This window comes from Vibrio ziniensis, from assembly GCF_011064285.1.
Taxonomy (GTDB): Bacteria; Pseudomonadota; Gammaproteobacteria; order Enterobacterales; family Vibrionaceae; genus Vibrio; species Vibrio ziniensis.
The window spans coordinates 518,381-749,066 of sequence record NZ_CP049332.1; the positions used below are offsets into that span (position 1 = coordinate 518,381).

206 protein-coding genes and 2 pseudogenes (2 of these 208 cut by a window edge) are annotated in these 230,686 nt (G+C 42.3%); 110 read left to right on the top strand and 98 right to left on the bottom strand.

Going from position 1 to position 230,686, the window contains the following annotated elements; genetic code table 11:
* The 4 genes from murQ to G5S32_RS17325 all read left to right on the top strand — a co-directional run.
* Positions 1-698, top strand: partial view of an N-acetylmuramic acid 6-phosphate etherase gene (gene murQ / locus G5S32_RS17310; protein ID WP_165313414.1) — the 3' portion only. 205 nt of this gene lie to the left of the window's left edge; 698 of the gene's 903 nt are visible here — the last part of the coding sequence; the start codon falls outside the window, past its left edge; it ends in the stop codon at positions 696-698.
* Between the two features lie 26 nt (positions 699-724).
* Positions 725-2,170 (top strand): PTS N-acetylmuramic acid transporter subunit IIBC, encoded by a 1,446-nt coding sequence (murP, locus tag G5S32_RS17315; protein WP_165313415.1) that lies wholly within the window; start codon positions 725-727, stop codon positions 2,168-2,170.
* 124 nt (positions 2,171-2,294) lie between these two features.
* Entirely contained in the window at positions 2,295-3,803 is a 1,509-nt protein-coding gene (locus G5S32_RS17320; protein WP_281347264.1) for an MFS transporter, read from the top strand.
* Positions 3,804-3,918: 115 nt separating this feature from the next.
* Positions 3,919-4,491 carry an outer membrane beta-barrel protein gene (locus G5S32_RS17325; protein ID WP_165313417.1) on the top strand — a complete coding sequence of 191 codons (573 nt, stop codon included), beginning with the start codon at positions 3,919-3,921 and terminating at the stop codon, positions 4,489-4,491.
* 65 nt (positions 4,492-4,556) lie between these two features.
* On the opposite strand, the gene G5S32_RS17330 is transcribed toward G5S32_RS17325, so the two are convergent.
* The 3 genes and pseudogenes from G5S32_RS17330 to G5S32_RS17335 form a co-directional block, all read right to left on the bottom strand.
* Positions 4,557-5,834: a cytosine deaminase gene (locus tag G5S32_RS17330; protein WP_165313418.1), complete on the bottom strand. Its 1,278-nt coding sequence runs from the start codon at positions 5,832-5,834 to the stop codon at positions 4,557-4,559.
* 13 nt (positions 5,835-5,847) lie between these two features.
* A pseudogene (gene codB / locus G5S32_RS21555) lies at positions 5,848-6,072 on the bottom strand (cytosine permease); the annotation flags it as partial.
* A gap of 292 nt (positions 6,073-6,364) precedes the next feature.
* A complete protein-coding gene (locus G5S32_RS17335) occupies positions 6,365-7,522 on the bottom strand; it encodes an iron-containing alcohol dehydrogenase (RefSeq protein WP_165313419.1) in 1,158 nt (385 codons plus the stop codon).
* Between the two features lie 300 nt (positions 7,523-7,822).
* On the opposite strand from G5S32_RS17335, the gene G5S32_RS17340 reads away from it, so the two are divergent.
* A complete protein-coding gene (locus G5S32_RS17340; RefSeq protein ID WP_165313420.1) occupies positions 7,823-9,247 on the top strand; it encodes an MATE family efflux transporter in 1,425 nt (474 codons plus the stop codon).
* A 106-nt stretch (positions 9,248-9,353) separates the two neighbouring features.
* Complete coding sequence (locus tag G5S32_RS17345) at positions 9,354-10,253, top strand: hypothetical protein (protein ID WP_165313421.1); 900 nt, start codon at positions 9,354-9,356, stop codon at positions 10,251-10,253.
* Here the strand turns inward: G5S32_RS17345 and soxR are convergent.
* The gene (soxR, locus tag G5S32_RS17350; RefSeq protein WP_165313422.1) at positions 10,232-10,723 is read right to left on the bottom strand and encodes a redox-sensitive transcriptional activator SoxR; all 492 of its coding nucleotides are present in this window, start codon (positions 10,721-10,723) and stop codon (positions 10,232-10,234) included. The genes G5S32_RS17345 and soxR overlap by 22 nt on opposite strands.
* 117 nt (positions 10,724-10,840) lie before the next feature.
* Here soxR and G5S32_RS17355 point away from each other — a divergent pair, with 117 nt between their 5' ends.
* The gene (locus tag G5S32_RS17355) at positions 10,841-12,037 is read left to right on the top strand and encodes an MFS transporter (RefSeq protein ID WP_165313423.1); all 1,197 of its coding nucleotides are present in this window, start codon (positions 10,841-10,843) and stop codon (positions 12,035-12,037) included.
* A 76-nt stretch (positions 12,038-12,113) separates the two neighbouring features.
* On the opposite strand, the gene G5S32_RS17360 is transcribed toward G5S32_RS17355, so the two are convergent.
* The 4 genes from G5S32_RS17360 to ascF form a co-directional block, all read right to left on the bottom strand.
* The gene (locus tag G5S32_RS17360; protein WP_165313424.1) at positions 12,114-12,935 is read right to left on the bottom strand and encodes a transporter substrate-binding domain-containing protein; all 822 of its coding nucleotides are present in this window, start codon (positions 12,933-12,935) and stop codon (positions 12,114-12,116) included.
* Positions 12,936-13,228: 293 nt separating this feature from the next.
* Positions 13,229-13,933 carry an SDR family oxidoreductase gene (locus G5S32_RS17365; RefSeq protein WP_165313425.1) on the bottom strand — a complete coding sequence of 235 codons (705 nt, stop codon included), beginning with the start codon at positions 13,931-13,933 and terminating at the stop codon, positions 13,229-13,231.
* A 285-nt stretch (positions 13,934-14,218) separates the two neighbouring features.
* Positions 14,219-15,649, bottom strand: coding sequence for a 6-phospho-beta-glucosidase (ascB, locus tag G5S32_RS17370; RefSeq protein ID WP_165313426.1), 1,431 nt, complete (start codon positions 15,647-15,649; stop codon positions 14,219-14,221).
* A 62-nt stretch (positions 15,650-15,711) separates the two neighbouring features.
* Entirely contained in the window at positions 15,712-17,184 is a 1,473-nt protein-coding gene (gene ascF / locus G5S32_RS17375; protein WP_165313427.1) for a PTS cellobiose/arbutin/salicin transporter subunit IIBC, read from the bottom strand.
* A gap of 236 nt (positions 17,185-17,420) precedes the next feature.
* Between ascF and G5S32_RS17380 the strand changes: the two genes are divergently transcribed.
* Positions 17,421-17,945 carry a gluconokinase gene (locus tag G5S32_RS17380; RefSeq protein ID WP_165313428.1) on the top strand — a complete coding sequence of 175 codons (525 nt, stop codon included), beginning with the start codon at positions 17,421-17,423 and terminating at the stop codon, positions 17,943-17,945.
* The gene (gene edd, locus G5S32_RS17385; protein ID WP_425509218.1) at positions 17,945-19,759 is read left to right on the top strand and encodes a phosphogluconate dehydratase; all 1,815 of its coding nucleotides are present in this window, start codon (positions 17,945-17,947) and stop codon (positions 19,757-19,759) included. The genes G5S32_RS17380 and edd overlap by 1 nt, the downstream gene beginning before the upstream one ends.
* Before the next feature lie 62 nt (positions 19,760-19,821).
* Here the strand turns inward: edd and G5S32_RS17390 are convergent, their stop codons facing one another.
* Positions 19,822-20,847, bottom strand: coding sequence for a LacI family DNA-binding transcriptional regulator (locus tag G5S32_RS17390; RefSeq protein WP_165313429.1), 1,026 nt, complete (start codon positions 20,845-20,847; stop codon positions 19,822-19,824).
* Positions 20,848-21,136: 289 nt separating this feature from the next.
* The gene (locus G5S32_RS17395) at positions 21,137-21,709 is read right to left on the bottom strand and encodes an MSMEG_1061 family FMN-dependent PPOX-type flavoprotein (protein WP_165313430.1); all 573 of its coding nucleotides are present in this window, start codon (positions 21,707-21,709) and stop codon (positions 21,137-21,139) included.
* Between the two features lie 181 nt (positions 21,710-21,890).
* Here G5S32_RS17395 and G5S32_RS17400 point away from each other — a divergent pair, with 181 nt between their 5' ends.
* The 4 genes from G5S32_RS17400 to G5S32_RS17415 are packed head-to-tail and all read left to right on the top strand — an operon-like array spanning position 21,891 to position 25,766.
* Positions 21,891-22,877, top strand: coding sequence for an iron-siderophore ABC transporter substrate-binding protein (locus G5S32_RS17400; protein WP_165313431.1), 987 nt, complete (start codon positions 21,891-21,893; stop codon positions 22,875-22,877).
* Positions 22,874-23,929, top strand: coding sequence for a FecCD family ABC transporter permease (locus G5S32_RS17405; RefSeq protein WP_165313432.1), 1,056 nt, complete (start codon positions 22,874-22,876; stop codon positions 23,927-23,929). Before G5S32_RS17400 ends, G5S32_RS17405 begins: the two co-directional genes overlap by 4 nt.
* Positions 23,929-24,969, top strand: a complete 1,041-nt coding sequence (locus G5S32_RS17410) for a FecCD family ABC transporter permease (RefSeq protein WP_246201170.1) — start codon at positions 23,929-23,931, stop codon at positions 24,967-24,969. The genes G5S32_RS17405 and G5S32_RS17410 overlap by 1 nt, the downstream gene beginning before the upstream one ends.
* Positions 24,966-25,766, top strand: coding sequence for an ABC transporter ATP-binding protein (locus tag G5S32_RS17415; RefSeq protein ID WP_165313434.1), 801 nt, complete (start codon positions 24,966-24,968; stop codon positions 25,764-25,766). The genes G5S32_RS17410 and G5S32_RS17415 overlap by 4 nt, the downstream gene beginning before the upstream one ends.
* Before the next feature lie 21 nt (positions 25,767-25,787).
* On the opposite strand, the gene G5S32_RS17420 is transcribed toward G5S32_RS17415, so the two are convergent.
* Positions 25,788-26,666 (bottom strand): LysR family transcriptional regulator, encoded by an 879-nt coding sequence (locus tag G5S32_RS17420; RefSeq protein WP_165313435.1) that lies wholly within the window; start codon positions 26,664-26,666, stop codon positions 25,788-25,790.
* 133 nt (positions 26,667-26,799) lie between these two features.
* Here G5S32_RS17420 and G5S32_RS17425 point away from each other — a divergent pair, with 133 nt between their 5' ends.
* Positions 26,800-28,914, top strand: coding sequence for a TonB-dependent siderophore receptor (locus G5S32_RS17425; protein ID WP_246201171.1), 2,115 nt, complete (start codon positions 26,800-26,802; stop codon positions 28,912-28,914).
* Between the two features lie 204 nt (positions 28,915-29,118).
* The gene (locus G5S32_RS17430) at positions 29,119-29,490 is read left to right on the top strand and encodes a RidA family protein (protein WP_165313436.1); all 372 of its coding nucleotides are present in this window, start codon (positions 29,119-29,121) and stop codon (positions 29,488-29,490) included.
* Positions 29,491-29,494: 4 nt separating this feature from the next.
* Here G5S32_RS17430 and G5S32_RS17435 read toward each other — a convergent pair whose 3' ends face one another.
* Positions 29,495-30,427: an AEC family transporter gene (locus G5S32_RS17435; RefSeq protein WP_165313437.1), complete on the bottom strand. Its 933-nt coding sequence runs from the start codon at positions 30,425-30,427 to the stop codon at positions 29,495-29,497.
* A gap of 114 nt (positions 30,428-30,541) precedes the next feature.
* Entirely contained in the window at positions 30,542-31,684 is a 1,143-nt protein-coding gene (locus G5S32_RS17440; protein WP_246201172.1) for an MFS transporter, read from the bottom strand.
* Positions 31,685-31,861: 177 nt separating this feature from the next.
* Between G5S32_RS17440 and G5S32_RS17445 the strand changes: the two genes are divergently transcribed.
* Together G5S32_RS17445 and G5S32_RS17450 are read left to right on the top strand one after the other, a co-directional pair.
* Positions 31,862-32,668 (top strand): HAD family hydrolase, encoded by an 807-nt coding sequence (locus tag G5S32_RS17445; protein ID WP_165313438.1) that lies wholly within the window; start codon positions 31,862-31,864, stop codon positions 32,666-32,668.
* 159 nt (positions 32,669-32,827) lie between these two features.
* A complete protein-coding gene (locus G5S32_RS17450) occupies positions 32,828-33,589 on the top strand; it encodes a DeoR/GlpR family DNA-binding transcription regulator (protein WP_165313439.1) in 762 nt (253 codons plus the stop codon).
* 94 nt (positions 33,590-33,683) lie between these two features.
* On the opposite strand, the gene G5S32_RS17455 is transcribed toward G5S32_RS17450, so the two are convergent.
* Positions 33,684-34,121, bottom strand: coding sequence for a DUF3859 domain-containing protein (locus G5S32_RS17455; RefSeq protein ID WP_165313440.1), 438 nt, complete (start codon positions 34,119-34,121; stop codon positions 33,684-33,686).
* Between the two features lie 207 nt (positions 34,122-34,328).
* Between G5S32_RS17455 and G5S32_RS17460 the strand changes: the two genes are divergently transcribed.
* Complete coding sequence (locus tag G5S32_RS17460) at positions 34,329-35,993, top strand: carbohydrate-binding domain-containing protein (protein WP_165313441.1); 1,665 nt, start codon at positions 34,329-34,331, stop codon at positions 35,991-35,993.
* 175 nt (positions 35,994-36,168) lie between these two features.
* Here the strand turns inward: G5S32_RS17460 and G5S32_RS17465 are convergent, their stop codons facing one another.
* Positions 36,169-37,542: an MFS transporter gene (locus G5S32_RS17465; protein ID WP_165313442.1), complete on the bottom strand. Its 1,374-nt coding sequence runs from the start codon at positions 37,540-37,542 to the stop codon at positions 36,169-36,171.
* Positions 37,543-37,810: 268 nt separating this feature from the next.
* Between G5S32_RS17465 and G5S32_RS17470 the strand changes: the two genes are divergently transcribed.
* Entirely contained in the window at positions 37,811-38,197 is a 387-nt protein-coding gene (locus tag G5S32_RS17470; protein WP_165313443.1) for a hypothetical protein, read from the top strand.
* A 27-nt stretch (positions 38,198-38,224) separates the two neighbouring features.
* On the opposite strand, the gene G5S32_RS17475 is transcribed toward G5S32_RS17470, so the two are convergent.
* Positions 38,225-38,743, bottom strand: a complete 519-nt coding sequence (locus G5S32_RS17475) for an RNA methyltransferase (RefSeq protein WP_165313444.1) — start codon at positions 38,741-38,743, stop codon at positions 38,225-38,227.
* A 283-nt stretch (positions 38,744-39,026) separates the two neighbouring features.
* Here G5S32_RS17475 and G5S32_RS17480 point away from each other — a divergent pair, with 283 nt between their 5' ends.
* Positions 39,027-39,341, top strand: a complete 315-nt coding sequence (locus G5S32_RS17480) for a hypothetical protein (RefSeq protein WP_165313445.1) — start codon at positions 39,027-39,029, stop codon at positions 39,339-39,341.
* Positions 39,342-39,344: 3 nt separating this feature from the next.
* Here the strand turns inward: G5S32_RS17480 and G5S32_RS17485 are convergent, their stop codons facing one another.
* The 5 genes from G5S32_RS17485 to nifL form a co-directional block, all read right to left on the bottom strand.
* Positions 39,345-39,869, bottom strand: coding sequence for a nitrogen fixation protein NifQ (locus tag G5S32_RS17485; RefSeq protein WP_165313446.1), 525 nt, complete (start codon positions 39,867-39,869; stop codon positions 39,345-39,347).
* Positions 39,859-40,152 (bottom strand): 4Fe-4S dicluster domain-containing protein, encoded by a 294-nt coding sequence (locus G5S32_RS21730; protein ID WP_165313447.1) that lies wholly within the window; start codon positions 40,150-40,152, stop codon positions 39,859-39,861. Before G5S32_RS21730 ends, G5S32_RS17485 begins: the two co-directional genes overlap by 11 nt.
* A complete protein-coding gene (gene nifB, locus G5S32_RS17495; RefSeq protein ID WP_165313448.1) occupies positions 40,130-41,503 on the bottom strand; it encodes a nitrogenase cofactor biosynthesis protein NifB in 1,374 nt (457 codons plus the stop codon). The genes G5S32_RS21730 and nifB overlap by 23 nt, the downstream gene beginning before the upstream one ends.
* A gap of 243 nt (positions 41,504-41,746) precedes the next feature.
* The gene (gene nifA / locus G5S32_RS17500) at positions 41,747-43,423 is read right to left on the bottom strand and encodes a nif-specific transcriptional activator NifA (RefSeq protein ID WP_165313449.1); all 1,677 of its coding nucleotides are present in this window, start codon (positions 43,421-43,423) and stop codon (positions 41,747-41,749) included.
* Positions 43,424-43,429: 6 nt separating this feature from the next.
* Positions 43,430-44,959, bottom strand: a complete 1,530-nt coding sequence (nifL, locus tag G5S32_RS17505) for a nitrogen fixation negative regulator NifL (RefSeq protein WP_165313450.1) — start codon at positions 44,957-44,959, stop codon at positions 43,430-43,432.
* 325 nt (positions 44,960-45,284) lie between these two features.
* Between nifL and rsxA the strand changes: the two genes are divergently transcribed.
* From rsxA to G5S32_RS17550, 9 genes are all read left to right on the top strand, one after another.
* Positions 45,285-45,860 (top strand): electron transport complex subunit RsxA, encoded by a 576-nt coding sequence (gene rsxA / locus G5S32_RS17510; protein ID WP_042479343.1) that lies wholly within the window; start codon positions 45,285-45,287, stop codon positions 45,858-45,860.
* A 103-nt stretch (positions 45,861-45,963) separates the two neighbouring features.
* On the top strand, positions 45,964-46,497 hold the full coding sequence (locus G5S32_RS17515) for an RnfABCDGE type electron transport complex subunit B (RefSeq protein ID WP_042479341.1): 534 nt from the start codon (positions 45,964-45,966) through the stop codon (positions 46,495-46,497).
* Positions 46,498-46,506: 9 nt separating this feature from the next.
* The gene (gene rsxC, locus G5S32_RS17520) at positions 46,507-48,393 is read left to right on the top strand and encodes an electron transport complex subunit RsxC (RefSeq protein ID WP_165313451.1); all 1,887 of its coding nucleotides are present in this window, start codon (positions 46,507-46,509) and stop codon (positions 48,391-48,393) included.
* Positions 48,390-49,391 carry an RnfABCDGE type electron transport complex subunit D gene (locus tag G5S32_RS17525; RefSeq protein WP_165313452.1) on the top strand — a complete coding sequence of 334 codons (1,002 nt, stop codon included), beginning with the start codon at positions 48,390-48,392 and terminating at the stop codon, positions 49,389-49,391. The genes rsxC and G5S32_RS17525 overlap by 4 nt, the downstream gene beginning before the upstream one ends.
* Entirely contained in the window at positions 49,388-49,996 is a 609-nt protein-coding gene (locus G5S32_RS17530; RefSeq protein WP_165313453.1) for an RnfABCDGE type electron transport complex subunit G, read from the top strand. The genes G5S32_RS17525 and G5S32_RS17530 overlap by 4 nt, the downstream gene beginning before the upstream one ends.
* The gene (locus G5S32_RS17535) at positions 49,989-50,696 is read left to right on the top strand and encodes an electron transport complex subunit E (protein ID WP_165313454.1); all 708 of its coding nucleotides are present in this window, start codon (positions 49,989-49,991) and stop codon (positions 50,694-50,696) included. The genes G5S32_RS17530 and G5S32_RS17535 overlap by 8 nt, the downstream gene beginning before the upstream one ends.
* On the top strand, positions 50,693-50,953 hold the full coding sequence (locus tag G5S32_RS17540; RefSeq protein WP_042479331.1) for an RnfH family protein: 261 nt from the start codon (positions 50,693-50,695) through the stop codon (positions 50,951-50,953). Before G5S32_RS17535 ends, G5S32_RS17540 begins: the two co-directional genes overlap by 4 nt.
* 166 nt (positions 50,954-51,119) lie before the next feature.
* Positions 51,120-51,656 (top strand): flavodoxin, encoded by a 537-nt coding sequence (locus tag G5S32_RS17545; protein WP_165313455.1) that lies wholly within the window; start codon positions 51,120-51,122, stop codon positions 51,654-51,656.
* A gap of 370 nt (positions 51,657-52,026) precedes the next feature.
* Positions 52,027-53,238, top strand: coding sequence for a DEAD/DEAH box helicase (locus G5S32_RS17550; RefSeq protein ID WP_165313456.1), 1,212 nt, complete (start codon positions 52,027-52,029; stop codon positions 53,236-53,238).
* Between the two features lie 135 nt (positions 53,239-53,373).
* Here G5S32_RS17550 and G5S32_RS17555 read toward each other — a convergent pair whose 3' ends face one another.
* Positions 53,374-54,258 carry a DMT family transporter gene (locus G5S32_RS17555; RefSeq protein WP_165313457.1) on the bottom strand — a complete coding sequence of 295 codons (885 nt, stop codon included), beginning with the start codon at positions 54,256-54,258 and terminating at the stop codon, positions 53,374-53,376.
* Between the two features lie 173 nt (positions 54,259-54,431).
* Positions 54,432-55,787: an outer membrane protein transport protein gene (locus tag G5S32_RS17560; RefSeq protein WP_246201173.1), complete on the bottom strand. Its 1,356-nt coding sequence runs from the start codon at positions 55,785-55,787 to the stop codon at positions 54,432-54,434.
* Positions 55,788-56,080: 293 nt separating this feature from the next.
* On the opposite strand from G5S32_RS17560, the gene G5S32_RS17565 reads away from it, so the two are divergent.
* A complete protein-coding gene (locus G5S32_RS17565; protein ID WP_165313458.1) occupies positions 56,081-56,803 on the top strand; it encodes a sulfite exporter TauE/SafE family protein in 723 nt (240 codons plus the stop codon).
* Between the two features lie 288 nt (positions 56,804-57,091).
* The gene (locus tag G5S32_RS17570) at positions 57,092-57,520 is read left to right on the top strand and encodes a YccF domain-containing protein (protein ID WP_165313459.1); all 429 of its coding nucleotides are present in this window, start codon (positions 57,092-57,094) and stop codon (positions 57,518-57,520) included.
* A gap of 63 nt (positions 57,521-57,583) precedes the next feature.
* Here the strand turns inward: G5S32_RS17570 and G5S32_RS17575 are convergent, their stop codons facing one another.
* The 3 genes from G5S32_RS17575 to G5S32_RS17585 form a co-directional block, all read right to left on the bottom strand.
* Positions 57,584-58,450 (bottom strand): glycerol kinase, encoded by an 867-nt coding sequence (locus G5S32_RS17575; protein ID WP_165313460.1) that lies wholly within the window; start codon positions 58,448-58,450, stop codon positions 57,584-57,586.
* A 159-nt stretch (positions 58,451-58,609) separates the two neighbouring features.
* Entirely contained in the window at positions 58,610-58,885 is a 276-nt protein-coding gene (locus G5S32_RS17580; RefSeq protein ID WP_165313461.1) for a nitrogenase-stabilizing/protective protein NifW, read from the bottom strand.
* 107 nt (positions 58,886-58,992) lie between these two features.
* Complete coding sequence (locus tag G5S32_RS17585) at positions 58,993-59,709, bottom strand: DUF554 domain-containing protein (protein ID WP_207621657.1); 717 nt, start codon at positions 59,707-59,709, stop codon at positions 58,993-58,995.
* Between the two features lie 142 nt (positions 59,710-59,851).
* On the opposite strand from G5S32_RS17585, the gene G5S32_RS17590 reads away from it, so the two are divergent.
* Entirely contained in the window at positions 59,852-60,754 is a 903-nt protein-coding gene (locus G5S32_RS17590) for a LysR family transcriptional regulator (RefSeq protein ID WP_165313462.1), read from the top strand.
* Positions 60,755-60,942: 188 nt separating this feature from the next.
* Positions 60,943-61,581 carry an alpha/beta hydrolase gene (locus G5S32_RS17595; RefSeq protein WP_281347265.1) on the top strand — a complete coding sequence of 213 codons (639 nt, stop codon included), beginning with the start codon at positions 60,943-60,945 and terminating at the stop codon, positions 61,579-61,581.
* 42 nt (positions 61,582-61,623) lie between these two features.
* Here the strand turns inward: G5S32_RS17595 and G5S32_RS17600 are convergent, their stop codons facing one another.
* Positions 61,624-62,031: a MarR family transcriptional regulator gene (locus tag G5S32_RS17600; protein WP_165313464.1), complete on the bottom strand. Its 408-nt coding sequence runs from the start codon at positions 62,029-62,031 to the stop codon at positions 61,624-61,626.
* Positions 62,032-62,199: 168 nt separating this feature from the next.
* Here G5S32_RS17600 and G5S32_RS17605 point away from each other — a divergent pair, with 168 nt between their 5' ends.
* From G5S32_RS17605 to G5S32_RS17625, 5 genes are all read left to right on the top strand, one after another.
* Complete coding sequence (locus G5S32_RS17605) at positions 62,200-62,676, top strand: DUF2798 domain-containing protein (RefSeq protein WP_484606993.1); 477 nt, start codon at positions 62,200-62,202, stop codon at positions 62,674-62,676.
* 166 nt (positions 62,677-62,842) lie between these two features.
* Positions 62,843-64,438: an ABC-F family ATPase gene (locus G5S32_RS17610; protein WP_102939988.1), complete on the top strand. Its 1,596-nt coding sequence runs from the start codon at positions 62,843-62,845 to the stop codon at positions 64,436-64,438.
* Positions 64,439-64,609: 171 nt separating this feature from the next.
* Positions 64,610-65,962, top strand: a complete 1,353-nt coding sequence (yegD, locus tag G5S32_RS17615; protein WP_165313466.1) for a molecular chaperone — start codon at positions 64,610-64,612, stop codon at positions 65,960-65,962.
* 212 nt (positions 65,963-66,174) lie between these two features.
* On the top strand, positions 66,175-67,191 hold the full coding sequence (gene lplA, locus G5S32_RS17620) for a lipoate--protein ligase (protein ID WP_165313467.1): 1,017 nt from the start codon (positions 66,175-66,177) through the stop codon (positions 67,189-67,191).
* A gap of 245 nt (positions 67,192-67,436) precedes the next feature.
* Positions 67,437-68,984 (top strand): methyl-accepting chemotaxis protein, encoded by a 1,548-nt coding sequence (locus tag G5S32_RS17625; RefSeq protein ID WP_165313468.1) that lies wholly within the window; start codon positions 67,437-67,439, stop codon positions 68,982-68,984.
* 84 nt (positions 68,985-69,068) lie between these two features.
* Here the strand turns inward: G5S32_RS17625 and G5S32_RS17630 are convergent, their stop codons facing one another.
* The 3 genes from G5S32_RS17630 to G5S32_RS17640 all read right to left on the bottom strand — a co-directional run bounded on the left by G5S32_RS17630 (position 69,069) and on the right by G5S32_RS17640 (position 71,922).
* On the bottom strand, positions 69,069-69,413 hold the full coding sequence (locus G5S32_RS17630; RefSeq protein ID WP_165313469.1) for a DUF3316 domain-containing protein: 345 nt from the start codon (positions 69,411-69,413) through the stop codon (positions 69,069-69,071).
* Between the two features lie 287 nt (positions 69,414-69,700).
* A complete protein-coding gene (locus G5S32_RS17635) occupies positions 69,701-70,993 on the bottom strand; it encodes a hypothetical protein (RefSeq protein ID WP_165313470.1) in 1,293 nt (430 codons plus the stop codon).
* A gap of 212 nt (positions 70,994-71,205) precedes the next feature.
* Positions 71,206-71,922 (bottom strand): NUDIX hydrolase, encoded by a 717-nt coding sequence (locus G5S32_RS17640; protein WP_165313471.1) that lies wholly within the window; start codon positions 71,920-71,922, stop codon positions 71,206-71,208.
* 300 nt (positions 71,923-72,222) lie between these two features.
* Here G5S32_RS17640 and pncB point away from each other — a divergent pair, with 300 nt between their 5' ends.
* The 4 genes from pncB (at position 72,223) to G5S32_RS17660 (ending at position 76,315) form a co-directional block, all read left to right on the top strand.
* Positions 72,223-73,530 (top strand): nicotinate phosphoribosyltransferase, encoded by a 1,308-nt coding sequence (pncB, locus tag G5S32_RS17645; RefSeq protein ID WP_165313472.1) that lies wholly within the window; start codon positions 72,223-72,225, stop codon positions 73,528-73,530.
* 110 nt (positions 73,531-73,640) lie between these two features.
* Positions 73,641-74,681 (top strand): oxidoreductase, encoded by a 1,041-nt coding sequence (locus tag G5S32_RS17650; protein WP_165313473.1) that lies wholly within the window; start codon positions 73,641-73,643, stop codon positions 74,679-74,681.
* Positions 74,678-75,151 (top strand): heme-degrading domain-containing protein, encoded by a 474-nt coding sequence (locus G5S32_RS17655; protein WP_165313474.1) that lies wholly within the window; start codon positions 74,678-74,680, stop codon positions 75,149-75,151. Before G5S32_RS17650 ends, G5S32_RS17655 begins: the two co-directional genes overlap by 4 nt.
* Positions 75,152-75,181: 30 nt before the next feature.
* Positions 75,182-76,315 carry an amidohydrolase gene (locus G5S32_RS17660; RefSeq protein WP_165313475.1) on the top strand — a complete coding sequence of 378 codons (1,134 nt, stop codon included), beginning with the start codon at positions 75,182-75,184 and terminating at the stop codon, positions 76,313-76,315.
* Between the two features lie 55 nt (positions 76,316-76,370).
* Here G5S32_RS17660 and G5S32_RS17665 read toward each other — a convergent pair whose 3' ends face one another.
* The 3 genes from G5S32_RS17665 to G5S32_RS17675 form a co-directional block, all read right to left on the bottom strand.
* Complete coding sequence (locus G5S32_RS17665) at positions 76,371-76,742, bottom strand: rhodanese-like domain-containing protein (RefSeq protein ID WP_165313476.1); 372 nt, start codon at positions 76,740-76,742, stop codon at positions 76,371-76,373.
* Positions 76,743-76,857: 115 nt separating this feature from the next.
* Positions 76,858-77,412, bottom strand: coding sequence for a nucleotidyltransferase family protein (locus G5S32_RS17670; protein ID WP_165313477.1), 555 nt, complete (start codon positions 77,410-77,412; stop codon positions 76,858-76,860).
* Positions 77,413-77,436: 24 nt separating this feature from the next.
* Positions 77,437-78,093 carry an HAD family hydrolase gene (locus G5S32_RS17675; protein WP_165313478.1) on the bottom strand — a complete coding sequence of 219 codons (657 nt, stop codon included), beginning with the start codon at positions 78,091-78,093 and terminating at the stop codon, positions 77,437-77,439.
* Between the two features lie 217 nt (positions 78,094-78,310).
* Between G5S32_RS17675 and G5S32_RS17680 the strand changes: the two genes are divergently transcribed.
* Positions 78,311-80,080 carry a SulP family inorganic anion transporter gene (locus tag G5S32_RS17680; RefSeq protein WP_165313479.1) on the top strand — a complete coding sequence of 590 codons (1,770 nt, stop codon included), beginning with the start codon at positions 78,311-78,313 and terminating at the stop codon, positions 80,078-80,080.
* A 175-nt stretch (positions 80,081-80,255) separates the two neighbouring features.
* A complete protein-coding gene (locus G5S32_RS17685; protein WP_165314190.1) occupies positions 80,256-81,983 on the top strand; it encodes a SulP family inorganic anion transporter in 1,728 nt (575 codons plus the stop codon).
* 57 nt (positions 81,984-82,040) lie between these two features.
* Here G5S32_RS17685 and G5S32_RS17690 read toward each other — a convergent pair whose 3' ends face one another.
* The 4 genes from G5S32_RS17690 to G5S32_RS17705 all read right to left on the bottom strand — a co-directional run bounded on the left by G5S32_RS17690 (position 82,041) and on the right by G5S32_RS17705 (position 86,694).
* Entirely contained in the window at positions 82,041-83,075 is a 1,035-nt protein-coding gene (locus G5S32_RS17690; RefSeq protein WP_165313480.1) for an NADP-dependent oxidoreductase, read from the bottom strand.
* A gap of 120 nt (positions 83,076-83,195) precedes the next feature.
* Positions 83,196-83,792 (bottom strand): TetR/AcrR family transcriptional regulator, encoded by a 597-nt coding sequence (locus tag G5S32_RS17695; protein ID WP_165313481.1) that lies wholly within the window; start codon positions 83,790-83,792, stop codon positions 83,196-83,198.
* Positions 83,793-84,089: 297 nt separating this feature from the next.
* The gene (locus tag G5S32_RS17700) at positions 84,090-85,772 is read right to left on the bottom strand and encodes an RluA family pseudouridine synthase (RefSeq protein ID WP_165313482.1); all 1,683 of its coding nucleotides are present in this window, start codon (positions 85,770-85,772) and stop codon (positions 84,090-84,092) included.
* A 76-nt stretch (positions 85,773-85,848) separates the two neighbouring features.
* Entirely contained in the window at positions 85,849-86,694 is an 846-nt protein-coding gene (locus G5S32_RS17705; RefSeq protein WP_165313483.1) for a DMT family transporter, read from the bottom strand.
* A 126-nt stretch (positions 86,695-86,820) separates the two neighbouring features.
* Between G5S32_RS17705 and dmeF the strand changes: the two genes are divergently transcribed.
* Both dmeF and G5S32_RS17715 read left to right on the top strand, forming a co-directional pair.
* Positions 86,821-87,774 (top strand): CDF family Co(II)/Ni(II) efflux transporter DmeF, encoded by a 954-nt coding sequence (gene dmeF, locus G5S32_RS17710; RefSeq protein WP_165313484.1) that lies wholly within the window; start codon positions 86,821-86,823, stop codon positions 87,772-87,774.
* Positions 87,775-87,786: 12 nt separating this feature from the next.
* Positions 87,787-88,203 (top strand): MarR family winged helix-turn-helix transcriptional regulator, encoded by a 417-nt coding sequence (locus G5S32_RS17715; RefSeq protein ID WP_165313485.1) that lies wholly within the window; start codon positions 87,787-87,789, stop codon positions 88,201-88,203.
* 13 nt (positions 88,204-88,216) lie between these two features.
* On the opposite strand, the gene G5S32_RS17720 is transcribed toward G5S32_RS17715, so the two are convergent.
* The gene (locus G5S32_RS17720) at positions 88,217-88,801 is read right to left on the bottom strand and encodes a LysE family translocator (RefSeq protein ID WP_165313486.1); all 585 of its coding nucleotides are present in this window, start codon (positions 88,799-88,801) and stop codon (positions 88,217-88,219) included.
* Between the two features lie 110 nt (positions 88,802-88,911).
* Here G5S32_RS17720 and G5S32_RS17725 point away from each other — a divergent pair, with 110 nt between their 5' ends.
* Positions 88,912-89,355, top strand: coding sequence for an Lrp/AsnC family transcriptional regulator (locus tag G5S32_RS17725; RefSeq protein WP_165313487.1), 444 nt, complete (start codon positions 88,912-88,914; stop codon positions 89,353-89,355).
* A gap of 327 nt (positions 89,356-89,682) precedes the next feature.
* Here G5S32_RS17725 and G5S32_RS17730 read toward each other — a convergent pair whose 3' ends face one another.
* Together G5S32_RS17730 and G5S32_RS17735 are read right to left on the bottom strand one after the other, a co-directional pair.
* Positions 89,683-91,389 carry a pectate lyase family protein gene (locus G5S32_RS17730; RefSeq protein ID WP_165313488.1) on the bottom strand — a complete coding sequence of 569 codons (1,707 nt, stop codon included), beginning with the start codon at positions 91,387-91,389 and terminating at the stop codon, positions 89,683-89,685.
* 588 nt (positions 91,390-91,977) lie between these two features.
* Positions 91,978-93,621 carry a methyl-accepting chemotaxis protein gene (locus G5S32_RS17735; RefSeq protein WP_165313489.1) on the bottom strand — a complete coding sequence of 548 codons (1,644 nt, stop codon included), beginning with the start codon at positions 93,619-93,621 and terminating at the stop codon, positions 91,978-91,980.
* A gap of 374 nt (positions 93,622-93,995) precedes the next feature.
* Here G5S32_RS17735 and G5S32_RS17740 point away from each other — a divergent pair, with 374 nt between their 5' ends.
* The 4 genes from G5S32_RS17740 to pstB all read left to right on the top strand — a co-directional run bounded on the left by G5S32_RS17740 (position 93,996) and on the right by pstB (position 97,530).
* Complete coding sequence (locus G5S32_RS17740) at positions 93,996-94,817, top strand: phosphate ABC transporter substrate-binding protein (RefSeq protein ID WP_165313490.1); 822 nt, start codon at positions 93,996-93,998, stop codon at positions 94,815-94,817.
* A 109-nt stretch (positions 94,818-94,926) separates the two neighbouring features.
* Entirely contained in the window at positions 94,927-95,853 is a 927-nt protein-coding gene (pstC, locus tag G5S32_RS17745; RefSeq protein ID WP_165313491.1) for a phosphate ABC transporter permease subunit PstC, read from the top strand.
* Between the two features lie 5 nt (positions 95,854-95,858).
* Positions 95,859-96,746 (top strand): phosphate ABC transporter permease PstA, encoded by an 888-nt coding sequence (gene pstA, locus G5S32_RS17750; RefSeq protein ID WP_165313492.1) that lies wholly within the window; start codon positions 95,859-95,861, stop codon positions 96,744-96,746.
* Between the two features lie 34 nt (positions 96,747-96,780).
* Positions 96,781-97,530, top strand: coding sequence for a phosphate ABC transporter ATP-binding protein PstB (gene pstB / locus G5S32_RS17755; RefSeq protein ID WP_165313493.1), 750 nt, complete (start codon positions 96,781-96,783; stop codon positions 97,528-97,530).
* Between the two features lie 108 nt (positions 97,531-97,638).
* Here the strand turns inward: pstB and G5S32_RS17760 are convergent, their stop codons facing one another.
* The 4 genes from G5S32_RS17760 to G5S32_RS17775 all read right to left on the bottom strand — a co-directional run bounded on the left by G5S32_RS17760 (position 97,639) and on the right by G5S32_RS17775 (position 102,913).
* Complete coding sequence (locus tag G5S32_RS17760) at positions 97,639-98,739, bottom strand: GGDEF domain-containing protein (protein WP_165313494.1); 1,101 nt, start codon at positions 98,737-98,739, stop codon at positions 97,639-97,641.
* Complete coding sequence (locus tag G5S32_RS17765) at positions 98,736-99,206, bottom strand: putative pterin-binding protein (RefSeq protein ID WP_165313495.1); 471 nt, start codon at positions 99,204-99,206, stop codon at positions 98,736-98,738. The genes G5S32_RS17760 and G5S32_RS17765 overlap by 4 nt, the downstream gene beginning before the upstream one ends.
* Positions 99,207-99,468: 262 nt before the next feature.
* A complete protein-coding gene (locus G5S32_RS17770; protein ID WP_165313496.1) occupies positions 99,469-100,848 on the bottom strand; it encodes a YjiH family protein in 1,380 nt (459 codons plus the stop codon).
* A gap of 388 nt (positions 100,849-101,236) precedes the next feature.
* Positions 101,237-102,913 (bottom strand): SulP family inorganic anion transporter, encoded by a 1,677-nt coding sequence (locus G5S32_RS17775; RefSeq protein WP_165313497.1) that lies wholly within the window; start codon positions 102,911-102,913, stop codon positions 101,237-101,239.
* Between the two features lie 256 nt (positions 102,914-103,169).
* On the opposite strand from G5S32_RS17775, the gene G5S32_RS17780 reads away from it, so the two are divergent.
* From G5S32_RS17780 to G5S32_RS17800, 5 genes are all read left to right on the top strand, one after another.
* Entirely contained in the window at positions 103,170-103,799 is a 630-nt protein-coding gene (locus G5S32_RS17780) for a hypothetical protein (RefSeq protein WP_165313498.1), read from the top strand.
* Between the two features lie 154 nt (positions 103,800-103,953).
* Complete coding sequence (locus G5S32_RS17785; RefSeq protein WP_165313499.1) at positions 103,954-104,253, top strand: isoamylase early set domain-containing protein; 300 nt, start codon at positions 103,954-103,956, stop codon at positions 104,251-104,253.
* Positions 104,254-104,441: 188 nt separating this feature from the next.
* Positions 104,442-105,755, top strand: coding sequence for a peptidoglycan DD-endopeptidase ShyA (shyA, locus tag G5S32_RS17790; protein WP_165313500.1), 1,314 nt, complete (start codon positions 104,442-104,444; stop codon positions 105,753-105,755).
* Between the two features lie 146 nt (positions 105,756-105,901).
* Positions 105,902-106,252, top strand: a complete 351-nt coding sequence (locus tag G5S32_RS17795; protein ID WP_165313501.1) for a hypothetical protein — start codon at positions 105,902-105,904, stop codon at positions 106,250-106,252.
* A gap of 400 nt (positions 106,253-106,652) precedes the next feature.
* Positions 106,653-106,793 carry a hypothetical protein gene (locus G5S32_RS17800; protein WP_165313502.1) on the top strand — a complete coding sequence of 47 codons (141 nt, stop codon included), beginning with the start codon at positions 106,653-106,655 and terminating at the stop codon, positions 106,791-106,793.
* An 80-nt stretch (positions 106,794-106,873) separates the two neighbouring features.
* Here the strand turns inward: G5S32_RS17800 and G5S32_RS17805 are convergent, their stop codons facing one another.
* The 4 genes from G5S32_RS17805 to ohr form a co-directional block, all read right to left on the bottom strand.
* Positions 106,874-107,494, bottom strand: a complete 621-nt coding sequence (locus G5S32_RS17805; RefSeq protein ID WP_165313503.1) for a glutaredoxin — start codon at positions 107,492-107,494, stop codon at positions 106,874-106,876.
* Between the two features lie 40 nt (positions 107,495-107,534).
* Complete coding sequence (locus tag G5S32_RS17810) at positions 107,535-108,431, bottom strand: DMT family transporter (protein WP_165313504.1); 897 nt, start codon at positions 108,429-108,431, stop codon at positions 107,535-107,537.
* Positions 108,432-109,009: 578 nt separating this feature from the next.
* Entirely contained in the window at positions 109,010-109,924 is a 915-nt protein-coding gene (locus tag G5S32_RS17815; protein ID WP_165314191.1) for a porin, read from the bottom strand.
* Positions 109,925-110,113: 189 nt separating this feature from the next.
* Positions 110,114-110,539, bottom strand: coding sequence for an organic hydroperoxide reductase Ohr (gene ohr, locus G5S32_RS17820; protein WP_165313505.1), 426 nt, complete (start codon positions 110,537-110,539; stop codon positions 110,114-110,116).
* A gap of 112 nt (positions 110,540-110,651) precedes the next feature.
* Between ohr and ohrR the strand changes: the two genes are divergently transcribed.
* Entirely contained in the window at positions 110,652-111,119 is a 468-nt protein-coding gene (gene ohrR / locus G5S32_RS17825) for a transcriptional regulator OhrR (protein ID WP_165313506.1), read from the top strand.
* 110 nt (positions 111,120-111,229) lie between these two features.
* On the top strand, positions 111,230-111,844 hold the full coding sequence (locus G5S32_RS17830; protein WP_165313507.1) for a fumarylacetoacetate hydrolase family protein: 615 nt from the start codon (positions 111,230-111,232) through the stop codon (positions 111,842-111,844).
* 89 nt (positions 111,845-111,933) lie between these two features.
* Here G5S32_RS17830 and G5S32_RS17835 read toward each other — a convergent pair whose 3' ends face one another.
* From G5S32_RS17835 to G5S32_RS17845, 3 genes are read right to left on the bottom strand one after another with little or no spacing between them, the layout of a single operon-like run.
* Positions 111,934-112,251: an AzlD domain-containing protein gene (locus G5S32_RS17835; protein ID WP_165313508.1), complete on the bottom strand. Its 318-nt coding sequence runs from the start codon at positions 112,249-112,251 to the stop codon at positions 111,934-111,936.
* Positions 112,248-112,997 (bottom strand): AzlC family ABC transporter permease, encoded by a 750-nt coding sequence (locus G5S32_RS17840; RefSeq protein ID WP_165313509.1) that lies wholly within the window; start codon positions 112,995-112,997, stop codon positions 112,248-112,250. The genes G5S32_RS17835 and G5S32_RS17840 overlap by 4 nt, the downstream gene beginning before the upstream one ends.
* A gap of 23 nt (positions 112,998-113,020) precedes the next feature.
* Complete coding sequence (locus G5S32_RS17845) at positions 113,021-114,106, bottom strand: mechanosensitive ion channel family protein (RefSeq protein WP_207621658.1); 1,086 nt, start codon at positions 114,104-114,106, stop codon at positions 113,021-113,023.
* 212 nt (positions 114,107-114,318) lie between these two features.
* Between G5S32_RS17845 and G5S32_RS17850 the strand changes: the two genes are divergently transcribed.
* A complete protein-coding gene (locus tag G5S32_RS17850; protein ID WP_165313511.1) occupies positions 114,319-114,981 on the top strand; it encodes a potassium channel family protein in 663 nt (220 codons plus the stop codon).
* A complete protein-coding gene (locus G5S32_RS17855; RefSeq protein ID WP_165313512.1) occupies positions 114,978-116,345 on the top strand; it encodes a TrkH family potassium uptake protein in 1,368 nt (455 codons plus the stop codon). The genes G5S32_RS17850 and G5S32_RS17855 overlap by 4 nt, the downstream gene beginning before the upstream one ends.
* Here the strand turns inward: G5S32_RS17855 and G5S32_RS17860 are convergent.
* Entirely contained in the window at positions 116,342-116,776 is a 435-nt protein-coding gene (locus G5S32_RS17860; RefSeq protein ID WP_165313513.1) for a DUF2850 domain-containing protein, read from the bottom strand. The genes G5S32_RS17855 and G5S32_RS17860 overlap by 4 nt on opposite strands.
* A 343-nt stretch (positions 116,777-117,119) precedes the next feature.
* Between G5S32_RS17860 and ppnP the strand changes: the two genes are divergently transcribed.
* Positions 117,120-117,401, top strand: a complete 282-nt coding sequence (ppnP, locus tag G5S32_RS17865; RefSeq protein ID WP_165313514.1) for a pyrimidine/purine nucleoside phosphorylase — start codon at positions 117,120-117,122, stop codon at positions 117,399-117,401.
* A 162-nt stretch (positions 117,402-117,563) separates the two neighbouring features.
* Here the strand turns inward: ppnP and G5S32_RS17870 are convergent, their stop codons facing one another.
* On the bottom strand, positions 117,564-118,412 hold the full coding sequence (locus G5S32_RS17870; protein WP_165313515.1) for a pirin family protein: 849 nt from the start codon (positions 118,410-118,412) through the stop codon (positions 117,564-117,566).
* A gap of 216 nt (positions 118,413-118,628) precedes the next feature.
* Between G5S32_RS17870 and G5S32_RS17875 the strand changes: the two genes are divergently transcribed.
* Entirely contained in the window at positions 118,629-118,922 is a 294-nt protein-coding gene (locus G5S32_RS17875) for a hypothetical protein (RefSeq protein WP_165313516.1), read from the top strand.
* Here the strand turns inward: G5S32_RS17875 and G5S32_RS17880 are convergent.
* The 3 genes from G5S32_RS17880 to G5S32_RS17890 form a co-directional block, all read right to left on the bottom strand.
* Complete coding sequence (locus G5S32_RS17880; protein ID WP_165313517.1) at positions 118,903-120,072, bottom strand: GGDEF domain-containing protein; 1,170 nt, start codon at positions 120,070-120,072, stop codon at positions 118,903-118,905. The genes G5S32_RS17875 and G5S32_RS17880 overlap by 20 nt on opposite strands.
* 291 nt (positions 120,073-120,363) lie before the next feature.
* Entirely contained in the window at positions 120,364-121,473 is a 1,110-nt protein-coding gene (locus G5S32_RS17885; protein ID WP_165314192.1) for a DUF3541 domain-containing protein, read from the bottom strand.
* 145 nt (positions 121,474-121,618) lie between these two features.
* The gene (locus G5S32_RS17890; RefSeq protein WP_165313518.1) at positions 121,619-122,224 is read right to left on the bottom strand and encodes an alpha-ketoglutarate-dependent dioxygenase AlkB family protein; all 606 of its coding nucleotides are present in this window, start codon (positions 122,222-122,224) and stop codon (positions 121,619-121,621) included.
* A gap of 149 nt (positions 122,225-122,373) precedes the next feature.
* Here G5S32_RS17890 and G5S32_RS17895 point away from each other — a divergent pair, with 149 nt between their 5' ends.
* Positions 122,374-123,732 carry a diguanylate cyclase gene (locus G5S32_RS17895; protein WP_165313519.1) on the top strand — a complete coding sequence of 453 codons (1,359 nt, stop codon included), beginning with the start codon at positions 122,374-122,376 and terminating at the stop codon, positions 123,730-123,732.
* 294 nt (positions 123,733-124,026) lie between these two features.
* Here the strand turns inward: G5S32_RS17895 and G5S32_RS17900 are convergent, their stop codons facing one another.
* The gene (locus tag G5S32_RS17900; RefSeq protein ID WP_165313520.1) at positions 124,027-125,556 is read right to left on the bottom strand and encodes a DUF3612 domain-containing protein; all 1,530 of its coding nucleotides are present in this window, start codon (positions 125,554-125,556) and stop codon (positions 124,027-124,029) included.
* Positions 125,557-125,799: 243 nt separating this feature from the next.
* Between G5S32_RS17900 and G5S32_RS17905 the strand changes: the two genes are divergently transcribed.
* The gene (locus tag G5S32_RS17905) at positions 125,800-126,378 is read left to right on the top strand and encodes an aldolase/citrate lyase/malate synthase family protein (RefSeq protein WP_165313521.1); all 579 of its coding nucleotides are present in this window, start codon (positions 125,800-125,802) and stop codon (positions 126,376-126,378) included.
* Between the two features lie 87 nt (positions 126,379-126,465).
* Here the strand turns inward: G5S32_RS17905 and G5S32_RS17910 are convergent, their stop codons facing one another.
* Together G5S32_RS17910 and G5S32_RS17915 are read right to left on the bottom strand one after the other, a co-directional pair.
* Positions 126,466-127,482, bottom strand: coding sequence for a GGDEF domain-containing protein (locus G5S32_RS17910; protein ID WP_165313522.1), 1,017 nt, complete (start codon positions 127,480-127,482; stop codon positions 126,466-126,468).
* A 197-nt stretch (positions 127,483-127,679) separates the two neighbouring features.
* Positions 127,680-128,582, bottom strand: a complete 903-nt coding sequence (locus G5S32_RS17915) for a DMT family transporter (RefSeq protein WP_165313523.1) — start codon at positions 128,580-128,582, stop codon at positions 127,680-127,682.
* Positions 128,583-128,698: 116 nt separating this feature from the next.
* Here G5S32_RS17915 and G5S32_RS17920 point away from each other — a divergent pair, with 116 nt between their 5' ends.
* Positions 128,699-129,184, top strand: a complete 486-nt coding sequence (locus tag G5S32_RS17920; RefSeq protein WP_165313524.1) for a MarR family winged helix-turn-helix transcriptional regulator — start codon at positions 128,699-128,701, stop codon at positions 129,182-129,184.
* Positions 129,185-129,198: 14 nt separating this feature from the next.
* Positions 129,199-129,591, top strand: a complete 393-nt coding sequence (locus G5S32_RS17925; protein ID WP_165313525.1) for an MmcQ/YjbR family DNA-binding protein — start codon at positions 129,199-129,201, stop codon at positions 129,589-129,591.
* Between the two features lie 221 nt (positions 129,592-129,812).
* Here the strand turns inward: G5S32_RS17925 and G5S32_RS17930 are convergent, their stop codons facing one another.
* Positions 129,813-130,724: a chemotaxis protein gene (locus G5S32_RS17930; protein ID WP_165313526.1), complete on the bottom strand. Its 912-nt coding sequence runs from the start codon at positions 130,722-130,724 to the stop codon at positions 129,813-129,815.
* Between the two features lie 172 nt (positions 130,725-130,896).
* On the opposite strand from G5S32_RS17930, the gene ppiC reads away from it, so the two are divergent.
* Positions 130,897-131,175: a peptidylprolyl isomerase PpiC gene (gene ppiC / locus G5S32_RS17935; protein ID WP_165313527.1), complete on the top strand. Its 279-nt coding sequence runs from the start codon at positions 130,897-130,899 to the stop codon at positions 131,173-131,175.
* Positions 131,176-131,529: 354 nt separating this feature from the next.
* Here ppiC and G5S32_RS17940 read toward each other — a convergent pair whose 3' ends face one another.
* Positions 131,530-132,024, bottom strand: a complete 495-nt coding sequence (locus tag G5S32_RS17940) for a TIGR00645 family protein (protein WP_165313528.1) — start codon at positions 132,022-132,024, stop codon at positions 131,530-131,532.
* A gap of 731 nt (positions 132,025-132,755) precedes the next feature.
* On the opposite strand from G5S32_RS17940, the gene G5S32_RS17945 reads away from it, so the two are divergent.
* Positions 132,756-132,977, top strand: a complete 222-nt coding sequence (locus tag G5S32_RS17945; RefSeq protein WP_165313529.1) for a hypothetical protein — start codon at positions 132,756-132,758, stop codon at positions 132,975-132,977.
* 116 nt (positions 132,978-133,093) lie between these two features.
* Positions 133,094-133,495: a hypothetical protein gene (locus tag G5S32_RS17950; protein ID WP_165313530.1), complete on the top strand. Its 402-nt coding sequence runs from the start codon at positions 133,094-133,096 to the stop codon at positions 133,493-133,495.
* 77 nt (positions 133,496-133,572) lie between these two features.
* Here G5S32_RS17950 and sbmA read toward each other — a convergent pair whose 3' ends face one another.
* Positions 133,573-134,844 (bottom strand): peptide antibiotic transporter SbmA, encoded by a 1,272-nt coding sequence (gene sbmA / locus G5S32_RS17955; protein WP_165313531.1) that lies wholly within the window; start codon positions 134,842-134,844, stop codon positions 133,573-133,575.
* Positions 134,845-135,014: 170 nt separating this feature from the next.
* The gene (locus G5S32_RS17960) at positions 135,015-137,459 is read right to left on the bottom strand and encodes a TonB-dependent receptor plug domain-containing protein (RefSeq protein ID WP_165313532.1); all 2,445 of its coding nucleotides are present in this window, start codon (positions 137,457-137,459) and stop codon (positions 135,015-135,017) included.
* A gap of 295 nt (positions 137,460-137,754) precedes the next feature.
* On the opposite strand from G5S32_RS17960, the gene G5S32_RS17965 reads away from it, so the two are divergent.
* From G5S32_RS17965 to G5S32_RS18000, 8 genes are all read left to right on the top strand, one after another.
* Positions 137,755-139,743, top strand: coding sequence for a hypothetical protein (locus G5S32_RS17965; RefSeq protein WP_165313533.1), 1,989 nt, complete (start codon positions 137,755-137,757; stop codon positions 139,741-139,743).
* 87 nt (positions 139,744-139,830) lie between these two features.
* A complete protein-coding gene (locus G5S32_RS17970; protein ID WP_165313534.1) occupies positions 139,831-141,816 on the top strand; it encodes an integrin in 1,986 nt (661 codons plus the stop codon).
* The gene (locus tag G5S32_RS17975; RefSeq protein WP_165313535.1) at positions 141,806-144,607 is read left to right on the top strand and encodes a M16 family metallopeptidase; all 2,802 of its coding nucleotides are present in this window, start codon (positions 141,806-141,808) and stop codon (positions 144,605-144,607) included. Before G5S32_RS17970 ends, G5S32_RS17975 begins: the two co-directional genes overlap by 11 nt.
* An 18-nt stretch (positions 144,608-144,625) precedes the next feature.
* Entirely contained in the window at positions 144,626-145,261 is a 636-nt protein-coding gene (locus G5S32_RS17980) for a MotA/TolQ/ExbB proton channel family protein (protein WP_165313536.1), read from the top strand.
* Entirely contained in the window at positions 145,248-145,682 is a 435-nt protein-coding gene (locus tag G5S32_RS17985) for an ExbD/TolR family protein (RefSeq protein WP_165313537.1), read from the top strand. Before G5S32_RS17980 ends, G5S32_RS17985 begins: the two co-directional genes overlap by 14 nt.
* Positions 145,679-146,548: a TonB family protein gene (locus tag G5S32_RS17990; protein WP_165313538.1), complete on the top strand. Its 870-nt coding sequence runs from the start codon at positions 145,679-145,681 to the stop codon at positions 146,546-146,548. The genes G5S32_RS17985 and G5S32_RS17990 overlap by 4 nt, the downstream gene beginning before the upstream one ends.
* Before the next feature lie 84 nt (positions 146,549-146,632).
* A complete protein-coding gene (locus G5S32_RS17995; RefSeq protein WP_165313539.1) occupies positions 146,633-147,487 on the top strand; it encodes a hypothetical protein in 855 nt (284 codons plus the stop codon).
* Between the two features lie 93 nt (positions 147,488-147,580).
* A complete protein-coding gene (locus tag G5S32_RS18000; protein ID WP_165313540.1) occupies positions 147,581-148,759 on the top strand; it encodes an AAA family ATPase in 1,179 nt (392 codons plus the stop codon).
* 35 nt (positions 148,760-148,794) lie between these two features.
* On the opposite strand, the gene G5S32_RS18005 is transcribed toward G5S32_RS18000, so the two are convergent.
* Together G5S32_RS18005 and G5S32_RS18010 are read right to left on the bottom strand one after the other, a co-directional pair.
* On the bottom strand, positions 148,795-149,499 hold the full coding sequence (locus tag G5S32_RS18005) for an ankyrin repeat domain-containing protein (protein WP_165313541.1): 705 nt from the start codon (positions 149,497-149,499) through the stop codon (positions 148,795-148,797).
* 1,268 nt (positions 149,500-150,767) lie between these two features.
* Positions 150,768-151,679 carry a LysR substrate-binding domain-containing protein gene (locus G5S32_RS18010; protein WP_165313542.1) on the bottom strand — a complete coding sequence of 304 codons (912 nt, stop codon included), beginning with the start codon at positions 151,677-151,679 and terminating at the stop codon, positions 150,768-150,770.
* Between the two features lie 112 nt (positions 151,680-151,791).
* Here G5S32_RS18010 and G5S32_RS18015 point away from each other — a divergent pair, with 112 nt between their 5' ends.
* The 3 genes from G5S32_RS18015 (at position 151,792) to G5S32_RS18025 (ending at position 157,364) form a co-directional block, all read left to right on the top strand.
* Positions 151,792-153,783 (top strand): CocE/NonD family hydrolase, encoded by a 1,992-nt coding sequence (locus tag G5S32_RS18015; protein ID WP_165313543.1) that lies wholly within the window; start codon positions 151,792-151,794, stop codon positions 153,781-153,783.
* A gap of 20 nt (positions 153,784-153,803) precedes the next feature.
* A complete protein-coding gene (locus tag G5S32_RS18020; RefSeq protein WP_165313544.1) occupies positions 153,804-155,393 on the top strand; it encodes a BCCT family transporter in 1,590 nt (529 codons plus the stop codon).
* A gap of 174 nt (positions 155,394-155,567) precedes the next feature.
* Entirely contained in the window at positions 155,568-157,364 is a 1,797-nt protein-coding gene (locus G5S32_RS18025; RefSeq protein WP_165313545.1) for an MFS transporter, read from the top strand.
* 818 nt (positions 157,365-158,182) lie between these two features.
* On the opposite strand, the gene G5S32_RS18030 is transcribed toward G5S32_RS18025, so the two are convergent.
* Together G5S32_RS18030 and G5S32_RS18035 are read right to left on the bottom strand one after the other, a co-directional pair.
* Positions 158,183-158,806 carry a PEP-CTERM sorting domain-containing protein gene (locus G5S32_RS18030; RefSeq protein WP_165313546.1) on the bottom strand — a complete coding sequence of 208 codons (624 nt, stop codon included), beginning with the start codon at positions 158,804-158,806 and terminating at the stop codon, positions 158,183-158,185.
* Between the two features lie 441 nt (positions 158,807-159,247).
* Positions 159,248-160,168: a LysR family transcriptional regulator gene (locus G5S32_RS18035; RefSeq protein WP_165313547.1), complete on the bottom strand. Its 921-nt coding sequence runs from the start codon at positions 160,166-160,168 to the stop codon at positions 159,248-159,250.
* 134 nt (positions 160,169-160,302) lie between these two features.
* On the opposite strand from G5S32_RS18035, the gene G5S32_RS18040 reads away from it, so the two are divergent.
* Positions 160,303-161,637 (top strand): DUF1254 domain-containing protein, encoded by a 1,335-nt coding sequence (locus tag G5S32_RS18040; RefSeq protein WP_165313548.1) that lies wholly within the window; start codon positions 160,303-160,305, stop codon positions 161,635-161,637.
* A 242-nt stretch (positions 161,638-161,879) separates the two neighbouring features.
* On the top strand, positions 161,880-162,053 hold the full coding sequence (locus G5S32_RS18045; protein WP_165313549.1) for a hypothetical protein: 174 nt from the start codon (positions 161,880-161,882) through the stop codon (positions 162,051-162,053).
* A 142-nt stretch (positions 162,054-162,195) separates the two neighbouring features.
* On the opposite strand, the gene G5S32_RS18050 is transcribed toward G5S32_RS18045, so the two are convergent.
* A complete protein-coding gene (locus G5S32_RS18050; RefSeq protein ID WP_165313550.1) occupies positions 162,196-162,987 on the bottom strand; it encodes a hypothetical protein in 792 nt (263 codons plus the stop codon).
* A gap of 415 nt (positions 162,988-163,402) precedes the next feature.
* On the opposite strand from G5S32_RS18050, the gene G5S32_RS18055 reads away from it, so the two are divergent.
* Entirely contained in the window at positions 163,403-164,077 is a 675-nt protein-coding gene (locus G5S32_RS18055; protein ID WP_165313551.1) for a LuxR C-terminal-related transcriptional regulator, read from the top strand.
* 59 nt (positions 164,078-164,136) lie between these two features.
* Here G5S32_RS18055 and G5S32_RS18060 read toward each other — a convergent pair whose 3' ends face one another.
* Complete coding sequence (locus G5S32_RS18060) at positions 164,137-164,457, bottom strand: heavy metal-binding domain-containing protein (RefSeq protein ID WP_165313552.1); 321 nt, start codon at positions 164,455-164,457, stop codon at positions 164,137-164,139.
* Between the two features lie 208 nt (positions 164,458-164,665).
* On the opposite strand from G5S32_RS18060, the gene G5S32_RS18065 reads away from it, so the two are divergent.
* Positions 164,666-165,274: a 2OG-Fe(II) oxygenase gene (locus tag G5S32_RS18065; protein ID WP_165313553.1), complete on the top strand. Its 609-nt coding sequence runs from the start codon at positions 164,666-164,668 to the stop codon at positions 165,272-165,274.
* 45 nt (positions 165,275-165,319) lie between these two features.
* Here the strand turns inward: G5S32_RS18065 and speG are convergent, their stop codons facing one another.
* Complete coding sequence (gene speG / locus G5S32_RS18070; protein WP_165313554.1) at positions 165,320-165,844, bottom strand: spermidine N1-acetyltransferase; 525 nt, start codon at positions 165,842-165,844, stop codon at positions 165,320-165,322.
* Between the two features lie 530 nt (positions 165,845-166,374).
* Here speG and G5S32_RS18075 point away from each other — a divergent pair.
* Positions 166,375-166,785 carry a hypothetical protein gene (locus G5S32_RS18075; protein WP_165313555.1) on the top strand — a complete coding sequence of 137 codons (411 nt, stop codon included), beginning with the start codon at positions 166,375-166,377 and terminating at the stop codon, positions 166,783-166,785.
* A gap of 153 nt (positions 166,786-166,938) precedes the next feature.
* On the opposite strand, the gene malK is transcribed toward G5S32_RS18075, so the two are convergent.
* Positions 166,939-168,066 (bottom strand): maltose/maltodextrin ABC transporter ATP-binding protein MalK, encoded by a 1,128-nt coding sequence (gene malK / locus G5S32_RS18080; protein WP_165313556.1) that lies wholly within the window; start codon positions 168,064-168,066, stop codon positions 166,939-166,941.
* A 747-nt stretch (positions 168,067-168,813) separates the two neighbouring features.
* Here malK and malE point away from each other — a divergent pair.
* The 3 genes from malE (at position 168,814) to malG (ending at position 172,545) form a co-directional block, all read left to right on the top strand.
* On the top strand, positions 168,814-169,995 hold the full coding sequence (gene malE / locus G5S32_RS18085; protein ID WP_165313557.1) for a maltose/maltodextrin ABC transporter substrate-binding protein MalE: 1,182 nt from the start codon (positions 168,814-168,816) through the stop codon (positions 169,993-169,995).
* A gap of 73 nt (positions 169,996-170,068) precedes the next feature.
* Positions 170,069-171,643 (top strand): maltose ABC transporter permease MalF, encoded by a 1,575-nt coding sequence (gene malF, locus G5S32_RS18090; RefSeq protein ID WP_165313558.1) that lies wholly within the window; start codon positions 170,069-170,071, stop codon positions 171,641-171,643.
* 11 nt (positions 171,644-171,654) lie between these two features.
* Entirely contained in the window at positions 171,655-172,545 is an 891-nt protein-coding gene (gene malG / locus G5S32_RS18095; RefSeq protein ID WP_165313559.1) for a maltose ABC transporter permease MalG, read from the top strand.
* A gap of 260 nt (positions 172,546-172,805) precedes the next feature.
* Here malG and G5S32_RS18100 read toward each other — a convergent pair whose 3' ends face one another.
* Positions 172,806-173,057, bottom strand: a complete 252-nt coding sequence (locus G5S32_RS18100) for a hypothetical protein (RefSeq protein WP_165313560.1) — start codon at positions 173,055-173,057, stop codon at positions 172,806-172,808.
* Between the two features lie 165 nt (positions 173,058-173,222).
* Positions 173,223-174,305, bottom strand: a complete 1,083-nt coding sequence (gene alr, locus G5S32_RS18105) for an alanine racemase (protein WP_165313561.1) — start codon at positions 174,303-174,305, stop codon at positions 173,223-173,225.
* Between the two features lie 897 nt (positions 174,306-175,202).
* Here alr and dgcN (G5S32_RS18110) point away from each other — a divergent pair.
* Genes dgcN (G5S32_RS18110) through G5S32_RS18120 form a run of 3 tightly spaced genes read left to right on the top strand, consistent with a single transcriptional unit; the run spans position 175,203 to position 178,048 of the window.
* Positions 175,203-176,207, top strand: a complete 1,005-nt coding sequence (gene dgcN, locus G5S32_RS18110) for an N-acetyltransferase DgcN (RefSeq protein ID WP_165313562.1) — start codon at positions 175,203-175,205, stop codon at positions 176,205-176,207.
* Positions 176,207-177,181, top strand: coding sequence for an N-acetyl-D-Glu racemase DgcA (gene dgcA, locus G5S32_RS18115; RefSeq protein WP_165313563.1), 975 nt, complete (start codon positions 176,207-176,209; stop codon positions 177,179-177,181). Before dgcN (G5S32_RS18110) ends, dgcA (G5S32_RS18115) begins: the two co-directional genes overlap by 1 nt.
* A 9-nt stretch (positions 177,182-177,190) precedes the next feature.
* A complete protein-coding gene (locus G5S32_RS18120; protein ID WP_165313564.1) occupies positions 177,191-178,048 on the top strand; it encodes a D-amino-acid transaminase in 858 nt (285 codons plus the stop codon).
* A 132-nt stretch (positions 178,049-178,180) separates the two neighbouring features.
* Here the strand turns inward: G5S32_RS18120 and G5S32_RS18125 are convergent, their stop codons facing one another.
* Positions 178,181-178,675 carry an acyl-CoA thioesterase gene (locus tag G5S32_RS18125; protein ID WP_165313565.1) on the bottom strand — a complete coding sequence of 165 codons (495 nt, stop codon included), beginning with the start codon at positions 178,673-178,675 and terminating at the stop codon, positions 178,181-178,183.
* A gap of 391 nt (positions 178,676-179,066) precedes the next feature.
* On the opposite strand from G5S32_RS18125, the gene G5S32_RS18130 reads away from it, so the two are divergent.
* Positions 179,067-179,303 carry a hypothetical protein gene (locus G5S32_RS18130; RefSeq protein ID WP_165313566.1) on the top strand — a complete coding sequence of 79 codons (237 nt, stop codon included), beginning with the start codon at positions 179,067-179,069 and terminating at the stop codon, positions 179,301-179,303.
* A 486-nt stretch (positions 179,304-179,789) separates the two neighbouring features.
* Here G5S32_RS18130 and norR read toward each other — a convergent pair whose 3' ends face one another.
* Positions 179,790-181,373 (bottom strand): nitric oxide reductase transcriptional regulator NorR, encoded by a 1,584-nt coding sequence (gene norR, locus G5S32_RS18135; protein ID WP_165313567.1) that lies wholly within the window; start codon positions 181,371-181,373, stop codon positions 179,790-179,792.
* Positions 181,374-181,539: 166 nt separating this feature from the next.
* Between norR and G5S32_RS18140 the strand changes: the two genes are divergently transcribed.
* The 3 genes from G5S32_RS18140 (at position 181,540) to G5S32_RS18150 (ending at position 184,297) form a co-directional block, all read left to right on the top strand.
* A complete protein-coding gene (locus G5S32_RS18140) occupies positions 181,540-182,742 on the top strand; it encodes an NnrS family protein (RefSeq protein ID WP_165313568.1) in 1,203 nt (400 codons plus the stop codon).
* A gap of 93 nt (positions 182,743-182,835) precedes the next feature.
* The gene (locus G5S32_RS18145; protein ID WP_165313569.1) at positions 182,836-184,050 is read left to right on the top strand and encodes an MFS transporter; all 1,215 of its coding nucleotides are present in this window, start codon (positions 182,836-182,838) and stop codon (positions 184,048-184,050) included.
* Between the two features lie 31 nt (positions 184,051-184,081).
* Entirely contained in the window at positions 184,082-184,297 is a 216-nt protein-coding gene (locus tag G5S32_RS18150; RefSeq protein ID WP_165313570.1) for a hypothetical protein, read from the top strand.
* Positions 184,298-184,564: 267 nt separating this feature from the next.
* Here G5S32_RS18150 and G5S32_RS18155 read toward each other — a convergent pair whose 3' ends face one another.
* Positions 184,565-185,125 (bottom strand): isochorismatase family protein, encoded by a 561-nt coding sequence (locus tag G5S32_RS18155; RefSeq protein ID WP_165313571.1) that lies wholly within the window; start codon positions 185,123-185,125, stop codon positions 184,565-184,567.
* 202 nt (positions 185,126-185,327) lie between these two features.
* Between G5S32_RS18155 and G5S32_RS18160 the strand changes: the two genes are divergently transcribed.
* Together G5S32_RS18160 and G5S32_RS21560 are read left to right on the top strand one after the other, a co-directional pair.
* On the top strand, positions 185,328-186,116 hold the full coding sequence (locus tag G5S32_RS18160; protein ID WP_165313572.1) for an AraC family transcriptional regulator: 789 nt from the start codon (positions 185,328-185,330) through the stop codon (positions 186,114-186,116).
* A gap of 14 nt (positions 186,117-186,130) precedes the next feature.
* Positions 186,131-186,438: pseudogene (locus tag G5S32_RS21560) on the top strand (GNAT family N-acetyltransferase); the annotation flags it as partial.
* Positions 186,439-186,608: 170 nt separating this feature from the next.
* Here the strand turns inward: G5S32_RS21560 and G5S32_RS18165 are convergent.
* A complete protein-coding gene (locus G5S32_RS18165; RefSeq protein ID WP_165313573.1) occupies positions 186,609-187,238 on the bottom strand; it encodes an NADPH-dependent F420 reductase in 630 nt (209 codons plus the stop codon).
* A gap of 137 nt (positions 187,239-187,375) precedes the next feature.
* Between G5S32_RS18165 and G5S32_RS18170 the strand changes: the two genes are divergently transcribed.
* The gene (locus G5S32_RS18170; RefSeq protein ID WP_165313574.1) at positions 187,376-188,296 is read left to right on the top strand and encodes a LysR family transcriptional regulator; all 921 of its coding nucleotides are present in this window, start codon (positions 187,376-187,378) and stop codon (positions 188,294-188,296) included.
* A gap of 660 nt (positions 188,297-188,956) precedes the next feature.
* On the top strand, positions 188,957-189,472 hold the full coding sequence (locus G5S32_RS18175; RefSeq protein ID WP_165313575.1) for a hypothetical protein: 516 nt from the start codon (positions 188,957-188,959) through the stop codon (positions 189,470-189,472).
* 201 nt (positions 189,473-189,673) lie between these two features.
* Here G5S32_RS18175 and G5S32_RS18180 read toward each other — a convergent pair whose 3' ends face one another.
* Entirely contained in the window at positions 189,674-190,015 is a 342-nt protein-coding gene (locus tag G5S32_RS18180) for a DUF3316 domain-containing protein (protein WP_165313576.1), read from the bottom strand.
* A 690-nt stretch (positions 190,016-190,705) separates the two neighbouring features.
* Here G5S32_RS18180 and G5S32_RS18185 point away from each other — a divergent pair.
* Together G5S32_RS18185 and G5S32_RS18190 are read left to right on the top strand one after the other, a co-directional pair.
* Entirely contained in the window at positions 190,706-191,179 is a 474-nt protein-coding gene (locus G5S32_RS18185; RefSeq protein ID WP_165313577.1) for a GNAT family N-acetyltransferase, read from the top strand.
* 366 nt (positions 191,180-191,545) lie between these two features.
* Positions 191,546-194,308, top strand: a complete 2,763-nt coding sequence (locus G5S32_RS18190; RefSeq protein WP_246201174.1) for a fimbria/pilus outer membrane usher protein — start codon at positions 191,546-191,548, stop codon at positions 194,306-194,308.
* An 817-nt stretch (positions 194,309-195,125) separates the two neighbouring features.
* Here the strand turns inward: G5S32_RS18190 and G5S32_RS18195 are convergent.
* From G5S32_RS18195 to G5S32_RS18205, 3 genes are all read right to left on the bottom strand, one after another.
* Complete coding sequence (locus G5S32_RS18195; RefSeq protein WP_165313578.1) at positions 195,126-196,010, bottom strand: MurR/RpiR family transcriptional regulator; 885 nt, start codon at positions 196,008-196,010, stop codon at positions 195,126-195,128.
* Positions 196,011-196,141: 131 nt separating this feature from the next.
* Entirely contained in the window at positions 196,142-196,918 is a 777-nt protein-coding gene (locus G5S32_RS18200) for an SGNH/GDSL hydrolase family protein (RefSeq protein WP_165313579.1), read from the bottom strand.
* A 12-nt stretch (positions 196,919-196,930) separates the two neighbouring features.
* Positions 196,931-197,974, bottom strand: coding sequence for a porin (locus tag G5S32_RS18205; protein WP_165313580.1), 1,044 nt, complete (start codon positions 197,972-197,974; stop codon positions 196,931-196,933).
* Positions 197,975-198,607: 633 nt separating this feature from the next.
* On the opposite strand from G5S32_RS18205, the gene dcuC reads away from it, so the two are divergent.
* The 3 genes from dcuC to G5S32_RS18220 are packed head-to-tail and all read left to right on the top strand — an operon-like array spanning position 198,608 to position 203,016.
* Positions 198,608-199,969, top strand: a complete 1,362-nt coding sequence (dcuC, locus tag G5S32_RS18210) for a C4-dicarboxylate transporter DcuC (protein ID WP_165313581.1) — start codon at positions 198,608-198,610, stop codon at positions 199,967-199,969.
* 9 nt (positions 199,970-199,978) lie between these two features.
* Positions 199,979-201,337: a class-II fumarase/aspartase family protein gene (locus tag G5S32_RS18215; protein WP_165313582.1), complete on the top strand. Its 1,359-nt coding sequence runs from the start codon at positions 199,979-199,981 to the stop codon at positions 201,335-201,337.
* Positions 201,337-203,016, top strand: a complete 1,680-nt coding sequence (locus G5S32_RS18220) for an NAD-dependent malic enzyme (protein ID WP_165313583.1) — start codon at positions 201,337-201,339, stop codon at positions 203,014-203,016. The genes G5S32_RS18215 and G5S32_RS18220 overlap by 1 nt, the downstream gene beginning before the upstream one ends.
* Before the next feature lie 100 nt (positions 203,017-203,116).
* On the opposite strand, the gene G5S32_RS18225 is transcribed toward G5S32_RS18220, so the two are convergent.
* Positions 203,117-204,043 carry a M14 family metallopeptidase gene (locus tag G5S32_RS18225; protein ID WP_165313584.1) on the bottom strand — a complete coding sequence of 309 codons (927 nt, stop codon included), beginning with the start codon at positions 204,041-204,043 and terminating at the stop codon, positions 203,117-203,119.
* Between the two features lie 155 nt (positions 204,044-204,198).
* Between G5S32_RS18225 and G5S32_RS18230 the strand changes: the two genes are divergently transcribed.
* From G5S32_RS18230 to G5S32_RS18240, 3 genes are all read left to right on the top strand, one after another.
* Positions 204,199-205,107, top strand: a complete 909-nt coding sequence (locus G5S32_RS18230) for a DUF808 domain-containing protein (RefSeq protein WP_165313585.1) — start codon at positions 204,199-204,201, stop codon at positions 205,105-205,107.
* Positions 205,108-205,250: 143 nt separating this feature from the next.
* Positions 205,251-206,384 (top strand): 23S rRNA (uracil(747)-C(5))-methyltransferase RlmC, encoded by a 1,134-nt coding sequence (gene rlmC / locus G5S32_RS18235; protein WP_165313586.1) that lies wholly within the window; start codon positions 205,251-205,253, stop codon positions 206,382-206,384.
* Positions 206,385-206,484: 100 nt separating this feature from the next.
* Positions 206,485-206,994: a L,D-transpeptidase family protein gene (locus G5S32_RS18240; RefSeq protein WP_165313587.1), complete on the top strand. Its 510-nt coding sequence runs from the start codon at positions 206,485-206,487 to the stop codon at positions 206,992-206,994.
* A 105-nt stretch (positions 206,995-207,099) separates the two neighbouring features.
* On the opposite strand, the gene G5S32_RS18245 is transcribed toward G5S32_RS18240, so the two are convergent.
* Entirely contained in the window at positions 207,100-207,666 is a 567-nt protein-coding gene (locus G5S32_RS18245) for a hypothetical protein (protein WP_246201112.1), read from the bottom strand.
* A gap of 839 nt (positions 207,667-208,505) precedes the next feature.
* On the opposite strand from G5S32_RS18245, the gene G5S32_RS18250 reads away from it, so the two are divergent.
* Positions 208,506-208,880, top strand: coding sequence for a diacylglycerol kinase (locus G5S32_RS18250; protein ID WP_165313588.1), 375 nt, complete (start codon positions 208,506-208,508; stop codon positions 208,878-208,880).
* A complete protein-coding gene (locus tag G5S32_RS18255; RefSeq protein ID WP_165313589.1) occupies positions 208,877-210,511 on the top strand; it encodes a phosphoethanolamine transferase in 1,635 nt (544 codons plus the stop codon). The genes G5S32_RS18250 and G5S32_RS18255 overlap by 4 nt, the downstream gene beginning before the upstream one ends.
* 240 nt (positions 210,512-210,751) lie before the next feature.
* On the opposite strand, the gene G5S32_RS18260 is transcribed toward G5S32_RS18255, so the two are convergent.
* The 14 genes from G5S32_RS18260 to G5S32_RS18325 form a co-directional block, all read right to left on the bottom strand.
* Positions 210,752-211,387 carry a LysE family translocator gene (locus G5S32_RS18260; protein ID WP_165313590.1) on the bottom strand — a complete coding sequence of 212 codons (636 nt, stop codon included), beginning with the start codon at positions 211,385-211,387 and terminating at the stop codon, positions 210,752-210,754.
* 49 nt (positions 211,388-211,436) lie between these two features.
* Entirely contained in the window at positions 211,437-212,276 is an 840-nt protein-coding gene (locus G5S32_RS18265; RefSeq protein ID WP_165313591.1) for an AraC family transcriptional regulator, read from the bottom strand.
* Positions 212,277-212,359: 83 nt separating this feature from the next.
* On the bottom strand, positions 212,360-214,264 hold the full coding sequence (locus tag G5S32_RS18270) for a putative bifunctional diguanylate cyclase/phosphodiesterase (RefSeq protein WP_165313592.1): 1,905 nt from the start codon (positions 214,262-214,264) through the stop codon (positions 212,360-212,362).
* A 422-nt stretch (positions 214,265-214,686) separates the two neighbouring features.
* Positions 214,687-215,688, bottom strand: a complete 1,002-nt coding sequence (gene astE, locus G5S32_RS18275) for a succinylglutamate desuccinylase (protein WP_165313593.1) — start codon at positions 215,686-215,688, stop codon at positions 214,687-214,689.
* Positions 215,689-215,705: 17 nt separating this feature from the next.
* On the bottom strand, positions 215,706-217,046 hold the full coding sequence (gene astB / locus G5S32_RS18280; RefSeq protein WP_165313594.1) for an N-succinylarginine dihydrolase: 1,341 nt from the start codon (positions 217,044-217,046) through the stop codon (positions 215,706-215,708).
* 158 nt (positions 217,047-217,204) lie between these two features.
* The gene (gene astA, locus G5S32_RS18285; RefSeq protein WP_165313595.1) at positions 217,205-218,260 is read right to left on the bottom strand and encodes an arginine N-succinyltransferase; all 1,056 of its coding nucleotides are present in this window, start codon (positions 218,258-218,260) and stop codon (positions 217,205-217,207) included.
* Between the two features lie 42 nt (positions 218,261-218,302).
* Positions 218,303-219,316 (bottom strand): arginine N-succinyltransferase, encoded by a 1,014-nt coding sequence (locus G5S32_RS18290; RefSeq protein WP_165313596.1) that lies wholly within the window; start codon positions 219,314-219,316, stop codon positions 218,303-218,305.
* A gap of 203 nt (positions 219,317-219,519) precedes the next feature.
* Positions 219,520-220,533 carry a GlxA family transcriptional regulator gene (locus G5S32_RS18295; protein WP_165313597.1) on the bottom strand — a complete coding sequence of 338 codons (1,014 nt, stop codon included), beginning with the start codon at positions 220,531-220,533 and terminating at the stop codon, positions 219,520-219,522.
* A gap of 477 nt (positions 220,534-221,010) precedes the next feature.
* Positions 221,011-223,011: a hypothetical protein gene (locus tag G5S32_RS18300; protein ID WP_165313598.1), complete on the bottom strand. Its 2,001-nt coding sequence runs from the start codon at positions 223,009-223,011 to the stop codon at positions 221,011-221,013.
* 295 nt (positions 223,012-223,306) lie between these two features.
* Entirely contained in the window at positions 223,307-224,290 is a 984-nt protein-coding gene (gene dgcA / locus G5S32_RS18305) for an N-acetyl-D-Glu racemase DgcA (protein WP_165313599.1), read from the bottom strand.
* Positions 224,283-225,305, bottom strand: coding sequence for an N-acetyltransferase DgcN (gene dgcN, locus G5S32_RS18310; protein ID WP_165313600.1), 1,023 nt, complete (start codon positions 225,303-225,305; stop codon positions 224,283-224,285). Before dgcN (G5S32_RS18310) ends, dgcA (G5S32_RS18305) begins: the two co-directional genes overlap by 8 nt.
* A 77-nt stretch (positions 225,306-225,382) precedes the next feature.
* Complete coding sequence (locus G5S32_RS18315; RefSeq protein WP_165313601.1) at positions 225,383-226,120, bottom strand: ABC transporter permease; 738 nt, start codon at positions 226,118-226,120, stop codon at positions 225,383-225,385.
* Positions 226,121-226,130: 10 nt separating this feature from the next.
* A complete protein-coding gene (locus G5S32_RS18320) occupies positions 226,131-226,847 on the bottom strand; it encodes an ABC transporter permease (protein WP_165313602.1) in 717 nt (238 codons plus the stop codon).
* A 91-nt stretch (positions 226,848-226,938) separates the two neighbouring features.
* Positions 226,939-227,718: a transporter substrate-binding domain-containing protein gene (locus tag G5S32_RS18325; RefSeq protein ID WP_165313603.1), complete on the bottom strand. Its 780-nt coding sequence runs from the start codon at positions 227,716-227,718 to the stop codon at positions 226,939-226,941.
* 141 nt (positions 227,719-227,859) lie between these two features.
* Between G5S32_RS18325 and G5S32_RS18330 the strand changes: the two genes are divergently transcribed.
* On the top strand, positions 227,860-228,807 hold the full coding sequence (locus G5S32_RS18330; RefSeq protein WP_165313604.1) for a LysR family transcriptional regulator: 948 nt from the start codon (positions 227,860-227,862) through the stop codon (positions 228,805-228,807).
* A 22-nt stretch (positions 228,808-228,829) separates the two neighbouring features.
* Here G5S32_RS18330 and G5S32_RS18335 read toward each other — a convergent pair whose 3' ends face one another.
* A protein-coding gene (locus tag G5S32_RS18335; protein WP_165313605.1) for a diguanylate cyclase crosses the window boundary here: on the bottom strand, positions 228,830-230,686 show its 3' portion. It continues 75 nt past the right edge of the window; only the last 1,857 of its 1,932 coding nucleotides appear in the window; the start codon falls outside the window, past its right edge; the stop codon is at positions 228,830-228,832.

Consider the following 230,686-nt stretch of genomic DNA (forward strand, 5'->3'; position numbering starts at 1 on the left):
ACATGGGTGCGGGTACTTCAGGTCGCTTGGGCATTCTGGATGCGAGTGAGTGTCCTCCAACTTATGGCACTTCTCCGGATATGGTTGTCGGTCTGATTGCTGGCGGTCATCAAGCGATTCTGAAAGCAGTAGAAAACGCAGAAGACAACCGAGAATTGGCACAAAGCGATTTAAAAACGCTGAACTTAACTAATAAAGATGTAGTGGTGGGTATCGCAGCAAGTGGGCGTACGCCTTATGTATTGGGTGGTTTAGAGTACGCGACACAAGTGGGTGCAACGACGGTATCTGTGGCGTGTAACCCTGTGTGTGCAATGGCTGACGCGGCGCAAATTGCAATTCTGCCAATTGTTGGTGCGGAAGTGGTGACGGGTTCATCGCGTATGAAGGCGGGTACAGCACAAAAGCTAGTACTGAACATGCTGACAACAGGCGCGATGATTCGTAGCGGTAAAGTGTTTGGCAACCTGATGGTGGATGTTGAAGCAACCAACGCCAAGCTTATCCAACGCCAAACCAACATTGTGGTTGAAGCGACAGGCGCATCAAGTGAAGAAGCGGAACAAGCACTTAACGAATGTGGTCGTCACTGTAAAACCGCCATTCTAATGATTCTTTCAGGACTGGATGCTAAACAGGCAACAGCCAAACTTCAGCAGCACAAGGGTTTTATTCGCGCTGCACTTAACGATAAATAATTTCTCTGCTGATTAAGGACACTTTTATGGCAAAGATTACCGAAACAATGATATCGCAGATTCTCTCTGCGGTGGGTGGTAGCAGTAATGTCAGCAAATGCGGCAACTGTATGACCCGTCTTCGTTTAACTCTGGCGAATAACTCAGTGGCAGAGCAAGCGACGATTAAACAAATTCCTGGCGTATTGGGCGTGGTGGAAAGTGATGAGCAGTTCCAAATCATCCTTGGTCCGGGTAAAGCACAACAAGCAGCCGATTTGATGAATCAGCTCATCGACAGTTTAACCGCTGGCGGTGAAGCGCCTGCACATCAAGATTTATCTTCGATTGCGGCAGAGCAGAAGAAGCAGGTTAAAAGTAAACAAACCAGTTCAGTTCAACGTTTTCTCAGCAAATTTGCGACTATTTTTACTCCGCTGATCCCTGGTTTTATCGCTGCGGGTTTACTGCTTGGCTTTGCGACTTTGTTAGAGCAAATCTTCGTTATCGGTCAAGAGCCAAGCCAGTTTATGGTCGACATGATTGCCTACATGAAGGTGTTCGGCAAAGGTCTGTTTGCTTTCCTAAGTATTCTGATTGGTTACAACGCTCAGCAGGCATTTGGTGGCTCAGGTGTTAATGGTGCAATCCTCGCTTCACTGTTTGTGCTTGGTTATAACCCAGAAGCGACTTCTGGCATTTATTCCGGTATGAGCGAGTTCTTCGGTTACACCATTGATCCGCGCGGTAACATCATCGGTGTTCTGCTTGCTGCGATAATTGGTGCTCAGGTTGAACGTAGAGTCCGTCGCTTTATGCCAGATTCGTTGGATATGATTCTTACCTCGGTGTTCACACTGCTTATCATGGGTGTAGTGACTTACGTTGTCATTATGCCTATTGGTGGCGAGCTGTTTAAGGGCATGTCTTGGTTGTTCCTGAATCTGAATGACAACCCAATTGGCGCGGCAATCTTGGCGGGTCTGTTCCTGATTTCAGTTGTGTTCGGTATTCACCAAGGCTTTGTACCTGTCTATTTTGCATTAATGGAAGCTCAGGGCTTTAACTCTCTGTTCCCGATTCTCGCAATGGCGGGTGGCGGTCAGGTCGGTGCGGCATTGGCTCTTTATGTGAAAGCGAAGAAAGAAGCAGTACTGCGTACCCAGATTAAAGGTGCGATTATTCCGGGTATCTTGGGGATCGGTGAACCGTTGATTTACGGTGTGACACTGCCTCGCGTGAAACCGTTCGTGACGGCGTGTATTGGTGGTGCAGCTGGCGGCTTCTTTATCGGTCTGGTCTCTTACCTAGGATTACCTGTGGGTTTGAACACAGTATTTGGTCCATCGGGTATTGTTGCGATTCCTCTAATGACCTCTCACCACGGTATTTTCACCGGCATGATGGTGTTCGTTACAGGTCTTGTTATCTCTTACATTGTCGGCTTCCTGAGCACTTACTTCTTCGGCAGCAAAGACATCGATTTAAGCTGATTCATTCACCCCTATAGGAATGAAATAGCGGCGCCTTTGAGAAATCAGAGGCGCTTTTTTTTATTCCCGTTTATCGCTTGCAGGTTTGTGGAATGCTGTTCATTATGGTGATCTAGATCAATTTATGCAGCTCATCTTTTTCGGCTCAATTTTCATTTGCTCAACATCGGTGTTTTACATGGAAGTACAGAAAACAAACTCGAATCATCTTACGGCGACAGGGCTGATTTTATTGGTAGCGGGGCAGTTGATGCCTCAAATGGATTTCTCAATAGTGAATGTGGCATTGGATTCTATCAGTGTGTCACTGGGCGCCAACAAAACACAGCTAGGTCTGCTGGTTTCTCTTTATGGTTTGGCGTTTGCTATCAGCTTGGCAATGAGCGGTCGTATGGGTGATCGATACGGGCGCAAAAAACTGTTTATGTATGGCATTGCCAGTTTTGCTGTAGCCTCATTTCTTTGTGGGCTAGCGCCGAACATCCATATGTTGATTGCTGCGCGCGTATTACAGGGCATTGCCGCAGCGATGCTGATGCCGCAAATATTGGCAACCATACATGTGACTTTGCAGGGTGAACTACACTCCAAAGCTATCGGTATTTATGGCTCGGTTGGCGGACTTTCATTCATCATTGGGCAGATATTTGGTGGTTGGCTTATCTCAACTAACCTGTTTGATTTGGGATGGCGCAGCGTTTTTTACATCAACTTGCCGTTGTGCGCCCTGATTCTTTATTTTGGTCAGAAGTGGGTTCCTGAGACCAAAGAAGTGAGCAGTTTAAATCTGGATTGGATTGGTACTGTATTGCTCGCCATCATAGTGACGCTCATTCTGGTGTCCATTTCAGCAGGACCGGATTTTGGATGGAACTGGTGGGTGTGGTCGCTGCTTATTCTAGCGTTACCACTGATGCTGCTGTTATGGAAAGTCGAAGGGGATAAAGAAGCGAAGCAACAGACGCCTTTGATTCCGCCATCATTGCTTAAACGCCCAACCGTGATTCTTGGTTGTGGCAGTTTGATGCTTCAGGTTGCGTCCTATGGCGGTTACATGTTTGTTGTGGCGCTTACGCTACAGTCTGGCTTTCATATGACTTCATTAGAGTCAGGAAATGCTTTTGTCGGCTTGGGTATCTCTTATTTTGTTGGTTCTCTATACGCAGGAAAACTGGCGAAGTGGTTTACTCATTACGGCTTTACTGGCGTTATTTTGTGTGGCTCGCTGATGAACCTATTTGGATATAGCTATCTGTATGCGGTGATTAGTGACAACGCTGAGCATCTTACGCCTTGGACTATGCTCGCTCCGATGCTGATTATTGGTGTCGGAAATGCGTTTGCCGTAAACAGTTCACTTCGAATTGGTCTTTCGGATATTCCTCAGCAATACGCTGGTGTAGGAAGTGCGTTTATGACAACCTTGCAGCAAACATCTATCGCTTTGGGTACGGCGCTCTGTGCTGCATTCTTTATCCAAAACCTGAATGCGGAAGATGTATTCCATCTCGCTTCACTTAAAGCTGGCTTAGCAACCATTGCCGTGTTTATTTCGGGTTTATTCGTCATTCACGCACTACGAGCGATGAAAATCCGCAAACAATTGAGCGTGGCACGCTCGAACTTGGGGTGACAGCTTCATATTAGAGAATCTGGTTAACTATATTGAAAAGAGGTAGTTAGTGTTTTAACGGATGTTTAAATTCTGATATATCGAATGATATACTGCCTTTATTTATGGGGGAATTATGAAACTAAATCATGTCGTTGTGACACTTGCTGTTACCCTTTTCAGCAGCTCTGTTGTATGGGCTGATAACCAAAGTACTCGTGGTTTTTATCTTGGTGGAGATTGGGGGCTTTTTAACAATTCAACAATTGAGACAGATAGTTCTTCTATCACAGAAAATAGTGACTTTGGCGATTTTGGTTACGGATTCATGGTTGGTTATGAGTTCAATACCCATCGCTTAGTTAAATTGGGCTTAGAAGCTGAATACCGAAGTTTAGCTACTGTGAGCCAAGATACGATTAGTACCGAAGCAGATGGTGTGTTTTTCAATGTGAAACCGAAATTTATTGTTGAATACGACCAAGCAGATATTTATTTATCGCTTCTAGCGGGTCTTGGTAATCTCGATGTGACGACCAATACGCTCGGTTCTGACTCTGAATTAGCTTACCAGGTAGGTGCAGAGTTGGGCGTTATCGTGAATCGTCATCTTGATTTGCATTTAGGCTACAGAAATGCTCAAGTGACATTCGATGATGCAGATGTGAGTTTTGGCAGCATCTACACTGGTGTACGTTACTTCTTTTAATTGTTAATTTACCTCAGTCGAAGTAAAGAAGCGGCTATTGCCGCTTCTTTTTGTTTATATGTACCTTAACGTTTAAAACTAACAGACTCTTTGCGCTCTAAATATATTTCGCTTTCAGCTAGTTTAGTCTGAGCAATTACCTTCCCTTCACGAATAGAGTATTGAACCGGTACTTGACGGCGTACTGCTTCAAATCCACTTTCCGCTGGCAGGATTATGAAATTAGCCGAAGTTCCTACTTTAAGGCCATAGTCATCACCAAGTGACAGGGTGCGAGCTGAGTTTTCAGTGATTAAGTCTAATGATTGATTTATTTGCTCGTAGCCCATGATTTGGCAAACATGCAGCCCCATATGGAGTACTTGTAGCATGTTTGCTGTTCCTAGTGGGTACCATGGGTCGAACACGTCATCATGACCGAAACAAACGTTAATTTTGCTAGCAATCATCTCTTTAACTCGAGTAATACCGCGGCGTTTTGGATAATCGTCAAAGCGACCTTGAAGGTGAATGTTCACTAGCGGGTTTGCGACAAAGTTGATGCCAGACATGCGCAGTAAGCGGAACAAACGAGAAGTATATGCTCCATTATAAGAGTGCATAGCTGTAGTGTGGCTTGCTGTAACTTTGCTACCCATGTTGTATTTATGCGCAAGCGCTGCCACTGTTTCAACAAAACGAGATTGTTCATCGTCAATTTCGTCACAGTGAACATCGATTAGGCGGTCATATTTACGTGCCAGCTCAAATGCAAAGTGTAGTGACTCAACCCCGTATTCACGGGTGAATTCAAAGTGTGGGATTGCGCCAACGACATCGGCTCCTAGTTTCACCGCTTCTTCTAGTAGCTCTTTGCCATTTGGGTAAGACAAAATACCTTCTTGTGGGAAAGCAACGATTTGCAAGTCAACCCAAGGCTTCATCTCTTCTTTTACTTCCAACATCGCTTTTAAAGCGATTAAAGTTGGATCCGAGACATCGACATGGGTACGAACATGTTGCACCCCGTTGGCAATCTGCCATTTCAATGTCTGTTTAGCGCGCTCTTTTACATCTTCTTTTGATAGTAAGCTTTTACGTTCTGCCCAACGCTCAATACCTTCGAATAACGTACCAGATTGGTTCCAATTCGGCTCTCCAGCAGTTTGCGTGGTATCAAGGTGGATATGTGGTTCACAAAATGGTGGGATAACCAAACCACCTTTAGCATCAATTTCTAGTTTATTGGTTGGATGTTCTTGACCACAAGGCGTAATGCTTCGAATGATTCCGTCTTCAATATAGATATCTTGTGGTTCACTGTATGAACGTAAAAGAGCATTGCGAATATGGAGTTGAGTCATAGTGCACCTTATGGTTTAGATAACGTCGACGATTGTGGTAAAAATCGGCAATAATAATGCCACCAATTAGCGGAATGGCTAATGATAGGAAGGCTAGCCAGTCCATAAAGTTATTGTATAGTCATAAAGCATACAAGTTACCGATAAACATCGAGAGGTATTTACTTGGCAGACCTGTGATGTTTAAGAAGCCTAAACTTGAAGCATAAAGCGCTTTGTTATTGGTTGTCCAAATATCCGACTCATACCAACACTATTAATCTGTTCAGTATTAGACAATCAGTACCGAACACAAACACGCACTTATTGTTTAATAAGAACTCCATCCATGGTGCTTCGCCGAACCTTCTATGGCTCGAAGGGTTTGCTTATCGGTAATCAAATTAGGAAGATTGGTATCAGATATTACCATGGCGAGCAGTATGCCTTGAGGCTTCATTACTCTTTCTTAATGGCAGAGGATGGTTTTTATTCACCGAAATTGAAAAACGACAGCTGAGCTGCCGCTTTATTGGATAAGTTAGGAAGCGTTATAGAGCTAACTTTAAGATCTCTACCACGTCATCTGGAGTAATGTCGCCGTGTTCACCAATAGCGAGCATGCCGTGTTCGGTGAGTTTTTGTTTTACAGCAGGAATAGCCGATTCATCCAGTCCGTAAGCGGACAATGTGGTTGGGTTGCCCATTAACGCGAAGAACTCTTCCGTCTTTTGAATCGCAAGTTCGATTTGCTCATCTTCGCTGCCTGACGTGATGTTTAACACTCGGTTTGCGTATTGAAGCAGTTTGCCTTTCTTCTGCTCTTTTTTGTAACGCCACAGCGATGGCATCACAATCGCCAATGTTTGTGCATGGTCTAAACTGAATAGTGCAGTCAGCTCGTGACCAATCGCGTGTGTTGACCAGTCAGTAGGTACGCCATTTCTTAACGTGCCGTTCAGCGCCATAGTTGCTGTCCACATCAGGTTTGCGCGCACTTCGTAATCATTTGGTTTTTCCAGTGCTACCGGACCATCTTCGAGAATATTGAGAAGTAAGCTTTCAGCAAAACGGTCTGAGACTTTCGCGTTCACAGGGTAGGTCATGTACTGTTCCATGATGTGAACAAAACTGTCTACTGCACCGTTAGCGATTTGACGTGCTGGAAGAGAATAGGTGGTTTCAGGATCGAGAATTGAGAACGTAGGGCGAACCAAATCAGAGCCGAAAGAGAGCTTGTCTTGAGTGGCTGCGCGCGTTACCACACTATTGCGGTTCATCTCTGAGCCTGTTGCCGGAAGTGTAAGAACACAGCCCAGTGGCAGAGCTTTTTTCACACAGTTACCACCGGTTGTGATGATGTCCCAGTAATCGCCGTCATAACAAGCGCCCGCAGCAATGAACTTACTGCCATCAATCACAGAGCCACCGCCCACAGCAAGAATCAAATCAACTTTCTCTTTCTTGGCAAGCTCCACCGCTTTAATCAGCGTTTCATAATGCGGGTTTGGTTCGATACCGCTGAACTCGAATACAGTGCAATCTTTAAGCGCATCGATCACTTGGTCATAAACACCATTCTTCTTAATGCTGCCGCCACCGTAAGTAATCAGAACACGGCTGTTTGGTGCGATTTCTTGCTTTAGAGTCGCGATTTGACCTTTACCAAAATGCACTTTGGTTGGGTTGAAATAAGTAAAATTGTTCATAGTTTTCTCGGGGTTCTTTGGTAGTTCCAAGCATTGAGAGTCTTGCTATGGCCTTAAATAACGGGCTTGAGATACCTAGCTTCCTAGCACTCTCACTGCATGTGCTGATTAGGGCATTAAAACAAATAATGCGGCTATTGTACCAATTAAACCTTTCTTTGCGGGATCGAATTGCAGTAGTTAAGAAGTTTTTAAATTCAAAACTGAACATTTTGATTTTTTTCATTAATTTGTATTTCTTGCGAAGATGTCGATCTATGATGAATGTGAAATCGGTCGAATAAAGAGGTAGGTGACAGCATGGCAAAAACACAACAGTTAATCGATGGTCCAATTAACAAAGCGTTATTGTCGCTCGCTATTCCCATTGTTTTTGGGCAGCTTTTGCAGTCTGCTTATCAGCTTACAGATGCTTTCTGGGTCGGACGTTTAGGGGCGAATGAAGTCGCCGCGGTTTCTGTCAGTATGCCAGTGACATTTTTAGTCATAGCGTTGGGCGCGGGACTTGCTATGGCCGGGGCGACACTGACAGCGCAATACATGGGTGCAAGGCAATATGACAAGGTTAACCACGTCGCAGGTCAAACCATGTTGATGGTATTTATTACTTCGGTGGTGTTGGGGTTTCTCGGTTATCTGCTCTCTCCATATTTCTTAAGGCTGCTCGGTGTTGAAGAAGCGGTGTATACCAACGCTCTCTCTTTTATGCGTATCTCCTTTGTTAGCGTGATTTTTGTGTTTGTTTACAACATGTTCCAAGCCTTAATGAGAGGTATTGGCCAGGTAAAAGTCCCGCTTTATATCGTGCTTGGTACGGTGTTACTCAACTTTGTACTAGATCCTTTGTTCATCTTCGGTATGGGCAAGTTTGACGGTCTCGGTGTTTCCGGTGCTGCGCTGGCCACTCTGGTCACTCAAGCATTAGCTGCGTTAACTGGTTTCTATATTCTTTCCAAAGGCAAACACGGTATTCATCTGAAGTGGCGTGATTTGTCACCTGACTGGACATACATCAAGCGTGCTTTCTTTTTAGGTGCTCCGGGCTCAGTAGAACTTTCGGCTCGTGCGCTAGGTTTGATTACCATGTCGTTTCTAGTGGCGAGTTTTGGCACGGTTACCATTGCTTCCTACGGTGTAGGTTCAAACATACTGCAATTGATCACGATTCCCGGCATGGGCTTGGCGATGGCGGTTTCTACACTGGTTGGGCAGAATTTGGGAGCGAATCGTGTCGATCGTGCAGCGAAAATTACTGTCATTGGCTCTGTTTGGAGCTTTGTGATGCTGACTGTACTCGGGGTGTTTGCTTACCTACTAGCGCCAAGCGTGGTGAAATTTTTCATTCCAGATAACCCAGCAGTGGTTGAACAAGGCGCTGAGTTTTTGAAAGTGATGTGTCTGTCTTGGGGCTTTATAGGTGTGCAGCTTTCTATCATGTCGGCGTTTCGCGCGTCAGGCAATATGACCAACAGTATGATCCTCTCATTGCTTACTCAATGGGTGTTCCAGTTCCCGCTAGCCTACATTCTCTCTAAACATACGGTGTTAGCAGAAAAAGGTATTTGGTGGTCGTTTACTGTAACCAACGTCTTGGTTGCTTTGGTGGCGGTAGCTTGGTATGCCCGTGGTAGCTGGAAGAAAACGCGCATTATCGAACAAGATGACATTGAAACACTGGCTACTTCAGAAGAAGCGCTTATCGAAGTGGGCGAAAGAAGGGCTTAATTGCTTGTCAGTATTGGCTTAACAAGCGGTTGTACGTTAGAGGACGTTATCCTTTAAATGGTAGTCTAGAGGTGTTCTTTGTCACCTCTAAGTTTAACGAACTATCATGCTAAAACTCATATCAACTTTTGCCTTCACACTACTGCTTTATGGATGTGGTGGAGAAGAATCAGGCTCGACAGAAACGCTACCGACCGTTTCTAGTTTTGCTTCGGATGTGGTCGATAGTATGACGCTAGCCAATGATGCAACGTTATTAAACGCCTCAGAAGATGCCAGTTGGTCTAAGACCGGCCACGTAACCCAAGGTTTACCGAGAGGTGATGCAGCGCCAAGCTGGTGGGCAGATTCCATCCTTGATGACAGTTTGAAAACAGCCGATTCGTGGAATGCGCTGACTGGCTGGTTTACGGTTTTTGAATCTAACACTAATGTCGACCAAAACGTGAAGGTCTACTACAGCGATTTTGAAATTTGGTTGTTGAAAGGCAGTGATGTCAGCCACGCTAAATGGGAGCAATTGGCTGTTACGCCAACTACTTGGGCATCATATTACGACTCCGATATCGTCACTTGGCAAGGCAGTGCACTGCCCGATGACAGCTCAGGTTATTACGAATTTCAACATCCTGATATTTTGCATGGTGGAACCAGCAAAGTCGCTTTCGACGGTGACGATGTGCTAGGGGTTTTTGTTCGCACCAAAGCTTGGATCGATAGTGATGACTCCGATGCAGAACTTCTGATCAGTGTGGGTGTGGATTATTATCCGACCATCGACAGCTCTGTGTCCAAAGGCGATTTTGCGGATGCCAATTATCTTCCGGGCGCAGGCACAAGTCGTTTTGTTTATTTAACCACTGAGCCAAAGTGGTACACGATGGCGAATGTCGCTCATGATGCATTGGTAAACGTTGATAGTTCGAGCCCATTTGCACAAAGCGGCGGTAAAACCTATTTGACGATTGAAGAGTGGATGAACAATCACCCTCCACTTGATGAATGAATTGAATCGCTCGATGGCTCTACAGCTCCTGACCATTGTTCTGGATTGGTGAGGCGTGTTTTGTCTTCAAACGTTATCGCCCGAATATCCTGCGGGTTATAAATGGCGCATGAATCCATTGATAGGCAACCGCAACCAATGCATCCACCGAGGTCGTTTTTTAATGCTTGTAGCTGTTGAATGCGGTGCTCAAGCATGGCACTCCAATCTGAAGCCATCTGCTCCCACTGTTGCCGAGTTGGCGCCTGATGTTTTGGTAAGTCAGCCAGTGAAGCTGAGATCTCTTCCAGTGTAAGACCAACCATCTGCGCGGCTTTAATCACGGCGATTCTACGCAGCACATTTCTGTGGTATCTGCGTTGGTTTCCTTGATTGCGCCAGCTATAGATAAGCCCTTTTTGCTCGTAAAAATGTAGGGTTGAAACATTCACTCCTGAGCGTTTAGCCACTTCTCCCACAGTCATTTCCATACAAGCTTCTCCAACAATTCTGTCCATTTAGTTAATTTAGCTCAAAAAAGTGCTTTACCTAAAGTTAACTTGAGGTATTACCGTAGCACCAAGTTAACAGTAGATGGAATTAAAATCATGGAAAACAAAACGCGCACTAAGGCTTATCTCACAGGACGATTCTTTGATGGCATATCATCTGGGCTGTTTATGATGGCGTTACCTTGGGCCATGCTCTCCACTCCCAACATGGGCGCATTTGTTGCGATGGTCGCGTTGGCATGTACGGCGATTTCGTTTTTCCTAACACCGTTTTTTTCCACTTTGATTGACAGACACTCAAGAAAACAATTACTGGTATCCGTCCAATTTGTGCAAGCAGCGATGGCAGCCCTTATTGCGGTGTTTTACGGGGTTGGATACGAGTCGAATTGGCTACTGGCGACAGCGCAATTGGTTTTTTGGACTTCCAGTAACTTAGCGTGGGCAACCAATAATGCTTTTACTCAGGAAAACTTCCATCAGCATGAATATGCAGCCATCTCCGGCAAGCAGGAAGTGATCATGCAGGGAACGACATTAGGTTCTGGCGCATTAGGTGTAGTGCTGCTTGAGATGTGGGGAATGTTGGAGTTTGCTTCGTTCGCTGCTGTTGCTTCAGCAATAGCGAGTATTAGCTACATGATCACGCCTTATCGCCGCCAGTTACGCCAAGTAAATTCAGTGTCATTTGTTGATCAAATGAAAGAGAGCAAAGATATCTTTGTGGAACGGCCACAGTTTTATGTGTTCTTGATGCTCTCCGCTTTAAGTTATCCAATATTAACCTTTCTCACCAAGCTAGTGCCGATTTGGTTTGCTGAAACGGGCATTTCTGGTGATTGGTTCGCCGGTTATAACATCGCCTTTGGAATGGGATCGTTAATCACTGGTTTGATGGTTGGTCGATTATTAGGATTGGGGACGCATCAAGGGATCATGATCGGCGCAATGGGACTGGCAGCTATGATGCTGATTGGCATGAGTTTATCTCCAACACCGCTTATGCTGCTGGTATTCACCTTTTTCTTTGGCACTTTCAATGCGCTAAACCGTATTGCTCGAACAAACTGGATGCATCATAGCATCAGCATTCATCAACGCGGCCGGGCAGATGGCGGTTTACAGATGTTTGCCACTTTTGCGCAGAGTATTAGCTATGTTGCCATCGCACTTTTAAGTCATTTTGGTATGACTCAAATTGGATTTTTCTTGGCAGCAGTCGTTATGGTTTTAGCGGTATGTATGATGATGCGCTTAAACCGAGGTCAGGAGTTAGCTGTTGGTGTGGCGTAAGGGAAAGTGATGAAACCAATAGGGCTTGCGTTAACAAGCCCTATTCAACTCATACTAACTAGTGTTGAAACCTGAATTACTGAACGCTATTTACCCAATCGTCTGATTTGAACCATTTGTCATGAATACGCTGATAAGTACCATCACCTTTGATTTGGCGTAAGAAGTTGTTGAGGAAGTTAAGGAAATCGGGATCTCCCTGACGGACAGCCCAACCGAGCGGCTCATAAGTAAAGCTCTGATCTAGGTGAACTACTTTCCCCTTGTGCTGTGCTTCATACATAGCGTTGTAAGGGAAATCATAAACAAACGCATCTGCCTGACCGTTTACGATTTGCAGCACTGCATCTGCTGAAGTGTCGTAAAGATCGATTTTCGAGCGTGATAAGTATTTCTTAGCTGCTTCTGCGCCCGTTGTACCCATTTGTGTTGCGATGGTGTATTGCTCAGTGTTCAGGTCACGGAAAGAGTGAATCTTGTCAGCAAGTTTAGGTGCAATGAGGATGGTTTGACCCACTTCAATGTATGGATCTGCGAAATTGACGCTTAAATTGCGTTCTGGCGTGATAGTCATACCACCGATGAAATCGCACTTACCCGTTTTTAACGCTGGAACGATACCATCCCAAGCGGTATTCACGGGTACAAACTTAACATTGATTGCGCGCGCCATTTGCTTAGCCAGATCAATATCGAAGCCCACATAACGACCGTTTTTATCGGTCATTTCAAATGGAATGTAACCAGATTCAAAACAGAACTTGAGCTCACCTGAGCTTAAAATTCCATTCAGTGCTGATTCTGCAGCGTTTGCGTTTACTGACGAAAAAAGAGAGAAAATCGCGATAGAGGAGACTAATGCACCTCGAACCTGTTGTGTGAAAGGCTTTAACTTCATTTGATACATCCACGTATTTTTATTGTTGTGTTGTTTTTGTCTAGCATTGCCAGACGTTACGGCAGGTGAATAATGAAGTTTCTGCAAGAATAATCAATATCTTATTCCTTATAAGATATTCGTAATCGATCATATTGATGAGAGAGTGGCTCTATGGGCGTATTTCACTCCCATAGAGCAGCTATAAAGTTTGAGTGAAAGCTAGTCACCGCGCAGTCTCTATGTACGTATTGTCAAACATGTCCGGTTAGATAATATGTTGCAATACATAGTTACTATCTTTCGCTAACGGTTCATTGATCTTGAGGTAAATATACAGGGCGCGCGGATGTCATTCCTTGCTTTACTTGTTGAGTTATCTCGTCAGCCAATACTTCATCTTGTCCAGCTTCCAAGCCATCAAGAGCTCGAGTAACGATTTCTTTAGGACTACTTTTGGGTATGTCAAAAGCTTGCGTTAGGTCGGTATCCACATAGCCCATATGTAAGCCCAAAACTTGAGTCCCTTGAGATGCTAACTCATAACGCAATGCATTAGTTAAAGACCAAGCCGCGGATTTACTTGCTGCATAGGCCGCTAATCCGCCGTTATTAATCCAAGCACCGACAGATAAAACATTAAGTATTGCACCACCTCCATTACTCTTTAAAACGGGAGCAAATGCTTTACTCATATGCAAAATGCCATAAAAGTTTGTCTCAAATGTACGTTTTGTTACCTCAAGGCTATCTTCAAGTAAGAAGCCGCCCGGTTGAGCGATCCCTGCATTATTAATGACCAAGGTGACATCAGATGCTATTTCTACCGCGGCATTAACGTCATTAATGTTAGTTACATCCAGTTTGACTGGCACAACTCCGGGCAGCTTGATAGTCGATGTGTCACGAACAGCGGCGTAGACTTTTTTAGCACCACGAGAAAGTAATTCTTGAGCGAATGCCAGCCCAATTCCCCGATTTGCGCCAGTCACTAACGCTATAGAATTATGAATTTTCATTTCAGCTGCCCCTTAGTTTTCTAGTGAGTGTATCTGGAGTGGGTACGATGGCTTTTTATGTCTATCTTGCCTTTGCAGTGGTTGCTAGAGTTAAGTTGACATATCCCTAGGGTTACTTGCATTGGTTTAGTCTAGACACGGAGTGAGTACCTGTCACTGAATAGGGGCAGGTAAGACCCGCTTAATCGCTTTTTCGTTGGCGCCTGTATAAATAAAAAAACTCGTTCCTTCTCTAGGGGGGAAGAAGGAACGAGTCAGGGCATATGATTGTTAAGTGCAGGAGCTTTAGCTTAAATCCTGACCGTTACTGGCAATCACTTTTTTGTACCAGTAGAAAGATTTTTTAGGCTTACGATCCAAAGTACCGTTACCTAAATTATCGCGATCAACGTAGATGAAGCCATAACGCTTACTCATTTCGCCTGTTGATGCAGCGACTAAGTCGATGCAGCCCCAAGGGGTGAATCCCATCAAAGGCACACCATCTTTCATGGCGTCGTGCATGGCCTGAATATGCTGACGAAGATAATCAATACGATAGTCATCGTTAATTTCGCCATTTTCATCAGGCACATCCTTAGCGCCTAAGCCGTTTTCTACTAAAAATAGTGGCTTTTGATAGCGGTCATACAGGGTGTTCATGGTGATACGCAAACCGAGCGGATCGATGACCCATCCCCAGTCGCTGGCTGGCAAATGTGGATTGCGAATTGACTTCACCACGTTAGCTGCGCTGGTATTGCCTTCATTCATATCGGCAGATGCACAACGGGAGGCATAGTAGCTAAAGGATATGAAATCCACGGTATGTTTCAGAATTTCAAAATCTTCTGCTTCGGTTTGCAGATCTACACCTTTTTTCTCAAATACTTGTTTGCTGTATGAAGGGTAATAGCCGCGAGATTGAACATCGATAAAGAACAGGTTCTCACGGTCTTTCTCCATGGCAGTAAACACATCCTCAGGTTTACATGAATATGGGTAGAAGTTACCACCTGCGAGCATACAACCCACTTGGTTTTGTGGGTCAACTTCATGCGCAATCTTAGTTGCCAGCGCGCTTGCTACCAATTCATAGTGCGCCGCCTGATATTTCACTTGATCGTGATTTTCCCCTTCTTGGAACAATAAGCCTGCGCCAGAAAATGGGCTTGCTAACAGAATGTTTATTTCGTTAAACGTTAGCCAGTATTTGACTAAACCACGATAGTGTTCAAAACAAGTACGAGCATAACGGGTAAAGAATTCAACCATTTTACGGTTGCGCCACGAACCATATTGATTGACCAAATTCATTGGTACATCAAAGTGGCAGAGCGTCACTAAAGGCTCAATTCCGTACTTTTGACACTCTTTAAACACGTTTAGGTAGAAGTCTAAACCGGCTTGGTTTGGTTGAGCATCATCGCCATTTGGGTAAATACGGCTCCATGCAATGGATACACGAAATACTTTGAATCCCATCTCTGCCAAAAGGGCAATGTCTTCTTTGTAGCGATGGTAAAAATCAATCGCATTGTGGCTTGGGTAGAATTCACTATCACTCAGTTCAACGTGAGGCACTTGTCCAAGTTTTATTGGCATACGATTTTCGCCGTACGGAATCATATCTACCGTCGTCAAACCTTTACCATCGGCTCTATAGCCACCTTCAGATTGGTTTGCGGCGATGGCTCCACCCCAAAGAAAGTTTTCTGGGAATCGAATATCAGACATAGGTTACCTCTAAACGGGTCAAGCCATCTTATCGAAGATGGCTTGTAGGGATGTGTTACTTGTTACGCTGTGATTTGTGGCGATGTTACTTTATCTTTTTCGCCATTTGCAGCTTGTTTGTTACCAGCAGTTGCTGTTTGTTGATCATCTTCTTGTGGGTCATCTTCAAAACCTAGTACTAGAGTTAAGATGAATGAAAGCACAATCGCTAGAGCAATCAAACCAAACACCCAAACAATACTCATAGGGTCGTTCACATCAAAGAACTGTACGCTAGTAAATAGACTTGGTGCTGCCATTGAGTGACTTGCTAAACCGCCCATACCCGCTAGTGCACCAACAATGAAACCAGTAATCATAGTTGCGATCAGTGGGCGTTTTAGGCGAACAAGTACGCCGTACAATGCTGGCTCAGAGATACCTGCGAAGATAGCTGAAGCACCCGCTGCAAGTGCAGTTTGTTTCAGAGCGATGTTCTTAGTTTTATAAGCAACAGCCAGACATGCTCCACCCATACCAAGGTTTGCGCCGATTTCTGATGGCATTACCATACCTTCACTACCTGTTTCTGCGATAGTTTGGATAATCGTTGGTGTGAATACACGGTGCATACCAGTAAGAACCAATAGTGGCCATAGTGAACCCATAATCGCAACAGACAACCAGCCTAGTGTGTCATGAATAGTGTAAACCACCGCTGAAATAGCAGTACCGATCCAGATACCTACAGGACCAATGATCACAATCGCGATTGGTGCTGCAATCAGTACAATAAGCATCGGTTTGAGGAAGTTTTTGGTCACCACTGGCGTAATGCTATCAACCCAACGTTCAATATAGGAAAGAACCCAGGTCATCACCAATGCTGGAATAACCGTGTAGGTGTATTTCACTGAGGTGATTGGCACGCCAAACAGATCAACCTGTTGACCTTGCGCTGCTTGTGCCATCAACGAAATAAAGTTTGGATGGATAAGAACACCTGCGATCGCAATCGCTAGTGACATATTGGTTTTAAACTTGATCGATGCTGAAGCGGCAACCATAACAGGTAGGAAGAAGAAGGCACCGTCGCCGATAGCTTTCAGGATGATCAATGTTGAAGCATTAGGTTCAACCCAACCGCTCATTTCCAGTACCATCGCCAATAGCTTAACCATCGAGCCACCGATGATCGCTGGAATAAGTGGCGACATTGTACCCACAAGCGCATCAAGCATTTTTGCACCAATGACTTTAGCCGTCAGTTTTTGCTTTTGCTCAGTAGGAGCGGCTGATGAGTTGATGTTGATGAGTGACATCACTTCTTTGTAAGCAACAGCGACTTCGTTACCAATGATAACTTGTACTTTATCGCCATTATCGACCACACCCATTACGCCTTTGATTGCTTTTAGTTGAGCAACATCAACTAAGCTGGAATCGTTGAGTACAAAGCGTAGACGTGTCATACAGTGAGTGAGAGCAGAAACGTTATCTTTTCCCCCCACATGTGCAACAACTGTTTGTGCAATCGTTTTGAAATTATTGGACATTTTTATCTCCTAGAAATTCTTCCCAGTGATGTTCATTCATGTATTAGAGCGGTTTTGGCAAAGGAGCCTAACCGAAGAAATTCATTTTGTTTTGTTATTGGAGTTGCTAATTGAGTCGCTTTACACTCCGTTAAGTTACGGGTAACATGTTACCGGTAAAGTTGATAAGGTAAACCCAAATTTTGAAGTGAATTTTAAAAATGGGATCACGCGCAAGTTTGTTATGAGGATTAAGTATGTCAGGTAGCAGTGTCGTCGTAATGGGTGTTTGCGGCTGCGGTAAGAGTACGATCGGTGAGCAGCTAGCAAAAAGACTCGGACGTAAATTTATAGATGGCGACGATCTTCATCCGAGAGTGAATATCCAAAAGATGGCAGCGGGGCAACCATTAGATGATGCAGACCGCAAACCTTGGCTAGAAAGAATTAGAGATGCTGCCTATAGCTTAGAAAGCAAAAATGAACACGGTGTTTTAGTTTGCTCTGCATTGAAGAAAGATTATCGAGACCAGATCCGTGATGGTAACCAAAATGTGACTTTCATATTTCTTGATGGCGATATGGATTTGATCCTTGAACGTATGCGACTGCGACAAGGGCATTTTATGAAAGAGAACATGGTTAAGAGTCAGTTTGAGACGCTAGAGCGACCAGACAATGAACCGCAGACGATAGTCGTGCGTATTAACGGCACCATTGAACAAGTGGTGGAACGCATTGTCACCGAGCTTGAAAAAGCGACAGTGTCAGAGGTGGCGTGATGACGTTGAACACAGTGGTGACTTTGAAAACAGTAGTAGATGTTACGCGCCGAATTGTTGAACGAAGCGAGAAATCACGTGCCGAATTTTTACAGCGAATTGCACTACAAGCACAAGCTGGGAAAGCGAGATTAGCGCTCAGTTGCGGAAATCTCGCTCACGCCGTTGCCGCTTCTTGCCAGAGTGAAAAACAAAGCCTACTCAATTTCACTCAATCCAATATCGCGATCATTAGTTCTTACAACGATATGCTCAGCGCTCACCAGCCCTATCAGTACTACCCAGAAAAAATCAAAAAAGTGTTAGCCGAATATGGTCATACAGCGCAAGTTGCGGGCTGTGTACCTGCAATGTGTGATGGCGTAACACAGGGGATGGCAGGGATGGATATGTCACTGTTCTCTCGTGATTTGATTGCCCAGTCGACCGCTTTATCCCTTAGCCACAACGTTTTTGATGCCACTTTGCTACTGGGAATTTGTGACAAGATAGCTCCGGGGCAACTGATGGGAGCATTAAGCTATGCTCATCTGCCTACTGCATTTATTCCCGCAGGTTTAATGTCGACTGGTGTGAGCAATGAAGAGAAAGTGGATATTCGCCAAAAATACGCAGCAGGAGAAGTCGATAAAGACGTCTTACTTGATATGGAGTGCCGCTCATACCATTCCGCTGGTACTTGTACTTTCTATGGCACTGCGAATACTAACCAATTGGTGTTTGAGGCCATGGGATTGATGCTGCCTGGTTCGGCATTTGTTCATCCTGATTCTCAATTGCGCCATGCGTTAACCGAATACGCCGCGACACAATTGGCTGCAATGAATCCTGATAGCGGTCATTTCCGTCCACTGTCTGAGGTTGTCACCGAGAAGAGTCTGGTGAACGGTATTGTGGCACTGTTGGCTTCTGGCGGCAGTACCAATCACACCATTCATATGCTTGCCGTGGCTCGTGCCGCTGGATTTATCTTAACTTGGCAAGACATCAGTGAACTGTCTGAAGTGGTTCCTTTGTTGGTGCGTGTTTACCCGAATGGTCCTGCGGATATGAACGCTTTTCAACAAGCGGGTGGAGTGCCAGCATTAATGCATCGTCTTGACCAAGCTGGTTTGTTGCATCGTGATGTCACACCAACCTTTGGCGATTTTGCGCAGCAACTGTCTCTCCCTCAACTTTGTGATGGCAAGCTTGAGTGGACTCCTTGTGAGCAGAGTTTTGATACGCAAGTCATTGCGGCACATGACGAAGTATTTCAACGCAATGGTGGCATACGAGTACTAACCGGTAACTTGGGCAATGCCGTTGTTAAAATCTCAGCGGTGAAAGATGAGCAACGTGTCATCGAAGCGCCAGCCGTGGTGTTTCATTGCCAACATGAAGTAGAGGCGGCTTACCAGAGAGGTGAACTCAATCGAGACTGTATCGTTGTGGTGACTCATAACGGTCCGGCGGCAAATGGAATGCCAGAACTGCATAAGTTAATGCCAATACTGGGTAATGTTCAGAAGGCAGGTTTTAAGGTCGCATTAGTGACCGATGGTCGACTTTCTGGTGCTTCAGGGAAAATTCCGTCAGCAATCCACGTATCTCCAGAGGCGTTGCGTGGTGGAGCGATTGGCTTGGTGCGTAATGGTGATATTTTGCGTCTCGACTGCCAATCTGGTGAGCTAAATAATTTAGCTGATGTTGCAGGTCGTAAAATGGAAGAGATTGACACTGAAGCCGATCAACAAACTTGGGGACGATTTATGTTCACAGTGTTGCGTCAGAATGTCTCTAGTGCTGACCAAGGGGCGAGTTTCCTCGTTTAACGACATCTTGTATTAGGTTTAGTCACGTCAGCTAATGTGACGTGACTAAACAGCTGATGAAGCTAAATACTTTCACCTTCGCGAATGATATATCCCATATCAATGATCGGTTCCTCAACCGGTTCATTCTTGAGTCTTGCGATGATCAATTCTGCACTCTTCTGTCCGATTTCAAAACGAGGTGTATCCACACTTGTGATTTGAGGACGAATCGTTTTACCAATATCTAAAGCGTTATACCCAACAATAGAGAGCTGCTCTGGCACTTTAATGCCACGCTGTTGAGCCACGAAAAGGGTGCCGATTGCAATATCATCATTGGTACAAAATACACCATCCAGATCAGGGTACTGCTTGATGGCTTTATCGAGTAGATCTGCGGCTAACGAGAAGCTTGAGTGCTCGCCAGTTAGAATATGCTTGGTCTCAAGTCCCGCTTCTTGCATCGCTTTGTCATACCCGAGCATACGTAAATGAGTTCGAGTATCAAGACGCGCGCCAAAGTAAGCGATAGAGCGTTTTCCTGCTGCAATCATACGACGGACAACTTGATAGGATGCATCCATATGATCGAGTCCAACTACCATATCAATAGGAGCAGCAGGAAGCTCCATGGTTTCAACCACGGGTACACCAGCATTCTTTATCATCTGTAACGTTCTAGGGGTATGATTACTAGCGGTGAGAATTAAGCCGTCCACTTGATAAGAAAGAAGTGAGGCGATTTTGCGTTCTTCTTCTTGTTCATCGTAACCAAAGTGAGCTAGTAAGGTCTCATAACCGTTGGCTTTGGTGACGGTTTCAACCCCCTGCATGAACGAGGCAAAAATCTGGTTTGAAAGCGAAGGCAGCAACACACCAATCGCATTGCTTGAAGCTCGAGACAGCATAGCTGGAGCTCGGTTTTCGATGTACCCCAACTCTTCAATTACAGCCGCTATTTTTTCTTGTGTCTTTTTCGCTACCGATTCAGGGTTTCTCATGTAACGAGAGACGGTCATTTTCGTCACGCCCACCGCATCGGCTACGTCTTGTAAAGTGGTGCGGTTCTTTTTAGGTTGTTGAGGCGTAACTTTGGGTTCTGTCATAACGTTTGATTCAGTCTAACTATGTGATTAGTCAGCTTTAATAGAGTTCCGAGTTAAAGGTCGTGGCTATCTTACCCCGCGTTGCTCTGCGATAGAAGAGAAGCTTTACCAGAACCTTAACTAAATCGCTTTTTTGTCTCACTCAGTAAGTTAACTCTAGTTGAACTGGTTAGGGCGATTGGAATGATCGGTGAGCTAAACTACTCACCTGTTGAGATAGCCTTGGATGAATGTTTGCTCTATGGGCGCATTTCACTCCCATAGAGCAGCTATAAAGCCCGAGTGAAATCTAGTCACCGCGCTGTTCTTTTTCGACTTGTTGATCCTGAATAATCTTAAGCAGAGAAGGAAGAAACTCTCGTTCTACAAAGGATTCGTTGTTCCAAATTTTGGCCTTCATCAGTGCTTTAGGACAGTGGAAAAGCAGTGAGTCTATAGTGACTTTAACCACCAATTTTGGCTTGGTTCTTCCGTCAAGGCATAGATCTCGAATATCGTCATCAATATGAATAGAGGCTGTACCTTTCACCCGTACCACATCTTCAATACCAGAAACTACAAACAGCAAGCCTACTTTGGGATTGGTGATGAGGTTAGTTAAGGTATCTAAACGGTTGTTGCCTGGGCTGTCTGGGAAAGCCAGTGTTTTATCATCCAAAACTTTGACAAACCCTGCATCACCGCCGCGGGGAGAGATATCTAAAAATCCATCTTGATTAGTAGACGAAAGAAAAAACAGTCTGCTGTTTTCAATGAAAGTTCGAGTGTGCTGGTCAATGTGTTTAATGTCTTTAGCCACAGCTAGTGGATGAGGTGTGCTATAGAGCTCTCTTAGTTCTTCCAGTGTCGTTATTTGAGTCATTTTACTTTCTCTGTTTTTATACTTTCGTTTTGGTTATCAGTCGTAAACTATTTGTAAATGATACTTAGTGTCATTTGAAATTAGTTTGCATTATCATGTTCTAACTCATAGGACAGAGTCAAATGCCATCTCGGACGAGATGCCGCTGTTATAAAGTTGAAGCCAAAATCGAAGCCACCATATGTTAAATCTCAAAGCCATTTTTACCGTTTTAGTTTTCTCTTTAACCACCACAATCAGTTGGGCTGACGATAGCGTTAAGTATCCCATTAAAATTCAGCACGCTTTTGGCACAACGATCATCAAGCAAAAGCCAGAGCGAATTGCGACGGTTGCTTGGGCTAATCATGAAGTACCTCTTGCGTTGGGCGTAGTACCGGTTGGTTTCGCTGCGGCGAAATTCGGTGACGATGATGGAGATGGTGTGCTGCCTTGGGTAAAAGCACGCTTAGATAAGTTAGGTGCACAAACGCCAACACTATTTGATGAAGGTGATGGTATTGATTTTGAAGCAGTTGCAGCGACGCAACCGGATGTGATTCTTGCAGCGTATTCAGGTTTGAGTCGCTCCGATTACGAAACGCTGAGTATGATTGCACCAGTGGTTGCATATCCCAACGCACCTTGGTCTACGGACTGGAGAAGTATGATCCGCATAAACAGTGCTGGTATGGGGATGTCGAAAGAAGGGGATAATCTGATTGCGACTATTGAACAAGATATAGCATCACGTGCGGCACAATATCCAGAGCTGAATGGCAAGTCCGCGATGTTTATTACCCACTTAGATCCGACGGATCTGAGTGTGATTCACTTTTACACTGGCAACGATACGCGAGTGAAATTCTTCAGTGACTTAAATCTCGTCTCATCACAAAGTATTAGCAATTTGAGTCGTTCAGGACAGTTTTCTGGAGAAGCCAGTATTGAACAAATCGACGCATTTAACGATGTCGATATCTTCGTTACCTATGGCGGAGAAGAGCTACTGAAGCCACTCTCGCATAATCCACTGATGGCAAAAATGAATGCGGTTAAACATGGTTCAATTGTCATGCTTGGAAGTGGTCCGCTAGCCACTGCTGCTAATCCGACCCCGTTATCCATCTCTTGGGTTTTGGATGATTATCTTGAAGCGTTGGCTGCGGCGGCACGCAAAGCGCAATGAGCACTTCTATTTCAAAAGGTAATTCTATTTCCAAAAGTAATCAGTTTTCGCTGTGGGGTTTTGAACTATCACGTTCAGTGACTCTCGTTGCTTTACTTATCGTTTTGTTTCTTTTGTCTCTACTCTCAGTCGCGTTAGGGACGAGAGAAGTATCTTGGGCTGAAATTTTCAGTGCTATTCAAGGAAACCTAAATACCGTAGGTGAAGCCGCGGTTGCTATGCGTATTCCTCGCACCGTATTGGCAGTGATTGCGGGTGCTTCTTTAGGTTTAGCGGGAACTGTGATGCAGGGTGTCACTCGCAATCCGCTCGCAGACCCTGGCATTCTTGGCGTCAATATTGGTGCTTCATTTTTTGTTGTCATCGGATTGGCTTGGTTTGGAATGAATCAAATTCAAACCTATGTCTGGATGGCAATTCTAGGAGCAGCACTGACTGCCGCATTTGTTTACACCATCGGCTCTATGGGGCGAGGTGGAGCTACACCGCTTAAGTTAGCGTTAGCAGGCGCTGCAACGTCAGCGGCTTTATCCTGTTTTACTATTGCGGTGGTGTTACCACGCAATGATATTGCGGGTGGGGTTCGTTCTTGGCAGATAGGAGGTGTCGGTGGTGCGACATTTGAAACCATTGTACTTGTGCTGCCTTTTTTGATCGTTGGCTTAGTGATTACCACGTTAACCGCGAGAAAACTAAACAGTTTGGCACTGGGGGACGATCTGGCTGCAGGCTTGGGTGAGAATGTAGTCCTAGCTCGAAGTGCTGCTGGAGTTGGCGCAATACTGCTCTGTGGTGCGACAACGGCAATTTGTGGGCCGATAGGCTTTGTTGGTTTAGTTGTGCCGCATTTCTGCCGTCTATTGGTGGGTGTAGATCATCGCTGGTTGTTGCCTTTCTCAGCGGTAGGTGGTGCAAGTCTGCTTCTACTGGCAGATATTGTTGGGCGAATCATTTCCCGTCCGAGTGAATTATCTGTTGGCGTAGTAACTGCGTTTATTGGTGCGCCATTTTTTATCTGGATAGTACGTCGTCAGCGAGTTAGGGAACTATGATGTCCGCTGAATTATTTCTTTTGCAAAGGGTGAAAAAAGTTCGTCAGCAACGTATGCGATGCTGGGCGCTAATCATTGTCGGTTTAACCATTTTAGCGGTGTCAGCTTGGTGTTTAACGTTGGTGTTAGGGCAATCTTATATTCCACCATCTATCGTCTGGAAGGTATTACAAGGCGAGAATATTCCCGGCGCGAGTTTTACCGTTGGGCATTTGCGATTACCGAGAGCAGTAATTTCCTTACTAGTTGGAATCAGTTTTGGCTTAGCGGGTGTCGCATTTCAGACCATGTTGCGTAACCCTTTAGCCAGCCCAGACATTGTGGGTGTAAGTTCTGGAGCGAGCGCTGCAGCAGTTTTTGCAATCATCGTTCTTAATATGGATGGCTCTGCCGTTGCGGTTATCTCCATTTTGGCAGGTTTGGCCGTTGCACTAACTGTTTATGGGCTCGCTTATAAAAATGGTGTGGCGGGAACGCGTTTGATTTTGGTCGGTATTGGCGTTTCAGCCATGATTGAAAGCTATATTGCTTACCTTTTGTCGCAAGCGTCATCGTGGGATTTACAAGAAGCGATGCGTTGGTTAACCGGAAGTGTCAATTCAGTACAACTCGATCAAAGTGTAGCGTTGTTGGTGTCACTGGTTATCTTCGGTGGCTTACTGCTGAGTCAAACTAAGTCTTTAGAAGCATTAAGAATGGGGGACGATACCGCTGCGGCGCTGGGTGTTAACGTCACCTTCACTCGTATCACCATTATTGTCTGTGCCGTTGGTTTGATTGCGGTCGCAACCGCCGTTACTGGACCTATCGCATTTGTCGCCTTTCTTTCCGGACCTATCGCTGCTCGCATTGTCGGTTCTAACGGATCTCTACTCGTTCCTGCTGCGCTGGTCGGTGCCGTATTAGTGTTAGCTGGGGATTACATCGGACAATTTGTTCTTCCAAGCCGCTATCCGGTTGGGGTTATCACGGGTGCTTTGGGTGCTCCATATCTTATTTATTTAATTATTCGCGTTAATCGTAAAGGGGGAGCGTTGTGACCAAAGCTCATGAACTTGTAGTAGAGCAGTTGTCTGCTGGTTATGGCGAAAAAACGATAGTAAAAGATCTCTCGCTTAAGATTGCTCCAGGAAAAATTACTTCAATTGTTGGGGCAAATGCCTGTGGTAAATCCACACTGTTAAGAACCCTATCTCGGTTATTAACGCCTTCAAACGGTCAAGTTTTGCTTGATGGAAAATCGGTACATAAAAGCCCAACACGAGCATTAGCTCGCACTTTGGGTTTATTGCCTCAGTCTCCGATAGCTCCAGAAGGGATTACTGTCGGTGATCTTGTCAGTCGTGGGCGTCATCCGCATCACGGCATAATGTCTCGTTGGAATAGTAAAGATGACGAAGCGGTCGCTAATGCTTTGGAGGTTACAAAGCTTACTGACCTGATAGACAGAGAAGTTGATGAGCTGTCAGGCGGGCAGCGTCAGCGTGTGTGGATTGCCATGGCGCTAGCGCAGGAGACGGACATCTTGTTACTTGATGAGCCGACGACATTTTTGGACGTGACTCATCAAGTGGAAGTGTTGGATTTGTTGGTGGACCTGAATCTACAGCGCGGGATCACTATTGTGATGGTTTTGCATGATCTTAACTTAGCGGCTCGCTATTCAGACTATCTGCTGGCGATGATCAATGGACAGGTTCACGCACACGGTGAGCCTTCAAACGTGCTGACCAATGAGACCATTCAGGCGGTATTTGGTTTGAACAACCACATCATTATCGATCCGGTTTCGAACATTCCTATGATGATTCCAATCGGTCGGCACAAGCTGAAATAGCGGATACGTCAAAGACAACAGTTAGTTGGACAGTAGCTGCAGAAACTCCATCAGAGCCGGATTATCAGAAGTATTTTTATATACAAAGCTTAGTGGTGATGTGTGGGGTAATACATCCAGCGGTGTATAACAAAGCATATTTGATGGTCGGGTAAAGTGTCGTTCATTGACAATAGCCACCCCATTGCCCGCCGCTACTAAACCTAACATGGTGCTTTCGCCGTGCGCCCACTGGGTCACTTCTGGTGACCAGCCAATTTCATTGAACAGGATTTCTTGCCAGTCGTAATAGTAAGGGTCAACGCTTCTTGGTAACCGAACTGAAGGCAAGAGATTAAGTTCTTCAATCGTGGCTGAAGGTGATAGCGTTTTTCCCCAACTGGCAGGATACGCGAGAACTAACTTGTCCTGTGCGATAGGTTGTACCGAGTACTCCGAAGACAACTCTGCGAAATGATAAAGAAAGGCACCATCGATTTGGTCTAGCTCTAGCCGTTTTAGTAGCACCATAGGTGTGTCGGAATAGACTTCCAGTTCAACATCATGGTTGTCATGACGGAACTGATTGACGCACTGATTGATTTGCCCTTCCCACAGAACAAAATCAGGAGCGCCTAAAGCCAGAGAACCATATTCCGTATGAGTAAACTGACGCACACGCTCGTTGGCGTCATCAATTTGCCTAATTATGGCGCCTAACTGCTTCTGATAGATTTTCCCTGCGCGATTTAGCCGTAGTCCTTTTGGTAAACGATCGAACAATAGTACGCCAAGTTCCGTTTCTAATTCTTTGATTTTTCTTGATATAGCCGGTTGGGTAACGTGTACTTTCTGCGCCGCTAAGCGAATGTTCTGTGTTTCAGCGACAGCTAAAAAGTATTTAAGGTGGCGTAGCTCCATCAGGCTATTTCTCTCTCGGCATCGGTTGATAACTTAATATCAATTTAATTTATTACAAATAGTAAGCATTATCGTTTGCATTATCAATAGTATGAAATAACAATAAAAATTAGCAGTATAGGATTATTAAAAAATGGAAAATATCAGAAGTGGTAAGGAACGTAGGAGTGCGATGCACTTACTTCTTTGTTTTGTTCCTGTTCTTTCTTATTCAGGTTCTGTTTATTCAGAAGTTAAAGATAGTGTTCAAGAAGACCAAGCTTACCGTGTAAACACCATTACGGTTTATGGGCAGCCAATTGCAACTGATGCTGATACCACGGTTACTGAAGAGCTGTGGGTTGGTGGCAAGGTTGCAACCAACGTGCATGATACGCCTGCGTTAGTTTCGGTAATTACGGAAAAAGAGATAAACCAGCGCAACGCCACCACGACAGAAGAAATTTTGCAGTATTCACCGGGTTTGGTGACCGATTATTACGGTTCTGATGATCGTAACGATTACTTTATGATTCGTGGTTATCAGGCTACAACCTATCGCGACGGTATGACACTCGGTTCGATGCGAGGTGTACGTGAAGATCCTTATGCGTATGAGCGAGTTGAAGTGATTCGCGGTGCAAACTCAACACTGTTTGGCCCAGCAGATCCGGGTGGTTCAGTGAACTTTGTCAGCAAGAGACCTAAATTTGAGCGCTTCGGAAATACTTATGTCTCGTATGGTTCATTCGACAATAAAGAGATTGGTTTGGATTTTGGCGACACACTGAATGAATCTGAAACCGTCGCGTACCGTTTCACCACCAAAATCAAAGACAGTGAGCTTGAATATGATCATTCAAAAGACAACTCTCAGTTTGTGATGGGAGGTATTACGTGGCAACCATCTGTACAGACTACGGCAACTCTAATCGTTGATTATCTTGGTCGAGATACCACACCGAACAGTGGTGGTTATCCATTAGACCGTGAATATGACCGCAGTCAATTCTACGGTGAACCTGACTACAACAAGCACGATGTAGAACGCACCAACATTACCGCTCAAATTGCTCATCATTTTGACAATGGCATCTCTCTAAGCGGTAACTTGCGTTACAGCAAGCTAGAAGACGATTTTGGTTATGTCTATTTGTATGATTACGAAGGAAGAACGGGTAGCGATATCTCCCGTTACTATTTTGGAACAGATACCGACTCAGAACAGCTAATTGGAAACACAATACTGCAATATGACGCGAGTTTTGGGCGCGTAGATAGCAGTAGTCTTGTGGGTTTGGAGTACCGTGATGCATCGACTCAGGCGGCATCTGTTTATGGTACATTAAGCAGTATCAATATTGATAATCCGACATACAGTGGCATGCCAACAATTGGTGCACCATATAGTCAAACCGATCAGGATGAAACCACCAAATCGATTTTCTTACAGCAAAACTTAGCATTTTTTGATCGCTATATCCTAACGTTAGGTGTTCGCCATGATTATATGGATTTAGCGAGCAGAAATGTATTAACCAGTGTTGACTCTAGCGACGATTTCTCAGAAACATCGTTCAGAGCAGCCTTTACAATTAAGGTTAGCGATGAGTGGTCAACTTATATCAGTCAGGTAGAGTCTGTTGCTCCGCCAAGTATTGGTGTTAAGCCAGAACGAGGAGAACAACTGGAAGTGGGGGTGAAGTTTGCGCCATCAAGTATGAATGCACTATTCTCGGCTGCGGTTTACGATCTTGAGAAGAATGACGTTACTATGGCAATTGTTCAGGATAATGGAACTATAGAACAACAAACCATTGGTGAAACTCGTGTTCGTGGTCTTGATTTGGAAGCGAAAGCAGAAATTACAGACAACTTCAATGTCACGGGGGGGTATTCCTACATGAAGTCTGAAGTTGTGCGCGGTAGTAATAGCTATTCAGGCGAAGTGTATGATGGCAATGAATTCGCAACTGTTCCAAACCACAGTGCATCGGTTTGGGGGTACTATACACTGCCAGTTGAAACCATGGATATTGGCTTAGGTACGCGTTATGTTGGCTCATACTACTTTGATGCGGCGAACACGAAGAAAAGTGAAGCTGCAATGCTATTTGATGCGGCATTTGCCTATCGAATTTCGAAGTCTGCTCAGCTGTCACTCAACGTACACAACTTAACGGACAAGCAGTATGTGGTAGGTTCTGGTACGGCAAACTACTACAACCCAGGTCGCTCGTTTAATGCTTCTTTAAACTATTCTTGGTAATCATTAGAAGCAGTAGTGCAGCATTGTTAAAGTTGTAGAACTAAAAGCCACAGTTCATCAGGGACTGTGGCTTTTTCATTGAATGGAAGTTTAGTCGCCCACGCGGAATAGTCTTTGAGCTTATTTAAGAAAGATTGCATTATGAGCGCTGCAAGAAGCCGCGATGTGCGGCTCTAACCTAGTTAATGAGTTAAGGAAATACACGTGGTAGAAAGGATTAATTACGAACAGTTACCTCAAATTGTTGGGCCGTATGTTCATGCTACGAAACACAATCAAACACTTTATATCTCTGGATTAACCGCCTACGGAACGCATGCTCAGTCTTCGGATATCTGTGCCCAAACCCAAGAAATCTTAAACCAAGTTCTAACCATACTTGAACTAGAGAAACGCTCGAGAAGCGATATCGTCAAAGTAACCATCTTTGTAAAAGACATCACTATGTTAGCCACTATCCGCCAAGAGCTATTTCAATTCTATGAAGGCAATCTTCCTGCGTGTTCTCTGGTGGAAATATCTCAACTTATTCACCCTGATCTACTGATCGAATATGAAGCTGTTGTTGCCCTTTAAGCTATTAAAGAATTGCCAGCAAACCGCTTAACGTAAAGAAGGACATCATAGTCGCGGCTAACATGATGGCGGAGGCGGTTTGGTCTTGCCCGTAAGCTTGGGCAAGAATGGTGTAAGTTCCCATCATTGGAATTGCGGCGCTGATAATGATGGCGCGATGCAATTCTGAATCCAGAGTTGGAAATTCAAGTTGCATCAATAGCCAAAGAACCATGATCACGGCTAGCGGATGCAGAACGAGTTTGCCTATTACCACGGGAAATATTTTGTGTCTCATCCCTTTTATCGAAAGCCCAGTCAGAGTTCCGCCGATGATGAACAGCGAAAGCGCGCTGCTTGTTTTGGAAAACAGGTCGACCGTTCGCGTAATGGCTTGAGGCAGTGGAATCTGCGACATAGAAACACAAGTGCCTGCAACCAGAGCGATCATCAGAGGGTTCTTTGCTAATCCACCCAGCGTTTTACCAAGTGTCACTTTTTCAGTTGAGTTGTTTCGCTCTGCCATAATTAGTATCAGAGGAATCATGACCAGATTTTCGACGATAACGTGCAGTGCAAAAGCAACACCGGCAATATCTGGGGCGATAAGAAGCAGAATTGGAAAGCCGATGAAGCCACTGTTTGCGCAAGACACACCCATGGCATTGAATGTCGAAGCCTGTTTATTTTCTTTTAAAACGTAGATGGAAACAAAGTAACCCACTGCCAGTGTGAACAGTGATGCGAAAAGATAAGTAGCGAGATAAGTAACGTTCAATATCTCTGCAAATGGACGTTGTGCCAGCGAATTGAACACCAGTGCTGGGAGAGCAAATTTGAGCACAAACTTGCCGAATATTTGCAGTTCACTCTTGCTGAAAATGCCCTGTCGGGTAGCCAGCAGCCCAAGCAGTATTGAGAGATAAATCGGTCCGGTAATTGACAGAATATTGAGCATTTTGTTGTTCTTATCAGAGAGGGTGACAACTATATTCTCATGCTTGCCTATTCATTTCAGCTTCCATTTTTCACTTACGTGAACAATAGAAGCTGAGGTCAACATAGATGCAACTTATACTCGGATCTTGAAGCTCAATAGTACCGCGATGAAAATCAGTCCCACGATAACGTAAAGAGCATTAATAAGACCATAAAGTTCTGCGCCAAAACCGACCAAGGCGGGACCAGCCAAAACACCCACATAACCTAATGTGGACACCGCGGTCACAGCGAGTGACTCTGGCATAGTAGTTTGTTTACCTGTGGCAGAAAACATAATCGGAACTATGTTGGAGCAGCCAATACCGATAAGCGCATAGCCAACTAGCGCACTTTGCCAGTGGTTGAATGACAAGCTGACCAGAAATCCTATGATTGCTACGGATGAACCCAACACAATCATTCTCTTCGCGCCGATTATGCTTACCGCTTTATCTCCCAGCAGACGCCCAATCGTCATGGTTACCGAAAAGCAGGCAACACCCATTCCCGCAGACGTAGCCGGAATATTTCTATATTCACTTAGAAAGATACCACTCCAATCGAGCACAGTGCCTTCGGATAAGAAAAACACAAAACAGACCACACCAATGAAAAACACAGGACCTTTTGGGATAGCAAAGTAAGGACCTTGCTCTTGTGAAGTGTCAGAGCGCAAACCGGACTTATTGATAGTCAAAAGCAGCAAAACGAACAGTGACGTCAGTAAGCAGGCGAGTGAAACCGCTAAACCTGCAGACAATATCGAGGTGAGTACGATTGCGCCAGTCATACCACCTAAGCTGTAGAAACCATGGAAACCAGACATAAGAGGTTTGTTTGCCTCTTTTTCAACTATCACGGCTTGAATGTTCATCGCACAGTCAGTAATGCCAAGACACATGCCAAAACAGACCAGCAGCATTGACAATGTCACTATCGAGTTGGCAAACAGCAGTGTCGGAAACAACAACGAAAAGCCCAATACCGAAATAAGCAATACACGTTTACAGCCGTACTTACTGGTATAAAAACCGGCTGCTGGCATACCGACGAGCGCTCCAATCCCAAGAGAGAGGAGAAGCAAACCCATGATGCCATCGCTGATTTGAACGTTGGTTTTCACAAATGGAATGATGGCTGCCCAAGCTGCGGTAATGAAACCGGCTCCGAAAAACATTGAACGTGTTGCGATTCTATCGATATCGCCACGCTTGATGATCATTGCTGACAGCATACTTACTCCCTGTCGTGATTGTTTGATTGGAAAGATAGGCACTTGAAGCAAATAGGATACACAAATAAAAACCAAAATGAACTTAAATAAACATAAATTGAAAAATAATTTTCGATTGTGTTCATTTTGAGGAGCTGTTAGATTGCAGCAGAGAAATGTCAATTCAAGGGGGTTACAATGATTAAGTTGATTATTACGGATATGGACGGAACGTTTTTAAATAGCCAAGGTGACTACAACCGAGACTTGTTTAAAAATGTGGTTGCAAAAATGGGTCAACAAGGTGTTCACTTTGCGCCTTGTACAGGTAAGCAAGTGGAGCGAGTAGAAGAGTTACTAGGCGAAGAAAGCAAAAAATTTTGGATACTCGGCGACAGTGCAACACGCATTAAATATCAGGGTGAATACATCTACCAATCATTGCTAAACAATAAGTTAGGTCGAGATATTATCCAACAGCTCGAGGCAATAGCAGGTTCACATATCGTGATTGCTTGCACACCTGAATTTGCGGCGATTAAGAAAGATACCCCTGAGCATTTACGCGATCTTGTAAGGCGTTCCTACGCGAACGTGAAGCTGGTGGAAAGCTATCAAGAGATAGAGTCAGATTTCGTAAAAATCACGGTTTATGATGAAAACAAGCAGTGCCCAGCTCTGCGTCCTCAGCTTTCACCGTTTGATGAAAAGGCTTATATTGTGGTGTCGGAAGCCGCTTGGATTGATATTGCCAACGCTGGCGTGCATAAGGGTACGACGGTAGAGCGTTTACAAGAAATTCTTAATGTGACGCAAGCGGAGACCATGGTGTTTGGTGATGGTTTCAATGACATCGAACTGATGGAGCGCGCTCACTTTAGCTTTGCTATGCGTAATGCTTTTGAAGAAACCAAAGCCGCTGCTAACTACATCACTCGCTCCAATGATGAAGATGGCGTAATGCACACCATATTGCAGTTTTTGTCTCTGCAATCGAAAGTGTAAGTGTGCTGAACTTGCCAAATTGGTGAATCGTTCGAGTAAGTGTCTGCGAACAGAATTATTCAGATAGCGCTCTAGGACAAATATTCAAAACGTACACATATGAACATTTATAATGTTCGAGTATCCTATGAAAAATCGTTAAACAAGAAATCGGTGACAATGGATAAATACTCCCCAGAAGAACGACATCAGCTCATTCTTAATTTGTTGAATTCGCGCAGTAAAGTGATGGCTACGGAACTTGCCACACAGCTTGGAACGACGGAAGCGACAATTCGCCGAGATCTTCGTTTTCTTGCCGATGAAGGGCTGTGTAAGCGAATTCATGGCGGCGCATTATCTTTTGCTCCCCCAAGCGGTACTCAGGAAGAGCGATTAACAAACCGAAATTCTGAGAAACAAGCGTTAGCCCTAGCGGCGTTGAAACTGGTCAAAAAAGGGCAGTTGATATTCTTGGATGCCAGCAGTACTCATATGTTGTTAGCGAGTGTACTACCGGATAACTTGGATTTGACGGTAGTGACCAACAGTCCGGCTATTGCTTCACGTTTATTGGAGCGAAAGACCATCAAAACTATCTTAATTGGTGGTGAACTGGATTATTCAGTAGGTGGGGCGATCGATATTACCGCTGTGGAGTCGATCAATAAGTTTCGATTCGATTTAAGTTTTCTTGGTGTGTGCGCATGGTCATCGGAAGTGGGCTTTAGTGCCATTCACTATCAAGACCGTGAGTTCAAACGCTCGGTTGTTACCCGCTCAGGTGCACTTGCTGTATTGTGTACCGATGACAAAGTGGAAGCGTTAGCGTCCTATCCGTTCTTGGATTCACAGGAATTAGACTATTTGGTGTGCACGGAACATTCATCATCGCTACAAGGCTACTTTTCAAACATTCAATGCCAATTAATCATCGTTTAACTGGCTCAGAATACGGTTTATTCTATTCGAATGATGACGATTAAACCTAGTAAGTACGTTGGACTAGACGGTCTGACGTACTGCTGGTACAAAATCAGAAGCCTCTATGTTTCCAGAATTGACCTTCATCGCGCGCCACTACTTTAAACTTCTTCTCAGCTATAGTTTTACCTTCCATTTCCATCACCATACGCCATTCGCCTAAGTTACTTTCCAATCCGTTAATCGGGCATAGCAACTGAACGGTGTCGCCTAAATAAAAGTTCCAGTCGTCACTGCGCACGTATACTTCACCATCAAAAGGCTCAAGCACTTTGCCCTTTTTATTAATGATGCCGGGATGATAGATACAAAACTCAAGCAGCTTGCCTTTGGCTTTTTTAATATTGACTGTGAAGCCAAATTCCACGCCTTCTTCGGCGATGACCTCCTGAGTAAACTCTTTGATCTTAGGTAGGTCTTTGGATTTTGCGTCCCAATTGGTGTAAATGCCGTAAGAAGTGATTTGGATAACCGGAGTACGCTTTGCCACGCTGAGTTTCTCGCTAATTCATGGTGCGTGGATCTTACTCAAATACCTCCTGAGCTTCAAACACAGATCTCGTTTTAAACCAACGTTTTAATTTACTGTAATGTTTTACAACGATTATTTTCCAAAATTGAGTATTGCTTGGCTTAACAAGTCGCATCATTATTTTTTGTACTTTACAAGGTTCTAAAACAATGGAGTGTTCATCACATGAATAAAAGACCGCTCGTTATGTTGGCGTGCTGGATGTTGGTGTCGTTTGGAAGTTTACAAGGATGCCAAAGCGAGGATGTTAGCAGTAGTTCAAATACTAGCGATAGTGTAGATAGTAGCTCTGATAACTCTTCAGTGTGGGATATTGATACTGGAGCATACAGCACAGACAGTATTGATGGTCTGAGCTACCAAGTGATTAATATTTATTTAGATAGTCTTGATATTGACAACAAAAGTACTTTATTAGACCTAACGACATCTGAGGGCATTAGTTCATTTAGTTTTGATGGTGCCACTGTTATTACGGTTAGCGAAGATGATTATGGTATTACTATCGATTCTAGCTTAACAGACGATCAATTAGGTGATGGTATTCTGGTTGAGTATGCAATATATACCGGCAGTGATTTTACCAAAACGTTAACTATTTACAGTGAAGGTGATTTTAAGTTGTCACTTAATGGAGTCACGATAAGTAGTACAGATGGTCCTGCAATCAATATCCAATCCAGTCAACGTGCTTTTATTGAACTGGTCGATGGGACTCAGAACTTTTTAAGTGATACAAGCACGTGGAGTGATCGTTATCTGACGGATGGTTCTGATATGGATCTTAAAGCAACATTTTTCAGTGAAGGTCAGTTAATTTTCAGTGGTGCAGGTAGTTTAGATGTTACAGCAGCTAAAAAGCATGCTATTTGCAGTGACGATTATGTGCGTATCACCGATGGAACATTGTATTTAACTGCTGAGAAAAAAGATGGTATTCGAGCAAACGATGCTTTTATTCTGGATGATGGTGAGCTGACAATTACGACAGCACTGGGTAAAGGGATAAAAGTCGAAGGGAAAGAAGATGATACTGACCCAATAGGCTTTATTGCGATTAATAACGGCACTTTGACCATAGAGAGCTATGATAAGGCGATCACTGCATCTTGGGAAGGTGATGAAGATGGAGATACAACCACAACAGATGATGATCCAGATCCAAGGGTTACTGTTAATGGAGGTACCATTACTATTGTCACAACCGGTACGCCAAGTGATGACTTATCCCCTGAGGGAATTGAGGCAAAATCCATTCTGACCATAAATGGTGGAAGCATAAGTGTTCAGACTACGGATGATGCTCTGAATGCTGGAAATTCTATTGTTATTAACGATGGTTATTTATACGCAGTATCTAGTGACAATGATGCGATAGATTCTAACGGGACTCTTGCGATAAATGGGGGCGTTATCGTGGCTGGTGGTGCCACTTCGCCGGAAGGTGCTTTTGATTCTGACAATAATACGTTTGCTATTACTGGAGGCATCTTTGTTGGTTATGGCGGTAGCAGTAGTAGTCCAACAGCATCTGCTACAACACAAAATACGCTTTCTCTAAGTCGTATTAGTTCAGGATTATTGGCTATAACAGACAGTTCTGGAAATCCAGTTTTTGCTTTCACTATGCCGGAATCGGCAACAGCAGTACTATTAGGAACCCCTAATTTGGAAACAGGGAAAACCTATTCACTCTACAATGGGGGCAGTATTGGTAGTTATTCCGACTTGTACAATGGATTATATATCGACCCTGATAGCTACACTCTAGGTAGCCGGGTTAGTAATTTTAGTATTAGTTCTACTGTTACAACAGTAAGAGATAGATAATTACGATTACTTGTTCTAATGGCAGTATAATATTACTGTCATTTCCCCAATCTTCTGCTAATTGATACCATTCTGGAAAATTTCCTGATCAGTGAATGCGCGTTTGCGTTTGACGCCCATTCGCTGCTCACCGATGCTCAGAGTCTGATCATATTTTTATCTAGGATGGTATGAGTTACGATTGAGCTCGCTCATCATTAATATCAGAATTGATGATCACGATGTCATCATGGTCACCCTCAATTTCATCGTCTTCGTAATCGCTATCATCTTCGTCTTCTTCAGGCTCATAAGAAGGGGTCATCTCTTCCTGAACGGTTTCAATATCAACACGTGGGTCAAGTGCGACAGCAAGAGGCGAGGATACCAAGTCACCCGTTGCCATAATGTAGTCTTCGGAAACTGGTACTTCGGCTTTTTGCTGCGAATTGATGTATTGCAGACGAACAAACATCACTAGGGTACAAGCCGACATAAAGCCGTAAAGCATCTCATTGCCAAACCATTGCATGATGGTGGAAGCAATAAGAGGGCCGATACTGGCACCTAGGCCGAAGGTCAGCAAAATTGTTGCAGATAAGCCCACTCTCTCATTTTGCTCAACGCGAGAATTCGCTAAAGCGGTCGCGAGTGGATAGAGCGTGAACCCCAAAATACCAAATAGAAAGGTCATCACTAAAGCGGAATGGGACTGATGAGGTACAAAGGCAATTGCCAAGGTTAAAACGCCGAGTAACACACAGTTAATTCGAATCAGGGTGCTACGAGAAATCATGTCGGAAAGCTTACCCATCGGCCATTGCGCCAATAGACCAGCCAGAATAGTGGTGGTCATGTATCTCGCCACTTCTTCCGGGTGCATACCCAGGTTACTAGTATAGGCGGGCGCAAGACCATAAAAAGATCCGACGATCATACTGCCTATGGCGACAGTGGTCATGGCTTGAGGCGCCTTTTTCCAGTAATACGTTATGTGCAAAGGTGCTGGGACTAACGGTTCAGGGTGAATACGTCTTGTCAGTGAAATGGGCACGATACATAAAGCAAAACAGATAGCGATAAGTAATAAAGGTTCCAAACCTAGGTCAGGATACAAGCTGATCGCACCTTGACCTAGGATCAAGCCTAAATAGGACACAATCATATAGCTCGCAAATACGGCACCACGCTGGCTGTTGTCTGCTTGCTCATTCAGCCAGCTTTCTAAGACCATGTATTGACACATCATGCCAATACCAACAATCAATCGCAGCACGATCCAGATGGATAAGTCATCCACCAACGCATGTCCAAGTGCGGACGCAGTCACTATACCTGCACTGGCTACAAAAGCTCTAATGTGGCCTACCTGAGCAACCAAACGATGACCAATCTTAGAACCTGCTACTAGTCCTGCGTAATAGGCTGACATCATGCCACCAATCCATAGTTCTGGAACTTGCATCGCTGAAAGTCGCAGACCTAAGTAGGTGGTGAGTAAGCCACTCGCTAATACGGTAAGCAGTGTGGTGCTATATAAAGCTGTGAAAGTACGTAACGGATTTGTCATTCACGGTTCCTAAGGTGCCATACCTGAGTTGAATAGATAATTGGAATTTATAGAGAAAAATAGAGCACTAGCATTGATGAGTCTAGCGTTTATCCCTCTGTTATTAAATAAGCAATTTGCTGATTTTTGGTCGTGAGTTATTCAACATGTCAGTAAAAAGCCACTAAACTCTAACTTATTTCTCATCGTTGTCATTTAGTGCTTTTTTAGGTTTGCACAGAGTTGCATGTGTAAGATGATGTCGCGGTTTCAATCGCTGGAGAATGAAATGATCACCGAGAGTAGTTTCCAAATCAGTGGCACCACACTGCGATTTAATAACAACAAATATCCGTTATCTCAAATTAAACTCTCGCGAGTTAAATCGAACACAATCAAAGATCATGCACTTAGACTTGTTGTTTTTGGCATGATTTTTTCGAGCGTGGTTTGGTTCGTGACACCTAACTATTTTGGAAATTATGCAGGACCCGTATCGATTCTCATTGGGGGGATTTTGGCGTTTGCCACGATAAGAAAATACGAACTGCAAGTGGAGTTCGAGCACACTGATGAAACTGGTCTACAGTGGATTTCCATCGCCAAAACGAACAATAAAAAGGTCAAAGCCCTTTTTGAATCGCAAGTAGAACAGCTTCGGAAAACAGGACGATAGACCGCTTCAATAGTTGCTAGTTAAAGCCTAAACAGAGTCTTTTACTATCAGTCTGTTCTTGTTATCGCGGTTTTCTAACACCTGCTGGTGGTGATCGATGTTGCCCATGCTTTTGGCCATGCGGTCATACAGCACCACGTTTACAGTCGCAGCAAGGTTCATACAACCTGTGGTTGGTACATAGACTACATGATGGGCTGTATCGACAACTTCTTGCGGAAGAGAACCATCTTCTGGACCAAATACGTATATTGCTTTTTCTGGGTGAGTGAAGTGAGGAAGAGGCACTGCGCCTAGTGCCAGCTCCACACAGACGATCTCGACATCTTCAGCCAGTGCCGAGGTGAGATCTTCCATTTCCACTAAGCCAATTCTTTCGTGAGCATCTTTGGTATCGGTTTGGAATTTCGCTGCACGATTGTAGCGTGTTCCGTTGTAACGAACTTGCGAAGCGTTATAGCAACCTGCTGCGCGTAATACTGCGCCCACATTGGTTGGGTTCTTAGGGTTATGCAGTCCAATAATGGCTGTCGACTCTGTTGTCATTACTGTTTTTCTATTTCTGGTTTCTTGAAGAGAGCACTACGCGCTCACGAGTGTGCGAATTATGGATCTATTCAGCGTTAAGAGCTATGGCTGGAGAAGTATTTTTAACTTGTTTCCGTCATAACTTGAGCTCTTTTTGATTGGCTTAAGTGACTTCAATAAGAGTTTTCCCGCTGATGTGTAGGTGCTTTCCTGTTTGTGTTTGATGATGAGTTAAATCATTAACCCATATGCTGATGACGCATAATATTGCATACTCTGAATTGCAACGGTGGATGATGAAATGGCGCGAACTTGTCAGCACGTGGTTTCGAAAAACGGTGATTTTGAGTTTTATCGCACCGAAGATGGCAATTTCATGATTAATACAAACATGCTAACTATTGAGTTTCCAGGTCAAGCTGTGGTGCTTAGAATTAACCCTCATTGCGATGCTCAAGCAGACAATGGAGCCAGTATGAGTGTGAAGTGGGGCTTTGGGTACCAGATCCACTTTACCGCTCGACTGGCAAAAGCAACAGCGTATAAGATTTATCGCATGTTTCCTGAGTTGCAAATGATTCACTGTCCTAATGACCCGATTCGATTGCTTGGCTAGTGCTTATGGAGTTTCAAAACACTCGAAATAACTTGCACACTCTTCGCAGCTTGGTGAGCGGCACACGTAGTCGCCTCCGTTTTCACACAATTGGCGATACAAGAAGCGTTTCCAACGCATGTTTTTATTATTGCTGACATGAAGTGATGGAAAGTAGTCTCGAAACAGAGCAGTAAGGCGAGGGCGTTCCGGCATGCCTAAGTCTCGCCATAAATGTTGGTTACCTAAACAAGCGCTGGCTAACACTGTGACCATTTCGTTACCAAACGCAATTGATGGTTCGAGCGACTCAACCAAAAGCCTTTCAAGTTCCTCCAACTCACCGATTCGCATATTGAGCAGCTCCAATCGTAGCTGGAGTTTCGATTCCACCTCTAGCGGAAGAGTAACGGATTCTAAGCCCATGGCTAACAATAGAGTCTCGTATCCGTTCTGGTTTAAACCCATGTAGAGAGGCAGGGCAGTTTCGCCCCGTTGATAACTCTCTAATATGGGTTGCCAATACTCTTGGATGACTTTATCCATCATATTTTGACCCGAAAGTTTGCGTTAGTTTTTGGCTCTCAAGTATTGCGGGCATCAAACTGCCTACCGGGTTTAGTGGGTTTCGTGCGCTATCAAGAATGGCTTCTTCCACAGGGCAGATGCTGGCACATTGTGGATTATCGTAATGGGCAGAGCATTCATCACACCTTTTAGGATGGATGTGAAATTGATTGGCGAGATCCGCATCCGGGTATACGGCTTGATTTGGGCATACAACCATACACGCATGACAGCCGACACATTTATTGCTGATGACAAAGCTCATAATCAGCCTCCCCGTTTTGATTGGTAATCAGATCCTTTGCAATAGTTTGCAAGCTTGTTGCTACTGGCTGAAAAGCGAAGTCAACATTTGGCTCAACGCCGAGTTTCTCTAGCTCACGCCATGGGGTAATACCCATTCGGGCACTCAGTACCATTTGGCAGTCAGCGATGGATTGAATCATAGCTTGTTTATCTACGTCACCGCCATCGTCGCAGTCATCTTTGCCGTTACAGTACAACTCAACATGACGAGTTTCCTGATAGAGAAACTGCTGTGATTCCTCACTGAACAGGTAAATTTCAAAACATGTCGCATGACCAAAATGAAGCTGAATGTGCTCACTGCCGCTACCATCACTGGCAATCGCGACACGGAATTTATTCTTGGTCGGCGGTTTGCTCATATTCGCCTGATCGTGCTCATTCGATTGGGAAGCACTGGAACAAGGGGATTCACCGTTGCCTAACATGCCTACTGCATCGGCTCGGCATTGTTGGCAGTGAGTCATTTGTGGCATGTGACCGCCACACTGCTCACGGGCAAGTGCGACCTCTTCTTCGGTTGGCCCCCGTTGACCACTTAGACCAAAATAGGTGCCGTGACTTGGGTCTGAAATCAAAGGCATGATGTTGTGAAGCAGCGCGCCACGTTTTTTGACTTCTTCAGAGACCGCCGCCACGTGATGGTCATTGATACCGGGAATCAGTACAGTATTTACCTTCACTAATATGCCCGCTAGAGCAGCCATTTCAAGACCAATCAACTGCCTCTCAATTAAGGTTTGCGCTGCTTCTCTGCCGCGTAAGCGTTGATGATTGAAATAGATCCAAGGGTAGATTTTCTCACCCACTTCAGGGTCTACGGTGTTTATGGTGATAGTGAGATGGTGAACGCCCACTTCTGCCAGTTGCTCCACATGATCGGCCAAAGCCAAGCCATTGGTTGAAATACACAACTGAACATCGGGCTGAGCTTGTTTTAATAAACGAAGGGTTGCGAAGGTCGCTTTGGGGTTGGCTAATGCATCACCCGGCCCCGCAATTCCCGCCACGGTTAAGTTCGGTGCTCGCTTTTTAATTGCGTTGAATTGTCTTAGGGCGCCACTACTGTCCATCACTCTTGAAACGACTCCGGGACGGGACTCGTTGCTACAATCGTATTTGCGGTTACAGTAGTTGCACTGAATATTACAGGCTGGCGCTACAGGCAGATGCATCCGAGCATACTGGTGTGCTTCTTTGGAGTAACAAGGGTGCTGCTGAATTTTTTCCTGTACCTGTTTGGTGAAGAAATGGTGCACCTTATCTTGGGCTGAATGTTGCGGCCCTACAGAGCGAGAATGACTTTCCATGTCTACCTCTTGTTTACTGCTTAAATCAAACGATACGGTTGCTCTGCAAGCTTCGTTCCGATGTAAAGATGCTTATATTCAAAGGGTTAGGTGAGTGGTTGGGGCGGTTTGTCTGCCACAATGTCTGAAAGCAGACAAACGTTCCCAGTTGTTGTTCGTTAATGTGCTGTTCGCTAATGTCTTGTTAGCCAAGAGGCTGTTTTTATCTATGAGTGTTCACTCCTGCCTAAATCTGCTTCATTGCTATATCTGTTTCATTTCTATGTTCATAATCTGAATACGATAGGCAATTTGACGAGGTGTCATATTAAGCAATCGTGCCGCTTTCGCTTTCACCCAACCTGACCGCTCAAGTGCATCAATCACCATGTCTCGCTCATCTCCCGTTGGCATTTCTTGGGATGAATGAGGATAGTCCGGCATTGATGCTCCATTGGGTGAAGCAGGATGCGCGGGATTCATTGGGGAATGATTGTTTTGAGAAAAATTGCTTTGATTGTGATTGTTAGGAGCAAGGTTATTTTGCGAAAAGTAGTTGCCCGTTTGATGCGCAGGAGTTTGGAAAACAGGTTGCGACTTGTTCAGCGTGATGAGTTCTGGGCCAATAACCCCTGATTCACACAGTACCGACGCTCGCTCGAGAGTGTTTTCAAGTTCTCGCACGTTACCCGGCCAAGGGTGCGACATCATCAAACGAATCGCTTCGTCGCTCAGTGTCAGTTTACGTTGCTGCGCTTTACTCAGGTTCTGGATCATGTGCTCAGCAAGTTCAGGTATATCTTGCAGACGTTCACGCAGTGGTGGCAAATACATAGGCATGACGTTGAGGCGATAGTAAAGATCCTCACGGAAATTGCCTTGCGCCACTTCTTGCTCAAGGTAACGGTTAGTGGCTGCGATGATGCGCACGTTAACCGAAATGGTGGTGGTTCCACCCACACGTTCAAACTCTTTCTCCTGTAAAACTCGCAGCAGCTTTGCTTGAAACGCAGGGCTGGTTTCACCGATTTCATCGAGGAATATCGTGCCGTTGTCCGCCATTTCAAATCGACCTTTGCGCTGCTTCACTGCTCCCGTAAACGCGCCTTTTTCGTGCCCAAATAGTTCTGATTCAAGCAAGTTGTCTGGCAAAGCTGCACAGTTCAGTTTTACAAAGGGCAAGCTGGCTCTTGGTGAATTGTAGTGAATAGCGTTGGCAACCAGCTCTTTACCCGTACCGGATTCACCACGAATAAGCACGGTAGAATCCCAACGCGAGACCAGTCGGATCTGCTCGAAGATCTGGCGCATGGATTTGGTATGTCCAACCAGATTGCGAAAGCTGTAGTTGTTGCGAACTTTACGTCTTAAGTTGTCGCGCTCATCCACCAATTGCTGTTGATGTATCTCCACCTTGTATGCCAACTGAACGTTTTTAGCGATTAGGTTGGCAATCATGTTCAGGAAGTTGGTTTGCAGGGTGATGAAGCCTTCCACAAACTTCGGTGGCTGAGCAGACAAAGCGCCAATCACTTTGCCATTGGCATCTTTCAAAGGGACGCAGATAAACGGTTTTTCGTAATCATACAGTGCCAGCTTGTCCGCAAAGCGTTGGTCGCTGCCAAGATTGTGCAGCACGATGGAGCTGCCTTGGCGCAGGACTTCGCCCACCAATCCTTCGCCGATTTTATAAGACACCTGCTTGTGTTGCGCTGCTGAGTTAGGTTGTGGAGAGTGAACCGATTTGATCAGCAATATGTCTCGTGTACTGTCGAGTATCGTTAACATACCGCATTGCAAAGCGCACTCATCGTGCAGCACTTGCAGGATTTTATCGGACGACTCCACATAGTTGAGGCTGGTATTCAGCACACTGGAAATCTTGTACATGGCCGCCAGTAACCGACGTTCCAAGTTCAATAAAGTCATTTCGTCTGTCATAGTCGATCACCATTGGCTGATGGGAAAAGTAAGACAGATGTGTGCGCCACGTAAGCGCTCACTATTGCTGACATTAATGGTGGCTGAGTGTTCATTCAGAACCTGCTGCACAATCGAAAGCCCGATGCCTCGGCAGCCAGTTTGGTGTTTTGGTTTGGTGCTGAAGAACGGTTGGAAAATTTTGAGTCGTTGCGACTCTTCAATACCAATGCCACTGTCTTCGACAATCACCTTAATTTCACCGTCACTTTCGTAAGAGCAGATGATGATGGTTCGGTCGCTGGTTTTCGCCGCCTGAATCGCATCAATTGAATTATCAATCAACTGTTTCAGTGCCAGAATCAAGCGGTGTGACATACCGTTAATGGTTGAAAGACGAGGCGCCAGAATCAGTTCCAAGTTAGACGATGACTTGAGTAGTTCATCGGTGCTGATGTCACTGACATCTCGAATGACCTGATTGAGATTAACCGGCTGAAACGCTTCGCTGGTGCGTTCAGGAATCGCTAGTTTGATGTCTTGCATTGCATCTAATGCAGTATCCATCGCTTCATCCATCGCCACTAAGCCAGGGCAAGCGGGGTTGGTACGTTTAAGAATACGTACCGCCGATTCAATCATGTTGAATGGACCTTGCAATTGATGAAGCGTACCCATTAGAGCTTCCTGCATGGCATGCACGTATTTGTTATCGCGCGCCATCAGTTTCATGGCGTTAATGCGGCGCTCTTCCACCAGTTGTTTTTCACGGGTTCTTTCTGAAATTGCGATAACGGTATAGTCGTCATCTTCAGGTAGGAAGTAGGAATCCACACTGCTGGCTGCTACAGGTGTTTTCACCAAGGCGTACTCAAACCAACGTTCACGAACGGGTTCATTGGATTCGATATATACCCCTTTATAGCGATTGTCTTTTTTGCCAAGAAAATCTGCGACTGAGTCATGCCCGTAATCGTTGAGTAAACTGTTGAGCAGTGCATCAATCGGAGACTGTCCAATGCTCTTTTCAATATTACTGAACTTCTGATTACTAAACAGAACACGGTGTGAGCTATCAACAAGTGCGATGGCGATAGGTGCGGCGTTAAGCACTGCCTGAAACATCGTAAATTGGTTTTTCTGTTCGGTTATGAGTTGGTGACGCTCGGTAATGTCTTTATGAATCGCGTAGTAACAGACTTCGCCATGAGGGTGTGATAGTCGAGAGATAGAGATTTCAGCAATATAAGCTTCGCCACATTTTTTGCGGTTAACCAACTGTCCTTGCCAGTGATTCCCTTCCGATATGGTTTTCCATAAGTTTTCGTACACGCTTCTTGGTGTGGCTTTGTAAGAAAGAAGAGAAGAGTTTCTGCCGATGAGTTCACTAAAACTGTAGCCAGTGATATCCGAGAATGTTTGGTTAACAAACAGAATAGTGCCTTTGTGGTCGGTGATGCTAATCGCGACTGGCGCATGCGAGACGATTTGTTCAAATGCTTGATAATCGAAAATAGGCGGAGTTGCGCCTTCTAAGAGTGTGTCTACTTGTCCCATAAGTGCCATCCTTTGCTCTGTTTGGTCGTTCGTCATAGGCAACAATGCATTTCTTATTCCATATAAAAAGCATGGGAATGGTTGGGCTCAGCTAACACCTCCTTGTTTGATTTAAGACAAACGAAAGAGAAATTTTGAACTTTGTCACCTTCCTGACAAAGCAAAAGTGGGCTTGAGAATAGCGCTTAATCGCGCGTTAACATCTGTATTTTCAGGGCTGTGCGATTCAATTTAGTGCAAAAAAGACGGCTGGCATAACGTATGCACCAAGCTAGGGAAAGGTCAATTGACCCTGGTCTAACCCTAGTAGAAAAGGAATGAAGTTATGTCTGAAGGATTGATTATTTTGCTCAGTGCCGCGTTCGTGAACAACGTGGTATTGGCTAAGTTTCTCGGTCTGTGTCCGTTCATGGGGGTATCGAGCAAGATCAGTAGCGCTGTGGGAATGGGGGTGGCGACCACATTCGTACTTACCATCGCGACGGTCTCAACTTGGCTGCTGGAGTTTTATATTTTGCGCCCTCTGGGGCTCGAATTCATGCGTATTATCGCGTTCATTCTTGTCATCGCTGCTGTGGTTCAGTTTACCGAGTTGTACGTAAAGAAAAGTTTCCCCGCTCTGTATCAGGCTTTGGGTGTCTATCTTCCGCTGATCACCACTAACTGTGCGGTATTCGGTGTTGCGCTGCTCGCAGTTCAGGATGATCTCTCTTTTATCGATACTTTGATGTTCAGTGTCGGTTCGGCAGCGGGTTTCTTAATTGTGATTACTTTGTTCGCGGGGTTACGTAGCCAGCTGGTACTCAGCCGTGTTCCCGCAGCATTCAAAGGTACACCCATCGCATTTATTACCGCAGGGTTTCTATCGATGGCTTTTATGGGCTTTTCAGGAATGGCTTAGGTAAGCGACAACGCTGACTAGTTGTTCAGTAGGCTATAGGTCAAAGAAGCTAGAGGTCAAACTAGGTAGAAGTCAAATAAGGTGCGGTCAAGGAGGACTGTCGATGTTAATCATAGCTTTAGTGTTTTTTGTCTGTCTGGGGGCTTTACTGGGTATCGCGCTCGGTTATGCAGCCATTTTGTTTCGCGTAGAGAGCAATCCACTGGTTGACCAAATTGAAGCTATTTTGCCCGGAGGTCAATGTGGGCAATGTGGTGAAGCGGGTTGCCGACAAGCGGCTGAAAAAATGGTGGCAGGTGAACTCAATCCGAATGCGTGTCCTCCGGGCGGATCGAACTTGGCAGTGTCAGTTGCTGAGATGCTGGGTGTATCTATTGATGTTGCTGATCAAGACAAGCCGTTGGTGGCGTACATCGCAGAAAGCCAGTGCACTGGGTGTAACCGCTGCTATAAAGCGTGCCCATTTGATGCCATTGTCGGTGCTCCAAAACAACTGCATACGGTTATCAAGGATGTGTGTACCGGATGTCAGTTATGTCAGAAAGCCTGTTCTCAAGGCTGTTTATCTATGGTTGAAGTTCAGCCAGATGCAGCGAGTTGGTACTGGCCAAAACCAACATTACCGGTCGCGGTGTAGGAGTAGATTATGTTGAGTTTAAGCGGCCATCCGTTTCGTGGTGGGATCCATCCAAAAGCTTATAAAGAGTTAACCAGTGATAAGAAAATTGATACTGGCTTCTGGCCGCGTAATGTTTTCTTGCCTTTGCAATTACGCAATGGCGCACGTTTAAAATCGCTGGTGGCTGTGGGGGAACACGTCTATCGCGGTCAGAAAATTGCAGTCGGGCATACCGATATGGTGGCTCCGGTTCATTCGCCAGTGAATGGCATTGTGACAGCGATTACTGAGCATTTGACTACCCATCCTGCCAAAGTGAAGTGTGATACCATCATCATTCGTGCAAACGAAGATCGCCAATGGGGAAAACCAGCATCCAGTGGCAGTATCACTAACCTCGACCCTGAAACAATTATCGAGCGAGTAAAAGAAGCGGGGATTGTTGGTTTGGGTGGTGCAGGTTTTCCAACCGCCGCCAAATTGATGTTTGCACGCAAAGCGAATGTGGAGACGCTCATCATTAACGGTGGCGAGTGCGAACCCTATCTCACCTGTGATGATCTCACTATGCAGTCGTATCCGGCTGAAATCATTGCCGGCATAAAGCTAATGATGACCGCAAGCGGTGCAAAAAAAGCCATCGTCGGTATTGAAGACAACAAGCGCGATGCTTTTGATGAGATGTTCCATGCGGCGAATGCCGAACCGGATGTTGAGATCCGTCTGGTGCCAAGTGTTTACCCTATGGGTTCAGAAAAGCACATGATCAAAACCCTCACTGGTCATGAAGTGCCAGCGGGTGGATTATCGACTCAAATCGGCATTCTGGTTAACAACATTGCGACCGCTCGCGCTGTGTATCATGCGGTGCGTTTTGAACGACCTTTGGTTTCGCGCATCGTGACGGTTTCGGGCAAAGGTATTGATCAGCCATGCAACATAGATATACCCATTGGCACACCCGTCAATGATGTGATCAACTATTGTGGCGGGTTAAGTGACAGTACCGAACGCTTGATCTTTGGTGGACCGATGATGGGGCAAGTGATCCCGTCACTTCAGGCCGCGATAGATAAAACGGTCGGTGGCATTCTAGCTCTGACAGAAGATGAAGTGATCGATGAATACAAACATCAGGAGTGTATTCGTTGTGGTCAATGTGTTCGTGCATGTCCGATGAATCTAATGCCGTTTCAGATGGCCGCGTACACACGAGTTTCTGATTTCAAACGCACTCAAGAACTTGGTGTACAAAACTGTTTGTCTTGTGGTGCGTGCAGCTATGTTTGCCCATCTTCGATTCCTTTAGTGCAGTATTTTATGCACGCCAAAGGAGTGATTAATTCTAACGCTCAGCAAGAGAGAAAATCAGCGCAAGTGAAAGCGCTCAATGAAGCTCGCAAGCAACGCTTAGAACAAGAGGCGCTTGCTGTTGCTGCTGCGAAATCGACACCACGTCCTTCTCGAACTGCTCGTGTTGCTGCCGTTTCAGAAACTGTCATTGCAGATATGGCGGCGGATAAAACGGGCAGACCTGCACGTCCAGCAAGAGCTGCTCGCGCAGGCATTGAACAAAGCCGTATTTCTAACCAAGCTTCTGTTTCTAACCAAGGTAATGCTTCTAGCATCACACCTGTACCTAGTGCTGAGGCACAAGCGTCAGTGAACCAATGCCCAGCGAGACCGCCAAGACCTAGCCGAGTTCCAAGTGTTGAGCAAAACGAGTCTGTATCAGCTGAGGCTGTAGTAAATGAGGTGGCATTAAAACCTCAGCGTCCAACAAGACCGGCTCGTCCAGCGAGAAATCAGAGTGCTGAAGTGGTTGAAGAAAGCATCTCATTGGTTTCTGACAAACCCGTTCGCCCAGCAAGACCACCCAGACCTCAACGACAAGCGAAGGAGGAGCAAGCATGATTAAGTATGACGCTGCGATAGGGCCATTTGCCCACAATGCGAACTCCAGCACTCGCATCATGTACACCGTGATTTTGACCTTGCTGCCAGCCTGCATTTTTGGCTTCTTTCAGTTTGGTTTAAACAGCGTAGTGCTAATGCTTGCAACTTGTTTAGCTGCTGTAGTTGCTGAGTGGCTATGCTTGATGGCGATGAAAAAGAACCCAATTGCTTGTATGGACGGGTCGGCGTTACTTACTGGCATATTACTGACGATGAGTTTGCCACCCACTTTTCCGGTCATGCTTGGGGTATTTGGTGCTGTTTTTGCTATCGCTTTGGGTAAACATATCTATGGTGGATTAGGGCAAAACCTTTTCAATCCAGCGATGTTAGCGCGTGTGATGTTGTTGGTCTGTTTCCCTGTGGAAATGACGCTTTGGGCAGACCCAACTCCCATTGATTTAAGCCATAACTTGGTTTCAGTACCCGATGCTTGGTTTCATTTTGATGGTGTCACTTCCGCGACCGCTCTGAGTACCGAGCGTACCGAACCTATCGTATTTATTGACCTGTTGCTGGGTAAGCAATCAGGCAGTTTCGGTGAAACTAACGCTCTGTTTATCTTGCTTGGCGGTTTGTATCTGCTCTATCGCCGCATTATTCATTGGGCAATTCCAACCAGTTTTATGTTAGGGCTGGGCGCACCTGCACTGGTGGCGCATTTTATCTCTCCAGAGAGCTACCTTCCGTTTTGGGTTCAATGGACCAGTGGTGGCGCTATGCTCGGCGCGTTCTATATCGCGACCGATCTCGTTACATCACCAACCAGTGTTCGCGGTCAGATGCTGTATGGATTGGGTTGCGGATTCTTAGTCTGGTTAATTCGAACATTTGGTAGCTATCCCGAGGGTGTGGCGTTTGCGGTATTGATGATGAATGCTGCCAGTCCGCTCATTGATTACTACATGCGTCCGAATGTGTTTGGTCGTCATCCTGCGGTGGAGAAATCGTCATGATGGAGCAGATTGAAAAATGGAAAGAACAAGTTGGCTACCAAGCAGGTTTGCTTGCGGTGACATGCGGTCTGGCCGCCATATTTTTGGTGCTGACTCAGTGGATTACCCAGCCTTTGATTGAACAGCGTATCGCAGAAGATCAGAATGCGCTTCTGAGCGAAGTACTGGCGGGGCAGGAGTACAGCAACGATGTGTTTGCCAGCGAAAAAGTCATTGAGTATCAAGGTTCACAGTTTGATTTATTTGCGGTTGAGAACAGCCAACACGAAGTGATCAGCTGGGTTATTCGTGGCGTGCAAGATGGTTACAGCGGTCCTATTAGCTATTTGGTAGGAACTACACCACAAGGCGAAATTCTCGGAGTTCGGATCATCAGCCACAGCGAAACGCCGGGGCTGGGGGACAAAATCGAATTAGCGAAAAGCTCATGGATTTTGAGTTTTGCCAAACGTTCACTAGAAAACACACCGCTTTGGGCAGTGAAAAAAGATGGCGGTGATTTTGATCAGTTCAGTGGCGCGACTATCACGCCACGCAGTGTGGTGAAGGGTGTCCATAAAGCGCTACTCGCATTAGCACAAGAGCAGGAGGCAAACCATGAGTGATTGTTCTTCAAGCAATAAGTCAAATGGTGAGTACAAAAATATCATTCAGCAAGGGCTTTGGAGTAACAACATTATCCTCAGTCAGTCATTAGCGTTATGTCCACTGCTGGCGGTTACCAGCAGTGCCACCAACGGTTTAGGTTTGGGGATAGCGACTATGGTGGTGATGGTGCTCTCGAATGCTCTCAATTCCCTAGCAAAAGGCGTGATAAGTAAAGCGGTTCGGATCCCCGTGAACGTTATCATCATCGCGACTCTTGTGACTGTTATCGATGCTGTACTCAACGCCTATCTGCATCCACTGCATAAAGTGCTGGGGCTTTTTATTCCGCTCATCGTAACCAACTGCGCAATTTTGGGACGGGTTGAGTCCTATGCCAGTCGCTCTCCCTTAGTGCCTTCCATTATTGACGGTGTGTTCATGGGCTTAGGTTTTACTTGGGTGCTAACCGTACTTGGCGGTATTCGGGAAGTGGTTGGTAGCGGCACTTTGTTTAGTAATGCGAGCTTGTTACTCGGCAAGAGTTTTTCGTTTTTGGAAACCACCGTCATTCCTGATTATCACGGTTTGTTGCTGGTAATCCTTCCGCCCGGCGGTTTTCTCGCATTGGGCTTGGTTCTGGCTTTGAAGCAGAAACTGCTTGCGGTTTTAGAAAGCAATCGCCTTGAGAAACTGGATATGCAAGGAGAGCAAGGATGAAAGTAAGCGTTGTTTATGCTTTGCCAACCGAGCAAGTGTGGCTTCCCGTGACGGTGGATGAACAGGCGACCGTTTTAACTGCCATTCATGGTTCGAAGATCTTAGAAATGTATCCGACTATTGAACTCGACAGCCAGAAGGTTGGCATATTTGGCAAGATCACCACTCTCGATGCACCGTTGAAAAATGGTGACCGAGTGGAAATTTATCGACCTCTGATATGGAAACCCGAGGACGACGATGATGACGACGATTGATGTCGGCTTTGTGACAATTTGTCGTTTGTACGTTTTACGATGTTTATAACCTATTGAATTTAATAGACCCAAGTTAGGAACGGCGATTGCACTACAGATAAAGGTCAATCGATGTCACTGAAACGATTTAGGAATGGTCAGGACATATTTTTCAAAGGAGTGATGTATGGCTAAAGTAGGCATTTTTTTTGGTACCGATACAGGTAGCACTCGCAAAATGGCGAAGCTGATTCAAAAGCAACTGGGTGATGAAATTGCGGATAAACCAAAGAACATCAACCGAGTCGATGTGGAAGAGTTCACCAGCTACGAATGTTTGATTCTCGGTACGCCGACATTAGGCCAAGGTCAGCTTCCGGGCTTGTCAGTGGATTGCCAAGAGGAGAGCTGGGAAGAGTTTCTTCCTAACTTTTCCGATATGGATCTGACAGGCAAGAAAGTTGCGCTATATGGCTTAGGTGATCAAGTGAGCTACAGCAATGAGTTCGTCGATGCTCTTGGTGAACTCTATGATTACGTTGCGAACTGCGGCGCTGAGATGGTTGGATTCTGGCCAACGGAAGGTTACGAGTTCAACGCTTCAAATGCGGTTGATGGTGATGACTTTGTGGGTTTAGTTCTCGACAAAGACAACCAAGCAAGTATGACCGAGCAACGCATCGCAGGGTGGGTTGAGCAGTTAACTTCTGAAATGGGTCTTTAACTCATTATCGGTGACAGAGTAATTGGGTAGTGATAAGCAAACCTTGAGTGCCAAGGATGGCACGCTAGAGCCCCATGGAAGGGTTTATGCGTGTTTGTGTTCACTGCCGAATTACTTAGCTAAATTAAAGTATTTGAATACCAGTTTCTTAACGGTGGCTGGTGCGTTCCCACATTACGCAGGCTTACAGGCAGTCTGGTCTTGGTTTTATTTGAGTGTTTAACCAAGAAAGCAGCCACCGTTAAGTTCTTTTATGTCTCTTCTTATTTAACTTCATGTTAGAATTCGCGGCTCAATTTTGAGCGGCTTAGAGCAAAGGTTCAAAAGCTGTTCTATCTTTTTCGTAAATTAATCTTTTCAGAGTCGATTCATGTCATTTGCAAAACTAGGATTGAGTGAAGCACTGTCGAAAGCAGTGGCGGATCTTGGGTATCAAAAACCTACATCTATTCAAACCAAAGCCATCCCAGTGATTTTGCAAGGGCAGGATTTAATTGCCGCAGCACAAACGGGTACGGGTAAAACCGCCAGTTTTGTTCTGCCGATTCTGGAAAAATTACAGCGCGGAAAAACACAGAAGAAAAAACGTGTTCGTGCACTGATTCTGGTTCCAACTCGCGAGCTGGCAATTCAGGTAGCCGAAAAAGTCAAAGAGTACGGTCAGTTTACTGAGCTCACTTCGCTTGCGATGTACGGCGGTGTAGACGAAAAGGCGCAAAAACAGGCGTTGATTGATGGCGTGGATGTGCTGGTGGCGACACCGGGACGTCTACTTGATATGTATGGTCAGCGCGCAGTGTATTTCGAAGAGATCGAAATGCTGGTGCTGGATGAAGCTGACCGTATGTTAGACATGGGCTTTATCGAGTCTATCAACAAGATCATTGACCGTGTTCCAACCGATGCTCAGTGCCTACTTTTCTCTGCGACACTGTCTCATAAGGTTCGTGACCTTGCAAAAACAGCCGTTAACGATCCGTATGAAATTTCAATTGCGGCGAATCAGGCTTCGAAGTCCAACATTGAACAGTGGTTGATTACCGTCGATAAAGACATGAAATCAGCACTACTCAGCCATCTGATTAAAGAAAATCAGTGGGATCAGGCTTTGATCTTCATCGAGACAAAACACGGTGCAGCGAAGTTGGTATCACAGCTAGAAAAGCGTGAAATCGCCGCTGAAGCATTCCACAGTGGTCGTAGTCAGGAAGTGCGTACGCGCTTACTGGAAGATTTCAAAAACGGCAAGATTAAGTACCTAGTAGCGACGGGTGTGGCTGCGCGCGGTATCGATATTGAAGAGCTTTCTCGCGTGGTGAACTATGATTTGCCATTCCCAGCAGATGAGTATGTGCACCGCATTGGCCGTACTGGTCGTGCGAACGCAAGTGGTGAAGCGATTTCCTTTGTATCGAAAGATAACTTCAAGAACCTTTGCATGATTGAGAGCCGTTTAGGTCACTTGATTGAGCGTCGCGAAGTGGAAGGGTTCCAACCTCGTAAACCTGTGCCTATTTCTATTCTGAACTATGTGCCGAAGCACAAGCGTCAGAAGGAAGAGCAAGAGAATCAAGACAAGTAATCTTGTTCGCGAAAAATGAAAAACGAATAAAAAAAGCGAGCTTATTAGCTCGCTTTTTGTTGTCTGTTCTCAGTTGTCACTTCTAAATCAGCGCTGTGGTGATTGCTTTGTGTTGGCTTATCACTGTTATTGCTTTTAGCTGTTTTCGGCAGCTACTGGTTCTGCCTTTTGCTTTATTCTAAACAGTTTCGACCATTTCACAGGCATCATAGGTACCACAATCAGCAAAATACCAATCGCGGTTAGCATGTCTGGTATTTCGTCAAACCACATGATGCCGAACCATGTCACGAACACCAAACCTGAGTATTCTGCAAGTGCAATACGGTTAGCCTCAACCTTCTTGTAAGCCATTACTACTAGTGCGTGCCAAGCCAGAACCAAGAGGTTAATAATCACAATCCAACCAAGGTGTGTCCAAGAAATAGCAGACCAGCCTGGAATCGCGAGGATTAACGCGAGCGGTAGCGTCATTACGTTGGTCCAAAATAAAGTGCTGACCAGTGGCTGATTCGATGGCAAGCGGCGAATCAAGATGTTTCCCAAACCCATCGACAGAGCACAACCTAAGCCTGCAATACCTGCCCAATGGAACTGCTCAGGACGTAAAACCACTAACACGCCGATAAAACCGATAATGGTAGCAATGATCTGTTTCATAGCTGGCTTCTCGCCGAGTAAGAACACGGAAAGTGGCAGCATCAGAATTGGACCAACATAGAAAATCGCGTTCGCGGTCGCTAGTGGAATGTAAGTAATGGTGATCATCGCACAAGCACTGCCGAGCAGGATGAGCTGAGCTCGAGTGAATGCGACTTTACAACGCCCTTGTTGACGTTGTTCTTTAGGTAATCTCAACCAGAAAGGCAGCAGTATCAATGTACCAATAAATTGGCGAATAAATACGTATTGGAAAGTAGGTACTTCGCCATTGAGTATTTTTAGTGAAACATCGGAAAACGACGCCACTAAGTTTGCGAGAATCAATAATAAAATGGATCTCGTAATCGTATTCGACATGAAAAAAATGCCTGCTTTTTAAGTTCGGATGAGTTCGGAAGAGGCGCTATTGTAGAGCAATTCTATCAATTGAAAAGCTGTTTTAATTATACTCTTCCGACTTGAAGCCGCAGCTGTGTTAGCTGCAACTCCACGTAGTTTGAGTATATAGCTTAGCTATCAGAACTTAGCTATCAGAAGCTGTGGCTGAACTGCATCGCAAATAATACTGCGTCAGAACGTGTGGTTGCTTCTACACGAGGAAGTGATACATGTTCTTCCAAATATTCAGTGATTTCTACATCTTCACCAATCAGATACGTCATACCGAAATCAATACTGGTGTTGGCTGACCAATGATAGGTTGCACCTGCTGATAGCCACTGTCGGTTTGAGTCTGGAATAGAGATAGATGCCAATTGATCAACCGGAGTTTTGTCAAACATGTAACCAGTGCGTAGCGTCCAGTTATCCGTGGCGTACCAAGTTGCACCCAGCGAGTAGTGATAAGAGTCCTGCCATTCAAACTCTTTCAGTGCCATATCATCGGCTTTGAGTGCATCGAATTTAGACCAACTGATCCATTGTACGGAATAATGCAGAGCAACTTGAGGTAGCACACGATGATAACCGGAGAACTCAGCGATATCTGGCAAGGCTAGATATAACGTATCGAGCGTTTGGCCGACATAGTGAATGTCGCCTTGTGCTTCTATCTCTGGGCTGTATTTATAGCTCAAGCCAAAGCGGTGATTTTCATTCACTTCGTACATCATGCCGACGTTAGCGCCCACGCCCACGCCCGAAGCTTCAACACTCAGTGCATTGCCTTGAACACCGCTGCATCGCTCGGAAGTACCAGAGCCAGGAACAGTTGCGCTCAAACACAGCTCTAATCCCATATCGCGATAAAGAGTACCGATACCGTAGATCACATCGATACCACCACCAAAACTCAGATGGTCATTCATTTTATACGCCAAACTTATCCCAGCATTCATACTGGTGACCTTGGTAGTGCCACCAAATACGGCAGCCGCATAGTCTGGTTCGAATTCAATATCAGTACCGAAGTTGGAATAGGCGGCTAGGCCAAGATACCAATCATCACTCAGGCGATGAATGTAATAAATATTAGGTACCACAGCTTGCTTGCCGATACCTTCAACATCATCGACATCGGTGACGGTTGAGGTCGCGTAAGGTGTGATCTCAAGAGATAAGTCTGGACGGAGGACAGTGCCATTATTGACGGCATGTACATTTCCACCAATTTGCGCTGAATGGTATTGCGCATCTTTAACCGTCGAATCTGGACGAACATAAGTCAACCCCATAGACATGGCATCGCGTTTAAACAGCGTCATTGCTGCTGCGTTGCGACTGAGTACCGAAGCGTTATCACCGATAACAGCATCACCTGAAAAAGCACGACCAAGACCTGTCGCCGAGTGCTCATTGACCTGAAAGCCGGCTGCTGTTGCAGTAGCCGAAATCAAGCTTGCAGTAGCAAGAGCTGACATCGATATCAGTAATGGTGTTGTCTTCATTGGTGTGGCACCTCTATAAATTGGAGGGCGGATTTAAGCCAAAGCCAGTATGAAAAGACATCAGTCCAGTTGGGTTCTGACAAACCTCTGACGGGTTCTTACGTCGTTTTTACATAACAGTGGTTTATGTGTAGGAATGCGCCGACTTATGAACCCTTGCTTGTGAGCGTATTAATGAAATCAAAGTGTGGCTCTACAAAATCACCAGATTGTGTAAGAATGCACCATCTATGAGGTCAATCGATCTTACCAAAGGAAAAAATCTCCCTATTTTGGTCTTTTAAGGCAGCACGATGGAATATTTAAGTAGTACCACTCTTATTGCAATGTTTCTGATATTTGTTGGTTCGTATGTTCAAACGGCAATAGGATTTGGGTTAGCTATAGTTGCAGCGCCACTTCTATTCTCTATTTCTCCTGATTATGTTCCTGCACCTATCGTTATTTGTGCTCTGTTTATTTCGCTGCTGAATGCCATTAAGTTACGTTCGGACATTTCGATTGGCGGATTGAAAATGGCACTTATAGGGCGAGTACCCGGCTCTATCGCTGGTGGCGTAATGTTGGTGATGGTGTCGAGCGACATTCTGGCGTTATGGCTTGGTTTGTTGGTGTGGTTTGCCGTTATTGTAAGCTTGCTGCCATATCGTATTGAACCGACACCGGGGCGTATGGTGGTGGCTGGTTTCTTCTCTGGCTTCTTTGGTACTAGCAGCTCTATCGGTGGTCCACCAATGGCGCTTCTTCTTCAGCATCAAGAAGCGAACCAGTTACGCGGAAATCTATCTGCTTTCTTCTTGTTCAGTTCGGTTATCTCACTGGCGATTCAAGTGCCAGCAGGATTCTTAAACAGCCATCATCTGATGTTGAGCCTTCCTCTGTTACCAGCAGCTTGGTTAGGCTATGTTTTGGCGCGTAAAACGACTCATGCTCTGCCGAAAGAGAAAATACGCTTAGGTGCTCTGGCGCTGTGTTTGATCAGTGGCACAACAGCGATTTGGCGCAGTTTTATGTAACAACAAGCTCAATCTGCTTGGGAGTTTTTAGTGTTCATCTCCTGTTAAGGAAGTTTCACTAATACTCTTTCAACAAACCTCATGGGAAAACGCTGATTTTGGCGCTAGCAGAAAGTCTTTTAAGTCATGGTTTAGTAGCATTAGCCATCTCAGCGTTGAAGATCTGAGGTTTCTTTAGTTTTATATGAGCCGTTTACTCAGCCATCGCTTGTTTAAACAGGGTGATTTTTCCCCTCATTTGCATGGACACAGGGGCATTGCTATTAACGTCTCAAGTCAGAGGTTTTAATGAGAACGATCGGAAATATTATTTGGTTTTTATGTGGCGGCGTCTTTATGGGACTGGCGTGGTGGCTGGTTGGTTTGATTGCGTTCGTCAGTTTGATTGGTATTCCATGGGGACGTGCGTGCTTTGTCATCGGCACTTTCTCATTCTTCCCGTTTGGCAAAGAAGCGGTATATCGCAATGAACTCACATTCAGAGACGATGTGGGTACGGGCATTTGGGGCAAAATTGGCAACGTTATTTGGTTCTTGCTAGCAGGTATCTGGTTAGCGATTGGCCACGTGCTTTCCGCAGTCGCGTGTTTCGTGACTATTATTGGCATTCCGTTCGCGTTACAGCATCTAAAATTGGCTGTGATTTCTCTGGCGCCGATTGGTCAAACTATTGTGCCAAAAGAAGTGGCGTATGGCGCGAGATACGGTCGCCATTAATTCCCAATATAGGTTTGGTATCAAAGCAGATCTCGCAATAAACCGTTCCTGATAAACAGGCTATTAATAAGCTTTGATACCAAACTGACGCAGTCTCTCGGGCAAAATGTCATCTAACTGATGAACTTCCTCAGCCGAAATCTCAATTAAATTAAACTCATGCTCTGCATAGAGTTGGCGAGTTTTATCTTGCTCTTTCTGGGAGAGCTCTCCGTTATCCGTTCCCCAATACTGAATGTAGACTTTGCCAGTCGGAAGATAAAAGTCACTCATAACGTCTTCTTCAATAGGGAGGGGCCGCTGATAGGCATGCATCACTCCTGCTAGGTAAAGCCAGTTATCAATCAGCAATTCGCCAGTTGAACGGACGTAATGTCCGTCCAGAGTTCGGTGTTTGGCTTCGAACTTTTGACGGAAGTTGGAATAGGACTTATCGGTTGCTTGTGTCTGTGCATCTTGCCCTAAAAACTCAACCACAGACTGACGCATATGGAGGTTGTGGCGAATCGAATCATGCCAGACGACGAACTTCTGCTGAGACTGCTTATCTTCACGTTGTTTTGCACCTACGCGGATACCTGAAGGGGTCGCAATCCAGCCATCCTCTTGTTTATTAATCCAACCGAGTTCGCTAAAGAGCTGATTGATTTTCTTAGGATTGAGTTTGAAATAATCCCCAACTTGGGTCGCCGTTAAGGTATTGCCACCGGTCGCCACAAGATCAATCAGCAAGTTTTCCGGCCAGACGACAAACTTGCCGAACTTTGCATGTTCAACATACTCACCACCAAACTTTGCACCGAGATCGGTGAGCAACCACTGTCCTTCGTGACGACTGAGATAGCCCGCTTTAGAAAGATCGGAAAATAGCTGCTTTGCATCGATGTTACGCAGTTTGGCCAATGCAGAGGTAGAGAGTTTGTCAGACATAGTATTTCCTTACGCAGATTCCCATCCATTCAATCAGCTTCAAAAGAAATGCTCAATACTGATATGCGCTAGCGGGATAAAACTGTGATTTACAATGTAAATGAAATACGGAATAGAGGCTTTATATGGGAGGTTAGCGCTGCGAAACGAAAACGAGCATTATCGGCGTTGACAAGAGGTACAGCCTCGGCAGGCTGAGCGAGTATGTGGATCTAATCTACCTCGCTGAACTTTACAGTAGGCATTTTTCAAAGCCCGCCTTGCTGCAAACCAGTCATCGGGTTTTTGCATGATCAAATAGCCGTTAAATATCTTTGTTACCTGCATTCGATATTCATTGATAAAACGGCTATCAAACTCGATTTCAAAATGGTCGAGAGCCTGCTCGATAGAGGTAAAACTCGCGATGGTTTTGAGTATGTCTGGCTGGCTCATAGCTGAATTCAAAAGATGGAATTTGCATCAGCATAAAAGAGCCTTTTCTCATCGTCTTTGATATAAGCCAATTTAGATAAAATCAGTGGTGTCTATAAGGGGTTCTACTACATAAAGTGGCGCCACAAATAGGTAAATGGGACGACCAAGAACAGAGCCGGTAAGAAGTTCACCACCGCAAAATTCATGATTTTGGCAATACGCAGACCTACCGCTAGCATGATGATGCCTCCAATTGCCGCGAAGTTGGCGTACACCTCAGCATCCATATACGGCATGATCGATTTCGCAACCAAAAATAATGCCACTTGAACGGTGAATTGTACGATGGCAATCAGCACAATGCTGGGACCTAATGTAATGGCGAAGATCATGGCAGTGACGAAGTCCATCAGGGATTTCACCACCAGTAGCTGATAATCACCGTTTAAGCCTTCGGTCATGGCACCAATCACACCCAAACCACTAGCGCCAAATAACACGATTAGGGCGGTAAACTGCATGGTGAAATCGAGTTTGGTTAATCCTCTAGGTAATGGCAGAAAGCGTTCAAATTTGCTTTGAATGTAAGTCGCTGCTTTACCAATACCCGATTCAAGAAAAATGAGTTCACCTAACGCTGTACCGAGAATAAATGCCATGACGACGACGGTGACATCGTGAACCTTAATTATCATGGTAATACCAATCGCTATAGACGAGAGCGCAAAGGTGGCTGGTAACCCTTTTTCAAGTCTTTTCGGAATGTATTTCGCTAAAGATGCGCCAATGATTCCGCCTAATATAATCGCACAACTGTTCAACACAGGACCGACTATCATCATTCATACTCCTATCGGTACATGTTGATATTGATTGTCTTTATTGTTTCTAAGCAATTGGCTGCGAGTATGAATGATTGATGTGGCTGAATAAACATGGTATCAGTCAATAGATTGTTGCACATATCGAACATATGGAGAGGGAATGGACAGGCTGAAATCGATGGAAGTATTTGTTGCTGTGGTCGATGATAAAAGTTTGACGGCTGCTGCATCCAAGCTGGATATCTCTCGCTCGATGGCGACACGTCACATAAACGCTTTGGAAGAATCTTTGGGCGTTAAGCTTCTGTATCGCTCAACCCGCAATTTAGTTCTGACTTCAAATGGCGAGGAACTCGTGCCTTTCTGTCGTGAGATTTTAAAGCAGAGTGAGATGCTCTATCACGTAGCGCAACACCAACATAGTGCTTTAGAAGGCAAAATCGCGCTGGCAAGCAGTATCTCATTTGGGCAACTCTACTTGGCGCAAAGTGTAGAACGCTTTTTAGAGCGTCATCCAAATGTTTCCATTGAACTGCATATTTTTGATAAACCGGTTGATGCGATTAAAGAGGGGGTTGATATTGCTATCGAAGGCGGAAACCGACTTCCCGATCAGCTGATTGGTCGCCGACTGGCGGATTTCCCCTCAGTGATTTGCGCGACGCCCGAATACATCAACACCCATGAGCCAATTCGCGAACCGCAAGATCTGACTCAACACAATTGTCTGGTGCACAAGAAGCTCGGTCAGGTGTGGAGTTTTACGGACAAAGGCAACGCCAAAAATGGGCTCAGTGTGAAGGTCAAAAGTAACTACACCGTTAATGACACTACTATTTTGCTTAAAGCAACCTTGAGTAGTCGCGGTTTATGTTGCCTTCCTGTGCCAGATGTTCGCGATTATATTGAGTCTGGTTTGCTTACAACCGTGCTGGATGAGTATCACGTCAATCAATTTGGCATCTGGGCTCTTTATGCTTCAAGACACTATCAACCTAAGTTGCATAAAGCCTTTTTAGACTTTCTGGTTGACGATCTTAAACACGCTTCCCGAGGTGTTTAGTGTTCGAAGTCAGAGAAGAACAAAGATAAAGAAGACAGAGAAGAACAAAGATAAAGAAGACAGAGAAGAACAAAGATAAAGAAGACAGAGAAGAACAAAGATAAAGAAGACAGAGTACTTTTATCTTCACAGTGTTGTTAATCATTCATATAAACACTACATAATCATCAAAACATTTTAAGTTATGATTGAAACATCAGTCAGTTTTAAGGGTTAATCAAATGTCTAAGCAAGTAGTTATTCTGCTCCATGGGGTAGGAAGTAATGGTGAAGATTTAAGTGCATTAGGGGATTTCTGGCAGCCAATTTTGCCTGATACTCTGTTTCTTTCACCGAATGCTCCGTTCGCTTTTGATCAAGCCAGTGTCGGTTATCAGTGGTTTAGCCTGATTGGCGTGACTGCGCAGAATCGCCCACAACGCATAGTTGAAGCTAGAAAAGCATTCGATGAGACGATTAAAGGTCTGTTCGCTGAACACAATATCGATGCAACCAAAGACAAAGTTGTGTTTGTTGGTTTCTCACAAGGTTCAATCATGTCATTGGATGCTTTGGTGAGTGCGAGATTCCCATTGGCGGGATTAGTGGCGTTTTCCGGTCGTCTTTCTTCACCACAACCTTATGAGCCAAGTCTTGCAACACCTGTGCTGTTGATTCACGGTAAGAGCGATACGGTTATTCCTTGGTCTGAAAGCCAAAATGCCGCCAAAATACTGAGCGAATTGAACGTTAGTGTTGAGCAAAGCTATGAGCCTAACACTGTGCATACCATCTCTTCGGAAGGTGCGATGTTAGCGGCTCAGTTTATTCAGAAGTGCTTTGCTTAAACGGCATTTTCCTTAGTCAGTTTATTATCTAAGGAATTTCGATTAGGAAGGTAAATGCCACTGGGAGCGAAACAATCCAATGATCTTTTGATAGTTTTCGCTTCCTAACTCTTTTTCCAGTTCAGCTTCCAACTGCGCTTTTATTGCCGCAATTTTACTTCCCAACACTTCACCTGCGTCAGTCAGTGTCACCATTTTATCTCTACGATTGGCTTCAGAAGTGGTCACTTCAATATATCCAAGAGATGTGAGGTACTGGGCGTGTTTGTGAACCGCTTGTCTGCTGATGTTCATATAACGTGCTGATTCACTCAAGCTCATCGAAGTATGTTGATTTAGGCTTAGCAAATAAATATCCATTTCAGAAAATTTATCATCGAGTTGCTGCGCTATTTTACTCATTGTGGTGTGACGCAGCTGTTTATGTTTTTCACTGATTAAGTCAATCATACCAAGGGTTTCTAGAAAGTCGGTGGATTCCATTTGATCTGTCACTGCTGATATCTCTAATAGTGACGATGGTATTGCTGGGAATTTTAATTGTCAATTTAGTTGACAAAAAATGTGTCGCAGTTATCATTATTGTCAATTAAGTTGACAATAAGATTTGAGGAATTCATGGGTAAGAACAAGTTTGAGAACTTTATTTTTTCATTAATGGTTTGTTTTTTAATGGTTTTAGGTATGACCACCTACAATACCTACCTTCACGCAGCCACTGGGCATGTGAATATCGTTAGTGCTTTAACATCAATCACTTTCGTTGCCATTTTTGCCGTAGCATTTGCCATTGACTGGTATGTGGTTGCACCGATTGTGAAAGGCTTGGTGAAGAAAATGACCACTGAACAAACACCGTTTATTAAGAAAGTTATGCTCATTTCTAGCTTGATGGTTCTGTTCATGTGTACCGCGATGTCGCTGATTGCAACCATCGCACAAGGCTATGAAGGCTCGTTATTAGCGGCATACGCAAAAACTTTTGCGTTAAATATTGTGGTTGCTTTGCCATTGCAATTTGTCGTGGTCGGCCCTATCGCACGAGCAGCATTTTTTAAAGTATTTCCACCAGTTGCAGTGCCTGCTGTTAGCTAATCTTTATGCTATTTGGTGGCAAAATGGGCTTCAAAAACGCGTAATGAGTAGAAATAAAAGCCTTCAATGAGGGGTGATGTCTATCACAAAAGCTGCTACTATTGCGCCAGTTTGAAAAGTTGGTGTTGAGCCAACTTTTTTCTTGTTTACTACTTAGGAATTTCACGTGCTAACAACTGCAAACATCACCATGCAATTTGGCGATAAGCCATTATTTGAAAATATCTCTATCAAATTCGGTAATGGCAACCGTTACGGCCTTATTGGGGCAAATGGTTGTGGTAAATCTACATTCATGAAGATCTTAGGTGGTGAGCTTGAGCCATCTGGTGGTAACGTTTCTGTAGACCCTAACGAGCGTATGGCGAAACTGGGTCAGGATCAGTTCGCGTTCGAAAAATACACTGTTGTTGACACCGTTATTATGGGTCACAAAGAACTTTGGGCAGTGAAAGAAGAGCGTGATCGTATCTACGCACTTCCTGAAATGTCTGACGAAGACGGTATGCGCGTTGGTGACTTAGAAACTGAATTCGCTGAGATGGACGGTTACTCTGCTGAAGCTCGCGCTGGTGAGTTACTGCTTGGTCTGGGTATCCCAGAAGCGCAACACTTCGGTCTGATGAGCGAAATTGCACCGGGTCTAAAACTACGTGTACTATTGGCTCAGGTTCTGTTTGCTGAACCAGAAATCATGCTACTAGACGAACCAACCAACAACTTGGACATGCATACAATTGCTTGGTTGGAGCAAATTCTACTAGCACGTAACTGCACAATGATCATCATTTCGCACGACCGTCACTTCCTAAACACCGTATGTACACATATGGCTGACCTAGACTACGGTGAGCTACGTCTGTTCCACGGTAACTACGACGAATACATGATCGCTGCTGAACAGGCACGTGACCGTCTGCATGCTGACAACGCGAAGAAGAAAGCACAAATGGCCGAGCTTCAAACGTTCGTAAGCCGCTTCTCTGCAAACGCATCAAAAGCAAAACAAGCGACGTCTCGTCAGAAGCAGCTAGACAAAATCCAACTTGAAGAAGTGAAGCCTTCAAGCCGACAAAACCCGTTCATCCGTTTTGAACAGGAAAAAGAGTTGTTCCGTAACGCACTAGAAGTGACTGACCTGAAACAGGGTTACGGTGACAACATCCTGATCAACGGTGTTAACCTAATGGTTGAAGTGGGTGAGCGCATCGCAATCATCGGTGAGAACGGTATCGGTAAATCAACTTTCCTTAACACGCTTGCAGGCGCAATGACGCAAATGGAAGGTGTGATTAAGTGGTCTGAAAACAGCAACATTGGTTATTACGCTCAGGACCATGCTCATGACTTCGCACAAGACATGAACTTGCTTGACTGGATGGGTCAGTGGAAAAAAGACGGCGACGACGAGCAAACTGTGCGCGGTATTCTAGGTCGTATGCTGTTCTCTCAAAATGACATCAAGAAATCAGTAAAAGTGATTTCGGGTGGTGAGCAAGGTCGTATGTTGTTTGGTAAGTTGATTATGCAAAAACCAAACATCCTTCTAATGGACGAACCGACTAACCACATGGATATGGAATCGATTGAGTCTTTGAACTTAGCGCTAGAAAACTACAAAGGCACGCTACTGTTCGTTTCTCACGACCGTCAGTTTGTATCGTCAATTGCTACTCGCATCATCGAAATTACTAAAGATGGCGTGAATGACTTCCACGGTACTTACGATGAGTACTTGGCAAAACAGGGTTTAACTGGCTAATCATCTACTTGTTTAGAGCTTCCACAATTTGAAGCTTGAGAAAGTAAGACGATAGACAGTGAAAGGGCAGAGTTAAATCTGCCCTTTTTTGTTGTCTTTTTTACATTCAGGCTGTCTTTAACGCGCTGTTTACGGTAGCATCTCCGACCTTTTTCAAGTTGGAGGTTTAAGATGTATATCGGTTTTGACTACGGTACCGCGAACTGCTCTGTGGCAAGTATGGATGGCAATGATCCAACGTTGCATCTTTTAGAGAAAGACAGTTTCTACATTCCTTCAACATTGGCTGCTCCTACTCGAGATTCTGTCGCTGAGCATCTGTTTCGTCATCGCGACTTAGCACCATTGGACGCAGATGGCGAACAGCGCCTTCGCCGTGCCATTGCGGCAAACCGCGAAGAAGATATTGACCTTCAATTTGATGATGTGATGTTTGGTCAGGCGGCTCTGGATCTTTATCTGTCTGATCCACACGAAGTCTATTATGTAAAATCACCAAAATCTTTCCTTGGCGCGATGGGGCTACGTGAAGCTCAATTGGGTTTCTTCGAAGACTTAGTCTGCGCAATGATGGCGAACATCAAATCACAAGCGGAAAAGAGTGCTCAGCAAATCATTACCGATGCAGTGATTGGTCGCCCAGTAAACTTCCAAGGTAGAGGTGGCGAGGCTTCCAACATACAAGCTGAAACCATTTTGCGTCGCGCGGCTACTCGTGCAGGTTTCCGCAATATTGAATTTCAATTTGAGCCTGTTGCGGCTGGCTTAGAATATGAAGCGTCACTAACTGAAGACAAAACTGTGTTGGTGGTCGATATCGGCGGTGGTACTACCGACTGCTCGCTGATCAAAATGGGACCGTCTTGGGCAGGTAAAGCTGATCGTAATGACAGTCTTATTGCGCATACAGGTCAGCGAATTGGCGGTAACGACCTTGATATTCACATGACCTTCAAACAATTGATGCATCCTTTCGGTTTTGGCAGTAGAACCCTTTCTGGGCTGGAAATGCCTTTGACCCAGTTCTGGAATCCGATTGCAATCAACGACGTTAGTGCGCAGGCGAAATTCTTTGCTAAAGAGAATCTAAAAGACCTCAAACATCTGCACAAAGAAGCGGCTGAACCTGAAAAGCTGGCGAGATTGCTTTCGGTTTACCATGACACTTTAGGTTACAGCTTGGTAAAGAAAGCCGAAGAAGCGAAAATCGCACTTTCCGATTCACAGGTGTTCACTGCGCAGCTCAAGGTCTTATCAGAGCTTATTGATGTTGATATTCGCTTAGATGAAATGATTGAAGCGATTGAAGTGCCAAAAAGCAAAATGGTGGAACTGGTGTCTGAAGCGGTAACACTTGGCGGGACTAAGCCGGATGTGATCTTTATGACTGGCGGCTCAGCACGTTCACCAATCCTACGCAGTGCAGTAGAACAAGTGCTGCCAAATATACCTTTAGTCAGCGGTAACTACTTTGGTTCGGTAACGGCTGGTCTGGCTCGTTGGGCAAAAGTATGTTTCGAATAAGCCGTGCAAGTTAATTTTCATCTAGTTATAGCAGCCTCATTAAGAGGCTGTTTTTCTGTCACCCCTAAACCACCATCGCAGGCTGTGGTGATTGTTTAACCTTTTTAATTGTATTGATTTATCAATTGATGCAATTGGAAATATCTACTCGTGTTTATGCCATCTGATCAGTAAGATAGCTAAGTCTTATCCCTTGTAAGGAACAGAACTCGATGAGCAAAACTCGCATTCTAATCTCAGATTCCACTAACCCTTGGTTTAACTTAGCGGTCGAAGATACGATCTTTCGATCTATGCCTTCGGACCAAAGGGTGCTGTTCCTGTGGCGTAATGCCGATACTGTGGTGATTGGTCGCGCACAGAACCCATGGCGTGAATGTAAAACAGATAGAATGGAGCAAGATGGCGTTAAGCTTGCTCGTCGTCAAACAGGCGGGGGGGCGGTGTTCCATGATCTAGGTAATACCAACTTTACCTTCATGGCGGCTAAGCCTGAGTATGATAAAGAAATCTCAACCAACATCGTGCTAGCAGCTTTGGCGAAACTGGGCATTAATGGTGTGGCGAATGGTCGTAACGATTTAGTGATTGAAGACGAGGCTGGAATTAAGAAGTTCTCGGGTTCGGCTTACCGTGAAACCTTAGACCGAGGTTTCCATCATGGAACGTTATTGCTCAGTGCAGATTTGAATCGCCTAGCTGATTATCTCAACCCTGATGAGAAGAAGCTGCAAGCAAAGGGCATCACTTCCGTAAAATCTCGCGTCATCAACCTAAACACGGTCAAGTCAGACATTAATCACCAACAAGTGTGTGAAGCGATCATCGAAGCGTATCTAGAACATTATGACGAGTCAGTCACCGCTGAATGGATCACTCCAGAAAATTTCCACGGCTTACCAACATTCAGCGATAAGTTCGCTGTACAACAAAGCTGGGATTGGAACTTCGGGCAGACGCCTCCGTTTACTCACCGTATGGATGAACGCTTTACATGGGGTGGGGTCGATGTGTATCTCGATGTAGAGAAAGGGACTATTCTTGAAGCGAAAATCTTCAGCGATATGTTAGACCCATATCCAATGGAATTATTGGCGCAGAAGTTATCGAACCTCTCATACAACAGAACAAGCATTGAGCCGTGCATTGCAGCTCTTGCGTTAGAAATGCCGCAGTATTCAGAGCAACTGACAGCTTTCAGGCAGTGGTTTGTTACTCAGATTGATTAGAATGGCTTTACACAAGCAAGCAGCGTTAAATATAAAAACCGAGCATATAAGCTCGGTTTTTACTTGTGTGCAAAATTTAATGCAAGAATGTTTATTTGTCTCATTTATGATAAGTGGTTTATTGATAAGTTTCTGAATTGATTAGGGTCAAGGTTGCAACAGTTGTCTCATGTTAAAAAAGACGTAAATTGTATCGTAATTTTTGAAATTTAATTTCAATATGAACGTTAGTGAGCGCTAGTTGCATGGAAGTTACTGAAAATAAAGATTACCCAGATCACGTCAGTTTTATTTCTACTACGGATCGTTCTAGTTACATTACTTATGCCAACCAAGTTTTTTGTGATATCGCTGAGTACGATCAGCAAGAGTTAATTGGTAATCCTCATAACTTAGTTCGCCATGCAGATATGCCTAAAGCAGCATTTGGTCAGCTTTGGAGCTACATCCAGGAAGGCAAAAGCTGGATGGGAATAGTGAAGAACAAATGTAAAAGCTCAAAACATTACTGGGTTTCTGCATTTGTAACGCCAATAAAGAATGAAAAGGGTGAGATCATTGAATATCAATCGGTTCGCTCTAAACCTACTGCTGCGCAAGTTAAGCGATCAGACGCTTTGTACAAAGCTATTAACTCAGGCAAAAAAGTCTCTCTATCTCGTTTTCCGCTTGCTAAGTCACTCATGCTACTCTCTGTTCTTGTGCTGGGCGTTAATCTATTTTGGATGTGGTCACAACAGGAATGGTTAATAGGTTCTATCTGTAGTGTGTTGTTGATTGCCTTGCTATTTGGTCTTGCTCATGTACAGAACCGCTTGAGACAATTGCAGATGCTTGCTAACGAAGCATATTCGAACCCACTATTGGAAAAGGTTTATACTGGTCGTCGTGATGAGTTTTCACAAGTTGAACTTGCGCTCATGATGCGTAAGGCGGAACTGAGAGCAGTGACGGCGAGAAGTGGTGATACTTCTGGACGCATTCTGCAAGATGCTCAACACGAGTTTGAAACGGCAAAATCTATTGAACAAAGCCTAACGGCCCAGCACGCAGAAACTGAACAAGTAGCTTCAGCGGTCGAAGAGTTGACCTATTCTATTAACGATATCGCTAATGCAGCATCTTTAACTTCAGAGTTAACGCAAGAAGCTCGCTCGGACTCAATTACAGGTTTGGAGAGCATCAAGGCGACAGTGCGAAAAGTTAACGAGTTGGATAAAGAGTTGGTGAATGGTCAGAGTATTCTGCAAACACTGTCTGCTCACACTAAGCAGGTTGAATCAATCTTAGATGTGATCAGCTCTATTTCAGATCAAACCAATTTACTTGCTTTGAATGCGGCGATTGAAGCGGCGCGAGCTGGAGAGTCTGGTCGAGGGTTTGCTGTTGTGGCAGATGAAGTACGCCATTTGGCAATAAAGACTAGCGATTCCACCACTGAAATTCATAGCATGATTTCAGAATTACAAGATCTTGCGGCTAAAGGTGTTAATGCAATTCAGCGTGGCTCGGATCTTTCTCAGCAATGTATTGTCAGTGCAGATGAAACGGGTGGGATAATCAAAGATATTTCGGCAAAACTGGAGCAAGTTTCTGATAGAAGCCAGCAGATAGCTGTAGCAGTTGAACAGCAAGCAATTGCGACCAAAGAAATCACAGCTAACGCGGTCAATATTAAGATGTTAACGGAAAAAACAGCGCAGTCTTCCGGCGATTCAGTAAATCGCACGAGAGTGTTGGTTTCAAATCTAAAAGAACTGCAAAGACTCATCAGACAATTCGAACGAAATTGATATAGAAAAGTTTTGTTGGCTTAAATTGATGACATTCCTTTGTCATCAATTTAGGGTGACTAAATTAGCGGATAAATATTATGACTAGTCGTTTTGATCTTTAATGTCGTATTGGTAATCGACATTAACTAAACCTCGATAAGAGGTTTTGTCAGGTTCAACGGATATAGATTCTACTTTCAATTCGCTGTTGTTAATTTTTACGCTATCTGGAACGATCATAGGTTCAACAACCCCGAGTTTGAAACTCAGTTCTTCTGAAGATAACTCTCTCAAATCATGGATGATTTTGAATCCAGCTTGCTGCGCTTTTTGTTCAGAGTTAAACACTTCTGTTTGAATTGTTTTCTCTGATTTTTTAGTTTGGGTAGCGGCTAACACACTGCCGCTTACGACCATCATTGTGATCATTGCGAGCGCTTTTTTCATGTGAATACTCCTTAACTGTCATTGTTATGTCCTTCCGACAAAAAGCGACACGGTACTGAGAATTGCATTTGCCCGTGACGACCTGTTGTTTGGATATTTGTGCATGTTGAGCACCAAGTTATCCTAGCAACTGACATGTAAGGAGTCCGTCAGCCAATGTAAAACGATAGAAATCTTATCTTCAACTTTCTGACAATCTGTATTTATTTAACTCATTTTCTAACATTGTTAAATCATTGACCAAATTTTGTTCGATTTATTGCGTGCAGAGTAAGGTTTATAAATGGCTAGATCTGAGTTGAATACCACCAGAGCACAGAACAGCAAATCAGATACATTGCTGTTATGTAGCGCCAGTTAGCTTTCAGTAGGTCTTTCGCGCCGATGTCATAGCGTGATTGAATGCTGAGCTGAACACCAGAAAATGGTGAAACAGTGATACCCAGTGACCAACCCATGAGTAGCGTTAAACCCAACATGTTCGGGTCTGCCATTGAAGGTGCTAACACGCTACCAGCAAGAACGACACTGGTGACAGGGTGCATGCCAGTCATTGCTAACGCAACCAAGACCGCAATTGTGACACCGGCTTCCAATGGACCAAAATGCTCTGGAGCCAATTGAATATTCATCGCATCTAAAGACGCAGCAACGCCAGAGGCAAGCATGGCTGCAGCCGCAAAGAGCACCACCTCACCACTGGAGTTTGCAATTCCGGATTCGATATGGTTACGAGCCACCACGATGGCGTGATAGCCTTTAGTGAATAGAAGCCATAAGGCAATGAAACAAAGTGAAGTTAATGTAACGAGCGATAGCACGCTAATGTGCGGATAGTACTTGTGTGCGGTGATCACTATTACAGCGAGTAACGCAGGCATCCACAAAGAATAGAGGGTTACTGGATAACCAGAGAGCGTGTCCGCATCGTCACGATGAATGATTTGCCAGCAGCTTAAACCTAAAGCTACAAGGCAAATAGGAATACCAAAACTGACTAAAGTGCCGAGTTCTGCTCCGGGCGCGCTGACTAAGGCTAAGCCCATAGAAGCAAAGAAAGGTGACCAGAATGCACAAGCAGAAAAGCCACGCAGTAGCACTAAGCCTTGTGTGGTGGTGAGTTTACTTTGAGTTGCCAGTTTGTCCCCAACAATCATTACGGAAGAGATGTTGAGCACAGACCCAAATAGATGAGCGCCGAACAAGGTTCTAATCAGTGCGCTTTTGCCTTTTGGCAGTGTTTCACCTGTTTTCACGCTATTGACGGCAAAGATACGAAGAAAGCCGACACCGACGATCATCGCCACAACGTTTTGGTTGGCATCTAAGGTTTTGAGTAGATAGCGACCATCAAGACCACTGAACACACCATACAGCAATCCAACTGAGCCGACTAACATGAGTAAAATAATCTGTTTTCTTTGAGCTGGTTTGACGTAGGGCACGAAAAGCATCACTACTAACCAAATAGGAATTCCCGCCCAATATCCGCTGAAAAGCCCTGTGATTTGAGCAATGAGAGAGAGCAACACGCTAAGCATTAATAGCCAGCCGCCAGTAGCAGCAATTGAGGGTTTCATAGTGTCCGTACGCCAAATATTAAGTGGGTGAATCGTAGGTGAAGTGGCGATATTCGTTTGAATGAGCGTTCTTTTATACCCAAGCAACGATGAGATTCATTAGCTAGTCACATGGGTATTGCGCTTATTGTTATCGTTTACATCATACTGAACAATATCACTGGCGCAATAGAGAGTTTGCATAAAATTGCAGCGAGTTTCGTTGTTGATGATTAGCCGCGTAGACAGGTCTGGAAATAACTCACTTCATTGGTTGCTAACTTGTATACGTTGGCGGGTTTGCCACCCTTGCCTTTGCTTGAGGCTGCAATTTTGTTGGCACTGACAATAATGCCAGTATCAATTAAACGTCGCTTTATAGTCATACGGTTTACTTCGACACCGAACTGACAGTAGGCATCGATAATGTCCGCGACTAAGAACTCTTTATCCAAAGAGAACAACACCACAGAAGTGTATTCCACCGCCGCTCTTAGCTTTTTCCATGCGTGTTGAACTTGAGCAACGTGATCAAAAGCTAGTTCCATTTCCTCATCGAGCAAGGGTTGCAAGTCAAACCAATCTGCCCGAGTTTTATCTGTACCTGCATTTTCAATTTGCTGAACATTCGAAGGGTTGAGCAACGCATAGTGAGAAATACTGATACTCCAACCTTCAGGATCGCGCTTAGGGTTACCGTCTACCAATGGGTCACTGATGTAGTTAGGGTAGGTATGTATTTTTTGCCGGCAGATTCTACGGTGTGCAGAATTGAAGTCTTCATCGGCAGGTTCGCCACCTTGGCTGGTCATGTCTTCGTCATAAACGAACCCACCTGGTAATGCCCATTTTCCGCAATCTGGACGGTTTGGGTTGCAGCGTTTGACGAGGAGAGTTTGAATCCCCGATGGAGCGAGACGAAGGCACACCATATCAATGGTAACAATCATAATACGAATCCTGACATGAGATAGTTCCATTCTAGGGAAGTGAATATAGAGGGTCAATGTAAATAACATATCGTGACAAACTTAATAAAACAATAGAGGGTTGTTAGGCTGGCAGAGGTAAGTATTTGTAATTAAGTTCATTCAAGTAAACATTACTTCTCTTGATTATAACATTATAAACTGTATTGTTTGTAACAAGATTTGACAAACTTAGAGGGTTGAATTATTGTTCAGATATGGTTATGAACAAAATGTTACTAACATTGACAGTTCCTTTGCAGTAAATAAAAGGCAGGCAAAATGAGTAATCGCCTATTCTCTCCCCAAATTATCCGCAGCTTATTGGATTTAGATGCCTATAAAATCAATATGATGCAGGCTATACATTCCAATTATCCTGATGCACAAGTGCGGTATGAACTGATTGTTCGTAGCGATGAAGATGTCAGTGATTTATTGGAAGAGATTGGTGATGAGATAGCGCATCTGTCTTCATTAAGATTTTCTGATGCAGATATCGCTTATTTAGGCTCTCATTTTCCACATCTGAAAGATTCGTTTATTCAGTCTTTGCGTTATTTCCATTTTCAGCCTGAGCGTCAAGTCGAATTGGGTGTGATGAAACAAGAGGGCAAAAACCAATTAAGGATTGGAATTAAAGGCTCGTGGCGTGACACCATTTTGTACGAAACCATTGTGATGGCGATTGTTTCTGAAGTGCGAAATCGTCGACGTTGGTCAGATGTCCCTGCTGATTTGCCTATGAAGGTTTTCGCCCAAAAAGTGGCTCAGTTGAAAGCGCAGATTGCTAAACGCGGCATTACCAATTTTTCGCTGACAGAAATGGGGACTCGTCGTCGCTTTTCTGGTCAGGTACAACGAGATGTGATGGAATATCTAAAACAAGAAATTCCTGAGTTGTTATTGGGTACCAGTAACTGTCATTTCGCCCGCGAGTTTAATTTAAAACCTATTGGTACTATTGCTCACGAGTGGTTTATGGGGCATCAAGCGTTGGTCAACGTGCGTGACTCACAGCGAGTAGCGCTAGAGCAATGGCTAAATTCATTTGAAGGTCAGCTTGCTATTGCACCGACAGATACGTTGACAATTGATGCCTTCATCAGTGATTTCAATATGCATCTCGCCAAAGCGTACAGCGGTGTGAGACACGATTCTGGCTGCCCTTATAAGTGGGGTGACCGAATGATTGCTCACTATGAAAGCCTTGGTATTGACCCTAAAACGAAAATGTTCATTTTCTCCAACGGACTAAATTTCGATGAGGCGCTAGACCTTTGTGAACACTTCGTTGGTCGCGTTCAAATCTCATTTGGTATTGGTACATTTTTAACCAACGATCTTGAGAATTGGAAAAATAGTAAAGGTAAGGCGTATAAACCTCTTTCTATCGTGATCAAACTAACGGAGTGTAACGGTAGACCTGTGGCCAAAATCAGTGATGAGCCTGAAAAAGCTATGTGCGAAGACCCACTATTTCTTGCCAACTTAAAGCGTCGATTTGACATCGAAGTGGACATCGATGCTTTGATTAAATCGTTAAAGAAACAAAAGCAGACTAAGCGAAACTACATCGTCGCCGCTTAATTGCGTCCTTGTAGTTCTAAATAAGCCCTCTCTGGTTTTTTCGCTAGAGAGGGCTTTGTTTTTGTGTCACGATACCGGTTTCATCTCGACTCAAAAAGGACTGCTTTGATATGAGTTTCGCTCCTGTAAAAACGGCCGTTATTGGTTACGGCTATTCCGCAAAAACCTTTCATCTTCCATTTATCAAAGCGCTACCAGAATTAGAGTTATCCGCCATCAGTTCCAGCCAGCAGGTAAGTGTTGAAGCCGATTGGCCACAAGCACAGTGGTTCGGTGATGCAAATGATCTGTTAGATAACAGCGATGCAGAGTTGGTTATCATTACAGCGCCAAACGATGTGCATTATTCCCTTGCTAAGCGTGCTTTAGAAAATGGAAAACACGTCATCGTTGAAAAACCGTTTGTTACCCGTGTTGAAGATGGCAAGGAGCTGATCGCTCTAGCAGAAGAGAAAGGTCTTGTCCTCAGCGTGTTCCATAATCGTCGTTGGGATGGTGACCTGCTTACAGTGAAAAAGCTGCTTGATGAAGGAAAGCTGGGCGAGGTGAAATTGTTTGAATCTCACTTTGACCGTTACCGCCCTGAAGTACGTCAACGCTGGAGAGAACTGGCAGCTGATGGTGGCGGTATTCTTTTTGATTTAGCCCCTCACTTGCTAGACCAAGCGCTTATGTTGTTCGGTATGCCAGAAGCGATTAACGCGCAATGTCGCATTATGCGCCCGGGCTCAACCACCAACGATTACTTCAATCTGATTCTGCATTACCCAGAGCATTTGGTTCATCTGCATGGCAATCTGTATAGCCCAGAGCCGAACTTGCGTTACAAGATATTAGGGACTTTGGGCAAATACGAAAAGTATGGACTAGACCCACAAGAAGCTTGCTTGAAACAGGGAGTTGAACCTAACGCGTCAGGTTGGGCGCAAGAAGACTCATCGGCATACGGTAAACTCTATTTAGAAAGTGAGTCTCATACGATTACAACTGAGCATGGTTGTTACGAGATGTTTTTCAAAGGCGTTGCATCTGCTGTGCGCTTGGGTACTGAAAACCCAGTTCATGCATCGGAATCACTCAAAAACATCATGTTGATTCAAATGGCGATGGAAAGCAGCGAAACTGGCCAAACATTAAAGGTGAGCCTATGAGTTACACATTAGAAAGCCTGATAGAACAAGAACGCGAGTTAGAGCTTTGCTATTTCAACCAAGATGTGGCTTGGCAATTAGGTAGCTGCATTAAATCACTCGCTGAGCAGAAAGGTGCTTCGATATCGATAGAAGTGTTTGGTTTTGGTCAGACGTTATTTCAATTCTGTATGATGGGTTCGAGTGCCGATCAACTGGATTGGATTCGACGTAAGCGCAATTCGGTACTCTGTTATGGCAAAAGCACTTACTACTTGTCACTCTACAATGAAGGCAAGAAGCGAGTGTTTGAAACACAGCCACATATTGACCCAAACGAGTATTGTGCTCACGGTGGTTCTTTCCCAATCCGAATCAAAGGTTCTGGTTTGGTCGGTGCAGTGAGCGCTTCGGGGCTGGCTTCTTTGGACGATCACGAGTTGGTGACACAAGCACTAAAGCAAGCGTTAGATTCTCAAAAAACACAATAATGAAATAGAACGACAAGGAGGTCGTTAATCATGTCTCAAGCAACTTGGACTGAGTTTCGACGAGAGCTACACCAGTTTCCAGAACTCTCAAACCATGAACATCAAACCGCTCGTCGTGTTGAAGAAGTGTTCAAGAAATTCCGCCCAGATGAAACCGTCACTTCCCTTGGCGGTCATGGTGTAGCGTTTATATTTAATGGTGCAGAAGAAGGTCCTACTACCTTAATTCGCTGTGAGCTAGATGCCCTGCCGATTGAAGAGTGTAATAACTTTGCTCATCGCTCAGTCCATCAAGGTGTATCGCATAAATGCGGTCACGATGGACATATGGCAATTGTGACCGCTTTAGGTGAAGAGCTTTGTGAAAACAAGCTGAAATCAGGTCGAGTCATCTTGGCCTTTCAACCAGCTGAAGAGACGGGAGAAGGGGCAATCGGAATGGTCAATGATCCGGCCTTTGCCACTTATGTTCCTGATTTTGCATTTGCTTTGCACAACTATCCCGGCTTGTCGCTGGGACATGTTGCGGTAAAAGTTGGCTCGTTTAACTGCGCGTCTCGTGGAATGATCATTCGTCTTAAAGGAAAAACGTCCCATGCGGCGCATCCTGAGAATGGAGTCAGCCCTGCGTTGGCAATGTGCAGCATTATTGAATCTCTCACGGCGCTGCCTCAAACCCTAACTCAAACAAGCTGGGTAACGGTGATTCACGCCAATCTTGGTGAAATCGCCTTTGGAACTTCGCCGGGTGATGCTGTGGTAATGGCAACGCTGCGTAGTGAAACTAACGAGGCAATGGAGAACCTTGTTCAGGCTGCCACACAAATTGCACAGGAACTGTCTGAGCAACATGGATTAACGTGGTCTATGGAGTGGCAAGATGTGTTTCAGGCGAGTGTGAATTCAGAGTTGGGCTCAGCGTTGGTGGTTAAAGCGTGTGAGAACACTGAGATTCCTTGCCATATTTTGCAAGAACCAATGCGTTGGTCTGAAGATTTCGGGCAATTTACAGCGGTAGCAAAAGAAGGGGCAATGTTTGTTCTCGGTTCAGGTAGGCAAAGTCCGCAGCTGCACAATCCTGATTATGATTTCCCTGATGAATTGATACCTATCGGTAAAGCGGTTTTTGCTAACCTTATTGAACAAATTAACGGTTTAAACTGAACCTAAAGAAACGGCACCTTTTGGTGCCATTTCTTTAGGTTCGATGTGCAGTTCTTTAGTTGAGAGGTGCAAGATTGAGTTGTGCTTCTTGCATTTCCGATAAACCTCCACCGTTGTGAACATTTATGAATCCTTGCTTAACGAGTGATTGCATCGCTATGCCTGAACGATTTCCACTTCGACAGTAAACGACGATTGAACGATCTTTTGCGATGTCTGCAAATCCAGTTTCAACAGTGTCTAACGGAATATTAATTGCGTCATCAAGGTGACCTTGTGCAAATTCTTCAGGCGTTCTTACATCAACAATAAGAGCACCGCTTTCAATCAGTTCCCAAGCTGCATCGGCTCTTTGTGATGCCAATGCTGAGCCAGAAGGGAGTGCCATAGCGCTGCCTAACAGTAAACTTAATAGCTTTTTCCACATGTCGTTACATCTCCTTGGTGGATGACTCATTGATTTCATTATGAACGCATTGCTCGAAGTTCGACAACAAAATCATGATGCGTTTTGAACTGCTTTCCAACATCCCATATCTAGGTTAAACGTTGCTGACTAATACCAGTTTAGGCCAAATAGTGAGCCAATGTTTTTTGGCGATTCTTTGTGTAAAAACATTAGGTTGAGGGGAGTTTGGATTGATTGCAACGTTAAGAGACCAGTTTGCGTCTAGGCCAAAAGGCGCACAAAAGACCAGTTGGTCATCATACCCAAGGCTCACGCCAACACAGGTTGGAATTTCTACCCATTGGCTAATTGCGTGTTCGGTATTGTGATAGGGCAAATGACCATGGTTTAAGTGCATTCTCGCCTGATTACGTACTTCCCAATTGACGTGGGGAAGCAGTCGAATCAGTTGTTCCTGATAAGCAAGTTCTGTGGCGTGACTTAAATCTTGGGTATCGAAATACACCAAATCAATATCGTTTAAAGGCGTCATCTGCTCTTTGTGGTGCTGATGATCCCAAATGGCATTGCGTAAAAAACCGGCAGCAAGAAACCACTGAGGAAGAGCAAGGGTTCTTGCTGCTTTGAGACACGCCATCCTAAACTCGTCTTTACTGATAAGGTGGTGGGTTTGCTCGATAACGTTCATTCAGGGATTCTTTGGATTCGATTGTTAGCAAGCAGCTTTGAGTTCACTCAATACATCATGCATAGAGCTTCTAATCTTAGGACCTAGTGCTAACACTTCGTCACAAGGTTTAACCAAATCTGGAATTTGATAAGTGATCATGTTGGCAGCCATCGCTGATTTGACACCGTTATTGGAATCTTCAAACGCAAGGCAGTATTCAGGTGCTATGTTTAAGCGCTCTGCGGCGAGAAGAAATATTTCAGGATCGGGTTTGCCGTGTTTAACTTCACAGCCCGTCGCATAAGCGTCAAAATATTGGTCGAGCTCCGCCAAACGCAATTTTACTGTAGCAACATCTCGTTGAGTTGAGGTTGCAACGGCAGTAGGTATGTTGTGCTTCTTCAACCATTGTAACAGCTCTACAACACCGTCTTTGACTGGGATGGCTTGGTGTTTCACTACCGCATCGTACCGCTTACGCCACTCTTGGTGCAGAACAGGGTAATCCAAATCTGGGCCATAACCATTTCGTAAGGTTTGTTCTATTCCAGCAGCATTTTTGCCAATCACTGAAAGGTAGATTTCTCTGTGGAAAGGAACACCTACGGCGTGGCAGGCTTGTTCGAAGATTTCTAAACAGACTTGCTCAGTATTGAGCAACAGCCCATCCATATCAAAAATAGCAGCTTGGAATTTCATGGTTACAACTTTGAACTAGTGTGCGGAAGCTAGCTATTCTCCCATATTCTTACTTTGAAGTGAGAATTTTTTTACCAGCTTGAAAGCGTCGGCTTATCTTCACTTATGTAACGTATTAGACAGAGAGACAATTTTAGCCATGAGTTATCCTTACGCCCCATTTGGAATCTACTTCAAACATCGCACAGGTTCGCGTCGTCTTGGAAGGTAAAAATCGTTGAAATCTGCATCAATTCAGCAGTGGGTGCCAGGGTTGCACCAACTCAAACACTATGACCGTTCTTGGTTGAAAGATGATGTTCGCGCAGCAATCTCTGTCGTCGCAGTTGCTTTACCTGTGGCGATTGCCTATGCCCAACTAACAGGCGTATCAGCTATTGTGGGCCTGTATTCCTGCATTCTTCCTATGATTGTTTACGCTTTGTTCGGAACATCACGTCAATTAATTGTTGGACCTGATGCTGCAACATGTGCGGTCGTTGCTGCGGTTGTTACTCCACTTGCTGGTGGTGACCCTATTCGTCATATGGAACTCGTGACAGTAATGACGCTGATGACGGGTGGGTGGTGTATTTTGGCAAGCCGTTTCAAACTAGGTATTTTGGCTGATTTTTTATCTCGTCCGATTCTGATTGGATTGTTAAACGGTGTTGCTCTAACCATTATCTTTGGTCAGTTAGTTAAGTTTATTGGTATAAAAAACTCTGAAGAGTTTCTGCTACAAAGTGTCATTGATACACCCTGGATCATCTTTGATGTGCACTGGCAGACTGTAGCTATCAGTATAGCTACGGCCGCAGTTTATTTTGCCTTCAAGAAGTTCCAACCTACTTCCCCAGCGGCGATGATCTCTATCTGTGTGGCAAGCTTTATGGTGTGGTTCTTTAACCTTGATGAGCAAGGAGTAAAGGTGATTGGCTCTATACAAGGCGGTTTACCAGCTATCCATGTCCCGCATGTTGAAGTGACAACATTACGTGAACTTGTGATGCCAGCACTGAACTTAGCGATGGTGAGCTTCGTCAGCATGATGTTGACCGCTCGAAGTTTCGCAGCCAAGAATGGCTATGAAATTGATGCGGATAAAGAGTTCAAAGCGTTAGGTTTAGCAAACTTGGCTTCGGCATTTTCACAAGGTTTTGCTATCAGCGGTGCGGACTCTCGAACTGCGGTAAACGATGCTAATGGTGGTAAGAGCCAGATGGTTTCCATCATCGCAGCTCTGCTAGTCGCGATAATTGCTATCTTTGTTTATGAACCATTACGTTATATTCCGATTGCAGCTCTTGGGGTTGTGCTTATTATCGCGGCTACGTCATTGGTTGATTTAATGGGCATTTGGCAACTGAGAATTCGCAACAAGGACGCATTTTACCTAGCGATGATTACTTTTGTCGCAGTGCTGGTGATTGGCGTAATTCCCGGTATTACAATGGCTGTTCTACTAGGGCTTGTGCAGTTTCTTCGCGTTATCATGCGACCAACAGATGAGCTGTTAGGAATAGATAAAGAAGGTACAGTGCGAGCTTTGGATAGCTCAGATAAAGCCTCTCCAATCCCTGGGTTGACCATTTATCGCTTTAACTCGCCGCTGACTTATTTCAACTCGCCGTACTTTAAACGCCGTGTGCTTGACTGTTCTGAAGCTGCTGCTCCTGAAGAGAAGTGTTTCATTATCGATGCGGTATCGTGCTTTACCCACTTTGATTTAAGCGTGATGGCGACACTGGCGGATGTGCATAACATATTAAAGAGCCGTGGTATTCGTTTGGTTGTTGCTGGCCGAAAACCGAGTATACGTAAGTGGTGCGAGTTGAGTGGCATCCCTATTGGAGACGGTGGCTTAGTGTTGCGAGCCGACATGTTTGTCGCAATTAAACTGAGTGGTTGTTACTTCAATGCGGTGGGTGAAGGGCACATTCCAGAGATCCAAAAAGAGTCTGAAAACTCAGTCGAGGATATACGTGTCGCGCCGATTGTCGCGTAAATAGAACTGAAACAGAAAGCCCGTCTAGAAGACGGGTTTTTTATTACGATTTTATTGCGTTTTTATTTCAATGTTTATGTGAATGGTTTGAACAACTTAGGTTATGCTTATTGAAACGCTTTCTCATGTGAAGTAAGGAACACCGTAAGTGAAAATCGCGTCAATTGCTCAATGGATGCCAGGTCTCAATCAGCTTAAACATTATGACCGAACATGGTTTAAAGATGACTTCCGCGCAGCTCTGTCTGTCGTTGCAGTCGCACTGCCCGTTGCTATTGCTTATGCGCAGTTAACGGGAGTATCTGCAATTGTCGGTTTGTATTCCTGCGTGCTTCCAATGTTGGTATATGCCTTATTTGGTACTTCTCGCCAGTTGATCATAGGCCCCGATGCAGCCACGTGTGCAGTGATTGCGGCAGTGGTAACGCCACTAGCAGCAGGAGATCCAACGAAACACTGGCAGCTTGTAATGACCATGACTGCAATGACTGGTATCTGGTGTATTTTGGCAAGCCGATTCAAGCTTGGTGTTCTGGCAGATTTTCTATCAAGACCGATTTTACTTGGTTTGTTAAACGGTGTGGCATTGACCATCATTGTTGGTCAGTTTGCGAAAATATTCGGTTTGAAGTTTGAACAGCGTTATCTACTGGAACGATTGTATGAGGCGCCGTCTTTATTGATGAATCCACATTGGCAAACTTTAATGATTAGTACCACGACGGTGGTGGTTTATCTGGCTTCTAAGCGTTTGCGACCTCAATGGCCTGCAGCGATGTTTGCCATTTTCATTACTGGTGTAATGGTCTGGTTGATGAAGCTAGATACTGTTGGTGTTCAAGTCGTAGGCGTAATCCAAGGTGGATTACCAACATTCCAAGCACCAACATTTGATATCGGTGTCTCTCGTGAACTTGTGGTTCCGGCTCTCAACTTAGCTGTAGTGAGCTTCGTGAGTATGATGCTTACGGCACGTAGTTTTGCTGCGAAAAATGGCTATGACATTGATGCTGATAAAGAGTTTCAGGCTTTAGGCTTAGCCAACCTAGCTTCTGCATTTTCACAAGGTTTTGCGATTAGTGGCGCTGACTCACGTACCGCGGTGAATGACGCAAACGGAGGCAAATCTCAGCTGGTTTCAGTCATTGCTGCTTTGTGCATTGGTGCAATAGCGATATTTGCTTATCAACCTTTGCAGTACATACCTATCGCTGCATTGGGTGTGGTATTGATCATTGCCTCGACGTCTCTGCTTGATCTTAAAGGGGTTTGGTTACTTAGAACACGTAACAAAGATGCATTTTACCTTGCCTCTATTACTTTGGTTTCGGTGTTAGTTATTGGGGTTATTCCAGGTATCACATTGGCGGTGTTGTTAGGTCTATTTCAATTTCTTCGTGTGGTTATGCGCCCGAGGGACCAAGTGTTGGGTTTGGATAAGAAAGGTACTGTGCGTTCGATTGACCCTTCTGGTAAGGCTACTGCTATCCCTGGTTTGATTATTTATCGTTTTAACTCACCACTGACTTACTTTAACGCCCCATACTTCAAGCGTCGTTTATTAGAGCTATCGGAAGCGAGTAGTGACATTGGGTGTGTAGTGGTTGATGCTGTTTCCAGTTTCACTCACCTAGATCTGAGCGTGATGGCGATGCTCGCAGATGTTCAGGCTATTCTAAAAAAACGAGGAATTCGTTTAGTTATTGCGGGAAGAAAACGCAGTTTACGTAAATGGTGTGAGTTAACGGGTGTACCGCTCGGTGATGGTGGGGTAGTACTGCGTGCAGACTTGTATCTGGCAATTAAAATGAGTGGTTGCTACCAAGAAGCTGTTCAGGAAGGTCAAGTCCCTCCAGTACAGAAGGAGGCTGACGCAACAAACCCCGTACCTGAAGTGGCTTAGCTTTCAGCTAGTACAAGAGCCTGCGATGCAGGCTCTTTTCGTAGATTTAAATTGAGATTAAAGAGGTTTAGCCACTTCAATCACTAGTTTGCCGAAGTTTTTACCTTCAAGCAGACCAATCAATTGTTCTGGCGCGTTTTCTAAGCCGACTTCTACCTGTTCACGGTATTTAACCTTACCTTCTGCTACCCATTGATTCATGTCAGCAGCAAACTCACCGTAGCGGTGACCGTAGTCGTCAAAAATAATGAAGCCTTGAATTTTTAAGCGCTTAGTTAAGATTAAACCAGTCAGCTTAGACAGGCGATCTGGACCTTCTGGTAGTGACGTTGCGTTGTATTGTGCAATTAGACCACACACTGGAATACGCGCTTTTGTATTAAGCTGCGGCATTACCGCATCAAATACTTTTCCACCGACGTTTTCGAAGTAGACATCAATACCTGCCGGACATGCTGCTGCTAGTTGCTGTGCAAAGTCGTCGGCTTTGTGATCGATACAAGCATCCATACCCAGTACTTCAACCGCATGGCGACATTTATCAGCACCACCTGCAATACCTACTACACGACAGCCTTTGATTTTACCAATCTGACCAACAGTTGCCCCAACAGGGCCTGTTGCTGACGCTACCACAATGGTTTCACCAGCTTTTGGTGCACCGATATCCAGCAGACCCATATATGCAGTAAAGCCAGGCATGCCCAGCACACCCAAAGCCCATGAAGGGTGTGTTGGATTAGCACCTAGCTTTAATAGACCTGTTCCGTTTGATACGGAGTATTTCTGCCAGCCTGTTGTGTATGAAAGAACCCATTCACCTATTTGGAACTCAGGGTTGTTTGACACTTCAACCTGACACACCGTACCGCCAATCATTACATCGTTAATTTCTAGAGGTTTTGCATATGATTCAGCATCACTCATGCGGCCACGCATGTATGGGTCTAATGATAAGTAGATAGTACGTAGCAGAACTTCGCCTTCTTTTGCCTCTGGTTTAGCAACGGTTTCTAAGCGAAAGTTTTCTAATGTTGGCGCGCCTACTGGGCGTGAAGCCAGTACGATACGTTGGTTTGTTGAGTCAGTCATTGGACTTTCCTTTTATTTCTTAATAATTAGACCAGTCGTCTAGTTTTCGTTTCAAAAAAACCGCTATAGAAATAGCGGATAAATGCATTAGGCTCAGCTTAGCCTATTTTTCGACATTGGTTAATTTAGCTGCTCGCCTTTCAATATTTGCTCGGTCACTTTTAACGCTTGTGCCAAGCTGGCATCGTCGTGACGAATTTTGTTCACCAAGCTAGCACCAACCCAAAGGTTATAAAGAAGCTCTGAAGTCTGTTGGCCGTCTTTAACTTTTAACTCACCCGACTGAATACCTTTTTCAATGTGTTCAGCTACAGTGGTGATTACCTTGTTTGTACCTTTGTGCAGCGCAAGGCGCATCGGCTCTGATAAGTCGGAAACTTCACCTGCCAATTTCACTACTAAGCATTTACCTGTTTGGCACTCGCTACGGTTTTGTTCCATCCAGTAGCGCCAGTATTGCATCAGTTTTTCATATTCACTCACCCCACTGGTTGCGAACAAGTTCTCTAACTTTTGTTGGTATTGGTTGAAATAATCTTGCAGCAGTGCTTCTCCAAATTGTTCTTTGGATTTGAAGTAGTGGTAGAAAGAACCTTTCGGTACTTCAGCATTTTTCAGAAGTTCAGACAGCCCTACGCTGGTAAAACCTTTGCTGGCAATCAGTTCGTAGCCAATGTCTAAAATATGCTGTTTGGTGTCATGTGATTTTTCGTTCATGCGGTGCAATATAAATTAAATTAGACCAGTCGTCTAGCGGATGTTTTATTTATAGCGTTCTGTTGTGGATATGAATACACAAGACAGTGGAGTAGGAACTCATACCATCCTAGATAAAAATATGATCAGATTGAGCATCGGCGAGCAGCGAATGGGCGTCAAACGCAAACGCGCATTCATTCGTCCCTGAAGCTCCGCCGAGCCATCCATGGCTCGGAGGGTTTGCTTATCGACGCCCATTCACTGATCAGGAAATTTTCCAGAATGGTATCAAAGTGGCTCCAAACACCGAATAGACTAAAAATCAGCATCCACTTGGAAGTGCATGCGTTGTTTAGTGTATGGATGATCGAAACTTAAGCTCTCTGCATGCAGATGGAGACGAGTACCTTTTAGACCGTACAAATCATCACCGACAATCGCCATGTTTAATCCATCAGCATGGGCGCAATGAACGCGAAGCTGATGGGTACGCCCTGTTTTAGGGTAGAGATAGACTCGACTTTGCCCATTTTCTACGCTGATTTTCTGCCAGAAAGTATCTGCGTGTTTACCGTGCTCGTAGCAAACCATCTGACGAGGTCTATCATCCAAGTCACCACGTAGTGGCAAAGTGATATCTCCAGACTCACCAAGGAGTTCACCACTCAAGAGAGCGACGTAGCGTTTTTCTACGCCACGAGTAATAAACTGCTTTTGTAAGCTCTTATTCGCTCGACGTGTGAGAGCAAACACTAGAATACCTGACGTCGACATATCTAAACGATGAAGTACAAACGGGCCTTCCACATCGGTGAACATTGCTTCTAATCGAGTAAGCACGGAATCTTTAACATTAACTCCGGGTACAGATAAAAATTCGGCTGGTTTATTCACGACAACGATAGCGTCATCCTGATAGAGAATGTCGATATCTTTTCCATCGGCTGGGTTTTCAAGAAGAGGGTTGTTATCAAGAGTGATCCCTTCCAGCATGTGACCTAATATCGGATGGCACTTGTTGTTGCATGCAGGGTAGTATTTTTTATGCTGACGAATCTCTGATTTCGGTGAGCGACCCCACCAAAATTCCGCCATCGCAATAGGTTTTAGCTGATGTGTAAAGGCGTATTGCAACAATTTAGGCGCTGCACATTCACCTGAACCCGCTGGTGGAATAGGGTTGGCAGTATTTTCGAATATATCGACCAGTGACTTGTTCTCACCGTTCTGATTTAAGAACTGATATTGGGAAAACAGCTTTTTCTGTAATGCTGCCGATAGCTGTCTGCGTTTCTCTTTTAACTCTTCGAGCTGGTTTTGATGCAGATTGAGTTTGGTTTGAAGCTGTTCAAGCTCGTTATCCCATTTTTGTTTGAGATGTTTTAGCTGATTTTTTTCCGCTACGCTTTGTTGAGCAAGCTGTTCAAAAAGCGTATCAATTTCACTTTCAGACAAATGTTGAGGAGGCGTTTGGCGCAGCAACTTGCGATTCTTGCGCCCTTCAATCATCAGTTGGCGATGAGCTTCTATTTGTTGTTCCGCCTCATTTTGGCAAGCGTGAATCGCTTTAGTTAACTCTGCGGACAGTGGTGATGTGCTAAGTTCGCGAACTCGACGATTGATATCGGCAATACCATTTGCATCCAGGCGAAAAAAGGTTTCGTCTTCAAAACGATCAAATACCGGTGGCACGAAATGGGGCAGTTGCAGCTTCTCCGCGAGTAGACCGGAAAACGCAGACAGATACCCCAGCTCTCCCCGTTCATTCTGCACGACTAGCACACCAAACATTTTGCCATGTGAATCAGACTCAATGTCCGTTAAACCGAAAGGATGCGACCAGTCTGTTTGCGTTTCAATATGCTGTTGGAGTTCATGAGCTGCAATCTCGCTTAATGGATGCGGTTCGTAGCAAAACGGAAAAGTAAAACGCTCCGGTAATGTGTATTCAGAAATGTCCATCTGAAAAGGGGTAAAACAGTGATCGGAGTGCTTCATAACGCTAGAACCTCTTTTAGGTCAACAGAACCTAGATATCAGCGCGGGATTTTACTGAGCACAGAGGGAAAATCCATCATTTTGTTTGCTTCCCCATAATCACCAACACGATACCGCCTAATATCAGACTGCTGACGAAAATTAAATGTAGCGTAAATGCTTCTCCGACCAAAAGTGTACCGCCAGCGATTGCGATAACGGGTACAGACAGCTGAGCGACGGAGGCTTGCAGCATGGTCAGTTGGGTGATCACGCGATACCACAAAATGTACCCTGCTGCGGATGCAATACTGCCTGATATTAATGCGAGAATGATGCCTTTAGACGAAGCTGAAGAGAGGTTAACCAGCCATGGCGTCAACAATACACAAAGTAGACCTGCAACCCAAAAACCTTGAGAAATGGCAGAGATAGGGTTGCCACTACTTCGTCCGACCAGTGTAAATACCGCCCATGCTAGACCTGAAAGGATCATTAATAGTGCGGACAGAATATCGGGTCTTGTAACGCTAGGTGCCATGAGATAGATGAATCCGGCAATAGAAGCAACTAAACCTATCAGTTCTAGCGAGTTGATTTTATTACCTTGGAAAAAATGTGCTGCAAGCAAAGTGAGTTGCACTGTACCAAATAACAACAGTGCTCCGGTTCCTGTAGAAAGTTTTAGATAGGCAACAGAAAAGCACAATGCATAGGTAAACAGAGCCAAACCCGCTTTCAGGGCAAACTTGGGTTGATAGTGCCTCTCGGCTTTTTTTACCATCAAACAGTGTAAAACAATTAGCGTGATCGCCCCAGAAACTAGACGAAGATAGGTAAAAGTTGCGGCATCAATCGTTTGATCTTGCAGTGCGAGGCGACACAAAATTGAGTTCGCGGCAAAGGCAAACATAGTGATGACAGTTAAAAGAAGAGGAGACACGTTGAGCAACCTTATTGTTATGTTATCGATAATTTAAGGTTAATTAGCGGTATTCAACAATCTTTAATTTACTTTGATAATCAAACTAACTACACTTTAGAAAATTTGATAATCAAAGTAATTATTATGCAAACACCAAGTTGTCCCCAAACAGAGACGTTTTCATACACCAATGAAAAAGGTGAAAAACGTACCCTCTATGTACTGCTGATTACCGTTGTTACTATGGCGGTGGAGATTGTTGCTGGTAGCATTTACGGTTCAATGGCGTTACTTGCCGATGGCTGGCACATGGGGACGCACGCAGCTGCGTTTTGTATCACGCTGTTTACCTATCGCTATGCTCGTAAGCATCAGAACTCTCGAGCTTACACTTTTGGTACAGGTAAAGTGGGCGTTTTGGGAGGGTATACCAGTGCTATTGGTTTGGGCTTAGTCGCATTAGTTATGGCCGGCGAATCAATCCACCGTTTGTTTAACCCGTTAAGTATCCAATTTAATGAAGCGATAATGGTGGCGGTTGTTGGCCTTGTGGTGAACGTAGCAAGTATGTTTTTATTGCACGACCATCACGACCATCACGACCATCACGACCATCACGACCATCACGACCATCACGACCATCACGACCATCACGACCACGATCATGGGCATCATCACCATCATGATCACAACCTTACGGCGGCGTACATGCATGTGCTGGCAGATGCGTTGACGTCAGTATTGGCAATCGCGGCTTTGATTGTTGGTAAATACTTGGGTTGGGTATGGTTAGATCCGATTATGGGTATTGTCGGAGCGCTTGTGATCACCAAGTGGGCATTCGGTTTGATGAAACAAACGGCTCCTATCTTACTGGATGCTCATATCAGCCATGATTATGAGAAGAAAGTGCTCGCTAAGTTAGAAGAGGCTGGAGCAAAAGTGATTGATATTCACGTGTGGAAAGTGAGCGCTAATCACTATTCTGCTGTGATTAGAATGTCTGCTGAGTCGAACAAAGATGCACTGTACTTTAGACAGGTATTGAAGGAGTTTGATAGACTCCATCACCTTACGCTAGAAGTTAACCCGCTTTAAAGGCTAAAACACATGCACCCATTGACTGAGCTTAACAATCTGATTACTGAGTTTTACGACAAGATGTCTTCGTGGGAGATGTCTGTGGTCAAAGAAACTGGGTACTCATTGGCTCAAATCCACACGCTTGAAGTATTAGGCTCACATGGTGCGATGCGTATGAAAGAGTTGGCAAACCGTCTGAGCATCACAACGGGAACGCTGACTGTTCAAGTAGAGAAATTGGTTCAAGCGGGACTGATAGAACGTCAATCCATTGAAGGGGATCGACGTTCTATTCAAGTGACACTGACTGATGAAGGGAAAGCGGTATTTCAGCAGCATAACGCTTTACACATGACACTTACCGAAGAGCTCACTCGCCATATCAGTACCGAGCAACAAAAACACCTCGCTCAAATGCTGACGTTAATGAATCAGGTGTTCTAACTTCTTTTAAAGCCTATAGCATAGGGACTACAGATAGCAGCAGTAGTCCTCCCATCGCACCATTAAACCATCTCACGTATTTGGGAGCATTCATCCATCGGCTAAGCTGTTTGCCTGCTGCAGTCCAGACGCTCACCGATGGTACGTTCACCATCGCAAATACAACAGCAATAACACTCAAACCGACCCAACTCGTTGAGTCGTTGTATACGCTTACCGCGGTCAGAGCCATAGACCAGCCTTTCGGGTTCACCCACTGAAACATCGCCGCAGACAAAAATGTCATCGGTTTATAAGCGGTATCGCTTTTACTTGGTTTTGCAAGGCAGATTTTTACTGCCAAATACACCAGATAGCTTAAGCATATCCAGTGGAGTATCTGCTGAACGACCGGGTATTGTTGAAATACGCCCAGTAAGCCAATGCCAACCAAGATGATCATGATACTGAAACCAAAAGTGACTCCCGCCATATGAGGTATGGTTCTTTTAAAGCCGACATTAGCACCGGACGTCATCAACATGATGTTATTTGGGCCAGGGGAAAATGTGGATACAAACGCGAACATCACCAAAGGCCACCATTGATATAAATCCATTTCTTCTCCTGTTTTTATCATCAAATGATGGAAAAATTGTAATTGGATAGAGACGCAATTTTATGCTTATATTTGTGTCTACATCAATTTATAAGCAACAAAATTTAACTATGGATAGATTTGACGAAAGAATATTGTCTGAACTGCAGGCGGATGGACGAATATCTAATGTAGAGCTCTCTGAAAGGGTAGGACTTTCGCCCTCAGCAACTCTTCGACGAGTTCAGGAACTTGAACGAATGAAGGTGATTAAAGGCTACAGGGCGGTACTGGACAAAAACCAGCTTGAAGTCGGATTTATTGCTTATGTGTCTATTGGCTTAAATAGCCATACCAAGCAATCACAAGTGGCTTTTGAAGAACACGTTCGTTTCGCCAAGGAAGTGGTGGAATGCCATAACATTACTGGTATGAACGAGTATCTGTTACGCGTTGAAACTAAGGACTTAGCTTCTTACAAGCGTTTCCATTCGAATGTGCTAGGGGAAAGTCCACAAGTAAAGTCGATATCGACAATGGTAGTGATGGATTCGCCGAAAGACGAACGACAATAGATAACATATATATACACAAACAAGTGTTCGAGGACAATCAAGCCTGATCATTTTGTAATTACACGGTCCATCAACACGAATCTGGACAAAAGTTCATCAGAATTTCTCCAAAATTTAGCAAACCGTGAAAATTCTGCTGGTAAAGTAACAGCAGATAACAACGGAAAAATGATCTGGACCGCAACAACGCCCGCTCGATTCATCGACGTTGACTGATGACATATTCATAACGTGCTATGGGGTCTATTAATCGGCCCCAAATAAAATTAAATTGCCTTTTACAGATTCCCCCGGATATGCCCGGGAGAATCCATAGGGCTTTTTTAATTACTGACAACTACCCGATTGTGCAATGATTTCTTCGGTAGTTAGAGCATCAGGTGAAACATAAGGGCTTAAGCCGCCTTTACCGGCAGTTGCCATGACGTAATCGGCCAAGTCTTGTCCGGCTTCCATACGATTTTCTTCGATGGTTGACAGGCTAGCTGAGTCATAATCGGTTCCCAATGCTGAAGGTACACTGCCATAGGTCACGCTTAAGTCACCGGCAGAACCTGTTAGCTGACATTCACTGTTGGAATACCAAACATAGGTACCGTTTACACTTAGATTTGGTTCTCCATAGGTATCACTGTCTTTTAATTCACTGGAATCGAACAAGTTCTCTACCCAATAATCCAAATTGTCTCCCTTGGCATTATCTGGATTGTTCAGGAACATGTTGTCTTCGTATGCGATGGCACCGCCATCACGAACACTTAACACCTTACGACGATATCCGTAGAACACGTTATTGAACATGTGTGATTGACCGAAACGCACCAATGGAACTCGGCGAGCGGTGCTAGCAAAGTCTTCATCATTAGGGTCTGTGCGGGTGTAGGTATCATCTGTAGTCACAAACAAGTTGTTGTGAATAGTGGTGCGAATATTTTGGTTTATTGGACGACTGTCACTAGAGCCGTGTAGGGCAGCCCGTAGCACATTTTCAAGTTTGTTGAAGGAAACGGTGATGTTATATGCTCCTTGCTTTACATCGAAGGCTGAGTCACCGGTTTCTTCAAAGGTGTTCTGGTGGATCCAGATGTCATGTGATTGGCCAGTTGAACGAATCATGTCTGGATCGGCCAAGTGGTCTTCAGTGTGACCACCACCAATGAATTCCATATTAGTAATGATCACGTTCTCGGAAGGCACACTATCACCGTCACCAATTTCGAATCCACTGTATTTAAAGTAAGCGTTGGCACCTCGGCCATCGATGGTGGTGTTCGAACTAATCATCGGTACCGCTAAGGCACTAGCGACACTTGAAACATTGAGTTTTTCGTTGAAGAAGGTGTCGTCGCACTCATCGCTGCTAACGCTATTGTTTTCGCACCATAGTTCAGGGTTGAGACATTCAGCTTCAGTTGCACCGCCCAAAGCAGATAAGACGGCTGAATTGGTACAAGCCAAACGGTACATGGCGATGTCGGCTTTGTCGGCAAAGTCATCTTTGTCGAAAACGATCCAGTTGTAGCTATCGCTTTGAACTGCGTCCAGAACTTTTTGTTCAACTAGCGTACCATCGGTTGGTTTTTTTATTACGATCAGATTGCTGTTTCCGCTTTCATCGTAGCCACCAGTTGCAGCAGCTCCGTATCCTACTGGGGTTCCGAGACTTTCGGCTAAACACTGTACAATTTCTTGTTCGGTGAAGTTAGTTTCATCCCAGTTTACCGAATCATCGCTGATTAACGTTGCGCAGGTAATATCTGTGCTTGTATCTGTGGTGTCGCTATCGGAGTTTTCAGAGCTATCAGAGCTATCAGAGCTATCAGAGCTATCAGAGCTATCAGAGCTATCAGAGTCGTCGGAACTATCAGAACTATCGGTACTATCATTGACTGGAGTTGTGACACTGCTTGAATCATCGCTATCGTTAACATTCGAGGTGTCACCGCCACCACCACCGCCACCACACGATGTGACAGCTAACAGTAACAAATAAGCCAATGGCTTAAGAGTTAAAGTATTCCCCTTTCTTATCATGATACTAATCCTTCATTGAAATTGATTTAGCTTGGTTGCAGGCTTGGCCGTGAGAGCTGAACGAATCGCTGCTGGGCTTCCTCTGTCGAAATACTGTTCAATATTGAACATCGGAGTCTATTTTGATGTTTATTATTCTTAATAAAATATAGAAACCATGATTTATAAAATTTGGAATGGCGTTTCCATTTATAATTTATCAAAATAACATATGGTGCAAGTAAAGTTATAAGAAATGTATTATTCCATTTTTCAATGACAAGCCTGGTTTGCGCTAATCTTTTGGAGTCTCTGCTGGGAAACTCTAGCTCCTACTCCATGATGAGTGCAGCGGCAGAGTATTCTCAAGCGCCGAAAGTATTAGCCGCTAAAGCTTTTATGTCAGATTTTGCTTCGCTCGGTCGTCTCCGTCATCTTTTTTACTACCCATACAAATAGTGGATTTCATTACGACTACCGAGTGTCCTCACTGATAGAAACATAACCAGGACGTAGTTAGATCCCTATAGTCATATGGTATTTCAACAACAAAAAAGGCGATGGATTTATGACCATCGCCTTAGTATTTATTTAAGCACTATTGCCGTTTTATACACGGAAGTGGCTAAGTTGTTCTTTCTGCTGCTCTGCTAGCGCAGAAAGCTCTTGGCTCGCTGCTGCAGACTGAGTAATACCCGCCACGTTTTGGCTAACCAATTCATAGATAGTTGCCAAGTTACGGTTAATATCCACAGTAACATGGTTTTGTTCCTCAGAAGCGGCTGCAACTTGGGTGTTGATTCCACTTAACTCTGAAATCGCTTTGCTGATGTTGCTTAAGTACTCCCTTACTTGATCGCCCAATGCTTGGTTGGTTTCGATCATTTTTAAGCTCATATTCATACTGTCATTAGCTACACCAGACTTGCTTTGTAGCTCTTCAATAATGATTTGAATCTCTTTGGTTGATTGTTGAGTTCGCGCGGCAAGCATGCGTACTTCATCTGCAACAACGGCGAAACCGCGCCCGCTTTCACCTGCACGAGCGGCTTCAATCGCTGCGTTTAAAGCAAGCAGGTTGGTTTGCTCAGAAATGCCTTCAATTACTTCTATGACTTGACCAATTTGCTCTGATTGTTCCTTTAAACCATTCACAACTAACGCAGCCTCATTAAGCTGACGTGCCATGTCAATATTCGCTTTATGGCTTTGCTCAAACATCACCAAGCTTTCTTTTGCTTGTAAATTTGCTTGCTGTGCTGCGTTTTCAGCATGGGAAGCGTTGTCAGTAACACTTTGAGCAGCACTTTCGAGTTGGTTAACTGCAGAAGCTACTTGTTCTACTTCTTGCTTTTCTTGGTCTGAGTTAACACTGGATTGAGTCATTACCGCCGCCAACTCAGTCGCTGCAGATGCAACTTCAACACTAATACGAATTAATGTCTCTACTGTTGTGCGTAATTGGTTCGTAGTTGCATTTATATCGCGGGTCAGTGCCGTCACCTCATTATTGCCTTCCACTTTTGCTTCAACTAACAAATTTCCTTTTGCAATTTCACGCATAGTTAATTGTAGGTTTTGAATCGGTTTAACAATGATGCCAGCTAGAAGCCAGCTACACAGTGCCGCAAGTAATAAGACAGTGATAAAACCCATCATTGAGTTTTGCATCACAGAAGCGTGCTGCTGTTCAGAAGTGTGCACGGATTTCAGTGCAAGAAGATTAAGTTTACTTGAAAGCTCTTCAATTGCTTTGACCATTTGAGCACCTGCGTCTCGGTACGCTACTGAAGCTTGCTGATACTGGTGATCAAAATTGGAATCAAGATTAGACTGGCTATGTTTTGTTTTAAGCAGGGGAATCATAGTGTTCAGTGAGTAATCAACATAGTTCTTCATCGCTTTCTGTAGTGAAGATACTTCTGACTGTAGACCTGTAATAGTATTGAGGGATTGAAGATGCTTAATGTTTTTAGCTTCATTCTCTTTCAATACTGATTGAAGACGTGCCACTTCTTCAGGTGTAAACAAACTGTAGATAGCACTGATACGCATACTGTAGGTGTTATTAATGATGTTTGTTATATCATCTTTGTGTTCAATGAGTTGTTCAGTGGATTGAGTAACGTTTTTGAACGCAGTTTTTAGGCTGGATGAGCTATAAGTAATACCGGCAATAAGAAGTAGCATTGTAATGAATACAGGAACTACGACTTGCAACTTGATAGACAATGCGGAGATCAGCTTACGCATGATTAACCCTTTTTGGAAATGATAGTAGTTATTATTTGATCAATTTATTATTTGATAAAATTATCATTCATCTGATCTTATCTACTTACCACAATTTTTCAATTAATTCCGGCCTCAAAATAATCAAAAAATGACGACAATCTACTCAATCATGCTGGTTTTTGCTTTGGTGATGCATTTTTGTACGAATGAGACCGTTCCCGAAAGTGGTTTCGTGCTAGCTTGAGTTTTGAATGCATTTATTTGAGCAAATATTTCAATTTGTCATGGAGTTTTCAACGAACTGAAACACAACTGTCATATTTCGATTCTAAAGTGAATCTCGTTCCAGTAAATCAACGGCAAATGAATTAGCCACTTAAGGAAAGAATGTGATGAAAAAGACAGTAATCGGTGCAATCGCTCTTTTAGGCGCACTAGCAATTAACCCTGTTTCAGCAAAAGAAACTATCTCTGCAGTGGGTTCTAGCAGCGTAACACCACTGATGGAAGTTTTCTCAGAAACATACATGAAAACAAACTCGGACGTTTTTATTGAAGTACAAGGACCAGGTTCTTCTGCAGGTATCAAAGCAGCGAAAAACGGAAGCGCACATATCGGTATGTCTTCTCGTGGATTGAAAGACTCTGAAAAAGAAGCAAACCTGGTAGAAGAAGTCATTGCTCGTGACGGCATCGCAGTGGTTGTACACCCAAGTAACAAAGTGAAAGGTCTGACTGCTGAACAAGTTTCTGAAATCTACAAAGGTGAAATCACTAACTGGAAACAAGTTGGTGGTGAAGACAAGCCAATCGTAGCCATTACTCGTGACACTGCTTCAGGTACTCGCGGCGCATTCGAAGAAATCATGGAACTTAAGAAAAAGGTTTCTGGTAAAGAAGTTTCCGCTATCTCTCAACGTGCTCAAGTTGCGAACGGTAACGGTGGTTTGAAAACAATGGTTGCTTCTAACCCATACTCAATCGGCTACATCTCTCTAGGTACAGTAGACGGTTCTGTTCATGCCCTAGCAATCGACGGTACTCCTGCGACTATCGATAATGTTAAATCAGGTTCTTACAAAGTTGCTCGTCCTTTCCTAGTTCTTTACAAGAAAGGTGCACCATCTGCAGAAGCGCAAAAATTCCTTGATTGGATGCTAACTGATGAAGCTCAAAAGATCGTTGCTTCACACCACTACATCTCAGTTAATTAAGATTTAAATAATAAATTTTGCTCAGCCCGCATTTGGGCTGGGCTTTTGTATTACATACCGACGAACTGATACGTTTTAGCTTGCTCGGTAGGTGAGATTGAGAACATCTATGACCATCGCAAATAGTGAAAAGCTTATGGATATCGAAAAAACGCAAGCAAAACGTAAGTTGCGCGTGCAGAAAAGAGTCGATTGGAAAGAGCGTTTCTTCCACGGTTTGTTTTTAACAAGTGCCGTTATCGGTATTGTTTCTTTATCTGTTATTGCCTACTTCATCGTTAAAGAGAGTATTCCGGCATTCCAAGAAGCAGGTGTTTCTGGAATCGTTCTAGGCCAAGATTGGCTGCCTCCTGCATTATACGGCGTCGCGACTATGATCGTGGCTTCTGTAGTATCTACCTTCGGTGCCGTTATTGTTGGTGTGCCGATTGGTGTACTTACAGCTGTTTTCATCGCTGAAATTGCGCCGAAAAGTGTGGCTGACGTGATTCGCCCTGCTGTTGAGCTGTTAGCTGGTATCCCTTCTGTGGTATATGGCTTCTTCGGCTTGGTTATCATCGTTCCTCTTATTCAGAACATCTTCCAAGTCCCAGCGGGTAACACCATTCTTGCAGGTATCATCGTTCTTGGTGTGATGATTCTACCTACTGTAATCACGGTATCTGAGACGTCTATTCGTGCTGTGCCTCGCGCATACAAAGAAGGTTCATTAGCACTTGGCGCTTCTAACATTTATACCATTTTCAAACTTCTCGTTCCTGCAGCACGTTCAGGCATTATGACTGGTGTGATTCTAGGTATCGGTCGTGCTCTGGGTGAAACCATGGCAATCATCATGGTGATGGGTAACGCGCCTGCAATGCCAGAAGGTATTCTGGATTCTGCTCGTACTCTAACGGCAAACATCGCGATTGAGATGTCTTACGCAAGTGGTGTTCACGCAAATGCTCTTTATGCAACAGGCGTTGTTCTGCTGGTGTTTATTATGATGCTTAACGCTGCTCTTCTGTACCTGAACCGTGAGAAAGCGAGGTAATCAACATGGATCACGCAAAATACAATCAAGCGGACCGTGCAAAGCTAAAACAAGCACGTGAATTTAAAGATAACGTTTTACGCGTGCTTATCTGGTTTGCTGCGGCATTAACGGTTGGCTTTCTGTTCTGGATTATCTGGTACATATTATCGAACGGCTTAAAACACGTTGATTGGGCATTCGTAACAGATAACTACACTCGTACTGGCGATGAGCACGGTATATTCCCGATGATCATCTCAACCATCTACATGGTTATCGCATCAATAGCTGTAGCAGCACCAATGGGCATCATGACGGCGATATACCTCACCGAATATGCCAAAGTGGGCAGCAAGTTGGTGAAGGTTATTCGATTCTGTACTGAATCATTGGCTGGTATTCCATCGATCATTTTCGGCTTGTTTGGTATGACTTTCTTCGTTGTCATTCTTGGGCTTGGATTTTCGATATTATCGGGTGCGTTAACGCTGAGTATTTTGATTCTTCCAGTCATCATTCGTACCACTGAAGAAGCATTGATGGCGGTACCGCAAACTTACCGCGAAGGCTCTTACGGTCTTGGCGCTTCCAAAATTTACACCATTTGGCGTCTCATTTTACCAAGTGCGATTCCGGGTATTCTGACTTCCGTCATTCTGAGTATTGGTCGTGTAATTGGTGAGTCGGCTCCTGTGTTTTTAACCGCAGGTATGGTAGCGCGTGTTCCTGATTCACTATTAGATTCAGGCAGAACACTAACCGTTCACCTATACAAATTAACGACTGAGTTATTCACGATTGAAGAGTGGAACCAAGCGTATGGAACAGCGACTGTGCTGATTGTTGTAGTGTTGCTCATCAACATGGTAACCAAGTTAATCGCTAAGCGATTCAACACTGCAACTTACTAATCCAAGACGACTGACAGAATTTAAGAGACAGAAAATGAACAAATTTAATATTGAAAATCTAGATTTATTCTACGGTGAAAACCAAGCACTGAAATCTATTAACCTGCCAATTCCAACACGCCAAGTAACAGCACTGATTGGTCCATCAGGCTGTGGTAAATCTACACTTTTGCGTTGTTTAAACCGCATGAATGATTTGATTGAAGGCGTAACCATCAAAGGTAAACTGGAGATGGACGGTCAGGATATCTATGGCAACGTTGATGTTGCAGACATCCGTATACGCGTAGGTATGGTTTTCCAAAAGCCAAACCCATTCCCGATGAGCATCTACGAAAACGTTGCGTATGGTCTGCGTGCTCAAGGTGTAAAAGATAAGAAACACATTGATGAAGTGGTGGAACGCTCGCTGCGTGGCGCAGCACTTTGGGATGAAGTGAAAGATCGTTTGAAATCGCACGCATTTGGTTTATCTGGTGGTCAACAACAACGCCTATGTATTGCTCGCACTATCGCAATGGAACCTGATGTCATTCTGATGGATGAACCAACGTCTGCACTGGATCCAATCGCGACGCATAAAATTGAAGTACTGATGGAAGAGTTAAAGAAAAACTACACCATCGTTATCGTAACGCACTCAATGCAGCAAGCTCGCCGTATTTCAGACCGCACAGCATTCTTCCTAATGGGAGAGTTAGTGGAGCACGACGATACACAAGTGATTTTCAACTCACCAAAAGATGACAGAACAAAGGGCTATGTGAACGGTGATTTCGGTTAATCGCCACAAGGTTATCAATAGCCGTTATCACTGTCTAATAAACGTCATCACTAACAACGCTTACTGGCTAAACACAATATAACTATAAAGCGATGGTAATCTTGCCCCTCACAATGAGGGGCCTTTTTTTTGGTACTTCATTGCATACATCTTCTGGTCTGCAATGTGAATTAGCTGGTTGATATCGTCACCATCCTGAGGATAGGAGCTTACACCGATACTGGTGTTTAATGGGCGGTATTGATTGTCGCCAACAACAAATTGTTGTTCAAAACATTGTTCGATCAGCGTTTGCATCCCTTCCAGTTCCAATTCATCTGCACTATTGATGATGATAGCAAATTCATCTCCACCCATACGGAACAGTTCAAAATCAAAGGTTGGGATATGAGATAAGCGTTTGGTGACTTGTTTTAATACGGAGTCACCAGCTAAATGCCCTAATTCATCGTTAATCGCTTTAAATCCATTCAAGTCTAAAAGAAACAGCGAATATTTATTGCTTTTAGGTCGTTGAGAAATGGATTGGAACATAGATAAGCGGTTACCAATATTTGTCAGAGGGTCAGTTAAAGCTAACAAACGATGGTATTGAGCTTCTTTGTACCAGATAAAACTTACCAACCCGATAGAAAGAAATAGCAGCAAAATCAGTGCATATTGAATGTTAGTTACAAACTGAGCCTGTCGTTTCTGCACCAAATACATGGGGCTTTGAATTTTGAAATTATCGTTAATGTATTTTATAACATCTTGATAGAGCAATTCGGTTTTGGTGGTGAACTTCTCAAGAGATTGAGCGTCAGTAATATTGAGTAATAAAGGTTCGAGTAGTTTGTATTTGTCGAATGTTTTTTTGAAATAGTGCAAGGTACCATCGATTTCGAGGAATTCATCTGCTTCGCTATTATGTAAAATTAGATCAAATCGGCTCCAGGTTAGTTCGTATTTCAGTTTCACATTCTCTAGGGTTTCTGGTGTATCTAATGCGTAAGGCATCACAGACACAAGCTCAGTAAACTCTTTGGTCAGATAAAACAAAAACCACGTCGCTTTATGCTGTTTATAAGTGTAAGAACGCGCCAAATCTTGCGTTGAAGTCAGGGTATAAAGATTGGCGATCATTAAAATAACAGAAACGAAAAGCAGTAACGTTTTTGTTCGCTGAATAATAGGATGTAGCTGTTTACTATTAGGGGCTGCAATCATTTGTATTTAATTGAAATTTCTTTTATCTGCCACACCATTTGGGTGTGATATCCCGGGCTATCGGTTTGCGGGTACGTCGACATGTCGTAAATAAACCAGAATGGACCTTTGTCACGAACACGCATGGGCTCACCATCCAACGAATAAGCAACGATTGGCTTGTAACGTTTTAAATCATCAATAGATGTAGAAGAGGAATAGTCATTCAAAGCAATGAAAGAAACACTGGCAACATTTTTTGCTTTAATATAGTTCAGTAAATCAAGCATGGTAAAACCAGTGAGGGAGATAGGTTGGTCGTTATCGCTCCATGGAGTGTGAGTAGTAAAAGCGGTAACGGGTAGTACACTTTTAAGTTGATTCATCGACATAACGATGGGCTCTTGATTCGGCAGCTTTATTGTTAAGTCATAAGCCGAAGCGAAAGTGCTCATAAAAAGTAGAGTTACTACTAAAATCCGTTTCATTCTATTTATTCACTGTTATAAGTTGAGCGTTATAGTCGAGAAGTTTGCGCAGAATTTTCTTACAAAATTATACGGTGCATATCTAGCCAGTTCTATTTTTTATTAATAAAAATAGCATTTAAGTTAGGCGATTTTGGACTATACGTTGCGAAATTATGCAACAAAGTGAATTAAATTTTGAAAGGCATATGGCGAGGGTTTTATCTATTCAGAAAAAAGGCTTCAATCAATGAAGCCTTTTCTCGTTAAGTTCCAAGAGAACTTAGAAAATCATGTGCGCTACACCGGCAATAACTGGCAGTGTGATTAACGTACGTAGAATGAAGATAACAAATAGTTCTACGAAGTTAACAGGAATGCAGCTGCCTAACATCAGTGCACCTACTTCAGACATGTAGATTAGCTGAGTTACAGACATTGCTGCGATAACAAAGCGAGTCATTTCATTGTCGATTGAAGCAGCTAAGATTGCTGGAATAAACATGTCTGCAAAACCAACAACAATAGTCTCAGATGCTTGTACAGCTTCTGGTATGCCTAGCAATTCAAGGTAAGGAATGAATGGTTGACCTAGTACAGAGAATACAGACGTGTATTCAGCAATGACTAGTGCAACGGTACCGAGACCCATAACAACAGGAAGTACACCAAATACCATGTCGATAGCGTTACGAACACCTTCGCCGAAAACAGATTTGAATGACTTTACTTGGCCAGCTTTGTTCAGCGCAAGTTCCATACCCCAAGATAGTGAAGAGTGCCCCGCAGGAATTGCGTCAGCATCAGCTTCAGGTTTTGAACCATCTATGAACGTATTCTTTTTCAAGCTTAGTGGTGGTAAGCGAGGGATGATGATTGCTGCTATAAAACCAGCTAAACAGATCGCGCCATAGAATGGTAGGAACAGGTGTTCTAATTCTACTTGAGCGATAACCACTAGGCTGAACGTAATAGACACAGCTGAGAATGTAGTGCCTACAACAGCTGCTTCACGTTGAGTATAGAATTTGTCTTCATACTGCTTGCTCGTAAGCAGAATACCAACACTACCATCGCCTAACCAAGAAGCCACACAGTCAATAGCGCTGCGACCAGGTAGGTTAAATAGCGGACGCATCACTTTGCTTAGAAGTGCGCCCATTAACTCTAACAAGCCAAAGTTAAGCAGTAGTGGTAATAGTAGACCTGCAAAAATGAACACAGAGAACAGCGTTGGCAGTAGACCTTCCAAAACTAAGCCACCTGTGTTTTCTTCCCAAATAGCTTTAGGGCCAACTTGGAAGAAAGTCATAAGTACGGCAGCACCACCAATCACTCGTACAGTTAACCATAACCATGAAGGGTTAAACAGACTGTTTAAGAATGAATTTTTAACAATGAATGCCGGTTTAAAAAGTTTCGTCGCAAAAGATGCTACCGACATAAATGCGATAATTGTGGTTAGTATTGCAACTAAAGAGTCACCAAATAAAGCTTGTACTGATTTTGCTAGTACAGCGACAGGAATTGTAAATGAACCGTCATAGCTGATCGGTGCCATAAATAGGAACACCCCGATCAAAGAAGGGATCAGGAACATCCATAAGCTTCCAGCAGGTTTCTGTTCTACTGGAGTATCTAATGTTTGAGCGTTATCTTGCATTATTTTTCTCGTGTTACTACTAGTCAATTAAAACCATATCCTTGGTATATTAATTCACTAAACATCCGTATTTACTCATTGGCGCGAGAATATCTATATTTTGGTCTCATAGCAATACTATTCATCAAAAAAGGGTAAATATTCATTCCTTTGCACTCTGAGAATGTCAAATCATGGTGATTTGTTTCGTTATTGTTACACTGGTGGCGAATTTGTAGAAAATGGTTTGTGCATTTATTGTGAGGTTGGGCACAGACTTAAAGATTGAAATGCAGGGTGAAAATGGTTTTCTTTATCTAAGTTATAGAATTATAAAGAAAAGCTCTTGGTTATTCGACCAAGAGCTTGAATCTAAGGATTGACACGGGAAGATTGTTTTATTTCGGTATCAAGTTGGATCTGTATTTGTTAAAGATATCCTATCAATAGCATTTAGGCTTTCACGCAGTGCGTCATCGAAATTTTTATAGACATTGTTTTCACCGACTAAATGAATAATTCCGGCACGGCTTAGTTTCTGCGTAACGCGTGGGTTAGCTCCAGAAATCAGTACCGTGACATTTCTATGATGGAAATTTTCAATGATCTCTTCGAGCGCTTGCAAACCAGTAATATCGACAAACGGTACCCATCTCAAACGGATGATTAAAATTTTCGGCGTTTCCTGAATACTGGTCATCACTCGTTCGAAAGTCTCTGCAGCGGCGAAGAAGAACGGTCCATCGAGTGCATAAATAGCCAATTCTCGTGGTAATGCATTTTTGCCATGACGTTGTAAATCAGGATTCAATTCTTCAGCTGTTGGAGCTTTCACTTCCACACTTGAAGCCATGCGTTTGACAAAGTGAAGAATTGCGATAATTACACCTATGTTTACAGCGACGACTAAATCCGCAAATACAGTCAAGCTGAAGGTAATCAATAGAATTGCGACGTCGGCTCTTGGTGCTCGTTTTATCAGCTTAATGAAGTGAGGGATCTCACTCATGTTCCAAGCTACTACAAATAGAATGGCACTCAGTGTTGCAAGTGGGATATTAACGGCTAATGGTGCTAACACTAAAAGAATCACAACCAACGTTAGCGCATGAATAATGCCAGCTAATGGGCTGTTACCTCCATTGCGAATGTTTGTTGCAGTACGTGCAATAGCACCCGTAGCAGCAATCCCGCCAAAGATAGGAGCAATAATATTAGCGATACCCTGACCCACAAGTTCTTGGTTGGAGTTGTGTTTGGTACCAGACATACCATCGGCAACGACAGCAGAAAGCAGTGATTCAATTGCGCCTAGCATTGCGATAGCAAAGGCAGGGCCGATCAGCTGAATGATTTGCGAGAAAGAGATATCGGGTACCGAAAGTTCAGGTAAACCTTGAGGGATACCACCGAAAGCGGAACCAATAGTACGTACGCCGTCAAACCCAACGAAGTATTGCAGTGTGGTTATAACTAGGAGTGCTAACAAAGGTCCAGGAATACGTGATAGCTTTGGAATTTTAGGACCGAAAATCACTAAAGCTAAGGAGAGTAAAGCTAATAAAGTAGTTGTTAAATGAAACTGTGGAAAAGCGTTGAAAATAGAAATCAATTTTTGGTGGAAATGCGCTCCACTGATTTGAGGCAGTCCGAAGAAATCTTGCCATTGCCCAACCCAAATGATGACACCAATGCCGCTGGTAAAGCCAACGATAACAGGATCTGGAATGTAGCGAATAATACTGCCTAACTTAGTCACTCCAAGAATGAGCAGAATGACTCCTGCCATCATAGTAGCAATTTGTAAGCCACCAACACCATATTGAGCAACAATACCCGCTAAGATAACAATAAATGCGCCAGTTGGGCCCGCGATTTGAACTCTCGAACCACCAAAGATAGATACAATTAAACCAGCAATAATCGCAGTATAAATACCTTGTTCAGGTTTAACACCTGATGCAATGGCAAATGCCATCGCTAAAGGAAGGGCAACCACGCCGACAATCAATCCCGCACTTAAGTTGTTTAGCCAATGCTTACTTTTTAGTAGACCTGCTTTGTGGGATTCATAGATGGCAAACATACCAATAGCCTTATAAATGAAGTGGTAATCGAACGGCGTTTGATTCTACGCTCATTTTATGTCCTGTAAAGGTAGGATTCGGATACATTTTTTGTTGAAAATGCTTTATTAAGCTGACCTATTTTTAGGATTCAAATGTGTGAAGAAAGCGCCTGTTAATGAATTTTTACCAATAGGTTATGGGGTCAATGCTCTTAATGTCAGGATGCTTGAGTTATAGTGGACACGCCGAATATAACAATAACCTATAAGTATTATGAAAACTCGTCTTTTACCTATTCCTCTTGTGCTGCTCACGCCGATTGTTTTACTTGTGATCGTTGTGTTTGCGGGTATCTACCGCTTTTCAATCTCTGATGAACAAATAATGGCCAAGTTTCCGAGCACGATACAGCAGCGAGACCCGATTGTTCAAGCTGTGTTTGGGTTAAATGTGCCATATCCAATTACTGTACCTGTTCCTGATACTCCGAGTTATGCCTTTATGGAATCTTGGGACGATCAGCATCGTTGGGTTATCGGTGATTATGATTCAGGTCGGGAGAGAGGCTCTGTAGCTTTAGATACCCAATTGATGCTCAAGCTTGAGGATGTTGAAGAAAATTACAGGTATGTGTCAGTCATTCGTGTTTCAAATCAAGGCTCTGGTGTATTTAACTATTTGGCTTTATTCAAATATGATGAGCTTAGATCGCGGATGGTTATGGTGAGTAGCCAATTGTTGGGGGATCGCATCGAAGTGTTGTCCCTGACTCAAAATGCTAGCCAAGTTACCGTTTCGTTGTTAAGCCATGCAAATAATATGGCTTTTTCTGAGGCACCCACAGAATCTGTGTCTATACTATTTTCGATATCAGAGAAATATCAGCTATCTACATCCAACTAAAAGCTTCGTTTCTTGAATGGTTGGAACATAGCAGGAAAATAGCTTAGTGCTACTCATTAGTCTGAGTAAACATCTTGGCTGAATTTGAAAGTTTGTGATTGAGTTTCTATCATTTGCCTAGCTGAACACTTTTTGAGCAAAAATGGAGTTTGACATGATTAATAAGCGTTTCTTTAAGACAAAAGATGAAGTAGAAGTGACATTCGAGCTAGACGCCCCAGATGTTGCATCGAATGTGGCTATCGTCGCAGACTTCCTTGATTGGCAACCTCAGCCTATGAAGAAAGTACCTAAAACCAGTGTTTTTAAGTTTAAGGCGCGACTACCGAAAGATTCAAACTATCAATTTCGATATTTATTGGATGAAGAGCTTTGGGTGAATGATCCGCAGGCGGATCAATACATTCCAAATGGTTTTGGCGAAGATAATTGCATGGTTTCTACACATCAGTAATTTGGTTTAGATCCCATATGTTTAAGAGTCATGTTTTTGAGCTACTTAGAGCTAAACTTGCGCTATAAACGAAATATATAAAAAGGCACTTTTGTGCCTTTTTACGTTTCTTTACTCGGTCAATAATGACATTTTGATAAGAAAGCCGTAATCTGTGCCTCTTTTATATCATTCACACAGGTAAGGTTGTGCTTTCAAAATCTGTTATTTTGCGATTTTCAGAGCTTTCAAAAAGAAAGAAAGCCTTTGCAATAGGGTTACCTATTGTAGTTGCTGCAGCCGTCTTGTTGTCTTCAAATCCTGAATCAAATCAGCGACGTATTGCTTTATCTCTTCCAGAGACTGATGTTGTAGAAATCCTTTTCGGAGAATCAAAGCAAGAGAGTGCGCCACTTCCTGATTACGAGTATGTCATCAAATCTGGTGATAATTTAAGTAGCATCTTTAATCAGCTTGGTTATTCCTATCAAGCCCTGATGAAGATTACGGAAACAGATTTAAACTATCTGGCATTGGATACATTGAAACCCGGCAATATTTTGCGTTTCTGGTCCGGTGACGATAAACGAGTTCTGGCCAAAATGGAGCTAGAATTTAGTCTGGTCGAGCGAGCGGTGTATTCTCGAGTTGACGATGGAAGCTATGAGTATAAGGATGTAGTGTTACCGAGCCGATGGAAAGAGTTTGCTCTTGTCGGTGAAATTCAGGGTAGCTTCTCGCAGTCAGCAAACAAGTTAGGCTTAGGTAGTACAGAGATAGACCAAATCGTTGCCTTGCTAAAAGATAAAGTAAATTTTGCACGAGATTTACGTGCAGGCGATCAATTTGAAGTCGTACAATCACGTCAATATGTCGGTGAAAAACTGACTGGAAACCGTGAGATTCAGGCGATTAAAATTTTTAATCGTAGTAACGAAATCTCCGCTTATCTGTATACAGATGGCCAATATTACGATAAAGATGGCAACAGTCTTCAACGTGCTTTTCAGCGTTATCCAACAAAAACACATTGGAGAATGTCATCAGGTTTCGATCCTAACCGTCATCATCCTGTTACTGGTTTGTTTACTCCACACAACGGGACTGACTTTGCCGCTCCAGTAGGTACTCCAATTCTATCCACGGGGGATGGTGAAGTGATTATGACTCGTAATCATCCTTATGCTGGCAACTATGTTGTGATTAAACATGACAACACCTATACAACTCGTTATTTGCATTTAAGCAAGATATTGGTGCGTAAAGGGCAGAAAGTGACTCGTGGTCAACGAATTGGTTTGTCTGGTCAATCAGGGCGTGTAACGGGACCACACTTACACTATGAGTTGATTGTTCGTGGACGTCCGGTAGATGCAATGAAAGCAAACATCCCAATGGCAACATCGGTACCGAAAAGTGAAATTTCATTGTTCTTGGCTCGTCGAGATGAGCTAAACAAAATACTTGATGACAAAGAGAGCATGATTGCTTCGAATATCAAAGATGTTTCTCAAGAAGGCTAGATGTTACTATTAGCTGTGAATAAGAGCCCTGTCATTGAATAGGGCTTTTTTATGCGCGAAATATAGATGGATGACAACGGTGTCAGTATCGAAATTTCTAATTTTGCGTATATAATCCGCCCGTAATTTATCGAGGAGAGAATTTTATGCAGCAAAACGATTTTGAAGCATTAGTAAAAAGCCTATGTGAGAAAGAAAATCTACCTCAGGCTCTAGAGCTGCTTAAAGCAAGCGAAGATGAAGAAATTGCAGAAGCTGCCCAGTCCTTAACAGGTCAGTTTGAGTTGGCTGAAGTTGAAGGAGAGAAGCGCATCTATCATGTAACTTTACAGCAGAATGAACTAGGTGCCGAGCAAGAGTTTGTAGAGCACGTTATGAATGAAGGTGATGATGTGATCAAATTTGTTGCTTGGTTCTTTGATATTAATTTTGAAGTTAAACAAAGCGATACGTATCAGGCTGCCGGCAAAACGTATAAGCAACCGAAGAGAAGCTAATAGCCAAAGTACTATAGTTTGATTTGCGTCTTTTGTAGCTAACTGAGTGTTTTGCTGTTGGCGATAAGTTTAAAGGAATTACAGCGTTATACTATTATATCAAACTCAGTATTAATTTGTTCAGTATTAGGCAATGAGTACCGAATGAAAACACCCACTTATTGTTTAATAAGAACGCCAGTCAGTAATACCACATAATTAAATTTTCTGGAAAGCCTTGAGGTTGAAAAAACTCAGGGTTTTTTTGTGTTCTTAAATGTTAATGGATTTGATTGTTGCTGTGTCTTTTAGGTAAATTAACAACCAAAAAATGTGATATAAGTCTTGTTTGTTTGATTTTATGTGATATTATTCACATAAAGGTCAGGTAATAAACTTACAACAATATCGGAGAAGGATTATGAATTACCAACTAGGTTCAGCATACACTCTTATGAGCGAAGTTATTGTTAAGCAAGTAATGGACGAAGCTCTCTACGGTAAAGAAAAGCCAAAGAAAAAATCACTAATCAAGACAATTTTTAAGAAAACAAGTAAATAATCAAAAATTGTTAGATTTCAATATTCAAAAACCCCACAGATGTTGCTCCATTTGTGGGGTTTTTACCTTTCACCGCCACTCTATCTGTGGTTAGCAGTATCACCGTTTTTTGATGAGTTTGACGTAAAATCGGCGATATTTCTCTGTTTCAGCCAGTTTTCAAGCTCATTGCAACCACCAATGTATTTCCCCTCTATCCAAATCTGGGGTACGGTTACTGGTGTTTTCTCACCAATGATCGCTTTAACTTCTGGAATCATTCTATATAAAGCAGCACCACTTTTTACCACATCAAAGTATTGATAAGTAATACCTGAATCGTGGAGTAACTGCTTAGCTTTAGCGCAATATGGGCAAGCCTCTTTGCCATAAACAATATTACCTTTCAAAGAATCACGTTTTACCCATTCCTGAATCGCAGTTTGTACCAGAATTCCTCTGTTGAGAGCTTCACCTTGGCAGATCACTTTCCCTTCAAGAATAACGATAGGAGCATGCCAAGCTCCATATTTTAAGGGTTCCCACCAATTAGAAAGCCAATCCTTAACTTCTAGCTCGATAGGGACGTCTGCGAGCTCATTTTTAAACGTATCAATGAGAATGTCTTTAGTCAGGGTGCATTCGCCGCATGGGATACTCACTTTAAAGGGGCCAAAGTGACCAGCCCATCGGTATAAAGTAATGTTAATTGGTTTTGTCATAGTTAACCTTTGCTTGATTACTTACAACATAAGAACGAACTCAGGCTGTTTTAATTTCAGCATGTGTTTTCTTAGTTTCCCATTGAGTAATGAATGCAACAGACAAAATGATTATGATTGCTCCTAACCATAATCGACCTGGAGGTACCCAGCCAAAGACCATCCAACCAGCAAGTACATTCAATGGAAGTTTGGCGTGGTCAAATGGTTGTACAAACGACGCATCGGCAACAGAGTATGCTTTTACTATTGCCCATTGAGCAAGTGCGGTCATGGCTCCGGCCACTATCAGCAAGGCCCACAAAGTACCGCCGACAGGAGTTTGCCATTCAGGAATTGCAAGAAGTAAGTTAAAAGGCGTGATGAGAAGCAATAGATAAACCACCATCGTTGAAGGACTATCAACCGCAGATAATTTTTTAACCATTAGTGAATAACATGCCCAGAAAAATGCAGCGCCAACTGGAAGCAGAGTAGCCCAACTGAAATCTTCAGCCCAAGGTTCCAAAATGATCATTGCACCAATAAACCCTGTAAGAGTGGCACTCCAGCGTGCAACACCAACTTTTTCTTTTAGTAACAAACCTGAGCCAACGGTTGCAAATAAAGGTGAAGTCATAAGTAGAGCAATACCCTGCCAAATTGGTACAGGGTAAGCTAGCGCCCACAGCCACAACTGAATGCCTATAACCGCTAAGAAAACACGAAACACGTGCCAACCTAAATATTGAGTACGTAATGGTTGGCGAACTCCCAGTGTTTTTAAATAAGGAACAATAACCACTATTGCGACTGCATATTGAATCAGAGCAACAGTCGTTGAACTGAGCCCAAACTGGATGCTCGCAATTTGTGTCACACTATTCACAACAGCAAAAGCTAACCCTGCTGTTAACATCCAAAATGCGCCATGGATTGGCTGGTGTCTTCCGTTCATTTGAAATGCTTAGCTATGATAGATAATTTTGTTGAATGATACGTTCTAATTACAGGGAATCCAATCGAGATTATCTGTTGGAGCTATTCAAGATATTTGAGGTAACACCAACCACATCAATTTCCCATTCAAATAAACATTGAATAGCGATAAGCAAACCCTTCGAGCCATGGAAGGCTCGGAGGAGCCCCAAGGATGGAGTTCTTTTTAAACAATAAGTGCGGATTTGCGTTCCGTGTTTATTGCATAATACTGAACAGATTAATCGTGAGAATGGTATAGCGAACATAAAAAAAGACCTCCTAAAAGGAGGCCGAAAGAACATGAAGTGACCAGTGATTTCTGCCTTATCACTGAAAAGAAGCACAAACGCTGCCTGCATTTGTAATTTATATAAAGCATTTACTGTGCCAATAATTGTTTTTCTTTGATTACAATAGGTTATGTTTATTTTGCGTTTTTGTACAATTAAGTTACGTGCATCTTCATGGAGCAGCACGCTGTGATCTGGTGCAAATAAAAAAGGTCAGATTTACATCTGACCAAAAGGACTTCCCTTGGGAGGGTATTACTACAGATTAGAAATCGTAACGGATACCAGCCTGCAATTGGTTATCTTTATTGTCTAGTTGTTGCAACATATAACCTGCGTAAGTACGTAAGCTACTATTGAACTTATGCTCTACTTCTAGTGCTATTTGGTCTTTCGTGTCAGCACTATCTACTTGTTGGTAATTATAAGCAGCGATCAGTGTTGTAGAACCAAAGCTGTATTTGGTTGCCAGTTCGTACATTTCTGCATCGACTTCAGCGTCGTTAGACACTTTTGTCCCCGTACCGTAAATTGCACCAAGGGTTAATGCTTTAAGTTTGTATTGCACGCCAAAGTTCAATTGGTCTTCTGAAAGGGTCCCCTGATCTTGAGATGTGTAACCTAAACCCAGTTTCAAACCGAAGTCAAAGCCATATACGGCAGATGCTCCAAACGAGTTGTTATCTTTTTGTTCTGAAGCAATGTAGTTAGCTTTAACTGATAAAGCATCGAACTTACCAGAGTAAACGAAGTTGTTTTTACGTTTGTCTTTGTTTGCGTCAATTAAGTCCGCAGCAGCTTCATCAAAAGTATTCATCATATCGGTAAAGTCTGTTACTTGAACCTGTGCCGAGTCTTGTTTACCGTATGAAAATTCACCAAAAGAAGTACCAAGACCGGCGAAGAAGTAACGGTTATTAATCGTAGATGTATCGTCTGAATCAGTAGTAAATTCAGATTCATATTTACCAAAGCCGTAGAGATTATCCGAAATATTTGTTTTGCCCACTAGATTAACACGAGCTTTAGATTTGTCTTTGAAAGCGCTAGTTTCATCTGATTCATTATCATCAGAAATATTAAATGCAGCTTCCGCACGACCACCAACTTTAAGTTCAGCATCATCTGTTTTATAAACCGTTGCTGCCAGAGCTGAACCTGAAATCAGTGCAGAGAAAATAGTAGATGCGAGTACAGTTTATTACCTTAATCAATTTGGCGAGCGTCATTGCTCCTATTTCGATTGAGGTAAGTTAAATTTATTCGATGACAGAAATATTTCTAGTCTTTGACGTTTGTATTTTGTTTTTATTGAAGAAAAATGAAAAAGCTCACCATTTGGTGAGCTTTAATGCGAATCGATTATGAATTAAGCGATTTTCACACCGTTTGCGGTTAACGCTACAGCGATATTACCGCGAGTTGCGTTTGAATATGGACATACTTGATGAGCGGTTTTTACTAGTTCAATAGCCAAAGTTTCTTCAAGATCGAGCTTAGCTTCGAGGCTAACTGTTAGAGCGAATCCACCATTTTCATTTGGACCGATGCCAACTTCTGCAGTTACAGGCGCTGATTTAAGCGCTACTTTCGCTTCACGAGCCACATGTAGTATCGCATTTGAGAAACAAGCTGAATAGCCTGCTGCAAACAGTTGCTCCGGGTTAGTGGCTGTACCATTGCCACCCATTTCTGTTGGGTAGCTCAAGTCTACGGATAGTAGACCGTCTTCAGTTGAAACTTTTCCGTTACGGCCTGCTAGTGCAGTTGCTTTTGTTGTATAGATAGTTGTCATGTTTTTTTTACCTTAAAATATATTGCGTGCAATTTAATTGTTAGCAATATTAATTCGATCTTTAGGTAGAATGCAAGTATATTGTGCACAACTTATTTTGAGAGAGAGAAACATGAGTCATTGTGTAACAGGTAAGAGTGTCGATTCACTGACAAGAGAAGAGTTATTATTGCTTGATAATCAACTTTGTTTTCCTTTGTATAGTGCTGCTAATGCGGTTGTTCGTGCGTATCGACCACTGCTTGATACCCTTGATCTTACCTATGCTCAATATCTGGTTATGATGGTGCTGTGGCAAACAAACGGCATTAACGTAAAGATACTTGGCGAACGATTACATCTTGATTCAGGGACGCTAACCCCACTTTTAAAGCGTCTTGAAAGCAAAGGGATCGTGACTCGGAAACGTGGGCAGTCAGATGAGCGTGTACGTGAGCTCTTCCTGACAGATGAAGGTTTTGCGTTAAAAAGGAAAGCGATGTCTGTACCAAACGCTATGCTGTGTAAGCTTGATCTCGAATTGGACGAGCTTATTTCGTTAAAAACACTTTGCGAAAAGGTCATTGCGAAGTTGTCTTAATCGGAAAAGCGAGTCAAAGATCTTAGTTTTAGTTTCACATTCATCAATTTAGTTGTTGAATTAAACGGATGAGATAAAATTTTCGCTCACTCATTGTTCAAGGAAGAAAAATGTACTCAGTTCGATTAGATGAGCAACATGTCTACCCATCAAAAGTAGTCTGTGTGGGGCGCAATTATGTTGAGCATATTAAAGAGCTAAATAATGCCATTCCGGATCAAATGGTAGTATTTAACAAACCAAACAGTAGCGTCACTTCAACGTTAAGTTCCTTCCATCAAGAAACGCTGCATTACGAGACAGAGATCTGCTTTCTTATTAAAGATGGACAGTTTTCAGCGGTGGGTCTGGGGCTAGATCTTACTAAGAGAGAGCTACAAGCCGAATTGAAGAAGCAAGGTTTGCCTTGGGAACGCGCAAAGGCATTTGACGGTTCAGCAGTGTTCAGCCGTTTTATTCCATTGGGTGATATAGATATTGCATCTTTGCATCTTGAGTTGCTTATTAACTGTGTGCGAGTGCAGGCTGGTGGCGTTGAGCAGATGATGTATAAACCTGTTGTGATTCTCAACGAATTGAAGTCATACACTACTTTGTTTGACGGCGACGTCATTATGACTGGTACACCACAGGGCGTAGGTGAAGTGCATCGTGGAGACGTGTTCTTGGGTCGCTTAAAAAGTGGCGACAAAACACTTATCGAAATTGAATGGGCAGCAGAGTAACCAGTGTTTCATTCCCTTCTTACTTTCATTTTTTAAATAAAGTAAGAAGGGAAATCAAAGTTCTACTTATTTCGCTTTCGCAAAACTTTCTATCCCCAAACAATCAAGTTAAGCACTAAAAATGCAGCCATGCTTACCACAACGGTCAATAGTACATTTTTTGTCTTCCAAGCAATAATACCTGCCAACATTGCCGCCCAAAGATAAGGGTTGTGGGCTGAAGCATTAAGAGTATTGCCGTGAGTAAAAACAATGGGGGCCCAAATTGCCGTTAGAACTGCAGGACTTGAATAACTCAGTAACTTTTGTACTCCTGGGCTGAGTCGAAGTGGTAGTCTTGGCTCTAAGAAAAGGTAGCGGCTTAGGAAAACCAAACAGGTCATTGCCAAAATGGAGAGAATAATCATGCTTCATCTCCTGATTCTTTGTTTCTCACGGTCCTTTTCGCGAGGGCCAACTCCCCGAAGTATCCAGTCAACATAGCCCCTATACTGGCGTACATTAAGCTGCCGTTTACGTTAAGCATTGTTAGAGCGACGGATAGAACGAGCGCAGTGATCACCGAAACAAGAATAGGGATACTCTTTACATTCGGAACGACGATAGCGATAAATGTTGCTGCCACAGCGAAATCTAATCCAATTGAGCTAAGTGAGGGGATGTAACTACCTGCGACAATTCCGACTAAAGTGGCCAAGTTCCATATGAGATAAAAACTCAGCCCTGCACCTAATGCATACCAATGGTTAAACTGCTTTTCACTTTGTTGACCACATAATGCGAATAGCTCATCAGTGAGTAGAAAGCCAAGTATGATTCGCCAACGGGTAGGTAATGGGCTAATTTTTGCTCTCATCGACACGCTATAAAGAAAATGTCTCGATGTGATAAAAAAGGTGGTGATCATCATTGTCATGAGACCCGCACCCGCTTTAATCATACCAGTTGCTACTAGCTGAGCTGATCCTGCGAATAATATTGCCGATAGTGCTTGGCTTTCCAATGGGTTGAGTCCGGCCTCAATAGCAAAAGAGCCTGCAAGTAGTCCCCAAGGTAACACGGCTACGCTCAGGGGTAGCATAGCAACTGTGCCTTGCCAAAAAAGCCGTGGATTTGAGTCTACGGCATGTTTTGATAGAGCCGTACTATTCATAAACTATCCTTAATTTCATTAAACTAATTCGAATCTTCCAGGAAGGCTGCTTCTTTTGGTTCTATGACTAGAGTTCGAGTAGGGAAAGCTATATCGGCACCATTTTGATGAATGATATCAATCACTTTCAACATGACATCTTGCTTCACTTCATGAAAGCGAACCCAATTAATGGTTTCTGTAAAGGTATAAATAAAGAAATCGAGCGAAGAAGCACCAAATGCGTTGAAGTTGACGATTAAGGTTTGTTCTGCATCGATATCTTCATGATTTTCTAACATGTCACGAACTTGAGCGACAATGATAGCCATTTTGTCGACATCTTGATAACGCAGACCTATGGTTTCATATATGCGGCGGTTCTTCATGCGTGAAGGGTTTTCTACGATGATATTACTGAATACGGAATTTGGCACATAGAGAGGCCTTTTGTCGAATGTCCGGATGATTGTCATCCGCCAACCAATACGCTCCACGGTACCTTCAATTTCTCTATCTGGAGATCGTATCCATTCGCCAACTTTGAAAGGGCGGTCGAAGTAAATCATTAGACCACCGAAGAAATTAGAGAGAAGATCTTTTGCCGCAAGACCGACAATTAAACCACCGACACCACCAAAAGTTAGCAAGCCTCTCAAGCTGACTCCCAGTGTTTGCATCACCGAAAGTAAACCAATGGTCAAAATGATTAGACGTGACACCTTGCCTACCGCTTGGACAGTCGTTTCGTCGCGTCGTTTATCTTGGAGAAGGTAGTGCTCGACGTTAAGAGCTAAACGAATCAGTATCCATATGAAAATGGCAGCAAGCATGAGCTTTTTACTTGTTGCTAACCAACTGAATTTACTTTGAATGTTATCATCTAGCAGTAGCCCCAGAGAAATGGTCGCAGGCCAGCACCAGATTAGGGTACTTATTGGGGTTTTTAATGCGTGTAATATAAGATCATCCCAGTGAAATTTAGTTTTTTCACTGATGTTGAATAAATGGCTATAGATGAAGCGCCAAACAACCCATGCAACTAAACTTGCTAAAGTGATAAAAATTACGCTGTTATCCCAGCCTTTTAGATATTGTGAATTCTGAATATCTGTTAATAAATCGTTCATATCCATCCGAACTTGATGTCATTTTCCTCATCTAAATTAACAGAAAGTAGGTTAATTCTCTAGATTATGTGAGTTAAGTGGCGAATTTTTAAGACCATTCTATGATATTTAAAAAGTAGACCAAGATTATTCAACACGTTTGGTAATTGTTGTCATTATTATGGTTAGCATCCGTAAAGCTGGATAACCATTTAAGTTAGTAAGGCTAGAAAATGAAAATTCGTGATAAGCAATTTGCCGTCGTCGGCTTAGGGCGCTTTGGTTTATCGGTATGCCAAGAGTTGGCAGATGCTGGTGCTCAAGTACTGGCTGTTGATGTGAATGAAGAAAAAGTAAAAGCAGCAACTCAATTTGTTACTCAAGCAGTCGTTGCTAACTGTACTCTAGAAGATACTGTAGCTGAGCTTAAGCTCAGCGATTACGATATGGTGATGGTATCCATTGGTGAGGATGTTAACGCTTCCATTTTGACCACTCTCGTAATGAAAGAGTCAGGTGTAAAATCGGTTTGGGTAAAAGCGAGCGACAAGTTCCATTCCAAAATTCTGCAAAAAATTGGTGCTGACCATATCATCATGCCTGAGCGTGATATGGGTGTTCGTGTCGCTCGTAAAATGTTGGATAAACGCGTGTTAGAGTTCCAAGAGCTAGGAAGTAACCTTGCGATGACGGAAGTGGTTATTGGTTCGCGTTTGATGGGGAAAACTATTGGTCAACTGAGTCTCTGCCAGAATGACGAAATTCAAGTTTTAGGGTTTAAGAGGGGCCCTGAAATAATTAAAAACCCTGGGCTCGATAAAGTCATGGAAATTGGGGATATGTTGATCGTTGCTGGCCCGAAAGATGTGTTAATGGCTAAGTTGAAATCTTTATGAGTTTATTTCGCAGCGGTGTTTTCTACCCTTTGGAAAAAGAGCATTTAGAAAAGAAAAGCTCTGAACCCAAGATCATCTTATATAGCTTCCTGTGGGTACTGATACCTTCCGCAATCTTACTGACCCTTCCCGTATTTTCAGTATCTGGTTTAAGTTTTTCTGATGCACTGTTCACTGCAACTTCCGCGATCAGTGTAACGGGACTCGGTGTGGTAGATACCGGACAGCACTTTACGTTAGCAGGAAAAATTCTGCTGATGGCTTTGATGCAAATAGGTGGCTTAGGGCAAATGACGCTGTCGGCAGTATTGTTATACCTGTTTGGGGTGCGATTAAGCTTGAATCAACAGGCGCTAGCTAAAGATGCATTAGGACAAGACCGTGCAATTAACTTACGTAAATTGGTGAAGAAAATCATTACTTTTGCACTGCTGGCAGAATGCATGGGTTTTATTCTTTTGTCGTTTCGTTGGGTGCCGGAATTAGGGTGGTCAACAGGGCTGTTTTATGCGCTTTTCCATGCAATTTCAGCTTTTAATAACGCAGGTTTCTCACTGTTTTCCGATAGCATGACGGGCTATGTGGGAGACCCTCTAGTGATCATTACACTCTCCAGTTTGTTTATCTTTGGTGGGTTGGGCTTCACTGTTGTGGGAGATGTTTGGACCAACTGGCGAAAAGGCATTAAGCGTTTCAGCTTACATACCAAAATTATGCTGACGGCAACGCCAATGCTATTGCTGGTGGGAACGGTATTGTTCTGGCTTTTAGAGAGGCACAACCCCAGTACTATGCAAAATTTGGATTTGGAATCGCAATGGCTAGCCGCATTTTTCCAATCAGCGACAGCAAGAACGGCGGGATTTAACAGTGTCGATCTTGCTCAGTATACTCGCCCAGCATTGTTAGTGATGATTATCTTGATGTTAATTGGGGCAGGTTCTACTTCGACAGGGGGAGGTATTAAAGTCTCAACTTTTGCGGTTGCATTCGTTGCTACATGGGCTTTCTTGCGTCAGAAAAAACATGTTGTTATGTTTCGCCGTAGTGTTAACTGGCCAACCGTAACGAAAGCACTTGCGATTATCGTCGTCAGTGGGGCATTACTTACAATTGCGATGTTCTTGCTGATGATCACGGAAGTTAATGCCAGTTTTGACCATATTTTGTTTGAGACGATTTCAGCATTCGCTACCGTTGGTTTATCTACGGGACTAACGGCAGAGCTTTCTGAACCGGGTAAGTACATCATGGTGGTAGTGATGATTATTGGGCGTATTGGGCCGTTAACTCTTGCCTATATGCTCGCAACTCCTCAGCCAACTCTATTGAAGTATCCTGAGGATACCGTGCTGACAGGTTAGTTCTGCTCGAAGTGGTTAGTGATAGCTCTTCGGCGTGTTTCTGCTCCGCCTGAGGTATCAATGGTGTCTTCAAACCCTTGTTTGATGAAACGCTGAATTGGTGATGAAGGTTGAATACGTTTTAGTTGTGGTGATTTGTCTGTTCCTGCTAAAGCATAGATTGAGCGACCTTGTCCTGTTTCAATCTTGATGTTCTTGCCATCATATTCAAAGCTAGTGCTAATTAATCGGTGATTACGAAATACGCCTTGGTCATTTAGCGTCAATACTTCAGTACGGTAGCCTGGGGCATTAATTTCGATCCATGATCCGTAGACTTGAGAAGGATTGGTGTAGGATTGGTAACCAAAATAAATCATAGAACCACACAATAATGCTGCTATACCTAAGGTCGTGGCGAATACGGATTTAAATATTGCTTCGTTTGACATGTGGTTACTAATTACTCCGACGACTTGCTCATTTTGTGGGTTTTTTCATACGTTTACTAAAAGTACCATTAAATGGCTTAGCATTTAAAGCATCATACCGGATTTAGCTAGCTATCCGCTCTTCATCTGTTCTGAACTGTGAGTATTACAGCATAGTCAATCGTTAAAAGTCACAGTCTGATCGCCAATTGTTACATTTGAATTTGCAGTGGATTTCGTGCTTAGCTCCAAATCAATAAAAATAATGTGGATATTTTGCGTCTTGAATCAAAGATTGTAATGCGTTAAAACAATACGCTGTAGCTTGGACTAGCAAGCAATTGATAATTTACAAGGAAGAACGATGATTAAGGAAAACAGTTATTTTGAAGGCACCGTTAAGTCTTTAGGTTTTACCCACGCAGATAGCGACGTTACTGTTGGAGTAATGGTTCCAGGAACTTATACATTCAACACTGGTAGCCCTGAGTGCATGACCGTTGTTAAAGGTGCACTAACTATTAAACGTATTGGTGACAAAGACTGGATGACATTTGAAAGCGGTGACGCTTTTGAAGTCGCTGGAAACTCATCATTTGACGTGAAAGTTGAAGCGTCTACAGCTTATTTATGTGAATACCTATAATACTAGGTAAAGGACCACACTAGTTTACTCATTTTATGAGTTACTAGTGTGGTAAAACAAAAAGGAATGGGCAGTGGATTATTCTCTTTTTGTCCAACTGCTCATTAGCTGTTAAATCTAAGAGCAGTAGAAAAGCCAAAGTGGCCTTTCAAATTCAATGTATTAATAAGTTTCGAATAAACCTGAGTTATAATCTTTTATCGCTTGTTCGATTTCCTGAATCGAGTTCATTACAAAAGGCCCATAGTGCACCACAGGTTCATTAATAGGCTCACCAATGAACACTAATACACCGCTTGTGTCATTGGCTGTCATCGAGAAAGATTCCCCGCTAGACAGCAACGCAAACTCACCTTGCATAAGTACTCGTTCACCCACCTTAATACTACCTTTATAGGCGTAGAGCATCGTATTGTGATGTTGAGGTGTTTGCACGGTTACGCTACTGCCAGCAACACTTTGCCAGTCAGCAATAGTGACTGGTACTCCGGTTTTCGTTAGTGGCCCTTGTAACTTGGTATTATTAGCTGTGATATCACCAGCTAACACTCTCAATAATGCAAGCTTTTCATCTCTGAACTCAGTAATTGTTTCAGGTTGGAAATCATGGTACTGAGCAGGTTTCATTTTGTCGCGTGCTGGTTGATTGATCCAGATTTGAAAACCGTGCAGGTCACCGTCTTGCATGATGGGCATTTCACTATGAATAACACCTTGTCCTGCAGCCATCCATTGTGCACCACCAGTGCGAAGTGAACCCACATTGCCCATATGATCTTTATGTTCAAAGTGACCTTTAAGCATATAGGTCAGAGTTTCAATACCTCTATGTGGGTGTGGAGGGAAGCCTCCTACATAATCTGAACGCTGGTCTGATTTGAGTTCATCCATCATCAAAAATGGAGAAAAAGCAGCGTTGTTAAAGCCTGCAACACGCTGAATTTTTACGCCGTCGCCGTCAGACGTTGGTTGAGCTGGGATAATTTGGCGGATTTCACGATGTGTACTCATAATTTTTATACCGTAACTTTTATATCGTAAATAAGGTCGGCAGACCTTTAGACTATGTTCGAATTGTAGTAGACGAATTGAAAAAGGATGAGAGGTGTTAGTCGAGGAAGTCATTCAATTATTTCGAATGAGTGTATACAACGAGTGTGCCTTCGGTAGCCAACATCTTTGTTGGTCTATACTTAAATAGAATGCGAAGCGGACAAGGAGGTTACCATGGCCGTTCTTCCCAAACATACTGACCAGAATCCTCACTATGACCCGAATGACGATCTCACGGTAGATCAGTTACACAGGTATACACGAGCTGCCAATAAAGCACAGAAGCAACGTGAAGAAGTCGAAAGAAGTGAAGATCCGTCGATTATCGAAGTTGTTCGTAGAACAAGATTTACAGAGCATAGACTTGCAGCTAAATCTAAAGGCGGTAAACGAAGTTCACATCAATATGCGATGTATATGGTGTTCATTGCAATACTGGGATTGGCCGTCATGTATTTGACTCAGTAGCTCTCAATATCGGTGTAACATTTCCTTCACTATAGTTCGCCATCTGGGTTTGATGGTCACTAATGTTTTGATAATAGTAATATTGGTTTTTACCGTTGTGTTTAGCTGCATACATAGCTTTATCAGCACAGCGGGTTAATTCTGCAAGGTTGTCTGCATCTTGAGGGTATAAAGCTGCACCTACACTGATGGTTACATTGCTAAGTAACTGTTTATCTTTGTATTTACTATCAAATAGATGACAAATTCTGTGTAGGATGTTGTCCAAGTCTTGTAATGAATTTACACCGTAAAGCAGTAATACAAACTCATCGCCGGCGAATCTCGCTATCGAGTAGTCTGCCTTGTTCGTTTTTCTGTCTCTAGTTCGAACATTATTCTTAATTCTATGCGCAAAATTTTTGAGAATTTTGTCACCCATTTCATGGCCGTAGCTGTCGTTTATGTGTTTAAAATTATCGATATCCAGAAACACCAATGCAGTAATCCTTCCGTCTTGGTGAGTTTCAGACAACTTTCTCTCTGCCCAACTTTCAAAGCTCCAACGATTAGCTAGACCAGTAAGGTGATCTCGATAGGCGAGTTTCTCGATTCCTTCTAGGTAGAGTGAATTGATATAGTTGATGGCTTTAGAATAAAAATAGGATGATGTATTACAAACTGCACACATAGCGACGAGACTAATGAAGAAACGTTCTGCAGCAAGTATGTCACTGCTAATAGAAACATGTTGACCGAATATGGCAATCCCAATTAGTGCACAGTAACCACAACTGATGACTAAACCGGCTGAAAATGTGTTGATGAATATAATAGCTGCGAGTATCGGATATACCCACAGTAAGCGATTCTCTAACTCTGTTCCGTAAACAAAAACCATAAAGCCTTGTGTCAACATCACTAAAGTAAGGATGACATCATTGTATTTGGGTCTTTTTGCAATTATCAGGTAAGCCAGATTAGCGGAGGTAATGATAAAGCTAGCTATACATAAAAAACCAAAGATATAGTTATTATTCGTTAAATGGTGATAACCATAAAATGCAAATGCAACGATTGATACAAGTGAACCTAATAATATGACTTTGTGTTTTCTGACTGAACTAAGCTCTGCCATCTCCTTTAACTGATGTCCCATCAGTTTATTCATTATTAAATCGTCCTAGATACAAACCAACTCGATTAAAGTCTAGGAGAAAAAAATGGAAGCAAGACCAAAAGAAAAAAATATCTTGTGATAGGTTTCACCTTTCTGGCTAAACTTAAATTCTTAAACTAGTTCTAAAGTTTAGAAACGGTCGCGAAATGGCGTGTAACTTCGTTTTATATGTGGTTAAGAGAAGATAAGTGATCAGATGCTTTGTTGACTAGACTATACGGTTAGTAATAGTAAAGTGGTTAATAGAAAGGCGTAAATGTGATTACGCCTTTTGGGATATTCTTACTTAGATACTAGGCCATAAGGAAGGCTAGCAAATACCTTCGGTTGCTTTTCTATTGTTGGAATCGAATTCACTTGCTGCCAATCTAGCAACATTATAGCTAGAACGTTGCGATGTTCCCCGTGGCTCAAATCGAAATCACCAGATGTTGAAGGTATCATTCCTTGGTCACGGTTGATGGCTTCTTTAATGTGCAGTCTGGTCTTCTCAACCACTGGGTCATTGTTTAATCCCGCTAATAGGAAAGAGATCCCTACTTCAGCAATGATGTCTTCTTTGGCCTTGAGCAATATTGTATCGATATTGCTTCGAAAATAGTCAAATATCCATTGATGTTCTGTTTCACTAACCGCATGTTGGTAATACTGTGAATCAGCAAAAATAATATGAGTCATTCCGTAAAGTTTGTTCCCATATTGCTGATTGGTGAGGTTTTCATCGAGATTATCTGGGTAAGTGTTGCGAAAAGCCTCGATAAATGGTTGAACTACATCTTGCTCACCGAGTTGCTTTAGCCAATAGACTTGATTAGCAAGCTGCGCGGCCCACGCTTTGATCATGCCTTCGTTAGTCACGTAATGGGAAAAGTCATAGCGGCGAATGATCTCTCGCAGTTTCGCATCTTGTTTGTGTTTCAGACCATACTCATCAGCACGCGCCATCGAGCCCAAAAGGCCAATTCCTAAATACAGATATTCGGGATTGTGCTTGGTTACGGTATAGCGCAGTTTAGATCGTTCATCCGTTTTGTCGAGGTAATCAGCAAGCCTTGATTGGCTGTTCATATAAATCTGTTCTGGTGTATGAACTTCTTCCGCATATCGGTTTAGACGACTTGCCACTCGCGCTAGATCGCTCCATATAGCCGCATGATATTTGTCATTTGATGTCTGCCGATACATTCGCAATGCATAATGACCTTCTTCAAATGCGGGTAATGTGTAGAGTTGGCTCTCGTATGTCTTTCGAATAATATCTGCGAAGTATTGGTAGCTTTTTTCTTGTTGCTGAGCTTGAACTTGGGTAGCTTCACTCCAATTGGGTAGAGTGGAAAGTAGAAATAGTGAAGCTCCGATACTTAATGCTATGTATTTCTTCCGTAATAACATGATGACAATGATGTTGAAAAAATGATTGCTCACAGTATTGATGGTGTGAAAATGATTTGTGTGAGCAATGGGTCAGTAATGTGTGAATTTCATACTTAACCTGACAAAAACATATCGAATAAACTTTATCTGCTTGTCTTTCAAACTAATAAATATAGCGGAAGGTGAGGTTAATACGTTCGTCCTTGTGCCTCGCTGTCTTGGGTATAGAGTGCTGCCAATAGTGTTGGGTTTCACCTGCCATAATAAATAACGAACCATGAGCCAATTCTAGTTGGTATCTCTCTTTAGTAATAAGATGACGCAGGACAAATCGCCGAGATTCGCCGAGTGTTATCGAAGCGATTACAGGGTTGATTCCTAGCTCGATTTCATTGTCTTGATGCCACCCCATCGAATCCTGTCCGTTCCGATACAAGTTAGCCAGTACAGAATTAAATGAGTGCTTAGCTATGGCTTCAGCGCGAGACTTCAAATCGAAAAGAGTTGAAGTCCATGGTAGAGGTTGCATTGCCAATCCAGAGTAGGTGTATGGTTTGTCTCCGTGCCAAGCTTGCAATCTCGGCTGTAAAACTTGTTTACCAAACATTCGGATTTTTTCTTGCTGCCAATTAATTTCTTTTTTAAGAATGTGAAAAGTCTGGTCTGCATGATCTTTAGATAGAAAATTGGGTGCATAAAACAGCCTTGCATTAGGTAACTCCACCCAATTATTCTCGCTTTCGTTTAGAAAAAATAACGCAAATTCCATAAGTTATACCCATAATATTGTTATCTAAATTATAAATATTTGGCTTGGGATCGGCTGAATAGTATTACATTTTCTGTGCTTGTCATCGTTTAGACGTACGACATAGTGGGACAGTCGTCTTAATCGTTACACAATTGAAGGAACGTTGCATGGGAGTTATCTCAGGCAAACTATGGATAGTTAGAATTCTACTACTGACTTTTCTTTTGATTTTTATTGGCCTGATTGAGTCTTTCAATATTAGTCAGAGAAACTTCATGAGAGAAGGTTTGTATACACGAGCAAAAGAAGAGCTGTTATCTATTCGCTTTCGGCTCGAAGCTTCCATTTTGTCTGATATTTATGCCGCTAATGGTCTGCAAGCACTTGTTACAGCACGCCCTAGTACGAACTTTGAAGACTGGCCTCAAATAGCCGCAAGCGTATTGAGAAAAGGTAAGCATCTTCAGGTTTTGGGGTTAGCCCCTAATGACATCATAAAATATATATACCCATTAGAAAGTAATCAGGCGGCACTGGGTTTGGATTATCGAACGGTCCCTATACAGTGGGCATCGGTAACCAAAGCGCGAGAAATCCAAGAAATATTCATTTCAGGACCCGTTGATTTAGTTCAAGGGGGGCGAGCTCTCGTGGCTCGCGTTCCAATATTTACAGATCCTCCGATGAACAAGAATTATTGGGGAGTGTTTAGCATCATTATCAACTGGGATTCTCTATTTTCTGCGTCAGGCGTTGAGACTTTCAGCTACTCCTACAATTTCGCAATTCGTGGTTTTGACAGTTCGGGAGAACAAGGCGCGGTTTTCTTTGGTGAGCAAAGTACATTTGAAAATGCTTTCGCGACAGAAGATGTGCATTTCCCCTATGGCAGTTGGGTGATTGCAGCTTCAGAAAAGAGAGATCTCTTGAAGCAACTTCCTTGGTATCAAAGCAATATTGTTCGATTGCAGGGGTATCCCATTTTGTTGGTATTGATGTTAATGGCATTCATTATTTATCGCCTTTACACCGTTGCAAACGAACGAGCCATGTTTGATGAACTGACTAAACTTCCAAACCGTCGCTATTTTATATTCACGTTACAGCATTTCTTTGAATTGGCGGAAAAGTCTAAGGGCAAGAACAGTTTTGCGATTTTGAATATTGATCTAGATAAGTTTAAATCCATTAATGACAAATACGGCCATGATGCTGGAGATAAGGTGCTTATTGCTTGCTCCGAACGAATACGCTCTGTTCTGCGTGCCTCTGATATTGTTTCGAGGATGGGGGGGGATGAGTTCCTTATTCTACTCCCTCGTATTAACCGTATTTCTGATTTGGAAAATATCAGCAAAAGTGTAGAGAAGGCGATTTCTGACACTCCGGTTATCTACGAAAAAAAACTGTTTAACATACATGCTAGTGTCGGTTATACGCTTTATCAGTCTAAGTATGTTGATATTGATGACATGCTTAAGGCGGCGGATGAAGCAATGTATGTCGTCAAGCACGGTCTTGCTTAATCATGTCATTCTTATATTCATTTGGGTTCTTAATTTTGTTGCAAATTGCCAATATTTGCATTTTGCAATTTCGTTATGATATTTGTTGTAATGAAACGGAGTGTTTTATGTACGAAATGATTAATTTATAGTCAGAAAAACTTGGCACGCTATCTGCTTTATTAGAAGTGATCCTTTTAAGCCAAGGATCACCTAGCCAACTGACGTTGTTAGTGAATTTATTTTGTTCACACATATCTATAGCCAATCACGAACATTGTGATTGGCTTTTTTTCATCAGCGAAGCTTCAAGAGTCACTCTACTTCTGCGTCTTTGCATTTAGCGTAACAGCTTGGCTTCCTTGGACACACTGCACCACGAGAACAAATTAATCGAGCCTCGCCTTCTATACCTCTCTCAATCCAATTTATATTGAGGATGCGAGCAATGGTTCTTAGGTCCTTCTTAATATGTGTTGGAATGATGGTGGTACCGCCTTGGCTGACACAGGAAGATTTCAATTCTTCAGCGATGGCATTTGCATCTCCCCCTTGTGCTGCAATCGCTGGATTTAAATCTACTCCAGCACAGAGCACTCGAGTATTTCCTGCCGCATCTAATACGTTGATTGATTCACAGCAGTAAATTCTTGGCTCATCCCCAACGTTGAGAATTGAAATTTGTGCTGAGCTACCTTCTTGAGGTTCAGCAAGACGTCTGAAGACCGCCCAATGCTGACAGGGATCATGCACTTTACGCATATTTCCCCAAGGTAGTGGTATCCCGTTCCCACGATATACGGCTTTAAGTTTACCTGGACCGTAAGCATCAAAGTAGTGCCAGTGAGGGTAAGGCGAAACAACGGTCATACGTCGCATTGCAACAGATGGTGAAACTCCCGCCCTTTTGTGTACATCGATTTCGTAGCCATTTCTATCCAAGAGCTGACGGAAAGGCACTTTCGGGCAGAGAAGTGCGCCAGCAAAAAAGCTCGATTCAAAATCACGCCATGCCTGAAGAATATCTTGAGAATTCAGTTCGGAATTTGATTGCGAACTTGGTTGATCCTCCCAACTATTGGAATGTCCAACCGAGAGCACGTTTTTGAGCCCATCTTTACTGTGCAGAACATTATGGCCTATGTACACGGCTAAGTCGTATTTGAGACGAGTCGGATATTGTCGTAAGACTTCATTAAGGTAGATGGTGTCGGGTGGTTCAAAAAACGAAGTAACAAGTTGTTTGGCACTGACCCCGAGCTCATCGATAACATCATGAGGTGTTCTTTTCACCCATCGGATGTTAAGCCCCAAGCTCTTTGCCATATCAAGAAGGTCTTCAACAGAGAGATTAAGGCGTTTTTGGCCTATATCTTCGGCGGCTCTTTCTAAGTCGGGAAAGTGATTTTGCAGGCTTTCTTGATGTGCGCGAATAAGCAAATGCGCGAACTGTCTTCCTGTAATACCCGTTTGAGACAACATTTCAGGAATAGCGATTTGTAAAATGTCGTTTGAAAACAGAAAGCTCGGTTCTAAGGCCATGCCACTAATACCACCACGGTTTCCTTTTTCAGGCGTGATATCGGTTTGCTCTGGTTCGTCATCAAGAAACCAAGTGGGTTCTTTTTGGAAAACCTCTGCGATGACTTTCAACATTTCTACACTGGGTACCCGCTTTCCTCTTTCAATCATTGAAAGGTAAGAGACTGACGGTGCGTATTCTGAATTGATACGAATACAGCGGGCGGAAAGATCTTCCATCGTTAAATGGTTGCGTTTTCTTAAGTTTCTCACTTTAGTACCTAAAAAGTGAGACTGTCTGACTAAACTTTTTGACACGGCCATTTTGTAAAATACACATTGTAAAATTTTTGTTGTGAAATTGTATTAAAAATTACGCTAGTCTACATAGTAACCCAGTCACAAACTTGAACAAAAATTAAACACGAGTTTGAGAACCATTAACTGGGACAATTTTTAAACCGGAACAAATTTTAAGAAAGTTACCCAGGCGATTGGTGAACGCTAACCCAGAAAAGACACTAGCGTAGCTAAATAGGAAGGGTTTAATCCAATAAGGAAAAGACGATGAATATGCTGACATTTGATAAAACTGACATTCAAAAACAACATAAACCATTTATCGCTGAAGCAGTGTTTGCCGTCGAGATTGTCAGTGCACGCCAATCGAGAGAAAAACAAGTTAAGGCAAAACAGCTCCTAGACCGTTTGTTCCCTTTGGAAAATGGTTCACATCAACACGTGACAAGCTACATGATCGATTACAACCATGTGTTGGCCTACTTTAAAGATGGTAGCCATAGTGGCTTAAAACATCCAAAGCACTTTACGGCATATATTGGAAATAAAGAACAACCATGTTCGATTCTGTTTCGTGATGGCAGTGGTAGTCACGTTGAAGTGACACTAGGCTGTAATCGGGGTACTGGATGCATTGAGCTGGTGAAAATTGATGATATTCAATTAGAAACTTGTACCACTTTTATGCAAACGGATGAGACTTCTATTCCAACTGTTGCAATGCGCCATTGGATTAGTTTGGTGAAAGGTGATGAGCATGGTAAACCTCAAGCATGCAGTGAGGACAAAGAGTACGTATCGAAATGTGGAGATGAGTACGTATTGAGCTACAGCTTTAGTATCTAACTGCTCTCCATCCAACCTGTCTTGAGCTCTGCTAGCACCTCCCGCTATATTTCGGGAGGTTTTTTTTTGTTTCTCTAACGGACGGAGTTAGAATGGCATTACTCGGTTGCGTCCCATTTTCTTCGCTTCATATAGCTTTCTATCAGCACGCTCAACCAGTGTTTCTGGTGTGTCTTTAGGCATTTTTTCCGCAACACCGAAAGAAGCTGTAATACTGCTGACTTGTTCACTTGTTCGGCGATCTTTCACGTTAAGCCTTTCAATTGACGTTCTCAGCATTTCTGCAAATTGGCGAGCGACTCGCAATGATTTATGGGGCACTAAAAGTGCAAATTCTTCACCGCCATACCGATAGGCAGTAATTCCGGCTTGGCAGCTGGTTTGCAGTCGTTTTGCAATAGCTCGAATGACGGTATCCCCGAATAAATGGCCGTATTCATCGTTGAATACTTTGAAATGGTCTATGTCTAAGAAAATGAGGCTGATTGTCTGTTCAGAGTGCATTAGAGATGCTAAATCATCGTCAAACGCTCGACGGTTATATAATCCAGATAGGCTATCAAACAGGGCAGCTTTATGTACCTGAGCCAACTGTGTTTTTAATCGGGTAATCTCTTGGCTTGCACTATTTAATTGTTGGTTGAGAAACTCAGTTGAATGACGAATCTCTTTCGACTCGCTTACCAATTGACGAATAACATCCATTGCTTCATCAATAGAGAGGTTTTCATTTTGTACTTTTTCTAGGTTAGCAAAACTTTTATCAATGATTTTTGAAAATGCACTCGTGTCGGATAGCGTGTCATCCATTGAGCTAGAAATTTCATGTACTAATAGCTCAACGTTTTGTTTTAGTTCATTGATATTGGTTTCTGCTTTCGAGGCGATATAGTCTTTGTAGAGTTGGTCCCCTGTGGCCGCTGGGCAAAATCCCAAGCTTCCCAGAATATAATCGAGTTCTTGATTCAGTTCTGGAATCGCATTATCCACATAGGTATACCACAATGCGTAATTCGATGGCGTCGCTGCAATGCGATGCTTCATCATAAGTGGTACGGCTTTTTTTAAATTAGAAGTAGCTTTTTTAAACTCGTCTTCGTTCATTTTTTAGTATTAATAAATGCTTCTAAAGTTATATGCTAAGGGTAGCGGAATTCAGCTTCTAGCGCTCTAAAAATAATGCTTATTTAGTACTTTCAACCCAAAGCGTGTTAAATGTGTGAATTTAATGTTGTGTACATGCTTTATTGTTAATCGTCTGTTTGTCAAAAAAAGTCATAAGATGTAACAAACCATCTTTGCTATTTATTTTGCAGTGTAAGTTGTGTTGGGCGACGTTTTTTCATCACGGTAACAAGCAGTTGAGGCAATAGAGATACTACGATCATTCCCCCCATTAAACTGTATTGATGTATTGAATACAGTTCATTCATTAATAAACCACCACATACAATGCCTGCAATTGGATTTGCAATACTGCCAAAGGTAAAGTCAACAATTGACATGCGTTGTAGTAACCATACATACAAGCTGTAGCTAAACGCTGTGTTGAGTATTGTAATCCATGCTAACCCAATAAGATTCTTGGTATTTACCGAGCTAACTACATCAAAATATGGTTGTGGGTTTATTGCAACGTGGCACAACACTACCAGCGTAAGAGCTATTCCACCTACGAGCATTTGCCATGTCAGTACTGTCCACCAGTCGATTTTCCCCCCCAGAGTTTTCGTCAATGAAGACCCAAAAATAATGCATGATATCGCTGCGAGCATAGCGATCAGACCTATCGAGCTGAGGACAATCGATTTAGGATCAAAGAGTAGCCAAGCTAGCATTACCAACAATATGCCACTAGCTAGTTGTACTATTGACGGAGCAGTTCGATTAAATATCCAGTGAAATGCCATAGCAAATACTGGTACCGAAATCATACCAACTCCAGATATAGCCGAAGGTAGTGTTAACGCCATTACAAATATTAGGCTAAAGAAAGCAGCGATATTCACAATGCCAATAGTTATCAATGGTTTCCAGTTCTCTTTTTTCGGAAATGTTGGTTTAACAGCAAGCAAAATTAACCCAGCAGGCAAGGCTCGTAACGCACCAAGCAGAAGGGGAGGCCAGTCTGCGAGGGTGTATTGTGTAACAGCGTATGTTGTTCCCCAGAAGAAAGCGGGAATCATGGCAAATAAAACATTCATATCAAGTATCTTTATATTAAGATATTAGGGCGCAAATCTAGAGTAAAAATTAGTTATTGTAAAGTATCTTTATATTGAAGTATTTTAAGGTAATGAAAAGGAAAGAGTTATAAACAATGGATGCAATCGATAGAGTCTTGTCTCAATGGGATAAAGAAATTCCCGAACTCAACACTGTGCCAATGGCTATGATTGGACGTTTGATGCGTCTTTCCAAAATCCTTGAGAGCCGAATAGCAGAAGTTCACAAAAAATATGACTTAAAAATGGGTGAGTTCGACGTTTTAGCAACACTTCGCAGAGCCGGGATGCCTTATCGCCTGACTCCTTCTGAGCTATTGGCGTCAATGCTTCTGACATCTGGAGCAATGACAAACAGACTGGACAAGTTGGAAAGTAAGAACCTTATTGTTAGAAAACACAGCCAAGCTGATCGACGTAGCGTAGAAGTCGAATTGACAGAGAAGGGCTTGGTTTTAGTGGATGATTTGATAGTGGAACATGTCAGAGAGCAGGAAGCGCTTGTGGACGGTTTGTCTCAAACAGAGCAAGAGCAAATTGGTCAGTGTTTGAAGCTTTGGCTCAAAACATTTGAAGGGTAGAGCAGGGGGAACTGATGGATATACAACGTTTAGAAGAGTTTTTGAATAACTTACCTCAGGTTGAAGCTTGTAATCCTTTCGGCCCAGATCCTTTGGTTTTTAAAATACGCGACAAGATGTTTGCTTATCTTGCATTCGATACTGACAAGCCGTTTGTCACAGTAAAATGCGAACCTCAAGATGGCGCATTTCTTACAGATCAGTTTGATGCTATTAAACCTGGTTACCACATGAACAAACGGCACTGGATTTCTGTTATTTTGAATGGTGATGTGGAGCCAGAAATGATTGAAGACTTATGTTTGAGCTCATTCAGACTGGTTGTCAGCAAATTAAAAAAATCTGACAGAGAGGCGCTTCAGTTATACCATCTTAGATCAAAATATAATCAGACTGAGCATCGGTAGAACAGCGAATAGGCGTCAAACGCAAACGCGCATTAATTCGTCCCTGAAGCTCAGCCGAGCCATCCATGGCTCGGAGGGTTTGCTTATCGACGCCCATTGACTGATCAGGAAATTATCCAGAATGGTATTATCACAACCTTAAACTCTGATGGCTTATTTTAGAACCAAAAAATGCAGCGTATAAGCTGCATTTTTACTTTTATATGTCTCAAATTGGCACTTTACGCCATTTGCGTTTCTAACTGTTTGGCGCCTCGCAACATCGCTTCAATGAGTTCGGTGGCATTAAACTTTTCAAGTGCTTCGTGAGCACCAACTTGATGTGCCCTGTCTACACAAATCTCACTTGATAAAGAAGTGTGCAGAATGATGTAGGCATGACTGAGCGCTTTGTCATTTTGCACTTCAAATGCGAGTTCATAACCATCCAGTCCTGGCATTTCGATGTCACTTACTAGAAGATCGATAGCGTTGCCGTCGCCTGCCATCTTTTTCATAAATTCAGCAGCTTCTATCCCGTTTTTGCAAACATAGTAAGGAATGTTTATTCGGTCTAAAGCATCCGATAGCTGTTTACGAGCGATAGATGAGTCATCAACTAGCAGAATATTTAAAGCTTTCAAACGTTCACGCTCTACGTCAGTCAGCATCGGCACTTTAGTTGATTCGTATTGTGGGTAAATTTTTGAAAGCAGTAGTTCAACATCAAGTAACTGAACAATCTTGTCTTCGTAGCGAGTGATCCCTGTGACAAATACATTTTTACCAGCAGTACTGGGTGACGACTCAATAGCTCGCCAGTTACAGTCTATGATTTTTTCAATACTACGAACCATAAAGGCTACTACGGTTCGCAGGCAGTCAGTGACTATTAAGTAGCTTTTTTCGTATTCGCTTGGAGCTATTGGTCGAAAACCAATAGCCGCAGCCATGTCGATAACTGGCACTGTTAAATTACGAAAGGTTACGGTCCCTACCACATGATGGTGCGAATAAGGGATCTGAGTCATAGGCATATAAGGCACAATTTCACGGACTTTCAATGTTCCAATCGCGAACAGCTGCTTTTGCAGGTTCAACGTGAACATTAACATTCCTTGTGACTGGTTTGCTTTGCTTATTGTCTTAGCCATAGCTGTACTACTTCAATAAATTTACTGGTGACTATACTAACGCATATTGACATATCATCAACGGTTGGCGTTGATTTAGATGCTGGTTTTTTGTTTAAGTTTTCAAAAAGTGGGATGCGTAGCCCTTTAGCTTAGGGTAGACTTCGCGCTTTAAAAATGAGGAGAGAATGAAATGGCAAAAACCGCAGCAGCCCTTCACATTTTGGTTAAGCATAAAGAGCAAGCGGAAGATATCACTCAGCAGCTAAAAAAAGGCGCCAAATTTCAGGTGTTAGCGAGAAAGCATTCTTTGTGCCCATCAGGTAAGAAAGGTGGCGATCTTGGTGAATTTCGTCAAGGACAAATGGTGCCACAGTTTGATAAAGCTTGCTTTCAAGGTGAAATTCTTACCCCTCAGTTAGTAAAAACTAAGTTCGGTTGGCACGTTGTTAAGGTGCTTTACAGGACATGATGGCTAGAGTCTATATAGACAGTGTCTGCGCTTAAACAATATCTGTACGGTTTACCCACGAGCTAACATTACGGCAGCTACGCTCGGAGCTGCCATGATTAACTCATTTATGCCCCATTAAGCTTTTTAGTTCAATTAGTTGTACTTACTAGTTTAGTATGAGGAATGAGAGTTACCCCCTTTAATTTGGGATTAAGTGCCTATAATCAAAGCGGGTAACTCTATTTATCTTAAATTGAAGTGTTAGATCTGGGGGCATGAATAAACTTAATACATAAAAAGTTCAACTAAATCTCTTATACCGCAAGTCTCTATGTCATAAACATTTGATGGCATTCGTTACGTAGGCCAAAACTAATGTTCTTTTCTTGTGATTTTGTCTAAATATCCCATTGCAAAAGCGGAAAGCACAAAAGTGACGTGAAGCAACAAGTACCACTTAATCTTTTCATCAGGAACATTCTCAGTATTCATAAATACTTTGAGTAGATGAATGGAAGAAATAGCCACTATAGAAGCAGATACTTTATTCTTTAAAGAGCCAGTGTCTAATTTGCCCAACCACATCAATTTATCAGAGCTGTCACCGACATCGATTTTAGAAACAAAGTTTTCATAACCCGAAAACATCACCATGATAATCAAGCCACCCACAAGTGAAATGTCTATCAAGGAGAGCGTCACAAGTATCAAGTCTGTTTCCGTAATCGAAAAGATGTGCGGCAGTATATGCCACACCTCTTGGAAAAACTTGATACCTAAAGCAAGAAGGACAAAGCTCAACCCCAGATAGATAGGTGCCATCATCCAACGAGCTGAATACAACAATTTTTCAAACAAACGCTCCATAAAATACATCGAACCTTAAGTTATATACTGATATTTGAAGGGCAGATGATAATGATTTGCACACAGGAAAGAAACATCCTTGTAACAGTAGTACCTCAGCCGGCTGCTGGCAGACGCTACTATCCGCGATACTGAATGTGCAGCTAGCTCTATATCTTGGAGCATCTATTGTATGGAATAACACCATGGGTAGGTATTCAGTTGGTTGATTTAACCTTTTATTCATTCATTTTTGTAAAACTCGGTCATTCAGTTAGCGAGTTACAGCAATTTATATTCAGTTTTATAACGAGGCAGTTAATACACTGACTTCAGTTAAAAGATATTAGTTTTACCGCACTTAGTACTTGAATAATTCAGAATTATCCCTCTACCGACTAGTGCAAAAAGTGATCATAGTATCGATAGTGTAAATTTCCCTTATTTTTGTTATTCAATGACATGAGCGTTAATACGTACTGTTTGGATGATTGTAATATCATATATATTGTAAGGTTCGCAGCATCTTTGATTTCAATACAATTATCCGGATCAGCTCAAAAAGTCTAATTTTTAGCTTTTATACCCGTAGTAAAATAGTTCGCATTTTATACGAAATAGTTAAAGATATTTGTTTACCAAAACCTAATAATGAGTCATTATCAACAGTAAAAATAATGTAAAATTGAGTAAATTCTAAAATAGTTGATATTTTATAAAATATTTAACGAATTTTTTATGGTGGAATATACATGAAGTTAGAAACAGCGAATTTCATTTTAGATAAAATGCAAGAAACACGATCGATTTATGATGAAATATTACGTGTGACTAGAGATAATGAAAATGATAAAGATCAGAAAAAAGTGACTGATCGAATAGCAACAGTTGTAATCTCATCGTTCAATGAGTTATGCCTTCCTATTTATGAAGAGTATCCTGAACTGAAAATGAAAAAATTGACAAAGGAATGATGAAATAACATCGTCTACAATTTAAAGAGTATGTTCATTAAAGTCAATGTAGACAATGAGGATCTTTCAAAGTCAATATTGAGTTAAAGAGGGCTGAGAGAAATCAAGGATAATAAATGCTATATCACACAAAAACACCACATGACTATGTAGGTGACTTCCAAAAAGCATTTGCTCATGCTATTGCAACTGCGATTAATAATGATACAAATGAAATACTCATTAAAGTTCACGAACAAAGGAATTTTGATGGTATTTTGAGTGATGCTATTGGTAGGATAGCTAGGCTGCTTCAAAATATTGGAGGAATTGTAAAGTTAAATGAAGTAAGGGTTTACTCTGAAACCGAGAGGACTGAATCGTTATTTCGCTCAGGTATTATCGTGGCAGCACATGTAAAAGAAAAATGTCTTAGTTATATATTAGAAGATAAAAGGGCCACAGATATAATATATGTGCCATTGACTCAAGAAGAATATGAATACTATGTATCAACATATGACTCAATAGAAATATAATGCTGTTCACTTAACATTTAAGCCTGAAAGCGATAAATGCCGCATTGAGTTTTATCCATGCGACATTTTATTTATGGTTAGCTAAGCGAATTGACCCCGATTAGATCGATGTTGTTTTCTTTATATGCTTGTTCAAATGCTTTTAATCGTTTGTAAATTGAGAGTAGTTCAACAATTGTTGTCCACGAGTTTACTAGATATTGGAACGAGTGTTCTACTTGATTGAAAGCATTCATGATACGTTGCATCACACCTAAAGTGAAAGCACCAGCAACAATTGAAGGAGCTAAAGCAATGAATGGGATGAAATTACCAAACTGCAGGTATCCATAACGAATCACATTGAAATATACGTAATGCAGATAGAGCTTGAAATAGTTTTGGCGAACATTGCTATATAACTCTTGCAGAGTTAGTGGGTCAGCTCTGTCTTCGTGGTCTTCTCCATAAACTAATTCTTTGCGATACGCCGCTTCAACTTTCTGATTGTTAAACTCAAGCCCAGGTAGTTTTACCCCAGCACATCCTAATAATACAGTACCGAAAATGGACCAAATAGTAGCTATGAAAACCAGAGCTTGTGGAACTTCTCCGACAAATGGAAGAGTGGTTACATAACCTGATAACCCCCAAAGGATCGGGAGAAAAGCAATCAGCGTCATAACAGAGTTCAGCAATCGAACTCCTAAGCTTTCAACAATAGTTGCAAAGCGCATGGTATCTTCTTGAATACGCTGTGCTGCCCCTTCAATATGGCGAACATGCTTCCATCGAGCCGTGTAATAGTTAGTCATTGCAGTGCGCCAACGGAACACATAATGGCTGACGAAAAATGAGTTAGCCACAGCAACCATGATGGCAATCATCAGCAGTACCATGACAGTGGAAAGTTCGGAATAAAATTCTCTGAGAGTTATGCTATTGGGTGTTGTTAAAGCTTTTTGAATCAGGTCATAAAAATCGCCATACCACTCGTTAAGCATGACGCTCACTTTTACCTGAAACCACGTAATAAAAACGATGAGGCCTGAACCAATTACTGACCACTTAGCCCATTTTTGACCACCCAAGGTCATCCAACTGCTAATAAAAAGGGCGTAACACAAAATCATAAATTGGTAGAGCCAAGCTTCAGTTGCAGTTTTTGACTGCTGTTCAAACTGGGTTGTTACTACTTCGCTGGCATTTGCAATTAGCGCTGGTGGGTATTCGATGCCAAAGAAGTGAGCGAGGCTTAGTTGAGAACCCAAGTCCTCGATAATGGTATACCAACCAACAACACAGATTAGAGCCCAAAAAACAAAGCTCATAAAAAATAATTTAGGTTTTGGAAAGAAGGCGCTAAACACAGTAGGTTTCCTTTGATAACAAGCACAGAGCTATAGAATGATGTTGTGCTAAGAAAGTCGTTTTGAAATTTGAGATTATGTATGCAGTTCGAAGTTGGTTAAACCTCGGTAAATATTGTTGCAGGATAGGTACATAACAATAAAAAGTGATGTACCCATCATCTGGCGAATTACCAAATATCGACACTCGCTCCAACCCAGAATGAGCGACCTTTACGATAAGTGCTAGAAGATGTATATGGATCTTCGTTGAGTAAGTTAGTGACACGAACTTCTAAGGTCGTCTTAGTACTGTTCGTTCGCCATGCTTGTATCTGAGCGTTAAAATTCACTTCAACGTAACCATTAACGGTATCTTTCTCGTAGATTTCGTAATCTGTTCCATCGACTTCGATCGTTGTTCCCGTCTCATCAATGACAGAATATTCTCCGCGATAGCGAGCACTTAACATTGTTAAGATGCGTTTGTTCCACCATGTGGATGTTAGACTCATTCGTGCCTGAATAGGTGCACCATAGTTTTCTGGGTCTTCAAGCAGATATAAATCGTACTCGGACATTACTGAACCGTTGTAGTAAATGTAGTTACTTTGGAGCTCATCGATATCTGTTGTCGTTGAAAAGTCTGAGCCTAATGTTCGGGTTTCAGACCAGGTAATATTAGCGGTTAAGCGATGGTTTTCTATACCTCCGCTCCATTCCAGAGAAACGCCGTGGTAATCTGTTTTGCCATTATTATTTAATGTCCAGTTGGAATCGCCGTCAGTATCATATTCTTGAGTGCTGACCAGTCTGTCACGATGATAACGTAAAATACCTTTGATTCTGAAGTTACCATCCAGCGCCGTTGGAATGGTTAAAGCTGCAGTTAATTCATCACTGTAAGGTGTATTCAAATCACTATCGCTGTAGTCATAACTCGTGCCGCTTGCCGAATATTGCCAGTCAGAGAGGGAACCATCAGAATTTACTGAACGCGTGTATGTTGTGGTCGCCGGGGTCGCAGATTTCATAGCGTAAGCAACAGTGTTTTTGGAGTAGTAACGGTTTGCTCCGAGCGTGAGGAAATAATCTGGCACAAACTCCCAGGACCCTGTTAATCTTGGCGCTAGGTTATGGTTTTTCATATAGTTTTCATATTCGTAACGCAAACCTGCCCGGAGTGCTACGGAACCAAATTTGCGTTCGTACTCAGCCCAGAAAGCTTGCTGAAAAACACCAACATCAGCCTCATACGAGTCATAAGTGATTTTTTTTGTAAATGCGAGATCACTGGTACATGCGTTGTCTGAGTCATCACATACATATTCACTATCCTCATCATATGAGTAACCATAGTAATAACTATTAGTCTCTGGACGACCTTTATAAGCTCTCGTGTATGTCGACTTTGAGCCGAAATTGATTGTTCCTTCACCGGCATCAGTACTGGCTGATAAATCCAGCGTGTAATCTCTTTGCTTTTGGTAAATATCGCCAAAGCCGCCTTCATAGCAGTAGCTGTTGTCACAGCCTAATGAACTGCCATATTCAGAATCTGCATCCCATTTATATCGGTCGCCATCCCAGTCTCTGCTGGCATCGAACTCGTTAAATGAGAGTTTACCGTTCCAATCATAGCCACGGTTATACCCTTTTAACTGCAGGTAAGTAAGTAACCCCGAACTTTGGCTAATTCGACGGCTGTTTACATCATTGTCAGAGGTATACTCACTTTCGTAAGGACTTGACGAGATAAAGAACTGAGACTGAAGATCTTCAGTGATGTCGTATATGGCTTCGATCAAGTAATTTTCCGAAACATCACCGTTAGTGTATTCATTACCACCATATGCTTCGTCCTTCATGTAATGGGATTCGGATTCGGCACGCGTATAAGCGACGAGTACTTTTAGTTTATCCGTTAAGGGGAGGTCGAAGCTGGCAGATGTTTTATAGGTCATGAAGTCTGGGTAGTAATCGCCAGATTGGTCTTGGCCTATGTAATAGACCATTTCATCCATTTGCAACCCAGCACTTATCTTGGCATGAAACTCATCTTTAGGATCTCGGACCTGAAAATCGACGGTCCCGCCACTAAACTGCCCTTTACTCGCTGAAATGTTAGAGTCGTTAACTTCAACAGCTTCGAGGAGAGAAGGGTCGATATAAAAAGTTTGAGCTGTTTGACCATTAACTTCGTTATAGTTTTCTCGATCGGCATCTTCAGTTACATCCATTATAGAATTGACTGCGACGCCATCTATCATGATGTTGTTATCGTAATACTGACCACCGGAAATGGAAAAATCAGAAGGCCTAATGTGCTGTTCATTTTCAGCAGAACCTTCGTATCTTTCAACATCGAGTTGGACGAATGGCAAAACATTAAGTAGTTCAGTGGTATCCATTCCGCCTTGGTATGAAACTTCTGCCGACTCTTTAGATATAACACTTATACCACTATTGACTGGGTCAAAGCTTTCATAAGCTTCACTGGCTGTTTCTTTTTGCTCTGTGTTCTCGGTTTTTTCCACGATAGAGATTTCACCAAGCTCTACTGATGAACTTGAATCAGCAAGAGCGTAGAAAGACATCCATGCAGTAATAACCACTACTAATCTGTTTTTTTTCATAATTGATTTTTAACACAACGGTCAATGACGTTGCGATTTAATCCTTTCTTTGCCTAGTTTTTAAATCATTAATGCTCGTTATAAGAGGCAAACCCGTGTAGCTCACAGAGAATAAACAAGCAGTTATCTCTTATTCTTCGAGGATACGCGAAGATACATTATTTAAATGATACTATCAATTGTAATTATAATGAGAACTATTACTATTTACATTTAGTATTGTATTCGTTTAAGATTGTGCACTTCATACAGCAGCGTAACTATTCAAAGTATTAAAAAACGTGGTGGAATCAAAATGGAATTAAAAATCGCTCACCCCAATTTTAGAGCGAACTCAATCAAGCTTCTTCTTTTTGTATCAGCTTTAGCCCTTGCTGGATGTGGTGGTGGAGATGGCGGTAGTACAAAGGAAACTTCATCTTCTAGTTCTGCATTGGTTTCGTCATTCAATTTAGTTGAATTGTCGTCAGCAAATAGCCGTAATGACGACGGTTTCGGTGAAATACGACAGTTATCTTTATCGTGGGAAAATGCATCGTCTGACAACTCTAAAGATATAACCTATACAGTTTGTCAAACAGATGAATCTAAAGATAACAACTGTTCTGCTCTTACAGTGGTAGAAAATGAAACCACCACCACGGTTGAACTATCGAGCTTGATTGATGCTGTTTCTCATACTTACTTTGTTTTAGCCAGTGATGGAACTGATACTATTGCTTCATCAGAAATGAGCATTGATTCAAATACCCTGAGTGAAATGATTGGGTATTTTAAAGCGTCTAACACTTATGAAAATGCGGTATTTGGTAATGCAGTTGAATTGAGTTCTGATGGCAACACGCTCGCTGTGGCATCTTATTTTGAGAGTTCTGCATCCACAGGTATCGATGGGGAAGATGCTTATTCCAGTGATGACAATTACAGCAAATATAGTGGTGCAGTTTATATATTTGAATACGAGAATGGTGTTTGGAGTCAATCAGCGTATATCAAAGCACCAAATGCTGAAGAGCAAGATCGCTTCGGTTCATCTTTGTCCTTAAGCGCTGATGGTTCAAGGTTGGCAGTTGGTGCTCCATTTGAAGACTCGTCAGCAACCGGTATTAATGGTGATGAAACCAATAATGATGGTAACAATACAGGGGCCGTCTACCTATACAGTAATAGTGATTCAGGATGGAGCAAAGAAGCTTATATCAAAGCCTCAAATACCGATACCACCGTCGGTAATACCTATTTCGGCTGGAGCGTATCATTGAGCGCTGATGGTGAAGTGTTAGCAGTTGGCTCTTATGGAGAAGCTGGTGGCGTTGCTGGTATTGATGGTGATGAAACTCAAAGTAGCACTTACAGCTTCTCTGGTGCTGTATATGTGTTTAAACAGGTTGATTCTCAATGGCAGCAAGATGCATATCTGAAGTCTGCTGAAATATCAAAAACGGATCAGTTTGGTTACTCGGTAGCACTAGATGAAGATGGTGACACTCTAGTTGTAGGGGCTAAATTGGAAGATTCAGAAGCGACTGGAGTAAATAGTGATGCAACTGATAGTACTACCTCCAATTATAATAGTGGCGCTGCTTATATTTTCTCATACGCAGATAATACATGGGTACAAAGCGCTTACTTAAAAGCTTCAAACACTGAGAAAAATGATCAATTTGGTTCAGTAGTTACTATTGACTATTCGGGGACTGTAGTTGCAGTTAGTGCCGCTGCTGAAGATTCTTCGGCAACCGGAGTGAATGGTGATGAAACCGATAATGAAGCTGCTAGTTCAGGAGCTGTATACGTTTATGCCCTAGAAAACAGTAGCTGGAGCCAAACTGCCTATATTAAAGCTTCTAATACTGAGGCTAATGATAACTTTGGTCAAGGTGTTAAGTTGAGCGGCGACGGTACTACATTAGCTATATCTGCAAATAAAGAAGATTCGGCAGCAACAGGCTTAAATGGAGAACAAACTGAAACTGCGACAGATGAAGGAGTAGACGGGGTTAATTACGCTAGTGGTGCTGGCGCAGTCTACCTGTTCGAATTGTCGAATTCAGTTTGGAGTCAAACTCAATATATTAAGGCATCAAACACTGGTGAAAATGACCAGTTTGGCTCTTCTGTCGCATTGACCGAGGATGGCAGTATATTAGCTGTTGGTGCACAACAAGAGCAATCTGCATCTACCGGTATTAACGGTGTTCAAACTGAAACCGAAGAAGATGAAGACGCGGGTACGGAAGCAGTGAACTACGCGGACAAATCGGGCGCCGTGTATCTCTACTAATTACGTGTACTGAATTTGTAAATTTCTTTACTAGGCCAAATTCGTTTGGCCTATTTCTACCTATAGAATTTAGCCTGGATCTATAAGATGAATATGCTTCCTAATGGACTCTCTCCAATAAAATTTTTACTTCTTCTTACTTTAGTTCTCGGAGGGTGCAATAGCGGTGATGGTAGTTGGCCATCAAGCAGCGATGATGACACTTCCAGCGATTCCAGCGACGATAGTACAAGCTCAGAATCGAGCTATTCTGCTCAAGACACTACGGGTGGTGTACTTGTCTCTTCCGGTGACTTTGCACTGAGCAAGTTAGAAACTGCCAACATTTTGAATGACGATGGTTCAGGAAGTATCCGTCAAATGCAATTAACCTGGGGACAAGGATTTTCTGATGCTGACAGTGTTACTTATACCGTTTGTCAGTCGGATGAAAATGAAACTGATGACTGTTCAATTCTTGGTACCGTAACAGATACATTAACTTATACATTGGAGTTAAGCAGTTTATTAGATGCTGCAAACCAAAGCTATTTTGTGATTGCGAATGACGGTAGCAGTACATTAACTTCGTCTGTAAAGAATATTCACCCTGGCGAATTGGGGAAAATGGCGGGTTACTTCAAAGCGTCGAATACTGAAAAAGGTGATAATTTTGGTTACAACGTTGCTATTAGTGGCGATGGTAAAACGATTGTTAGTACGGCTCCATTTGAAGATTCAGCAGGTTCAGGCGTTGATGGAAGCCAAACTGATGATGCTGATGCTTCTGTCGCATCAGGAGCTGCTTATGTGTTTACCTACAATAGTCAAAGCTTAACCTGGAGCCAGACCGCTTACCTAAAAACGCTAACGCCTGAGCGTCAGGACTATTTTGGAGATGGGTATGGACTAGCGATAAACGAAGATGGCACTACCATTGCTATTGGTGCTTATGGTGAAGATTCGGCTATCAATGGTGATCCTACCGACAACAGTGCGACATACGCTGGCGCGGTTTATATTTTTTCTTACGATGGTTCAGCCTGGAGTCAAACCGCTTATATCCAGAAGTCTTCACCAACAGCAAATGATCGCTTTGGTTATTCGGTGTCATTGAATGACGAAGGTACGCGTTTAGCGGTCGGGGCTAATTATGAAAGCTCAGACAGTAGTGTAGAGAACACCGGGGCTGCTTATATTTTTGATTATGATGGTAGTGATTGGAATCAAACAACGAAACTTGCTCCATCTAATTTGAGTGAAGATGACAAATTTGCCACTACGCTGGATTTGAGTGGTGACGGCGCAACACTAGCGGTCGGTGTCTACTTGGAGGATTCATCAGCGACAGGTATTGACGGAGATGAAACCAATAACGATGCTGAAGACTCTGGAGCCGTGTATGTGTTTGCTTATGATGGCAGCAACTGGTCTCAATCTGCATATATGAAAGCTTCAAATGCCGAGGAAGGTGACCAATTTGGCCGTTCTGTTTCATTAAATCAGGATGGAACAACGCTAGCGGTAGGGGCTAATTACGAAGACTCATCTAGCACCGGAGTTGACGGTGACCAAAGCGACAACAGTGGTAAAGGGGCAGGGGCTGTCTATGTCTTTACCTACAGCGGCAGCGCATGGTCTCAACAAGCTTATATCAAAGGTGCCAATACAGATGGCGCCACCTACGGTCACAATAGTGACTCCGCATGGGACCAAACGGATGCTGTTTGGGGAGACCATTTCGGACTCTCTGTAAAACTGAATCAAGATGGAACCATACTGGCAGTCGGAACTATGGATGAAGATTCCGCTGCTATCGGTATTAACTGGGATGATGAAGACGATACTGCAGCGGACTCTGGTGCGGCTTATGTATTTTCGTACAATTCAAGTTCATCAAAATGGTCACAAAAGTCTTACGTTAAAGCTTCTAATGCCGAAGACAGTGATTGGTTTGGGCGTAGTCTTGATTTAAATAACGATGGCGATGTATTAGTTATTGGCGCTTATAACGAGGACTCTAGCGCAACAGGTATCAATGGCGACGATTCAGACAATGATGCCAGTTCTTCAGGTGCAGTATATGTTTACTAAATCAACATATCTGTTTCTTACTGCAATTTTTGTGATGTTGAGTTCTGTTGCAAATGCAGCAGAACCTTACTTACAGTGGGATAGTCGTATTACACACAATGAGCTGGATAATGGCTTACAGTATTATTTGTACGATTCTCAGTCAGAAAGTGATCCTTTCAATATTCGTTTAATTGTTCATGCCGGGTCAATCGACGAACCGGAGGTGAAAGGTATTGCTCACGCGGTTGAGCACATGGTTTTCAATAAAACCCAGGATCACCCAGACAGCATTCACAGCTATCTCGCGCAAATTGGTTGGCGTACCGGCAAAGAGATTAACGCTAAAACACGTCAAACAGAAACTCAGTATATGCTCCGTACTCGTCCAAATGATGCACTTGATATCAAAGGCTCTTTGGCATTGTTGGCGGATATGATGGGATCTGCTCAGTTAACAGAGCAAGATTGGTTTAGAGAAAAACGTATTATTTCCGAAGAGAAGCGACTCACGGAAAGTGTGGTTGAGCGACTAAGTCAGCAAATCAAAATGTCGACGCTGGCGAATTCTAAATATGACAAAGGTTCAGTCATTGGTAGTTTTGAAAGCATAGAAAACACGACTATTGATGATATCCAACAATTTTATAAGCGTAATTATGTTGCTAGTAATATGACTTTAATTATTAGTGGTCGTTTTGATATTGAAGCAACGGAGGAGTTGATAAAAGAGAGTTTTGGTACCTTACCTAAAGTGCAAAAACCAGAACGCCCTTACTTAAATTACCCTCTAGATGAGCAGATCAAAATTAACGCGGTTCAAGATCAGCAAGGTTCATCGTCTAAATCCGCGCTCGGTTTTCGTGTCGCGATAGCAGATAAAACAACTCTAGAAGGTCAGCAGACAAGTTTAGAAAATTACTTTATACGAAAGCTATTGACTAAGCAGGTTCTGCGTAATTCTGTCTATCTGTCTGATGAAGTCAAAACACTGTCAGCGGTGACAAAGACTCCTGCAAACCAACGCTTAACATTAGCGTTTGGCGCTAGTACAGAAAACCATGATCAAGGGCTAAAAGCAATATTGGCCGAAGTTGAGCGTCTAAAAAAATACGGTCTTGATGAAGCTGATTTCAACGATAGCTTTGAAAAAGCTAAAGCTATTTCTGTTCGTAATGTAGATGCCGCAAAAGGTCGTAGCTTTGCGGAGTGGGAGGACAAAATTACTAACGCTGTTATTGGTGAAAGCGTGTTAGCCAGCCCGCAAGATGTACATGATCTCCAAACGAAATTATTTGAAAACATCACGTTAGAACGCCTTAACCAAAGATTAAGATCAATTCTAAATTCGTCAGATATCTTTATTTACTATCAAGCCCCCTTAGCCGTTAAGCTGCAACTTCCTACCGTCGATACAGTTAAGCTTTGGCAACAACAAGCTAAAACAGCGGATATCCAAAATCCTGTGGCTTATAGCGAAGTTAAACCAAACAATCCGAAAACTAAAATGGTCTATGCAGAAGTTGCAACGATTGAATTAGCCAAGCCAAAAGACAATAAGCTACCACAGCCTGATGCCGTCTACCCTGATCAATCTGTATATGAGTGGATATTGAAAAATGGTAACCGACTAGTGTGGTTAAATCGCCCCTCATCTGATGGGAAAATCTATCTAAAATCAATCAGCGATATCGGTGCTTTATCTAATCAGTTTCCCGATTGGCTCGCTCAATCATCGATACAAATTTTTGAGCAAACTCCACCAACTAAACATGAGCAACAAGAGTGGCTGAGTTGGATATCTAGTCATGGTGCAGAGTGGAAGTTCAAGTTACTGGACCAACATCTAGATATGAGCTTGGTGACTGAAAAAGATCAGCTTGAAAATGCATTACTGGTGTTTTGGCAACACCATCAGGACCGTCAGTTTACACAAGAGTCAGTAACTGCTGTTAAAGAATCAGCTCAAGCTCTGCTTGATAGCGATCTGCCAGACAGTCTGGCCAAAGCACGATATGGAACTGAGCAGCTAACTATCCCAACACAGAACCATTTGAACGCCTTAACCTCTTTAGAGTTGAGCCACGCAGCGAACAGATTGGTGCAACAACCTCATAGCTTATTTGTGGTTGGGGAACTTGATATAGACACTTTAAGGAAACTCGGTGGTAAGTATCTGTCTTCTATCGGTAACGCTGAAGCTCTTACATCTAAACAAAAGGTTCAAGTCTTTGGTAAACAAAGTGTTACCAGAAATCGAGTCGGTATGAGGCAAACTCAAGTCACTATGTATGGTGAATCTGCACTTGAATGGACACCCGAAACGGCATTTATGCTGTCTACGTTAAACCCGATAGCTCAACAAGCGCTACGTAACAGGTTACGTTTAGAGCTCGGTGGTGTTTACCGAGTAGGGTTTGAAATGACGCTAGACTCTGTTTCGGATCTCGTGGGGTATGAGCTGACTTTTACGACCCAACCGGAGTTAGCTGATAGGTTATCAAATGAAGCTGAAGACGTTCTAAGCACCCTTGACCAAGCGATAAAGGAAACAGACTTAGAACGTTTGCGGCAAGATATCGCTTATGCTGAAGCAAATAGGCTTCAGTCGTCCACAACCTGGCTAAATCGGTTGATGCTGAGCTATCGAGCTTATGGCGATCCTCGTTATTTAACTTCCATGAAATCAATCAGTGATCAGATAACTAAAGTGGCATTAGTCGATTTAGCTGACAAGGTATTACCAGCGTCGAAACGTATACAGATTAAGACTGTTATAAAACCAGAAACATCGCTTTCTGCTTCTAATTAATCATCACCAAGGAAAATTATGTTTGAAGACATTTGGCAATTAACGACAGGTATCCCTCTATTACTCTGTTCAATTGTGGCTTTGAGTTTAATCATTGAACGAACTATGTTTCTAGCAAAGCAGAAAGACTTACCGCAGAACAAATACGAAAGCGCATTGACGCATATTGCGAATGCGCGTCCAGAAGAAGCAACACACGAAATTTTACAAAGTAAGCCGTTTTATGCCCAAGCATTAGAGTTAATGAAAACGGAAAACTGTAGTGAGAAGTCTGTACGAGATGAACATGTTTCGACACTCATGATACTGTTTAACAGCCGATTACGTCAGAGGTTGTCGGGGTTAGTCACTATCGCGGCTTTAGCTCCGATGCTAGGTCTTTTAGGCACTATTGTTGGTTTGATGCGGGCTTTTCGCACTATCGGTGAACATGCAGGACCGGTTGAACCGTCATTAGTTGCAAACGGTTTATGGCAGGCGTTATCGACAACCGCAGCAGGGCTGGTCATTGCTGTTATTTGTATTCTTACTCACGCGATATTTTTGTCGAAGATTAAAAGAATGCTTACACGCAGTCAGTTTATTCTAAATAGCCTTTCTCAATCGATGCAGCTTAAGAATCGTCAGTTGGAGCGAGTAAATGATTCAGATTGAACAGAGCGATTCATTTGAAGGACCTACGACAGATAGCATGACACCTATGATTGATGTCATTTTGTCATTGATCGCCTTTATGATGTTGATGATTAATGCGCCACTGTTAACGATGGATGTTGATCTTCCTAATGTTGAACGAAGTGAATACAGCGCTCCTTCTGAATCAAAAGTGCTCAATTTGTCTATTCTTGAGCAACCTAACCAATGGAATATTGACGGCAAGAAAATTAGCTCCCGTGATGAACTTGAAGAGGCTCTCAAAGAGCACGTTTTGAGTGTTGAGACCCCCCCTGTGACATTACTGAGTATTGATGAAAAAAGTTCAGCTCAGAGAATGATAGACACTTTAGATATTCTGAATCGGTTGGGAATCAAGGATACTCAAATTGCTTTAGAAAAATCGAGCGTTGATTCATGAGTGATTTGTTGCGAGAGACTAAGGTTTCAGTAAGTAAAGCAACCTTAGTTTCTATTGGGCTGCATATCGTTGTGATATTCGCGATCTGGTGTGAGTGGACGTCTGTTCAGACGGCAGCTCATAAAGCGCCAGCAGCAAAAATTAGTGTAGGAATTAGGGCAGCTTCTGTTGGTCAAGTCGCTCAAAATGCAGTTAACCCACAAAAGAAAATAGTAGAGGTTACGGAGCCCGTCATCGAACCAAAACCAGAGCAACCACTTGAAAAGAAAACGAAATTCGTTGAAAAACCAAAGCCAATCGAGAGTAAGCCTAAACCTGTACCGGCTAAACTGGTTCAATCGACAGAGACTAAAGTTGTGCCGAAACGAGAAGACAAGCAGGTAGAAGTTAAAAAGCCAGACAAAAAGGTGAAAGAGAACAAAGCGGAACCTGTCATCGTCCCCAAACCTATAGAGATAACACCTCCACAAGCTAAACAGGTGGCTCAGCTAAATGGCTCACAAGGTATAAGTGGATCTGCCGACGCAAAAATGAAAGTTCAGGAAACGGGAAAGAGTAATCAACACGTGGGTGATCCGAACACTGCAATTTTCGATGTTACTTTGCGTCAGCACTTGATGAAATTTAAAGAATACCCTCGGTCACTAAAGTTAAAGCGTAAAGAAGGAACTGTTGAAGTCCTTTTTACGATCAATAACAAAGGTGAATTATTGTCGAGCAAGATTTTAAGCCGAAAAGGGCACCGAGATTTTGAAAAGGGAATCGCCGGAATATTTGAGAGGGCCAAGCCGCTTCCTGTTCCATCATCAGAAGCTCAGTGGGTAACCAGAGAATATCGCTTAGTGTTTAACTTTGAGCTGAATTAGTGGTCAATTACGACTTTTTCTAATTTAAGATTAATGGGTACCTAGTTAAGTTTAACCGCATAGATCCTCAACCTTCTTTTAAAAATGATGAAAATTAAATCGATTATAGATCAACCATATAAACAACCTCAAACAGACAAGCTTGTGGTAGTGAACTACTTGAGACTTAACCGCTTTTGGAAAAAACAGTCGGTACCATTAGATCAAGCTTTAAAAGCGTTGGCTTTAATGGATAGCCGACACGAACTTCAAATCAAACAAAGTAATAAGGTCACTTTACTTGACTGGTTAGAAAGCGATTTTGATTGTTTGATAACTCAACATGCTGAACTGACTAAACTGGGTAAAGCCGTATGTTCATCACTCTGGCATAAGCAGTTGATGGAATTAATCTTCCCTACACTTGTTGCATTGCGTTGGCAGTATAATTTGGTGCCACAGATCGATGCGGAAACAATAGGGCTGGATATTGAATCAAATGGTCGAATTAGCACTATTTCTATTCCGAATAAAGCCTTGTATTCAGAAGATGATGAAGTGTTAGATCAGCAATTGTCACAACTTATTTCTCTCATTGCCCAACAAATAGCAAATCTTTTTGCTGAACAGAAGGTAAATAGTAAACGTTTCTGGGGAAATTTAAGCAATGCGTTAGCTCAAGGGTTTACGTGGGTATCGCAGACTAATTGTTGTGTAAGATGTGAAGATCTAAGCACGGAAATAACCGCATGGCTTAATCGAATTTTAGGTAACAAGCAGCAACTGGTCGAAGTTAAGTCTGCTAGTGATAATTTGTCATATTTATTGTTCGTCAGAAGAAAAACGTGTTGTCTTAAATATAAGCTAAATAAGGTACGAATGTGTAAAACATGTAATCTTGTTGATGAACAAGAGCAGGAAGAGTTCTACAGGGAAAAGCTGATTTGCGAAGGAAAGTAATTATTGGAGTGATTAATGGCGGAGCTGGAAGTTTAATCAACCTTATACTCCCAAGCTGGGTTATATCGAGTAACTGAATATTAAGGGCTTAGAATGATAAAAACGGTTGCAGTAAGTAACTATCGGTCACTAAAAAATGTAATTGCTCCTCTATCAGGTTTGAATGTTGTTACCGGCTCAAATGGAACTGGTAAGTCGAATTTGTATAAATCACTTAGGTTTTTATCTGACGCTGCGAACAATAGTTTGGTGACTGCTCTGGCTAAAGATGGTGGCATTTCGTCTACCTTCTGGGCTGGTCCCGAAAAGTTTACTAAGGACATGTTAGCAGGTCAGGCTCCAGTTCAAGGTGGTCCAAAGACAATGCCAGCACGGCTTGAGTTTGGCTTCGCTGGTGATAAATTCGGTTATAGTGTTTCTTTAGGGATACCACCGCCCATTATTGGCCCGGACCCTGACCCTACAATGTTCAGCTTAGATCCCGTAATACGGCGTGAATGTATATGGGCTGGTTCTTCTTATCGACCAGCGACTTGCCTGATAGATCGCCAAGGGCCGCTGGTAAAGATACGAGATGGACGTTCTTGGAGAGTAGTTGCGGGTCATCTAAGCACTTTTGACAGTATCCTCACTGAAGTGTCAGACCCTGAGTCTGCTCCAGAGGTATTTCATATGCGTAATACGATAAAAAATTGGCGTTTTTATGACTCATTCAGAACGGATGTCGATTCACCTATCCGTCAGCCAAAAATTGGAACCTTTACTCCAGTACTTGATCATCACGGACACGGTTTGGTGGCAGCCTTGCGTACTATTCATGAGATAGGTGATAGACAGGGAATGTACGACTCGATAAATGATGCATTTCCCGGGGCAACGATTTCCATGACTAAGGATAGTAATAATTGCTTTAGTTTAGAGTTTCATCAATCAGGCTTATTGCGACCACTGAAACTTGGGGAATTATCAGATGGTACCTTGAGGTATTTGTTATTAATCGCCGCATTATTAACACCAAGACCGCCTTCTTTAATGGTTTTAAACGAACCAGAAACTAGCTTACATCCCGATTTGCTTCCCGCACTAGGTAGATTAATTATCAAAGCATCTAAGCAGACCCAAGTCTGGGTCGTGTCTCATGCAACAAGACTTGTAGCGACATTGGAATGCGATGAAGACTGCAATTCAATTTGCTTAGATAAGGTGTATGGTGAAACACATATCCTGGAACAAGGAATGCTAGACCAACCGTCTTGGCATTGGCCAAGTTAGGTACATCTTATTGTGCAATTTTGCTGTTTAAGAACTTACTCCAACATAGCCCTTATTTTTTGTTTATACTCTTTTTTGGTATCAAGCTTTTCTAGAATAGTGAGGGCACTTTGACCTTGGTTATCAACATAAGATACATCAGCGCCAGCATCAATTAAGGCGGCTATTTTATTTTTTAGAATCTCGAATTCTTCTTCATTTTCCACTTTATTAATTGAAGATATGCCAGTCATTAGTATGCTATACGAGCCATAATTACTAATATTAACATCTAACCCTGAGTCGATAAGTGCTGTAATCGTGGTACTATATTGTATGCGTTTTGAATAAATGCTCCTTATAAGCAATGACGCAGTTGCAGTACTAGACACGTTTGCAGCGTCAAAGTAGGGAAGAATTGCCATGACTGTCTCATCATTGGCACCTTCCGATATCATTTTACTTAGCATCACATCCTTACGTCCATAGATTGGAGCATTTGGATTTATCGTTGCTAATGTGTTGACCAGAACAGGGTTGTCAAGATTTTCGCTAAAACTAAGTAGTGGGAGTATTTGCAAATTCATATTGTCGAAAATATAGCCTCTATCAAATAAATACTCGATCTTAGATTGCGCTAAGGTTCTCTCATTTGTTCTTTTGATAAGATTAATAATGTTCTTGTTGCTGGGGGCATTTACGTCTTTTACATTATTAACAATTAGCTTAAATACTTCTAGATTGGAATATTCTGCTGACATTCTAAATGCTGATAAATCAGTTGGAAACTCAGGTAAAGAGCCGATATCAATTTTTCCATTTAAAAACCGATTTATAATATCAGTATTGTTTTTAGCGATAGCTAAATTTAATAGTGCTTGTCCGGCGTTTAATTCACGAGACCAATAATCAATAGATTTGTCAGTGATAAAGTTGTTCCACTGTATTACATCTAAACTGGATAGTTGATAGCCATATTGTTTAAGTTCAGATTCTATAATAGTTATACCTGATAGTATTTTCTCGGTTGACCTTTGTTCCTTGCTTTCGTTATATTTTTTATTAAAATTATCAGGTTTTTTACTACTTCGTCAGAAATTAAAGATGAAATTTCTGATGAATTTATAATACTGCTTTTTAGCTGTTTGCATTCATTAGTTATTCTCGATGAGCTTTCAGAAATGTTATAGCCAATTATTAATGAAATTAGAGACGTAAAGAATAAGTTTAAATGTTTAAAGTTCATTTATTATCCTTTATTTTTGATGGTTTTACTGCCGTTGGTATATCTATTATTTAAAACTTACACTATGAAATTTATATTAACAGAGCTGAATGGAGAATTTCTTAATAGGGAACAGTCGTTAGTTCGGTAGATTCCATATATGCTTATAACTCATTGGAGTTGATAATGGTTATCATTACACTTGTGAGTATAAAAGTCAATAAATTAAGTGGATAGTATGTTTTTGTATTATTGTTAAATCTATTACTAATTACATACAACAACTTTTATTGAACTATAGACATAGGCGTATAGGTATTGGCTTAGCATATTTTATGAAAATTACGATAACTTTTCATATTTTTGTAATGCGTGGCTTGCTTAATTAAGTATTAACTTATGTCCACAACGAGCCATAACCGAATGCTTAGAGAAACTTCAAACGGTTTTAAGCTATAGAATATTGGGTTGCCGTCGTTTCGATAAATTAATTTTCAATAATTTAATGGCAATATAATCCTTGTTTTTTAAAGTAGGCAGCTTTGAAGAGACGATCCTAACTCACCGTTAGACCAGCCGGATATTTCTAGCCAAAGAAAAACAAATTCCTCCGGGGAATTGCCATGGCGTGGTTGCTGTAACTAGGCTATGCCCCTTTTCAAGTTGGAGCTATACTAGTTATCATTTCCTTGCACAGTGTTTGAACTACTTTTTATACTACAAAGTGTCTATGTGTAAAGTGACGATTCAAGATTTTGAATGGCATAGAAACTAATTTCCGGAGCACTTAGCGCAGAACTCTGGTCATTGCTGGCTTTCTGCTATTAACCAATTTGAAAACGTTGCCGCAGCTTGAGAGTTTGGTCTGGCTGTAGTTGCCAAAAAATAGGCATTATCGTTTAGGTCGAGAGGAGAACTAATTGCTATCAATTGGCCTTTGGTAATGAGGTCATCCACTTGCCAATCCCATACTAACGCAATCCCCGCATTATTAATTGCTGCCTGTATAACAGCGACTTGGTCTTCCACGCGCAAGATATTTTTGGGTTTACGATAAGTGATACCTGAATACATTGCCCATGATTCCCAGCCCTCCCAATTGGCGTGCTCTTCACTCATCATGATGATCGGGTGATCAAAAATGGCGGATGTTTTTACGTCAATGTTAGTTCTAGAATTCAAAAATTTTGGACTACAGACTAAGAACATTCTTTCCTTAAACATAATATGAGTGTGTGAGTTTCTACTGCTTATGCTTGAATAGAAAAACGCCACATCGTAGTTACCGCCATCTTCAATGTCACGCACACTATTGACACTAATGTTAATCATAATGTTGGGATATTTTTCTCTAAAGATCTCCAGTCTGGGTAGAAGCCAAAAGTGTAAAAAACATGGTCCCAATTCTATTGTTATTTCATTTTTTGTTTCTTCAGATCGTTGCTTAAATTTGGCTGTACACTGGCTTAAATGATTTAGAGCTTGTGTAACATCAGATAAATATTGCTCTCCATTCTCAGTTAATCGCATTCCTTGGGCAGAACGAATAAATAACTCGGTATTAAGGAATTGTTCGAGCGATTTGATCTGCTTACTAATGGCAGCTGTAGTTACACACAGTTCATCGGCGGCAAGAGACAAGCTGCCCAAACGTGCTGTTGTCTCAAATGCTATTAGGTGACCAGTAGCAGGGATAGACCTTGTTTTTATCGGCATAGACTTTTCCGAGCGTTAACTTTATGTTAATGGGAGTTTACAAAATATCATGTCTTTATCCAATCTTTTCTAATGTATAAATGTGATAACAAACGTTTAATGAGAGGTGGCTATGGTTGAGATTAAAGAAATTAGGCATGATTGGCTTGAACTGCCGGATGGTACTCGTCTTGCCTTTCGTGCTTGGATGCCTGCAGATGCATTAACAAATCCTGTTCCTGCTATTCTGGAGTACTTACCGTACCGAAAAAGTGACGGTACGATAGTTCGAGATGAAATCACAATGGCGGAGACAGCAACTCATGGTTATGCATGCATTCGCGTAGATATCAGAGGTTGCGGGGAGTCTGAGGGACTATTTGATGATGAGTATTCAAAGCAAGAACATCAAGACGGCGTTGATGTTATCGAGTGGATTTCAAACCAAGCCTGGTGCGATGGGAACGTGGGTATGGTTGGAATCTCATGGGGAGGATTCAACTCTTTACAGATAGCAGCCTTAAATCCACCAGCACTAAAAGCAATAATCACTCAATGTTCAACTGATGATAGATACCGAGATGATATCCACTACTCGGGCGGTTGCCTTTTAAATGACAATATGGATTGGGCTGCATTTTTCTGGGCGTATGCTTTAGGAAGAGCACCAGATCCTAGTTTAGTAGGGAGTAATTGGAAATCTATCTGGAAAGATAGACTGACTAACATGCCTTTTCTTGCTACACCTTGGATACAAAATCAGACAAGAAATGATTATTGGAAACATGGTTCTGTATGTGAAAACTACTCCGATATCAAAATACCAGTGTACGCTATTGGTGGTTGGGCGGATGCGTATAAGAATACCGTATTCACACTATTACAAAATCTATCCGTTCCCAAAAAAGGTTTGGTTGGTCCATGGGCTCACAAGTACCCTAACATTGCTTACCCGAACCCTAAAATGGATTATGTTGCTGAGTCGGTCCGATGGTGGGATAAGTGGTTAAAAAATATTGATAATGGTATAGATGAAGAACCAGAACTTAATTATTTTCTACAAAACGGTGCTAAACCTAAAACTGACTATGATGCTAGAGAGGGATGTTGGGTTGCCGAGTCAAGCTGGCCAACCCTTAAAACGGATACCAAAACATGGTATCTAGCAAGTCAAAGACTCACTGAGAAAACTGAAGATTCTTACCCTGTAGATATATGTTCACCACAACAGGTAGGTCTAGATGGTGGCCGTTATTGTGTTGGTATTCGTCTAGACATGGAACATCCTGATGATCAGAGAATCGATGATAGTGGTTCCCTTATTTTTGATACAGCTCCGTTGTTAGACGCAATGCCGATAGCCGGACAAATCGAAGCTAAACTGGCTCTCTCAAGTAGTACCCCGCATGCAAATGTTATTGTAAGAGTATCAGATGTTCACCCGACTGGAGAAGTAACAAAAATAACGCACGGGATTCTCAATTTAACGCATCGAGATAGTCATGAGTTTCCGGAGTTGCTTGAGCCAGGTAAAATTTATAACGTTAATATCGCACTGAATCACATAGCTTATGTTGTTCCAAAAGGACACAAAGTGCGAGTTTCTGTATCGACTGCATATTGGCCTTTAATCTGGCCATGTAAAGACAACACAACGTTAACTGTGGTTTGTGCAAAAAGCTCGGTAACTGTTCCGTTTAATTCGGCTCCGTCACTATCGGATTTTGTCCCAAGCTATGACAAAGCAACGAGATTCGATGGAGAAGTTGTTCGTGCACCGAATAGCCAACGTACAGTATACAAGGATTATAAAAGTGGTATCTGGACGTTGGAAACGGTAGATGATTTTGGTTGCAACTATTATTCATCATCAAATAGCGAAATTGATTTTAATATCAAACAAGTATTTTCTATTCATTCAAATGATCCGTTGAGTGCTAAAAATGAAATAAAATTGCATGTCGACATGGGGAGGGATAATTGGCGGACATCTATATCAGCTGTATATACGATGACCTGTGACGCTGACCAATTTTATATTCGTGCAAAATGGGAAGCACGAACAGAAGGCGAAATATTTTTTGAAAAAGTGTTCGATGAAACTATTTTGAGAAATTTTGTATAACAATTTCAAGGATGAAATATATGATAAAAAATATAAGGACATTGGTATTCTTTCCAACATTTATAATATTAATTAGTGCTCTAGTCTTAAGTCTTGTAGATCTCGAAAGCTTCACGAAGATCACAAGTGAGTTAAATAGTCGTGTGCTGAGCAATTTTTCTTGGTTATTTAGCTTAGGAAGTTTTTATCTCTTAGTTCTTGTCGTATGGACTTATTTCTCGAAGCTAGGTGACGTGAAAATTGGTGGCGACTCTAGTACGCCTCTGGTCAGTAAGCCTCGTTGGTTTATGATAGTTTTGTGTACGACATTGGCTGTGGGCGTTTTGTTTTGGACAACAGCTGAACCTATTTATCATTTGTATTCGCCACCTGAAAGCTTTGGTTTAGAGTCTGGAAGTGCAGATGCAAAGCTATTTGCTCTATCGGCGATGTTTCTTCACTGGGGACCGATCCCTTATTCGATCTATTGTGCTCCTGCGTTAATTTTTGCTTTGGCTTTTTATAACTTAAAATTGCCATTTTCAATTTCAAGCTTGTTGCGCCCTGTTTTTGGTCGATATTTAACTCCAACCATATCAGATGTAATTGATGCATTGGCGTTATATTCTCTTGTTGTCGGTATGGCGTCTTCTTTGGGAACTGGTGCATTAACGTTAGTCGGTGGCATGAGTAGGTTTGTTGATATTGAGCGTAATGCCTTTTCTTTAGGTATCGCTATTTTTATTATTGTTGTAACGTTTGTCTTTTCAGCAGCAAGTGGACTCAATAAAGGGATTGCACGTCTGTCAAAAATCAACTCGTGGATGCTATTTGCGTTGTTTGCATTTGTTCTGTTATTTGGACCAACAGTGTATATCTTGTCGATTGGAGTAGAAGGTTTTGGTGAGTTTACAAGAAATTTCTTTCGCTTGAGTCTTTTTACTGGTCAGGCTGCCGGTGACCTTTGGCCACAATGGTGGAGTGTGTTTTATTGGGCCGTATGGTTTGCATGGGCTCCTATTACTGCGATGTTCTTAGGGAAAATTGCAAGGGGTTATACCGTTAAAGAGTTTATACAAGTAAATATGATATATCCAAGTATCTTTATTTCTGTATGGATAGCAGTTTTCTCTGGTTCAGCACTTTATTTTGATACAGAAACGGGGGGATCTCTTAATAAGGTGTTAAATGAGCAAGGTGTTGAGCAGCTTCTCTATCATATTATGGATCAATTACCGTTAAGTGGTGTTACTTCATTTTTCCTTATTTTGGTCGCATTTATTTCATACGTTACTGCCGCTGATTCCAGTACAGATGCAATTGGTGATCTTTGTACTAAGGACTTTAACTCTGAGTCTGATAACCAAACCTCATTACCAATTAAAATTATTTGGGGAACTATAATTGGTCTTGTTTCTTGGATAATGGTTAGTACTGTCGGTATTAATGGGGTTAAGCAGTTATCTAACTTAGGCGGATTGCCAGCCACTTTAATAATATTAGCATGTTCTATGACTTTAATTCGCTGGATTCAAAAACCACAATTGCTATCCACAGCTGAGTTAGTGAAAGAAGAGTATCAAAAAGAAGTTGATTCTAGGCTAATTAAGACAATTGAGCCTGTAAATTAATCACGTTCAGATGAAAACAAAATCTCATCTATTTACAAAAATAGATGAGACTTTTTTGGTTTATTGTATTTAAATAAAATTTTAAAATATGGATGTATCGCTATGTTTTAAATATATATTAGATCATTATCGAGGGTTTTGATTACATCTCGCCATATTTAAAATGAGAATACAATGTCAGTAATATATACTTTAAAACCTTTGTCTCTACTTTTTATTAGTTCTTGTTTTATTATGTTTGGACATGGGTTGAGTGGATTGTTAATTCCAGTCCGATTAACCGCTGATAGTCAAGAAATTTCTATTATCGGTTTTATTCTTTCAATGTTTTCTGTAGGTTTTCTTCTTGGTGCAATCGTATGTAAAAAAATATTGAAAAATATTGGCATTATTAGAACATTTGCTTTTTGTGGGGGCATATGCTCCGCCTCTATTCTTATTATGGGAATAACTGAAGATTTATGGGTTTGGTCTCTCTGTCGAGCTATTTTAGGTTTTGGTATTGCTTGTGCAACTGCAAGTTTAGATACCTGGTTCAACAGTGTTGCTATTGAAAGTAATCGTGGAAAAATAATGGCAATTAACCAAGTTTTCGTTTTGACAGCAATTACTTTAGGGCAGTTTGGCTTAGTTATCGCTGAGCCTACTGAAGTGACGCTGTTCATCATCTGTGGTTTAGTTTTTAGCTTGTCGATTATTCCAGTGGTGTTTATTTCAAAGTTCGAACCTGAAATAGAGAAAAATGAATCACTTACTTTTAAAGCTCTATATTTTATGTCACCGTTGGGTTTTGTCACATGCTTTGTTTGTGGATTACTTTATTCTACAGCGCTAAACCTTTTTCCAATATATTTTGATGCCGCCGGTATACAAGGGTTTAGACTATCTCTATTTATGGGCATGGCAACTATTGGGGCCGTACTTTTTCAAATGCCTATGGGATATTTTTCAGATAGTTTTGGGCGTAAAGGAGCAGTAGTGCTGAGCTGTATTTCATTATTAGTTTCGAGTTACTTTCTTCCTATTTCTATTGAATCAAATATAGAAGTTTTATCACTTTGTATCATAGCTGTAGTAATGGGAATGATAGCGTGTTTATATCCACTTAGTATTTCTGAAGTATTCGATAAGACGGCTACTTCTCAGATGGTTTCTGTACTATCAACTTTGCTTTGCGTATATGGCTTAGGGGCGATTATCGGACCGTATAGCGTGTCTTTATGGATGGAATATAGTGGTCCTAAGGCAATCTTTAGTTTTGTATGGCTCATGATAGGTTTACTGTTGATTTTTACGCTGTATCGGATACAAGTGAGACCCTCTTTACCCAAGGAAAAGCAAGAGCAGTTTGTGGTCCACATACCGAATATTGGAGCAGAAGAACTTGATCCCCGAACCGTCTTGACAGAGCATTCAATCATTGTTGATGAGATTATGGACCAGATGGAAAGGCTCGCCTTAGGCAGCCCTAATTCGGCAATAGCATTCATTCGCAGCATAACAACTAAGCACCCTGAATGGGCGGTCGTTGTTGCCGGAAGGGCTGCATCTATTGAATCCATTGATACAGTTACTTTATTTAGGGCAATCACAATAACTAACCCTGAACTATCACTAGATATTGTAAGAAATATTTCTAACTCTACTCCAGAAGAAATAGAGACTTTCGTTGAATGGCTTATAGAGAAAAAGCCAGAAAACTGTGTTGGTTTGTTAGCTACAATTAGTGAATCTATTCAGTATGACGCAGAACCTATTATTGATATTATTATGGAAAAATCGCCTGATTTATTAGGTGAATTTAGTCAACAGCTTGCTAAAAATATGTTTGAAACGGCTAGCAATATAAGGCAAGCAGACAAACAGGAAGGTTCGGATAATTATGACTTTAAAGAACTAATAGCATCAATATCGCGAGCTGCACCAGAACAACTTGATGAAATTCATAATTTACTGGCCAAGTACAAGTAACTATAACTATAGTTATTTTTCAAGATTGAACTTATTTAGCTGTAAAGAAATATTCGCGGAGTGCATTTTTGGACTATTGCCGTAAAAGCCACGCTAGAACCCTTGGAAAATAGTGACAATTCACGGAAGATGCGTGCATATATGCGTTACCAGTTTCAATTTTATGGGATTCAATAAACGTTACGAAAAGATGCGCTGAAGCTTCTTTTCTCTAAAGAACAACTCCCCCGAGATTGAAGATTTACCTAGGATTGTTAGAGTACTGTGGTTAATTCCTGGAAGGCAATTTCAAATGGTCGCAATTGACTTTCTAATCAAACGTAAAAACCAGCCTATTATATAGAACACGCGCCTCAAGGCATGTTATTACCAATATTAGGTTAGTGCTGCTTTCAGTTACAGTAAACTTAATATTTGATGACTAAAGCAAGGGATTTAGTTATTGGCTTTTGTAAAACACGGAATTTGGGAACTGTCAAAGGTGTGAATGTGTTTTACACATTTAAGAACGAGGAACAGGTATTGCGCTCACTTTCTTTGGTGCAGTTCGAAGATATATGCAGTAGTAATTAGCACGTAGTTGAAGCTTAGATGCGCTTGCCCCGTTACTAGCTATAGATAATGCATAGTCAAATTATACCAATCTGGAAAATTAGCTGTTCAGTGATTGGGTATTGATAAGCAAGCCTTCCGAGCCAAGGAAGGCTCGGTGGAGGTTCACTGACGAATTAATGCGTGTTTGTTCTCTATGCCTAACTATTGCTGCACCGTTACTTAATCTGATCACATTTTTACCTAGAATAGTATTACTACTACACTTAAATATCGGTATTCATTTTACGGCGACGCCAAACGCTAAAGCCAAGAATTCCCATAAAAAATAAAGCTAAAGATGATGGCTCTGGTATTTCACTAACACCCACTAAAATATCAGCGTATGCGACATCGCTATATGCACCATTTAGTAGGGTAATAGTAGAGGTGAGATCAGTTCGGGTGAATGTATAATCAATCCAACCATATAAAGAATCTTCAGTTAAAAATCCTAAATAACCACTATGGCTAGTTTCCCATATGCTATCAGCCAATCCAGAAACAAGAATTGTATCCCAATCCCCAATGGCACTAATGTGAGAGCCAAAATTTCCGATTCCAAGCGTTTCTCCAAGCGAATATGAATCTAGGAAGTAATACCCTTCAATTTCACTAGAGGTCGTTGAAAATGTACCGGAGTTAGGAAACATAAAGTCAAAATAATCTCCAGAAAATCCTGGATCGAGAATAAATGACCCTGCGCCTCCCAAGCTTATTGTGGTAGAGGGCAGATCAGTCACACCACCTTGAGAAAAAGTTTGATTAATAGTAAATGAAATGATTCCAGCATTGGCAAAAGTACAGAAAAGAGCTAGTGGAATTCCCCAAAATATATTTTTTATTTTCACTATTTTATTTCCCCAATTAATTGTTACTCAGAAACGAATGTGTAAAGAAAACTGACATTTATGCATGTATAAATGCATTCACGGGGCTAAGCAGTGCTACACTGAAACTCCCCAACATCAAATTTCTCCTATTCATTTCTGTTCTTTGTTTTATTTTTAGCAGCAGGAGTGGATAAGCAAAATTTGAACCAATTAATAATCATATATAAAACAATAAATTAAGTTGATTTTTTTGTTAAAAAGATGAAAAGTGTAAAGTTATTAGACAGTTATAAAAGCATAATAAGATCATAGATATAAAAAACGACAATCTCTGCAAGTAGGTTAGTCACTAACTGTATATCTGCGCGACGTATATATCGTAGTGTCTCATCCATGCCGAGTTTCTTGGGGAGTTAAATTCAGATTAGAGGCGAAGAAACATCGTTAAAAGATATAAAATTAGTTCGCCTTAATATTTAGTGAGAACATAAGATGATTGATGATCTCTTCTAACCATTGAGTCATGGGCTCATTTCGCCATTTCACGCCATACACATAACCGAAGTGACCTTCTAACGTTGGAAGGATGCTATCAATTTGAACGCTTGCATAGCGTTTATCCAACTGTTCTATTAAATGAGTCGAGCAGGGAAAGAGTAAATCCCTTTTGCTGATGGCGTCCAAAATGACACTAAGATGAGTTGTTCGTAATTGGATTCTCGGTTCAACATTAAAGGGTTTCAGCATTCGGGAAATGTGTTGCTCCTTTTCATTCCAATCTTTGATAATGTGCACGGCGAAAGGGTAGCTGGTACAGTCTTCTATACTCATCACTTTCTTAGCAAGTGGGTGTTTGTTACTACATACGATGCCAAAATGATCCTTTCCCCCCTTTCTTTGTACAAAGTGCTTTGGTAGCTCCATCGGAAAGTAGTTAATGCCAAATTGAATTTCACCTGTATCAATTTTCGTCGGAGTGGTTTCAGTCCAGTCTTCAATCGTTAGGTTAATCTGCGGAGCCTTTTCTGATATGAGCTGAGCAAGTGGAGCCGCAAACCACTGACCAATTGAACTATTCATTGCAATATGTAGGTCTTGAGTGACTGTTGCTGGGTCGAACTCAACGGCTTGTTCAACTAAGCCATTGATTGCGATAAGGACATCGGGCAATTGTGTTTTGATGTTTTCGGCTTTTGGCGTTAGTGCCATTTGCCCGCCACTTCGTACCAGCAAATCATCTGCAAAAAGTTCTCTCAATCGTTTTAGTGATCGACTAATCGCGGGTTGACTGGTGGCGAGCTTATCTGCGGTAGTTGTCGTGCTTTGGGTTTCTAGCAATACCGCTAGTACCTTTAACAGGTTGTAGTCGAAATTCATCATAAGTAGCTCTAGCTCATTGAGTTGATGTAACTATATCAAATATGATATAGATTGAATACCTAGTGGTTATTTCCATTATAACCTTCGGCTATTTATAGTGGCTTCATCGATTCAGATACCAAGTAGGTCTCAAGATGAAAACAACGACTAAAATACTTACCGCTGCCCTAGGTGCTAGCTTATTGAGCTCTGGCGCATTTGCTGGAACAAGTACCGCTCCTTTGACTCAGAATGAGCACGAATTAGCTAAGAATGCCTATGTTTATGCTTACTCAATTGATGAAGCGTATAAGTTCTTTTATCGCACGGTAGTTGAAAAAGATTACCCATTAAACCGCTTTCAAAACATTCGTCATATTGCGGATGATACCTACACCGATCATGTAACGATTAATAATGACACTTTGCATGTAATGGGTTGGTTGGATGTGGCTGCTGAGCCTGTAATTGTTAGCGTACCGGATATGGATGAAGGCCGTTATTGGATTCTTCATACTATGGATATGGGACACTACACTAACGCAATGATTGGTTCACGTACGCAAGGTACAAAAGGTGGCCAGTACATGTTCGCTTCTCAATCTTGGCAAGGTGAAGTGCCAGATTCAGTAGATAAAGTGATCCGTGTTGAGAGCAACATCGTTAAACTCATGGGGCGCATTATGGCTGTGGGTAAAGCGGACGAAAAAGTGGCATTGAACTATATGGATCAATGGAACGTTCGTACATTGTCAGCTTACTTAGGTGAAAATGGACCTAAACCTATCGTGCGTAGTTATCCAGACGTTAAAGATACCTCATGGCTTGAGCGCGTTAACTTCATGCTTTGCGACGGTAGTATGGTTGAAGCTGACAAAATGTGGGTTGAACAATACAAATCTGTTGGTATCGAAGCTTGTAAATACGATTTCACTGACAAACAATTGGAACTTGCAAAAATTGGTCAGAAAGCGGGTATGGAACATTTGGAGGCTTTAGCCCCGATGATGGTTGACTCCCGTAAATTGCTTGGTACTCGTGAAGATCTTGGTACAGGTGCTCGTGATGAATTTGCTGAAGGCACGCTGATCGGTCAATGGGGTTTACCGCCAGCAGAAACTGGTTATCGTCAAGCTGTTGTCGACTCTGATGGTGAGTTACTAGATGGTTCAAAACATGACTATGTAATGCGATTTAAAGCGCCAAATGCGAGTGAATTTTGGTCTGTAACGACTTACGCGAACGACACTAGACTGATGCAACACAATTCTATGAACCGTCATAGTCGTGGTGATCGCACGTTAAAGCCAGATGCGGATGGTTACTACACCATTTACATGAGTTCGAATACTGAAGGTAGAGAAAGTGACAGCAATTTCCTTCCTATCCCAAACAAGCCATTTTACAACATATTACGCTTGTATGGCCCTGACGAAGCAATCCAAAGTGGCGAGTATCAAATGCCTGAGGCAGTAAAAGTGAAAAACTAACTAATGAAGACGCTCAGCTAAATATGGCTGGGCGTTTTTGCTTTGAAGATCAGTAATTTTTTTAGTTATTCTCAGCATCCAAAATATTCTCACACATCCAAGACTCGTGGAGTCTTCATTACTTACAACATTCTGTAAACTAACAAAGTTGGCAAAGATGAGGGTATGACACACCTTCCTGAATTGGCTCCTAAAATGACTGACGCTAGAACCTGACTTACTTGGAACTCATGAATCTTTAGGTGACCGCCAAGGAATGTGAAGGCACATACTTAGGCCAACGGGGATTGCCGTCAGATGACGCCGCTGATCGTAAAACGAATGTTGATGGTTATTCCACCATTAAGATGAGTTCAAGCACCAAAAGTAAAGAAAGTGATGTGAATTTCTTACCTGTACCGAAAAAGCCATTTTAAGCGATTATGCGTTTCGACGGTGTGGATGAAGATGTCCAAAGTGGCAAATATCAAATGTCAGAAATCGACAAAGCGAAATAGTGGATTCGGATTAATAAAAAAACGCCCTTTTAGGGCGCTTTTTATGGATTAAGAATGAAGGTTAGAACTGATAGTTAAACTCAATGCGGTGGTCGCCATCAGCAAAGTCGACTTTTTCATTCCAGTTAGCAAAGTAACGAATATTTGAGCGTGGAGTCATCTGGTATGAGATAGCAAACTCATGAGTTAAAATATTGTTGTCGCCTGCGAAATAACTATTTTTGTAGAGATCGGAACCCGATAGTGTGTGCATATACATTGGGTTATAGTTGATCCAAATCTTGTCTGTTAGAGCCACTTTAGCATACATACCTACTACGGTGAATGTACCCGGAATCTCATAACCATTATCACCTTCACCATCATAGTTGTTTGCTACGGTGACACCTGCACCTGCCAGTGGGTAAAGGTTTAAAATTCCCATTTTGGGAAGAGCTTGAAGGATACTATAAGAAGCATCAAGTGAATCTGAATCCACATTGTAACTCATGTCAAGTTGACGTCCTTGACCGTTAGTTACGTTTGCCTGGAAATTACGTAAACGGAAAGAATCAATGCTATCGTCAACGCTGCTATATAAAGCCTTATCGTTGTCACGAATTCCTAGTGCCCCCCCACCAATCCCTTTGAGTTCAAACACATTCATTGCGGCGACGTTTTCTTTACCGGAATCGTAGGTTTGACCAACTTTTAAATTTAAACCTTTATCGGTAATGCCGATGCCGCCTTGTGTGAATACCGCAAGAGGATCGGACATGTCTTGAACTTCTTTTGCTTGCTCTTCAGACATTGAACTAAAAGAGGTCACGCTGACTAATAGACCGAGAATAGAGAGAGAAATTGTTTTTGCCATAGTTGAAACACCCGATAAAGTGATTATTGAACAATAGTTACCATTAGCATAGACACGTTTGTAACTTAGGATGACTAAAATTATTGGAACGACATTCTCTATATAATAACTTAATTTACAAATTATTAGATGCAGATAACAAAGAAACTTGCACTTTCCACTTTGGAAAGTGGGCAATAATTTAAATATTAAACAGATATAAATTAAATTATTTAATTGAATACGAACCGTACGCTGAACCTTAAATAAAGTGAAATGGTTTCTTAAAAATAAGACAATATGATAACTGTATGAAATTACTACAATAATAATAAATTTTTATTGATTATTAAATATGGGCGAATTTGTATCATTGACTTATTTTTTATCAACGTTAGTTTTACATAAGTTGGGTCTATGGTTAGGAGTTTTTACAATGACAGAAGGGAAAAAACTAAACGTACGATTACTTTCAGATGTTTGCATGCAATCACGTTTACTTAAAGATGCTTTGGAAACTAAGCTTCCAATAAAAATAGAAATATCGCCTTTTTGTGATATTTGGATGCAAGAAAATAACCCTTCGTGTCATGAAATTCAGTTTATCTTGATTGATTATGCCCGTTTGGATGACCATGGATTGTCTGATTACGCTTCATTTAAACATCTGTGCTGCATTGATGCTCGTGAAGTTGTGTTGAACTGCCCTAGTGATATAGAAGTAAAAGATTTATTTAAGTGGCATAGCTTGGCTGGCGTATTTTATGCGGATGATGACATTGACACACTCGTCAAAGGAATGGGTAAGATCTTAAAAGGCGAGATGTGGCTTACTCGTCGTTTAGCTCAAGAATATATTCTACATTATCGTGCGGGTAACTCTGTGGTCACATCTCAGATGTTCTCAAAATTAACAAAGCGCGAACAACAGATAATAAAGTTGCTTGGTAGTGGTGCATCCAATATTGAAATCGCGGATCAGCTTTATGTAAGCGAAAATACAGTTAAGACTCATCTTCACAATGTATTTAAGAAGATCAATGCTAAGAATCGTCTCCAAGCATTAATTTGGGCAAAAAACAATATTGGGCTCGAAGAAGTCAGCCAATAGCCTTTCAGCTCATGAGTATTATTTTATTTGTAATGAAAAAGGTAGCTAAGCTGCCTTTTTTATTCGACAAATACAGCAGTACCGCTTACCGACACCATTAACATACCGTTAGTTTTACCAAACGTTTCGTAGTCTAAATCAATTCCAACGACAGCATTCGCTCCGAGCTCTTTGGCTCGAGCTTCAAGTTCAGTTAGTGCGATTGTTCGTGCCTTTTGCAACTCATGTTCATAAGTTGCTGAACGTCCACCGACGATATCTCTGATACCTGCGAACAAATCTTTAAATATGTTTGCACCGAGAATGGCCTCTCCTGCAATAACGCCGCAATAACGAACTATTCGTTTGCCTTCTACGGTAGGGGTTGTGGTTACTATCATGAGATATTCCCAATTAAAATTATGTGGTTTAACTTTGTTATATCATCTTTAGCTTGTTGTTGCTTTATTACTTTTGTTACTTGTCTAATATGTTGATTTTTAACAACTATATTTGATAATTAATTTTATCCTTCAAGATTAAGATGTTGATTTGCTGTCCTGACATACTCTGGTTATAACGCTTTCTTTTTCTTCGTGTGTGAGGGATATGGCTTTAGAACAGCTGTTAGATTCAATTGCTGAAAAAGGTTGGTATATCTGGGATGATTTCTTAACCATTGAGCAAGTGAAGCTACTCAAGAATTGTGCTTCTGACGATTGGCATCGAGCACGAATTGGACGAAAAGAAGAGATTCAGCGAGCAACGGACATTCGTCGAGATAAAATTCAATGGCTAGATGTTGATATGGGCCAACCTGTGCAAGACTATCTAGAACGTATGGAGTCTATTCGTAGAGAAGTAAATCAATCTCTATTTTTGGGCTTGTTTGAATATGAAGCTCATTTTGCTCAATACGAAGTTGGAGACTTCTACAAAAAGCACTTAGATGCATTTCGTGGCAATGAAAGTCGCAAATTGACGACGGTCTTTTACATGAATGAAGACTGGAGTGAAGAAAACGGTGGTGAGTTAAACGTTTATGATCTTAATGATCAACTGATTCAAACCATTGCACCAATTGCAGGTCGATTAGTTGTATTTCTTTCAGAGCAATTCCCACATGAAGTACTTCCTGCTCGCGCAAAGCGCCATAGTATAGCCGGTTGGTTTCGTACAAACGGTGTTAGTGAAAGTCGTTTCGATATTCTTTCTTAAAGTAAAACAGGCTATTAGCCTGTTTTTTTACCATATAGTTCAACGCTAAACGCGAGCTTGTGTTAAATACTGATGTTGAAGGATATACATACGTTTCACATCTCTGTATTGACCGTTGATAAAGAACTCTTCAACAAGATGGCCTTCCTCAATAAAGCCACATTGTTCATAGAGATGCACTGCTTTTTCATTTTCTATTGCTACATGTAAGTAAATTTTATGAAGATTAAGAATTGTGAATGAATAGTCTAATGCTTTATTGATCAATGTGTTAGCGTATCCTTTACCTTGATGTTCTGGAGTAATAATGATCTGGAACTCTGCACTGCGATGAATGTAGTTAATTTCAATTAATTCTACTAGGCCAATCAGTGCTTTATTCTCATCTTCAACAACAAAACGGCGCTCTGCATTGTCGTGAATGTGTTTGTTGTACAGTTCTTCTAACTCATCGAATGACTCATACGGCTCTTCAAACCAATAAGACATAATGTTTCGATTGTTGTTTAAATTATGGATAAATCGTAGGTCGCCACGTTCTAACGCTCGAAGAGATAAATGCTGTTTCATATTAATGCCTTGTATTGATGATAGGGTTTTGTAGCATAGTATTATGACAATTTGCTCTCTTAACTTTTATGGTTCGGCTTTCTAAAATATAACACCTTAGATGTTATAAGATGAGTCTCTAGTTACATTTTACTCAATATATCTGTGCAAATTGCATTTTATAATGAAACCTATTTATTTTTATCTTTATTATAAGTATGGACTTAGAGTATTAAAAATAATTAACTTTAACTAAAGTTTAGTTAGCTATTTGTATTTATTAGTATATTTGTGTTGTTAAAAATATAAATTTGTACTGCTTAAGAGTATACGGAACTTTTGAAAAATAACTTAAAGTTGATGGATGTAACTAGCATTTACTTCTAGTCTAAGAAATAGTAACTGTTTTAGTTGTTGGTGTGATAATAACATTCGTTTGAAACTTTAATTAATTAGTTTCTTTAAATAAATAATTATTGCTTTGATTAGAAATCTAGTATGAGGAGATGTATTCATATATTGGTGCATGAAATCAGATAAGGAAATATATCGTGATAACTAAATTTATATTGGCTGTTTCATCCTTAATAGTCTCCAACTTGGTGATTGCTAACGATAGTATGACTATGTTTGTGCCGCAATATGAGCTAAAAAAATTAATGCAGTATGACTTTTCTAATCATCTAGGTGGTTTTTTATCTGTAAATATTATTGACTCTAATATCAATGCTATTGACCGTTTTAAAGGTGTAACATTGAACAGTAATTATTATGAACAAATTCAATCTGATTTGATTCCTGAAAATCAGATTATGACCGAAGCATATGGAGATGGTAAATATTCAGAAGTGGTTGTTTACTGGGGTGATAGTGATGTAAGTAATGAAAACCAGCTTTATGATGATATCCAACAATTACTATTAACGAATGGTAGTAAAAATAATTTAGTGATTAACTACTAACGATAAGCTGAAGTATTATGGCAAAGAATAGACTTAAAGGACTTTTGTTGAATGGTTTTATCAATTTATCGTTGTTCTAGCCAGTTTATATAAAAGTTAAATGTCCCCTCAAACGTTAGTTCCAAGGGGACGTTAATATATAGGTGTTAAGGTTCAATAGTCTTTTGGCAATTCAACACCTTTCTCTTTGAATAAGCGACGGCAAGCTCGTCCATCACTGTGGAATAGGTGACATCGGTGTGCTGGAATTCCAATTGATAGTACATCATCGGTTTCAACATCTAATGTGTCTGGCTGGCGGTAGATAACATCAGAGTCTGAGCCTTTTAGGTTCATGTATACCTGAGTTTCATTGCCTAATTTCTCTACCATCATCACTTTTCCTTCAATTCGTGCATCCCCTTCACTTGCTGTCAGCAAATGCTCTGGTCGTACACCTAATGACATTCGTTCACCACGATTTACGGTGGTGCCGTCAACAGGAATCCAGAAAGCAGTACCATTTGAAAGTTGAACCATGACTCTGCCTTTCTCTACGTTTTCGATGAAAACGCTCATAAAGTTCATTTTTGGAGAACCAATAAAGCCAGCCACAAAACGATTTCTAGGATAATGATAAAGTTCTAGCGGCTGGCCAACCTGTGACACATAGCCAGCATCCAATACGACAATTTTGTCGGCCATAGTCATTGCTTCGACCTGGTCATGGGTCACATAAATCATTGTGCAGCCCAGCTTTCGTTGCAATTTCGTTATTTCTGAACGCATTTGAACGCGAAGCGCAGCATCTAGGTTTGAGAGTGGTTCATCAAGCAGAAATACATTTGGCTGAGATACCAGTGTTCGACCGATAGCCACACGTTGACGTTGGCCCCCCGACAGCGCTTTTGGTTGGCGATCCAGCAAATGAGTGAGCTGCAGAATATCAGCAGCATGGTCAACACGTTTGTGGATTTCTTCTTTATTGGCTTTTGCGAGTTTTAAGCCAAATGACATGTTGTCGTAAAGGTTTAAGTGTGGGTATAGAGCGTAAGACTGGAATACCATACCAACCCCACGCTTAGATGGTTCAACATCATTCATTCGTTGGTCACCAATGTATAAGTCACCAGATGTGATGTCTTCTAAACCTGCAATACAGCGAAGTAACGTCGATTTACCACAACCGGATGGACCTACAAATACAACGAATTCGCCTTCTTTAATGTCTAAATCGACATTTTTAGAAATCACTACATCGCCATAGGCTTTACAAACATTTTTTAACGTGACATTCGACATCTAGCTCGTCCTCGATCAACACTTTTTAATTACTACTGCTCATCATTGTATGACATTGTTTTACTCAAAAATCTGTTAGCAATAGTAGTAGGAATACATTTATGTTTATGATTTCTCGGCTTTGAGATGAATCATTTAAGCAGCTATTTCGCATCAGGCCTAAACTAGCTTTTAACCTTAATCGGTAAGAAAAGAAAGGGTGAAGTATTTCAATGACATTTGGGTATACGCTGCTCGAAACCATACATCACCCTTCATAGCCAAAAAATCAGGCACTTATATAGCAGCTATGTACTCCCCCCGGCACACAATTGTGTCGTATACATATTTGCGAAAGTGCCTCAATCGGCAATGTAAACTAGGACCTAAATATGGGTACTAAGAAAGACTCTTACCATCCGCTTTGGACCTAGCTAGTCTCTAAGATGCAAGGCTCGATGACATCCTCCTAATGTGATTTTTTGTAGGGGGAGTAGAAGAGGATGAGTAGGAGGAGGGGGGATAAGGCGTAGTTAGATCAATCTCAAATAATTGATGCTTTTGAAGTTGAGATTGCTCACAACAAAGCGTCTTTTTGTGACATTCATCTATCACTTGTGGCGATAGAGATCACGAAAATAGTCCATAATACCAAAGGCGTAGTGCATAGGAGGATGAGTCATTGTCTGTTTTTTCTGATGATATATGACGAAATACGGCAAAACCTCTTGGTTAGCCCTACAACATAAATATTAAAAGGATATGAACATGAAAAATGCCCTAAGTACTGTAGCGCTAAGTACGTTAGTTGCCCTTGGTTCTTTTGGAGCTCACGCTGCAATTGAAGAAGGTCAATTGACTATCTGGATCAATGGAGACAAAGGCTACAACGGATTGGCTGAAGTTGGTAAAAAATTCGAAGAAGACACCGGTATTAAAGTAACGGTTGCGCATCCTGATGCTCTTCAAGATAAATTCCCTCAAACAGCTTCGACTGGCGACGGTCCTGATATCGTATTTTGGGCACATGACCGTTTTGGTGGTTATGCTGAAGCTGGTTTACTAGTAGAAGTTAAACCATCGAAACAAATTAAAGATGGCATCATCGATTTCGCTTGGGACGCAGTGAACTACAAAGGCAAACTTATTGGTTACCCAATTGCAGTCGAGTCGTTATCTCTGATTTACAATAAAGACCTAGTTCCAAATCCACCAAAATCTTGGGAAGAAGTTGCTGAGTTGAATGCTAAGCTTAAAAAGCAAGGTAAGTCAGCTATTATGTGGAACCTTAAAGAACCGTATTTCACTTGGCCACTCATGGCAGCTGATGGTGGTTACGCATTCAAATACACATCACAAGGTTACAACATAAAAGATGCAGGTATTGCTAACAAGGGTGTTGCTGATGCAATGGGCTTTGTAAAAGGTCTTGTAGACAAAGGCATTATCTCTTCAGATATGGATTACTCGGTTTCTGAAGCTGAATTTAACAAAGGTAATACAGCAATGACAATCAATGGTCCTTGGTCATGGGGCAACATTGATAAGTCAGGCGTCAACTACGGTGTAACCACTCTGCCTAAATTTAATGGTCACTCTTCCAAACCGTTCGTTGGTGTATTAACTGCGGGTATCAGCACTGCATCGCCTAACAAAGATCTAGCAGTAGAGTTCATTGAAAACTACCTACTGACGAACGATGGTCTACGTAAGATGAATGACGACAAGCCACTAGGTGCCGTAGCTTTGAACTCATTCCAAAAAGAATTGGGTAATGACCCTCGCATTGCAGCAACAATGGACAACGCAATGAACGGCGAAATTATGCCAAACATCCCACAAATGAACGCATTCTGGGGTGCAGCTAAGAACGCAATTATCAACATTGTTGATGGTCGTCAAACTGTGGATGCCGCATTAGCAGACGCAGAAAAGCAAATGGTTAAGTAATCTTTTAGTTCTACTTTGGGGAGGGGGTAACTCCTCCTTATTTTCTCAGTTTAATTCGCTAGCAGGTTGTACTATGCAGTCAGTTCAAGGTTCAGAAGCGATGTCGCCACCGTCAGCAGCACTATCTACCAATAAGCGAACGCTACTTAAATGGGCAGTCTTAGGCGCTATTGGTGTTGTTAACGGTTATGCATCCATTCTTATGTATTCGCGCGGTGAGTCTGCCTTCGCGTTACTTACTCTCTCTCTTACCGCATTAGCACTTTATATTTTTGGTAGTAAGAAAACTTACGCTCACCGCTATATTTACCCGGGTATCGCCGGGATGATTTTGTTCATCCTTTTCCCTTTGGCGTATACGGTTAATTTGGCTTTCACGAATTATAGCGCTAAGAACCAACTCTCTTTAGAGCGTGCTCAGTCAGTATTGATGGATAGAACGTTCCAAAGTGGTCAAAGTTATTCTTTTGACTTGTACGAAACCGACTTAGGTTTTCAAATCACTATTCAAGATGGTGATACTCAATATGTGACAGAAGCTTTTACGCTAAATGAAGCAAGTCGTGAGTTGAACCTTACGCCAACAGAACAACCTGTAACAGGTAATAAGGCACCGATCAAAACGATCATAAGTAATCGTGCAGCCCTCAGTGAATTCGACCTACACTTTCCTAATGGTGATGATATCCGCATGAGCGGCCTACGTAAGTTTGCTGCCGTCGTACCTTTATATAAAATGCATGACGATGGTGAGACACTGACAAACCAAGAAACGGGTGAGATGTTACGCCCTAATATGGATGTAGGTTATTACCAACCAGTCGATGAGAGCGGTCATTTCGTTGGTTCAACAGTATCTCCGGGCTTTATCGTTTCAATCGGTACACACAACTTCGAACGTGTGTGGAAAGATGATGGTATCAAAGAGCCATTTATCAGTATCTTTATCTGGACGGTTATTTTCTCGCTGCTGACTGTTGTGTTCACTCTGATGATTGGCTTAGTGCTTGCGAGTGTTGTTCAGTGGGAAGCGCTAAAAGGTAGAGCGGTTTATCGCGTATTGTTAATTCTGCCTTACGCCGTTCCAGCGTTCATTTCGATTCTTATCTTTAAAGGCCTGTTCAACCAAAGCTTTGGTGAAATCAATATGTTGCTCAATGCTATCTTCGGTATTAGCCCAACTTGGTTCTCAGATCCTTTACTTGCCAAAACTATGGTGTTGATTGTGAACACATGGCTAGGTTTCCCTTACATGATGATTCTATGTATGGGGCTTTTAAAGGCCATTCCAGAAGACTTGTATGAAGCATCGGCAATTGATGGTTCAAACTTTGTGAGCAATTTTACTCGTATCACACTGCCTTTAATGATTAAACCGATGACACCACTTCTTATTGCAAGTTTTGCCTTTAACTTCAATAACTTTGTGATGATTCAACTATTGACGCAAGGCGGACCGAACATGATTGGTACTTCAGAGCCTGCGGGTTATACCGACCTATTAGTTAGCTATACCTATCGTATTGCGTTCGAAGGGGCTGGTGGCCAAGATTTTGGTTTGGCGAGTGCAATTGCCACTCTGATTTTCTTACTCGTGGGTGGGTTGGCATTACTCAACCTCCGTTTCACTAAGCTTGAACAAGATTAAGGAGTCGCACTATGGCAATGGTTCAAGGCAAATCCCTAAAATACAGAGTGTTGGCGACGCACATTGCAATGTGGACATTCTTAGCATTAATCATTTTCCCACTGTTAATGATCGTAGCGATTTCTTTCCGCGAGGGTAATTTTGCGACAGGTAGTTTGATTCCTGACAGTCCTTCGCTTGAACACTGGAAGTTGGCGTTAGGTATCGCGGTAGAAAACGCGGATGGATCTGTGACACCACCTCCGTTTCCTGTGTTAACTTGGTTGTGGAACTCGGTAAAAGTAGCAGCGATCAGTTCTGTGCTAATCGTAGCGTTATCGACAACTTCTGCTTACGCTTTTGCCCGCATGAAGTTCAAGGGTAAAAGCACCATCTTGAAAGCAATGATGATCTTCCAGATGTTCCCAGCGGTATTAGCATTGGTGGCTCTGTATGCTTTGTTTGACAAGTTAGGGCAGTACATTCCATTCCTAGGTTTGAATACTCACGGTGGTTTGATTTTCTCTTACTTAGGTGGTATCGCTTTACATGTTTGGACAATCAAAGGTTACTTTGAAACGATTGATCGTTCATTGGAAGAAGCAGCAGCACTTGACGGAGCAACACCATGGCAAGCATTCCGTTTGGTATTGTTACCGTTATCAGTGCCGATTTTAGCAGTTGTGTTTATTCTCTCATTTATCGGTGTCGTCGGTGAGGTTCCAGTGGCATCTCTGTTACTTTCTGATGTAAACTCCTACACACTTGCAGTTGGTATGCAGCAATATTTGTATCCTCAAAACTATTTATGGGGTGACTTTGCAGCAGCGGCAGTGTTGTCTGCTTTACCAATTACTATCGTATTCTTGCTTGCGCAGCGTTGGCTAGTCGGAGGACTAACGGCCGGCGGTGTGAAAGGATAACAACGATAAGGGCGACTGTAAGGTCGCCCATTTTGTATCTACTTAACAATTTGGTTTGGCCGCTGATCAGTTAAGACAGGTACATACCTTCTGGCGTTACGCATAGCTGGCTGTTAGCTCAATTCCTTACTGTAAATGACTAACGGTTTTTGTAACCATGACCTGAGCTCTGCTCAGGTTTTTTTATGCCTGTTAAATCTGTTTCTGATTTAGGTCAATGAGGGTGTTGTGGACACAAAAATAGCAAAAGTAAAAGTCGCCTAGAATTCTTTGCTGGAGGGTGCGCAGCCAATGTATTGCAGCAGTACGTATAAGCTCTCTTGTTGCAAGGCGACTTTCCTAAACAGGTCTGCAAAAGTGTCATCGCCACCAAAACAAGTACGAATGTAGTGATTGATTTCAGAAGGCTGATATCCTTCGACATACAAAGTTCGAATCCAATGATATTCAATAGATTTCAAATCGGAGAGAGTATTTTCACTTAAAGTAATATCAGTGGTGGACAATGGCATGTTTTCTTTCTCTAGAGAGCCCGTTTAGTTTTCGAGGCTATTAAAGCAAAGAAAAATGAAGCTTCTATTACAGCATCAACTGATCAGTAGGATTGGCTTTATTGAGATAGGAAGGTTGAAAAGTAAAGAGCTTGATTTCCATCAAGCTCCTTTTATATTCAGCCATTAATTATTTACGATGTAGGTTTTATGAACTCGCTTAGTGAGCTTAATGACAAGCTCATAAGGAATGGTTCCAATGTGCTTAGAAACTTGCTCGATCGGTAGGTTGTCACCCCAAAATTCTACGCTATCACCTACTTTGTCTTGAGAATCAGGGCCTAAATCAACGGTGATCATGTCCATTGATACACGACCTGAGATTGGCACAACACGCCCATTAACATAGACAGGAGTACCTTCTGGCGCAGTGCGAGGATAACCATCACCATAACCCATAGCCACAACACCGATATAAGTATCACGTTGGGAAGTCCACGTTTCACCGTAACCAACGGGTTGATTTGCTTTGTGTTTGCGAACCGCAATGAGTATCGACTTTAGGGTCATACCACAATGCAACCCAAGGTCTTTACCGGTTTCATTCTCATTTGGACTGATGCCATAAAGTGCAATACCAGCACGCATGTAATCTAAGTGAGAATCTGGCCAATAGAGAATCCCAGCTGAGTTCGCCAAGGTTTTCGGGCCAGGAAAGCGGGAGGTTTGTGAAAGAAACAGATCGATTTGCTTTTGTGTTGAAGCAGAGGAAAGATCATCGGCACAGTTAAAGTGACTCATAAAGCCAACAGGGCCCGCGAGTTTACCTGTCGCTTCTATTTGCTCAACATAGTCATTAAGTTCACAAGGTTGTACACCCAGACGATGCATACCTGTGTCCAATTTTAGCCAGACTGTTACCGGTTCAGCCAATGTGGCATTCTTCAGATCATCTAACTGCTCTTGACAGTGAATCGCTGTTTGAAAGCCTTCGCGTGCCGCTATTTCTAGGTCGCTTTTACAAAAGCAACCTTCAAGAAGCAAAATGGGTTGTGTAATTCCGGAATTTCTTAACTCTTGCGCTTCTTCAATACGAGAAACCGCAAATACATCCGCCTGAGGTAGAGCTTGTGCGGTTTTTACCGCATTGTGACCGTAAGCATCGCCTTTGATAACCGCGACTACAGGTTTATTTCCACATTTCTTTTTTAGCAAATCATAGTTATCACTAAGCGCTTTTAGATTGATAAGAGCTTCAGCTGTGATCATTGAATCCGTCCTAATTTGTACCTTGGTTTCCATTGCAGCTCAGAAATGGGGGCTTACTAAAGAGTAGCTATCATACTGAGTAAATCCTGTTTCTCCAACAGCGAACAACAGCTCGCAGGGGAAGATTTTATACATTTATTTAGCAATATACAGACCATGCTAACACCAGAGGTTTTACTAGTTTAAACGACTAATTTGGAGTTTTCTGTATGGAGAAAATCACTGCCTGATTTTTCTTTCTGATGAGAGCTCTAATATCTCTTTTATTCAGAATAATAATCTTAAATATTATCAAATCATGGTTTAATAAAATTATTTTTTTTGTGATGTTAATGGGTTTTTATACTCATGTCTCTCTGTTGTAAAAGTGGTCAATATGTACGTGGTAGACAACAGTAAGATTAATACCACCGATATAACAGGCATTTATGGTGCAATCCGATCCAAAATGATGCAGTTACATATGATATTTATCATCGTCATCGAGGCTGAATTGTATACATTAATGTTTTTTAGTGCTCATGATCACAAAATAGAAAACACTAACAAAAATAAAAATATTGGTATTAATGGCTGTTTATTAGGTTTGGCTGAATTTTAGATATAACAACTAAATTTTTGGTCAATAAAACAATCTTTCAATTTTGAACTACTCGGCTTTCATAAATCGCTGCATTTTTATTGTTAGGTGATATTTTATGTAAATTTTAAGATGCGAGTATTTATGCATTGTATTGTATTTATGTGAATAATAAATGCTTAAAAATGCCAATTATAGAAAATATATGAATAGATAGACGCTGTTTACCCTATTGTTGATAAGGATATTAAGCTGTAGGTTGTAAAGGTATTCAACATTAGTGTCTGGTCTAGCTGACCAAAATGGAGCAATAAAAGATGGAACTTAAACAACCGTATCTACTATTTTTGGGTGACGCTGCAGATTCACTCGCAGCAAAAGTGGCGCAAGGCGTAAAAACATGGCGCCCTGAATACTGTGTTGGTCAATTGAGACTTGAAGCGTGTAACGCTGATGTCGGTCTGAAAGATCTGAATATTGCTCAGGCTAAAGAGGCGGGTGCAAAAACCTTAATTATCGGTGTTGCTAACCGTGGTGGCATTATCTCTCAAGAATGGATCTCTGTTCTTATTGAAGCTCTAGAAGCTGGTATGGATATCGCAGCTGGTTTGCACAACAAACTAACAGACATTCCTGAGCTTGTAGCGTGCGCAGCTAAAAATGGCTGTGCGCTATATGATGTGCGCTATCCAACCCAAGTTTACCCTGTCGCAAATGGTAAAAAGCGTTCGGGTAAACGTGTGTTGACTGTAGGAACAGACTGCTCAGTTGGCAAAATGTATACCTCGCTAGCTATCGAGAAAGAGATGAAAGAGCGTGGTGTGGATGCTGATTTTCGTGCCACAGGTCAAACCGGCATTTTGATTACTGGTGCAGGCGTGAGTGCTGACTGTGTTGTTGCCGATTTTATCGCTGGTGCGATTGAAACCATTACTCCAGCTAACGATCCACAACATTGGGATGTTATTGAAGGTCAAGGTTCTCTGTTCCATGCATCCTATGCTGGTGTTACAACAGGTCTTATTCATGGTTCTCAAGCTGATGCTTTGGTTCTTTGTCATGAACCAACTCGCGCTCATATGCGTGGTCTACCTGATTACCAACTACCGGGTTTAAAAGAGTGTATGGCAGCAAATATTGCTACTGCTCGTTTAACTAACCCAGCGGTTAAATTTGTTGGTGTATCTATCAATACATCAGGTTTAAGTGAAAGTGATGCCATGGCTTATATGGATAAAGTAGAGTCAGAAATAGGTTTGCCTGTTGTTGACCCATTCCGCCAAGGTGTAGCGCGTATTGTTGATAATCTTCTGGAGCTGTAATGAAGGTAAAACTCTACACTCAACGTTGGCCTATTCGTGGTAGCTTTACTATTTCTCGCGGCAGTAAAACCCAAGCGGAGACCATCATTGTTGAGATTGAGAACCAGGGGTTGATTGGGCGAGGGGAATGTGTTCCTTACGCCCGCTATGGTGAGTCGATTGCGAGTGTTTTGCAGCAAATCACGGATGTTATTCCAGAAATTGAAAGTGGAATCACACGTGAACAACTTCAACCACTGCTGCCTGCTTGTGCGGCAAGAAATGCGGTCGACTGTGCGATGTGGGATCTGGAATGCAAGCAAAGTGGGCAGTCGGTGTGGACGCAAGTTGGCTTGCAAGCTGAATCATTGACAACAGCGTATACCTTATCGCTCGACACTCCAGAAAATATGGAGAAAACGGCGATTGAGAATGCCTTCCGACCTTTGCTGAAACTGAAGCTCGGAGGTCCAGAGGATTTAGCTCGTGTGCAAGCGGTTCGTCGCGGAGCACCAAACGCGAAAATCATTCTCGATGCAAACGAAGCATGGACAGTCGAGGCCTATATCCAGCTAATTCCTGAGTTAATAAAACTTGATGTGGCTATGATAGAGCAACCCTTCCACGCGGATCAGGACTCTGTATTGGCTTCGTTAGAACGCCCGATCCCGATCTGTGCTGATGAGTCATGCCATGACCGACATAGCCTTGAGAAAGTCGTTGGGCTTTATGACACGATCAACATCAAACTCGATAAAACCGGTGGATTGACAGAGGCACTCAAGCTCAAAGCACAGGCACAATCATTGGGTTTACGAATCATGGTTGGATGTATGGTTTCATCCTCATTGAGCATGGCGCCCGCTTTTGTAGTTGCACAAGGCGCTGAGGTTGTAGACCTAGATGGGCCGTTATTACTCAGTGAAGACATTGAAAACGGATTTGAATTTGAAAACAATTCTATGCTGCCCTTTCAACAAAAGCTGTGGGGGTAAGGAGAAACAATGGAACGTATCGTATATCTAAATGGCGAATTTATCGTTGAAAGTGAAGCAAAAGTATCGGTGTTCGATCGCGGCTTCCTTTTTGCTGACGCCGTTTATGAAGTAACAGCAGTTCTAGGTGGCAAACTCATTGACCATCAAGGACATCTTGCGCGTTTAGAACGCTCGTCAAAAGAACTGGGTATAAAGATGCCTGTGACAGGCGATCAGTTAATGGACATTCAGCGTGAACTCATCAAAAGAAACGATTTAGTTGAAGGTGGGATTTATCTGCAACTGACTCGCGGAGACGAAGGTGATCGTGACTTTTCCTATAGTGACGACATTGAGCCAACTTTGGTTTTGTTCACCCAGGCCAGAAGTCTGATTAACAGTCCGAAGACTCAATCGGGTATTAAAGTGATCTCGTTTGATGATATTCGTTGGCGCCGTCGTGATATCAAAACAACCAGCTTGCTACCTGCATGTATGGCTAAGCATGTTGCTCACGCTGCGGGGGCAGAGGATGTCTGGCTAATTGAAGATGGCTTTGTGACTGAAGGTGGTTCTAGCAATGTGTACATAGTCACTCAAGGCAATGTTTTAGTCACTCGTCCTCTAAGCAACGATATTCTGCACGGTATTACGCGAGCATCATTGATGAAGTTGGCTCAAGAGCTGAACTTAACCATCGAAGAGCGTCTGTTCACTATTGAAGAGGCTTATGATGCTAAAGAGGCGTTTATTAGCTCTGCGACGACGTTTGTTTGGCCTGTTGTGGCAATAGACGATAAACCAATTGGTAATGGTAAGCCGGGAGATATCGCGCTGAAGCTACGTGATATCTATATTAAAACGGCGCTAGAGCTCGCTGAATAATCCCTATTCAATGCTGCCGCATTTGCTCGGTTAACCGACCATAAAATGATGATTACGATTATTTTGATTACATAGTGACGTTGGCTAGGTTGATTATAAGAGCAAAACACCCGACATTTGTCGGGTGTTTTTTTATCTGTCGGTCTTTAGGTATTTAACATGCGCTTCCATTTCTTCACCGATTTCAGTTCGCATGTTCATCAGTCGAATCGCTGAATTTCTAAGAGCAATGTCTTCAGCTGTTTCTGGCACCCATTCCGGTACGGCTGTTGGTTTGCCATTCTCATCAACGGCAACCATGATAACGATACAATGTGTGGTTAAGCGGTTTTTCAACTCTTTCGGATCGCTCGCTTGCACGTCTATGGCAATGTGCATAGACGTTTTGCCTGTATAGATGACTTTGGCGCTGACCTCAACGATGTTGCCAACATGGATAGGAGCAACGAAGCGAATTCCGCCAGCATAAGCGGTAATACAGTATTTACCACTCCACGCTGCTGAACAAGCGTACGCAGCCAAGTCGATCCATTTCATTACTGCGCCACCATGAACTTTACCACCAAAGTTCACGTCGCCAGGCTCTGCTAAAAAACGAAGGGTACTTTCTCTTTTGCCATTACTCATCGGCGCTTCCGTGTCCTATCTGTAAATAAAGCGATATATTGTAACAGCCAAACCAGTGACTGCAGAAAAAGTGTACCACACTTTTGACCGTATACTATAGACGTGGTTGGTTGGACTAGACGTTAAGGATCTCATAAAAAACGTCATATACGGTGTTCGTGATTACGACAGAGGTCTGCACTGAGCCTTTGTGTTAAAGAAGCTATGTTTACGCATGGTTAGATATGGATTTACTCTAGTAACAGTGAGTTAAAGGGTGGTATCTATTGTACATGAGTTAATTATCACATATATCAATAAATACAATATCTTATTTGATCACGGAGCCATTTTTTTAAGTACGTATTGAATATTATCTATACCGACTTCGACGTATATACGTAGGCGTGTAATGATTATTCAATATTGTAAAAAATGTGGTAAAGAAACAGAGCATAAAGAGCTGATTAAGCAAAAACCTTCCAAGTACGGGAAGAGTAAGCAAGAACAATTCAAAGCATTTATTGAAGGATTCTTTGGCGGTATGGCTAGCCCAGCGGGGGCGGCGTTAGACCTAGTTGATAGATATGTGGAATGTAATGAGTGTGGTCTTAAAACACTCGATAACCAAGGCGAAGAGTTTCTTTAGCTGATTGTTAATATGAGTAAATTTTTGAATACCATACTGTTTGAAATACTGGTTATTACCTTGGTAATGTACTTTCTTCGTTCGTTTTTCGAATATTTTTCCGAAATACCTCTCGTTGATTACTTAGCATATAGTGGTATAGGAGTATCGTTAATAGCCGCTGCCTTAATAGGTGATAACTCGTCAGTCAGTATGAATTTATTCGGCAACTTAGTGAAACGTGAATCTATAGATCATGATCTTAATCTCTCTGGCAGTGGTGATAAAAGCACTTTTCCCTTCCGTTTAGGAGTAATAGATATCTTGTTGCTTGTGGTCAGTGGAATACTCGCATACTTATCGGCTTAACAAGACCGCTAGCTATCGCTATTCTTTTGCACATCAGAGAATTGGTCAGATTTATTCTCTTTGCTGACCATTTACGTCTGATTATTAGTTTGTTGTTAAAAATACAATTCTTGATGTAAATAAGACAACGAAATAGTTTTATTTTGTAGACTTAGCTATTTGTACTCTTAACTTCTTACCCATTTTAAACAAGTTACCTCTATCCACTTGTAAGAAGACCGCCGCTTGTGACCAAATGCCATTGTTGAGCTCCAATGCATGTTCAATAAGCTGCTTCTGAAAGCTCTCTACTGCTTCTCGCATCGGCATGGATGACGTTGGAAAAAGGGCAGATGTTTTTTTCTTTGATCTGCCATGATCGGTGTGACCAATCAAATCAAAATCATTGCTAAAATGTTGCGGTGCAATTAACTCTGACTGGGTGCGCATCGCGTGCAAACCTGCTCGCATCAAGGTATGTTCCAATTCGCGTACGTTGCCTAGCCAAGGTTGTCTCTCTAGTATTTGCAGTGCTTTAGGATGAATGTGTAGCGTTTTCAGGTTGAACTGGCAGCGAATGTTATCCAGTATATGTCCGACCAATACAGGTACATCACCTTCACGATTTCGAAGAGGAGGGACATGGATTGGAAAGACGTTTAAGCGGTGAAACAGATCGGATCGGAAACGTCCTTGTGTGACTTCTTCAGCGAGATCTCTGTTGGTTGCAGCGATGATACGAACATCGACGATATGGTTTTTGTCCGCTCCTACTCGTTGAACTTCACCTTGTTGAATAACACGTAGTAGCTTAGCTTGCAGCAGCAAAGGTAGCTCACCTATTTCATCAAGAAAGATAGTACCGCCGTCAGCGAGTTCAAATTTGCCTGCTCGTGGAGTATTGGCGCCAGTAAATGCCCCTTTTACATGCCCAAACAGTTCACTTTCTGCGATAGATTCGGGTAGCGCAGCGCAATTAACATAAACCATAGGTTTATCACTGCGCAGGCTTTGTGCATGTATCTGATGAGCGACCACTTCCTTGCCTGTGCCAGTTTCACCACTGATTAAAACCGCGTAGTTTGAGTGGGCAACCATCTCGATATTGGCGGTAAGTCTCTTGATCTGAGGGCTGACACCCACCAACTTTCCGCCTTTGTTTCGCGCTTCGTTGATCAATAATTGATTCACGGAATGTTGTTGTCGGTTGGCTTTATTTAAAGCTTCAAACAGGCTGATGTTACGGATGATTCCAGCTGCCAAAGCAGCAAAAGTCTCAATGGTTTTGTCATCAATGTTATCGAACGCGTTTGGTTTAGCTGCGTCTAGCGTTAACGCACCAACCAATGTATCCCCCACATAAAGGCTGCAGCCCATGCACGAATGAACATCAATGCTGTGGTGAATATCTTCACTCAATAGACCGTCAAATGGATCTGGCAGGCTTGAGCTTTCAGGAAAACGCACTGGTTTACGGTTAGCTAATATCATCGCCAAACGTGGATGAACATCGGGTAGAAATCGACGACCGAACACTTCTGTAGATAACCCACTGATAGCAATCGGCACCAAATGTTGTTCGTTATCGAGAGTAAACAGGGCGCTGGCATCACAAGGAAGCAACAGGTGTAAAGCATCGATAAGCTTCTGATAATGCTGAGTTGAGGGCTCGCTCATATTCAGTTCAACAGCGATGTTTAGCAGTACCTGTTCTATGGAAGGTTTGGTCTCCTGAGGGTTCATTTAGCTATCCAGTATGCGATAAAATGAATGTATGATGTATTTAATACAACAATAATGTCAAGCAGACAAATTTAATGTTATTAAAAATCAATAAATTAAAGTTGGCTTGGTTCGTGCAATTACATTTTCTTCGTTATTAATATGTATTGTTAGGAACCGCTTGTTTATGCTCAACATTACCGATAAGAGTGTGGAAGATAAAATTACTCCCATTTTGCGTTTAGGCTTCAGACCGTTCTTTTTACTTGGCAGTGTTTATTCCGTTATCGCGATAGGCATTTGGATATATGCTTTTCAACATGGTCAGCCAGCTCAACTCCGAGTTCCGGCGCTATGGTGGCACGTTCACGAAATGTTTTTTGGTTTCGCTATGTCAATTGTGGCAGGTTTTCTATTAACTGCGGTTCAGAATTGGACTGGGGTGCACGGCACAAAAGACAAATGGTTAGGCGTGCTTGTTACGCTATGGGTTTTGCCGAGAGTGTTGTTATGGACAGATACACCACTTTGGCTTACCTCTTCGATTGAGGCGCTATTTTTGGGCTTGGTTGCGTACGAGATTTCGGTTCGAGTGGTAAAGGTGAAAGGGTATCGAAACCTGTTTTTTTTACCGCTTTTTGTGTTGGCGATAGTGGCTAACTTTGCAAGTTATGCGATGATCAAGGGGATGCCTCCTTTCTCTCCGATTACGGTATGGCAAGCCATGCTGTGGTGGTTTGTATTGATCATATCTATCATGGGCGGGCGGGTGATTCCGTTCTTCACTGCGCGTCGCTTTAACTTCGACAAACCTGAAACTTTACTCTGGTTGGACGCTGCGGCTAATTTGCCTTTGGTTCTGTTATTTGCTTTGAGTTTTTTTCCGTTAACCAGTGCGCAATTAAGCCCAGCCATCATGGGTTTTGCTGCCATTATGCAAGTAACACGTTGGCTGCGTTGGAAGCCGTGGAGCACTCTTAAAGAGCCGTTAGTGTGGTCATTACATCTGACTTATGCCTGTATTCCTTTAGGACTGTTTATTAAAGCGTTAGCAGATTTGAACTTTATTTCTAACGGTCTATTTGTTTCGCACAACATGCTTCATGTGATTGCGATCGGCGCGATTGGTGGTCTTATTTTATCGATGATCTCTCGTGTGACTATGGGGCATACCGGACGCATGATTTATCAAGGTCCTAGAATGTGGTTAGCTTTTGCTGCCATTGTGTTTGCAGCTTTAATCCGTAGTTTCGGCGTTGCCTTCTTCCCTCAGCATATGCTGCTGATGGTGAATGCCGCGGCAGCACTTTGGATCATCGGGTTCAGTTTATTCGTCCTGAAGTTTGGCTCCATGCTTTTGCGACCACGAGCAGACGGTCACCCAGGATAACCCCATCAACTGACAACGTGGATAGTTTTAGCTTTGCTACTGATCTAATATGCTCTAAGAAAAATTTAAAATTAAACAAGGAGAGTTCATTCAATGCCTATTGAATCCCAGTCGATAATATCCGATTCTTCAATCCTTAGCCCTAATGTCAGCCGTTCCAATTTATGGCGTTTAGCTCTAGCGCAAGCCCTAGCGGGTGCAAACTCGGTTGTTGTTTTTGCCACTGGAGCAATTGTTGGAAGTATGCTCGCGCCAACGCCGTTATTGGCAACATTGCCCATTTCAATTTTCGTTGTGGGTATGGCTGCATGTGTTCTTCCTGCTGGTGAGTTGGCAAGAAAATACGGCCGACGGGTTGCTTTTATTGCGGGTTCTGTAGCAGGGGTATTAACGGGTTTGTTGGCGATGGTCGCTGTATTCTACGAGTGGTTTTGGATGTTTTGCATCTCAACCTTTTTAGGTGGGGCGTATGCAGCGGTTGTGCTGTCCTTTCGCTTTGCGGTTACCGACGGCTTACCACCAGAGAAAAGACCTCAAGCCCTTTCATTAGTCATGGCTGGTGGTATTGTTGCTGGTGTTATTGGACCCCAACTGGTGACACAAACTATGTACCTTTGGTCTGAAACAATGTATGCGGCTACTTTCCTTGCGCAAGCTATTGTCGCCGTTATTTCTGGGATCATTCTGTTTGGTGTCCAGTCTCCGATAGTAAAAGAACAGCTTAGTGGGGGGAGACCTCTAACGGACATCGCGCTGCAACCGCGCTTTATTTCTGCTGTTGTTTGTGGTTCTGCTTCATACATGATCATGAATTTTTTAATGACCTCGGCACCATTGGCGATGCACATGCATGGACATAGTCATGAATCATCCAACTTAGGTATTCAATGGCACGTGATAGCGATGTACGCACCGAGTTTTTTTACCGGTAAATTGATTGCACGATTTGGCGCTGTGCGTATTTCGGCTATTGGGATTATTCTTACTGGGCTGTCGGCTGCAGTTGGATTGTTTGGTGAAGATGTTTACCATTTCTGGTGGTTGCTTATTTTGTTAGGTATTGGTTGGAACTTTGGTTTTCTTGGGGCTTCTGCACTGGTTTTAGACTGCCATAAACCTGAGGAGAAAAACCGGGTTCAGTCACTTAACGACTTCATTATCTTTGGCTTAATGGCGATAGGCTCATTCTCATCGGGTGGCTTACTGAATGCTTATGGCTGGGAGATAGTTTTATGGGTTTCATTTGTCCCGTTGGTATTGGCAGCAGCAGCCTTAGTCGCGGCTAAAGTGGTTAGGCTAAAGGCATAAAGTTCGTCATGAGTAAATATATGGAGTAGAGATGCAGCACAGAGAAAAAACGTATTTGTTTCATTCGTTTGTTGCTGCAGGTGCTTTAAGTATAGGGAACTTGCTGTTAGCGCTGCTGTTGCTACCTGAATCTTGTGAACGCAAACCAACGAAGATTGCCTTGAGTGTGTTAAACCCGCTAAAGTCTTTAAGTTGGGCACTATCATCGAAGAAAACTTTTGCTATTATGATGATTTTTTCATCTTAAGTGCCACTGGTGAATCGTATGGGGTCTACTGGGCATTATGGGGACGCGACGCTTGGATTGGCGCATCCTTAGCCATGTTTGGTTTTTGCTGACCAAGGTTGGTAGGCATTCATCATCATGTATCTGTTGGCTGTACAGTTAGTATTGAAATGCACGTCTAAATCATCGATGAAAACTAAACCAGCATAAAACCTGTATAACCCGTTGGTGATGAGTTGACCAACGGGTTGACTTGAGTTCTAGGTTTTTGCCTTCATTAGAAACGTCTTAATTCAGTACTTCTTCGTGAGTTTTGAGGGTAATGCTGCCTTTGGTCGGCGTTAAGTTAGACCATATAAAATTGTGGAATTTGATGATGTCGCTAGCGCTTAATTCAACTTTGTCGGCGGTGGTGTGACAATCAGAAACAACCACAATATTGAAGTCTTCTATTAGTGCTGCGTGAATGGTTGCGTTAACACAGAAATCGGTTGCAAGCCCCGTGATATAGAGTGTTCCAACATTTAGTGAGTCTAGAAGCTCTTTTAAATGTGTTTGATAGAACGCACCATTTACGGTCTTTTCTACAGTGTAATCCGCATCACTGATGACCAGATCTCTTACGATTTCAAAGTCTTTTGTACCCGGCAATAAGTAGTTTTCTTTAATACCGTTATGCTGAATGAAAATGACAGGCAAATTTTTAGATCGGAATGCATGAGAAAGCTTATTGATTCTTGAAATAACGTTATCACTGTCATACCTAGGTGTATGGAAACAGCCAATTTGCATATCGATAATCAGCAGAGCTTCGTTAGTGCCATGTTCTTTGCTTACAGAATCTGTCATATCCGTTTAATCCTTTATATTTCATCCAGATGAAAGGCGCATTATAACCATATCTCTCTTTAGCATGCAGCTCTGATGTTTGTGTTTTGGTCGTTTTTGGTCCATCTGATAAATGCAATTTTGAATTCCATTCTCATCTCGGTTAGAGTCTTAAAGTTGATAAATATCGTTTGAAAGACACAGGTTTGACAAGGAAAGCAGAATGAAAAAACAGGCGCGAAATCTTCATCCTTCTTTAGCAATAGCTAAAGCACCCTCCGATGTATTTATGAACTTTGAAGCGTTTTTGTCGAATACCGAAACACGTGTTCACAGCCACACTTGGGGCCAGGTTCAGCTGATTGCTGGTGGCATATTAGAAATGGAGGCGGAAGATACTCGCTTTCTTGCTCCGCCGCACCTTGCTATATGGGTTCCTGCAGGCACGAGCCACAAGAGTTTCAATCGCAGACCGTTGGATTATTGTTCCATTAATGTTTCAGTGGAAATGACCCATGCTTTTCCTACTAAAACTAGCTTGATCAAAGTGACTCCGATAGTGACGGCTATTATCGATGATTTTCGTATGCGTGAAATTAGTGTCGCTGAAAGTGATGAAGACAAACGTTTGTTACAGGTATTGATCGATCAACTTGCCACACGAGAAATGCAACAGCACTTTTTACCTTCCAGCAATCATAAATATTTAGCACCTATATTAGCTGAGGTAGAAGAGAACCCGACAGATAACACCAGCTTGCAGCAATGGGCAGAGCGAGTACATACTACTGAACGGACGCTTGCCCGCTATTGTCAGGCAGAACTCGGGATGAGTTTTACAGAGTGGCGCTTGCGTGTTCGGTATCTCCATTCCATGGATTTATTGCGCAGCGGGCAGTCGGTTAAAGAAGTCGCGTTGACATTGGGATATAACCAAGCCAGCCCGTTTATTGCGATGTTTAAGCGATACTCCGGACAAACACCGGAGCAATATAAGAATCGCCTGCTCTAATTATTTTACATTGCTATTGGTTCAGTGCGGAATATCAAGTCCAAGGAATAGTAGGCAAGTCCGTATCTAAACTGATTGAAATGGCATTCACAAACTTAATATGCAATAGATTGAATTATCAGCTGTAGTTGAGAATCAGCCAAGCCGCAGAGTGTGTGAGCGTTTAGGTTTTAGTCTTGAGGGAGTAATCACTTGTTCAGAAAATCTAAATGGTAGAGATGTAGATCATGCGATTTATGGTTTGATCCTTAAAGCATTGGACCAATGCTTAAAAAACTCTTCCGCGCATCGCTTGTTGTTTACACGAGTAAGCTGTCGTTAGTTAATTCATCTATGCCCCTTTTCGTTTCAGTCCTCCATAATAATGCCTCTATCTATGTATTGCCTGTCGTGAAAAAACTATGAACCCTAACTATTGTCTGTTGTGGGAAACGAAACTAAAAACTAACCAAGGGTATTTAGACCCTTGGTTAGTTTGATAGAAGCCGATTCTTAGCGTGATAACCATGCTGGAATAATCTGAGTTCCTTTATTCAACATGTAGCCAAAGTGGATGTTCATGTAAGCTAGTGGCTCAAGGTAACGAGCATTAGTTAGTGCACCAGCGTCAACAGCTTCAAAACCAGCTTCGTTTGCAAGAGAGAGCACTGTTTGTTTAGCTACGTCATCATTGGCTGCAACGAAAGTTTGTGCTTTATGTCCATCAAATTCTAGCCCTTGTTCATAGACTTGAGCAAATACAGTGTTAAATGCTTTTACTACCGTCGCTTGAGGAAGCAATTTCTGTATCTCTTCCGCTGCTGATGTTTCAAACCCCACACTTAATCCGGAAAAATCAGCTTTTACTGGGTTAGTAACATCAATAACAATTTTACCAGAGAAGTCGGCAGCGTTAGTCAGTGAGCTAACTGCATCATAAGGTGTTGCCAAAATAACCACTTCAGAAGCTTTGACAGCGTCAGCAATGTTGGATGCTTTCACGTTTGTTTTGCCTAGTTTGGCCACAACAGCCCGAGTCGATTCTTCATTTCTTGAGGAAAGGATTACGTTGTAAGCCGTTTGTCCAAAAGTTAATGCCAAACCAGAACCGATATTACCTGAACCAATGATTGCGATATTCATAATATTTTCTCCAATTATTTGTATATGTTTATTGCGATGTTGTTTCGCTGTGATGTAAGTATCACTCTGATTGATTTTTCACACAATGGAGATTATAAAGAATGAATTACTACGTTTTATTCTTAATAGGATGGATTATGGATGTTGTAGATGGTCTAAAAGCGTTTGTCTTTACTGCACAAACGGGTTCATTTACAGAGGCTGCCAATCGGATGGGGATATCTAATCGTCTAACGTCTAAATACGTTGCTCAACTCGAGGACAAAATCGGAGCACGATTGTTACAGCGCACGACTCGCCAAGTTGGATTAACACCGCAAGGAGAAGAGTTATTAGCTAGGGCGCCAGCTTTGATTGCCGAGTTGGATGATCTGTTGGGCTGTGTCTCAGAAAATGCCAGAGGGTTAACTGGTTCACTTCGTATATCGGCACCAGTGACTTTTGGTGAAATATATATTAGTGAGATGCTTAGCCGTTTTTCTATTCTTCATCCCAACCTCTCAATAGATTTACGGCTAAATGATTCCCACGTGGATTTAGCTGTAGAAGGATTTGATGTTGCTTTTCGTATTGGTTCACCAGAGTTGAACACGCTCAAAGTTCGTAAATTGGGAACGATTACCACTGTATTAGTTGCTAACAGGCAATACTTAGAGCGTTATGGAGAACCTCATACGCCAGAGGAGCTAGAGAAACATATTTGTATCGAAGACACCAATAGACGAGAAGCGAACCGATGGGTCTTTACTAAAGATGATTCAGAGTATGTTTTCCACCCATCAAGAAACTTTACCGTCAATAATGCTCGTATAGCAAAAAGTTGGGCACAACGTGGGATGGGTATTGCTCTATGTCCTAGCTTTATTTTGCATAAAGAGGGGGTGGGTGAAAACGGACAATTAGTGAGATTGCTTTCGGATTATACGATGAAAACGCTCCCTCTTTGCGCGGTTTACCTCAATGGAAAAGTGATTCCCAAAAAAGTTCGGGCATTGATTGATTTTGCGGTGCAAGATTTTGATAACAGTAATTTGTCTGCATGTCGTCTTAAAGATTAGGTGCCACGATAGATGTTGAGGAGTGGAATTTGAGTTTACTCTGATATTAGGCGCTCTTTATCTACAAAATATTTCAGACTAAAGTATCAACCAGTATGTCATTTGTTTTTTACAGTTAGCTCTGGCAGCAAGCAGTTTATGCAGCTTAACCCAGACATTGTGGTTGAGATCAGCGTAGAAGACAGTGTGACTGATTGGTAGAAAAGCAGATTAATCTAGCGATAAGTATATCGTCAAATCCTGACCATTCATTAATTGGAAAACTTATTGTTGATTGCCAATCTGTCTTAGTGGCGTAATCGGAGTATTTGGGACAATATGCTGAGGTTAAAAAGCCAAATGATTTGTTTAACCACTGATTGTTTGGGTTACGAGCATTTCGAGCAGCATATATAGCATTTAAATTGTGTTGATAAATACGAATCGGTAGAAATTAAACCATGTTTTTGGCTAATGAGGCTACGGTGTTCTAAATGTTGCTAAGTGTGGAATAGGTGTAACTCTATAGCCGACTTGTCTTGTTTTTTAAGAGATAAAGAGAAGTGTGTTAGTTAACGTTTTGCCAGAATGGAAACCTAATAATCTAAAGATGGATGCGCCCTCTTTTTTAGACTTAATGTGTTAGAGATGAATTACATAAATTGTCAAAAGGTGAGTAATATGTCTTGTTTAAGTAAAAAGTCGTCAAAGCACTTTGATGACCCTGACTCTTCCCGCACAATTCTAATGAGGATCAATGAAACCGAATCCTCTTTTTTTCTGAGTAATAATCAAACTATAATTAGTTTACCCGTTGGTTTTGACCTCATAAGTACGAGGTATTTTAAGCATACTCCGCCAACTTACGATGATATCGAATACGCGATTAATTATATCGAAGATGAAATTGAAAAAGTTGTACCCCAAATTGCCTCCAATGGATTTACTCTGATAACGGACATGGGTTTTATTCGTCAAATCGCAATATTAAGTGGTTTAACTGACAGCTCAGAGATTCATTTCAAGCGCGATGACCTTGAGTATATATTCGGTCAGTATGCTGAAATTGCCATGGGTAGGCACCCTTACCCACATGAATCAGATATCTCGCCAAAATTTTACGCTCAGTTGCTTATTTTTAGAGAGTTCATGCATCACTTAAAATTTGATTATGTGACTATTAAATCAATGTCCTGAATTAGGAAAACATAGTGATTTAGTCATAATTCCTAGATGCATTTAGTTACTCTTCAATGCTTCATTTATTGCTATGCATTAACTAAAAGTACTGCGTCATCGGAACAAAATTTAACTTATCTATCCATAAAAAAGCGCAGATGAACTTTGAAGTTAACCTGCGCTTTCATTAATGACATGTAGATGTGCAACAAATAACAATTAGTCCTTACTTTCTCTGGTCTTGAAAGTGTAATGTAGATTTACGATTGCACGATATCCGATATTCCCTCGGCTTGTCGCTGTTTCCTGAATAACAACATCGCTGTTTTCAATAGTTATGTCACTGACAGTATTATATGCCCATAATGAAAGATTGTTCTTAAGTTGTGATTTATCCATCCCTGCTATTGAATCAGATAAATCGAATCCCGCGGCATAAGCTTCTGACTTGGATTCATACATACCAGTTTTAAGTGATGAGCTTTGGCTAATCGTTACGTTAGAAGCGAATGCGGAAGAAGTTAGTAGAAGTCCTGCTGCTACAGTTATAAGTTTGTTCATGATATTCACCTTTGAATGGCATTTAGCTATTAAGTATTCATTAATTTCAATCTGCTCCGGAACCAACAATTGGGTAGCTATATACAAGATCACTTTTAGTGATTCCGTCGCTGTGGTGTAAGTATCGCTTTAGCATTCTTTCAATACAATGGAGGTTATATTGAATCAATTTCCATAATTTGTTCTCAATTTTAACGGAAAATAGTCATAGGTATTCAAGAAGATGTGATGGATATGAGGAAAAGTTAACCGGTTGTTTGATAAGGTATTCTGTGAAATGACGAAGCAGTCAGACAACCAAACGAATATGTAAGTCTTCTTGGTTTCAGAGAACCTGCAACTTAGAGTTTGACAACTTATCTCAATATCTAAGGATAAGTCTTTTGATTTTCAAGATTTAGGTGAATCTGATGGATTGATCAAAATGGAAATGGTTACCTAGCCAAAAAATAATCCGCTGTAACTTACATTTGTCCATCTTCGAGTCAGCTTGATCTGAGCTGACTCATCTGTGCCCCAAAGAGTGCCAACCTAATATTTAGGATACATTTCATTTGTTACTAATTGGCCTATTTAATCTAATAGTAAGTTTTCCTCTTGGTTAGATGCAGCATATGTCACGATTCTGTCAAGTTAGAAATGCTGTTATGTTACTATCGAGTGTATTCCACCAATTAGAAAGGAGTAGGTATGGTTGTTCTCAGGAAAATGCGGGACGATGAATATCCGGCTTATTGTCGGTATTTTATCGACGATTACAGTCAAGAAATAGCCAAGAACTATGGTCATTCTATTGAGCTAGCAACTGAGTTGGCAAAAAAAGAACTGCATCGTTGCTTTCCAAGTGGATTAGAAGGAAATGAACATTCGTTGCTATGCATTGATGCTGAGATTGATGGGCAATTAAATCGTGTGGGTTATTTGTGGCATTCGATTAATGCTACAGACAAATCGACCTTTATATATGATTTCTTTGTGTCAGGTGAATACCGTGGTTTGGGCTACGGTACTAAGGCAATCAGTGCATTAGAAAAACAGTTGCAACAAGTTGGCGTTAATCAAATAAAGTTAAGAGTAGCTTATCAAAATAAGCGAGCGCTGAAACTGTACCAAGAAGTGGGGTTTGTGATTACTGGTTTTAATATGTCCAAGAACATTGAATAGTTGTGTCAAACAAGCGCCAAAGGTTTAAAAAGAGGGTTAGCGGGAAATTAGCTAACAAATATCTGCCCCATTCCTTCTTAAATTATCTTTAGGCTGCATTAAAGGTAAATGTTGTTTTTTATGGGTTTTATTTTTATTAATTTTAATAACTGTGTTTTTTTGTTATTCATATCATGATGAGCTGTAAGTGATTCTCTACTTCAGCGTCGTTAGCTAAGCTAGCCCATTCACAGGCAAACCAACTTTGAAAAATAGAGTTCTTGGACTTTTTTAGATGCGTCTGAACGAGAAATACTTTATCAATAATCATCAGATTCAATTTGTGAATGATCAGATAGTAATAAACTTAATAAAGAAGCTAACTCTATGAATAAAAAGATCATACCTCTCGGTTTAGTATTAACGACTAGCTTATCGAGTTTCACCTTTGCCGCTCCGTTAGTCACACAAAATGAATCAGGTGTCGCACAAGATCAGGATTACTATACTCAAGATGTGCGTAACACCCGCCTCATTTTTACCGAGCAAAATAAGACTTATGCCGAGCATGCTGCGGCCGTTGAACGTATTTTACAGCCTGAATATGAGTTACATTATGGCTATCAGATGGACTCTCAACTCAACGTTGGGTTAATGTCATCTTATAACCAAATTGCCAATGGTTTTTCGAGCCAATCACCACTTAACCGTCAGATTAACTATATGGGGGGCGCTCAATTACCTGATTACTTTTCTTCGGCTAATTGGTTAGATACCTTGCTGTTCCACGAAACCGCTCATGACTACCAAATGAACAGCAAGAACAATAAAGTGTCACAAACAATGTACACTTTATTTAGAAATGGTTCTTTTGGTCCTTTAGGTTTGATTCCAGCAGTACAACCTAATGCTTACACATCCCGCTTTATGCTAGAAGGGAATGCGGTATTAAATGAATCTTGGCATGGTCAAGGTGGACGCCTATACAGTGGCCGTTACCGAGCAATGACGAACATTCATGCCAAAGCAGGTTATCTCACTCCTGAACGTTTATACAATGACACGCTGTTTTTCCCATTTGGTGAAAGTGCGTATGTGTTCGGCTCACAATATCACTATTATTTAGCCGAAACATTTGGCCTTGAAACCGCTAACAAATTTTTCCAGAATCGTTCTAAACATTGGTACTGGCCATTCTTAGTCAATAAACCAATGCGTGATACGGTGGGGGAATCTTTTGATGACACATTCAAAGCTTGGGTAAAAAAAAACACCAAAGAAGCTGAACAGATGAATATTGCCCAAGGTGATGTCATCGCCCGTTCTAAGTATTATGGTGAGCTTAATACTCAACAAGGTCGTATTATCTTCCTAACTAATCCAGATGCCGTCCGTGCGCCACTCCTTAATGAGTATGATATAGCTAGCGGCGAAGTATCACAGCAGCGCACCAGTTTAGATATGGGTAAGGTCTATCGTATTGAAGGTGAAGATTTTACCGTTTCAGGTCGCCGTACTTCTGTATGGCGTACCACCCAAGGCTTATTTGATGATGATGCTTTAATTAAAGATGGCAGCGAAGGTCATGTCTACCAAGGTGAGTTAACAGATGGTCGCGAAGTCTATTTCAAAACCACCGAATCTTTTGTTCAACCACAACTGTATGTGGGTGATGAGTTCTACGCCGCCGTCAACTCTTCTGTATTAGTAAAAGATGACAACCTGTATTACTTCATCCAAAAGGGCAATAACCGCACTTTATATCGCAACAAAGAGGCGATTTTAACCCTACCCGCGTTTTACAGTATTGTGAAAGATGTTGATAGCCAAGGTCGAGTCTATTTCATTGCCAATACTGAGTTTGGTAGCTCATTATTCCGCACACAAAATGGCAAAATTGAACAAGTACTTGATGCCGATAACGTGGTTGATGCTCGTTTAATTGATGATAACAAAGTGATTGCCACTGCAATTTCGGCTGATGATTACTACTATACCTGTCTTCCAATCAGTGTGTCGGATAACCAACCATATCAGTTAAATTTAATTTGGGATGATGAAGGTGGGCTAGCAGAGCAACAGCAACAAATGCTCGCTAACCTTGAACCTGAACCATTAAATACTGATACCGACTATGGCTGGTTTAATAATATTCGTTATAGCAGCGGTGAACTTAGCTTAGGTGCTGCAACCGAAACGGATGATCAAGGTGAAGACACTACCAAATTACGTTACAGCGTCAGCCTTGAATTTACCGATCCATTACACCGCAGCATCTACAACCTGTGGGCCATGAATGACGATGAATATAGTGACTTAATCGGTGCTGGTTTCAGTAACAACCAATATTTCTTACTGGTAGGCGTGCGTGGCTATTATGTCCTAAATAATAATTACACTGACCCTGCTATCAACCAAGATCAAACTCGTGATTATGGTGTAGCTGCTCAATTACGTTTACCATTTATTCAAACTGGTTTCTGGAACGCTGAAGTCGCCAGTAATTATTACCAAGATTACAAATTGGACGAACGTGAACCATTATCGGTACAGTTAGGTATCTCACGAACAGAACATTATGGTCAAAGCTGGTTATACAATAAACAAGTAGCTCTATCCTTATATGGTGTGCAAGATCGTGAAGACCAAACCAGTGGTGCATCATTAGCATTAAGTACCGACTTACCAGCAGAGTTCTACATCAACCTTGCAGCAAAATATTCGGCGAGTGACAGCAGTAATGTCGACGCAAAAGATCGTCGTGGCGTCGAATTACTTTCAAGCAGTAATTTCATCAACAACGACCCAAGTAACTTTTTAATGCCAGCATTAACTGATGATGCCTATGCAGAAGATGTCGCAATGGGTGAAGTGAGCTTATCGAAAGTGGTTGAATTCTCAGCTTATGGATTTAAGTTCCCACTCTCTGTACGCAGAGAGAGAATCGACCTTACCTATCGCCGTTATGAAATTGGTCAACTCAATACCATTGGTGATATTAGTATCAACCAAGCAGTAGTCGGACTGCATTTTGATACCCGAGTACTCAACGTATTGCCTATCGGTATCTACACTGAATACACACGCACCACAGAAACCTCACTAACAGATAAAGATCATTTCCAAGTAGGCCTAGAGTTCGGCTTATAAGCAACCCCCCCCCCCCCCCTGAAATAAAAAGGCTAGAATCAATTGACGCTAGCCTTTTTATTTTCTGAAGTCGATTCACCATTCGTCAATAACTCCTTTAGTTTCAGTATGGTTCGTGTCTCATGGCACAACATTCATTTCTAGTCCATTTATTGATAGGAACTTGAAGAAAGTTTCTAATGTGGATTTTTGCAGGGATACTTTCAAATCTAGATACTGTTGCTTGCGGCAGACCAAGACAGGTTTTCTTTAAACCACTGTTCTTCCGAGCTTCGTGCTGCCGATGGCTTTCGGTGTGCTAACTAGCATCCTGTTAACCTCAGTTAGAAATGGAGATAGTACGTAATGTATACTCTAAAGAGTATATAAGCAAAGTGAGACAAAATCTGTTCAGAACAAATGTCATCCATGTAGGTGGGTTTGTAATTTGGCAATCAGATTAGAGGTTTATAATATCTCAGACAATCCACTATATGCTATATTAGCAAAGTCTCTGACTCACCTATGCCCCATTCCGCGTTGACATTGATTATGCTCTTATTTGAGAGATGCACTATTTGACTTATTTAAAGTAATCCGTAAAAAGCTAATTTAGCAAAATCGATAACTCGCAAATGTCCATTTCTGAGTTATGACTTTGATTTTTTGGGGATTATCAAGCGATTTTGTCGTATTTTAGTGGAAGAGATCTAGGTTGACATGATTCATGTTTAATTGCGCCAGTCGGTAACCTAATAGCAGTTTAATATTATCATGAGCAGATTTTTATATTGCCGGGGTGTCAAGTTATGGTCCCAGCCACAATATTGTTCACAAGCTATTTAAATTCAAGGGAAGAGAAAGTACCAAAGAATTTAAATAGCTCTTCGAGCTCTTCAAAATTATCATCATCCTTTGATGCATTTTGCACGAGGAACAGCAGTAGTTCTACGAACAAAAATCCAATAGTTCGGCTATGGAAAATGGAGTCGACGTCACTAGGTAATACGTATTGGATGTCACTATAAATGCTGTAGGGGTTTGAGTGAGTATTGGTTACCACAGTAACGTGGGCATTCTTACTGTTGAAGTATTTTGTAATACTTAATACAACGGGATTAAATCGATAATAGGAAAAGGCAATTAGCACGTCTTTGTCACTGACACCGAGCAGGGCTTTGGGTAATTCGCCCTTGTCTAGAGGTAGTAATATTACATCTGAACGGCTGTATTTTAATAAAGTAGAGAAATGTATAGCTAAAGCGTGCGATGAAGCAGGGCCTACAACGTAGATAGTTCGACTTTTGTCAGCAACAATCTTGGCTAATTTTTCTAGGTCAACCATGTTCAAATCATAATTAAATTGTTCTATCAGTTGGCTTACATTACTGATGTAACGTTGAGCTTCAGTTTTCGTATCCGTTGACTGGTTTGCAGTTTTGGCTTTATTTGCGTCGATGGGCGCGATCATTGTGTGCGCTATTAAATCTCTTTTTAACGCATTCTTAAATGCCGCATAACCTGTGTATCCCAGTTTATTAAGGTAGCGTCCAATGGTTGCTTTGCTTATTTGTACTTTTTGCGCGAGATCTATTATTCCGTAATAAGATAGCTCCTCAAAATGATTAACAATGAAAGAATGGAGTATTAGTTCTGATTCAGTGAAAGGTTGGAGTTTTTCTGCCAACTGCTTGTACGTCGATAAATCAAGATGATCTTTCATAACAGTTTAATCATTGTGGATGCGAATTTGGGAGAGTAACACAGTGGTTGGAAATTTCGTGGATTCACTGGTTGAAAGGTGATCCTCGTAAAACAAAAGGTCTTCTTGAAAAATAAAGAAGACCTGAGTACCTATTTAGACTGGTAGCTTTGAACCGTTTCCCAAGCAACAGTCTGCAGCTTTCTAGCGGTTTCTGGTGACATATCAGAATCGGCAGGAGTTTCACCCCCAATCGGCGATTGGTTGTACAGCGTAGCGAAGAACACTGACGCAGCCAAATAGGTGCCGGCTAGTGATGGGTGTTTTCCATCGCTGTGATATAAGTTGATCTCTGGATACTGTTTCATGCTTTGTGCAAAAGCAAGTCCAACTGGTGCCACATATCCACCCGTTTCTTCGGCTATGACCATGTATGCTTTAGCTAGTGCTTGGGTCTGTTCTGGGTGAGACTTTTGTGCCCACGTCATAAAATAGACTACTTTGGATCCTGCATCATGAGCGATTTCTGCCATTTTTTTTGCCGAAGTTTGAAAGTACTCTCTTGAATTGCTTTTCTTACTAATAGGCTCCATAGAGTTGCCTTGTAGAACAACGACATCCCAAGATTTCAATGTGTTTTGAAAACGTAAATTGGGTTCATGCCAACCTAATTCACCACTAGAAATCGTTATTCCACGATAGCTATAACCTTCCGCGTTATTTGGCAGTAAAGAACGAGTTAAATCACGTAAGCGTGTATTTAAATTATTGTTGTAGTGTGTGTATGAGTTACCGTAAATAGCAATGACTTTGTTACCACCGTCCATTCTAGCGGTTGGAGATGGGGCTATCAGGGTATCGGCATATACCACCTGACTACTCAATATTAACGTTGTTGTAAGTAGTGATGCTCTTAGTCGTAGTTTCATAAAGTTGCATTCCTAGAAGTCATAGCGAAGGCCAAACGTTATCCCGTCATCATTGCTATCCTCATGCTTGACAACTAACTCGCGATCATAAGTTAAGGATAGGTATGTGCCACGGGCTAAAGTCCATTGCCCTTCCACTCGCCAGTCTTCTTTCTCATATTCACTTTCATCATTTTGATCAAGGAAGTTATAACCAGCTAGCACTTTAAAGTTATGCCATTTGTAAGCAATAACAGAGTCTATACCGAAATACTTTTCACTGCTCTGGTCGTCCAAATCAATCTTTACATAATCCGCAGTCACTCCAAACGTGAAGTTACTCTGCGCTAACTCAACGCCTGCCATAATCTGGTTGTGCTGCTTACGAGATGTATCTGTATTTTCGTCGTCGCGATTAAACTGGCTGATCGCCAGAGCAGGTGATAAATCTAAACTCTTACCCTTGAAATTCATTCGGTAGCTAGCCATAAAACCATTATCTAAGCGTTCATTCTCATTGTTTCCCAGTATGTAAGCTGCTTGAATTTCGTGAATACCGAATTTGCCTTCATATTGCAACGTTGAATCCTGACGATTGAACGAATATGAAGTATCAATGGAAGATAATCCAAAATTATAAATTCCAGGGGTGAAGTTTTTGTATTGATCAGTGATTTTCATTACTTGGTACATCGGATTTTTGGTTCGTCCAAATATCAACGTACCCAAGTTGTCATTCTCAATACCCACATAGTTATAACGAGCTTCTAGATCTTCCCCTTCAGCAAAGCGTGTGTCATTCTGCTCTGTACGCACTTGCCACTCAAACTTACCTATCGCTCTACTGTTATTAATCGCTTTTAGTTCTTTACTCATGCTGAAACCTAGACGACCGCTCATTCGACCTGCCCATTCTTTTTCAGCAGTAAAACTTTCTTCTCCCTTTGCTATTTGTGCTTCTAAGCGGCCATAGATGTCAATTTTATTGGTGTCATCGTTATAGACGTTTTGCGCAAGAGCCGTTCCTGATATACAAAGCGCTGGGATAAAGGGTAAGAGATTTTTATTTATTATCATTTGCAATCTTCCTTATTTGTTATTGGAGATTGCATCCTAATTTTCTCTTTGTTTAAAAAATAAGGGAACTCATACTTCCCTAACTAAAATTTGATTCACTTCATATTTATGCATTTTTATAATTATTAATGGTTTTTATTTTATTTCTTTTTGAGTTTTTTATTTAATTCATAATCTGTTTTATTTTGTTTTCGTTTTAAAATTGTGATCTATACCTAAATGGTGAGGCATCTTTAATGCTGATTATGATGTGATGAGAAATTTAAATTCTCATTGTTTTTATTAAAATTAATCTTATCTTGTATTTTTATTATTCTTTGTTTTTATTGGTTTTATTTGGTGGGAAATAAGATTTCCCACCAAGGTTCAATTTAAGTTGTATAAACTGAGTATTAAGTGTTTTTTGTGACATTTTTTATGAGAATATTATCAGGAAATTAATTTCAACTAATGGTTTTTTGAGTGTTAAATCACTTTTTAAAGAATGTTTGTTGAGAAGTTATTATTGAAAGAATCAAGCAGAGTAAGTTTTTTAAATGCTTCACACTTTTTGGCGAGAATAAATAGTTCCCATATTGTTATCGCGAGTTAGAAAACATGATGTTGGCTTAATACTATAAAAAGGTGAAACATATGATTGCTCTGCTCGCGCTGCCCATTGTGTTTGGGGCTGGATATTTGATTGTGAAGAAATACAACACTCAGGCCGTGTTATTCGGTGCTGGTTTATTAATGATGGTGGTTGGTTATCTTGCTAGTGGTCCGGAATTTTTACCTAAAGGTACTAAACCTTCAGGTGCGACGTTGGTGGACTTTTTCTTAGTCATAAAATCTATCACTGCGTCAACGGCTGCAGACTTAGGTTTGATCATTATGGCTGTAGGAGGGTTTTCAAAGTATATGGGGCACATTGGTGCCGCTAATGCACTAGTGAAAGTCACGACAAAACCTCTGTCTGTAATCAATAACCCCTATATTATCTTGGCTTTCACTTATATTTTGGGACAGTTTTTAAACGTCTTTATCCCAAGTGCTGTTGGGTTGGCAATGTTATTACTCGTTGCGCTGTACCCAGTATTAGTTGGGATCGGCTGTACGCCAGCTTCGGTTGCCGCAGTCTTGGCAACAACCGCATGCCTAGACTTAGGTCCTGCCTCAGGAGCTTCAAATAAAGCGGCTGAAGTAATTGGCATTGATGCAGCATCATATTTTGTACAACATCAATTGTTTGCTGGAATTTGCTCGGCGATTGTCATTGCTATTTTACATTTTGCTTGTCAAAAATGGTTTGATAAACGTGATGAAATAAAAGGTGTTTCTTACGAACTTAATGCTAAAGAAGACACTTCTCGAGTGGCACCTCTGTGGTTCTCTGTTCTTCCCATTCTACCCCTAGTCCTACTACTCACATTCAGTAAATTCGCTATCACATCAATTAAAATTGATGTGGTAACAGCTATGTTTATTAGCTTAGCCGTTGCTATGGTGTTTGATGTTGTTTATTCAAAAGATGGTCGCGCTGTCGCATCGTCTTTAAAAGTGTATTTGCAGGGCATGGGCGATGTATTTGCAAGCGTTGTGTCTTTGATTATTGCTGCTCAAACATTTGTTGTTGGTTTAAAAGCCATAGGTTTCATTTCAGGGATGCTAGGTTTGGCTTCAGACTTCGGTTTTGGTTACATTCCGATGGTATTGATGCTCGTTTCTATTATCGGTGCGACGGCTCTTATGTCTGGATCGGGTAACGCCGCATTCTTTAGTTTCTCTAACTTAGCTCCAGATGTAGCTACTCACGTTGGGGTATCTATCGCTGCATTTGCTCTTCCGATGCAACTCTCTGCGGGCATTTTCCGCTCATTCTCTCCTGTTGCTGGTGTTGTCATTGCATGCGCTGGTGTTGCTGGCATTCCACCGACAGAGCTGGTTAAACGCACTGCGATTCCAATGATCGGTGGCCTGATTACGATTTTAGTCATTACATTTGTCGGAGCGTAGGAATTAGATATGCATGGTTTAAACGTTTCAGTATTCGACTCAACGCTTTATTCTCCATTGTTTACACAAAAAGAGATGAAGCAAATTTGGTCGGATGACAACTTGATTCGTACATGGCTAACCTTTGAAGTTTCTATTGCTAAAGTGCAAGCTGAGTTGGGGTTAATTCCCCAACCAGCAGTTGCTTCAATAGTTGAGGTCTGTCGTGTTGAAAATGTTGATTGGGTTCGCCTTGCTGAAGATACGCAAGTTGTGGGTATGGCAATAAAGCCATTAGTGGATCAGCTTTCAGAACAAGGTGATGACTACGTAAAAAAATATCTGCACTGGGGGGGAACAACACAGGATTTGCTTGATACTGGCCTTGCCATGCGTGTTAAACAGACTCTCGATTTGGTTCGTTGTCAACTGATCAAGTTGGGAGACCAACTGCAAAATATGTCTTTACGACATAAAGATACTGTGATGGTCGCTCGTACCAATTCGATGGATGCTCTGCCAACCACTTGGGGATTACAAGTGAGTAGCTACTTACTTGAAGTGACTCGCCACATAGTTCGACTTGACGATATGTATGCGCGAGTCACAACGGGCGTTTATGGGGGAGCGATTGGTAATTTGTCTTCGATCGGGCAAAAAGGATTGGCGATGCGCCGCGGACTGTTTGTTGAGTTAGGTTTACCTGAACCCAAAGGACTTGGAAATGCGAGCATGGATCATGTGGTTGAATTGGTTCAATTCTTTGCTCTTATCCACGGTACTTTATGTCGTATTGCTAATGATACCGAGATGATGGGAAGAGCTTCTATTGCTGAAGTGAGTGAAGGTGAAGGTGGCGGTGGATCGAGCACTATGCCTCATAAAGCGAACCCGCGCGCTGCAAATATGATTAAGACTCTATCTCGTATGGGGTGGATGTACGCAAGTGGTGCTCCGAGTTTGATGGATCAACTGGATGTTCGTGCCGCTTCAGTTCGAGTGCTGAACTGGAGCTTAGTCCCGGAAGCTGCTTTAGCTGTATCAACATCACTTGAACGAGCTGAACGTTTAATCTCCAACTTAGTGGTCAATGAATCAAAGATGTTAGAGAACTTTTCTGCTTCACGAAACTTTGTCATGTCCGAGGCTGTCATGATGAAAGTGGCTGAAAAAATAGGCAGAGGAGATGGCTATAACAAAGTGAAAGAGGCTATCGCTCATGCTCCCGCTCAAGGGAGTCTAAATGAAGTATTAGCATTAGATAAAGATGTTTCCACCATTCTTACGGTAGATGAAATTGATGCCGCATGTAACCCTAAAAACTATCTCGGCTGTAATGATGCTTTGATTGATGAAACTGTCGAGCACTATCGAGAGGTCATCGACTAATGTCAAAGAAAATGTTTGTTAGACAGGCGGGTAATATTTTACTGAATACACCTTTGTTAAATAAAGGCAGCGCATTCTCGTTAGAAGAACGGAAAAACTTCAATTTATCAGGGTTGTTGCCCACCAATATTGAAACCATTGAAGAACAGGCTAGTCGGGCATATGAGCAGTTTTCGTTGTTCTCATCAGGGTTGGAAAAACATATATATTTACGAAATATTCAAGACACCAACGAGACCTTGTATTTTAAATTAATCGATCAACATATAGAGGAGATGATGCCTATCATCTATACACCAATTGTAGGTGATGCATGCCAAAAATTTTCTCAAATTTATCGTCGCAATCGAGGTCTGTTTCTTAGTTATGAAGAGCAAGATGAGCTAGAACAAATCCTCAATAATGCGCCGAACAAAGATATAAAAGTTGTCGTAATTACTGATGGTGAACGTATTCTGGGTCTAGGGGATCAAGGTATTGGTGGTATGGGCATCCCTATTGGTAAATTGGCACTTTATACCGCTTGTGGTGGAATTAACCCTGAACACACTTTACCTATAGTGTTAGATGTAGGTACGAATAACTCGGCTTTACTTTCCGACCCGATGTACATGGGGTGGCGCCATCCAAGAGTTTCAGGTGATGAGTATTACAAATTTGTCGACGATTGTTTGAAAGCCATCCGTCAGCGTTGGCCCGATGCATTGATCCAATTTGAAGATTTTGCACAAACTAATGCCATGCCACTTCTCCTTCGTTATCAAGATAGGTTCTGTTGTTTCAACGATGACATCCAAGGAACAGCATCAGTGACGGTGGGTACTTTACTAGCCGCTGCGCATGTAACTGGAAAAAAACTATCTCAACAGAATGTGGTGTTTGCTGGTGCAGGCTCTGCTGGCTGTGGTATTGCGGAAGCCATCATTGCACAAATGGTCTATGAAGGTGTTAGTGAGAAACAGGCGAGAGAGCAAATCTTCATGGTTGATCGTTGGGGATTGTTAGAGCAAGGTATGACGGGGCTATTGCCGTTTCAACAAGGTTTAGCACAGCCATCTTCTATTCGTGCATCATGGAATATTGAAGAAAATACAGAGATAAGTTTGCTTGATGTCATTCAACGATCACAGCCAGACGTGTTGATTGGCGTCACTGGTGTGCCAGGTTTGTTTGATCAACAGATCATAGAAGCCATGTCGGTAGGATGTGAGCGCCCAGTGATTATGCCACTCTCTAATCCTACCAGTAGGGTAGAAGCAAAGCCGGTTGACATTATTACATGGACCGATGGACGGGCTATTGTTGCCACGGGAAGCCCGTTCTCAGATGTCCAGTATAAAGGGGTGCGATATCCAATTGCACAGTGTAACAACAGCTATATTTTCCCTGGAATTGGTTTAGGTGTCATTAGCGCTAATGCCAGTCGTGTAACCAACGAAATGTTACAACAAGCGAGTATGACTCTGGCGTCAATGTCTCCCATGTTAAATGGAAGCAACCACCTTTTACCTCCACTGAGTGATATTCAAAACGTGTCTCGCAAGATTGCCATTGAAGTAGCTAAAAAATCTGTTGCTCAGGGGAAAGCGGCTGATCGTATTGAAGAGCGTTTACTTGAGAGATTAGAAGAAGAATTCTGGCAACCTCAGTATTGTGAATACAAACGTATTGCTTCTTAGCCGTTCAGTGCTGTAAAAAAGTGATATGAAGAGCCTTTGTGCTCGTTTGAAGATAAATAACCACCTTGATGAATAGGTGGTTATTTTATATGGGGAGTTACTACGCGTAGTGATGGCGGACAACATAATCAAGAGCACCTTTTATGGCAGCAACTTGTGCATCATTACACTCTTCATCAGAGACTGTTGGACTGTCAGGGTAGACTTCTGTTGTGGTGCCGTATTGGCAATTTGTTACTCCACCACATAACCCAAGTTTCTTCATTGGGTAAAGAATTACACCGCGCTGAACCACATTTGAACCGATGATCTGTCCATTGGCATCAGCCGGAGCAATGTGTGTTACTTTCGCAACAGATTCAATAACCGCAGCTTGAAATTCAAGTTGTGGCAGAGCACTGTCGCCAACGGTGTAGAAACCATCTGGAATGCTGTCGGCTTCATACTCGATACCATCGCGAGCGGCTAAAGCCGGGCGGAACTCGGTTTCGTCAGTATCTGTTGTTTCATGCAAATCAATATGAACTAAAACCTCTAGAGGCAAATTCGCCACTAATGCCATTAGGTTTGCCGATTCTTCCGCAGGACTGTCTGCATAAAACGAACGGTTAGGGTCAATCGCGTTTGGATTCCAGCGGTTGATGGTTTCGTATCCCCAAGGGCTAACACAAGGCGCAGCAACGATATTGAAGTGTTGTTGGTAGTGCTGAGCTTCAGTAGCCATGAATTTCAATGCGCCATGGACACCACTGGTTTCGTAGCCGTGAACCCCACCAGTAATTAACACGGTTGGTTTGTTCGCTTGCCAGTTTTTGCTTTTGATAGAGAAAAGCGGGTAGCGCTGTTCGTCATAAGACAAAGCGCCGTATTGCTCCACAACAAATTCGCTTTTTAGTGCTTTGATTTTTGGCACAACTTCTTGTTGATATTCACGCTTGATGCTTGTGGTTGCGCGCCATTCTAAGCGTTCAGCGTCTCCCCACTTTTGTCCAGGGGTTCCGATTGGGTAGGCTTGCGATTGAGTCATAACTTTCCTTGGCTTAACTATTCTCAATGAGTAACTATTTTCGATAAGTAACTATTCTCAATAAGTGACTATGAGCGTTGTTAAAGATATTTCATCATTTTTGTGAGGCTGCTATGTTACCTCTAGTTTTGTCCAAACCCAAAAGAGAATGTCATATGGCTGGAGCTAGCTTACTCACTTTATTAGACGATATTGCAACTGTGCTTGATGACGTGGCTGTGATGTCTAAAGTCGCAGCAAAGAAAACGGCAGGGGTGTTGGGTGATGATTTGGCACTGAACGCCCAGCAGGTTTCTGGCGTGGCAGCAGAACGTGAAATACCGGTTGTGTGGTCGGTAGCGAAAGGTTCGTTTCGCAACAAGCTTATTCTTGTGCCAGCAGCATTGGTGATCAGCTCTTTTGTCCCTTGGTTAATCATGCCTTTACTACTACTTGGTGGTTTGTTTCTTTGCTTTGAAGGTGCAGAAAAAGTGCTTGAGAAGTTATTTCATTCAGAGCCGAAGAAAGAACCCATCGAGGCAATGAACGAGTTGAAACACCTCAGCGTTGAAGAATACGAAAAGAAAAAAATCAGTGGTGCGATTCGCACCGACTTTATTCTCTCTGCGGAAATCATCGTGATTGCTTTGGGGACAGTTCAGGGTAAAGAGATGATGACGCAAATCGTGGTGGTTAGTCTTATTGCCATCATTATGACCGCTGGGGTTTACGGTTTAGTGGCTGGAATCGTGAAACTTGATGACCTTGGGTTCTATCTGGAGAGAAAATCCAAAGGAGAAGGGGTGTTAGCTAAAGTGGGTGGCGTACTGGTTTCGTTTGCTCCTAAGCTAATGAAAGGGCTGACCGTTGTCGGTACTGCGGCTATGTTTTTGGTCGGCGGCGGTATTGTCGTCCATAACGTGCCATTCATACATCACTGGGTAGAACCTATTATTATGAAGTTGCCTGACTTAACCTTAGTTAACGCATTGGTTCCCACGTTACTGAATGGTGTTATTGGCGTTGTTGCTGGTTTGATTGTTATGGCGGGTATGGAAGTCATCCATAAGGTGCGAGGTAAATAAGCCCATGTACAGTTTGAGTTTGCAGCGTTAGGCTAGACTAGCTTGACTCGCGGCGACGCCTGAGTATTTAGGTGAAATATTTATTTGGCGATTTGTCGCTAGGCGAATAGACTAGCGCTTTTCCAAATTTGGTGACCACTGTTATGCAATGCGAGTTCTTTACTCAGCAATTATGTACTTCCTGCACGAATTGCGCTCAGCCTTATGAACAACAGGTTTCTGTTAAAGATGCCGAGTTGAAGAATTTGCTCGCTGACCTCAATCCAGAGCAGTGGTTATCGCCTGTCACTAGCAGTGAAACTCGCTTCAGAAACAAAGCCAAAATGGTGGTGCTTGGTGCAGCGCATGCGCCTATTCTTGGTATCGAAAATACGCTTAATGGTGAGCCGCTGTCATTAACGCATTGCCCGTTGTATCCGCAAGATACACAGCAGCTGCTGACCTATTTGGAAAACTGGATCCGTATTTCAGGCATCCCACCGTACAACAAAAACAAAAAGAAAGGTGAGCTGAAGTTCATCTTGCTAACTCGCAGTGAGCACGATGGAAAGTTCATGTTGCGTTTTGTTGCGCGAAGCAAAGAGGTATTACCGCGTATTACCAACAATTTGCAGCGTTTGCTTGCAGATTTGCCAGCCATTGAAGTGGTATCAGTCAACATTCAGCCTGTGCACATGGCACGTTTGGAGGGGGATGAAGAGATCTTCTTGACCGAACAAGAGTATCTGATTGAGCGCTTCAACGATGTACCACTGGTTATTCGTCCTAAGAGCTTTTTCCAAACCAACCCGAAGGTTGCGCAGGCGCTTTACGCGACGGCAAGAGATTGGGTAAGGGAGATTGCACCAAGTAAAATGTGGGATCTGTTCTGTGGTGTGGGTGGCTTTGCGCTGCATTGTTCAACGCCAGCGACTGAAGTGATTGGTATCGAGATTGAGCCGGAAGCGATTGCCAGTGCGAAACGCTCTGCGCAGGAGATGGGTATTGATAACTTAAGTTTTGCTGCGCTGGATTCCGCCCAGTTTTCACATTCTCAAGATGCAGCGCCTGATTTGGTACTGGTTAACCCGCCACGTCGTGGGCTGGGCTCAAGCTTGACCGAGCAATTGGAAGCGTTTGCGCCTAAGCATATTGTCTACTCAAGCTGTAATCCTCACACCATGAACGAAGATGTGAAGAACTTACCAAGCTACAAAGTGGTTAAAGTTCAATGGTTTGATATGTTCCCACATACCAACCACGCTGAGGTGCTCGCGTTATTGGAAAGAGTGGCGTAATAGCGTCTATTATTGGTATACCCTTGCTTTGCACTGTTTCAAGTGGCAAGAATAGAGTGTGTTCATCATCGAGAGACGTACTAAGAGGTTGGTTGCCAATATGGTCTTACGACTCTTTGTTTCCCTTTTACTACTGATAAGTGGTGCTTGCTTTTCGCAAAGTGAAGCGCCGTATCAGCATTCAATACGAGCTGATTTGGTCAAAGTCGACAAATCTAAGCGTCGCATGTATTTGCTTTTTCAAGGCGAAGTATTCAAAGAGTATCGAATTGCTTTAGGGAAAAATCCTAAGGGACATAAGCAGCAAGAAGGAGATCAACGCACACCCGAGGGGCGTTATTACCTAGATGGCATCTCACCCAATACCCAGTTTCATCGAGCAATGAGTATCAGCTATCCGAACTTGAGAGACAAGTTACATGCTCAGGCTTTGGGTGTAGACCCAGGTAGTGATATAAAAGTACATGGTTTAAAAGAAGATTATTCTGGTGCCCCACAATTTATTCAAAGCTTTGATTGGACAAATGGTTGTATTGCACTCACCAATGAAGAGATGGATGAGTTTATCAGTCTGGTCCGAATTGGAACGCCGATAGAGATTGAATGGTGAATAGAATCAAATTAAAAAAGGGTAAGTGGGTGAACACTTCCCCTTTTTTAATGGAGTATGGACGTCGATAGTTCAAGTGTTATAAATAGCACGTGCAGAAAAAGCTCAGTCACGCTCCCAAGGGTGTATGGTTTCGGAACTGTGCTTTTGGAAAAACTGATAATTATGCTGCATATAATCGTCCTTTTTCAGTGAGTTAAAAGACCACTGATCCAAATCGAGCTCGAAGTGAAAATCAGCATTGACCAACTGCAGTTGGCTGAATGCAGGCTTACCTATACGATAGACGGCACTATTAGACGACTTGCATTCAAAAACTACCGTTTCTTCAGCTTTATCATTGACTGATAGATGAGCACGATACGGTGAAGATGAATCACAGGGCACTTCTTTCACGAAGGTAAACAAGAAGTAGCCATTGTTAGCAGTATTTAGGAATACAGCCAATTTATGGTCGATATCTACTTGACGATAAATCAGTTGGTGAGAATGGCTTTCACGTGAGCTTTGTATCGCAGTATTATCTAAACTAATAAACTGACTATTAATCCAAAGCCATTGCAAGCCATGGTTCATGAACATTAGAGAGCGATATGATTGAAAGCCTAAGTAGGTAAAAATGATCAGGAAGCTTCCGCTTACCAGCAAAAAGTATTTAGATAACTTTGACATGAGTCAGTCTCTGCTAATTAACGTGCGTACGGTATAATTGTCCTATAATTGGGGACAACTACCACTTCTACGACTCCCACATGATGTAGGTTTATACATGTCGGCATGTGAGTTTAATACAACCTATCATCAAGATTTTCATCTAGCATAACAAATTTTTGATTTATCTATAATTATATCTTTCCACCGTGCTGAAATTCTATCTTTGGAACACGGCATATAAACGTTTACATATAATTAACAACAGCTCAAATTTTGCACATAGTGATAAAATTAAGTGATATTTACTCTCATTTTTATTGATTTTGTTACAAAGCGTTAATAGTATGTCGCTGATTTTGAAGATCAAACTAACAAAAGCAATTGACCATGATCATTGCAATTAGTCATCTATTCAGCTAGATAAAGGCATATAATGAACGTACGCATAATCCCAGCTAACGCTTGGGTTGCTTTTCTACATTCTAAAATTCGGAACCGCTTCCGTGTTCCGAATCTCCTCCAAGAAACGCACTTTTCTTTCTCAATAACTAGTGGCTCGTATGACATTTTAGCTCTTACTTTAAGCTCAAAAATAGAGAACTTGCGACGCCATCCCCGTTATTTTTTCGGAAACAAATAAGGCTAACTGATGAAGATAGATGCAGACCTAACTGAATGTTGGGATGGCTTTTTATGGCCTAAAATCTTCCAATTGTTCCGAGCTTCACATGTTACAGAAGTGGTTCAATTTTTATTCATCTCTTTTAGCATTTTCCAAATATCACCAGCATTAGTACCGATGATTAACAACAAAACTGTCGGGCATTACGCATCTATAAATTTTTAGGTTGTAACTTATGGATATTATCAAATCTGGCAAACCCGGAGATAAAGGGATTCGCCGTATTGTTAAAGCAACGAAATACTCAATTCAAGGAATGAAAGCGGCCATTAGGCATGAAGCAGCGGTTCGTCAAGAGCTTGCTCTTTTGATTGTCCTAACACCGATTTGTTTGCTTCTCGAAGTCTCAAATATTGAGAAAGTGTTAATGATTAGCTCACTATTTATCGTGTTAATCACGGAGCTTCTAAACTCTGCGGTCGAAGCGGTAGTGGATCGTGTTGGTACTGGTTATCACGAATTAAGTGGACGAGCGAAAGATATCGGCTCTGCTGCAGTGTTTGTTGCGTTAGCCAACGCAGCGCTTGTGTGGGGAATTATTCTACTATGAGCAACAGTATTGCATTAAAGAGGTCTAAACTTTCAATCAGTTCCCCGTGGTTTGTATTAATCACAGCCTGCTATTTTGGTTTCATATTAAATTACGCGGTCAGTACGAAAATAATCGGTCTAGCGGAAAACACTAGTTCAGGGTTATTCGCGTATACAGCACCACTTCTATTATCCTCCGTATTTGTGATCATATTTTCACTGTTTACGATTCCTTATCTGACGAGGTTAATATTCTCCGTATTAATCATAACGTCCGCATTAGCTAGCTATGCCACATTGAATTACGGTGTAATTTTCGATTATTCAATGATTGAAAATATTTTTGAGACTAACACCTCTGAGGCAAGCTCGTACCTGTCACTTAAAGCTGTTGTCTACTTCCTAGCATTTGGGGTAGCACCGACAGTATTATTGTGGTTGGTGAAATTTGAAAAGAAGCACACGTTAAAAGTTCGAATTATGCAAAGAATTGCTTTGCTTTTTGGTGCTTTAGTTGTTATCGCAGTAATCTATATAACATCTTATAAAGATTATGCTTCGGTGGGGCGCAACAACTCTTATTTAAATAAACTCATCGTGCCGTCACATGTCTACTATACGGCTAAATATCTTGATAAAACATATTTCAGTACGCCATTGGAATATCGCCAAATCGGTTTGGATTCTCAAAAAATAGTGAGCGCTAACGGTAAGCCTGAATTGACTGTTTTGGTACTAGGTGAAACCGCACGATCTATGAACTTAGGAATCAACGGCTACGAGAAGAATACAACTCCGTACACGAAAAAGTACGATATGATCTCATTCACCGATGTCTCATCATGTGGAACGGCTACCGCTCACTCATTACCATGTATGTTTTCAAACATGCCTCGAGAAGGCTACCGGAAAGCAGTGGCCAATGCACAGGACAACGTGTTAGATATCATTCAGAGAGCAGGGGTGTCAGTACTTTGGAAAGATAATGACGGCGGTGACAAAGCGGTGGCTAAAAATCTTGCAAAGAAAGTCATGAATCCGGCAGAACATCCGAAGTCGTGCACTTCTGATAGCTGTTACGATGAAGTGTTACTCCAGGACTTAGATGCCGAAGTTAGTACTCAAAGTGGTAAAGATCAGTTGTATGTTCTGCACTTTATAGGTAGTCATGGCCCGACTTACTGGAAACGTTACCCTGAACATCATGAGTTGTTCACTCCTTCGTGTAACCGAGCAGATATCGAAAACTGTAGCGATGAAGAAATCAGAAACGTTTACGACAACACAATAGCCTACACGGATTTTTTAATTAGCCAGCTGATAGAGAAGTTAAAAGTTTATGGTGAAGATTATAATGTCGCTCTAATGTATATCTCAGACCATGGCGAATCGTTAGGAGAGAATGGACTATATTTGCATGGTACACCTTATGCTCTAGCTCCAAAGGAGCAAACTACTGTGCCATGGCTACTTTGGCTAGACGATCGTTTTGCGCAGAGTTACGGGATTAACAAAGCATGTGTTGCTGATAAGTCACATCAAGCCTTATCTCATGACAATTTGTTCCATACTCTACTGGATTTTGTAAATGTCTCGACTGCAGCAAAAGATAAATCAATGAGTATTCTTGATACTTGTCGCAGGCTGTAACCGTCTATAAGTTAGTGTGGCTTATTAAGCTGAAGATGCTAAATAAAGCCACACTCGTTATAACTGTATGCTTCACATGCAACCTAACAGCTAAAAATGTATAGAGACATTCACTTATAGGCTTAGGTTGGCATCTTGAATTTATTAGTTTATCCAAAAGCCAACTTCTTTTATTTTCCCATCTATTTCTTTGAAGAAATAACGTGCTAAGAATTCACCCGCTACTTTATTGCTGGTCTGTTACCCCACATACCCTGTGAACAGTGTTATGCCAAAGAATATCAGCACAATACCTGCTCCTTTTTCTATGATGTGTATTCCAGCTTTTAAGTGACGCTGGATTTGTGGGCGACCAATGACAGTTGCGATGAGTAAGTCCCACAACAAGACAGCAAGAAACATCCATACTCCACAAGTGATCTGCTGAATCAAGGTCACTTCATTGCCTAGAATGACCGTCATTAAACTCATATAGAACAGGGCATTTTTCGGGTTTAGGAGCGCTGAATTCAACCCCAACAGCAGCTGATTAATGGCTGAGGGAGGGTTTGCATGCGCTGTTTCTAGTAAGGCATCGGCTTTTTTACTTCTCAATAGCTTTTGACCAACCCACAACAAGTAAACTGCGCCTAGAGTCTCAACCACAGTGAATGCAACGTGATTATCTCGAATGTTTGCCCAGCCTAAAATTACCAGTGCGATATAAATAGCATTCCCTAAAGCGACACCAAGACAGATAAATCGACTTCCTGCCAATTTGTGACGGATTGAATGTGCAATGATTAAGAAGAAATCTTGTCCGGGACTCAACAGCGCGACGAAGTGAGCTAATGCCAATGCAGGGAACGCTGCGGGGAAAAGGAGTGAAAGCGACATAATAAAGTTACCTATAGCGAAATTGTCCCCGAACTATATGTATTTCATGTCACGATTTATTGTCGAAAATTGACTTAACTTGTTGGAACTGGCGTGGCGTGGAGGCGGTATAGTTAACAAATGTGCGATGAAGCTGACTTTGGTCAGAGAACCCAACTTCGGATGCCACATCAACAATACTCATGCCGTTCTTTAATAAAATCTTCGCTTTTTCAACTCGGCTATTGTTCAAAAATGACTTTGGCGTGATGCCAAAGTACTTTTTAAATGAGCGGATTAAGGTCTCTTTTGGTTTTCCTAATTCCTTAGAAAGAGTCTCAAGAGAAGGTGCACTAGCGATATCTTGCAAAAAGCGACACCTTAATTTATGCACCAATTCGCTTTCTGTGACATGTTCATTGAGAGGCAAGCAGCATCGGCTAACGAGATCAAACAAATAACTTTCTAGCTCTGAGCCGGTGATATTAGTACCTTGATTTAAGAGCGAATTAAGCAAATCTGATAAATAAGAATCGTGGTTGTTCGCCGGGATTAAAGTCAGGTCTGAACGATACTTGGTGACTTGGTACCCGTAGAGCTTCGATAGCACATCACAAACCCATATGTCGTCAACATAGAGCATGTGGTAGCTGCGAGAGATGCCTCCAACTGGATTACACGAATGGACGATGTGAGGCTCAATCATTATGATATCGCCTTTTTTCAGGACAACATTTCCATTGGGTAGTGTTAACTGAGTTGAGCCAGATTCAATAAGACCGACTGATAATTCAGGGTGGCTGTGGGCTTTATAACTTTGTGTACTGTTGTAGGTAGTGCGGATCGTCAGATAAGGAATCTCATCGCTACTCCAAAATTGCTGATTAACATCACGAACCGTCTCTTTCATCAAACTAGCTCCTACCTATCTCGCTAACCGATAGTGATAAAATTCATCACGAATAGTGTTTCAATTTCGTATCTGAAACAACTCTAAGCCAATTTTTGCTGCTTTTTGTGGCGTTCTAATAAATGAATTGCTTCTATAAATGAAACTGGTTTACTAAACAAATAGCCCTGATAAAAGTCGATTTCGCTTTGTCCAAGTAATGCGAGTTGATCATTAGTTTCTACACCCTCTGCAATCACTCTGGTGCCGATGGTGTGAGCCATTTTGGTGACGGCAGAAACAATGCTTTCGTCTTTCTCGCAAGAGCAAATATCATCAATGTAAGATTTATCAATTTTAATGTAATCAATCTGTAGATTTCGAAGCACTGCGATGGACGAAAAGCCTGTACCAAAGTCATCAACGGAAATCATCACACCTGCATCTTTGGCCTGAATGATACGATGAGTTAGTTTTTCGATATTTGAAATCATCGCCGTTTCCGTTATCTCCAAATGAACATTCGCTGGATTGATCGAGTATCGATTTATCAGGAATTGTAGATAGCGGATGAAATCATCATCTTCTAACTGGATTACAGAAACGTTAATCGAGATAGAAACTTTAGGATAGGTTTTGTTTATTTCAGCAAGAGCCTCGATAGACATTGTCAAGATCAACTGACCTAATTCGATGATCAATCCATGCTCTTCAGCTACCGATATAAATTCGTCGGGAGAGACTCGTTGACCTTCTAATTCCCAGCGAACCAAAGCTTCGAACGAATGTACTTCTTGAGTGCTGCAACGTACGATGGGTTGGAAATTCATGAAAAAGTTTTCTGCATCGATGGCTGCTTTAAGGTGATAGCGCAGATACTGATTTCTTTGCTGTCCTTCTTGGATCTTTTTATCGAAACAGCAAACTCGAATATTGCTCTTCTTTCCTTGAGTTACGGCTAGATAGGCGTTTCTCATTGCTTGACTGGTCGAGATACTATCATCGCCAAGGTAGTAACCAATGTAATAATCGGGCTTCACACGGATATTATCGAGTTGAAAGTAAACTGCTAATTGGTCTTTTATGGTACCGATAAACTCAAGGATTTCCTCCTCTGAGCCTACATTGATAAGCATGATGAACTCATCGTTACCGTAACGAGCCGAACATGTGCCATAGAACTTATCAATGTTCTTGAGTACCTCACCGACCTTTGTAATCACGTGATCGCCGTATTGGTGCCCGTAGTTCTGATTAATGTTGTGCAGTTTTTCGATATCTATATGCACAAAGCCATTTAGGGAGCATTGCTTGTTTTTCTTAGCTTTCATCAACGTAACTGCGGATATGAAGCTCTTTCGATTAAGTAAACCGGTCAACATGTCGCGCTGTTCTAGCATGGATATCTTTTGATCTTTGGTATAAGCATCGACTTCCAAATCTGATGCAATCGCTTCTACTTTCGCCTGATTATCGATAAGTGAAAAAATGATCCGAGCACTTTTAACGGCAGTAATACATAGGGCAGCACCATAGACTATTCCCATAAACCCAAGGCTTTCTAAGCTAGAGTCTCCAGATGTAATGAGAACGAGGCTGTAGGGGAAAACGGTCAGAGAAACATACGCGATGGCGGAGCGAAGATCGCAAGAAAGCAAGGTTACACTACCGCCTGACATACCACAGAAAATAATCAACGTTAGCATAATCTCTTTGGTCGACATGCTCTGATGGAACAAATATGGGTAAAAAGCCCATACAGCGCCAGCAATCACGACTCCAACTAAATGCAAGTCCAGCTTATGTTTGTTGTTATTTGAAAAATATAAATGAACAAAGTATCGATATGCAGTCACAGCAGCCAGAATAGCCAACCAAGTTAATTTTGCCTGTTTTGAAGCAGGTCCATACATATCACTAATTACTAAAGTACACGCAATCACTATATTTATTGCCAGTAACACAGGAAGATTTGTAGATAAAATCAACAACCGCTGATACTTGTACATCGATAATATTCTCTGAAATTAAGTTATAAGATTTGCAACACAGCAACTCAAGTAAGCACGCTTATTTTTATAAGTAAAAGCTAATGCATTCAGTGCTATAGGTAATATGACTCATTCATATAACATATGTAATGTAACACTCTGTTACGTAATGACAATATTGTATTCGCTATATTTATCTTACAAAGACGAATAAACAGAGATTAATCTGGATAATATTTGGGCAAATGAAACTTCTAACAGGAAATATAAGGTTGTAAATCTTAGGTTAAGGCTTGTAATAATTGCTATTGGAGTATCTATATCGCTGAAAAGTATACAACCAAGTGAATGTAATAGGCTAAATGATGAGCAATATAAAAGGCGCAATCTATTCAGAACGAACAAATTGCGCTTAATTGAAAGTGGTATAGCTTATTAGGTTAGGCTACCCAGTCGTTGAGTGCTGTTTGAGTTAACATCAGACCTGCTCGTAGACCCGGGCGAACGCTGCTGTTTGGAAAAATCAGCCATTCCTGATCTTGTTTGACGCGGTATTCTTTTTCACCGTCAGTTGCGAGTAAGCTTCCTTTATCAAAGGCTGTAAAGTTTTGAACGCTTTCCGCAAAGTTCAGTTCAAACGCTTCAGTGAGTTTGGTTAACTCTTGGCTGACTTTGTATACGGGCATTTCCGCTGCGCTATTGTCAGGACAAGCAGTACCTGTGGTAAGGGAAATCAAGCCTTCTTTGATGCCAACAAACTGAGAAAGATCGTTTTCACCAAATGGCAATGCTTTACCCAGCTCTAAAGTGCAGCTTTGGGCACCGCAAGTCTGGCTGCTGAAATAGCTGAACGTTGCTGCTGGAGCATGGTTTATCACCAGTGCTTCTAAGCCGACACAGCGCAGCCAATCGATCATTTCTGGTTGATATTTGCCTGACTCTACATAAGGAAGTAGTCCGAATCGTACATGGAATGACGGTTTTCTTGCGGTATGTAGGTCGAAGTGAACACGCTGAGAACTCGGTTGCTGTTCAAAGAACTCAATAACTTGCTGTTCAATAAACTGCGCACGTCTTGTTTCTTCACAAGCTTGGTAATTGGCATGTTTACCGCTGAATAGACGGTTCATGTCTACTTCGAGGTAGCGGTCACCTGTGCGCATCGCTTCGAGGTTGCCAAGAATGACTAGCAAGCGAACATTCAAAGAACGTTTATCTGCCAGAAAATCTTGAACCAACTCAGAAACGATCTCGATAGGTGCGGTTTCGTTACCGTGAATGCCTGCAGAGATAACCACACTTTTCGATTGTGAGCTATCTAAGAACGCTAAAGGCTCGAAAGCGATAATACCTTGCGCTGGACAAGTCCAACGCAAAGTCGCAGTTTCACCTGATGACGGGGAAAAGGTTTCCACCGAAAGTGTCTGTTTTAAAAAGTCCATTTCCAATAAATCCTTGCTTAGCGTTGGAATGGGTAGATTGAACCTAGGTTCATGATTTGAGTCAGCTCATCCAACGCAGTGCGGTTTTCAATCAGTAACTGTGGGTCTGCCAAATCAGCTTCCGTCAGACGATCACGGTAGTGCTTGTTCACCCACTGAGTTAAAGAACCATACAGAGCATCGTTCATCAGTGCATTTGGATTCGCTGCGTTAAGCTCTTGTTCGGTAAGAACAACACGTAGACGCAGACAAGCTGGGCCACCACCATTACACATACTTTCGCGTAGGTCGAATACTTTCACTTCGTTAATCGGACCGCCACTTTGCGTTAGCTCAGTGAGGTATGTCCAAACACGTTCGTTCTTACGTGATTCTTCAGGAACCACAATTACCATGCTGCCGTCAGCTTTAGTTAGAAGCTGGCTGTTGAACAGGTAAGTACCTACTGCATCTTGTACCGACACTTTGTTTGTTGGTACTTGAATTGGGGTAAACTCACAGTCAAATTGACCTAGCTTGCGGCGAATTTCATCAAACACAGGTGCTTGATTGATGAATGCTTCTTGGTGATGGAACAGAACTGGGCCGTTGCTCACTGCGATAACGTCGTTGTGGAATACGCCTTGGTCAATCACATCAGGGTTTTGTTGTAAGAAAACGGTTTGAGACTCGTCTAACTGGTGCAGACGCGCTACAGCTTCGCTGGCTTCACGCGTTTGACGAGCAGGGAATACTTTAGGCTCAACCTGACCACCAAAGGCTTGGCGACCATATACAAACACTTCAACACCTTTGTCACCGTAGCTACGGCACAGACGGTTGTGGTTAGCTGCACCTTCGTCACCGAATAACATTTGTTGAGGCAGTGCTGCGTGATGAGCAAAGTGCTTGTTATCTGCAAAAATGGCTTTTAGCGCGTTGCTGGTAGTTTGCTCTTCAATTGAACGGTGGAACTTGTTGTTGAGATTCGCGACAGTGAAATGAACTTTACCATCCGCAGTGTCCGCTGAAGGAGATACGGTTGCCGCATTTGCAACCCACATTGACGATGCTGAACTGACGTTCGCAAGCAGTTGAGGTGCTTTTTTTGCCGCTTGAGCGATAACTTCTGCATCAGTGCCAGTGAAACCCAAAGTGCGTAGCGTATGAACGCATGGACGCTCTTGTGGAGGAAGCACACCTTGTTTGAAACCTGAATCTGCAAGGTTTTTCATCTTTGCTAAACCTTGAAGAGCAGCCAGTTTCGGGTTTGCGACCGCATTTTTGTTTGAAGTAGACGCAACGTTACCAAACGAAAGGCCTGCGTAGTTGTGCGTTAAACCTACAAGACCGTCAAAGTTAACTTCATAAGCTGACATAATTTTAGACTCCTATCAGCCTACTCTTTGGCAGAGTAGGCGAGGTAAATAGTTGGGCAGGGTACGTTGTTATTGTTTGTTTACCCTTACAACTCAATATCAGTATTTGCATTAGTCTGATGGTGAGCCGAGAGGGTATTTCTGCCATGAATATTCAATTACTCGGTTTGAGAAAGCTCTTGGCGATGCTCTTCTTTTGCAAATAGAGGTGCAACTCGAATCAAGTCACCATTCGCCACATTCAAGATTTCAGCTTGTGCTGGAGACAGAGTGATTTCTGTTGCCGTACAAGGCTGGCGACCAATGATTGCGCGGTAGTTGCGGTAATCTAGGTTTCCGACCAGCAGCGTAGAGTGAGTCTCGCGATAAGTTTCTGAAATCAGAACTTTACGAGTTTCGCTCTCACGAACGATACGTAAATCTTTGGTGTACGCTTCCAGAGTTGGACCCGCATCGAAAATATCGATGTAGCCTTCGTAACGCATACCTTCACTTTCTAAGATCTTACGTGCTGGAAGAGTGTTTTCGTGCACTTCTGCAATGACTGCTTTCGCTTCTTCAGTCAGGAAATCTACATACATCGGGTGCTTAGGCATTAGCTCTGCGATAAAGGCTTTTTGACCAATACCTGTTAAGTAGTCTGCTTCACTGAAATCGATGGAGAAGAAGTGACGACCCAAGCTTTCCCAGAATGGTGAGTTACCATTTTCATCAGACACACCGCGCATCTCAGCGATCAATTTGTCTGCAAATTTGTCTTCAAAGGTAGACATAAATAGCATGCGACTTTTCGACAGCAAGTGACCATTTTTGTTTTTGCGGTAATCAGGGTCTAAGAACAGCGTGCATAGTTCGCTGTAGCCTGTATGGTCATTGCTTAGGAAAAGCGTTGGCATTTGGGTATACACGTTAAGCTCCTTTGACGCATGTACCAAAGTGCCAACTCGGAAATCATACCAAGGTTCTGTTAGACCAATCGCAACTTCAACGCCACTGATACCAACAACTTCTTTGCTTTCCGAATCTTCTAATACGAATAGATAGCCTTGATCGTGAATAGGGGCTTTGCCTTCCCATGTGTCGATCATACGCTCAATACGTGCTGCCAATCGCGCTTCATTGTTTGGTAGAGACGTAAAACCGACACCGGTTTTAGTCGCTAGTTTCAATAGAGCTTGCTTGTCATCCCTAGTTACTGGGCGAATTACCATCATAGTTTAAATTCCTTGTTATTTTTCCTGAAAAGAGAGAAGTGACTACAGGGCTAAGATCCACACCTTCTGGTGCGCACTTAATCCCACTTCTTCCATCAATTCTTTAGTAATGATCAGTTGATCCTCTGTGAGGTGACCAGTGGCGATAAACGCGCAGAAGCCTTTGGCACCTTGGTAACCAACCAAATATTGCTTAGTGTCAGCGTGAAGAGGTTCACCGACCACTGACCCGGTTTTCATATTTAGACAGATAGGCAACGCATTGTGCGGAGCTGTCAAAATTGGGCCAGAATCGAAGATTTCCACATACTTATCTGGCTCAAAACCTTGGTCATTTAAGAGCTGATATTGAAGTTCGGCATCTTGATGAACTTGACCCATTACCGCTTGCGCCTCTTCATCAATCAGAGGTACATAAAGCGGATAATGTGGCATCAGTTCTGCGACAAACGCTTTGTCGCGCGTACCGTTGTAATATTCGACTTGGTTGTAATCCATGCCGAAAAACTTGCGGCCGACGTGTTCCCAAAAAGGAGCTCGGCCATTGGCGTCTGCAATACCTGGGAGCACAGCCATCCATTCATTCGCGAATCGGTTAGAAAACGCGTTCATGAACATCAGACGTCCTAGCGTAATTAGTGCTGGAGATAAGGTGCTGCGCTGCGAAGGATCAATGTAAAAAGAGCACAGTTGAGAGTGGTCACTTAAATCGTGGTTCAGCGTGAGTGCATGAATGCGACTGTGAACATTTAACTCTCGCGAGGAGTGGATAATGATGTCATTGCGGAACGAATAGAACGCTTGACGATATCCTGCTAAAGCGTTGACGGCTCCTGTGCCCAACAAATGCCCGGTACTCGTATCTTCCAACACAAAGAAGTAAGACTCTTCCCCCGGGCAGAACACGTCCTGCTCGAATGAGTAAATTGACTGTTCAATCTTTTGCAACAGGTGATCGCGTTTAGCCGGTAATGTGCACACCATTGGCCCACTATCTACCGCAAGTCGTTCAATGTTACCAATGTCTGTGAGTTTTGCAGGACGTAATACAATCATGATTGCGCACCTTTGAGAGTCGCGACTGTATTGATTCTCTTAGATATGGGTTCAAGTCCGTTTGGTAAAAGCATCATCTTGATTGCCTCTTTATCATTCCATTGATTTTAGAATACGTGACGAGTTACGACATTACGTTCGTAAAAACGACCAGTTTTTATAGATTTTCACCATCTATTAACAATGACTGGTCGCTTTTTACATTAAGTACGATCTGCATATAAACGCTTTGAACGCTCTTCCCTTGGCGTAATTTCAAAGAACGATTTATAGGCAGAAGAAAAATGGGGTCCACTAGAGAAACCACAGCTCAACCCAATCTGTACCACTGATAAATTGGTGGTTTGTAACAGCTCTCGCGCTTTTCTTAATCTCATTTGCTGGTAGTAACGAGCGGGCATGGTATCGAGATAGCGTCTGAAAAGACGCTCTAATTGACGTCTTGATACGTGAACAAGATCTGCGATCATATCCGCAGATAAAGGTTCTTCGAGATTGCTCTCCATCAGTGAGATGGCTTTTCCCAACCTTGGCGGTAGTTCACCGTGTATGATCGTATCATTTTCCTGTTCGTTTTGTTGTTTGTCTCTCTCAATATACAACTCATCCGCGATGGTGCGTGCTGCCACGTCACTTTCATGTTTGGCTAAATAAGCCAAGAGAAAGTCTAAACAGTCCGAATACCCTGCGCAGCTGGCCAATTTTTCGCAATGGCGAAAGCGTTCATATTGAACATTCAACTGCGGATATTTGGCTTTCACTTCATCTTCCCAGCACCAGTGAATTGCCCATGAATCATCACATCCAATGCCACTTTCCAATAACCAGAACCAACCAGCTTGTAGACTAATGACGAACGAATGGTCTTGTTGATAGTAGTTTTGTAGCGCTTGAATAGTGGATGATGGTAGCGAAGCTTGAGGTAACTGCTCGGCAGCGATGATAAGAGCATCGTAATCGTTGATGTCTTTAAGTGCTGCCTGTGTTTTTAATGAAAGCGATGGTAATGAGAGCGTTGGTAATGAAATAGATGGAGCTGAGTAGTTAACAGGGATGCTGATCCCTGCTTTTTCACCTACATAAATAAGTTGAAATTTTTCTTCGCCCAGCATTTGATTCACTCGAGCAAAAGGCTCAGTGATCGCTCCTAGCGTTAGCAAAGAACAATGATTAGGGATGTAAATCCCGATTCTGTGCTGTGAAGAAATGTTAGGCATACTTATGTCAGAGCATCCAGCTAAAGGCAACTACCCAATCTTTCCTTAGAAGAAGTAGCTTACATTCGAAATTTAGGTCAATAAGTGCTGATAATGGCAATGAATAAATTACAAGTTTACGAATAAATAATCACAAAGATGTTTTTATTATGAAAATATATTCAACAACCCTGAGTGATTTAATTAAACTACACTATTGACCTTTTTGTTTGTTGAGTAATTTTACCGCAAAAGTGTATTGAAGGCATAATCTAAAACCAACAAATGAAACAGAATGTCGACAATGAAGTAATAATTATCTCATTTAAGATTTTGAAAAATAAGTATTATATTTTTATTCTGTTTCACGTTTATTTAATTTTAGTATTAGGTAAGTCACGATTGGCTGTGGTGTGGATAAAAAGATACTCATAGTGAATTTATATTTAAATTTAATAAGCCTACAATATTGTAGGCTTATTCAGCTTTGAGACGATGTTAGTCTATTTGAATTAGAACAGCTAAGCCGATTTCTTTCGGATTATTGCTGCCCACTTGATAAGTTGTGGTAAAAATACCCATACTGGCCGTTTCATTAAAGTATCCAGTTAACGTACTGGTACTTGTTTCATCTCCATCTGTGCCAGTGGATGTTAGGATTGCTGCACCATTACTTGTTATGACCGCTGTAAAAGAGCTCGTAACCTCGTCGTCCACTTCTACCGTCACATCTTCTGAACCAAGTTTCGCCAAATATAAGTTGTTCTCTGCTGAAGTTACGGTCCCTGTGCTTTCTGTGACAAACGTAGCCTTACCGTTGAACGTATTGGTTAACAAATGGACTTCTCTTCCATCCAACTTGCTACCAAATGTCATTATGCGGTAAGTCTTGCCTTGAACTAATGGGGTCGAAGTCGGCAGTTTGACTGCAAGCGTTGTCCCTATTTCGACATCAATACCTGATTCTAAATCAGTATCAAATTGTGAAACGGCAAGGAAGTTGTAATCGGCGTTTACAAAACCGTTCATATTGCCATCTTCGTAGTTGTCACCGCCAAGTTGTGAGATGTTTCCATCAGTATCTACTGTTATGCTAATCCCTGAAGCTGCATCATCGTTTCCTGACTCATAATTGTTAGTGCCAGATGAATCTCGGGTAATTTCTTGCCAAGTGGTTTGATCATGACTGAAGGTTGACGAGCCATCAAATGATAAAATGTTATTTGCGGTAAGGTAGCTGACGTTCGCATTTTCATCACCAAACGCTTCAATATAGACTCGGCCAAAATCTCCTGTTAAATCGGACTGAGACATACTCGTTGGAACTTGTGCCATAACACGTAGTCCACGATAGACCTGATGAGCGATTAAATCATCGTCATTAATTGCTGAACCCTCTAATCCATAGAAAGCCGATGCGTCTTTATATAGGTTAATAGCAATGTTACTGTCATTGACTTTCTGGAATCTTTGTATTTGAGGGTATACTCGTTCACCTTCGTTATCATCAGTACTGATGATTTCTTCGAAATCGGATGTGAAGAGTAAGACGTTTCCTTCGAGATATGTTCCTGTGTCTGTGCTAGATGTGGGGTAGGTATTTGTTTTTGTGTCAGACATAGAAGTACTGCCACCATCGACACCATTTAAAACACGGCGATAGGCGGCTATGCCAGAGTTGTATGTTGCTGTAATGCTTCCATTGCTATCTCCATCAATGCTGACGCTTCTGCGTCTTGCTTTAAAGCCTATGCCATTATCGGCGATTCCAGTATCTAAAGTATTGTTGTCAACTAACTTGCTTTCATACCCTAGGATACGGTAATTACCATCAAGCTCATTGGCATCTAGGTCAGATGATGATGATGTTTCAATACTACTTTCAACGAATTCTCCAACCTCTTCAGCAAGAGCACTTAAGGTGGTGGCTAAATCGGTACTGCTGCTCAGATCATATTCATCGAGTTTTCCATATAGCTCGACAACAGAGCTAAGGGTTAGCGCAGAAAGATCGACATCTAAGGAAATGTACTTTTGCAGTACGTATTCAGATATAGGGTTAATATTAACTTCGCTATCAACAGCTTGTGCTCTTAGTTCGAGATTATTGCTTCCAGAGATCCTAAGTACCAGAGAGCCGTTGAGTTGATAAGTGTCGGGAACGGTGATTTTGTAGTTACCTGTTGTCGAAGTATAGGTAGAGGCAATCACGTCACCAACTTGGTTTCCTTCATCATCAATTTCAATTAACTCAACTAACGCATTTTCTACGACATCCAACCCTGTCATTGACGCATAAACAGGACTTATAATACTGTTGAGTAATTGGTCAAATGCGGTGTAATGTCTTAGTAAGGCAACACTTCCGCTCGGCGCCGTTGCAGTACCAGACACTGTCACCTGTCCTGTAGATGAGTCCGAACTGGAGCTCGATCCATTACAGCCAGCTATCGCAAGACTACCAAGAGCCATTGATAAAACGAGATTTTTCAACTTCATAGGTTCCATCCTTCTTATCTTTTTATCTTTAATTCTGAGTAACATAGCAGAAGGTTTGGAGTATTTTCGTGAACGAAATAGATTGATGTAATCATCAATGTTTACTGATATTTTTGTAATTACATCCATTTGTAAACTAAATGATATTGGCATATGCAATTTGTTCTAGATTTGGTTTTTTATTTTCCACAAAAGATTATCGGATTTGTGATTGACTCATGAGAAATTTCCGAAGGTGAGCTAAAAACAAAAACGCCCACGTGTAGGTGAGCGTTGAGGAGAATAAGGGAGAGTTTTATCCCCACACTGCTGGATTAGGGTCAACCTGACTTTGATGATAATTAAGTGCAGGTGAACGGTCTTTCGATAACAGTAGAGGGCCGTCAATGTCTACCCAGCGCGCTTGTTGAGCCAAAAGTAGGGCTGGAGCCATCGCCAATGACGTGCCGATCATACAGCCGACCATGATTTCAAACCCCATCTCTTGTGCTTCTTCAAGCAGAGCTAAGGCTTCTGTCATTCCACCAGTTTTATCCAACTTAATATTGACGGCCTGATAGCGACCTTTCAACTTCGCGAGTGACGAACGATCGATACAAGATTCATCAGCGGTAATCGGTAACTCTGGCGTTATTGTTTCCAACAGATGTTCTTCCTGATCGTTCAATGGTTGTTCCACCATCTCTACGCCCAGTTTAGCAAGCTCTGGTAAGTAGGCTTTTAGCTGTTCAAAGCTCCACCCTGTGTTTGCATCAATCACCAAACGCACATTTGGAGCAGCTTCACGAACAGCTTTAACACGTTCTAAGTCACCTTCTCGACCCAGCTTGAGTTTGAGAATTGGACGATCTTTTTGCAGCGCTGCCGCTCTCGCCATTTTTTCAGGTGTATCGAGAGACAGAGTAAACACCGTTGTGACTTGTTTTGGTGCTTGTGCAAAACCTGCCATTTGCCACGCTGTTTGCTTGTTCAGTTTGGCTTCTAGCTCAAACAGTGCGCAGTCAATTGCGTTTCTCGCAGCTCCTGCAGGCATAATTTCACGCAGCGTATCTCGGCTTATGCCAGATTCCACTTCGGTTTGGAATGCCTCAACCATAGCGAGAACGTCTGGATATTCGGGTTCGAATACATCCATACGTTCACATTCACCACGGCCGATACAATCAGACTGTTCGACTTCTACAACGACAACTTCGCCGTGCAGCATCGGAGCCATGCGAGAGATGACGAAAGGTTCGTGCAGTGGCCACTGTTCAACCCTAATCGACATCTTACGCATAACAAACCTCTTCAAGCTGATCGACAATTGAAGCCACACCAGTACGAACTGGATCGACAACAGGCACGCCGAACTGTTTCTCTACACGAGCAATTTCTGCCAGTGCTTCTTCTTGGCTTAGATTAACTGTGTTAAGCGCAATGCCGCCTAAGCGAATATTCGGGTTAGTTACGCGCCCCATAGTAAGGTTGATGTCGATGATGGTTTGTAGATCTGGAACAGTAAAACCAGGCATTTCATCCATTTGAACACGACCAGCTTCGTGACAAACGATGATGACATCAGCCTGTGCGCCGTGAAGCAGACCTAAGGTTACGCCAGCATAAGCAGGGTGAAGTAGAGAGCCTTGACCCTCGATGATATCCCAGTGCTCTGGCGCGTTATCTGGCGTTAGAGTTTCAACCATACCGGAGATGAAGTCCGACACGACCGCATCAACCGGTACGCCGTTTCCTTCAATCAGAATGCCTGTTTGACCTGTTGCACGAAACGTTGCAGGGATGCCACGTTTTTGCATTTCACGATGAATAGCAAGGGTAGTAAACATTTTGCCTACACAGCAGTCAGTACCCACGCTGAGTAGTCGTTTACCAGTGCGAGGTAGGCCGGTGCCACATACCATTTGGCCTTGTGGAACACGCACATCCAGCAATTGTTGACCCGTACGTTCAGCGGCTTCTACCAAACGTGGGATGTCATTAAGACGCATATGCAGACCGCTTGCGATATCCAAACCCGCTTCCATGGCATCGATTAAAAGATCAATCCACTCAGAAGGCAGCGTACCGCCTACAGGCGCTAAGCCAAGAATAAAGGTTTTCGCACCACATGCAGCGGCTTCGCGAGGATTCATCTCAGGCAGACCTAGGTCGGCTTTTGCGCCAGCAAGACGATATTGAGCAAGACACTTTTCTGGACGCCAGTGGGCAACACCTTTTGCTACTTTAGCCATAAGGAGATCATTTGCGTCACCAAGAAATACTAAATAAGGTGTTTTCAATTCAATTGTATTCATCGTTTAAGTCCTTGTTCAGGTAAAGCGAATCCCCAAGAGCGTCAGCCCCTGTAGATAATTGTTAGTTGATTTAAAAATTAAGTTGTTGCCGTTTTGGAGCGATTGTTTATTTGAACCGACGGTTTATTTGGTGAGCGCTGAACTTGGTGTCGGTAGAGATAACGTTCAGCAAAACGCCAAGCGATAACAAAGCTGGTGGTTATCACCAAATACATCGCAGCGGCGTAAAAATACGTTGTGATATCGAAAGATTGTGAGAACGCTCGACGAGTTTGTCCCATCAAATCCATCACGGTAATAACACTGGCGACCGCGCCACCTTTGAGCATTAAAATGCATTCGTTACCCAGAGCAGGGAACGAAATTCGGTAGGCGAGGGGTAAAACAATATGTCGATACAGCAGGCTATTTTTCATGCCCATTGATTTTGCAGCTTCAATTTCACCAGCATCAACGGATTGAATTGCACCACGCATAATTTCAGTTTGATACGCCAGTGAGTTGAGCGTGAAAGTGAGCAAAGCGCAGTTCATCGGGTCTCTAAAAAATTGCCACAATCCCATTTCCATCAAAAACGGACGGAATTGACCAGAACCGTAGTAAACCAAAAACAGCTGAGCAATCAGTGGAGTACCACGAAAGAAAGAAATGAAAACCTGCACAGGTGTCCGGTACAGTCTTGATTTCTGAATGCGAAATATCGAAGCGGGTAATGCCAATAGTGCTGCAATAACAACAGATATTACGGTGATCTTGATGGTCAGCCATGCGCCGCTTAGGAGCATAGGTGCTATTTTTTCAATGAACTCTAGCATTGTCCCTCCTTTAACGGCTTACGCGGATGCCACGTTTAGAATGTGCTTCCATGTTTGATAGCAAGCGTTCGCAGCATGCGCACACTGCCCAATAAACCAAACAGATTGTCAGATAGAACAGAAACGGCTTTTTCGTTGCTCCAACGGCGATGTTGGCGGCGCGCATTAGATCGTTCAGCGCAATAACGGAAACCAGTGCGGTATCTTTTAGCAAGTTAATCCAGAGGTTGCCCAATCCTGGTAGAGCAAAGCGTAATAGCTGAGGTCGTTCGATATGCCAGAAAATCAGCCAAGGGCTCATCGAAAGAGAATAGCCAGCTTCACGTTGACCTTTATCGATCGCTTTCCAAGCTCCACGCAGTACTTCAGCTGCATAGCTGCTAAACACCAAACCTAAAGCAATCACACCAGCACCGAAAGGATTTAACTCAAAAAAGCCATTGTTTGGGTCAAGCCATTTCAGTGTTTTGTTTATCAATAACCCAACACCGTGGTAAATGATGAACAGCGTGAGCAGCTCAGGTAGACCTCGTAATACCGTGGTATACGTGGTAGCAAACCAACGGCTAGCAGGGCGATGACTTACTGATAGCGCGGCGACACCAGTGCCAATCACCATACCGACAGGTAGAGCACACAGGGCAAGTCCTAATGTGATGGCTAAGCCTTTTAGTAATTCATCACCCCAACCTTGGTCACCAAAACTGAGGTACATCAGATAGTCCATTACATGCGTCTCTTTGAGTTATCTTTTCGCTCTGACTGGGTGGCACAACGCCACCCTTTATACTGCTATTTCAACGCCTTTTAGTTAGTGCTTATTGAAGCGTTAACAGGTTGATGGAGAAGTACTCATCGTTAATTTTCTTATAAGTACCGTCAGCAATGATGTTGGCTAGAGCTTGGTTTAAACGCTTTAGAAGCTCTTCATCTTCTTTACGCAGTGCCATGCCCACACCGTCACCAACATAAGCGCGGTCAGTAATTAAAGTGCCTGCTTTTTGACAGCAAGAGCCGTCGTCAGAGTTAATCCAATCTGTCATCGGCATAATGTCACCCGCTTGTGCATCAATACGACCACTTGCTAAGTCGAGGTTGACCGCATCTTGAGTCGGATATAAACGGATTTCAGAATCTGGGTATTGTGCAAGAAGGTATTCTGCTTGCGTGGTTGAGCTTTGTGCGCCGATGATCATGCCTTTCAGTGCGGAAGGGGAAACATCTTTGATGCCTGAATTTTTATCAACAACGAAAGTCATTGCTGATGCTTGATAAGGTGCGCTGAACGAAACCTGTTTTTTGCGCTCATCAGTGATGAACATCGAAGCCAGAATCACATCGTATTTGCCAGCCAATAGCGCTGGAATAATGCCATCCCAGTCTTGAGCAACGAATTCACAATCAATTTTCATATTGGCACACAGAGCTTTACCAATCTCAATATCAAAGCCTGCTAACTGACCGTCAGGCGTGTAGTAGTTGAATGGAGGGTATGCGCCTTCAGTACCTATTTTTAGTGTTTCTGCTGATGCGCCAGTAGATGCGAGAAGTGCGATACCTGAAGCAAGCAGAGTGCTGAGTAGTTTTGCTTTTGCCATTGTGATGTCCTTTTCGTAATGGTTGCAGATTTAAATTGCTGTTTATTGAGTATGTGCAAAGTTAGTTAATATCCATAATGATGAATAAATATGATATACATAGCCTGTCGCTATGGATAAATCACTCAATGGGATGACGAAATGCTGAACGCTAAAGATCGATTACTTCGCAATCTGGATTGGAATCTGCTCTATACCTTTTTAACGATTGTGAATGAAGGGGGGATTAGCGCCGCTGCACGTCGATTATCCTTGAGCCAACCGAGTGTGAGTAATGCTCTCAAGCGATTAGAAGATCATCTTGATAAGCGATTAATACTGCGAAAGAAAGGTGTATTCACCCTTACGTTGCATGGTATGCGAGTGTACGAATACGCATCATCGGTCGGTCGCATTGTCGGAACAATGGCGGATCAGTTCGTTGACCAGACCGATAACATTCAAGGAGAGCTAACGATTGAGATTGCCAGCCATCTTCAATGCCCGGCGTTTGATACTACGCTCGCTCAGTACCATAATTTGTTCCCCAACGTGATTTTCAATATCAATACGTTTCCAAGTGCCGATATCGTCAGCCATGTGACCGAAGGTGTTTTACATATCGGATTAAGCAACAAGAAAATCGCTAAAACAGGTGTGAGATGCGATTTTATCGGCTATGAACAGATGGGCTTTTATTGTGGTCGAGCACACCCTTGTTTTGGTCGCAAAGATTTGACGCTAGAAGATATACGTGGCTTGCCATACATCTCATTTGAAAGCGACCAACCCGGAGAAGGCTTAGATGCTATCGCGCAGTTCCGAGATCAAAAACAGTTCTGGGGTAAGTTGGTGGCGGTATCTTCAAACCTTGAAGAGGTGCGTCGTTTAATCATGACCGGAATCGGCTTTGGAGCGTTAACCGTGGAAAGTGCCAAGCCGTTTGTTGCACAAGAGCTTTTGTGGGCGTTGCCGCCGTACGAGTCATTACCTGTGACGGATATGTATTTGGTGACACCAGACACAGTGAGTTTGAATGAAATTGAATCCAAATTCATTCGGATGCTAAAACAGAACACACAGGCACTTGTAAGGGGAAATCTTAGCTAAGCACTGACCAAGCATGAAGCACTTAGTTAGAAGAGGCTTGGCTAAGTTCTTTATACACTTCCACGCGATTTCGCCCTAAATGTTTGGCGCTGTACAGCGCTTTATCTGCCCGCTCAAGAATTTTATCAACATCGGTATCGAGCTGGTTGATCATAGTAATGCCCATGCTTGCGGTACAATGAATAATGTCATGCTCTAATACCACTGGGCATTCTTCTATTCGTTTACGTATACGGTTAGTAAAGTGGATTGAGAGTTCGGTTGAAGTACCTGTTAAAATTAACCCAAATTCCTCTCCACCTAAACGGCCGACAGAATCGACTTTGCGGATTTCATCGCTCAAGATATTCGCAACGGCGACCAATACCTTGTCACCAGCGCCATGACCGTAAGTGTCATTAATCACTTTGAAGTGGTCTAGGTCGAGAAATATTACAGTGACGTTGTCACACTGGCTTCGGTGGTATCTCTCTAATTCGGCAGCGAGCTTCTCCATGAATACACGGCGAGTTGGTAGTTGCGTGAGCGTATCTGTCGTTGCCAGTTTGTGCAGTTCTTTTTCTAGGCGTATACGGTCAGTAATATCTCGTGATGATGCATAGAAAAAGTTGCCATCACTTGTCTTTATCCATTTGGCATTAATTTCTACATCAATGATTGCACCGTTCTTTCTGCGATGCTGGGTCTCCAGTTTTTTCGATTCAGTACCGAACGTTGCCATTGTTGCTAGGATATCTTCAGGCTTAATAATCGCTTCCCAATCTCGAACATTGAGTTTTGCCGTTTCTTCATCGCTATATCCGAGCATTTCTGCGAAAGAGTGGCTGAAAGCAACGACATTGCCATGTTTATCGAGGATGTGAATTCCGTCACTCGCCATATCCATATATATTTTGTTTTTCAAATGTAAGTTATTGATCCGTAGGTTGAGGTCCATCAACTTTTCAATGTAATTTCCACGGTTGGTGTAATCGGTAAAGAATTTATTTAACACTCTTGCAAAAATGAAACCAAATATCACAGTTATAAGCAGGGTTATACTTGAGTTGTATAAGAAGCTTTTTCGAGACAGTGTTTCCTGAAGGTTACTATAAGTACTATTGAGTGAAAGAACTAAATAGAGTTTTTGGGGCGCTGGGAGATTGAGCTTCCTGGAAAAATAATTGGGCGTTTCGTAAGTATCATTATTAATGAGTTTGTTAAATTCGGGTATATCTGCGTAGATATTATCGCCCCCACTGTAGCGACTCCAATTTCTTTTTTGATCATAGTGAATCAGGATTTCTCCATCACTGTCCACTAATATTGAGTGATACAATGGAGCATTAGCAAAGGTGTCAAACAGCGGTTTGAGAAAGTAGTTAACAATTAAAATTCCATAGAAGTCATTTTTATAGGAGAGTGGCATGATGGCTCGCAATGTTGGCTTGTAGGGAATTTCAACGCGACCATTTTCCTCATTCAAATCGAGATTCGAAAACCAAACTTGATCCGCTTTTTTCTCAATAGAATCGTAGTAAAAATAGCGATGGGCTTTATTTTGTAGCTTACCTTCTTCAACTATTTTTGCTGAATCTCCCAGAGTATCTCTGTCGATTCTGATAACTTCCATTCCCTTATTATCGATATAACGGATTTTCATTATATCGTGCTGGCTTTCTGCAATTGTGAGTGCCAATTGTTCAAAGCTCTTTTTGGAACTGGTTGGATTATTAAGGAACTGATTAAAAGATTCACTTGCTCGTATTGAATGGATAGTGTTTTGAGAGTCATCAAAAAAGCGGGCGAGAAAATCTTCTCTTTCTTTGGTCTTCTGTTTTGCGTTAGTTAATGCAATAGTCTCCGTTTGACCAAATAGAATCACCTCTCTGGTTAAGAA

Bases quoted from the DNA above. Each gene is read 5' to 3' on its own strand.
- G5S32_RS18190 (WP_246201174.1), top strand. From the start codon at position 191,546: ATGAATAAAAAGATCATACCTCTCGGTTTAGTATTAACGACTAGCTTA.
- G5S32_RS18220 (WP_165313583.1), top strand. From the start codon at position 201,337: ATGTCAAAGAAAATGTTTGTTAGACAGGCGGGTAATATTTTACTGAAT.
- G5S32_RS17590 (WP_165313462.1), top strand. From the start codon at position 59,852: ATGGACAGGCTGAAATCGATGGAAGTATTTGTTGCTGTGGTCGATGAT.
- dgcA (WP_165313599.1), bottom strand. From the start codon at position 224,290: ATGCGTAAGATGTCGATTAGGGTTGAACAGTGGCCACTGCACGAACCT.
- rsxA (WP_042479343.1), top strand. From the start codon at position 45,285: ATGTCTGAAGGATTGATTATTTTGCTCAGTGCCGCGTTCGTGAACAAC.
- G5S32_RS18160 (WP_165313572.1), top strand. From the start codon at position 185,328: ATGAAAAAACAGGCGCGAAATCTTCATCCTTCTTTAGCAATAGCTAAA.
- G5S32_RS17795 (WP_165313501.1), top strand. From the start codon at position 105,902: ATGCAGCAAAACGATTTTGAAGCATTAGTAAAAAGCCTATGTGAGAAA.
- G5S32_RS17920 (WP_165313524.1), top strand. From the start codon at position 128,699: ATGGATGCAATCGATAGAGTCTTGTCTCAATGGGATAAAGAAATTCCC.
- G5S32_RS17665 (WP_165313476.1), bottom strand. From the start codon at position 76,742: ATGTGGAAAAAGCTATTAAGTTTACTGTTAGGCAGCGCTATGGCACTC.
- rlmC (WP_165313586.1), top strand. From the start codon at position 205,251: ATGCAATGCGAGTTCTTTACTCAGCAATTATGTACTTCCTGCACGAAT.
- G5S32_RS17995 (WP_165313539.1), top strand. From the start codon at position 146,633: ATGATGAAAATTAAATCGATTATAGATCAACCATATAAACAACCTCAA.
- G5S32_RS17730 (WP_165313488.1), bottom strand. From the start codon at position 91,389: ATGATAAGAAAGGGGAATACTTTAACTCTTAAGCCATTGGCTTATTTG.
- G5S32_RS18025 (WP_165313545.1), top strand. From the start codon at position 155,568: ATGTCAGTAATATATACTTTAAAACCTTTGTCTCTACTTTTTATTAGT.
- G5S32_RS17965 (WP_165313533.1), top strand. From the start codon at position 137,755: ATGGAATTAAAAATCGCTCACCCCAATTTTAGAGCGAACTCAATCAAG.
- G5S32_RS18320 (WP_165313602.1), bottom strand. From the start codon at position 226,847: ATGGACTATCTGATGTACCTCAGTTTTGGTGACCAAGGTTGGGGTGAT.
- dcuC (WP_165313581.1), top strand. From the start codon at position 198,608: ATGATTGCTCTGCTCGCGCTGCCCATTGTGTTTGGGGCTGGATATTTG.
- G5S32_RS17600 (WP_165313464.1), bottom strand. From the start codon at position 62,031: ATGATTGACTTAATCAGTGAAAAACATAAACAGCTGCGTCACACCACA.
- G5S32_RS18165 (WP_165313573.1), bottom strand. From the start codon at position 187,238: ATGAATATCGCAATCATTGGTTCAGGTAATATCGGTTCTGGTTTGGCA.
- G5S32_RS17890 (WP_165313518.1), bottom strand. From the start codon at position 122,224: ATGGAATTTGCGTTATTTTTTCTAAACGAAAGCGAGAATAATTGGGTG.
- G5S32_RS17345 (WP_165313421.1), top strand. From the start codon at position 9,354: ATGCTAAAACTCATATCAACTTTTGCCTTCACACTACTGCTTTATGGA.
- G5S32_RS17530 (WP_165313453.1), top strand. From the start codon at position 49,388: ATGATGGAGCAGATTGAAAAATGGAAAGAACAAGTTGGCTACCAAGCA.
- G5S32_RS17570 (WP_165313459.1), top strand. From the start codon at position 57,092: ATGAGAACGATCGGAAATATTATTTGGTTTTTATGTGGCGGCGTCTTT.
- G5S32_RS18200 (WP_165313579.1), bottom strand. From the start codon at position 196,918: ATGAAACTACGACTAAGAGCATCACTACTTACAACAACGTTAATATTG.
- G5S32_RS17625 (WP_165313468.1), top strand. From the start codon at position 67,437: ATGGAAGTTACTGAAAATAAAGATTACCCAGATCACGTCAGTTTTATT.
- G5S32_RS17515 (WP_042479341.1), top strand. From the start codon at position 45,964: ATGTTAATCATAGCTTTAGTGTTTTTTGTCTGTCTGGGGGCTTTACTG.
- G5S32_RS17395 (WP_165313430.1), bottom strand. From the start codon at position 21,709: ATGACTCAAATAACGACACTGGAAGAACTAAGAGAGCTCTATAGCACA.
- G5S32_RS17735 (WP_165313489.1), bottom strand. From the start codon at position 93,621: ATGCGTAAGCTGATCTCCGCATTGTCTATCAAGTTGCAAGTCGTAGTT.
- ascF (WP_165313427.1), bottom strand. From the start codon at position 17,184: ATGTCCAATAATTTCAAAACGATTGCACAAACAGTTGTTGCACATGTG.
- G5S32_RS17330 (WP_165313418.1), bottom strand. From the start codon at position 5,834: ATGACTCAACTCCATATTCGCAATGCTCTTTTACGTTCATACAGTGAA.
- dgcN (WP_165313562.1), top strand. From the start codon at position 175,203: ATGGAACTTAAACAACCGTATCTACTATTTTTGGGTGACGCTGCAGAT.
- G5S32_RS17805 (WP_165313503.1), bottom strand. From the start codon at position 107,494: ATGACAAAACCAATTAACATTACTTTATACCGATGGGCTGGTCACTTT.
- G5S32_RS17440 (WP_246201172.1), bottom strand. From the start codon at position 31,684: ATGCTGTCAGCAATGATCATCAAGCGTGGCGATATCGATAGAATCGCA.
- G5S32_RS17470 (WP_165313443.1), top strand. From the start codon at position 37,811: ATGATCACCGAGAGTAGTTTCCAAATCAGTGGCACCACACTGCGATTT.
- G5S32_RS18005 (WP_165313541.1), bottom strand. From the start codon at position 149,499: ATGTCAGCAGAATATTCCAATCTAGAAGTATTTAAGCTAATTGTTAAT.
- pstB (WP_165313493.1), top strand. From the start codon at position 96,781: ATGAACAAATTTAATATTGAAAATCTAGATTTATTCTACGGTGAAAAC.
- G5S32_RS17870 (WP_165313515.1), bottom strand. From the start codon at position 118,412: ATGAGTACACATCGTGAAATCCGCCAAATTATCCCAGCTCAACCAACG.
- G5S32_RS17650 (WP_165313473.1), top strand. From the start codon at position 73,641: ATGAGTTTCGCTCCTGTAAAAACGGCCGTTATTGGTTACGGCTATTCC.
- G5S32_RS17585 (WP_207621657.1), bottom strand. From the start codon at position 59,709: ATGATGATAGTCGGTCCTGTGTTGAACAGTTGTGCGATTATATTAGGC.
- G5S32_RS17980 (WP_165313536.1), top strand. From the start codon at position 144,626: ATGTTTGAAGACATTTGGCAATTAACGACAGGTATCCCTCTATTACTC.
- G5S32_RS18325 (WP_165313603.1), bottom strand. From the start codon at position 227,718: ATGGCAAAAGCAAAACTACTCAGCACTCTGCTTGCTTCAGGTATCGCA.
- G5S32_RS17635 (WP_165313470.1), bottom strand. From the start codon at position 70,993: ATGAAACCCTCAATTGCTGCTACTGGCGGCTGGCTATTAATGCTTAGC.
- G5S32_RS17960 (WP_165313532.1), bottom strand. From the start codon at position 137,459: ATGAAAAAAAACAGATTAGTAGTGGTTATTACTGCATGGATGTCTTTC.
- pncB (WP_165313472.1), top strand. From the start codon at position 72,223: ATGAGTAATCGCCTATTCTCTCCCCAAATTATCCGCAGCTTATTGGAT.
- G5S32_RS17950 (WP_165313530.1), top strand. From the start codon at position 133,094: ATGCTATATCACACAAAAACACCACATGACTATGTAGGTGACTTCCAA.
- G5S32_RS18180 (WP_165313576.1), bottom strand. From the start codon at position 190,015: ATGAACAAACTTATAACTGTAGCAGCAGGACTTCTACTAACTTCTTCC.
- G5S32_RS17630 (WP_165313469.1), bottom strand. From the start codon at position 69,413: ATGAAAAAAGCGCTCGCAATGATCACAATGATGGTCGTAAGCGGCAGT.
- G5S32_RS17810 (WP_165313504.1), bottom strand. From the start codon at position 108,431: ATGAACGGAAGACACCAGCCAATCCATGGCGCATTTTGGATGTTAACA.
- G5S32_RS17460 (WP_165313441.1), top strand. From the start codon at position 34,329: ATGAATAAAAGACCGCTCGTTATGTTGGCGTGCTGGATGTTGGTGTCG.
- G5S32_RS17660 (WP_165313475.1), top strand. From the start codon at position 75,182: ATGTCTCAAGCAACTTGGACTGAGTTTCGACGAGAGCTACACCAGTTT.
- G5S32_RS17410 (WP_246201170.1), top strand. From the start codon at position 23,929: ATGTCCGCTGAATTATTTCTTTTGCAAAGGGTGAAAAAAGTTCGTCAG.
- G5S32_RS17970 (WP_165313534.1), top strand. From the start codon at position 139,831: ATGAATATGCTTCCTAATGGACTCTCTCCAATAAAATTTTTACTTCTT.
- G5S32_RS17325 (WP_165313417.1), top strand. From the start codon at position 3,919: ATGAAACTAAATCATGTCGTTGTGACACTTGCTGTTACCCTTTTCAGC.
- G5S32_RS17485 (WP_165313446.1), bottom strand. From the start codon at position 39,869: ATGATGGATAAAGTCATCCAAGAGTATTGGCAACCCATATTAGAGAGT.
- G5S32_RS18205 (WP_165313580.1), bottom strand. From the start codon at position 197,974: ATGATAATAAATAAAAATCTCTTACCCTTTATCCCAGCGCTTTGTATA.
- ohr (WP_165313505.1), bottom strand. From the start codon at position 110,539: ATGACAACTATCTATACAACAAAAGCAACTGCACTAGCAGGCCGTAAC.
- G5S32_RS18060 (WP_165313552.1), bottom strand. From the start codon at position 164,457: ATGATAGTAACCACAACCCCTACCGTAGAAGGCAAACGAATAGTTCGT.
- G5S32_RS17880 (WP_165313517.1), bottom strand. From the start codon at position 120,072: ATGAATAAACTGATGGGACATCAGTTAAAGGAGATGGCAGAGCTTAGT.
- pstC (WP_165313491.1), top strand. From the start codon at position 94,927: ATGACCATCGCAAATAGTGAAAAGCTTATGGATATCGAAAAAACGCAA.
- G5S32_RS17320 (WP_281347264.1), top strand. From the start codon at position 2,295: ATGCAGCTCATCTTTTTCGGCTCAATTTTCATTTGCTCAACATCGGTG.
- G5S32_RS17420 (WP_165313435.1), bottom strand. From the start codon at position 26,666: ATGGAGCTACGCCACCTTAAATACTTTTTAGCTGTCGCTGAAACACAG.
- malE (WP_165313557.1), top strand. From the start codon at position 168,814: ATGAAAAATGCCCTAAGTACTGTAGCGCTAAGTACGTTAGTTGCCCTT.
- G5S32_RS17605 (WP_484606993.1), top strand. From the start codon at position 62,200: ATGGGTAAGAACAAGTTTGAGAACTTTATTTTTTCATTAATGGTTTGT.
- G5S32_RS17975 (WP_165313535.1), top strand. From the start codon at position 141,806: ATGTTTACTAAATCAACATATCTGTTTCTTACTGCAATTTTTGTGATG.
- G5S32_RS17340 (WP_165313420.1), top strand. From the start codon at position 7,823: ATGGCAAAAACACAACAGTTAATCGATGGTCCAATTAACAAAGCGTTA.
- G5S32_RS18150 (WP_165313570.1), top strand. From the start codon at position 184,082: ATGCAGCACAGAGAAAAAACGTATTTGTTTCATTCGTTTGTTGCTGCA.
- G5S32_RS17560 (WP_246201173.1), bottom strand. From the start codon at position 55,787: ATGAAGACAACACCATTACTGATATCGATGTCAGCTCTTGCTACTGCA.
- G5S32_RS18010 (WP_165313542.1), bottom strand. From the start codon at position 151,679: ATGCCGATAAAAACAAGGTCTATCCCTGCTACTGGTCACCTAATAGCA.
- G5S32_RS18125 (WP_165313565.1), bottom strand. From the start codon at position 178,675: ATGAGTAATGGCAAAAGAGAAAGTACCCTTCGTTTTTTAGCAGAGCCT.
- G5S32_RS17525 (WP_165313452.1), top strand. From the start codon at position 48,390: ATGATTAAGTATGACGCTGCGATAGGGCCATTTGCCCACAATGCGAAC.
- G5S32_RS18295 (WP_165313597.1), bottom strand. From the start codon at position 220,533: ATGCCTAACATTTCTTCACAGCACAGAATCGGGATTTACATCCCTAAT.
- G5S32_RS17565 (WP_165313458.1), top strand. From the start codon at position 56,081: ATGGAATATTTAAGTAGTACCACTCTTATTGCAATGTTTCTGATATTT.
- G5S32_RS17390 (WP_165313429.1), bottom strand. From the start codon at position 20,847: ATGACAGAACCCAAAGTTACGCCTCAACAACCTAAAAAGAACCGCACC.
- G5S32_RS17725 (WP_165313487.1), top strand. From the start codon at position 88,912: ATGGATAGATTTGACGAAAGAATATTGTCTGAACTGCAGGCGGATGGA.
- norR (WP_165313567.1), bottom strand. From the start codon at position 181,373: ATGAACCCTCAGGAGACCAAACCTTCCATAGAACAGGTACTGCTAAAC.
- G5S32_RS17765 (WP_165313495.1), bottom strand. From the start codon at position 99,206: ATGAAACGGATTTTAGTAGTAACTCTACTTTTTATGAGCACTTTCGCT.
- G5S32_RS17840 (WP_165313509.1), bottom strand. From the start codon at position 112,997: ATGAATAGTACGGCTCTATCAAAACATGCCGTAGACTCAAATCCACGG.
- G5S32_RS18290 (WP_165313596.1), bottom strand. From the start codon at position 219,316: ATGATTGTATTACGTCCTGCAAAACTCACAGACATTGGTAACATTGAA.
- G5S32_RS17875 (WP_165313516.1), top strand. From the start codon at position 118,629: ATGGCCGTTCTTCCCAAACATACTGACCAGAATCCTCACTATGACCCG.
- G5S32_RS18265 (WP_165313591.1), bottom strand. From the start codon at position 212,276: ATGAAAGAGACGGTTCGTGATGTTAATCAGCAATTTTGGAGTAGCGAT.
- astB (WP_165313594.1), bottom strand. From the start codon at position 217,046: ATGTCAGCTTATGAAGTTAACTTTGACGGTCTTGTAGGTTTAACGCAC.
- G5S32_RS17720 (WP_165313486.1), bottom strand. From the start codon at position 88,801: ATGGATTTATATCAATGGTGGCCTTTGGTGATGTTCGCGTTTGTATCC.
- G5S32_RS18250 (WP_165313588.1), top strand. From the start codon at position 208,506: ATGGATATTATCAAATCTGGCAAACCCGGAGATAAAGGGATTCGCCGT.
- G5S32_RS18255 (WP_165313589.1), top strand. From the start codon at position 208,877: ATGAGCAACAGTATTGCATTAAAGAGGTCTAAACTTTCAATCAGTTCC.
- G5S32_RS18155 (WP_165313571.1), bottom strand. From the start codon at position 185,125: ATGACAGATTCTGTAAGCAAAGAACATGGCACTAACGAAGCTCTGCTG.
- G5S32_RS17910 (WP_165313522.1), bottom strand. From the start codon at position 127,482: ATGAACGAAGACGAGTTTAAAAAAGCTACTTCTAATTTAAAAAAAGCC.
- G5S32_RS18260 (WP_165313590.1), bottom strand. From the start codon at position 211,387: ATGTCGCTTTCACTCCTTTTCCCCGCAGCGTTCCCTGCATTGGCATTA.
- dgcN (WP_165313600.1), bottom strand. From the start codon at position 225,305: ATGAATACAATTGAATTGAAAACACCTTATTTAGTATTTCTTGGTGAC.
- nifA (WP_165313449.1), bottom strand. From the start codon at position 43,423: ATGACAGACGAAATGACTTTATTGAACTTGGAACGTCGGTTACTGGCG.
- G5S32_RS17445 (WP_165313438.1), top strand. From the start codon at position 31,862: ATGATTAAGTTGATTATTACGGATATGGACGGAACGTTTTTAAATAGC.
- G5S32_RS17700 (WP_165313482.1), bottom strand. From the start codon at position 85,772: ATGAAGCACTCCGATCACTGTTTTACCCCTTTTCAGATGGACATTTCT.
- G5S32_RS18230 (WP_165313585.1), top strand. From the start codon at position 204,199: ATGGCTGGAGCTAGCTTACTCACTTTATTAGACGATATTGCAACTGTG.
- G5S32_RS17575 (WP_165313460.1), bottom strand. From the start codon at position 58,450: ATGTCTGACAAACTCTCTACCTCTGCATTGGCCAAACTGCGTAACATC.
- G5S32_RS17850 (WP_165313511.1), top strand. From the start codon at position 114,319: ATGAAAATTCGTGATAAGCAATTTGCCGTCGTCGGCTTAGGGCGCTTT.
- G5S32_RS17535 (WP_165313454.1), top strand. From the start codon at position 49,989: ATGAGTGATTGTTCTTCAAGCAATAAGTCAAATGGTGAGTACAAAAAT.
- G5S32_RS18035 (WP_165313547.1), bottom strand. From the start codon at position 160,168: ATGATGAATTTCGACTACAACCTGTTAAAGGTACTAGCGGTATTGCTA.
- G5S32_RS17640 (WP_165313471.1), bottom strand. From the start codon at position 71,922: ATGATTGTTACCATTGATATGGTGTGCCTTCGTCTCGCTCCATCGGGG.
- dmeF (WP_165313484.1), top strand. From the start codon at position 86,821: ATGCAAACACCAAGTTGTCCCCAAACAGAGACGTTTTCATACACCAAT.
- G5S32_RS18195 (WP_165313578.1), bottom strand. From the start codon at position 196,010: ATGAAAGATCATCTTGATTTATCGACGTACAAGCAGTTGGCAGAAAAA.
- soxR (WP_165313422.1), bottom strand. From the start codon at position 10,723: ATGGAAATGACTGTGGGAGAAGTGGCTAAACGCTCAGGAGTGAATGTT.
- yegD (WP_165313466.1), top strand. From the start codon at position 64,610: ATGTATATCGGTTTTGACTACGGTACCGCGAACTGCTCTGTGGCAAGT.
- G5S32_RS17435 (WP_165313437.1), bottom strand. From the start codon at position 30,427: ATGCTCAATATTCTGTCAATTACCGGACCGATTTATCTCTCAATACTG.
- G5S32_RS17900 (WP_165313520.1), bottom strand. From the start codon at position 125,556: ATGGCCGTGTCAAAAAGTTTAGTCAGACAGTCTCACTTTTTAGGTACT.
- G5S32_RS17400 (WP_165313431.1), top strand. From the start codon at position 21,891: ATGTTAAATCTCAAAGCCATTTTTACCGTTTTAGTTTTCTCTTTAACC.
- G5S32_RS17860 (WP_165313513.1), bottom strand. From the start codon at position 116,776: ATGTCAAACGAAGCAATATTTAAATCCGTATTCGCCACGACCTTAGGT.
- alr (WP_165313561.1), bottom strand. From the start codon at position 174,305: ATGATCACAGCTGAAGCTCTTATCAATCTAAAAGCGCTTAGTGATAAC.
- pstA (WP_165313492.1), top strand. From the start codon at position 95,859: ATGGATCACGCAAAATACAATCAAGCGGACCGTGCAAAGCTAAAACAA.
- G5S32_RS18300 (WP_165313598.1), bottom strand. From the start codon at position 223,011: ATGAAGTTGAAAAATCTCGTTTTATCAATGGCTCTTGGTAGTCTTGCG.
- G5S32_RS17940 (WP_165313528.1), bottom strand. From the start codon at position 132,024: ATGGAGCGTTTGTTTGAAAAATTGTTGTATTCAGCTCGTTGGATGATG.
- G5S32_RS17925 (WP_165313525.1), top strand. From the start codon at position 129,199: ATGGATATACAACGTTTAGAAGAGTTTTTGAATAACTTACCTCAGGTT.
- ppnP (WP_165313514.1), top strand. From the start codon at position 117,120: ATGATTAAGGAAAACAGTTATTTTGAAGGCACCGTTAAGTCTTTAGGT.
- G5S32_RS21730 (WP_165313447.1), bottom strand. From the start codon at position 40,152: ATGAGCTTTGTCATCAGCAATAAATGTGTCGGCTGTCATGCGTGTATG.
- malK (WP_165313556.1), bottom strand. From the start codon at position 168,066: ATGTCGAATGTCACGTTAAAAAATGTTTGTAAAGCCTATGGCGATGTA.
- G5S32_RS17945 (WP_165313529.1), top strand. From the start codon at position 132,756: ATGAAGTTAGAAACAGCGAATTTCATTTTAGATAAAATGCAAGAAACA.
- G5S32_RS17335 (WP_165313419.1), bottom strand. From the start codon at position 7,522: ATGAACAATTTTACTTATTTCAACCCAACCAAAGTGCATTTTGGTAAA.
- G5S32_RS17580 (WP_165313461.1), bottom strand. From the start codon at position 58,885: ATGAGCCAGCCAGACATACTCAAAACCATCGCGAGTTTTACCTCTATC.
- G5S32_RS17675 (WP_165313478.1), bottom strand. From the start codon at position 78,093: ATGAAATTCCAAGCTGCTATTTTTGATATGGATGGGCTGTTGCTCAAT.
- malG (WP_165313559.1), top strand. From the start codon at position 171,655: ATGGCAATGGTTCAAGGCAAATCCCTAAAATACAGAGTGTTGGCGACG.
- G5S32_RS17475 (WP_165313444.1), bottom strand. From the start codon at position 38,743: ATGACAACAGAGTCGACAGCCATTATTGGACTGCATAACCCTAAGAAC.
- G5S32_RS18015 (WP_165313543.1), top strand. From the start codon at position 151,792: ATGGTTGAGATTAAAGAAATTAGGCATGATTGGCTTGAACTGCCGGAT.
- G5S32_RS17775 (WP_165313497.1), bottom strand. From the start codon at position 102,913: ATGTTTGCCATCTATGAATCCCACAAAGCAGGTCTACTAAAAAGTAAG.
- G5S32_RS17905 (WP_165313521.1), top strand. From the start codon at position 125,800: ATGAATATGCTGACATTTGATAAAACTGACATTCAAAAACAACATAAA.
- G5S32_RS17785 (WP_165313499.1), top strand. From the start codon at position 103,954: ATGATTAATAAGCGTTTCTTTAAGACAAAAGATGAAGTAGAAGTGACA.
- G5S32_RS17830 (WP_165313507.1), top strand. From the start codon at position 111,230: ATGTACTCAGTTCGATTAGATGAGCAACATGTCTACCCATCAAAAGTA.
- G5S32_RS18000 (WP_165313540.1), top strand. From the start codon at position 147,581: ATGATAAAAACGGTTGCAGTAAGTAACTATCGGTCACTAAAAAATGTA.
- rsxC (WP_165313451.1), top strand. From the start codon at position 46,507: ATGTTGAGTTTAAGCGGCCATCCGTTTCGTGGTGGGATCCATCCAAAA.
- G5S32_RS18055 (WP_165313551.1), top strand. From the start codon at position 163,403: ATGACAGAAGGGAAAAAACTAAACGTACGATTACTTTCAGATGTTTGC.
- G5S32_RS17715 (WP_165313485.1), top strand. From the start codon at position 87,787: ATGCACCCATTGACTGAGCTTAACAATCTGATTACTGAGTTTTACGAC.
- G5S32_RS17930 (WP_165313526.1), bottom strand. From the start codon at position 130,724: ATGGCTAAGACAATAAGCAAAGCAAACCAGTCACAAGGAATGTTAATG.
- G5S32_RS18100 (WP_165313560.1), bottom strand. From the start codon at position 173,057: ATGCCATTGTCCACCACTGATATTACTTTAAGTGAAAATACTCTCTCC.
- G5S32_RS18245 (WP_246201112.1), bottom strand. From the start codon at position 207,666: ATGTCAAAGTTATCTAAATACTTTTTGCTGGTAAGCGGAAGCTTCCTG.
- ohrR (WP_165313506.1), top strand. From the start codon at position 110,652: ATGAGTCATTGTGTAACAGGTAAGAGTGTCGATTCACTGACAAGAGAA.
- G5S32_RS17740 (WP_165313490.1), top strand. From the start codon at position 93,996: ATGAAAAAGACAGTAATCGGTGCAATCGCTCTTTTAGGCGCACTAGCA.
- G5S32_RS18315 (WP_165313601.1), bottom strand. From the start codon at position 226,120: ATGCTAGAGTTCATTGAAAAAATAGCACCTATGCTCCTAAGCGGCGCA.
- G5S32_RS18065 (WP_165313553.1), top strand. From the start codon at position 164,666: ATGGCTTTAGAACAGCTGTTAGATTCAATTGCTGAAAAAGGTTGGTAT.
- G5S32_RS17655 (WP_165313474.1), top strand. From the start codon at position 74,678: ATGAGTTACACATTAGAAAGCCTGATAGAACAAGAACGCGAGTTAGAG.
- G5S32_RS18185 (WP_165313577.1), top strand. From the start codon at position 190,706: ATGGTTGTTCTCAGGAAAATGCGGGACGATGAATATCCGGCTTATTGT.
- astA (WP_165313595.1), bottom strand. From the start codon at position 218,260: ATGATGGTAATTCGCCCAGTAACTAGGGATGACAAGCAAGCTCTATTG.
- dgcA (WP_165313563.1), top strand. From the start codon at position 176,207: ATGAAGGTAAAACTCTACACTCAACGTTGGCCTATTCGTGGTAGCTTT.
- G5S32_RS17990 (WP_165313538.1), top strand. From the start codon at position 145,679: ATGAGTGATTTGTTGCGAGAGACTAAGGTTTCAGTAAGTAAAGCAACC.
- murP (WP_165313415.1), top strand. From the start codon at position 725: ATGGCAAAGATTACCGAAACAATGATATCGCAGATTCTCTCTGCGGTG.
- ppiC (WP_165313527.1), top strand. From the start codon at position 130,897: ATGGCAAAAACCGCAGCAGCCCTTCACATTTTGGTTAAGCATAAAGAG.
- G5S32_RS17915 (WP_165313523.1), bottom strand. From the start codon at position 128,582: ATGAATGTTTTATTTGCCATGATTCCCGCTTTCTTCTGGGGAACAACA.
- G5S32_RS17800 (WP_165313502.1), top strand. From the start codon at position 106,653: ATGAATTACCAACTAGGTTCAGCATACACTCTTATGAGCGAAGTTATT.
- G5S32_RS17760 (WP_165313494.1), bottom strand. From the start codon at position 98,739: ATGATTGCAGCCCCTAATAGTAAACAGCTACATCCTATTATTCAGCGA.
- G5S32_RS18120 (WP_165313564.1), top strand. From the start codon at position 177,191: ATGGAACGTATCGTATATCTAAATGGCGAATTTATCGTTGAAAGTGAA.
- G5S32_RS18225 (WP_165313584.1), bottom strand. From the start codon at position 204,043: ATGACTCAATCGCAAGCCTACCCAATCGGAACCCCTGGACAAAAGTGG.
- G5S32_RS17685 (WP_165314190.1), top strand. From the start codon at position 80,256: ATGCCAGGTCTCAATCAGCTTAAACATTATGACCGAACATGGTTTAAA.
- G5S32_RS17545 (WP_165313455.1), top strand. From the start codon at position 51,120: ATGGCTAAAGTAGGCATTTTTTTTGGTACCGATACAGGTAGCACTCGC.
- G5S32_RS17550 (WP_165313456.1), top strand. From the start codon at position 52,027: ATGTCATTTGCAAAACTAGGATTGAGTGAAGCACTGTCGAAAGCAGTG.
- G5S32_RS18330 (WP_165313604.1), top strand. From the start codon at position 227,860: ATGCTGAACGCTAAAGATCGATTACTTCGCAATCTGGATTGGAATCTG.
- G5S32_RS17540 (WP_042479331.1), top strand. From the start codon at position 50,693: ATGAAAGTAAGCGTTGTTTATGCTTTGCCAACCGAGCAAGTGTGGCTT.
- G5S32_RS17690 (WP_165313480.1), bottom strand. From the start codon at position 83,075: ATGACTGACTCAACAAACCAACGTATCGTACTGGCTTCACGCCCAGTA.
- G5S32_RS17780 (WP_165313498.1), top strand. From the start codon at position 103,170: ATGAAAACTCGTCTTTTACCTATTCCTCTTGTGCTGCTCACGCCGATT.
- G5S32_RS17855 (WP_165313512.1), top strand. From the start codon at position 114,978: ATGAGTTTATTTCGCAGCGGTGTTTTCTACCCTTTGGAAAAAGAGCAT.
- G5S32_RS17465 (WP_165313442.1), bottom strand. From the start codon at position 37,542: ATGACAAATCCGTTACGTACTTTCACAGCTTTATATAGCACCACACTG.
- G5S32_RS18270 (WP_165313592.1), bottom strand. From the start codon at position 214,264: ATGTACAAGTATCAGCGGTTGTTGATTTTATCTACAAATCTTCCTGTG.
- G5S32_RS18145 (WP_165313569.1), top strand. From the start codon at position 182,836: ATGCCTATTGAATCCCAGTCGATAATATCCGATTCTTCAATCCTTAGC.
- G5S32_RS17355 (WP_165313423.1), top strand. From the start codon at position 10,841: ATGGAAAACAAAACGCGCACTAAGGCTTATCTCACAGGACGATTCTTT.
- G5S32_RS17380 (WP_165313428.1), top strand. From the start codon at position 17,421: ATGTCAGGTAGCAGTGTCGTCGTAATGGGTGTTTGCGGCTGCGGTAAG.
- G5S32_RS18040 (WP_165313548.1), top strand. From the start codon at position 160,303: ATGAAAACAACGACTAAAATACTTACCGCTGCCCTAGGTGCTAGCTTA.
- G5S32_RS17450 (WP_165313439.1), top strand. From the start codon at position 32,828: ATGGATAAATACTCCCCAGAAGAACGACATCAGCTCATTCTTAATTTG.
- G5S32_RS18175 (WP_165313575.1), top strand. From the start codon at position 188,957: ATGTCTTGTTTAAGTAAAAAGTCGTCAAAGCACTTTGATGACCCTGAC.
- G5S32_RS17555 (WP_165313457.1), bottom strand. From the start codon at position 54,258: ATGTCGAATACGATTACGAGATCCATTTTATTATTGATTCTCGCAAAC.
- G5S32_RS17405 (WP_165313432.1), top strand. From the start codon at position 22,874: ATGAGCACTTCTATTTCAAAAGGTAATTCTATTTCCAAAAGTAATCAG.
- G5S32_RS17360 (WP_165313424.1), bottom strand. From the start codon at position 12,935: ATGAAGTTAAAGCCTTTCACACAACAGGTTCGAGGTGCATTAGTCTCC.
- edd (WP_425509218.1), top strand. From the start codon at position 17,945: ATGACGTTGAACACAGTGGTGACTTTGAAAACAGTAGTAGATGTTACG.
- G5S32_RS17365 (WP_165313425.1), bottom strand. From the start codon at position 13,933: ATGAAAATTCATAATTCTATAGCGTTAGTGACTGGCGCAAATCGGGGA.
- G5S32_RS18020 (WP_165313544.1), top strand. From the start codon at position 153,804: ATGATAAAAAATATAAGGACATTGGTATTCTTTCCAACATTTATAATA.
- G5S32_RS17770 (WP_165313496.1), bottom strand. From the start codon at position 100,848: ATGCAAGATAACGCTCAAACATTAGATACTCCAGTAGAACAGAAACCT.
- G5S32_RS17895 (WP_165313519.1), top strand. From the start codon at position 122,374: ATGGGAGTTATCTCAGGCAAACTATGGATAGTTAGAATTCTACTACTG.
- G5S32_RS17480 (WP_165313445.1), top strand. From the start codon at position 39,027: ATGGCGCGAACTTGTCAGCACGTGGTTTCGAAAAACGGTGATTTTGAG.
- G5S32_RS17985 (WP_165313537.1), top strand. From the start codon at position 145,248: ATGATTCAGATTGAACAGAGCGATTCATTTGAAGGACCTACGACAGAT.
- G5S32_RS17425 (WP_246201171.1), top strand. From the start codon at position 26,800: ATGGAAAATATCAGAAGTGGTAAGGAACGTAGGAGTGCGATGCACTTA.
- ascB (WP_165313426.1), bottom strand. From the start codon at position 15,649: ATGTCTGATATTCGATTCCCAGAAAACTTTCTTTGGGGTGGAGCCATC.
- G5S32_RS18170 (WP_165313574.1), top strand. From the start codon at position 187,376: ATGGATGTTGTAGATGGTCTAAAAGCGTTTGTCTTTACTGCACAAACG.
- lplA (WP_165313467.1), top strand. From the start codon at position 66,175: ATGAGCAAAACTCGCATTCTAATCTCAGATTCCACTAACCCTTGGTTT.
- speG (WP_165313554.1), bottom strand. From the start codon at position 165,844: ATGAAACAGCATTTATCTCTTCGAGCGTTAGAACGTGGCGACCTACGA.
- G5S32_RS18240 (WP_165313587.1), top strand. From the start codon at position 206,485: ATGGTCTTACGACTCTTTGTTTCCCTTTTACTACTGATAAGTGGTGCT.
- G5S32_RS18050 (WP_165313550.1), bottom strand. From the start codon at position 162,987: ATGGCAAAAACAATTTCTCTCTCTATTCTCGGTCTATTAGTCAGCGTG.
- nifL (WP_165313450.1), bottom strand. From the start codon at position 44,959: ATGGGACAAGTAGACACACTCTTAGAAGGCGCAACTCCGCCTATTTTC.
- G5S32_RS17835 (WP_165313508.1), bottom strand. From the start codon at position 112,251: ATGATTATTCTCTCCATTTTGGCAATGACCTGTTTGGTTTTCCTAAGC.
- G5S32_RS17695 (WP_165313481.1), bottom strand. From the start codon at position 83,792: ATGAACGAAAAATCACATGACACCAAACAGCATATTTTAGACATTGGC.
- G5S32_RS18130 (WP_165313566.1), top strand. From the start codon at position 179,067: ATGATTATTCAATATTGTAAAAAATGTGGTAAAGAAACAGAGCATAAA.
- G5S32_RS17885 (WP_165314192.1), bottom strand. From the start codon at position 121,473: ATGTTATTACGGAAGAAATACATAGCATTAAGTATCGGAGCTTCACTA.
- G5S32_RS17670 (WP_165313477.1), bottom strand. From the start codon at position 77,412: ATGAACGTTATCGAGCAAACCCACCACCTTATCAGTAAAGACGAGTTT.
- nifB (WP_165313448.1), bottom strand. From the start codon at position 41,503: ATGGAAAGTCATTCTCGCTCTGTAGGGCCGCAACATTCAGCCCAAGAT.
- G5S32_RS17845 (WP_207621658.1), bottom strand. From the start codon at position 114,106: ATGAACGATTTATTAACAGATATTCAGAATTCACAATATCTAAAAGGC.
- astE (WP_165313593.1), bottom strand. From the start codon at position 215,688: ATGGACTTTTTAAAACAGACACTTTCGGTGGAAACCTTTTCCCCGTCA.
- G5S32_RS18140 (WP_165313568.1), top strand. From the start codon at position 181,540: ATGCTCAACATTACCGATAAGAGTGTGGAAGATAAAATTACTCCCATT.
- malF (WP_165313558.1), top strand. From the start codon at position 170,069: ATGCAGTCAGTTCAAGGTTCAGAAGCGATGTCGCCACCGTCAGCAGCA.
- G5S32_RS18215 (WP_165313582.1), top strand. From the start codon at position 199,979: ATGCATGGTTTAAACGTTTCAGTATTCGACTCAACGCTTTATTCTCCA.